A 227,444-nucleotide genomic window follows, 5' to 3' on the forward strand; every position below is an offset into this window, starting at 1 on the left:
TATCTCCGTCGTGGAGCTTGGGGCGCATGGACGGACACACACCCCGCACTCCCGAAGCCGAGCGCAGTCGCCGGTGGTTCATGAACAAGGCGCTGCTCGCCGGCGGTGTCGCCGCGGTGGCGACCATGACCGGCTGTTCCGCGGGCTCCTCCGGCGCGTCGAGCTCCGCCTCGGCCTCCGGGGCGCCGGGCGGCATGCCGTCCGGCGCCCCCTCGGGCGCCCCCTCCGGGGGGCCCGGCGGAGGCGCCGGCGGGATGGGCCCCGGCGCCAGTGAGGTCAAGTACGACGACTTCACGGGCGTCACCACCGACGGCAAGGCCGCCGACGGCCTGTACTCCGTCCACGCCACCGACGTCTCCACCGACGCGGTGGTCAAGGCGGCGCAGGCCTTCCTGGACGGGCTCTCCCAGAAGGAACGCAAGGCCACCCTGTTCGATGTGCAGGCCGACGAATGGCTGGCCTGGAGCAACGTCGACGGATACCAGCGCGAGGGCGTCCGCATGGGCGACATCACGGCCAAGAAGCGCGACCTCGGCTACGCGCTGCTCGGCGCGGCCCTGTCCGCCGACGGGCTCACCCAGACCCGCAACATCATGAAGCTCAACGCGTTCCTGGGCGAGTACAGCGGTGGCGGCAAGGAGACCCTCACCGAGGGCGCCTACTTCTTCACGATCATGGGCACCCCGTCGACCACGAAACCCTGGGGCTTCCAGTACGAGGGCCACCACGTGGCCATCAACTACTTCGTCCTGGGCGACCAGGTCGTCATGACGCCGACCTTCATGGGCTCCGAGCCGACGTCCGCAACGTACAAGGGCGAGAAGATCGTCACCTTCAGGACGGAGACGAAGGCCGGTCTGACGATGCTGCGCTCCCTGACCGACGCGCAGCGCAAGAAGGTCGTCTCCTCGGAGACCAAGGCCGGCGACAACATGAAGGCCGGCGCGGGCCAGGACAACCTCAAGCTCGCCTACCAGGGCCTGGCCGGCTCCCAGCTCACCGACGCGCAGCGGGACAAGCTGCTCGACCTGGTGCGCGTCTACGTCGGCTACATGGACGACGGGCACGCCGAGGTGAAGATGACGGAGGTGGAGAAGCACCTGGACGACACGTACTTCTACTGGATCGGCGCGACCAAGGACACCTCCCCGTTCTACTACCGCGTCCACAGCCCGGTCGTGCTCATCGAGTACGACGCCCAGTCCCCGATCGCGTACGGCACCAAGTCCGGCGGCGGCATGGGCGGCCCCGGCGGCAAGCCGACGCAGCAGCACATCCACACCATCATCCGCACCCCGAACGGCGGCGACTACGGCGTGGACCTGCTCAAGCTCCACCTGGCCCACGACCACTGAGACCACGGGGACCACGGGGACCACTGACGCCACTGGGGCCGGCTCACCCCGGCCACACGATCGCCTGCAGCTCGCTGTACGCGTGCAGCGCGTACGAGCCCACGTCCCGGCCGACCCCGCTCCTCTTGAAGCCGCCGAAGGGGGCCTCCATGTTCCGGCCGACCGTGTTGACGCCGACTCCGCCGGCCCTGAGGCGGCGGGCGACGCGGAAGGCGCGGGCCACGTCGGCGGACCAGACGTAGTCGATCAGGCCGTAGTCGCTGCTGTTGGCCAGCTCGATCCCCTCCTCCTCGTCGTCGAAGGGGAGGACGGCCACGACCGGACCGAAGATCTCCTCGCGGACCACCCTCATGTCGGTGGTGCAGTCCGCGAGGAGCGTCGGGGCGACGTAGAACCCCGTGGCGCACGGGGGCCGTTCGCCGCCCGTCACCACCCTCGCCCCCTCCTTGCGGCCCAGCTCGACATACGACTCCACCCGGTCCCGGTGGGCCGCCGAGATCACCGGGCCCACGACCGTGCCCGGGGCGCGCGGGTCCCCGACCGGCAGACGGCGGGCGTACGCGGCGAGTTGGTCGACCACGCGGTCGTACACGCCCCGCTGCGCCAGCACCCGCGTCGGCGCCGTGCAGATCTGGCCGCTGTAGAACGAGAACGTCGTGCCGATCCCCGAGACCGCCGACGCCAGGTCCGCGTCCTCGAAGACGAGCGCCGCGCCCTTCCCGCCCAGCTCCATCAACTGCCGTTTCATGCCGCGGCCGCACACCTCGGCGATGCGCTGTCCGACGGCGGTGGAGCCGGTGAAGCTCACCATGTCGACGTCCGGGCAGTCCACGGCCGCCTCGCCTGCCTGCGCCCCCGAACCGCTGACCACGTTGACCACACCCGGCGGCACACCCGCCGCCTGAAGCGCCTCGGCCATCCGGTACACGGACAGCGGGTCCTGCGGGGCCGGCTTCACCACCACCGTGTTGCCCATGGCCAGCGCGGGCGCGATCTTGCCCGCCGGGTTCGCCCACGGGTTGTTGTACGACGTGATGCAGGTGACGACGCCCACCGGTTGCCGTACCGCGAGGGCGCCCATGACGGCGGCCCTGCCGAACGGGCCCGCCTCGTTGATCTGCGGGGCGATGGGCTCCTCGGCCGGCTCCACACGCGCGTACCGCCTGAACCGGGCCGCCCCGACCCCGACCTGCATGCCGCGCGCCGTGCCGGTCGTGGCGCCGCTCTCGGCCTGGGCCAGTTCGGCGTACGGCACGAGGTTGCGCCGCATCACCTCCGCGGCGCGGCCGAGGACCGCCGCACGCTCCTCGGCCGGCGTGCGCGACCACGCCGCGAAGGCCTCACGGGCCGCGGCGGCGGCCGCGTGCACCTGGTCCCGCGAGGCCTCCGGCGCCCACCCGACGACTGCCTCGGTCGCCGGGTCGATCACCTCGTAGTGGCCGCCGTCGGGGGCGACCCACTCACCGCCGATGAACAGCCGCTGCGCGTCGCTCGCCCCAGGCGTCACTGGAGCCGCTGGATTCCCTGGAGTCCCCGGAGTCATCTGGTGCTCACCGTCCGCGTGTCCCGGCCCGACCGCAGCACCTTTCCCGGTACGGCGCCGGTCACCACGTCGTCCCTGATCGCCTCGACCCCGTTGACCCACACGGCCGTGACGCCGATCGCCTTCGAGTCGAGCCGTGGGCTGTCTCCCGGCAGGTCGTGCACCAGGGTGGCCTTGCCCGCGTCGATCCGCGCCGGATCGAAGAGCACGAGGTCCGCGTGGAAGCCCTCCCGGATCCGGCCGCGGTCCCGGAGGCCGAAGAGCCGCGCCGGGTCGTCCGTCAGCATCTTCACCGCCTGCTCCAGCGGCACCAGCTTCCGGCCGCGCAGACAGTCGCCGAGGAACCGGGTCGTGTACGGGGCTCCGCACATGCGGTCCAGATGGGCGCCCGCGTCCGAGCCGCCGAGCAGGACGTCCTTGTGCCGCCAGGTCTCGGCGCGCAGGGCCCAGGAGTCGGGGTCGTTGTCGGTGGGCATGGGCCACAGGACCGTCCGCAGTTCGTCGGCCGCGCAGATCTCCACCAGGCAGTGGAAGGGGTCCTGCCCGCGTTCGGCCGCGATGTCGTTCACCACGCGCCCGGTCAGGCCCTCGTTCGCCGTGCTGTAGGTGTCCCCGATGACGTACCGGCCGAAGTTCGCGAGGCGGCGGAAGACGCCCGCCTCCTTGCTGTCCGCCCGTCGCAGCAGCTCCGCGCGGACGTCCGGATCGCGGAGCCGCGCGATCCGCTCGGGCACCGGCAGACCGAGCACCTCGCCCCACCCGGGGATCAGGTTCAGGGCGCAGAAGGTGCCCAGGGACATGTTCATGGGGGTGAGGATCGGCATCGTCAGGGCCACCACCCGTCCCCCCGCCTTCCGGGCCCGCTCGCTCGCGGTCAGCTGCCGCGGTACGCGCTCGGGAACCGCCGCGTCGATGGTGAGGACGTTCCAGTTGAGCGGCCGGCCCGCCGCCGCGCTCATCTCCACGAAGAGGTCGATCTCCGCGTCGCTGAACTGGTCCAGGCAGCCGGCGACGATCGCCTCGATCTGGGTTCCCTCGTGCTCGCCCACCGCCCGCGCCAGCGCCAGCAGCTCCGCCGGCCGCGCGTGCCGGGAGGCGACCGGCTGTCCGTCGCCGTCCGAGTGGGTGGACGACTGGGTGGTGGACAGGCCCCACGCACCCGCGTCCATCGCCTCGTGGAAGAGCGCCAGCATCCGCTCCAGCTGCTCCCGCGTGGGCCGGCCGCCGACCGCGTCCGGGCCCATAACGTACCGGCGCAGGGCGCAATGCCCCACCATGAAACCCGCGTTGACGGCGATCCGGCCCTCCAGCGCGTCCAGGTAGTCGCCGAAGGTGTGCCAGCTCCAGGGGGCGCCCTCCTCCAGGGCGACCAGGGACATGCCCTCCACCTTGGACATCATCCGGCGGGTGTAGTCCGCGTCCTGGGGCCGGTCCGGGTTCAGCGGCGCGAGGGTGAAGCCGCAGTTGCCGCCCGCGACCGTCGTCACCCCGTGGTTGAGGGACGGGGTCGCGTAGGGGTCCCAGAACAGCTGGGCGTCGTAGTGGGTGTGCGGGTCGACGAAGCCGGGGGCGAGGACGAGGCCGGCCGCGTCCTCGCCGGCCCTGGCCGGCTCGGTGACCGTGCCGACGGCGGCGATACGGCCGTCCCGTATCCCCACGTCGGCGGTGTACGCGGGCGCGCCCGTCCCGTCCACGACGGTCGCGCCCCTGATGACGTGGTCGAGCATGGCGCGTACCCCCTCTAGACGGACTGCCGGAAACGGGTCGTGCGGTGCACCGGATCCGTGTCGATCTTCGGGATCACGTGCTCGCCGATCAGCCGGATCGTCTGGAGCGTCTCCTCCTTGGGGACACCCACCGGCAGACCGAAGCTCAGCTGGTCGGCGCCCGCCTGCTCCCAGCGCTTGCACTGGGTCAGCACCTCGCCCGGATCGCCGCAGATCAGCAGCTCCTCGGCGATGAGCAGCTCGATGAACTCCTCGTTGTACTCGGGGAGCGTCTCGGGCCAGACGGGGAAGCCCTCGGGGCGCGGGAAGGTGTCGTGGTAGCGGAAGACGAGGGACGGCAGGTAGTGCAGCTGGCCGCCGACCGCGATCCGTACCGCCTCCTCGTGCGTCGGCGCGCAGATGGCGGTGGTCGTCACCATCACGTTGTCGTTGACGAAGTCCCCGACCGGCCGCGCCTCGACGACCGCCGTCTTGTACTGCTCGAGGACCCACTCCATGTCGGAGACCTTCTGCACGCTGAAGCCGAGCACGCCGAGGCCCTTGCGGGCGGCCATGGCGTACGAGGGCGGCGACCCGGCGGCGTACCACATCGCGGGGTGCGACTTCCCGTACGGCTTGGGCAGCACCTTGCGCGGCGGGAGCTGCCAGTGCTTGCCCTGGAACCCGGGGTACTCCTCCTGGAGCCACATCTTCGGGAACTCGGCGATGGTCTCTTCCCAGATCTCCTTGGTGTAGTTCATGTCGGTGACGCCCGGTATGAAACCGAGGATCTCGTGGCTGCCCGCCCCCCGTCCGCTGCCGAACTCGAAGCGGCCCTCGCTGAGGTGGTCGAGCATGGCGACCTTCTCGGCGACCTTCACGGGGTGGTTGACCTGGGCGAGCGGGTTGAAGATGCCGGAGCCGAGGTGGATGCGCTCGGTGGCGTGCGCGAGATAGCCGAGGAAGACGTCGTTGGCGGAGAGGTGCGAGTACTCGTCCAGGAAGTGGTGCTCGGACGCCCAGGCGTACTTGAAGCCGGACGTGTCCGCCTGGATGACGTACTCGGTCTCCTCCATCAGCGCCTTGTGTTCCGCGAGCGGGTCGGTCTCGGCGCGCTTGCCCACGTATCCCTGTACAAAGAGCCCGAATTCCAAGGAGGTTCACCGTCCCCAGGAGTCTTGTCCATCAAATCTGACGTGCCGTCAGATTCACACAGCCGACTGTTCCACCGCCCCCGAGGAGCGTCAATAGCTGACGAGACGTCAGATGACGCTCACTCCCGCCAGCCATCCTCCGTCGATCACGAACGGCTGCCCGGTGATGTACGAGGAGTCCTCACCGGAGAGGAAGAGGGCCAGCCGGGCGACCTCCTCGGGCCTGCCGATCCGGCCCAGCGGCACGAGCCTGCCGTACAGCTCGCTGAGGGCCCGCGCCGTCTCCTCGGGGTCCGCGCCGGGGTCGAGCTGGGACGGGTTGCTCATGGCGGTGTCGATGGCACCCGGGCAGACGGCGTTGACCCGTATCTTCTTGGCGGCCAGTTCCAGGGCGGCGACGCGGGTGAGGCCGACGATGGCGTGCTTGGTCGCCGTGTACGCGCCCACGTACGCCATGCCCGTCAGGCCCGCGTACGAGGCCGTGTTCACGATGGTGCCGCCGCCCGCCGCCTCGATCTCGGGCGCGACGGTCTTGATGCCGAGGAAGACGCCGACCTGGTTGACCTGCACGATCTGCTGGAACTCGGCGAGTGGCGTGCCGACCAGGTCGTTGAAGCGCAGGATGCCGGCGTTGTTGACGAGGCCGTCGATGTGCCCGTACGCGTCCTTCGCGACCGTGACGGCCGCCTGCCAGTCGTCCTCCCGACCGACGTCGAGGTGGACGTACCGGGCCCCGATCTCCTTGGCCAGGGCCTCCCCCTGGTCGTCGAGCACATCCGCGACGACGACCTTGGCGCCCTCCTCGACGAAGAGCCGCGCCTCCTGCTCACCCTGCCCGCGCGCCGCCCCGCTGATGAGGACGACGCGTCCGTCCAGCTTGCCCATGGGTCTCCCTAGGTGAGGTGCGGCGCCACCTCGGCGCCGAACGCGGCCATCTGGTCGGTGAGTTCGCTGCGGCTCCGGCTGCGGAACCGCACCTGGATCTGGTCCACGCCCATCGCCCGGTACGCCCGCAGCGACTCGGCGAGGGCTTCGGGGCGCCCGGCGAGGGTGCGGCGGCCGACGTCCCAGCCGGGCCCGCCCACGTACAGGGGCTCGGTGATGGCGCCGACGGTGATCGGGTCGGAGATGCCCGCGCCCTCCCGCAGTCGCCGCAGCTTCGCGATCTGCTCCGGCAGCCGGTCGCGCGGGTCCCCCTGCGGCAGCCACCCGTCGCCCCGGACCGCGGCCCGGCGCACGGCGGCGGGCGAGGAGCCGCCGACCCACAGGGGCACCCGCGGCTGGGCGGGGCGGGGCCGCTGCCCGAGCCCCTCGAAGTCGTACACCTTGCCGTGGTGGACGGGGAATTCGTCGGGCCCCAGCGCGGCCCTCAGCGCGTCGACGCACTCGTCGAGCACGAACCCCCGCCGCTCGAAGTCCACCCCCAGCGCCTCGAACTCCTCCCGTACGTGCCCGGCGCCGACCCCGAGGATCAGACGGCCGCCGGAGAGGTGGTCGAGGGTCGCGTACTGCTTGGCCGTGACGAGCGGATGCCGCAGCCCGACGACCGCTACATGGCTGAGCAGCCGGACGCGCTCGGTGACACCGGCCAGGAAGGACAGGGTGGCGACGGGGTCGTACCAGACGGTGCTCATCGCGCTCGCGAGACGCCGGGGGATCGCGACGTGGTCGCAGCCCGCGAGGTAGGCGAAACCGGAGCGGTCGGCGGTGCGGGCGATCTCCACGAGGTCGTCCGGCCCGGCGCCCGCCTCCCAGCCCTCCGTGTAGAGGGTGCTCTGGGACTGGACGGGGAGCTGGATCCCGTAGGCGAAGGAGCCGTTCAACGGGCACCGCCGGGACCGGCCCACAACCCGTCGTCCGTGAGCCCGAGGAGCTCGATCGCGTTCCCCCGCACGATCCGCTCCACCACCTCCGCCTCCAGGTGCCCCATCTGCGCCTCGCCGACCTCGCGGGACTTGGGCCAGGTCGAGTCGGAGTGCGGGTAGTCGGTCTCGTACAGGACGTTTCCGATCCCGATGGCGTCGAGGTTCCGCAGCCCGAAGGCGTCGTCGAAGAAGCAGCCGAAGACGTGGCCGGCGAAGAGTTCGGACGGCGGACGGTGCACCTTGTCCGCGACGCCGCCCCAGCCGCGGTTCTCCTCCCACACCACGTCCGCGCGCTCCAGGATGTAGGGGATCCAGCCGATCTGGCCTTCCGCGTACATGACCCTGAGGTTCGGGAAGCGCTCGAACTTGCCGCTCATCAGCCAGTCCACCATCGAGAAGCAGCAGTTGGCGAAGGTGATGGTGGAGCCGACGGCCGGCGGGGCGTCGGCCGACGTCGACGGCATGCGGCTGCTGGAGCCGATGTGCATGGCGATGACGGTGCCGGTCTCGTCGCAGGCGGCCAGGAACGGGTCCCAGTCGTCCGTGTGGACCGACGGCAGGCCCAGGTGCGGCGGTATCTCGGAGAAGGCCACGGCGCGTACGCCGCGGGCGGCGTTGCGGCGCACCTCCGCCGCCGCGAGCCGCGCGTCCCAGAGGGGCACCAGGGTGAGGGGGATGAGCCGGCCGTGGGCGTCCGGGCCGCACCACTCCTCCACCATCCAGTCGTTGTAGGCCCTGACCCCGAGAAGGCCCAGTTCACGGTCCTTGGCCTCGGTGAACGTCTGGCCGCAGAAGCGGGGGAAGGTGGGGAAACAGAGGGCGGACTGGACGTGGTTGACGTCCATGTCGGCGAGCCGCCGCGGGACGTCGTACGACCCCGGACGCATCTGCTCGTACGTGATGACTTCGAGCTTGATCTCGTCGCGGGAGTACCCGACGGCGGTGTCGAGACGGGTGAGCGGCCGGTGCAGGTCCTCGTAGACCCACCAGTCGCCGAGGGGGCCGTCGTCGCCGGGACCGCCCATGACCGGGGCGAACTTGCCGCCCAGGAAGGTCATTTCCTTCAGAGGCGCGCGGACTATGCGAGGGCCTGTGTCCTGGTACTTCTTCGGGAGCCGGTCCCGCCAGACGTCAGGGGGCTCCACCGTGTGGTCGTCCACCGAGATGATCTTCGGGAAGGCCGAAAGGGTCCGGGAGGTCTCCATACGGCTCACGGTAGCGCTGATCTGACGACCCGTCAGCTATGTGCGAGGGCACTCCCGGGGCGGACGTCATGGGGCGAGTGTGTGCAGGCTTTGTGACGTCCCCCGCGGCGCCCTGTGATCGCTTTCCCCCGCGGCTGACGCATCCGCCATGAACAAGGCAAACTGTCCTCCTAGTCAGGACGGTTCGGCAGGGGGCAGCGATGGACGGTGTGCCGCGAGTACCGGAGCAGTGGCGTCCCGAGGAATCGGCGGCGCTGCGCTTCGGCGTGCTCGGCCCGGTCCGCGCCTGGCACGGGGAGAAAGCGCTGTCCACCGGTTCCCCGCAGCAACGCGCCCTGCTGGCCGCGCTGTTGCTGCGCGAGGGCCGCACCGCGACGGCCGGTGAGCTCATCGACGCCCTGTGGGGCGACGAGCCGCCGTCGCAGGCCCTGGCCGCCGTACGGACCTACGCCTCCCGGCTGCGCAAGGTACTGCCGGCCGGAGTCATGGTCAGCGAGTCGGGCGGGTACGCGATCCGCGGCCTGCCCGAGGAGGCGCTGGACGTGTCCCTGGCCCAGGCGCTCGCCGCCGACGCGGAGAAGGCGAAGGCCGCGGGCGACCTGTGCCGGGCCCGCGCCCTGCTCAACGAGGCGCTGGCCCTGTGGGACGGGGAGCCGCTGGCGAGCCTGCCGGGACCGTACGCCGAGACCCAGCGGGCCCGCCTCGACGAATGGCGGCTCCAGCTCCTGGAGTCCCGGCTCGACATGGACCTGGAACAGGGCTGCCACGCGGAGGCCGTCTCGGAGCTGACCGCCCTGACGGCCGCGCACCCCCTGCGGGAGCGGCTGCGCGAGCTGCTGATGCTCGCGCTGTACCGCAGCGGCCGGCAGGCGGAGGCCCTCGCGGTCTACGCGGACACCCGGCACCTGCTGGCCGAGGAACTCGGCGTCGACCCCCGCTCCGGCCTGAAGGAACTCCAGCAGCGCATCCTCCAGGCGGACCCGGGCCTGGCGGAGCCCTCCGGCCCGGCCGCCGAACCCCCGCCGGCGCCCGTACGCCCCGCCCAGCTCCCCGCCACGGTGCCCGACTTCACCGGCCGGGACGCCTTCGTCGCCGAACTGAGCGACGTGCTCGCGTCCGCCGAGGGCCGGGTGATGGCGGTCTCGGCACTGGCCGGGATCGGCGGCGTCGGCAAGACGACCCTCGCCGTGCACGTGGCCCACCAGGCGCGGGCCGCCTTCCCCGACGGCCAGCTGTACGTGGACCTCCAGGGCGCCGGACAGCGGGCGGCGGAGCCGGAGACCGTCCTGGGCGCGTTCCTGCGGGCCCTCGGCACCGCGGACTCGGCGATCCCCGACTCCCTGGAGGAACGCTCCGCCCTGTACCGCTCGGTCCTCGACGGCCGCCGCGTGCTGGTCCTGCTGGACAACGCCCGCGACGCCGCCCAGGTGCGTCCGCTGCTGCCCGGCATGGAGGGCTGCGCGGCCCTGGTCACCTCCCGGGTACGGATGGTGGGCCTGGCCGGGGCGCACCTCGTGGACCTCGACGTGATGTCGCCGGAGGAGGCCCTCCAGCTCTTCACGAAGATCGTGGGCGAGGAGCGGGTGGCATCGGAGCGCGAGGCGGCCCTTGACGTGGTGGCGGCGTGCGGTTTCCTTCCCCTGGCGATCCGCATCGCCGCGTCCCGGCTGGCGGCCCGGCGCACCTGGACCGTCTCCGTACTGGCGGCGAAGCTCGCCGACGAACGCCGGCGCCTCGACGAGCTCCAGGCCGGCGACCTGGCCGTGAAGGCCACCTTCGAGCTGGGCTACGGCCAGCTGGACCCGCCCCAGGCCCGCGCCTTCCGCCTGCTGGGCCTCGCGGACGGCCCGGACATGTCCCTGGCCGCGGCCGCGGCGGTCCTCGACCTCCCGGCCGAGGAGACCGAGGACCTGCTGGAGTCCCTCGTCGACACGTCCCTGCTGGAGTCGGCGGCTCCCGGCCGGTACCGGTACCACGACCTGGTCCGCCTCTACGCCCGCGCGTGCGCGGAGCGCGACGAGCACCCGCCGAGCGAGCGGGACGCGGCCATGGCGCGGTTGCTGGACTTCTATCTGGCCACGGCCGCGGAGGTCTTCGCCATCGAGCGGCCCGGGGACCGGCTGGTGGATCACCTGGAGCAGACCCGGACCCCGGGACTGGTCTTCCCGGACCGCCGCGCCGCCCAGGACTGGCTCTACTCCGAGGCCGTGCCGCTCCTGGCCTGCGTACGGCAGTCGTCGGGCGGTGCGACGCTCAGGCGTGCCGTCGACCTGTTGTGGGCCGCTGTCGACCTGGCGGAATCGGGGGCGAACGCCAAGGAGTACGAGGCGGCCGCGACGGCGCTGCGGGACGCGGCGCGGGTCGCTTCGGACCGCCGGGCGGAGGGGCGGGCCATCCTCGTCCTGGCCAACGCACGCCACTGGTCCGGCCTGTTCGACCAGGCCGATCAGGAGGCACGGCAGGCGCTCGCGCTCTCCGAGGCGGCCGCGGATCCGTTGCCCTGCTGCTGGGCGGCGAACATCCTGGGCGCCTTCGCGTTCTACCAGAGCCGCTACGCGGAGGCCGAGGAGTACCTGGAGCGGGCCATCCGGGAGTTCCGCGCCTGCGGGGACCGCTCCGGCGCGGCGGCCGCCCTGTGCAATCTCTCCCGGCTGCACCTGGAGACGGATCGCGCCCACAGCGCCGTCGATCTCGCCCAGCAGGGCACCGAGATGTACGAGGAGCTCGGGCATTCCCTCAAGGTCGCCAACGGCCGCTACGCGCTGGGGATGGCCCTCAGCAAGAGCGGCCGGCCGGCCGACGCCACCCATCGTCTCCGGGAGGCGCTCCAGGTCTTCCGCGCGAGCCGTCAGCGGTTGTGGGAGGGGATGACCCTCTTCCGGCTGGCCGAGGTCGATCTCCTGGCCCAGCGCCCGGCGCAGGCGGCGGCCAACTCCGAGATGGCGCTGGCGTTGCTGCGGGGGATCGGCGGCGAGTGGCGTCGCGGCAACGTGCTCACGGTGCTCGGCAAGTCCCTGAACGGGATCGGCCAGCCCGGCAGGGCTCAGGTCTGCTGGCGCGAGGCCCTCGAAATCTACGTGAAACTGAACTCTCCCGAGGCCGCCGAGGTGCAGGCACTGCTGGCTCCGGCCGCCGCTGCCTGACACCGGGCAGGGCGTTCATCGTTCGTTTATCGCGGCCAGGCACTCTCTTGGTTGTCGATCCGTCGCGTCGGGGGGCAGACGGACCGCCGGTGAGGTCGCCGCACTCGCACCTTAGGGTGGGCGACTCGAGTGGCCCACCCGGCCACCCTCGGGGGAGTGGCCGGGTGGGCTCTCCACAGTTCAACGGCAATCACCATGGGGAGGCACCATCATGAGCGACATCACGAAGGACGAGACGGTCGTCAAGCCGGACAACACCCACATCACCGACGCCGAGGCCGGCACGGAGATCAAGCCGCTCAACACGCACATCACCGATGCTGCGGCCGGCACGACGATCAAGCCGCTCAACACGCACATCACGGACGCCGAGGCGGGCACGGAGATCAAGCCGCTCAACACCCACATCACCGATGTCGAGGACGACGGCGAGACCACTCCGGACAACACGCACATCACGTCCAACCCCACCTAGACCTTTTTCCCACACGGGGATCGGCCGCGGCGGCGCGGAGGGGGAGCCGCCGCGGCCGACGTGTGTCCGGCGCCGGCACCGCACCCGGACTCGTCGCCGGCCGTGGCGTGCGGGAGGACCGGGAGTGCGCGCGGGTCGGGCCGTGCGGAACACCCCCTGCCAGGCGCGCCGGGAAGCCCGCTCTCCAGGCCCTTCACCGCCCCCGCAACTCCCCCTTCACCACCTTCCCGCCAGCGTTCCGCGGCAGCTCCCCCACGAACTCCACCGCCCGCGGCACCTTGTAGTTCGCCATCTCGCGCCGGGACCAGGCGATCAGGTCGTCCCCCGTCAGGACGGAACCCGGGCGGCGGACCACGTACGCCTTGCCCACCTCGCCGAGGCGTGCGTCCGGTACGCCGATCACCGCCACGTCCGCCACATCCGGGTGCAGGCCGAGCAGTTGCTCTATCTCGGCGGGGTAGGCGTTGAAGCCGCCGACGATGAACATGTCCTTGATCCGGTCCGTGATCCGGAGATTGCCGGACGCGTCCAGGACGCCCACGTCGCCCGTCCTGAGCCAGCCGTCCTCCGTCAGCGCCGCCGCCGTGGCCCGCTCGTCCTCGAAGTAGCCCCGCATCACGTTGAAGCCGCGGACCAGGACCTCCCCGGGGGAGCCGAGCGGCGCCTCCACACGGACCTCCGTACCGGGAATCGCGCGCCCCGACGTCGACGCGATCACGGACGGATCGTCGCCCCGACGGCACATCGTGACGATGCCGCTGGCCTCCGAGAGGCCGTACGCCGTGAGCACGGTTCCCACCCCCAACTCCCCCCGCAACCGCTCCACCAGCCGCAACGGCACCACCGCCGCCCCGGTCACCACCAGCCGCAGCGCCGACAGGTCGTACGCGTCCCGGGCCGGATGGTCCAGCAGGGACTGGTGCAGGGTAGGCGGGCCCGGTAGTACGGAGACCCGTTCCGCGGCGATGTTCGCCAGCACCGTGTCCACGTTGAACACCGGCTGCGGGATCATCGTCGCGCCTCGCATCAAGCAGGCGATCACTCCCGCCTTGTAGCCGAAGGTGTGGAAGAAGGGGTTCGCGATCAGGTAGCGGTCACCCCGGCGCAGGCCCGCCAGGTCGCTCCACACCTCGTACGCCCGCAACGTCTGCGCGTGCGTGATCACCGCGCCCTTCGGGCGGCCCGTCGTACCCGACGTGAAGATGATGTCCGAGACCGTCGAGCCGTCCAGCCCCCGCGCTCGCTCCCGCGTCTCCGCCTCGCCCACCCCCTCCCCGCTCGCCAGGAAGTCCTTCCACGTACGGAAGTCGGCCGGCGCGTCGTCCGCCAGCACCACCACCTGCTCCAGGGCGGGAAGCCCGGGCAGGGGACCACGGAGCCCCTCGCCCTCCCCCGCCGCCCGCCGCAGCGAAGCCACGTACGACGTGCCCAGAAACGTCCCGGTCACGAACAGCAACCGCGCCCCGCTCCGCCGCAGAACATAAGCCGCCTCGCTCCCCTTGAAGCGCGTGTTCAGCGGCACCAGTACCGCGCCCGCCGACACCGCGCCCAGCGCCGAGACGATCCAGTCCAGCGAATTCGGCGCCCAGATGCCCACCCGGTCGCCGACACCCACCCCGCTGGCGATACACGCCGCCGCCGCACGCTCCACCCGGGCGCCCAACTCGGCGTACGAGATCCTCGTACGGCCCTCCACCACCGCCTCGGTATCCGCGTACCGCTCCGCGGACGACCGCACCAGGCCCGGGATGCTGCCCCACTCCACGTCTCCGCGCACGAACGGCCTCCCCGCACTCACTAGCTGACTGACCGTCAGATTAGCTGTAGCCTGACGCCCTGTCAGCCAGCACTGTCGGCTGCGACAACTGCCGGTTCACCGTGGGCACTCTGCGGAGGTATATCCAGCATGGCCGGACTCAAGGACGCCACCGCGATCGTCGGTATCGGTCAGACACCCTTCGCCAAGCACCTCCCCGAGGACGAGCGGACCTTGGCCTGCCGGGCCGTGCTCGCCGCCCTCGACGACGCGGGAATCGCCCCGGGCGAGGTCGACGCCCTTGCCTCCTACACGATGGAGGAGACCGACGAGGTCCAGCTGGCGAAGGCGGTCGGGTTCGGGGACCTGACCTTCTTCAGCAAGGTCGGGTACGGCGGCGGCGGTTCCTGTGCCACCGTCGCCCATCTCGCCGCCGCCATCGCCACCGGGCAGGCCACGGTCGGCGTCGCCTGGCGGTCGCGCAAGCGGGGCAGCGGGCCGCGGCCGTGGAAGAACACCAGCGCCCAACTCCCCACCCCCGCCCAGTGGACCCGTCCCTTCGGCCTCCTCAGACCGGCCGACGAGATCGGGATGCTGACCCGCCGCTACATGCACGAGTACGGGGCGACCCGGGACCACCTCTTCAATGTCGCCCTCGCCTGCCGGAACCGCGCCAACCAGAACCCGGCGGCGATCATGTACGACCGCCCGCTCACCCGCGAGATGTACATGACCTCCCGGTGGATCAGTGAGCCCCTCTGCCTCTTCGACAACTGCCTGGAGACGGACGGGGCGTTGGCGTGCGTGGTCGTCTCCGCCGCGCGGGCGCGGGACTGTCCGCAACGGCCCGCCTACATCCACTCCGCCGCCCAGGGCCTGCCCGCCCAGCACCACGGCATGGTCAACTACTGGAACGACGATCCGCTCACCGGCCCCGCCTGGACGGCCGCCCGGCACCTGTGGAAGCACGCCGACCTCTCCCCGCAGGACGTGGATGTCGCGCAGATCTACGACGCGTTCACCCCGCTGATACCGCTGTCCCTGGAGGGCTACGGCTTCTGCGGGCGGGGGGAGGGCGGGGCCTTCACGGAGGGCGGTGCGCTGGAGATCGGCGGCCGGCTGCCCCTGAACACGGGGGGCGGGGGCCTGTCCGAGGCGTATGTGCATGGGTTCAACCTCATCAACGAGGGCGTGAGACAGCTGCGGGGGACGAGCACCGCCCAGGTCCCGGGCGCCGCCACCTGCCTGGTCACGGCCGGCGAAGGCGTACCGACGTCCGCACTTCTCCTGAGGAGTTGAGATGCTCACACCGGTCGTGGACGACGACGGCGCCCCCTTCTGGGAGTACGCCGCCCGGGGCGAGCTGAGGGTCCAGGCGTGCGCCGACTGCGGCGAGCCGCGCTTCCCGCCCCGTCCCTGCTGCCCGCACTGCCGGTCCTTCGCGAGCGAGTGGCGGCTGATGAGCGGGAAGGGGCGCGTCTGGTCGTACGTCGTCCCCCACCCGCCGCTCCTGCCGGAGTACGCGGCGCAGGCCCCGTACAACGTGATCGTCGTCGAGCTCGCCGAAGCACCCCGGATACGCCTGGTCGGCAACCTGGTCAGCGAGGCCGACGCGCCGCTCGACGGTGTCGCGCCGGAACGCGTGCGGATCGGCGCCAGGGTGCAGGCCGTCTTCAGCAGCGCCGGACTGCCCCAGTGGGTACTGGAGCGGCCATGACCCTGCGCGTCGTCGCGGACAAGGACACCGGCGTCGCCGTCGTCACCCTCGACCGGCCCGAGCGGCTCAACGCGATCGATCTGGAGACGGCCGCCGAACTCGCCGCCGTGTGGAGCGCGTTGCGGCGCGACGACTCGGTGCGGGCCGTCGTCCTGACCGGAGCCGGCGGGCGGGCGTTCTGCACCGGCATCGACCGGGGCGTCGACGTTCCGCAGCCCACCTCGCCCTACATGGCCGACGATCCGCTCCTCACCGTCGGGCCCAAGTCCAACGACCTGTGGAAACCCGTCGTCTGTGCCGTGAACGGGATGGCCTGCGGCGGCGCCTTCTATCTGCTCGGCGAGAGCGAGTTCGTCGTCGCCGACTCGACCGCGACCTTCTTCGACCCGCATACGACGTACGGCATGGTCAGCGCGTACGAGTCGGTCCTCATGGCGCAGCGGATGCCGTACGGGGAGGCGGCGCGGATGGCGTTGATGGGGACGGCGGAGCGGATCTCGGCGCGGCGGGCGTACGAGGTGGGGCTGGTGTCCGAGGTGACGGCACCCGGGGAGGCGTTGGCGGCTGCAACGCGGTGCGCGGCCGTCATCGCCGGCTGCCCGACCGAGGCCGTACAGGGGACCGTGCGGGCGCTGTGGGCCGCCAAGGAGGCGGCCCGTACCGCGGGATACGCACAGGCGCCGCACCTGATCGCGCTCGGAAATCTGCCGGGTGAGCGACAGGCGGAGCTGTTCGGGGAACGAAGCCGCGAGCACAGGTTGCGCTAGCAATGCGGATGCATGGCACACCCGTATGCTCGAATCATGGTCAACCATCGCATGATCGACGTGAACGGCATCCGGCTGCACATCGCGGAGCAGGGCGAGGGACCGCTGGTCGTGCTGCTGCACGGCTTCCCCGAGTCCTCGTACTCATGGCGCCATCAGTTCGGGCCACTGGCGGCCGCCGGCTTCCGCGTGGTCGCCCCGGACCAGCGCGGATACGGGCGCAGCGACCGTCCCGAGAGCGTGGACGCGTACACCATCCTGCACCTCGTCGGCGATGTGATCGGCCTGATCCACGCCCTCGGGGAGGAGACGGCGTACGTCGTCGGGCACGACTGGGGCGCGCCGGTGGCCTGGCACACCGCGCTGCTGCGGCCCGATGTCGTGCGCGGGGTCGCGGGGCTGAGCGTGCCGCCGCCGTTCCGGGGCGAGCGGCCGCCACTGGATGCGATGGACGAGATGTTCGACGGACAGTTCTACTGGAACTACTTCGCCCAGCCAGGTGTCGCCGACGCCGAGTTCGGGCGGGACGCACGTGGCTCGCTGCGGAAGTTCCTGTACTCGGCCTCCGGTGACGCCCCGGGCGCGGGCAGCGGACGGCAGCCGCTGGTCGCACCGGGGCGGGGCTTCCTCGACGGGATGCCCGACCCCGAGGTGCTGCCGGGGTGGATCACGGAGGCGGACCTCGACGTGTTCGCGGAGGAGTTCGCGCCCGGATTCACCGGGGCGCTCAACTGGTACCGCAATCTCGACCGCAACTGGGAGCTGACGGCGGCCTGGCAGGGCGCGGTCGTCAGCCCGCCGGCGCTGTACATGTACGGCGACCGGGATGCCGTCCCCGCGTTCCCCGGCACGGCCGAACTGATCGAGAAGCTCCCCGCGTTGATGCCCAACCTGCGCCGCGAGCCGCTGGTGCTGCCGGGCTGCGGACACTGGACACAGCAGGAGCGACCGAACGAGGTGAACGCGGCGCTGGTCGACTTCCTGACCGGGCTGCGGGGCGAGCAGAGGATCTGAGGGACTGAGGGGCGGGCACCGCACGGCCCGCCCCTCGGCCGTCCTACTCCGCCGTACGCGTCACAGCGCTCAGCTTGCAGGTGCTGCCGCTCGCGCTCTGCCCGGCGGCGGGGACGTAAGACGCCGCCACGTCCAGCGTGTCCGTGGAGTTCGCGGAGACGTAGGGGATGGTGGAGTTGCTGGTGCGCACGACCGAGCCGTCCGGGCCCTTGAAGGTGACGCTGAACTTGTACGTGTACGTCGTGCTCGCACTGGAGTTGGTGGCGCTGACGTGGGCGACGATGCCGCGCGCGTCGTCGAACACGCAGGTCTCGATCTTCACGTCCTTCGCGGGGTCGGTGGCCTTGCCGCCGCCGGTGGTGGAGCCGGTGGTGGAGCCGCTGCCGCTCGAACCGCCGGTCGTCGTGGAGTCGTTGTCGTCCTTGTAGGCGCCGCCGCCGGTGGAGCCGGTGGATCCGCCGCCGCTCGAGGACGAACTGCCGGAACCGCCGCTGTCGCTGTGGCAGCCGCCGCCGTGGGAGCCCCGGGCTCCGGTGAGGGCGACCACGGCGATACCGAAGACGGCGATGGCGCGGACATGACGAAGTTGCACGTTTTCAACCCCCGTTGAAAATCGCTGGATTGGGGTGCGCGAACAGCGCAAGGGCTCTCAGGCCCAGGAAACAGCCCGCCGCGGAACGAGATCCACCGGCGGGAGTCCGGTCACCCTAGCAGCGCACCCCGCGTACGGCCGACGTGGTCCGTCAGCTCGACGATTCGGCGACCGGATCGACGTCGCAGTGGTCGACGTAGTCGACGAGACCCGCGCCGCCCACCTCCACGTCGACGGTCGCCTTCCCCTTCGCCGGCACCCGGACATCGGCGTAGTGGTCGACTATCTCAAGGCCGTCCTTGTCCTTGAAGGTGACCGTGATCCAGAAGGTGCCCTTACGTGCATTGGGGTTCTTGACCTCGACGGTCGCGTAGGGCGCCTTCTTGGTCGCACAGCTCACCACCCTCGCCGTGCCGTCCTTCAGCGGTTCGTCATCGCCGTCGCCGCTGGAGGAGGTGGGGTTGGAACGGTGGGTGGGGCGGCGGTTGTAGGTACTGCCGCCACTGCTGCCACTACTGCTGCTGCCGCTGCTGTAAGAGTCGTCGTCCGAGTCGCCGTAGGAATCGTCGTAGGAGTCGTCGCTCCCCGCACCCGATGTCGTCGATCCGGAGCTGTACGAGCCGCCACCCGATGTCGATGACGACGAACTGTCGTGGTTCTGGCTGGAGCTGCTGCAACCGCCACCACCGCTGTGGCCGCCGTGGCCGCCGTGACCGCGTCCCCTGGAGAACCCGGTCAGCGCGAGAACCACCATGGTCAATACCGCTGCGAACTTGAGAGTACGCCCCCGTGTGTACATGCCAGCACCCTACTCAAGGCCACCGACAGCGGTACAAGCGCACACACCCGCGGTGCACGACCGCCGTGTCAGCCGCGGCGCGCGTGAGCGAAGCCGACGACCTGCTCGCCGAGCAGGCCCAGGCGCTGCCGAGGCCCGGCGTCCTCGATCGCCCCGTCGACCACCACCGGTGTCGCGGAGTTGACCGTCACCCCGAGCGGGGTCGGCCAGCCGCGCAGGGCGTGGACGATCCCGCGCAGGCTGGTGAGCGTGGCCACCGTCCCCTGCCAGCCGGCCGCGCACGTGATGCAGCCGACGGCGCGCCCTTCGAGGTAGGGCCGCGCGTCGTCGCGCAGGTCCTCGAAGTAGTCGAGGGCGTTCTTGACGAGTCCCGAGAGGTTGCCGTGGTAGCTGGGCGAAGCGAGGATGAGCCCGTCGCACGCCCTGACGGCTTCGACCAGCGCGACGGCGCGCTCGGTGCGATGGCTGCTCGCGGGCTGGTACATCGGCAGGTCGAGGGCGTCGGCGCTGAAGAGCTCGACGCGCGCGCCGGCCTGCTCGGCCGCTTCGAGTGCCGTGCGCAGGCAGACCTCGGACGAGAAACCGCGGCGTGCCGTTCCCCCGAGCCCGACGATGAGTGGCCGGTCGTCCGCGTGAAGTGCGCCGGACGCCGGGTGGCCTGACAGTACCGTCGACATCATGAGTTCCTCTCGGAGCGTGCCGGGTCCTCGGGCGGCGCGGGATCGGCTTCCAGGAACCCGGGCCCGCGGCTGGGCGTGACGCTGTGGATGGTGATTTCCTCACCGCACACATCGCAGGTGAGCCTCGGATGAGTGACCTCGCCGCAGGTCCGGTGCGTGAGCACGATCGGCGGGCCCTCCGGCCCGGCGAGGTGGGTGTCGCCCCAGCGCATGAGCACCACGATCGCTCCGAACAACTCCCGGCCGGCGGCCGTCAGGCGGTACTCGTAGCGGTCCGGATCGCTGGCGTACTGCACTCGGTCGAGCAGGCCCACGTCGACGAGCTTGCGAGGTCGTCGTGGTGTCCGGCGCCGCCGGAGCGGTCGGCAGCGTCGTCGGGCAGATCGCGAGGATCCACGGCTGCCGGGTCATCGGCGTCGCGGGCGGACCCGAGAAGTGCCGGACGATCGTCGACGAGTTCGGCTGCGACGTGGCGATCGACTACAAGTCCGAGAACCTTCGCGACGCGCTGCGCAAGCACGCGCCGGACGGAGTCGACGTGTACTTCGACAACGTCGGCGGAAAGACTCTGGACTCGGTGCTGACCCGCCTGGCCCGCGGCGCCCGCATCGTCATCTGCGGCTCGATGTCCCAGTACAACGCCACGGAGCGGCCGCCCGGTCCGGCGAACTACATGGCCCTGCTGGCGGCGAGGGCGTCGATGACGGGAATGGTCGTCTTCGACTACGAGGACCGCTACCCGCAGGCGAGCGCCGAGCTGGCCCGATGGCTGAAGGACGGCCGCCTGCGCTCGCGGGAGCACATCGTCGAAGGCGGCGTCCGCGCGTTCCCGGAGACCCTGCTCAAGCTGTTCTCAGGTGAGAACACCGGCAAGCTGATCCTCGCGCTCGGCAACGGATGAACGGCGCCCGGAACGGATCTCCGGGAAGGTCGCCCTCCCCGCTCCTGAACCGATAGCACCGCGGGCCCTGCGCCCAGCCTCCCCGCGCCTGTCCGGGCCTGACCCGCCGGACGGGCGCCGGGCCGTTCCCCGCGCCGGCGCTAGGCGGTCCGCGCCGTCCCCGTCCCCTTCTCCGCGTCCAGTGCGTACACGCAGCGGTCCTTGCTGCACGCGTACACCACGCCGTCCTTGACCACCGGGGCGCCGGTGATCTCGCCGCCCGTCGCCAGCTTCCAGCGCAGCCGGCCGTCGTCCGCCTTCAGCGTGTACAGGAGGTGGTCCGTGGAGCCGAAGTGGATACGGCCCTCGGCGACCGCGGGGGCGCCCACGATGTCGCCGCCCGCCTGGAAGCGCCACTTCGGGGTGCCCGTGACGGCGTCCAGGGTGTAGAGGCCCTTGCCGCTGCCGACGTGGACGTGACCGGCGGCGACCAGGACGGGGTCGAGCGAGGCGCGCGACTCCGTGGCGATGCGCCAGCGGTCACGCCCGTCGGTCGCGTCCAGGGCGTACACCGTGCCGAGGTAGTCGGCGAGGTAGATGCCGCCGCCCGCCACCGCGGGGCCCGGCACGAACGTGGGCGGGGACAGGAACACCGCCGGTGCCTCGAAGTGCCAGCGGACATGGCCGCCCGCGATGTCGACGGCCAGGACCCGGGTGCCGGCGGACACGTACACGTATCCGTCGGGGGCCGGGGTGAGCCGCACGGGTACGCCGCCGCAGGACGCCGCGTCACCGATCGGGTACGACCAGCGCTCCTCGCCGGTACGGGCCTCCAGGGCGCGCAGCCGGGCGTCCTTCCAGACGAACACCGTGCCGTCGTGGACGACGGGGCCGGCCTCCGGGGACTCGAAGTCCTGCTGGGCCCCGGTGATCTCCCAGAGCTTCTGCCCGTTGGCTGCCTCCCAGGCCTGTACGCCGCCGCCGCGCGTGCCGGTGACCACCGTTCCCCGGTCGGCCTTCAGCGCGTACACCCAGGCGTCCGTGGACAGCCGCCACAGGTCGGCGCCCTCGCGGGCGTCCAGGGCGAAGAGCGTCGGCCCGTCGGAGGCGTGGACCCGGCCGTCCGCGACCGACATCGACCAGGCGACGTCGCGCGTCTTGAACCGGCGGCGGCCGGTCGCCACGTCCAGGGCGTGCACCTCGAAGGAGGTGACGTAGACCAGGTCGTCGGCGACGGCGGGCGTGCCCCAGACATCGTTCGACATGCGAAAACGCCAGGGGCGCCAGCCGGACGCGGACTCCGCGGGAGCGACCGGCGGGGCGACCGCGGGGACCGGCTCGGCGCCGTTGACGCCGGGGCGCGGCCGGGACCAGGACGCGGCGAGGCCCGCCTCGGGAGGAGGCGCCTTGACGGCGGCGGCGCGGGCGTCGGCGACGCGCGGTCCCGGCCCGATGGGCACCGGGGCACCGGCCAGCCGCACGGGGCCGGCGTCGGGCGCGCCGACGCCCACCGGAACGGGGTCGTGCGAGGGCGGGGGCGGTACGACGGGCCGCGCTCCGCTGCGGCCTCCGGCACCGCCCTGGCTTCCGCCGGCCGGCGGCTTGATGGCCGGACGGCCGCCGCGGCGGGCCTCGATCAGGCCGACCGCCCGCTCGGGCAGCCACGCGGACGCCGTACCGCTGTCGTCGGAACCGGAGCCGAAGAGGTGGGGGGCCAGCTGGGCCTGGAGGTCGGCGGGGTTGGGGCGGCCGGTGGCCTCCATCTGCATGCAGGACTCGATGAGGGGCCGCAGCTCGTCGGGAAGACCTTCGAGGTCGGGGCCCTCCCGCAGCAGCATGAAGACCGTCTCGACCGGGTTGGCGCCGTGGAAGGGGGCGTGCCCGGTGGCGGCGAAGACGAGCATGGAGCCGAGCGAGAAGACGTCGCTCGCGCCGGTGACGCTGCGCGAGTCCTTCGCCTGCTCGGGCGACATGTAGGCGGGCGTGCCGACGGCGACGTTCGTCATGGTCAGACGCGTGTTCGAAACGCCCGACGCGATACCGAAGTCGATGACGCGCGGCCCGTCCTCGACCACCAGCACATTCGACGGCTTGAGGTCGCGGTGCACGAGTCCGGCACCGTGGATCGACTGGAGCGCCTCCGCGACGCCCGCGGCCAGCCAGCGCACCGCCTGGGCCGGAAGCGGCCCGCACTCGGTCACTATCTCCTCGAGGGAGGGCGCGGGAACGTACGCGGTCGCCAGCCACGGCACCGCCGCGCGCGGGTCGGCGTCGACCACGGTCGCCGTGTAGAAGCCGGAGACCGCGCGGGCCGCCTCGACCTCACGCGTGAAGCGGACCCGGAACAGCTGGTCCTCGGCGAGCTCCGTCCTGACCGTCTTGATCGCCACACGTCGGCCGGAGGCCGAGCGCGCGAGATAGACCAGCCCCATGCCGCCCGCACCCAGCCGTCCCAGCACCTCGAACGGCCCGATCCGCCGCGGATCGTGCTGCGTCAGCTGATCCACCACTTGCCTGCCACCTCCCCGTACGGGCCGCGTCACCCACGTATGTACGCGACCCCGTGCAGCGTCTCACCACCGCACCGCCATGGCGGCACGCACCCTGATTCTTCCTGGCCGGGCGACCTGGTGCGAACCCGGGGGCGGATCGGGGTGTCTCAGGACAAAACCACGTCGACCGCTCCGCGGGCCGCCCTTTTCCACCGGTACGGCACGAAGTCTCACCGCTGGAGCAGTGCGAACGACGCCCCTTGATTGTCCGTGACCACGGCCACACGTCCGTACGACGCGTCGAAGGACGGCACCTGTACGCGCCCGCCGAGCCGGTTCACCGCCCGGATGGCGTCCTCCAAGGCGTCGTCACCCTCCCGGACACCGAAGTGGACGAGGAAGTGGGGCGGCATCTCGGCCGGAAAGACGTCGGTGACGGAAGCACGGCCGAAATCGGGGCGGGCGCCGGGCCCGAAGAGGGCGTCGTGGAAGAGGTCGGCGTAGAAGGAGTCGGCGGCGGCGGTGTCGCGGGCGTACAACTCGGTCCAGCCGAAGGAGCCGGGCTCGTGACGGCGGCCGAATCCGGGGTGCGCACCGGCCTGCCAGAGACCGAAGACGGCGTCCTCCGGGTCGGCGGCCAGGGCGAAGGTGCCGAAGGGGGCCAGCGGGGTCGGCGGGTTGATCACCTGGCCGCCGGCCGTGCGGATGCGGCCCACGAGGGCAGCGGCGTCGGGCGTCGCGAAGTACACGGTCCAGACGGTGGGCATCCGGCCGTCCGCCTTGGGCGCGAGTGCGGCGACGGGGGCGCCGTCCAGGTACGCCCACACGGAGGAGCCGGGTGCCGGGCCGTCCGCCGGGCCGTGTTCCGCCCCGGCCGCCGGCTCGAAGGTCCACCCGAAGAGCTCACCGTAGAAGCGCTTGCCCGCCTCGACGTCGGGCAGCTGGGCGTCGACCCAGCAGGGGACGCCCTCGGGGAAGGCGGCACCGTTCCGGTCGGACGCGGTGGATGGCGGGGTTTCGGCCATATCGCCAAACTAACGGCCTTCCACGCTGCGCGCGCGTGGACGTACTCCCTCCTCAGAGGCCCCCGCGACCCTCGTACTCCCCATTTGCAGTCGGCCGAATCGCGCTCCGATCACCCCTCGGTAAGCTGACGTCATGACAGGACAAGTGCGTACCGTCGACGGCCGTGTGGCGGGTCGGCGTGGGCAGGCGACCCGGCAGAAGCTGCTCGACTGCCTCAGCGAGATGCTCAGCTCATCGCCCTACCGGGACGTCAAAGTCATTGATGTCGCCCGGAAGGCGGGCACTTCACCCGCGACCTTCTACCAGTACTTCCCGGACGTCGAAGGCGCCGTCCTGGAGATCGCCGAGCAAATGGCCGCGGAAGGCGCCGGGTTGACCGAGCTGCTCGAAGGGCGCTCATGGGTCGGCAAGGCCGGCTGGCAGACATCACAGGAACTCGTCGACGGATTCCTGGAGTTCTGGCGCAAGAACGACGCGATCCTCAGGGTCGTCGATCTGGGTGCCGCCGAGGGCGACAAACGCTTCTACAAGATCCGCATGAAGATTCTCAACTCGGTGAACAACTCCCTTTCGGACTCCATCGCCGAACTCCAGTCCAAGGGCAGGATCGACAAGGACGTGAACCCGGCGGCGATCGCCGGTTCACTGGTCGCGATGCTCGCGGCGGTCGCCTCGCACCAGAAGGGCTTCCAGAGCTGGGGCGTCAAGCAGGCCGAACTCAAGCCGAACCTCGCCCTGTTGGTGCACCTCGGCGTCACGGGCAAGAAGCCGACGAAGTAGTACGAAGCAGCACGAAGTTGCACGAAGGCGAGGCACTACGGAGCAGCACCCGGCTCAATTCCTGTCATACGGGCGGCAGTCCACCGGATGGACTGCCGCCCGCTGCGCTGCACGGAAAGTGGTCGGTCCGTCGCTCTGCGCAAGGTCTGTGCCGACGCGTTCTCGGCGGCTAGATTGTGCGGCAGCCCCGGCAGAACATGCCGCGGGCACAACACGCCGCGGGCAGGACACGTCCGCCTTCCACCCCCCGTCGGAGCTCCCCGAATGACGATCACCGACAAGAACCGCCTCACCGGGGAAGCCGACCCGCGCCGTACGTCGCTCTACGGGCCTCCGTCCATGGACGCCCTCACCGAGCGGGCCCTGCACCTGGCCCGGGCCGGGCGGGCACTGCTCGGCATCGTCGGAGAACCGGGCGCCGGCAAGTCCACGTTCGCCGAGCAGCTGCGGGCGCGGCTGGAGAAAGAGCGGCCGGGACTGGCCGTGACCGTGTCCATGGACGGATTCCACCTCGCCCAGAAGGTCATCGAGGCCCGGGGGCAGGCGGCCGACAAGGGCACGATCGACACCTTCGACGCCGACGGCTTCGTCGCCCTCCTGCGCCGTACGCGTGCCGAGACCGGAGACACCGAAAACACCGAAAGCACCGTCTGGTGGCCGGAGTTCGACCGCGACCTCGAGGACCCCGTGGCCGGGTCGATCGAGGTCGCGCCGCACCACCGGCTGGTCATCGTCGACGGCAACTTCCTGCTGTCCGCGCAGGAGCCCTGGCGGCAGGTGAAGGGCCTGCTGGACGAGACCTGGTTCCTGGACGCCCTCCCGGAGCCGAGGCGCGAGCGGCTCACCCGCCGCTACATCAGCTACGGCTTCACCCCGGAGGCCGCGCGCGCGAAGACCCTGGGAGTCGACGAGGACACCAGTGCCCTCATCCGCAGCACCGTCTCACGGGCCGATCTCGTCATCGGCGAGGCCAGGGAGAGCGGCGGGGTCAGCGACTGCTGAGGCGGAAGACCCGGATCTCGCGGGTGATGCGCGCCTGATACGTCGCGTACGGCGGCCAGAACGTGAGCAGCCGCTTCCACGCCTCCGCCCGCTCCGCCCCCTCCAGCAGGCGTGCCGTCACCGGAATGTCTCGCCCGCGCCAGCTGATCCGGGCCTCTTCGGGGTGGGCCAGCAGGTTCGCCGTCCACGCCGGATGGGCCGGACGACCGAAGTTGGAGCCGACCACGAACCAGGCGTCGGGCTCCTGCGGCATGCACGCCAGCGGCGTACGACGCGGCAGTCCGCTCCTCGCGCCGCGGACCGTGAGGACAAGGCCGGGCAGCATCTGCGCGCTGAGCTGCACCCTCCCCCGGGTCAGCCGGTGCACGGTGAGGTCCACGGCGGGGATGATGCGCGGCGCGTATCTGGCGAAGGCGGGGGACGAGGACATCCTGTGCAACAGCCGCAGGCCTGGGGGCATCAGACGGCCACCTCCTCGGATCCGGCCAGGGAGAAGATGCCCGAGCGCTCGGCCGCGTATGCCCGTAGCCGGTGCACCGGGCCGAACAGCAGCTCGTCCCCCGTCGCCCGCTTGAAGTACAGATGCGCCTCGTGCTCCCAGGTGAACCCGATGCCGCCGTGCAGCTGGATGCCCTCGGCCGCGGCGGTCCGCAGCGCTTCCAGGGCCTGGGCGAGGGCGAGCCCACCGACCCGCTCGGTCCGCTCGGTCCGTCCCACCTGTCCCACCTGTCCGGCCCGCTCGGGGCCGGTCCCGGCCGCCCACGCGGCGTAGTACGCGGCCGACCTCGCCGCCTGCACCTGCACGTACACGTCCGCGAGCCGGTGCTTCACCGCCTGGAAGGAGCCGATCGCCCGCCCGAACTGCTCCCGCTGCCGCACATGGTCGACGGTCCGTTCCAGGGCCCGGTCGGCGGCTCCCGCGGCCTCCGTGGCGAGTACGGCGGCGGCCGCGTCGCCCGTCGCCATGAGCGCGTCGGCCACATCGACGTGCTCGTCGCCGAGCAACTCGGCTGGCACGTCCCGCAGTTGGACCCGCGCCTGCGGCCGGCTCACGTCCAGGGAGGTCTGCCGTGCGCGCACCAGGCCCGCGGCCCCCTCCCGCACGAGGAACAGCAGGGTCCTCGGGCGGGCGAACCCCCCGGCGTGCGCGGCCACCACGAGCAGCCCGGCGCTGTGCCCGTCCAGCACCTGCTCCACCTGCCCGTACAGCCGCCACCCGTCCTCGGCGCGCCGCGCCTGCACTCCTCCCGCACGTCCGCCACCGGCCCAGTTCCCCCGGTTGTCGCCGACGAGCCCGAGGGCGAGGGAGAGTGCCGTGCCCGGCACGGCGAGGGCCGCGGTCAGCGCGCCCGCCGCGATCCGGGGCAGCAGTTCGGCGCGCTGCGTCTCGGTACCGAGGGCGAGGAGGAGCGGGGCGGCGAGGACGGCGGTGGCGAGCAGCGGCGAGGGGGCCAGCGCCCGCCCCGACTCCTCGCAGGCGAGGGCGACTTCGGTGACGGCGCACCCGACACCGCCGTAGGCCTCGGGGAGGGCGAGGCCGGGCAGGCCGAGCTGTTCGGCGAGGGCGGACCACAGTGCGGGGTCGTACCCGGCGCCGGCCCCCACCGCCGCCCGGACCTCCTCCGGGCCCCAGCGTTTGAGCAGCAACTCCCTCACCGTGCGGCGGATCTCGTCCTGTTCGGCGGTGAAACGGGCGTCCATGGCCAGGCCCTTTCTCCCGATCTGACGGCGCGTCACATTAGCGCCGTGCGGTACGGATGCCCAGAGCCACGACGGCCTCCCGCGCGCCTCGACATCTGATGTACCGTCAGATTCATGACTCCGGGGAAGCGCAAGGTCGCCGTCGTGGGTGTCTCCCTCTCGGACTGCGGTCGCGTGGACGACGCGACGCCCTACGCCCTGCACGCCCAGGCCGCCAGGCGCGCGCTGGCGGACGCGGGGATGGACCGCTCGCTGGTCGACGGGTTCGCGTCGGCCGGCCTCGGCACCCTGCCACCGGTCGAGGTGGCCGAGTACCTGGGCCTGCGCCCCACCTGGGTCGACTCCACCGCCGTCGGCGGCGCCACCTGGGAGGTCATGGCGGCGCACGCGACGGACGCGATCGCGGCGGGTCACGCGAACGCGGTCCTGCTGGTCTACGGTTCCACGGCCCGCGCGGACATCAGGGCGGGCCGGCGTACCGGGACCCTCTCCTTCGGCGCCCGGGGTCCCCTCCAGTTCGAGGTCCCCTACGGCCACACGCTCATCGCCAAGTACGCGATGGCCGCGCGCCGCCACATGCACGCGTACGGCACGACACTCGAACAGCTCGCCTCGGTGGCCGTCCAGGCGCGGGCGAACGCGGCGCTGAACCCGGAGGCGATGTTCCGCGACCCGATCACGGTGGACGACGTCCTGTCCGGCCCGATGATCGCCGACCCCTTCACCAAGCTGCACTGCTGCATCCGCTCCGACGGCGGCGCGGCGGTCCTGCTGGCGGCCGAGGAGTACGTACGGGACTGCCGTACGCCACCGGTGTGGGTGCTCGGCACGGGCGAGCACGTCTCGCACACGACGATGTCCGAGTGGCCGGACTTCACCGTCTCCCCTGCGGCGGTGAGCGGACGCCTCGCCTTCGGCCGGGCGGGGATTCGGCCGGAGGAGATCGATGTGGCCGAGATCTACGACGCCTTCACCTACATGACCCTCGTGACCCTGGAGGATCTCGGTTTCTGCGAGAAGGGCGAGGGCGGGGCGTTCGTGGAGAAGGGGCGGCTGCTGGTGCGGGGCGGGGAACTGCCGGTGAACACGGACGGGGGCGGCCTTTCGGCCCAGCACCCCGGGATGCGCGGACTGTTTCTGCTGGTGGAGGCGGTGCGGCAGCTGCGCGGCGAGGCGGCGGGCCGTCAGGCGCGGCGCCCGGACGGCGAGCTGCCATGCCTGGCGGTCGCGTCCGGCACCGGCGGCTGGTTCTGCTCGTCGGGGACGGTGGTGCTGGGGCGGTAGGGGCCTGAGGCGATGTGGGAGGTCACGGCAGAACGGTGACAGGAGCGGTGTCGTTGGCCGGGTTCGGGTCGCGGCGGCCGGTGGACGGCTGGGTGTCCTGGAGGGCCGCGCTGCCCTGCCCCGGCCCGTCGAGGCTCAGGGTGAACTCGAAGTCACGGGTCTCGCCGGGGTCGAGTTGGCCCACGAGGCAGCTGTACGCGGGGCCGTCGGAGTCGCAGTACGGCTCGTACGCGTCCTCGTCGATGGCCTCCATGGGTTCTTCCAGCACGGTGCCGGGCGGCGGCGTGAACAGCAGCTTCGTACCGGCGCCGGGGATGCCGGGCCCGTTGTTGCGGACCTTGAGCCGCAGCGAGCGCTTCGTGCCGGGGCTGCCCCGCAGTTCGACGCCGAAGACCTCGTAGTCGGCGTGGGTGTCCAGACGCACGTCGGTGGAGACGTCTCCCTCGGCGAACGTGCCGTCGGTGTCGTCGGCGCCCTGCAAGGCCTCGGCGGTCAGGGGCGGACCGTCACCGTGGTCGCCACCCGGCGGCACCACGGTGTACTGTCCGGGCCCCGAGTCCAGCGGCCAGGCCTCCTGGCTGAAGGAGCCGTACATCCGCTTCGTCGACGCGCGCAGGCGCAGGGCCGGGTGCAGGACGACGGTCCCGCCCGGCGGGACACGCAGGCCGGGAAACCGGCAGACGGCCGTGTGGCCGTGACGCTGAGGCGGGTAACGGCAGTTGGCGTACCGCTGCCGGAAGTCCAGCTCCCCGGAACCGAGTTCGAGGGCGAGCCCCTGCACCGGCACCTCGCCGTCATTGCGGACGACGACCGGTACGGTCACGTCGGCGCCGGGGCGCACGTCCTTGATGACCTTGAGAGTGCGCACCTTCACCTCGGGTTCGCCGACCACGACCCGGGTGCGGGTGGTGAGCGTCTTCCCGCCCTTCGTGGTGAAGGTGAAACGCACGATGCCGGTGTCGCCGGGTTTGCTGCCCTCGGCGGCGACCGGGTGGACGCGGTCCAGGTCCGACCAGCTGTTGTAGGCACCGCTGACGTCGCAGACGGCACGCACGGTGTCGTTGACGCACCGGGTCCCGCTCTTGCGCAGGCCGACCGCCTTCAGCCGTACGACGCCCTCGGACCCGCGCACGTCGACGGTCAGCCGGTGATCCTGCGTGCCGTAGCGGCTGGTCGCCTTGACGTCCTCGGCCTGCAGATGGAACGGCATCTTGGCCTTGGGCCCGGATGTGTCACCGACGGGACGCAGATAGAAGACCTCGGGGGCGGAGATCCAGGACTTGGGGTCCTCCGCGAGGGGGCCGCAGGCGGCGAGGGGGAGCAGGAGGGCGCCGCTGAGAGCGACGCCCGCTGAGCGCCTCAACGGACGGTACGGAGGAAGGCGGTCCAGGTGGTGGGGGTGACGGCGAGGGTGGGGCCGGTGACGTGCCTTGAGTCGCGGATGTGGATGGCGGCGGGGGTGGTGGCTATTTCGAGGCAGGCGCCACCTTCGTCGGTGCTGTAGCTGGACTTGAACCAAGCAAGTTCCGTCACGTTCACAGTTGCCCCGCTTTCCGTTCGATGAGTTCTGCGGACTCCCACGGCGTAAGCGCCGGAGCACGCAGCATGCCGAACAGGTCGAGCAGCCCGTTTGGCCTCTTCCGGCTTGGAGATCAACGTACTGCCTCCCTGGGACCCGACGAAGACCAGATTGCGGCCTTCCGTGCGGAGCGCGACTGGCCACCCGGCGCCCGCCGGTTCACGCGCTCGGCGCGTGACGAGTACGTGGGCGCACCCGCGCCGGAGGGGAACACGTACCCGCTGAACTGGGGGCACGGCGCACCGGAGGTCGGTGAGTTGTGGACGCGGAACTGCTGCACGGAGGGCTCATGGCGCAGCTTTGCCGGGCCCCCGAGTGATACTCGGGGCATGGGAACGGATCTTCACGAGCTGCTCAGGTCACTGCGGGTGTGGGACGTAGAGCTACCCTCCTTCGACCCGGCATCCGCACCCGCCGAACCACTCCCGCTGTTCGTGGAGTGGTTCGCGGAGGCGGTCGCGGCGGGCCAGACCGAGCCGCACACGATGACGCTCGCGACGTCGGACGAGGACGGCCTGCCCGACGTCCGCATCGTGATGCTGCACGGCGCGGACGCGGACGGCTGGGCCTTCGCGACCCATGCCACCAGCCGCAAGGGCCGCCAGCTGGCCGCCCGCCCGTACGCGGCTCTGAGTTTCTACTGGCCCACTCAGGGCCGTCAGATCCGGCTGCGGGGCCCGGTCGAGGTCGCCCCGGCCCAGGAGGGGCAGGCGGATCTGCACGCCCGCTCCACGGGGGCGCTGGCCGCCGCGCTCGTCGGCAGGCAGAGTGAAGTGCTCGGTTCGATGGAGGAGCTGGGGCGGGCCTCGGACGGCGCCTGGGACCGCGCTCAGAGCGACCCCGACGCCCCTGCCCCGACCTGGACCCTCTACCGCCTCCGGCCGGAAGAGGTGGAGTTCTTCCAGGGAGACGCGAGGCGTCGGCACGTACGGCTCGTCTACCGACGCACGGAGGAGGGCTGGCTCAAGGAACTGCTGTGGCCGTGAAGTCGCCCGCGCGGCCGTCCGCGAACGCGTGCTCCCGCGCACCTGGGGGGGCGGATTCACCCCCGGGGCCGGAACACCGGCACCGTGACCTCCCCCGCCGGCCGGAACGCCGCCTCCAGTTCCATGCCCACCCGTAGCTCGGCCGCCGCGCACTCCACCACCTCGGTCATCATCCGCGGCCCCTCGGCGAGGTCGACGACAGCGGCGACGTACGGGGTGCGCTCCCCGAAGGGGGGCAGGTCGTTGCGGTGGACGACGGACCAGGTGTAGAGCGTGGCGCGGCCGCTCGCACGCTCCCAGGTGACGTCGTCGCTCCAGCAGTGCGGGCAGAACTCGCGAGGGTAGTGGTGGGTGCGGCCGCAGCCGGCGCAGCGGCGGAGCAGCAGGACGCCCTCGGCGGCGGCGTCCCAGTACGGGCGGGTGAACGCGTCGGTCTCCGGCTCGTCGAACCGCCGCCCGCTCACTGGAACAGCCCGAACGCGCTGTCCAGCGACCACGTCTGCCACGACATCCCGAACAGCCCGACGACCGAGATCAGCGCCATCATCGAGTTCTGCCCCTGCTCCGCCCAGTCGTGGATCATGAGGACGAGGTAGAAGAGATTGAGCAGCAGGCCGCCGACCAGCGCGAGCGGCGTCAGCAGGCCGACGATCAGCCCCAGCCCGAGGGCGAGCTCTGCGTACACGACGACGTACGCCATCGTGCGCGGCCGGGGCGCGACCACCGCGTCGAAGCCGCCGCGTACGACGCTCCACCGGTGCTTGGCCGCGACGTCCGCCGCCCACGCGATCCCGGTCCCGCGCTCGAACCACGCCTTCTTGTCCTTGTGCCGCCAACTCTCCAGCCACCACAGCCCGAGCCCGATACGCAGCACGGCCAGCCACTCCGCGCCGCCGAGCCAGATCGAGTCCATACGCACTCGCCCTCCCCACCGGGTTTCTGACGGTACGTCAGTTCAGCGTACGAGCAGCGCTCACGCAAGAGGCCCGCGTCACCGATCCCCCACAACCAGAGGCCCTGCGCCACCGGCCCCCCTCACCCCTCCCACAGCCGTGATCAATCCGCAACCAATTCCGGTCTTGACCGAGACCCATCAACGGTGGGCGTGATTACGCTCGCGCTCATGGCCGACTCGACTGCTACTTCGACGCCCCGTGCGGTGCCGTCCCACGAGGACCGCCCCGTCTACGTCATCGGCGGCGGACCGGGCGGCCTCGCCGCGGCGCACGCACTGCGCGCCCAGGGCGTACGGGCCGTCGTACTGGAGAAGTCCGACCGCGTCGGCGCGTCCTGGCGCCGCCACTACGACCGGCTGCACCTGCACACCACCCGGCGCCTGTCGGCCCTGCCCGGCCTGCCCATGCCGCGCTCCTTCGGGCGCTGGGTGTCGCGGGACAACGTGGTGCGCTACCTGGAGAAGTACGTCGAACACCACCAGCTGGAGATCGTGACGGGGGTCGAGGTCTCGCGCGTCGAACCCGCGCCCGACGGCACCGGCTGGCTGCTGCACGCCACCGGCGGCCGTGAACTCACCGGCAGCGCGGTCGTCGTCGCCACCGGCCACAACCACACCCCGCACCTGCCCGACTGGCCCGGCCGCGACGCCTACACCGGCGAGCTGCTGCACGCCGGCGACTACCGCAACGCCACGCCCCACGCCGGCCGTGACGTCCTTGTCGTCGGCGTCGGCAACACCGGCGCCGAGATCGCCGTCGATCTGGTGGAGGGCGGCGCCTCGCGGGTGCGGCTCGCGGTGCGCACGGCGCCGCACATCGTGCGCCGGTCGACCGCGGGCTGGGCGGCCCAGTTCACGGGGATCGTCGTACGACGGCTGCCGGTGCGTCTCGTCGACCTCCTCGCCGGGCCGATGGCCAGGCTCAGCGTGCCGGACCTGTCGGCCCAGGGGCTGCCGCGCCCTGACACCGGTCTGTACTCCCGCGTGCGCGAGGGGTCGATCCCCGTGCAGGACGTCGGGCTCATCGACGCCGTGCGCAAGGGGCGGGTCGAGATCGTCGCCGCCGTCGACGGGTTCGAGGACGGGAAGGTCGTCCTCGCCGACGGCAACCGCATCGGTCCGGACGTCGTCATCGCCGCGACCGGTTACGCCCGCGCCCTGGAGGACCTCGTCGGCCACCTCGACGTCCTCGACGGCCGCGGCCGCCCGACCGTCCACGGCGCCCGCACCCCACGCACGGCCCCCGGCCTGTACTTCACCGGGTTCACCAACCCCATCAGCGGCATGTTCCGCGAACTCGCGATCGACGCGGAGAAGATCGCGAAGGCGGTCGCCAAGGCGCTCGCGAGGACGACCGCAAGAACGCCCGCGTAGACGACGGCCTCACAGGGGGGCGGCCTCACAAGGAACGGCCTTCCAAGGCGCGACCTCGCAAGGGACAGCCTCGCAAGGCGCGACCTTGCAAGGGACAGCCTCGCGAGGGGCGACCTCTCGCAAAGGACGGCCTCCCGCAAAGGACGGCCTCGCAAGAGGCGGCCAGGCCGGCAGTCCCCGTCGGCGCCGTCGCTCCGCCGCGCCGTCGCTCCGCCGTGCCTGAGATTCCCCGGACGCGTTCCCCTTCGGCCCCTGGCGGGTACAAAACCTGTGCCCGCCACACGTCTTTGCGTGCAGACCCGTTCCTGACACCGCGTCAGTTCAGTAATCTGACACTGCGTCAGTTAATTGGCTGTCACACAGGCGGGCGGACCGATGCTTGGATCAACCCACGGCACCCTCACCACCGACTCCCGCCGGGCCCGGGTCATCGCCTGCGGCGAGCAACCCTCTCCGGTCGTGCACGGCAGGCCCGCCGAGGCCGACGACCTGGATGTCAGCGGCCGCCCGCTGTACGCCGGCGTGCCCGACCTCGACCGCTTCTTCCGCCCCGGGTCCGTCGCCGTGATCGGCGCCTCGGACACCGAGGGCCGGCCGAACACCGGCATCACCCGGCAGCTGCTCACCTGGGCCGAACGGGTCGGCGCCCGGCTGCACCCGGTGCACCCCACCCGTCAGTCCGTCTTCGGCATCCCCTGCTCCCCTTCCGTCGCGGACCTGCCCGAACCGGTCGATCTGGCCGTGCTGCTGGTCGCCGACCCCCTTCCCGTGATCGAGCAACTCGCCGGTGCCAAGGTGAAGTTCGCCGTCGCCTTCGCCTCCGGGTTCGCCGAGACCGGCGAGGCGGGCGCCGCCGCACAGGCCCGGCTCGCCGCCGCCGTGGGACGCTCCGGGCTGCGGCTGCTCGGCCCGAACACCAACCTCAACGCCTTCGAGGAGTTCCGCGAGGACCTGGACGGACCGGCGATCGCGCTGATCACCCAATCCGGACACCAGGGCCGCCCGGTCTTCACGATGCAGGAGCTGGGCGTCCGACTCTCACACTGGGCGCCCACCGGCAACGAGGCCGACCTGGAGACCGCCGACTTCATCTCCTACTTCTCCGAACGGCCCGAGGTGGGCGCCATCGCCTGCTACATCGAGGGGCTGAAGGACGGCCGCTCCTTTCTGCTCGCCGCCGACCGGGCCGCCCGGCGCGGCGTGCCGGTGGTCGCGGTCAAGGTCGGCCGCACCGAGACCGGCGCCCGGACGGCCGCCTCCCACACCGGCAAGCTGACCGGCGCGGACGCGGTGGTGGACGCGGCGATGCGGCAGTACGGCGTGATCCGCGTCGACGGGCTCGACGAACTCCAGGACACCGCCGCCCTGTTGGCGCGGGCCCGCGCACCGCAGGCCGACGGGGTCGTCGTCTATGCGATCTCGGGCGGCACGGGCGCGCACTTCGCGGACCTGGCGAGCGAGGCCGGGCTGCGCCTGCCCGTGCTGTCGGACGCCAAGCAGGCCGAGCTGCACGAGTGGATACCGGAGTACCTGAACGTCACCAACCCCGTCGACAACGGCGGGCACCCGGTCGGCGACTGGCGCGGCCGGAAGATCATCGACGCGATCCTCGCCGACCCGGCCGTCGGGGTGCTGATCTGCCCCATCACCGGGCCCTTCCCGCCGATGAGCGACAAGCTCGCGCAGGATCTGGTGGACGCGGCGGAGGCGACGGACAAGCTGGTGTGCGTGGTGTGGGGGTCGCCGGTCGGCACCGAGGCCGCGTACCGCGAGACGCTCCTCGGCTCGTCGCGGGTCGCCACCTTCCGTACCTTCGCGAACTGCATCACCGCCGTCCGCGCCCATCTCGACCACGCGCGGTTCACCGCCTCGTACCGCTCGCCCTTCGACGAGGCGCCGCGCACCCCCTCGCCCTCCTTCCGCAAGGCCCAGGCCCTGATGCGCCCGGGGCAGCAGCTGAGCGAGCACGCGGCGAAACAGCTGCTGCGCGCCTACGGCATCCGCGTGCCGCGCGAGCAGTTGGTGACCAGCGCGGCGGCGGCCGTGCGGGCGGCCTCGCAGGTCGGCTACCCGGTCGTCATGAAGGCGTCCGGCGCGCAGATCGCCCACAAGACCGAACTCGGCCTGGTGAAGATCGGACTGACCTCCGCCAGCCAGGTCAGGGACGCCTACCGCGAGCTGACCGACATCGCGCGCTACGAGGGGATCTCGCTCGACGGGGTGCTGGTGTGCCAGATGGTGGAGCGGGGCGTCGAGCTGGTCGTGGGCGTCACGCACGACCAGCTCTTCGGACCGACGGTGACCGTCGGGCTCGGCGGGGTGCTCGTCGAGGTGCTGCGGGACGTCGCCGTGCGCGTGCCGCCGTTCGGCGAGGACCAGGCGCGGGCCATGCTCGGCGAGCTGCGCGGACGGGCCCTGCTGGACGGGGTGCGCGGCGGGCCGCCCGTGGATGTGGACGCGCTGGTGGAGGTCGTCATCCGGGTGCAGCGGATGGCCCTCGAACTCGGGGACGACCTCGCGGAGCTGGACATCAATCCGCTCATGGTGCTGCCGCGGGGGCAGGGAGCGGTGGCACTGGACGCGCTGGCGGTGTGCCGCTGAGAACCGGAGCGGCCGGACCGGGAACCGGACCAGATGACGGCCCAGAAGCCGGACCAGATGATGGCCCAGAAGATGGAGCGCCCCCATGACAGCCTCCCCCGAGGAATCCGTTGATTCAGTCGATCCAGTCGATCCAGTCGATTCATTGGTACTGCACGCCACTGACAATCACGTCTCGCGGATCACCCTCAACCGGCCCGACGCCCTCAACGCCATCACCCCTGACCAGCGTGAACGCCTCATCCGACTCCTCGGCGACGCCTCCGCCGACCCGGCCGTACGAGCCGTCGTCATCACGGGGACGGGCCGCGGTTTCTGCGCGGGCGCGGACCTGCGCGGCGGGCCACCGGCCGGGGAGCGGACCGCGGGGGACGTGGCCCGCGTGATCCGCTCCGGCGCGCAGCGCCTGATCTGCGCCGTACTCGACTGCGAGAAGCCGGTGATCGCCGCCGTGAACGGCACGGCAGCCGGCATCGGCGCGCACCTCGCCTTCGCCTGCGACCTCGTACTGGCCGCGGATTCGGCCAGGTTCATCGAGGTGTTCGTACGCCGCGGCCTCGTCCCCGACGGCGGCGGCGCCTATCTCCTCCCCCGGCTGATCGGTCCGCAGCGCGCCAAGGAGCTGATGTTCTTCGGCGACGCGCTGACGGCGGCGGACGCGGGACGGCTCGGGCTCGTCAACCGTGTCGTACCGGCGGACGACCTGGAGAAGACGGCACGCGAGTGGTCCGCGCGCCTGGCCGCCGGCCCCACCCGCGCCCTCGCGCTCACCAAACAGCTGGTCAACGCCTCCCTCGACACCGACCGCGGCAGCGCCTTCGCCGCCGAGGCGGCCGCACAGGAGATCAACATGACGACGGCGGACGCGGCCGAGGGCGTGACGAGTTTCGTGGAGCGCCGAAGTCCTCGCTTCGAAGGGCGCTGACCTAGGTGGAGGACCTCACGTCCAGAGGTGCCGATCCCGTACAGCCCTTCACTTCTGACGGGCCGTCAGCTTCAATGGTGACGTGATGGGACACGCAGGGATGGCGGCAGCCGCCGTCCGTTACCTCAGGTCGGCCGGGGCCCCCACCGTCGCGGAGCCCGTCGGGACGCCGCCCCGCCCCCAGCTGCGGGCGGTCCGGGACGACGAGCGGGCGCCGCTCGACCCGACCGAGTTCCGGCGCGTCCTCGGCACCTTCGCGACCGGCGTCACGGTGATCACGGCACCCGGGGAGCAGGGCCCGGCGGGCTTCGCCTGCCAGTCCTTCTCGTCCCTCTCCCTGGACCCGCCGCTGGTCGCGTTCATGGTCGGCCGGACGTCGACGACCTGGCCCCGGATCGCCCGCGCGGGCGTGTTCTGCGTGAACGTACTGGGAGCCCACCAGGCCGATCTGTGCCGCGGCTTCGCGGTGAGCGGCGCGGACAAGTTCGCCGGGGTCGGGTACGACGCGGCGCCCTTCTCCGGTTCCCCGCGGCTGAGCGGCTCCCTCGCCTGGATCGACTGCGCGGTCCACGCGGTCCACCTGGGCGGCGACCATCTGATCGTGGTGGGCAGGGTCCAGTCCCTGGGGACGAGCGACACCCATCAGGAGCCGCTCCTCTTCCACCGCGGCCGGTTCCTCTGACGAGTGCCGAGCGACGAAACTCGAACCGCCACAGCCACCACCCCCCGCATCAGGCCGCCGCAGCCACCACCCCCCGCACCGGCCGCCGCCTGATCACCAGGGCCATCAGGGCCGCCGCCGCGCACAGGGCGCCGGACGCGTACCAGACCACGTCGTACGAGCCGAGCAGGTCCCGGGCGAGGCCGCCGAGGAAGGCGACGAGGGCGGCGCCGACCTGGTGGGAGGCGAGGACCCAGCCGAAGACGATGGCGCTGTCCTCGCCGTACTGCTCACGGCACAGGGCCAGGGTGGGCGGGACCGTGGCGACCCAGTCGAGGCCGTAGAAGACGATGAAGAAGATCATCGGAGGGTGCACGGTGGGGTGCAGGAGCATGGGGAGGAAGAGGAGGGAGATGCCGCGCAGCGCGTAGTAGACCGCCAGCAGACGGCGCGGCTCGAAGCGGTCGGTGAACCAGCCGGAGGCGATCGTGCCGACCACGTCGAACACGCCGATGACCGCGAGCAGCGAGGCCGCCGCCGTGATCGGCATGTGGTGGTCGTGGGCCGCGGGCACGAAGTGCGTCTGGATCAGGCCGTTCGTCGAGGCGCCGCAGATCGCGAAGGACCCGGCCAGCAGCCAGAAGGGTCCGGTGCGGACCGCGGAGAGCAGGACGGTCACCGCGCGCCGGGCGGCCCCCGGCATCGGCGCGGGCTTCTCCACGAACTCCGTCGCCCCGTACGGCTTCACGCCCACGTCCGCCGGGTGGTCCCGCAGCAGCAGCCAGACGAAGGGGACGACCGCGAGGGCCGCGAGGGAGACCGTCACCGCGGCCGGACGCCAGTCGTGCTCGGTGACGATCCAGGACAGGAGCGGGAGGAAGATCAGCTGGCCCGACGCAGAGGCCGCCGTCAGGATGCCCGTCACCAGGCCCTTGCGCTCGGTGAACCAGCGGTTCGTGACCGTCGCCGCGAAGGCGAGGGCCATCGAGCCGGAGCCCAGCCCCACCAACAGACCCCAGCACAGAAGCAGTTGCCAGGCCGCCGTCATCCACACCGTCAGGCCCGAGCCGCCCGCGATCACGACCAGGGCGACCGCGACCACGCGCCGGATGCCGAAGCGGTCCATCAGCGCGGCCGCGAAGGGCGCCGTGAGCCCGTACAGCGCGAGGTTGATCGAGACCGCCGCGCTGATCGTGCCGCGCGACCAGTGGAACTCCTGGTGCAGCGGGTCGATCAGCAGCCCCGGCAGCGAACGGAAGGCAGCCGCGCCGATGATCGTCACAAAGGTGACGGCCGCGACGAACCAGGCGCGGTGGATACGGGTTCGTCGTGGGGCGGGGGGCTCCTGCGAAGCGGCGATGGCGTCCGTTGTCTGGGTCACGTCATAGAGCTTCCGGCGTGCGCCGATCCTGAACGAGTGGCCCGAAGGACAGCATTCGTTAGGATTGGGCCATGGCCGATCCGAAGGCATCCCCGCTGCACCGCGTCGTCGTCCTCGCCCTCGACGGGCTGATCCCCTTCGAGCTGGGCATCCCGCAGCGCATCTTCGGCAAGGCGCGGGACGCGGACGGGCGGCCGCTGTACGAGGTCGTCACCTGCTCGGTGCGGCCGCCGGGCCCGGTCGACACGGACGCCGACTTCGCCGTCCTCGTCGCGCACGGCCCCGAGACCCTGGCCACCGCCGACACCGTCGTCGTCCCCGCCTCCTACGAACTCGGACCCGTCCACGAGGAAGGCGTACTGACCCCCGAACTCGCCGCCGCCCTCGCCCACATCCGCCCCGGCACCCGGCTCGTCTCCATCTGCACCGGCGGGTACGTCCTCGCCGCCGCCGGCTACCTCGACGGCCGCCCGGCCACCACGCACTGGTACCACGCCGAACACTTCCAGGGGCTCTTCCCGAAGATCCGGGTCGACGCCGATGTGCTCTTCGTGGACGACGGCGACGTCCTGACCTCGGCCGGCGTCGCGTCCGGCATCGACCTGTGCCTGCATCTCGTACGCCGCGACCACGGCGCCGCCGTCGCCAACGAGGTGGCCCGCCGTACCGTCGTACCCCCGCACCGCGACGGCGGGCAGGCGCAGTACATCCGGCGTCCCGTGCCCGAGCCGCAGGTCGCGACGACGACCGCCGCCCGCGCCTGGGCGCTCGGCCGGCTGCACGAACCGATCCAGCTGCGCGACATGGCCGAGCAGGAGGCCATGTCGGTCCGCACCTTCACGCGCCGCTTCCGTGAGGAGGTCGGCGTCAGCCCCGGGCAGTGGCTCACCCAGCAGCGCGTCGAACACGCCCGCCACCTGCTGGAGTCCAGCGACCTCTCCATCGACCAGGTGGCCCGCGACGCCGGCTTCGGCACGGCCCAGTCGATGCGCCAGCACCTCCAGGCCGCGCTCGGGGTCACCCCGACCGCGTACCGGCGTACGTTCCGAACGGGGAGCGGCACCAGCCCCGCCGGCCTCGCCTGACGGACCCGGCGCCCGGCACCCGGCACCCGGCACCCGGGCTTCAGAACGTCAGCACCGCCCGCGCCACCCTCCCCTCATGCGCGTCGGCCGCCGCCTTCTCGAAGTCCTCCACGGGGTACGTCGCCGTGACCAACTCGTCCAGCAGCAGCCGGCCCTCCCGGTAGAGGTCCGCGTAGAGCGCGATGTCCCGCTGCGGCCGCGAGGACCCGTAGCGGCAGCCGAGGATCGACTTGTCCAGGAACAGCGAGGAGACGAGGAAGGACGCCTCGGCCGTCGCGGGCGGTACGCCGAGGAGCACCGCCTGGCCGTGGCGGTCCAGCAGGTCGACGGCCTGACGGATGAGTGCGGCCCGGCCCACGCACTCGAAGGCGTGGTCCGCGCCCGTGGGCAGGATGTCCCTCACCCCCTCCGTCGAGGTCAGGAAGTGCGTCGCGCCGAACTGGCGGGCCACCGCCTCCTTCGCCGGGTTCGCGTCCACCGCGACGATCGTCAGGGCACCCGCGATCCGCGCGCCCTGGAGGACATTGAGGCCGATCCCGCCCGTGCCGATGACCAGCACGCTGTCGCCGTGCTCCACGCGCGCGCGGTTGAGCACGGCGCCCACGCCCGTCAGCACCCCGCAGCCGATCAGCGCCGCGGAGGGCAGGGGAATGTCCTTCGGGATCCGGACGGCCTGCACCGCCTTCACCACGGTCCGTTCCGCGAAGGCCGAGTTGGCCGCGAACTGGTACAGCGGCCGGCCGCCGCGCGCGAACGGCTGCTGCGGCCGCCCGATCGCCTTGCGGCACATCGTCGGCCGCCCCCGGTCGCACTCCGCGCACGCACCGCAGTTCGCGAGCGTGGACAGCGCCACATGGTCTCCGGGCCGGACATGGGTGACGCCACTGCCCACGGCCTCCACCACCCCCGCGCCCTCATGGCCCAGCACCACAGGAACCGGGAACGGTATGGTCCCGTCCACCACGGACAGATCGCTGTGGCAGAGCCCGGCCGCGGAGATCGCCACCGCCACCTCGCCGGGTCCCGGCTCCCGTATCTCCAGATCGTCCACGACCTGGGTCTGCTTTCCGTCGAAGACCACTCCGCGCATCGCGCCGCCTCCCTATCCCTCGGGTCCCCTGGGTTCCTTCGGCAGGCCGAGCACGCGCTCGGCGATGATGGTGCGCTGGATCTCGTCCGAGCCGCCGTAGATGGTGTCGGCCCTGCTGAAGAGGAACAGCTGCTGGTACGCGTCCAGTTCGTACGGTGCCGACGGCGACCAGTCCGCCGGACCGACCGCCCCCGCCGCGCCCCGCACCTGCATGGCGAGTTCGCCCAGCTGCTGATGCCAGCGGCCCCACAGCAGCTTGGCCACGCTGGGGGCGCCGGCATCCGCCGCGTTGCCGAGGGTGCGCAGCGCGTTCCAGCGCATCGTGCGCAGCAGCGCCCACTGCCGTACGAGCCGGTCGCGTACGACGGGGTCGTCCGCGGCGCCGTTCGCCACCGCCGTGCGCACCACGCGCCCCAGTTCCGCGGCGAAGCCGATCTGCTGGGCGAGCGTCGACACGCCCCGCTCGAAGCCGAGCAGGCCCATGGCGACGCGCCAGCCGTTGCCCTCGCCGCCGACGACATGCGCGGCCCGCGCCACCGCGCCGTCGAAGAAGACCTCGTTGAACTCGCTGGTGCCGGTCAGCTGGCGAATCGGCCGGACCTCGATACGGCCTGGCTGATCCATCGGCACGAGGAGGAAGGTCAGCCCGTGGTGACGGCGCGAGCCGGGTTCGGTGCGGGCGAGGACGAAGCACCAGTCGGCCTCGTGGGCGAGGGAGGTCCAGATCTTCTGGCCGGTCACACGGTACGCGTCCCCGTCCCGTGCGGCCGCGGTGCGCACGCCGGCCAGGTCCGAGCCCGCGCCGGGTTCGCTGTAGCCCTGGCACCAGAGTTCCTCGCCGCGGGCCACCGGGGGCAGGAAGCGGTCCTTCTGCTCGGGGGTGCCGTGGGCGATGAGGGTGGGCGCGAGGAGGTTCTCGCCGATGTGACCGGAGCGGGCGGGGGCGCCCGAACGGGCGTACTCCTCGGCCCAGACGACCTGCCGCGTCAGGCTCACGCGACGGTTGCCGTAGCCGTCCTCGGGCCAGCCGAGCCCGATCCAGCCGGCACCGCCGAGCCGCCGTTCCCAGTCGCGCCGGCCCATGTCACCGGTGAGCTGCGCCGACAGCCAGCCACGCACCTCGGTACGGAAGACCTCGTCCTCGGCGTCGAATCCGAACTCCACGGCTCTCCCCCTCACCCGGCGGAGCGTTTCGCGGCCGCCCGCGCCATCGCCTCCACCTGCTGGAGCAGCGGCATCGGATCCGTCCCGACCGTCCCGGGCAGAAAGTCCGCGATCTTCTCCGGCGTCCAGGAGCCCTCCGCGTACCCGGCGCGCAGCTCGCGCGGCTGGGCCCAGACGGCGATCTTGGGACCGGCGATCGTGTAGACCTGCCCGGTGATCCGCTCCTGCCGCGCCCGCTCCGAGAGCAGGTACACCACCAGCGCGGCGACGTCCTCCGGTTCGCCGATCTCCTTCAGCTCCATCGGTACCTTCGCCGACATGCGCGTACGGGCCACGGGGGCGACGGCGTTGGCGGTCACCCCGTACTTGTGCAGGCCGAGCGCGGCGCTGCGCACCAGCGAGATGATCCCGCCCTTCGCGGCGCTGTAGTTGGCCTGGGAGACCGAGCCCTGGTGGTTGCCGCTGGTGAAGCCGATGAGCGTGCCCGAGCCCTGCCGGCGCATCACCGCCGAGGCCGCGCGGAAGACGGTGAACGTGCCCTTCAGATGGGTGGCGACGACCGGGTCCCACTCCTCCTCGGTCATGTTGAACAGCATCCGTTCGCGCAGGATGCCCGCCACGCACACCACACCGTCGATACGGCCGTACGACGTCACCGCGGCGTCCACCACCCGCTGTCCGCCCGCCATCGTCGAGATGTCGTCGGCCACCGCGACCGCCTCGCCGCCCGCCGCCACGATCTCCTTGGCCACGCCTTCGGCGACGGCGCTCGTCGGCTCGGCGCCCTCGACGGACACCCCGTGGTCGTTGACGACGACGCGCGCCCCGCCGGCCGCCGCGGCCAGCGCCACCGCCCGTCCGATTCCCCGGCCCGCGCCGGTCACGGCGACGACCTTGCCTGCCAAGAAGTTCCCCACGCCCGGCCCCTTCCCGCGGTTTCTGACGGACCGTTAGATTTTATGACCCGTCGGATACCTGGAGACAAGCCCCGCGGAGGACTCATGTCACGGCCGGCACTTCATCCCGCGTTCCACGACATCGCCAAACGCGTGAACAACTGGGGGCGTTGGGGCGCCGACGACGAGATCGGCACCCTGAACCTGATCACCGACGAGGTGGTACGGGAGGCCGCGGCCACCGTCCGCACCGGGCGCCGCGTCCCCCTCGCCCTCCCGCTCCGCGAGGACGGCGTCCAGACCGGTCTGATTCCGGGGCGGGTCAATCCACTGCATGTGATGGTGCAGATCAACCAGGAGATCTTCGGTCCCGGCACGGTCGCGTGCAGCGACGACGCCGTGACCATGGGACTCCAGGCGGCCACCCACTGGGACGCGCTCACCCATGTCTCGCACTCCGGGAAGATCTACAACGGCCGCCCGGCGGACACCATCACCCCGCACGGCGGCGCCGAGTTCAGCGGGATCGACAAGCCGCGGCACATCGTCTCGCGCGGGGTGCTGCTCGACGTGGCACGCGCGCGTGGCGTGGACCGGCTGGCGGGCGGACACGCCGTCACCCCGGAGGACCTGGACGCCGCCGAGGAACTCGCCGGGACGCGCGTACGGCCCGGCGACATCGCGCTCGTGCGGACCGGGCAGATCCAGACGTACCTCGCGGGCGCCAAGGACGCGTACGGATATCCGTCGCCGGGGCTGTCCGTGCGCACTCCGGAGTGGTTCCACGCACGCGATGTGGCCGCCGTCGCGAACGACACGCTCACCTTTGAGATATTTCCGCCCGAGATCGATGATTTGTGGCTGCCCGTACACGCGCTCGATCTGGTCGAAATGGGGATGTTGCAGGGTCAGAACTGGAATCTCGAAGAGTTGTCCACAGCCTGTGGACAAGAAGAGCGTTACTGCTTCCTGCTGTCGGCGATGCCCGAACCGTTCGTCGGCGGCACGGGGACCCCGGTGGCACCGGTCGCGATCCTGTAGGCAGGGGGAGGCGGGCGAGGGAAGAAGGGTCGGCTGGCGGCGCGGCACTGCTCGCCCCGAGCACGGCACTGCGCGCCGCCATCCGACTCCGGCGTGCCCGCCCTGCTCCTGATGCCCCGGTAGGAGCCGACGCCGAATCGCGACCCGCACTCGCCAAGGGCTCCCGTCACCGAAGCCCTCGACGTCCCCTCGCGGCGAATCGCTGAACACAAGCGTGATCAAACGGACACGTCACGTCAACACCCGTTCGGGGAATTATCACTTAGGCCCTATTTGTGACGGCGCGTACGGGAGCACATCCCGGCGCATTCAGCCATGGCCGCCCCGCGGCAGCAGAGCCCGTGCGGCCGTATGCCCAGGCGCATGCACTCGCGCCCGACCGCCCCCGCGCGCCGGGTCACCCGAACCGGCCGCACGGGCAACGCCCGCTCAGCACCGCCTCGTAGGCGCGTCCCCGCACCGCCTCGTAGGCGAGGTCCCACACAGCCTCGTCAGCGAAGCCTCCGCACGGCCTCGCGCGCGAAGCTCGTACACGGCCTCGTTCGCGAAGCCCTTACACGGCCTCGTAGGCGAAACCCTTGTACGACGTCGCCACTTCCCCGGCGCACGACGCGTCCACACCGCACGACGCGTCCCCGCTGTAGGACACGGCCGCGCCCTCCGTCGCCGCAGCGCAGCGGTCCAGCTCGCACCAGATGCGCTTGCCCGCGCCCTCGGGGGTCCAGCCCCAGCGGTCGGCGAGGCCGTCGACCAGTTCCAGGCCGCGGCCGCCCGTCTCGTCACCCTCCGCATGCCGGGGGGCCGGCGGGCAGGCGCTCAAGTCGGCCACCTCCAGGCGGACCGTGCCCGACGGGGCCCCGGAGGAGTCGTCGCGCACGCCCGTCAGCAGCAGCCGCAGCACGGCCGGGCAGCCGGTGTGCACCACGGCGTTGGTGACCAGTTCGGAGACCAGCAGGATCAGCGTCTCCGACAGCGGCTCGTCGGCCTCTATCCCGGACCCGACGAGCCGCGAACGAGCCCATCTGCGGGCCCGCCCCACCTCTGCGGGGTCGGGCCGGATCTCCAGCTGCACTTGAAGCACCTGCACCGCTCACACCATCCGAACCGGCGGACACATCGCCTCGCGCCTCGCAAGGGCCACGATCGTGGTCATTGTCTGCATGCGCAGAACCATGGGCAGAACTGGGATCACGGACTGTGATTCCCTTACGAGACAGCATGGTTGACGTACAGTCACCCCAACAAGCGCTTCGGGCATATTCCAGCGCGAAGGAGTACGCGTGCGGCATACTGTGCGACGCTTGCCACGGGGAGTCGAACAGGCGGTGACGGGCGACCGCCCCGCCCCGCGAGCGGCGCACATCGCCGGATCCGGCACCGTCACAGGGGCCGCACCGGGATGGCTCGGTCTCAGAACCACTCGCATCCCACACAAGGTACCGGAGCACGACGCCGACTCCAGGCCGTGACAAGTCACGCCTAGGACACAACCCGATATCAACGCTCCGTAGTTCCGGTATGCCACAATCCGCGACATCTGCCGCCGAGCGTCCCGAAGAGTCCCAGCCCAGAGGCCCTGTCAGCCCGTCCCGGACAGCAACTCCCTCGCCAACCTCTCCTCACTCTCCGTGACTGATTCTCCACGTTGCGTCCGCACCCATGCCCGTTTCAGGTACAGATGTACGTCGGACTCCCAGGTGAACCCCATGCCCCCGTGCACCTGGAGGCAGTCGCGGGTGCCGCGCACGGCGGCCTCGTCGGCGAGCAGCCGGGCCGCGGCGATGTCGAGCGGGTCGGCGGTGACGGCCGCCGCGTACACCGCGACACGCGCCGTCTCGACCCGCACCAGCATCTCCGCGCACAGGTGCTTGACCGCCTGGAAGGCCCCGATCGGCTGCCCGAACTGCTCACGGGTCCGTGCGTGTTGCACGGCGAGTTCGCAGGTGCGCGCGGCGGTGCCGAGCTGTTCGGCTGCCGTCAGAAGCATCACCAGGGGGGCCGGCTCAGCGGTCCCCGGTACCCGGTGCAGCGGAGTGAGCGGGTCCACCGACCGCAGGGGCTCGGCTCCCGCCGTGTCCCCCCGTACGACGTCCGCCTGCGTCAGCCACTCCACGAGCCCCCCGTGCACGGCCGTCACCACGGTCTCGCCGGTGGCCGCCCCGGCCACCTCCCCCGCCGCGAGATGCGTGGCCACCAGCGGCCCGGGCAGCAGGAACCGTCCGGCCTCCTCGAACGCCAGCACCGCCTCGGGCAGGCCGAGCCCGACCCCGCCCTCCGCCTCCGGCAGCCGCAGCGCGAAGAACCCCGCCGCGCCCAGCTCCCGCCACAGCGTCCGGTCGAGCCCCGGCGCCTCGACGGCGGCCCGCAGCGCCGCACGGCCGAAGCGCCCCGCCAGCAGCCCGCGCACCCCGTCCCGCAACGCCTTCTGATCCTCGGTGAGTTGGAACCGCACCGGCTTCACCGCCCCTTCGGCAGACCCAGGATGCGCTCGGCCACGATGTTCCGCTGGATCTGGGAGGTGCCGGCCGCGATGGTGTACGACAGCGACGACAGCCGGTCGAGGGTCCACTCCCGCCCCAGGTCCGCCGCGTCCGGGCCGAGCACCTCGGCGGCCGCGTCGTACAGCTCCTGCCGTGCGTGCGAGTACCGCAGCTTGAAGACGGACCCGCCGACGCCCGGCACTCCCCCGGTGCTCTGCGCCTCGCTCACGTTCCACTGCGTGAGCCGCCACAGTGCGCGGAACTCGGCGTTCAGCCTCCCGAGGTGCCGGCGCAGCACCGGATCGTCCCAGCGGCCGTTCCTGTGCGCCTCGCGGGCGAGTTCGCCGAGTACCCGCCGGCAGGCGACGACCTCGCCGACGAACGCCGTGCCGCGTTCGAAGGAGAGGGTCACCATGGTCACGCGCCAGCCGTCGTTCTCGGCGCCGACGCGATGGGCGACGGGTACGCGGACGTCGTCCAGGAAGACCTCCGCGAACTCGGTCGAGCCCGCGAGCGTACGCAGCGGCCGGACCGTGACCCCCGGCGCGTCCATGCGCAGGGCGAGCCAGGAGATGCCGCGGTGCTTCGGCGCCGCCGGATCCGTCCGGACCAGCAGCTCGCACCAGTCCGCGACCTCCGCGTGGGAGGTCCAGATCTTGGATCCGCTCACCACGTAGTCGTCGCCGTCCCGCCACGCGCGCGTGCGCAGCGCCGCGAGGTCCGAGCCGGCGTCCGGTTCGCTGAACCCCTGGCACCACACCTCCTCGCCGCGCAGCACGGGCGGCAGCCATCGCGCCCGCTGTTCGGGGGTGCCCTCGGCGGCGATCGTGGGTCCGGCGTGCAGCAGCCCGACGAAATTGGCCCCTACGTAGGGTGCGCCCGCCTTTTCCGTCTCCTCCAGGAAGATCAGGTGCTGGGTCGGGGTGGCGCCCCGGCCGCCCGCGTCGAGCGGCCAGTGCAGCCCCGCGTATCCGGCGTCGTACAGCATCCGCTGCCAGCCGAGGTCGTACGCCCGTCTGGCCGGCCAGTCGTCGGGGGACGGCTTCGGCGGCAGCGAGGGCAGCGCCTTCGCCAGCCATGTCCTCAGCCCGGCCCGGAACTCCTCCTCTTCGGGCGTGCGGGTCAGGTCCACTACCGGTCCGCTTTGTCGCGGCTGCTGAGGGTGTCGCGGGCGCCGAGGTGGTCGCGGTTGCCGAGGTGGTCGAGGTCGCGGTCCAGGTCCAGGTCCAGCATGCGGATCGCGTTGCCGCGCATCAGCTTGTAGACCGTCTCGTCGTCGAGGCCCTCGACGTGGTCGAGGGCGACTTCCTTGGTGTGCGGGAAGGTCGAGTCGACATGCGGGTAGTCGGTCTCGAAGGTGGCGTTGTCGCGGCCGACGACATCGATCGACGCGACGCCGTGCTTGTCGCGGAAGAAGCAGCAGAAGATCTGCCGGTAGTAGTACGTCGAGGGAGGCTCGGGGATCAGGTCCCTGACCCCTCCCCAGGCGCGGTGTTCCTCCCACACGTCGTCGGCGCGTTCCAGGGCGTACGGGATCCAGCCCATCTGGCCTTCGGAGTAGGCGAGTTTGAGGCGCGGGAACTTCACCAGGACGCCACTGAACAGGAAGTCCATCATCGAGGCCATCGCGTTGTTGAAGGACAGCGCGGCCTGTACGGCGGGGGGTGCGTCCGGGGAGGCCGCCGGCATCTGGGAACTGCTCCCGATGTGCATGTTCACGACCGTCCCGGTCTCCTGGCAGACCGCGAAGAACGGGTCCCAGTAGCCGGAGTGGATGGACGGCAGGCCCAGGTGGGTGGGGATCTCGGAGAAGGTCACGGCCTTCACTCCGCGGGCCGCGTTGCGCCTGATCTCGGCGACCGCCAGGCCGATGTCCCACAGCGGGATCAGACAGAGCGGGATCAGCCGGCCGCCGCTGTCGCCGCACCACTCCTCGACCATCCAGTCGTTGTAGGCGCGTACGCAGGCCAGGGCCACTTCCTTGTCGTGCGCCTCGGCGAAGGTCTGACCGCAAAAGCGCGGGAAGGTGGGGAAGCAGAGGGAGCCCTCGACGTGGTTGGCGTCCATGTCCTTGAGGCGCTCGACGGGGTCCCAGCAGCCGCGGCGCATCTCCGCGCGCGTGATGCCCTCCAGCGTCATCTCGTCGCGGTCGAAGCCGACGGCGGCGATGTTGCGTTTGTACGGGAACTTCAGGTCCTCGTAGATCCACCAGTCGGTGGGTGGCCCCTTTGGGTCCATGGTGATCTGGTACTTGCCGCCGACGTAGGCGAGTTCGCCGATTCCGGCGGTCAGCGGCTTGGGACCGCGGTCCCGGTACTTCTTCGGCAGCCAGGTCTCGAAGAGGTGCGCGGGCTCGATCACATGGTCGTCGACGCTGATGATGCGGGGCAGTTCGGTCATGGGTCCCCTCCGCCTGGCAACAGTTTCTGATGGTCCGTCAGATCACTGGATACCAGCAGGCTAGTGCCGCACCCCTGGACCAGCAAGGCACCGAGCCTTACGCTCTGCCACGATCTGACTGTCCGTCAGTTACGAGGGGGCCGTCGTGAACGACACCGCACACGCGCTCAGCACCTCCGGCACGCTCTGGGAACTCGTCGTCCGCCGCGCCGGCCTCACCCCCGACCGGACCGTCCTCCTCCAGGACGACCGGTCCCTGAGCTTCGGCGAACTCCGCGACCGCGCCGAACGGGTGGCCGCCGGCCTGTACGACATGGGCGTACGCCCCGGCACGGTGGTCGCCTGGCAGCTGCCCACCCGCATCGAGACCGCGCTGCTGTCCTTCGCGCTGGCCCGGCTGGGCGCCGTCCAGTCGCCGGTCATCCCCTTCTACCGGGACCGCGAGGTCGGCTTCGCGCTGCGGGAGTCGAAGGCCGAGTTCTTCGCCGTGCCGGGCACCTGGCGGGGGTTCGACCACACGGCGATGGCACGGCGGCTGGGCGCGAAGGGGATCTTCGAGGCCTACGACGCCCTGCCCGACGGCGACCCCGCGCTGCTGCCCGCCCCGCCCGCCCAGGGCACCGACGTCCGCTGGATCTACTGGACCTCGGGGACGACCTCCGACCCCAAGGGCGTACTGCACACGGACCGTTCACTGATCGCGGGCGGATCCTGTCTCGCCCACGCCCTGCGCCTGACGGCGGACGACGTGGGCTCGATGGCCTTCCCGTACGCGCACATCGCCGGGCCCGACTACACGGTGATGCTGCTGCTGTACGGCTTCCCCGCGGTGATGTTCGAGCAGTTCGCGCTGCCGGACGCGCTGGCGGGCTACCGGGGGCACGGGGTGACGGTGGCGGGCGGGTCGACGGCCTTCTACTCGATCTTCCTGGCCGAGCAGCGGCGACAGCCGGACACGCCGGTCGTCCCGACGCTGCGGCTGCTGGCGGGTGGCGGGGCGCCCAAGCCGCCCGAGGTCTACCACCGTGTCGTACGCGAGATGGGCGTGCAGCTCACCCACGGATACGGCATGACCGAGGTGCCGATGATCACGATGGGCTCCCCGGACGACACGGCCGAGAACCTGGCGACGACGGAGGGACGGCCGCCGGAGGGCATGGAGATACGGATCGTGGACGGAGAGGTACGGCTGCGCGGGGAGGCGGTGTGCCAGGGCTATCTGGATCCGCGGCAGACGGCGGAGGCCTTCGACGAGGACGGGTTCCTGCGTACCGGCGACCTGGGCCATCTCACCGGCAGCGGGCATCTGGTGCTGACCGGCCGCCTCAAGGACGTCATCATCCGCAAGGGCGAGAACATCTCGGCGAAGGAGATCGAGGATCTGCTGCACCGGCATCCGGCCGTCGGGGACGTCGCCGTGATCGGTCTGCCGGACGCGGAGCGCGGGGAGCGGGTCTGCGCGGTGGTCGAACAGCCGCCGGGAGCGGGGGCGTTGACGCTGGACGCGATGACCTCGTATCTGCGGGCGGAAGGGCTGTCCGTCCACAAGCTGCCGGAGCAGCTGGAGGTGGTGGACGCCCTTCCGCGCAACGAGACCCTGCGGAAGGTGCTCAAGTACCGGCTGAGGGAGCGCTATGCGCGGTGAGTCTCACTCCGGCACCGTGAAGTAGCGCGCGAACGCGGAGACGACCTCCGCCTCCCCGATCCGGCCGTCGGCGTCCGCGTCGAGGGTGCCGGCCGCCGCGGCCGCGATCTCCTCGGGAACGCCCAGCGCCTTGAGCACCCGTACGGCCTCGTCGACCGTGGCCGCGCCGTCCCCGTCGGTGTCCGCGACGGCGAGGGCCGCGTGCAGGAAGGGGCGGGCGATCTCCGCGAACCGCTCGGGGTTGTCGCGCAGCCGCTTGACCGCGCCGCCCACGAACTCCTCCCGGGTGATGCGCTGGTCACCGTCCCGGTCCGCTATCCCCGCCATGCCCTGCCAGAAGGCCTCGGCGCCGATATACAGGGACTGACCCTTGTCCGACCGGGCCGGGGTACCGAACTCGGCGAGGACCGCCTTGGTCGCGGCGTTGAAGTCCTCACGGTCGATGTAGCCGTTGCCGTCCTGGTCGAAGCCGGCGAACCGGGCAGCGATCTTGCGCTCGTACTCGGTGCTGACCATGGTGTTTTCGGACCGCCTTACTTCACATCTCAGCCGGTCTCTCCGCGGGACCGGGGGTTCGTCTGGCACGGAGCGTACGACGCCGGGGCCTTCGGGCGAGCGGGAAACCGGCGCTTGTACCCAGACTGCGGGAATTCCGGGACAACAGTGTGGCCGTGCACCCCTGGGCGTGTGAGGGGCATCACGCGGACAGGGGGCGGGCTTCCTCGTCCACGGCCGAGGCGAGGTCCGGGTGGACGTCGAAGAGACGGCGGACGCCCAGGGCGGCGAGAACGCGGTTGACGTGCGATCCGTCCTCGGCGCCCTGCGCGGGCAGGATGAGGCGCAGCCGGCCCTGGCAGGAGCGGATCAGACGGCGGGTCGCGATCAGTACGCCGACGCCGCTGGAGTCGCAGAACAGCACCTCGGAGAGATCGAGGACCAGACTGCGGTGGCCGTCCGCCACCGCGTCGTGCACCCGCTGGCGCATGACCGGCGAGGTCATCAGGTCCATCTCGCCCGCCACCTGGAGGACGGCCCAGTCACCTCGCTTGCCCTCGGTCACCTTGAACACCACCGCCACGCCCCTCCGCTCGCTCGCCCGCCGATCGAAAACGGAATCGATCCCTACGCTTCCTTCCAGCGCGGCTGCCCCACCACCGTTCCATGAAACACCGGTAATCGATCGAAAGCGTGTGGTAGTTAAGCCATTTCAATCACGTACGGTCTGATTCGATCGTGCCTGATCGGAGTGCGCCAGGGTAGACACGGCGCAGCACGGATCGTCCGCACGGGATCCCACGGAGCCGTCATGGAGCTGCCAAGGCCGAGCCCCTACCATCCGCGGCGCGTCAAGGGGCGCACATTGCCGCAAAGGGGCGTGCGCTGTCAGACGTGCGGACTACATTCGAGGAAGCAGTGGACAGAGGCTGGAGCAGGCCGAACACCGGGCACGAGCGCATGTGAGGGGGCCGCATGGCGGCGAAGAACGCACCGCCCCGCTGGGACCGCAAGATGCAGCAGCGGCTCGCACGCGGCGAGGCGGCGGCGCTCGGTGAACTGTATGACCGGTTCGCTTCGCTCGTGCACGGCCTCGCCCACCGGGTGCTCGGGGACGAGCGGGCCGCCGACCGCATCACCCGCGAGGTGTTCGCCCATGTCTGGGAGCACCCGGACGCATATGACCCCAAGCAGGGTCCGCTGCGCTCCTGGGTCGCCGGGCTGACGCACCGGCTGGCGGTGCAGCGGCTGCGCGCCACGGAGACGGCCGCGCTCGCCCGGGGCGGCCGGGGCACCACGGAGGACCTGGAGCGCAGGGTGCGGCGCGCCTCGGTGGCCGCCCGCGCGGACTACATCGTCACGTCCATGCCGACGCCGTTGCGGGCCGCGCTGGAGCGCGCGTACTTCCAGCGCCGTGACTACCGCCAGACCGCGGTCGACCTCGGCATCACGGAGGACGAGGCCCGCCGCCGCCTGCGCCTCGGCCTCCAACTCCTGTCCACGGCCAACGACCCCGGCACGTCCGGGCTACCGCCCGAGGACGGGAGGCCACGGTGAGCGGGGCGGAGGGGTTCGAGGAAGCCGAAGGGTCCGAGGAAGCCGAGAGGCACGACGGGCAGGACGGAGCCGAAGAGGGCAACGGAACGGAGCGGCACGACGGACCCAAGGGGACCCCCGGGACCGAGGGGACTACCGGGACCGAGGGGACTGCCGAGGCCAAGGGGGTCACTGGGACCGGCAGGGCCGAGGGCGCTGACGGAGCCGAGGGTGCCGACGGAGCCGACGGGCTCAAGGGCGTCGGGGGCGCCGGCGGCAGCGGCGGCAGCGGTGTCGGTGGTTCCGGGCGGCTGCCTCGCGTACCGCCACCGCGGGTGTCCGTCGAGGACAGCGGGCGGCCGTTGCCCGACCTCGGGCCCCTGCCGCTCGTGCTCGAGCACCGGGTGCTGAAGTCGTTGCTCGGCGCGTGGGCGCTGACCGCCTGCTCGCCGGAGGAGACCGCGGCCGTCGAGGAGCACCTCGGCGACTGCGGCCCCTGCGCGGAGGAGGCGCTGCGGCTGCGCGACGCCGTCGGCCTGCTGCACCCCGCCGAGAGCCTCGACCTCGATCCCGCCCTGCGCACCCGCGTCCTGGAGGGCTGCCTCGACCGGCGTCCGCCGCGCATCCCGGTGCCGAAGTGGGCGGCCGCGTACGACGCGGAGACCGCGCGGCTCGACGCGCTGCTCCAGGACATCGGCGACGCCGAGTGGCACGCTCCGGTGCGGCTGCGCTGGTTCGACGGACAGCGGCCCGCGAGCCGGCGTACGACCGTGGCCGGAGTGATCGCCCACCTGCTGACCGTCGACGGACTGGTCGCCGTCGCCCTGGGCCTCGACGACCCCCTCGCCGGGACACCGGCGGGCAACGGCACGCCCACGGCCCGCACCGAGGCGTACTGGCGGGCCGCCCACTTCCCGCCCACCCGTTCCGTACGCGGCCCATGGCGGGAGCAGAGCCACAGCCTCGTCCGCACGGTGTCGTTCGCGGGCGGCGGCTCCGGAAAACTGCCCGTGCCCTACGGCGGCTTCGAGCTGTCGCTGCGCGACTCCATGCTGGACCGGGCCTTCGAGTGCTGGGTGCACGCGGACGACATCGCGGACGCGGTGGACTACCCGTACGACCCGCCCGCCCCGCGCCATCTGCACACGATGATCGACCTGGCGGCCCGGGTGCTGCCCGTCTCCCTGGCCGAGCGCCGCCGGGCCGGGCTCGCGGCCCCGCCCCGCCGGACCCGCCACCTCGTCCCGGCGGGCGCGCCCGGCCGCAGTCTGCGCCTGGAGATCGAGGGTCTGGGCGGCGGCGAGTGGCTGATCCCGCTCGACTCTCCGGCCGCGACCGGCTCCGCCGCGCACGAGGTCGCTCATGTCGCGCTCGACGGGGTGGAGTTCTGCCGGCTCGCCGCGGGGCACGTGTCACCGGAGGAGGCGGCCGCCGGGCAGGACGGCGACCGGGAGGCGATCAGGGACGTACTGCTCGCGGCGGCCTCGCTCAGCCGGATGTGAGCCCGGCCAAAAAAGCCCGGACGACGACGAACGGACCCGACGACGAACGGACCCGACGACGAACGGACCCGAGGACGAACGGACCCGACGGCCCGACCGGTCCGGGCGCCCGACCGGTCCGGAGGCCTACGCGAAGACGACCGTGCGGCGGCCGTTCAGCAGGATGCGGCGCTCCGCGTGCCACTTCACCGCACGCGCCAGCGCCTGGCACTCCACGTCACGCCCGATCGCGACCAGCTGGTCCGGCGTCACGTCGTGGCCCACCCGCTCGACCTCCTGCTCGATGATCGGGCCCTCGTCGAGGTCCGCGGTCACGTAGTGCGCGGTGGCACCGATGAGCTTCACACCGCGGGCGTGCGCCTGGTGGTACGGCTTCGCACCCTTGAAGCTCGGCAGGAAGGAGTGGTGGATGTTGATGATCCGGCCGCTGAGCTGCTTGCACAGGTCGTCCGAGAGGACCTGCATATAGCGGGCGAGGACGACCAGCTCGATGTTCTCGCTGCGGACCAGCTCCAGCAGCTGCGCCTCGGCCTCCGCCTTGTTGTCCCTCGTCACCGGAATGTGGTGGAAGGGGATGTCGTACGACGCCACAAGCTCCGCGAAGTCCGTGTGATTGGACACCACGGCCGCGATCTCGACCGGCAGCGCGCCGGTCCGGGCGCGGAAGAGCAGGTCGTTCAGACAGTGGCCGAACTTGCTGACCATGAGGACGACCCGCATCCGGTCCTCGGCCCGGTGGATCTGCCAGTCCATGTGGAAGGCGTCGCCGATCGCCGTGAAGCTCGCGCGCAGCTTCTCCACCGTCACCGGCGCCTCCGCCGAGAAGTGGACCCGCATGAAGAACAGACCGGTGTCGTGGTCGCCGAACTGCTGACTGTCCTCGATGTTGCAGCCGGTCATGAAGAGATAGCTCGACACGGCGTGCACGATTCCCTGCTTGTCCGGGCAGGAGAGGGTGAGGACATACTGCTCAGCGGGCGCGGCGGCGCGGACGGACTGCTCGTTCATGCAGGACAGGGTCCCATATCCGGCGCCCGCGCCGGACGGTCGTCCCGCCACCCGGACGGCCGCCCGCACGAAGGGCTACGCAGTCGGCGACACGCAGTTCGGGTCACGCCGTCCGCGGCACGCGGTCCGGCTCACGCGGTCCGCGTCAGGATCCGCAGCACCTCGAGCGTCCGCGGCGGCACGTCCGGGTCCTCCTCGTCGCTCACGGCCAACCGCACATGCGCGTCGCGGGCGGCCCGGACGGCCTCCGGCCACGCATGGTGGTCGAGGTAGGCGGAGACGGGCGCGTCCGGGCCGACCTGGTGCATGATGCGCAGCACGCGCAGCACGGCCGTGTCGACGAGCGCCGCCTCCTGCGAATCCCGGAATATCGTGCCGACGTATTTCTCGGCCGACCAGTTGTCCAGCCAGGTGTCCTCGACCAGCCGGTACACGGCGTCGGTGACGTCCCCGTACCCGTCGACGCCCGCCAGCCAGACATCACGCTGGAACGCGGGGTCGGAAAGCATGTGCAGCGCGGAGCGCACATTGCTGCGCCAGCGCCACCACGGCATGTCGTTCAGTGGCATGCCGCCCATGGTGGAGGAGCGACGGCCGCGACGGGAAGAGTTCTCCGAACCTTGCACGGTCACCGATCGTACGTTCCCTGCGAAAACCAGATCATCAGCCCCCGTAATTCACCTCAGCGTCACCCCTCGTTGACCAATGGTCACACCTGCATTAGTGATGTGACGGAATCGTGCGTGTCCATGACCGGCAGGCGACGCACCTCCTTTCTCCCTCGTCCCGTCAAGACCGCGGCGCTGTCCGCGGGGGCCCTGGCGGCGTGTGCGGCGCTCGCCGTCGGTTGCGGTGTCGTCCCCGGTGTCACGGGGGGCTCGGGGGACGACACCGTCACCGTCATGACCTGGGCACCGGAGAAGACCACGGCGACCAACGAGCCCGGCATGCCGGCGATGGCGAAGGCGTACGCACGCTGGGTCAACGCCGAGGGTGGCCTGAACGGCCGCAAGCTCAGGGTCCTGACCTGCAACGACCACAACGACACCGTGGATGCGGCGAAGTGCGCCCGGCGCGCCGTCAACGAGGGAGCCGTCGCGGTCGTCGGCTCCTACAGCCAGCACGCCAGCTCCTTCCTCTCCCCGCTGGAGTCGGCGGGCATCCCGTACATCGGCGGCTACGGCGTCACCGACGACGAGTTCAAGAGCGTCCTGTCCTACCCGGTCAACGGCGGCCAGCCCGCGCTGCTGGCCGGCCTCGGCGAGGAACTGGGCAAGAGCTGCGGCCCCGTCGCCCTCATCCGCCCCGACACCTTCGCCGGCGACCAGCTCCCGGTGCTGTTCGGCTCCGGCCTGAAGGCGGGCGGCCACTCGGCCGCCGCCGATCTGCGGGCGGACGAGGACGCCAGCGAGTTCGCGGGACAGGCCCGGCAGGCGCTGCGGCGGGCGAGCGCCGACCCGCTGAACAAGGGCTGTGTGGTGCCCGCGCTCGACGAACGCACCAACACGTTCATGGACTCCTTCCGGCGTCAGCGCGACGACTACCCGACGGTGCGCACCGCGTCCGTGCTCGGCAGCGTCGACCAGTCGGTGATCGACGCGACGGGCGGCGCGTCGGGGCCGTACGAAGGGGCGTACGTCACCGGCTGGTACCCGGTCGCGAGCGACGCGCGCTGGGGGCCGATGAAGAAGGTGATCCGCGAGCACGCCTTCGGCGACAACCGGATCGACCCGGCGGACGCGGGCGTGCAGACGACCTGGATCGCGTACACCGTGCTCAAGAAGGTCGTCGAGTCGCTCGACGGCGAGGTGAGCGCCCGTACCGTCCGGCGGGCCCTGGACGACGGCGTCAAGGTGGAGACAGGCGGCCTCACACCGAGGCTCAGCTGGCGCTTCGAGGACATGACGGCGGTCGTCGACTTCCCCCGCGTGGTCAACGCCGACGTCACCTTCCAGGTCGTACGCGAGGGCCGGCTGGTGGCGGCCCGGCGCGGCTTCGTCGATGTGTCGAAGGTCCTGGAGAGCAACGCGTACTGAGCCCCGGCGCCCGCAGACGCCGGCGCCCCGGGCTCAGAGCTGGGTGGGCTGCCGCTGGGTCAGGCCGTACGTGGACGCGATCGTGTTCCACAGCCCCGCGGCCTTGACCTTCTGGGCGCTGGCCGTGGTGCTCGCCCGGTTGCCGGCCACGGTCTGGCCGGTGGTGCGGGCCTGGCCCTTCTTGCAGCCCTTCTTGCCGTTGACCTGGTCGGCCCAGGCCGCGTAGTGGGTGTCGGCGGAGGCGGAGGCCTGCCAGGCGCTGGTCAGCGCGGCGGTCAGCGCGGCGTGGTTCGGGAGCTTGTCGACGGAGAGGCCGGACAGGCGGGTCACCAGGTCACCGCGCTGCTTGGCCGCGTCCCGCAGATCGCCGGCCGCCTGGTCGAGGTTGTTGCAGGTCCGCACGTTGCCGACCGCCTTGATCACGGAGTCGCGGCTGTTGCCGCTGTCCGCCAGGAGCTGGTCCAGCGCGACGGCCTGTTCCTTCGCCGGGTCGGCGGACGCCGACGCCGACGATTCCTTGGCCGGGGCGCTCGCCGACACGGGCTTGCTGTCGTCGCCCTTGCTCTCGCTGCCGCCACCGCTGCTCAGCAGCGCGCCCGCGCCGATGCCGAGCACGGCGATGCCCACGCCGACGGCGGCGATGAGCGGCACACGCGAACCGGTGCGGCCACCGCGGCCGCCCCCCTCGTCACCCGCGGCGCGCCGGGCGGCCGCGCGACCACCCGGCGCTCCCGGCGCTCCCGCGGCCGGCGGCTGGAACTGCGGCAGCTGCTGGGTGGACGACGCGCCCGCCGAGTCGCTGCGGAAGAGGTTGTCGAACTCGGCCGGCGGCTGCCGCTCGTCGGGCGCGCCCGGCCGTATCCCGTAGGACCCGGCGTCGGGCTCCGCGGGCACGGGCGGGAGGTACTGCGTGGCCTGCGCGTCGGGGTCGGCGGCCGGCCGGGAGCCGGCCTGCGGGCCGTGGCCGAGGAACTGCGTCGCGTCGGCGGACACCTCGGGCGGCAGCGCTCCGGGGGCGACCGGCGGAATGTACTGGGTGGCACCCTCGTCGACGGCCGGGACGGGCGGGAGGTACTGGGTCGCCCCCTCGTCCGGGGCCGCGGGCACGGGCGGGAGGTACTGCGTGGCCCCCTCGTCGACGGGCGGCAGCGGGGCGCCTCCCGGGACGGGCGGGAAGGCCTGCGCGCCCTCGGGGGGCAGCGGGCCGGCACCGCCGGTGCCGTGCGGCGCGGAGAACCCGGGCGCGGGCGCCTGCTGCGACTGCGGCTGGAAGCCGGAGTCGGGCGCGTACTGCGGCTGCGGCTGCGGCTGCGGCTGCGGCTGCGCGGGGAACGCGGAGCCGGCCGCCTGCTGCGGCTGCTGCTGATGCGGTTGCTGCTGATGCGGCTGCTGCTGCTGCTGTTGAACCGGGTACCCGGAGTCGCTGGGCTGCCCCTGCGGGCCGTCCCAGCCCGATCGCAGGTCCTGGGAGGCCTCCCAGGACGGCTGCGCCCCCGAGGTGCCCCAGTCGGGCGCGGGCGCGGACTGCGGGGGCTCGGGCGCCGTCCAGGGCTGTCCCGCGTCCGTGGGCGCGCCCCAGCCCGGCGCGGGCGGGGTCTGCCCCGGGCCGTCCGGGCCCCAGGGCTGACCCCAGGCCTGACCGCCCGCCGGGGCGGGCCGCTGATCGCCGGTCGTGCCCGGCAGGAGGGGCGCGCCACCGTCCGAGGGCAGCACGATGCCTTCGCGCGCGGGCCGCGCCGAGGGCTCCTCGCCCTGTCCACTCTGCGTCACCGGGACTCCTACGAATGGGGGACCTTCGGAATCGTCGGCTCACGCTACCGGGTCTCCACGACCCGATGCCACGCAGCACAGGACGAGACGTCCGCCCCTGTGACCGCGGTAACGAATCCGCCCCGCCGTGCGCTATACATGCCTCCTTCCGTCACCGGCGCACGCGTTTCCCCTCCGTTCACCTCCTCGCCGGCCGTACGTTCACGCCGCCGCCTGCAACTCCATGCGCGCCCCGAACTCCCGTACCACCGGCTCGTCCCGGTACGGCTCCAGGCGCTGCTGGAGGTCGTCCAGGTACTCCGCGCCGCGGTTCGACCGCAGGGTGCCGAGGAGTTCGACCGCCCGCAGCCCCGTGTGGCACGCCTGCTCCACCTCGCGCTGCTGCACCTGCGCTGTGGCGAGGAGCACATATCCGATGGCACGGCGGCGCGCCCGCGACTCGGGGTGCCCGGCCAGGGACTCCTCCGCGCGCCGCGCCGCCGCCTCCGCCTGTCCCAGGTCCCGGTGACAGTGCGCCAACTCGTCGGCCAGATACGCCTCGTCGAAGTGGGCGATCCACGCCGGGTCGTCCCCGGACGAGGGGTCCGCCGACTCCAGCGCCGTGACCGCCCGCCCGGACGCCACCTGGGCCGCCCGCGCGTCGCCCATCAACGCGTGCCCGCGCGCTTCCGCCGCGTAGAACATCGCCTCCGCACGGGGTGTCACGCGCCCGCGTGCCCCCTCCTGCGCCGCCCGCGCCAACTGCGCGATCTCCCGCGGGTTGCCGAGCTGAGCGGCCAGGTGGCTCATGGACGCGGCCAGCACATATCCGCCGTACCCGCGGTCCCCGGCCGCCTGCGCGAGCCGCAGCGCCTGGATGTAGTACCGCTGGGCGAGGCCCGGCTGCCCGGTGTCGATCGCCATGTACCCGGCGAGCTCGGTCAACCGTGCGACCGCCGCGAACAGTTCACGCCCGACCGCCTCGCGGTACGACCCCGCGAGCAGCCCCGAGACGACGCTGTTGAGGTAGTGCACGACGACCGGGCGCACATGCCCGCTGCCGTACGTGTGGTCCAGGTCCACGAGGGCCTGGGTCATCGCGCGCACCGCCGCCACGTCCGAGATCCCGACCCGGGGGCCGGCCGACCGCGCCACCTGCGAGTCCGGCACGGAGATCAGCCAGTCGCGGCTGGGCTCGACCAGCGCCGAGGCGGCGACCGAGGAGCCGGAGAGGAAGTCCCGGCGGCCGACGTCGCTGCGCCACAGCTCACACACCTGCTCGATGGCGCCGAGGACGGTCGGCGAGAACTGCAGGCCCACGCCGGACGCCAGGTTCTTGCCGTTGGCCATGCCGATCTCGTCGATCGTGACCGTGCGCCCCAGCTTGCGGCCGAGCGCCTCGGCGATGATCGCCGGAGCCCGGCCCCGTGGCTGCTGTCCACGCAGCCAGCGGGCCACGGACGTCTTGTCGTAGCGCAGATCGAGACCGTGTTCCGCGCCGCACATGTTGACCCGGCGGGCCAGCCCGGCGTTCGAGCAGCCCGCTTCCTGGATGAGCGCCTGGAGCCGTTCGTTCGGCTGCCTGGCTACGAGAGGCCTTGCGGCCATGGCGTACCCCCTGTGGCTGCGGTGCCTGCCCACGCACCGAGTTGACGTGTCCTCAGTGGCCGGTTCCCCGCCGGAACGAACAAAAGAAGTCGGCCATGAAGATCAATGCCCCGCGGACATACCGAAGATGCGAGACATGCGAGGATTGCCGGGGTAAGGACGCTTGCCCGACCCCCCACGTGGTTACCCACCGGCCGCTGTCGTTGCCCATGCGCGCCCCCACACGTGCATCCATGCGCCCCACGTGCGGAATCGATGCTCCTCCCCCGCGCACGCGCCGGCCGTAACCCAAGGTGACGGCTGGAGTTGAGTTCCTCGTGGAAGAGACCATCGCGGGGCCTCAGGCCGCCCAAATCCCGAAGCAGCGCGGCGAATCGCTGCAGGACACCGCCGTCCGCTACGCCGAGGAACGCCACTGGGACGTGTTCGCCGGGACCTGGCTGGAAGCCGTCGAGGGGGTGCCGCGCTGCTCGTGCGGGGACGCCGCGTGCGCCGTGCCCGGCGCGCACCCGGCGCGCGAGGACTGGGCCACGCAGGCGACGGGCAGCGCGACCGTCGCGCGCCGTATGTGGGCGAAGCAGCCGACCGCGTCGATCCTGCTGCCCACCGGGCGCACGTTCGACGCGATCGACGTGCCGGAGACCGCCGGCTTCCTCGCGCTCGCGCGCATGGAACGCATGGAGCTGACGCTCGGCCCGGTCACCTGCACACCGGACCGGCGCATGCAGTTCTTCGTGCTCCCCGGGGCCGCCGTGAAGATCCCCGACCTGGTCCGCAGGCTGGGCTGGCCGCCCGCCTCCCTCGACCTCGTCGCGCTCGGCGAGGGCATGTACGTGGCCGCCCCGCCCACCCGTTACGGCTCCCGGGGTGCCGTCCAGTGGGCCTGCCGACCGACGCCCGCGAACCGCTGGCTGCCGGATGCGGAGGAGTTGATCTCGCCCCTCGCGTACGCGTGCGGACGGGAACGATAGCCCTGCGGACCGCCTCGCACGCAGATCCGCATAGAACGATATGAGACGGTACGGGACTGTATAGACCCGTAAGGGCAGGTACAGGCAGGTACAGATAGGTACGGACAGGTACGGACCGAGCGGGTCGTCGGGGGCTTGTCGCGCCCGCTTCGCGAAGCCGCAGGATGTCCCGGCCACGCGCCCCTGAGGGGGCACACTCGCCCTTAGGGTGCCTACATGGCTGAGGGAGCAGTGGTGGATGTGCCCGCCGTACGCGTGCGGGGGCTCTGGAAGCGGTTCGGGGAGCAGATCGCCGTCGCGGGAGTCGATCTGGAACTGCCCGCGGGCCGGTTCGTCGGCCTCGTCGGGCCGAACGGGGCCGGGAAGACCACCACCCTGTCCATGGTCACCGGGCTGCTCCGCCCCGACCAGGGCGCCGTCGAGGTCGTCGGCCACGACGTGTGGCAGGACCCGGTGGCGGTGAAGGCCCGGATCGGCGTACTGCCCGAGGGACTCCGGCTCTTCGAGCGGCTCTCCGGACGTGAACTCCTCGGCTACACGGGCAGACTGCGCGGCCTGCCCGGCGTCGAGGTCGACAAACGGGCCGCCCAGCTCCTCGACGTCCTCGACCTCGCGGGCGCCCAGCACAAACTCGTCGTCGACTACTCGACCGGTATGCGCAAGAAGATCGGACTGGCCGCGGCCCTCCTCCACAACCCCGAAGTCCTCTTCCTCGACGAGCCGTTCGAAGGCGTCGACCCGGTCTCCGCGCAGACCATCCGCGGCGTCCTCGAGCGCTACACCGCCTCCGGCGCCACGGTCGTCTTCTCCTCCCACGTCATGGAGCTGGTCGAATCGCTGTGTGACTGGGTGGCCGTCATGGCCGCGGGGCGCATCCGCGCACACGGCCCGCTCGCGGAAGTCCGCGGCAGCGCCCCCTCGCTCCAGCAGGCGTTCCTGGAACTGGTCGGCGCGAACGGCCGCGCCGCCGCCACCGACCTCGACTGGCTGGGCGGCGGCGCCCGGTGAGCGCGGCCGACCCGACGAGTACGGCCGACCCGACGAGTACGCCCTCCCTGACCTCGGTCGTCGTACGGCTGAAGCTGTCGCTCCTCAGGAACGGGCTGCGGCAGTCCGCCGGGCGGCGGGCCGCGTACGTCACCTCCCTCGTCCTCGTCCTGCCCTTCGCCGGCCTCCAGCTGCTCGGCCTGATCGCGCTGCGCGGCACCACACACGCCCCCGCCGTCGCCGTACTGCTCGTGGCGGTCCTGGCGCTCGGCTGGGCCGTGATGCCGCTGTTCTTCCCGAGCGGCGACGAGACGCTCGACCCCACCCGCCTGGTGATGCTGCCCCTGCGCCCCCGGCCGTTGATCAGGGCGCTCCTCGCGGCCTCGCTGGTCGGCATCGGGCCGCTGTTCACGCTGTGTCTGCTGGCCGGTTCCGCGGTCTCGGTGGCGCACGGCACGGCCGCATGCGTCACCGCGGTCGTCGGCGTGGCGCTGGCCCTGCTGGGCTCCGTGGCGCTGGCCCGGGCCGTCGCCGCCGCCAACATCCGTCTGCTGAGCAGCCGCAAGGGCCGCGATCTGGCGGTGCTGAGCGGACTGGTGGTCGCGATCGGCGCGCAGCTCGTCAACTTCGGGGCGCAGCGACTGGGGTCGGCCGGCGGGCTGTCACAGCTCGACCCGGCGGCGGACGTACTGCGCTGGGTGCCGCCGGCGGCGGCGATCGGCGCGGTCGACTCGGTGAGCCGGGGCTGGTACGGGGCCGGTGTCGCCCAACTCGTGCTGAGCGCCCTGGCGCTGGTGGGCCTGCTCGCGCTCTGGTCGCGCAGTCTGACCAGGCTGATGACCTCGCCGGACGGGTCGACACTCCAGGCCGCCGAACCCGGGCGGGACAGGGCGGGGCGGTCCTCGGGGCTCGGCCGGCTGCTGCCCGCGGGCCGCACCGGGACCGTCATGGAGCGCAGCCTGCGCTATGTCTGGCGCGATCCCAAGACCAAGGCGGCCTGGGCGACGTCGCTGGCCATCGGGCTGATCGTGCCGGTGTTCAACGCGCTCCAGGGCACCGGCTCGATCTACTTCGCGTGCTTCGCGGCCGGAATGCTCGGCATCCAGATGTACAACCAGTTCGGGCAGGACACCTCCGCGTTCTGGATGGTCGCGATGACGATCTCGTCCACCCGGGACGCCTACGCCGAGCTGCGCGGGCGTGCGCTCGCCCTGCTGGTGATCACCCTGCCGTACGCGACGCTCGTGTGCGTCCTGACGACCGCGATGCTCGGCGACTGGCCCCGGCTGCCCGAGGTGCTCGGGCTGTCCTTCGCGCTGCTCGGGGCGATGCTGGCGACCGGGGCGTGGTCGTCGGCGCGCTTCCCGTACTCCATCCCGCAGGAGGGCTACAAGAACGTCGCGCCCGGGCAGGCGGGGCTCGCCTGGATCTCGATCTTCGGCGGCATGGTGTCGGCGGCACTGCTGAGCGCCCCCGTCATCATCCTGACCATCTGGCTGAACGTGGCCGCGGGCGGGGGCGAGTGGACCTGGCTGCTGCTGCCGGTGGGCGCCGCGTACGGCGCCCTGCTCACGCTGCTCGGACTCCGGCTCGCCGCACCACGGACGGCACGGCGGCTGCCGGAGATCCTGGCGGCGGTCAGCAAAGGATGACTCCCGGCGGCGGTCGGCAAGAGGTGGCCCCGGCGGTGGCCGCCGGAGTGTGGGCCGGGGCTTGTGCGGGCCGGTCGGACAGGTCCCGTGCAGGCCAGTCAGCCAGGACCCGTGCGGGCCGGTCAGCCACGGCCCGTGCGGGCCAGTCAGCCACGGCCCGTGCAGGCCAGTCAGCCACGGCCCGTGCGGGTCAAGGCGCCAGGACTCCGTCCAGGAACGGCTCGATCGCTGCGCGCCACGCCTCCGGCTGGTCGTAGTGCACGAGGTGGCCCGCCTCGGCCACCTCCGCGTACTGCCCGTACGGCAGCACCCGCACCATCTCCTGGGACTCGGCCCGGCCCAGCTCGCCGTCCAGGCCCCGGACCACCAGCGCCGGGCAGCGGACCTGTGCCAGCTCCTCCCAGTGCGCGTCGTACACCCAGGTCTGGCGGGACTTCAGCATCTGCTCCGGTTCGAAGACGGGACGCCAGCCGTCGTCGGACTCGTGCATCACCTCGGCGTAGAACTCGCCGCGCGACGGGTTCGGACGCTCCACCCAGGGGTCGTCCTCGCCGAACCACTTGCGTACGTCGGCCAGCGTGGCGAAGGGGACGGGCCAGGCCTTGAACCAGTCCTCCCACTCGCGCTGGGAGGCGGCACCGAGCGCGGACGCCCGCATGTCGCAGATGATCAGACCGCAGACCAGGTCGGGGCGCTTGGCGGCGAGCTGCCAGGCGGTCAGGGCGCCCATGGCGTGACCGATGAGGACGGTCGGGGCGAGACCCAGCTGTTCCAGGGCGGCCTCCGCGTCCTCGACGTAGGCCTCACGGGTGTAGGCCGCCTCTGGCGGCTTCCCGCTCTGGCCGTGGCCTCGCTGGTCGAGGGCGACGGCCCGGTGCCGCTCGGAGAGCCAGCGGGCGGTCGACGCCCAGTGTGATGCTCGGCCCATCAGGCCGTGCAGTAACAGCACGCCCGGCGTTCGCTCGCTCTCCCCGTTCTTGGGAGGATCGGCGAACTCCCAGGCCGCGAGGCGTACGCCGCCCGCACCGGTCACATCGATGCGCCGCACCATAGTCCTGGCACCCCCCTGGCTCCGCTCGGACCGCTCGCTCCCGCGTCGAGCCGACCGGTCCACCGCTGTCGTACGGCTGTCGTACGGCTGTTCTGCCGCTGTCGTTCCGCTGCTCCTGCTGGTTGCTGCTCACTGCTCGCGCCATTACTACTCGCGCCGGTTGTTACAGCGCGCGCCTCGCGGGGTTCGTCACCCTCATGCCCCCCACACCCCTCACGCTATCGAATAGCTATTCGAAAATGCTGCTTCTGGCGACAACACCCCTCGTTCGAGTGACCTCTCCCGGGGATTGTTCGCCGTCGCCGAGGGGAGATCTTCAACGGGGGGCGGACCGCTCGGGGAAAACGGTCCGCGGGGAATGACCCTGGGAGCTCGGGGCTCCGGGTCAGCACGGGGGAGGACAGGCCCCGGCGCCTTAGGGCGCCGGGGCCCTCGACACTTCTGCGGCGCATATGCCCGCCCCCTTCCCGCACAGGGACAGACTTGCACGCAACCCGGAGATGCGCTGCGATTCCGCACAGTCAACAGACGGTCAACTACGCGCAAAGCGCGGTCGGTTCGGACACCGGGAGCGTCCGATGCCGCCGCGGGCCGCCCCGGGTCAGCGCTTCGCGACGAAGACGTGGGAGGCCACGTCCGCCTCCAGCTCGGCCGCCTCGCCGCCGCTGCCCACGAGGACGCCGCCCGGCGACTCCGTCACGCTGACCACGGAGCCGGGCTGCACGCCCGCCCGCCGCAGCGTGTACATCAGCTGCGCGTCCGTCTGGATCGGCTCGCCGATGCGCCGCACGACCACGGTCTTGCCGTCCGCGCCCGGGTCCAGCTCGGCCAGCGACACCATGCCCTCGTCGAGGAACGGGTCCGCGCCGTCCTTCTCGCCCAGCTCCTCCAGGCCCGGGATCGGGTTCCCGTACGGCGACTCGGTCGGGTGGCGCAGCAGCTCCAGGACGCGGCGCTCGACCGCCTCGCTCATCACGTGCTCCCAGCGACACGCCTCGGCGTGCACCTGCTCCCACTCCAGACCGATCACGTCGACGAGGAGACACTCCGCGAGGCGGTGCTTGCGCATCACGCGCGTGGCGAGCCGCCTGCCCTCCTCCGTGAGCTCCAGGTGGCGGTCGCTGGCCACCGCCACCAGGCCGTCGCGCTCCATCCGCGCCACGGTCTGGCTCACCGTCGGCCCGCTCTGGTCGAGCCGCTCGGCGATGCGGGCGCGCATGGGGACCACGCCTTCCTCCTCCAGCTCGAGGATGGTGCGGAGATACATCTCCGTGGTGTCGATCAGTCCGGACATTCGTGCCCCTCGATTAGCTCTGCCGGAGACTCGACGGCTTCCGGCGCGTGCGCTGGCCCTGGATTCAATTCTGACGCATACCACTGACAACCGTGCCGCGCCGTCGCAACCACACGGTCAAGACCGCCTTCTGCGGCTGTACGGGCCCGCGGGCCGTATTGACAGCGCGCTGGTCCAGACCGCAACGTGATCCGCGACGCGTCGACGCTGACGAGACTTCGAAGGGGCTTCGCCGATGAGCGAGAGCAAGCTGGCCGAGCAGTTCCTCGACGCCGCGATCGGCCTGCTCCAGCGCGTGCGGGACGAGGACGCCGAGCCCATCGCGGCCGCCGGCACCCTCATCGCCGACACGGTCGCCGACGGGGGCCGCCTGTTCGCCTTCGGCGCCGGGCACTCCTCCCTCGCCGCGCAGGACCTCGTCTACCGCGCGGGCGGCCTGGCCCTGATGAACCTTCTCGCCGTCCCCGGCGTCGTCGGCGTCGATGTCATGCCGGCCACCCTGGGCTCCGCCCTGGAGCGCGTCGACGGCCTCGCGAGCGCCGTCCTCGACTCGAGCCCGGTCCGCTCCGGCGACGTACTGGTGATCATCTCGCTCTCCGGCCGCAACGCCCTCCCTGTGGAAATGTCGATGAACGCCCGTGCGCTCGGGGTCAAGGTCATCGGCGTGACCTCCGTGGCCTACGCCTCGCAGACCAGGTCACGCCACGTCTCCGGCACGTATCTGAAGGACCACTGCGACATCGTCCTCGACTCGAGGATCGCGGTGGGCGACGCGGAGCTCACCCTGGACACGATCGAGGCCCCCTTCGCCCCCGCGTCGACGGTCGTCACGACGGCTCTGCTCCAGGCGGTCATGGCCACGGCCGCGGGCACGCTGGCCGACCGCGGCATCGAACCCCCGCTCCTGCGGTCGGGCAACGTGGACGGCGGCCACGACTGGAACGACCGGGTGATGCGCGAGTACGGCGACAGGATCTTCTACCGCCGCTGAGGCCGAGTCCCACGCGCCGACCGGAGTCGGCGCGGGCCACCCCCTACCGCTCCCCCGCCGGCCCGGCCAGCCCGGCCAGCCCGGCCAGGTCCAACGCGGCGGCGATCCGTACCGCCACGTCCTCCGCGTACACCGCGTCGGCCCGCTCGAACTGGCTCCGCCCGGCCCCCCGCAGAAACGTCACCACCCCGAGCGTCCGCCCCCGGCTGCGCAGCACCGCGCACAGCGCGTGCACCGCGTCCCCGGGCCACTGCCGCGAGATGGCCCACTCCCGCGCCCGCTCCGCGTCGGACACCCCCGCGCTGGCCCGCACGGACCCGGCCCGCTCCACGCACTGCAACGCCGGATGCCCCTCCGCGTACCACACGGGCAGCTCCGCCTTCCCGACGAGCAGGCTCGGTCCGGGCGCCCCCGAGGGCGTGTCGGCGGCCCGTACGAGCCGCACCGGCGGTCCGTCCCCGTCCCTGTCGCCGTCCGCCACCGGGCCCCCGGCCACCCGGTCGATCAACGCGTGGTCCGCGAACCCGGCGAGCGAGAAGTCCAGATGGACGGTGGCCGCCTCCCCCGGGTCCTCGCACTCGGCGGCGGCCCGCGCGGCCCGGTGCAGCTGGTTGGTGCGGAAGCGCAGCAGCGCCGCCTCCTGCTCGGTCTGCTTGGCCTCGGTGATGTCCTGGAAGAGCCAGCCGACACCCAGGGGTACGGGCTCCTCGGCGAGCGGCGAGGCGAGCCGCAGGAACCCGCTGCGCCAGCACCGCCGCTTCTCGCCCTCGGCGGTCCGCACGCTCACCCACATCTCGGCGGGCGCGGGCGGCGCCCCTTCGGCGAGCACATGGGTCAGGGCGCTCTCCAGCTCCTCGACCCCCTGGGAGAGCAGGTCGCCCAGCGGCCGCCCGAGCACCGTCGTGCGCCCGGTGCCCAGCGCCCGCGCGGCATGCGCGTTGACCACCGCGGGCCGCAGGTCGGCGTCGACGAGCACGACACCCCAGCTCGCGTCCTCGAACAGCGCCTCACTCAGGGCGATGGACCGCTCGAGGTCGATCTGGGTGTGCACCTCACTGAAGGCGCAGTACACCCCGGCCGGCTTCCCGTCGGGCCCGTGCACGGCCGCGGACTGGGTCCGTACGAGCACCCGGCCGCCGTCCTTGGTGAGCAGCGCGAACTCGTGCACCTGACGGCCGGGGGCCTGCATGGCGGTCATCAGCCGCGCCTCGACGTCCTCGGCGTCGGCGGTCCGTACGGCCCAGCCGGCGAACCCCCGGCGCCCCACGGCCTCGGCGGCGGTCCAGCCGAGGATCCGCTCGGCCTCCCGGTTCCAGTGCGTCACGACGCCGTCGGCATCGAACGCGCACAACGCCGCGTCCATCCCGTCCAGGAGCGCGGCAAGCAGGTCCGCCCCGTCGGGCCCGTCCCGCTCGGGATCGGGCCCGTCGGGCCCCAGCTCGTCGGTGGTCCCACTACGCCGGGAAGCACTCACCTGGACCCCCTGCAGGCTGCGTCCGCACGTACGGCGCGTCAGTTCGCTCACTCGCCTTCATTCAACTGGAACGTGACCCAGCCCACATCCTGTTCCCGAAAGATTGGACGAAACGTTGTACGCCGGATCCCCTCCGCCGGAGCTCCTCCGCCGACTCTCCTGCCCGTGCCCCGGGAGCCCGTGCGGCAACCTTCGAAAAAAGCGCTTGAGCGATGCCCGATCGGTTCTTAGTGTGTGGTGTACACGAGAGAGGAGGTGGTTCGGCAGATGTATGCAAACCGGACGCGTGAGGTGGCTGCGGGCTAGCGGCCCGTCACCACATCCAGTGCGGTGCCGGACCAGCGCGTGACATCAGCGCGCAGCCGGCCCAATCTCCAGCAGTCACCCGACCCGCGAGCTCGCCGGTACGTCCGGCCGGCTCCTCCGCCGTCAGGCGCAGGAACCCGAGCTCGCGGGTCGTCTGCGTTCGTCGCCGTCTACGCCAGGCTCAGTTTTCCGGTGCGTTGGGCGCGCGACTCCCCGACCCGCAGGATCACGGCCGCGGCCGCCAGCATCAGGCTGCCGGTGAGGGGGAAGACCGCCCCGATCGCCTGGACCGCCGTCGGGAGCGCGAAGTGCGGGAGGCGGACGCCGGCGACGAACCAGAGGGGTGTAGTACGTCGTGGCCAGTTGCAGGATCGGCCAGACGAGCATCGAGAAGACCACCAGCGGGCCGGCCGAAGAGGCGGCGGTGCTGGGCTGACGAACCTTCCGGGGGGCGGCGGCGCTGGAGGCGGGGGCGTCGGTGGCGGCGCCCGCCGGGGGCCGGGGTCTCAGGGGCTGAGTCGCTCCACCCGCCAGGATCCGTCCGGCTCGGCCACGTAGCGCAGGCGGTCGTGGAGGCGGTTCCAGCGGCCCTGCCAGAACTCGACCGTCTGCGGGGCGATGCGGAAGCCGCCCCAGTTCGGCGGGACCGGGACCTGCTCGCCCTCGGGGTAGCGGACGCCCAACTGCTCGTACGCCGCGTCGAGCTCGGCGCGGGAGAAGATCACCGAGGACTGGGCGCTGGCCCAGGCGCCGAGCTGGGAGCCGTGCGGCCGGGTGCGGAAGTAGGCGGCCGTCTCGTCGCGCCCGGTCCGGCGCGCGAGGCCCGTGACGACCACCTGGCGGGCCATCGGATGCCAGGGGAAGAGCAGCGAGACGTACGGGTTGGCGGCCAGGTCGCGCGCCTTGCGTGAGTCGTAGTTGGTGTAGAAGACGAAGCCCTGCTCGTCGTACTGCTTCATCAGCACCGTGCGCGAACTGGGCCGGCCGTCGGCGTCCGCGGTGGAGACGACCATCGCGTTCGGCTCGTACACCACCCCCTGTGCGGCGGCCTGCGCGGCCTGCGCGAACCAGCGGGTGAACTGATCCATCGGGTGCGCGGCCAGCTCGGTCTCGTCGAGTCCCTCCAGCCGGTAGTGCTCACGCATCGCCGCGGGGTCGTGGATAGGGTCACGGTCGGTCACGTGGTCATCTTGCCGTACGCGCCATGGCATCCGGCGGGGTGTCGTTCATCACTGGGTGGCACTGAGTGCCGCACGCTCTCCCCAAAGGTGGCACTCGGGGATAAAGTGCTGCTGCCGCTCCGGTTGGGTGAGTGCCGACCGATCGGGGCATCACCGGGGTGAGATCGAGGTGACCGCTTCGGACCGCGAGTCTTCGGAGACGACCGTGGAGCCGGGAGCGGGAAACCGTGGGCCACCCCTGTAGACAGTTGCACACCAGCAGAGCGTTCCCGCCCGTCCCATACGTGTCGTGCCCATCCGAACCCGCCCGTCGCACACATCACGAGGAGCCGCCTGATGTCCGACTTCGTACCCGGACTCGAAGGAGTCATCGCGTTCGAGACGGAGATCGCCGAACCGGACAAGGAGGGCGGCGCACTCCGGTACCGGGGCGTCGACATCGAGGATCTGGTCGGCCACGTCTCCTTCGGCAACGTCTGGGGGCTGCTCGTCGACGGCGCCTTCAACCCCGGCCTGCCGCCCGCCGAACCGTTCCCCATCCCCGTGCACTCCGGCGACATCCGTGTCGACGTCCAGTCCGCGCTCGCCATGCTCGCCCCCGTCTGGGGCCTGAAACCGCTGCTCGACATCGACGCCGAGCAGGCCCGCCACGACCTCGCCCGCGCCGCCGTCATGGCCCTGTCCTACGTCGCCCAGTCCGCCCGCGGCCAGGGCCTGCCCATGGTCCCGCAGAGCGAGATCGACAAGGCGCACTCCGTCGTCGAACGGTTCATGATCCGCTGGCGGGGCGAGCCGGACCCCAAGCACGTGGCGGCCGTCGACGCGTACTGGACGTCGGCCGCCGAGCACGGCATGAACGCCTCCACCTTCACCGCGCGTGTGATCGCCTCGACGGGCGCGGACGTCGCCGCCGCCCTCTCCGGGGCCGTCGGCGCCATGTCCGGACCGCTGCACGGCGGTGCGCCCTCCCGGGTCCTCGGCATGATCGAGGAGATCGAACGGACGGGAGACGCCGAGGCGTATGTGAAGAAGGCTCTGGACAAGGGCGAACGCCTCATGGGTTTCGGCCACCGCGTCTACCGCGCCGAGGACCCGCGTGCGCGGGTGCTCCGCCGCACCGCCCGCGAGCTGGGCGCCCCGCGCTTCGAGATCGCCGAGGCGCTGGAGAAGGCGGCCCTGGAGGAGCTCCACAACCGCCGCCCCGACCGCGTCCTCGCCACCAACGTGGAGTTCTGGGCGGCGATCATGCTCGACTTCGCCGAGGTGCCGGCGCACATGTTCACCTCGATGTTCACCTGCGCCCGCACGGCCGGCTGGTCGGCGCACATCCTGGAGCAGAAGCGCACGGGCCGGCTCGTACGCCCGTCCGCACGCTATGTGGGCCCCGGTTCGCGCGGCCCCCAGGAGATCGAGGGCTACGAGGACATCGCGCGCTGAGTATTGGGGGACGGGCGTCCGTCCGCGCTGAGTACCGGGGGACGGGCGCCCGTCCGGGCCGAGTCCCCCGGGCGGGTGCCCGTCATCATGCGGGGGTGAGCAGCTCCGCGTGATGGCGGGCGGCGACCAGCGGGTGGGCGCGCAGCTTGCCCTTCAGTTCGTTGAGCCCGTACTCCGCGAACAGCGGGTTGGCGGGGTCGTCGGTGACTCCGGGCGCGGTGGAGGCGTGCGGGAAGGGCAGCGGCTCGACCCGCGCGTCCAGCCGGGGGTTGTAGAAGAAGGGCACGGAGAACCGCTCGGTGGCGCCGGGCGGGCTCACGACCCGGTGGTTCGTCGCGAGCAGATAGCCGTTGGTGGCGACCTCCAGCAGCTCGCCCAGGTTGACCACGAAGGCCCCCGGCAGCGGCGGCACCTCGTGGAACAGCCCGTCCTCGCGCTGCACCTGGAGCCCGCCGACCTGGTCCTGGAGCAGCAGGGTCAGGAAGCCGTAGTCCTTGTGCGCGCCGACGCCCTGGTCGGCGCCGTCGCCCGCGCTGCCCGGATACCGCACCAGCTTCAGATGCGGGTGGGCGTGCTCGCCGAAGACCGGGTCGTAGAAGCCGGCGGGCGCGCCGATGGCGGTGAGCAGCTCGTGCAGGAGCCGCTGGGCGACGGCGCTCAGCTTGTCGATCCAGGCCAGGGCCGCCGTGCGCAGCTCGGGCAGGGCGGCGGGCCACTGGTTCGGGCCCTCCAGCCACCAGTACGCGGGCTCGCCGGGGCCGGGTGTCCGTACGGGCCGCTCGGCGCCTATGTCGAGCTGGTCGCGCCAGTCGCGGCTGCCGCCGGTGCGCTCGTCGCCGGTGCGCGTGTAGCCGCGGAAGTGGGGCGAGTTGACGTTGTCGATCGCCAGCCGGTCGGCTTCGGGCAGCGCGAAGAATGCGTGCATGGCGCGCAGCAGCTCGTCGGTCTCGGCCTGGGTGACCCCGTGCCCGACGAGCTGGAAGAAGCCCACGTCATGGGCGGCGCTGTGCAGCTGCGCGTGGAGCAGCGCGCGGGCCTGCGGGCCTCGGTCGGCCGCGGAGAGGTCGATGATCGGGAGCTGCTGGTAGCGCTGGTACGACGGGGTTGTCGCCGTGTTCGTCATGAGGTGCGTCCGCAGGTGTACGGGGTGCCCGGGCGGCCGCCGAGGGGTGGGGCGGGGCCACGGGTGCCGGTGGAAGAGAGCAGAAAGCAGGCGAGCGAGCCGAAGGCTCGGGCACGCGAAGGGGCTGGGTCAGGCAGAGCGCCGACAGCCCATGCTCGTGACGCGCACGTAGTCCACGTGGCGGCGTCGAACGAGCATCGGAAGCATGGGCCAAGAGTACTGCGGAGCGGGCAGTACGGATGTGACCGGGGTCATAGCCGGGCGCAGGGCGCAATCCGTACACAGGTCGCGTCTCTGTACGGGTGCGGGTACGGGCACAACTACGCCTGCGGGTACGGGTACAGGTACGGGTACAGGTACGGGTCAGAACTTGCCCCACACGTACGCCGTGCGGTGGCCGTCGAGGAGGCGGGCTATGTCGGCGCGGAACCCGGACGTGAACTCCGGCCAGTTCCAGAACTCGAATCCGAGGTGGCCGAAGGCGAAGCAGTCGTCGTTCCACGTCCAGTCGGCGAGGGGGACCGGGTGCGCGCAGGCGGGGCAGGCGACCGTGGCGGCGCCGGTCGCGTGCCAGACCTCGATCGCGGCGGCGAAGCGGTCCCAGACACCGTCGGCCGCGCCCTCGTCCGACTCCGACCGGTCTTCGGCCCCGGCCGCGTCCTCGTAGTCCGCGCCGTCCGCGCCGTCCGCGTAGTCCTCGCCGGCCAGCTCCGTCGTCGCTCCGCAGCGCGGGCAGGTCACCGACTCCGGGCCGCCCTGGCCGGCGTCGAAAGCCGTACGCCTGGTGTGGACGGCGAGACCGTCGGACGGGTCCAGGTCGGGGTTCTCCCCCACCGCCCGCCGCCAGTTCGGCCCCGGCGGATGACCGAGCGGGCGGCCGAGGACGCAGTCGGTCCGCTCGGCCAGGACGATGCCCTCGGTCACGAGCCACTCGATCACGCGCGCGGCGAGCTCCGGTGCCTCCCCGGCGCTCGCGTCCAGGTCGACGATCGTCTGGAAGTGGTCCCCCATGGTCCTGCTCCCCGCTGTCCCTCGCAGTGCGTCACCGGATTCACACGTTACGTGCCGCCACTGACAACGCCCTTCGCGAGGAGGCGAGGCGGGCCCTCAGCCGAGCGTCTCCTCCAGCAGTGCCGCCCACTGCGTCACCACCCGGTCCCGGCGGCTCGCGTCGTCCGTGAGGAGGTTGGCGAGGCCGAGGCCGCGGGCCATGTCCAGCAGGCCCTGCACCGTCTCCCGTACGCCCGGCCGGGATTCGTCGGCGCCCAGCAGGTCGACGGCGATGCGATGGGTCTCGCGGCCGACGCGGGCCTCCAGCTCGGTGACCCGGGGCCGGAGCTGGTCCTCGTTCGACGCGGCCACCCACAGGTGCAGGGCGGCTCGGAACAGGGGCCCCGTGTACAGGTCGACGAGCGCGGAGACCACGGCGCGGCGGTCGGCGGCGCCCTCCGGGAAGAGCACCCGGAGCGCCGTGGAGCGCTCTTCGGCGACGTACTCGACCGCCGCCGTGAAGAGGTCCTCGCGGGTCGGGAAGTGGTGCTGGGCGGCGCCCCGTGACACGCCCGCGCGCTCGGCCACGACGGAGACCGTGGAGCCCGCCCAGCCGTGTTCGGCGAGGCAGGCCACGGCGGCTTCGAGGAGGCGCTGCCGGGTGGCCCGGCTGCGGTCCTGCTTGGGAACACGGTCGGCCGTGTTCACAGCGCCCATGCGGGGTCCCGTCGTTCGAGGAAGGCCGTCATCCCCTCGCGGGCCTCGGCAGTGGCGAACAGCCGTGCGGAGAGCGCGGTCAGTGCCGCGGTGTCCCGGTCGAAGGATTCCAGCACCCTAGCCGTGACCAGTGCCTTCGTCTCGGCCAGGGCTCCCGGGGCGGCCGCCCGCAGCCCGTCCAGGATCGGTGCCAGGGTCTCGTCCACGTCGTCGCCGGACGCCGTCAGCAGCCCGATGCGTACGGCCTCCGCCGCGCCGAAGCGCTCCCCCGTGAGGTAGTAGCGGCGGGCGGCCCCCGGCTCGAGGCGCGGCAGCAGCGGCATGGAGATGACGGCGGGCGCGACCCCGATGCGGACCTCCGTGAACGCGAAGGACGTCCCGGGCCCGCCGGCCGCGATGTCGCAGGCGCCCAGCAGGCCGAGCCCGCCCGCCCGTACATGGCCCGTCACGCGCGCGACGACCGGCTTCGGCAGCTCCACGATCCCCCGCAGCAGCCCCACGAAGGCCGCCGGGTCGGGCGGCTGCCTGAGGTCCGCGCCCGCGCTGAAGGTGTTCCCGGAGTGCGTGAGGACGACGGCGCGTACGTCGGGGTCCTTGCCGCACGCGGTGAGGGCGTCGGCGAGTTCGGTGACCAGGTCGGCCGAGAGCGCGTTGCGGTTGCCGGGCGAGTCCAGGGCGAGGGTCGCGATGCCCCGCGCGCGCGTGATGCCGATCAGAGTCATGAGTGCTCCCGCAGGTCTCGCAGCTGTCGTCGGAGGATCTTCCCGGAGGCGGCCCGGGGCACCTCGTCGAGGAAGGTGACGTGCCGGATCCGTTTGTAGGGGGCGACGCGTTCGGCGACGTACATCATCACCTCGCCCGCGGAGAGGTCGGCCGCGGACGGCTGGCGCACCACGTGGGCGTGCGGGACCTCGTTGTTGTCGTCGTTGTAGACGCCGATGACGGCGGCGTCCGCGATCTTCGGGTGGGTCAGCAGGAGCGCCTCCAGCTCGGCGGGGGCGACCTGGAAGCCCTTGTACTTGATGAGTTCCTTGACGCGGTCGACGACGAACAGCCAGCCGTCGGCGTCCACGCGCCCGACGTCCCCGGTGTGCAGCCAGCCGTCCTCGTCGATCATCGCGGCGGTGGCTTCCGGGCGCCCCAGGTAGCCCTTCATGACCTGGGGGCCGCGGATGGCGATCTCACCGGCCTCGCCGACGGGCAGGTCCTGGTCCGGGTCGTCGAGGGAGAGGATGCGCATCTCCGTGCCCGCGACGAGCTTGCCGACGGTCCCCGGGGGCGGGTTCACGGCGTTCAGCGGGACCACGTGGGTGCCGGGTGACAGCTCCGTCATGCCGTACGCCTGTCCGACCGGGGGCACCCCCAGGCGTCGCGAGCAGGCCGCGGCGGTGTCGGCGTCCAGGGGCGCGGCGGCGCTGATGACGTACTTCAGGGACGACAGGTCGTACTGCGCGACGGCCGGGTGCTTGGCCAGCGCGAGGACGATCGGCGGGGCGACGTACAGGTGGGTGATCCGGTGTTTCTCGATGGCCGCGAGGAACGTGTCGAGGTCGAAGCGGGGCAGTACGACGACCGTGGCGCCGAGCCTGAGGGGCGCGTTCATGAGGGCGGTCAGGCCGTAGATGTGGAAGAAGGGCAGGACGGCGAGGATGCGCTCGCCCGGCCCCGTCGGCACGGCCGGTTCGAGCTGGGCGAGGTTGGTGGCGATGGACCGGTGGGTGAGCATCACGCCCTTGGGTGTGCCGGTCGTGCCCGAGGAGTACGGGAGGGCCGCGACGTCCTCCGCGGGGTCGATGTCGACCCGCGGCTCGGGGGCGGCGGTGGCCAGCATGTCGATCAGTGAGCGGTGCCCGGGCGCGCTGTCGCAGACGAAGATCTCCCGGACGCCGCCCGCGAGTTCGGCCGCCCTGCGGGCGGTGTCCAGGAGCGGCGACACGGTGACGATCCAGCGGGCGGAGCAGTCGCTCAGCTGCTTGGCGAACTCCTCCGCCGTGGCGAGCGGGTGCACGGTGGTGACCGACGCGCCCGCGCGCGTGGCGGCGTAGAACGCCGTCGGGAAGGCGATGGTGTTCGGGCTGTGCAGGGCGAGGACGTCGCCCTTGCGGACGCCCGCCTCGGCCAGCGCCGCGGCGATCCGCCGGTGGAACCGGTCCAGTTGTTCGTACGTGAGGGTGGTGCCGTCCACTGCGTCGACGAGGGCGGGTGCCTCCCCGAACTCCGCGGCCCGGCCCAGCACCGCCTCGTGGATGGGGAGTTCGACGGGCGGGACGTCTGCGTACTCGCTGCGGAACACGGTTCCTCCTCGTACGGCTCGGCGTGTGTCGATACGTCGTACGGCTCGGATGGTCTCAGTAGGACTTCGGCAGGCCCAGGGTCTGGTGGGAAACGTAGTTGAGGATCATCTCCCGGCTGACCGGGGCGATCCGTGCCACGCGCGAGGCCGTGATGAGCGAGGCGAGCCCGAACTCGCGGGTGAGCCCGTTGCCGCCGAGGGTGTGCACGGCCTGGTCGACGGCCTTCACACAGGCCTCGCCGGCCGCGTACTTGGCCATGTTGGCGGCCTCCCCGGCGGCGACGTCGTCCCCGGAGTCGTACAGGTGGGCGGCCTTCTGCATCATCAGGCGGGCCAGTTCGAGGTCGATGTGGGCCTGGGCCAGCGGGTGGGCTATGGCCTGGTGGGCGCCGATGGGCTGCTTCCAGACGCTGCGGTCGCGGGCGTACTCGACGGCCCTGGAGAGCGCGAAGCGGCCCATGCCGATGGCGAACGCGGCCGTCATCACGCGCTCCGGGTTGAGGCCGGCGAACAGCTGGAGCAGACCGGCGTCCTCGTCGCCGACGAGCGCGTCCGCGGGCAGCCGCACATCGTCGAGGGTCAGTTCGAACTGCTTCTCCGCGCCGTGGAGTTCCATGTCGATCGGCCGCCGCCCGAAGCCGTCCGTGTCGCGCGGGACGATGAACAGGCAGGGCTTGAGCCGGCCCGTGCGGGCGTCCTCCGTGCGGCCCACGACGAGGGTGGCGTCGGCGATGTCGACACCGGAGATGAAGACCTTGCGGCCGCTCAGGATCCAGTCGGTGCCGTCCCGGCGGGCGGTGGTGGTGATGCGGTGGGAGTTCGAGCCCGCGTCGGGTTCGGTGATGCCGAAGGCCATGCTGCGGCTGCCGTCGGCGAACCCGGGCAGCCACTGCTGTTTCTGGGCCTCGGTGCCGAAGCGGGCGATGACCGTGCCGCAGATCGCGGGCGAGACGACGAGCATGAGCAGCGGACAGCCGGCGGCGCCGAGCTCTTCGAGGACGATGGAGAGTTCCGCGATGCCGCCGCCTCCGCCCCCGTACGCCTCTGGCAGGTTGACTCCGAGATAGCCGAGCTTGGCGGTCTCGGACCAGAGTTCGTCGGGGTAATCGCCTTCGGCGACCACGCGGGTGAGGTACTCGCGTCCGTAGCGCTTGCCGAGGGCGGCTACGGCGGATCGGAGGGCCTGGTGCTCTTCGGTCTCGATGACTCGGGTCATGAAGGCTCCTGGGGTGAGTGCGGGACGTCTGTGGCCGGTCGGGCCCACGCGACGGAGTCGCATATCGACACCGTCCCGCGCCCCTAAAGGGCGCGCTGTACTACCGCGAGCAGAGTGCCTACCTCGACCTGTTGGCCCGGGGTGGCGTGCAGGGCGCCGAGGGTGCCCGCCGTCGGCGCGGAGATCTTGTGTTCCATCTTCATCGCCTCCAGCCACAGCAGGGGCTGTCCGGCCTCCACCCGGGCTCCTTCGGCGAGCCCCTCGGCGACGCGGACGACGGTGCCCGGCATGGGAGCGAGCAGGGAACCCGGTTCCTGGCGGGCGGCGGGGTCGGGGAAGCGGGGCAGTTCCGTGAGGGCCGTCGCGTTCACATGGACCTGGTCGCCGTAGCGGCTGACCCGGAACTTCCGCTGTACGCCGCCGATTTCGAGGACGACGAGGCCGGCGTCCGCGTGCACGACGCGCACCCCTTCGGCGGTCAGGCCGTGCCGGGTGTGGTGGTAGCGGGCCTCGTGCTCGTCGCCCGCCATCAGGTAGCGCCTGGTCTGCGGCTGGGAGGGCAGGTTCCGCCAGCCGCCGAACCGGGAGCGGCCGTGGGCGTCCGCGAGGGCGGCGGCCAAGGGGGCGTACGGGTCCGGGGCGGGCGCCGTCAGTTCGGTCAGGTGCCGGTCGTAGAACCCGGTGTCCATGCGGGCCGCCGTGAACTCCGGGTGCCGCAGTGACCGTACGAGGAGGTCGCGGTTGGTGACCGGCCCGTGGATCTCGGCCCGTTCCAGGGCGTCCGCCAGCGTGCGCACCGCCTCCGCGCGCGTGGGGGCGTGGGCGACGGCCTTGGCGAGCATCGGGTCGTAGTGGACGCCGACGGGGTCGCCGTCGGTGTAGCCCGTGTCCAGGCGGACGTCCGCTTCCCGCGGCAGGGCGAGCCGGTGCAGCGTGCCCGTCTGCGGGGCCCAGTCCCGGGACGGGTCCTCCGCGTACAGGCGGGCCTCGATCGCGTGCCCACGCGCGCGTGGCGGGTCGCTCTCCAGCGCCGCGCCCTCGGCGACGCGTATCTGCTGGGCGACCAGGTCGATACCGAAGACCGCCTCCGTGACCGGGTGTTCCACCTGGAGGCGGGTGTTCATCTCCAGGAAGTGCGCCCGCCCGTCCGCGACCAGGAACTCGACGGTGCCGGCGCCCGTGTAGCCGACGGCGCGCGCGGCGCGTATCGCCAGCTCGTGGAGTTCCGCCGTGAGTTCGGCGTCCACACCGGGGGCCGGTGACTCCTCGATCACCTTCTGGTGGCGCCTTTGCAGGGAGCAGTCGCGCGTGCCGAGCGCCCACACCGTGCCGTGCGTGTCGGCGAGCACCTGGACCTCGACATGGCGTCCGCCCTCCACATAGGGCTCGACGAACACCTCCCCGTCCCCGAAGGCGCTCAGCGCCTCGGCGCGGGCCGCCGCCAACTCGGCGTCCAGCTCGGCGAGGTCCCGCACGACGCGCATGCCGCGGCCGCCGCCGCCCGCGGCCGCCTTGACCAGCACGGGCAGGTCCGGCGGCGTGACCTCCGTCAGGGGCTCGAGCCCCATCAGCTTCTTGGCGCGCGTCTTGGACGCCATCGCCTCGATCGCCTCCGGCGGCGGCCCGATCCAGACGAGCCCCGCGTCCCGCACGGCGCGCGCGAAGCCGGCGTTCTCGGACAGGAACCCGTACCCCGGGTGGACGGCGTCGGCGCCCGCCGCGAGGGCCGCCTTCACGATCAGGTCGCCGCGCAGATACGTCTGAGCGGGCGCCGCACCCGGCAGCCGTACCGCCGCGTCGGCCACGCGCGCGTGGAGGGCGTTCTCGTCGGCGTCCGAGTACACGGCGACCGTCCGGATTCCGGACGCGCGGCAGGTACGGAAGACCCGGCAGGCGATCTCGCCGCGGTTGGCGACGAGGACAGATGCAATCACTGGAGGGACCTCACATCCGGAAGACGCCGAAGCCGCCGCGCACGCCCTCGTAGGGGGCCGTGTGGATCGCGGACAGGCACAGGCCGAGGACGGTGCGGGTGTCGCGCGGGTCGATGACCCCGTCGTCGTACAGCCGCCCGGACAGGAACATCGGCAGGGACTCGGACTCGATCTGCTGCTCCACCATGGCGCGCAGCGCGGCGTCGGCGTCCTCGTCGTAGGGCTGCCCCTTCGCGGCGGCCGACTGCCGGGCGACGATCGAGAGGACGCCGGCGAGCTGCTGGGGGCCCATGACGGCGGACTTGGCGCCGGGCCAGGCGAACAGGAAGCGGGGGTCGTAGGCGCGCCCGCACATGCCGTAGTGACCGGCCCCGTACGAGGCTCCCATGAGGACGGAGAGGTGCGGGACCTTCGAGTTGGACACCGCGTTGATCATCATGGCGCCGTGCTTGATGATGCCGCCCTGCTCGTACTCCTTGCCGACCATGTAGCCGGTGGTGTTGTGCAGGAAGAGGAGCGGGATGTCGCGCTGGTTGGCGAGCTGGATGAACTGGGCGGCCTTCTGGGACTCCTGGCTGAAGAGCACGCCCTGGGCGTTGGCGAGTATCCCTATGGGATAGCCGTGGAGGGTCGCCCAGCCGGTGGTGAGGCTCGTCCCGTAGAGGGGCTTGAACTCGTCGAAGTCGGAGCCGTCGACCACGCGCGCGATGACCTCACGCGGGTCGAACGGCACCTTCAGGTCGCCGGGCACGATCCCCAGGAGTTCGTCTTCGTCGTACTTCGGGGGGACGGCGGGGCCCGGATCGCCGTACGCCTTGCGGTGGTTGAGCCGGGCCACGACCCGACGGGCCTGCCGCAGGGCGTCCTGCTCGTCGACGGCGTGGTAGTCGGCGAGACCCGACACGCGCGCGTGCATCTCGGCGCCGCCCAGGGACTCGTCGTCGCTCTCCTCGCCGGTGGCCATCTTCACCAGGGGCGGCCCGCCGAGGAACACCTTCGCCCGTTCCTTGACCATGATCACGTGGTCGGACATCCCGGGGATGTACGCGCCGCCCGCGGTCGAGTTCCCGAAGACGACGGCGACCGTCGGAATCCCGGCCGCCGACAGCCGGGTGAGGTCGCGGAAGATCGCGCCGCCGGGGATGAAGATCTCCTTCTGGGACGGCAGATCGGCGCCGCCCGACTCCACGAGGCTGATGCAGGGCAGGCGGTTGGCGTACGCGATGTCGTTGGCGCGCAGGGCCTTCTTCAGGCTCCAGGGGTTGCTGGCGCCGCCGCGCACGGTCGGGTCGTTCGCGGTGATCAGGCACTCGACGCCCTCGACGACACCGATCCCGGTGACGAGCGAGGCACCGACCGCGTACTCGCTCCCCCAGGCGGCGAGCGGCGACAGCTCGAGGAAGGGCGTGTCGGGGTCGAGCAGCAGCTCGATGCGCTCACGGGCGAGCAGTTTGCCGCGCTTGTGGTGCCGGGCGACGTACTTCTCACCGCCGCCGGCCAGCGCCTTGGCGTGCTCGGCGGTCAGTTGGGCGAGTTTGCCGAGCATGGCTTCACGGTTCGCCGCGTACTCGGGGCCCGTGGTGTCGAGCGCGGATGCGAGGACCGTCACAGGAGTGCCTCCGGTATGTCCAGGTGGCGGGAGCGGAGCCATTCGCCGAGGCCCTTGGCCTGCGGGTCGAAGCGGTGCTGGGCGGCGACGCCTTCGCCGAGGATGCCCTCGACGGTGAAGTTGAGGGCGCGGAGGTTCGGCAGGACGTGGCGCACGACGGGCAGCGGGCGGCACTCGGGGAGCAGGTCCCGGAAGCGGTCGACGGTCAGCTCGTGGACGAGCCACCGCCAGGCGTCCTCCGTGCGCACCCAGACACCGGCGTTGGCGTTCCCGCCCTTGTCCCCGCTGCGGGCTCCGGCGACCAGTCCCAGCGGGGCGCGGCGCGTCGGTCCCGGCGGCGGGGCCTCGGGCAGCGGCGGCTCCGCCACGTCGTGGAGTACGAGGGTGTCCTGGGCCGGGGACACAGGGATACGGCGTCCGTCGTAGAGGACGGCCACATGGTCGACGGCGCCATGGGGGACGTACACATCCTCGAAGACGCCATAGGGAGCGCCCTTCCCCGGGGGTGCCAGCACATGGAAACCGGGGTAACTGGCCAGCGCCAGCTCAATGGCAGCCCCGCTCAGGGCGCGGCCGACGGCCTCCTGGTCCGGGTCGCGGACGACGAGGCGGAGGAGGGCGCTGGCCGTCTCCTCCGTGTCGGCGTCGGGCCGGTCGGTGCGCACGAGGTCCCACCGCACCTCGCCGGGCGGGGACTTGGCGAGCGCGTCGGTCAGCTGCGCCTGTACGAGCGCGGCCTTGGCCTCGATGTCGAGACCGGTCAGGACGAAGACGACCTCGTTGCGGAAGCCGCCGAGCCGGTTGCGGCCGACCTTGAGGGCCGGGGGCGGGGCCTCGCCGCGTACGCCCTCGACGCGGACGCGGTCGGGGCCGTCCTGGGTGAGCCGTACGGTGTCGAGGCGGGCGGTGACGTCGGGGCCCGCGTACCGGGCGCCCGCCGTCTCGTACAGGAACTGGGCGGTGACCGTACCGACGTCGACGAGGCCGCCGGTGCCGGGGTGCTTGGTGATGACGCCGGTGCCGTCCGCGTGGATCTCCGCGAGCGGGAACCCGGGGCGGCGGACGTCCGCGTCGCGGAAGAAGGCGTAGTTCCCGCCGGTGGCCTGCGCCCCGCACTCCAGCACGTGCCCGGCGACGACGGCGCCCGCCAGCCGGTCGTACTCCCCCGGCTGCCAGCCGAAGTGGGCGGCGGCGGGCCCGGTGACCAGGGCCGCGTCGGTCACCCGCCCGGTGACCACGATGTCGGCGCCCTCGCGCAGACACGCGGCGATGCCGAAGCCGCCGAGGTAGGCGTGGGCGGCGAGGCTGCCCGGGTGCGCGGCGGTGAGGTCGTCGCCCTCCACGTGGGCGACGCGGGTGGGGATGCCGAGGCGTCCGGCCAGGTTCCGGATGGCGTCGGCGAGTCCGGCGGGGTTGAGGCCGCCCGCGTTGGTGACGATCCGCACGCCCCGCTCGTGGGCGAGGCCGAGGCAGCCCTCGAGCTGGCGGAGGAAGGTGCGGGCGTAACCGGCGGTGGGGTCCTTCAGGCGGTCGCGGCCGAGGATGAGCATGGTCAGCTCGGCGAGGTAGTCGCCGGTCAGGACGTCCAGTTCGCCGCCGGTGAGCATCTCGTGGAGGGCGTCGAAACGGTCGCCGTAGAAGCCGGAGAAGTTGCCTATGCGCAGCGGGGCGGTCGGCTCGGTCACTCTGCCGTTCCCTTCCCGGGGCGGCCGGTGCCGGGTGGCCCCGCGAAGGCCTGGGCGATGTCGAGCCAGCGGTCGGCGTCGGGGCCGGTCGCCCGTACGGCGAGGTCGGCGCGATGGGCTCGCTGGGTGACCAGGAGGCAGAAGTCGAGGGCGGGGCCGGTGACGCGCTGGGGGGCGTCTTCGGGGCCGTACGTCCACAACTCGCCCTCGCCGGTGGGCGCGGTGAGTTCGACCCGGATGGCGTCGGCGGCGGGGACGGGGAGCCCATGGATACCGAAGGCGAAGTCCCGTGCGCGCACACCGATGCGGGCCACATGCTTCAGCCGGTCGGTGGGGGTGCGGACCACACCCAGCGCATCGGCTACGTCCTGGCCGTGGGCCCAGGTCTCCATGAGCCGGCCCGTCGCCATGGAGGCGGCGGACATGGGCGGTCCGTACCAGGGGAAGCGGGCGCCGGGCGGCGCCTCGCGCAGGGCGCGGTCGAGGGCGGCGCGGCTCTCGCGCCATCGCTTCACCAGTTCGGCGCACGGGAGTCGGGAGCCTTGGTCCGCCCCCTCGTCCACGAACGACTCCGGTGCGGTGAGGGCCTTGTCGACCAGCGCGCGGAAGGCGTCCTCGTCCGTGACCGCGAGCAGGGCGGAGTGGTCCGTCCAGGCCAGGTGGGCGATCTGATGGGCGATGGTCCAGCGCGGGGCGGGGGTCGCGAGGGCCCATTGCTCTGGGCTCAACTCGGCTACCAGCCGGTCGAGTTCCTCGCTCTCCGCACGCAGGTCGTCGAGCACGCGTGTCGGATCGGACATGGGGGGAGCATGGCAGCGGGGTCAGAAACAATCAAGCATGCTTGCATGAATTTGTTGCCCGCAACGCGTTCACCGCGTCCGCCCGTCACACCGCCTGGACGGGCGGTGTTCGCCCGTCACAACGGTTGGACCGGCCGCGTTCGCCCGTCACACCGCCTGGACCGGCCGCGTTCGCCCGTCACACCGCCTGGACGGGCCGTGTCCGCCCGTCACACCGCCTGGACCGGCGGATAGACCGGCTCCCACGTCACCGCCCGTACCGCCGCCTCGATGTCGTCGGTGCCGGCTCGGGCGACGTCGTCCTCCGCCGCCGCTCGGGCCACCGCCACGGCCACGGCGAAAGAGGTCTCGCGGAGGTCGCGGACGGGTGGCAGCACGGGCGCGCCCGGGTCCGTCACGTCCGTCTGGTTCGCGACCGCGTCGGCCGCCGCGCGGAGCATGCGGTCGGTGACCCGGGTGGCTCGGGCGACGATGGCGCCCAGCCCCAGGCCCGGGAAGATCAGGGCGTTGTTGGCCTGGCCGATCCGGTAGGTCGTGCCGTTGAGTTCCACCGGGTCGAAGGGGCTGCCCGTGGCGACGAGCGCCTTGCCGTCGGTCCAGGCGAGCAGGTCGGCGGGCTTGGCCTCGGCGAGGTCGGTGGGGTTGGACATGGGCAGGATGATCGGGCGCGGGGTGTGTGCGGCCATCTCGCGGACGACGGTCTCGGTGAAGGCGCCGCCCTGGCCGGAGGTGCCGATGAGGATGGTCGGATGGACCCGGCGGACCACCTCGTCGAGCGGGATGCCGGGCAGGTCGTCGTCGCGCTGCCAGTCGGACACCTCGTCGGCGGGACGGGCGTACGGCACCTGGAAGTCGCGGAGTTTGTCGCCCTGGTCGGCGGTGAGCAGGCCGTAGCGGTCGACGCACCAGAAGCGGGCGGTGGCCTCGTCGGACGAGAGCCCTTCGGCGACGAGGGCGTCCCGGAGCTGGTCGGCGACGCCGATACCGGCGCTGCCCGCGCCGAGGACGACGATCCGGTGGTCGCGCAGGGGCAGGTCACCGGCCTTGGCGCCGGAGAGGACGGCGGCGAGGTTGACTGCGCCGGTGCCCTGGATGTCGTCGTTGAAGGTGAAGACGTCGTCGCGGTAGTGGTTGAAGATGCGGCGGGCGTTGGCGGGTCCGAAGTCCTCCCAGTGCAGCAGAGCGCGGGGGAACAGCTTCGTCGCGGCGGTGACGTAGGCGTCGATGAAGGCGTCGTAGGTGTCGCGGTCGACGCGGGGGTGCCGGTTGCCGAGGTAGAGGGGGCTGTCGAGGAGCTCCTGGCGGTTGGTGCCGACGTCGAGCATGACGGGCAGGGTGCGGCGCGGGTCGACGCCGGCGGCGGCGGTGTAGACGGCGAGCTTGCCGACGGCGATGTCGATGCCGCCCACGCCCCAGTCGCCGATGCCGAGGATGCCCTCGCCGTCGGTGGCGACGATCAGGTCGACGTCGTCGGCGCCGAGGCCGGCGGCGCGCAGGGAGCGTTCGATGTCGTCGGGGGCGTTCACGGACAGGTAGATCCCACGGGGGCGCCGGTACTCGTAGCTGTAGCGCTTGATGGCCGTGCCCACGGTGGGGGTGTAGACGATGGGCAGCATCTCCTCGAGGTGGTCGCCGACCAGCCGGTAGAACAGCACCTCGTTGCGGTCGTGGAGGGCCGTCAGGTAGACGTTCTTGGCCAGGTCGCCGGGCTGCTCCCGGAACTGGGCATAGGCGCGGTCGGCCTGCTCGTCCTGGGTGAGCACGCGCGGCGGCACGAGGCCGACCAGGCCCAGGGCCCGGCGCTCCTCATCGGTGAACGCGGTTCCCCGGTTGAGCCGGGGGTCGGCCAGGACGGCCCTTCCCCGGGCCGTGACCCTCAAGGGCTTGTGGGTGGTGTCCCGCTCGGCCGTCTTGTTCCGGTCGGTCGTCATGGGTCCTCCTGACGGAGCCTCTGCGCCGGTACCGGCCGGTATCGGCCGACACTGACCAGGTATCAGCCGATATCAGTCGTTACCTGCCAGTACAGCCTTTTCATCCGCCTACGCCCCCATCAGGAGTGTGCCGGATGTGCCAGGAGACCGCCCGCCGCCGACCTCCGTTCAGGCGTCCGGCGGCAGCGCCTTGCCCCGGCCCACCTGCGTCCGTACCGCCCCCATGCTCGCCGCGATGACGAGCGCGATCGCGAGGGACTCCAGGACGGACAGCGACTGGTGCAGGACGAGGAAGCCCGCGGTCGCCGCGACGGCCGGCTCCAGGCTCATCAGGATGGCGAAGGTGGAGGCGGGCAGGCGGCGCAGGGCGAGCAGTTCGAGGGTGTAGGGGAGGACCGAGGACAGTACGGCCACGGCGGCGCCCAGCCCGAGCGTGGTCGGCGCCAGCAGCTTCGTACCGGACTCGGCGATCCCCAGCGGCACGAACAGCACCGCCGCGACCACCATCGCGAGCGCCAGCCCGTCGGCCTGCGGGAAGCGGCGGCCCGTGCGCGCGCTGAAGACGATGTACGCCGCCCACATGGCGCCCGCGGACACGGCGAAGGCGACGCCGACGGGGTCGAGGTCGCTGAAGCCGCCGCCGCCGAGCAGGAAGACGCCGCCGAGGGCGAGGCCCGCCCAGACGAGGTTCAGGGCGCGGCGGGAGACGATGACGGAGAGCGCGAGCGGGCCGAGCACCTCGAGCGTGACGGCGGGGCCCAGGGGGATGCGGGCGACCGACTGGTAGAAGAGGCCGTTCATCGCGGCCATCGTGATGCCGAAGACGACGACGGTGCCCCAGTCGGCGCGCGAGTGCCCGCGCAGCCTGGGCCGGCACACCACCAGCAGCACGATCGCGGCCACGACCAGCCTCAGGGTGACGACGCCGAGCGCCCCGGCCCGCGGCATCAGGGTCACCGCGAGCGCGCCGCCGAACTGCACGGAGATGCCTCCGGCGAGGACCAGTCCGACGGGCCCGAGGGCGCCCCGGCGACCGGGGCCGCCGCCCGCCGTGGGTACGTGGTCCGTCGCGGGAACGACGGGAGGAGCCGCCGGGGACGGGACGGCGCTGGGGTTGTTCACGGGGCCTTCCAGGGGACTCAACACAGGGTTCGTTCATCACGCTGCACTGCTCAGTCCAGGGTAGTGGACTCCTGTCAGGCGTGTGAACCCTTTATGGGCCTGTCTCGAATGCCGAGAGCCCATGGTCCCGGGAGCCGGTGGCCTCAGACGCCGTGCCAGGGCACCTCGTCGCGGAAGAGGGGGCGACCGCCGGGGAGTGTGACGGGGAAGTCGGACGGAACGTCGGCGGTGAATCCGTACGGGGGGCTGTGCGGGGAGTTGTACGGGGCGCTGTACGGGGGGTCCGTCGGGATTCCGCCTGCGGCTCCGTAGGAGGTTCCGAACGCGGCTTGGTTCGAGGTTCCGTACGCGACTTGGTCCGAGGTTCCGTACGCGACTTGGTCCGAGGTTCCGTACGCGTTCCCGTTTGCGGCATGGTGCGCGGTGCCGGGGACGGCTGCGTACGCGGTGCCGGGTGCCGCTTGGTACACGGTGCCGGGAACGGCTGCGTACGCGGTCCCGTGCCCGGCGCCGTACGCGGTACCGGGAACGGCGCCGGGTGCGGTACCGGGAACCGCCCCGGGCGTGGCGCCGTGCGCGGTCCCGTACGCGAACTGCTCGGCGCGCCCCTCCGGGCCCGTGAACAGCGGCAGTCGTAGCTCGCCCGTGTCCATGAGGGCGTTGTTCTGGGAGCGGTGCAGGCGGGCGTAGGCGCCCGCGCGGGACAGGAGGTCGTCGTGGCGGCCCGTTTCCACGATGCGGCCGTGGTCGACGACCAGGATGCGGTCCGCGTCGGGGGCCAGGTTCAGATCGTGCGTGATCATGATCGTCGTACGGCCCGCCATCAGGCGGCGCAGCGGCCTGACCACACGGCGGGCGGCCATCGCGTCCAGGCCCGTCGTCGGTTCGTCCAGGACCAGGACCGGCGCGTCACGCAGGATGGCCCGGGCGATGGCGAGGCGCTGGAGCTGGCCGCCGGACAGCCGGGCGGAGTTGGGGTCGACCCGGGTGTCGTATCCGTCGGGCAGCCCGGTGATGAACGCGTGCGCGTCGGCCGCCTTCGCCGCCTCGACGATCGCGTGCTCGCTGGCGCCGGGGCGGCCGCAGGCGATGTTCGCGCGAACGGTGTCGTGCAGGACCAGGGTCTCCTGCGGCAGCAGCGTGACGTACTCGCGCAGTCGGGCCAGCGGGAACGCGTTCAGCGGTACGCCGTCCAGGAGGACGGAGCCCGCGTCCGGGTCGTAGAAGCGCAGGAGGAGTTTGGAGACCGTGGACTTGCCCGCACCGCTCGGGCCGGTGATGATCACCAGCTCGCCGGGGCGGACCGCGAAGGACAGCCCTTCCAGGGCCGCCTTGTCCGCGCCCGGGTAGCGGAAGGAGACGTCCCGCACCTCCACCGAGCCGTCGGGGCGGCCGATGCTCTCCGACGTGCGCGCGGGGTCCGCCACCGCGGGCCGGACGTCGAGGATCTCGATCAGACGCTCGGCCCCCGCCGTGGCCGCCGTGACCGTGAGGCCGAGCTGGGCCAGGCCGCGGACGGGCGGGTAGAGATAGCCGAGGAAGGCGGCGAACGCGAGGAGCTGACCGAGCGTCATACGGCCGGTGGAGATCTCCCACACGCCGAGGCCGATCACCGCCAGCACGCACACCGTCTCGATGACCTGGACGAGTTGCTCGTACAGCTCGTTGAGGCGGGTCGAGCGGACCGCGGCCCGGAACCAGGCGCCCGCCTCCTGGTTCAGCCGCCGGCGTTCGGCGTCCCGGCGGTCATAGGCCTGGGTGAGGACGATGTTGCCGAGGGACTCCTCCACGACCGAGGTGATCGCGCCGTCGGCGACCCGGCCCTCGCGCGAGACGGACTTGATGCTGCCGGAGAAGCGTCGGGCCGCCAGCCAGAACAGCGGTGCGAGGACGAAGGTCGCCGCCGCCAGGTCCCAGCGCAGCCAGAACGCCGCCGCCGCGTAGAAGAGCGCGCTGAAGGCCGCGGACGCCGCGCCCACCATCGCGGACACGACCATCTGTTCGATCGCCTCGACGTCGGCGGTCAGCCTGGACAGCAGATCGCCCTGCCGGTGGCGTTGGAAGAAGTGCGGCGGCAGTTGCTGGACGTGGTCGAAAACGTGCTCGCGCAGCCGCATCACGAAGCGTTCCGTGGCCCATGCGGCGAGGGAGTTGCCCGCGAAGCCGACGGCCGCGCCGGCCACGGCGACGCCCAGCCACTGGGCGGCCGGGCTCCAGAACGCGTCCAGCGAACCCTGTTGCAGGGCGTGGTCGGTGAGGTCGCTGAAGAGCAGGATGGCGACGGTCTCGGTGAGCGCGTTCAGCACCGTGCACAGCCAGACGATCAGCAGAAAGCCCCGAAGCCCCTTGGTCATGGGCCAGAAGCGCCGGAAGGCGACGCGGGCGGGGATGGACGGGGTGTCGGGGTCCTGGCTCCCCTCGAAGTCACCGTCGCCGTCGCCGTCGCGGCCGCCGTCGCCGTGACCGTCGCCGTCTTCATAGTCCGCGTACGCGCCGTGTTCGCTTTGCTGCGGGTGCATGCGATACCCCTCCTATAACCGTGACCAAAGGCACGATGAATTCACCGGCCGGGTACCGGAATGCGGAATTACCACCCTCGCTCCACATCTCGCTCCATATCGCCGCGGCTCGCCGGAATTACGGGAGGCGGCATGCGAAGAGGGCCGATGGTGCACCATCGGCCCTCTTTCTCACCGCTGGATCACTTGCCGTCGACCCTGGGCGGCTTCGGCGCGTGCTTCGGCTTCGGCTTGGGCTTCGGCGGGGGCGGGAGCAGCTTCGACTTGGGCTTCGGGGGCAGCGGGGCCAGCTTCTTGAAGCTCATTCCGACTCCTTGAGAGTTCGTAGTGCGTGGTGCGAACAGCTCGAATAGCTCGAATAGCTCGCGAGAATTCTTTACGCTTACGGGCGGGGATTTCTGGTCGTCACCTGAGAAATCTTTTCCGCCTGACATCGAGAAACTTACACGGTTCTCATCTCACGGCGCAGCAAACAGCGGCTGTGAATAGCTGGGGAAATCCTGGGTGTTGGCCACGAAACCTGGGTGCTGGTTGTACGTCAGCGGCGCGCCATGTAGAGGTCGAGCGCCTTGTGCAGCAGGCGGTTCAGCGGGAAGTCCCATTCGCCCAGGTACTCCGCCGCCTCGCCGCCCGTACCGACCTTGAAGCGGAGCAGGCCGAGGAGGTGGTTGGAGTCCTCCAGGGTGTCCGTGATGCCCCGCAGGTCGTAGACCTCGGCGCCGCGCGCATGGGCGTCGGTCAGCATGCGCCACTGGACGGCGTTGTTGGGCTGGGCCTCGCGGCGACGGCTCGTGGAGGCCCCGTAGGAGTACCAGACGTGGGTCCCGACCGTCAGCATCGTCGCGGCGGACAGCACTTCGCCCCCGTGGTGGGCGAGGTAGAGCCGCATCCGGTGGGGGTCCTCGGCGGTCAGCGCGGTCCACATGCGCTGGAAGTACGGGAGGGGGCGCGGGATGAAGCGGTCGCGTGCCGCGGTCTCGGTGTAGAGGGTGTAGAAGGCCGGCAGGTCGTGGTAGCCGCCCTGCACCACCTTCACGCCGGCCTTCTCGGCCTTCTTGATGTTGCGGCGCCACTGCTGGTTGAGGCCGCGGTGGAGGTCGTCCACGGTCCGTCCGGCCAGCGGGACCTGGAAGACCTAGCGCGGCTGTCCGGCCGCGAACCCGTCCTCGCCGGCCGGCTCGGTCTGCTGCCAGCCCATCCGGCGCAGCCGGTCCGCGACGTCGAAGGCGCGCGGCTCGTGGGCGGTCGCGGTCACGTCCCGCAGGCGGTGCGCGCCCGGGTCGGCGATCGCCGTCTTGACCGCGTCCGCGCTCCATCGCCGTACGACCACGGGCGGGCCCATCTTCACCGAGAACGCCCCGCGCGCCTTGAGGTACGCCAGCATCGGGTCCAGCCAGCGGTCGAGGTCCGGCACGTACCAGTCGATGACCGGGCCCTCGGGGAGGTACGCGAGGTACCGCTTCAGCTTCGGCAGGGGCCGGAACAGCACGAGCCCCGCCCCGACCAGCCGACCGCCCCGTGCGCCGCCGTCGCCCTCGTCGTACCAACCGAGGCTCTCCGCCCGCCAGTCCGGCTTCACATCACCCCAGGAAGGCACCTGCATATGGCTGGCGGACGGGCGGGACGCGACGAACGCCAGATGTTCTTCACGGGTGATGGGCTGGACACGCAGGCTCATACGGGGGTTCCTCGGAGAGTCGGGGGTGCTGGGCGCCGGGCGCCGGGCGCCGGTCGGGCTGCTCTTGCAGCACGACGAGACGGACGACCACACCCGCACCGCCGGTTCTCGCCCCTCCCCCCACCGCTCCTCATCTCTCCCCCGGCCCGCCCCCCGGCCCGCCCCCCGGTCCCTTCCCCAGCACGTCCCCCGGTGCCTCTCCCAGTCCCTCCGCCAGCACCTCCGCCACATGCCGTCCCCGTACGCCGCCCAGTTGCTCCAGCTGGGTGCGGCAGGAGAAGCCGTCCGCCAGCACGATCGTGTCGGCCGTGGACGCCCGTACCGCCGGAAGCAGTTGGTCCTCCGCGCAGGCCGTCGAGATGTCGTAGTGGCCCTTCTCGAAGCCGAAGTTGCCCGCCAGGCCGCAGCAGCCGCCGGTCAGTTCACCGGTGAGGCCCGCCGCCTCGCGCAGGCGGCGGTCCGCCGCGTCGCCCAGGACCGCGTGCTGGTGGCAGTGGGTCTGACCGGTCACCGGGCGGTCCAGTCGGGGCGGGGTCCAGGCGGGGGCGTGGCGCTCCAGTGCCTCCGCGAACGTCACCACCGCCGCCGCGAGCCGGGCCGCGCGCGGGTCGTCGTGCAGCAGCTCCGGGAGGTCGGTGCGCAGGGCGGCCGCACAGCTCGGCTCCAGGACGACGACGGGCAGGCCGGCGTCCAGGACCGGCTCCATCAGGTCCAGCGTGCGGCGCAGCACGGTGCGGGCGCGGTCCAGTTGCCCCGTGGAGACGTAGGTGAGGCCGCAGCAGACGCGCCGGCGGCGGTGCGGCATGAACACGTTGAAGCCGGCCGGCGCCTTCGACACCCCGTCCATGACCGCGGGCGACTTCATGCGGAACGTGGGCGGCAGCAGGACCGCCAGCCCCGCCGCCTCCAGGACCCGTACGGCCGCGCGGCCCACAGCGGGTGAGAGGTGCTCGGTGAAGGTGTCGGGCCACAGCACGACGCTCTCCCGTCCGGCGCCCGGGACCCGCGTGCGCTCCCCCCGCTTCGCCTCCCGCACGAACGCCCGCACCCGGTCCCGGAACCTGCGCGACCACCACCGGCTGAACGTCTCCCGCGCCACCCGCGGAATCCCCCGCTCGGGCGCGATCCCGCCCAGCCGCTTGGCCACGGCCGCCAACGGCCCTACGGAGGCGAGGGCGTTGACCACGGCCCCCGCCCGCGTCCGGGAGACCGCCGACAGCCACACCGGCAGCCACCCCATCGCGTAGTGGGCCGCGGGGCGCCGCCGGCCCTCGTAGTGGTGGTGCAGGAACTCGGCCTTGTACGTGGCCATGTCGACCCCGACCGGGCAGTCCGTCCGGCAGCCCTTGCAGGAGAGACAGAGGTCGAGCGCGTCCCGCACCTCAGCGGACCGCCAGCCGTCCGTGATCACCTCGCCGGCCAGCATCTCGTGCAGCAACCGCGCCCGGCCGCGCGTGGAGTGCTCCTCCTCGCCCGTCGCCCGGAACGACGGGCACATGACGCCCGCCCCGGACACCGACGTCGTACGGCACTTCGCCACGCCCACGCATCTGCGCACCGCCGCCGAGAAGTCCCCGCCGTCGGCCGGGTAGCCGAACTCCACGTCCACCGGCTTCCTCGGCAGCACCGCGAACCGCAGGTTCTCGTCGAGGCGGGCGGGCCGCACGAGCATCCCCGGGTTGAGCAGACCGTCCGGGTCCCAGATGTCCTTCGTCCGCTCGAAGAGGGCGACCAGCTCCGGCCCGTACATCCTCGGCAGCAGCTCCGCCCGCGCCTGCCCGTCGCCGTGCTCGCCCGACAGCGATCCCCCGTGGGAGACGACCAGGTCGGCCAGCTCCTGCGAGAAGCGCCGGAAGCGGCCGATCCCGACCTCGGTCAGCAGGTCGAAGTCGATGCGGACGTGGATGCAGCCGTCGCCGAAGTGGCCGTACGGCGTGCCGCGCAGGCCGTGTGCCGACATCAGGCCTCTGAAGTCCCGCAGATACGCGCCCAGCCGGGCCGGCTGCACCGCGCAGTCCTCCCAGCCGGGCCAGGCCTCCGTGCCGTCCGGCATCCGGGTCGCCGTACCGCTCGCGTCCTCCCGGATGCGCCACAGCGCGTGCTGGCCGGCCGGATCGGTGACCACGAGGGCGTCCATGACGTCCGCCGCCCGCACGATCGCCTGCGCACGCGCGCGTGCCTCCGCCTCCGTCGCGCCGCCCGTCTCCACGAACAGCCAGGCACCGCCCCTCGGCAGATCGGCCGGGGAGGGCACCAGATCCGCCGCCATGCCCTCCACCGTCAGCGGCCCGTACGGCAGCAGTCCGGCCGCCGCGTCGGCCGCCGCGCCCTCGTCCGCGTACGCCAGCACGGCCAGCGCACGCGCGCGGGGGGCCTCGACGAGCCGGACGACCGCCTCCGTCAGCACGCCCAGCGTGCCCTCGGAGCCGCAGAACGAACGGGCGACGTCCGCGCCCTTCTCGGGGAGCAGCGCGTCCAGCGCGTACCCGGAGATACGGCGCGGGAGCGCCGGGAATCCGGTCCGCAGGCGCGCCAACTCGCCGTCCACCAGGGGACGCAGCCCCTCGGGGGCGCCTGCCCAGTCCCGGCCCAGGGTCAGCCGCTGCCCGCGGCCGGTGATCACCTTCAGCTCGCGCACGCTGTCCGCCGTCGTGCCCCAGGCCACCGAGTGCGAACCGCACGAGTTGTTGCCGATCATCCCGCCGAGCGTGCAGCGGCCGTGGGTGGAGGGGTCCGGGCCGAAGCGCAGGCCGTGCGGGGCCGCCGCCTCCTGGAGCCGGTCGAGGACCACCCCCGGCTGCACCACCGCCGTGCGCGCCGCCGGGTCCAGCGACACGATCCGGTTCATGTGCCGGGTGAAGTCGAGCACCACGCCCGTGCCCGTCGCCTGGCCGGCGATCGACGTGCCCCCGCCGCGCGGCACGACCGGCACCCCGTGCGCGCGGCACACGGAGAGCGCCGCCGCCACGTCGTCGGCGTCACGGGGGGCCACCACCCCGAGGGGCACCCGGCGGTAGTTGGACGCGTCCATGGTGGTGAGCGCCCGCGCCGTCGCGTCGAAGGCGACCTCGCCGCGCACGGCCTCGCGCAGCGCCGCGTGCAGCGCCTCGCGCAGGGACGGCGCCGGCGCCGCGCGGTCCGGCTCGCCGCGTTCACCGCGTTCACCGCGATCCCCACGGCTCCTACGGTCCCTACGGCCCCCACGGTCACCATGGTCACCGAGTTGTGTCATGCCCCCAGGATGCATCCGACCACTGACAGTGACCACCGCCAACGCGGCGGACCGCTGCCCGGCCGGGCCCGATCGGATTAGGTGACCAGAATCAGAACCTCCCCAATTCGATCACCAACTCACATATAGTGACGGCAAATTGAGCACCAGGTGTCGACTCTCGCCCAGGACCCGACCTAGGACACGATTCATGACCGCGCCCCTCCCCCCAGGCGAACGGCCCACCCTCGGCTCCATCGCACCCTTCCCGCTGGTCACCGCCGTCGCGGCGGGGATCGCGGTGGCCGGCGCGGTCTTCGCGGCTCCGGACTCGGTACGCGCCCCCCTCGCCTGGGGCGGCGGCGCGGCCGTGCTGCTGCTGTGCACGGCGGTCGCCCTCGCCGCCCACGGCATGCGGGCGGCGAAGCTGGCGCGCGGACGGCTGGACGCCGTGACGCGGGACGCGGGGCGGCTGTTGCAGGAACGGGCCCGGCTGGCCGAGGACTTCAGCCAGGAGCGGGGCCGGCTGACGGACGGGTTCATCGAGGAACGCGCACGGCTGACCGAGGACTTCGCCCGCGAACGCGTCCGCCTCACCGACGAGTTCGCACAGGAGCGGGCCCGGCTCACCGGCGAGTTCGACCAGGAACGCACCCGCCGTACCGAGGAGTTCGACCGCGAACGCGACGAACTCACCACGGACTACACCCGGGAACGCGACCGTCTCACCGCCGACTTCACCCGGGAACGCGACAAGCTCACCGCCGACTTCACCGGCGAACGCGACCGGCTCACCGCCGACGTCACGCGACTCACCGCCGACGTCGCCCGGCTCACCGAGGAGAACGCCCGCCTCGCCGAGCGCGCCCGTCACGCCGCCGGCGCCCGTGCGGCCGCCGTCTCCGTGACCGGCAACGTGGCGGGCCGTATGCAGGCCCTCGCCACCGGGATGCTCGCCGACCTGCGCGGCATGGAGGAGCGGCACGCCGACGAGGAGGTCCTCACCGACCTGCTGTACCTCGACCACCGCACCGCGCAGGCGGGCCGCCTCGCCGACTCCGTGGCCGTGCTCGCCGGCGCCCGCTCGGGCCGCCGCTGGGCACGCCCCATCGTCATGGAGTCGATCCTGCGCGGCGCGATGGGCCGCATCGGCGGCTACCAGCGCGTGCGCGTCCACTCCTCCAGCGAGGCCGCCGTCGCCGGACACGCCGCCGAGGGCGTGATGCACGCACTCGCCGAACTCCTCGACAACGCCGCGAACTTCTCGCCGCCGACCGCCGAGGTCCACGTGTACGTCGAGGAAGTGCCGGCCGGTGTCATCGTCTCCGTCGAGGACAGCGGCCTGGTCATGAGCGACGTGCAGCTGCGCCGCGCCGAACGCGCCGTGTCCGGCGAGAGCTCCGACCTCGGCGGCCTCACCGGCACCCGGCTCGGCCTCGCCGTCGTGGGCCGCCTGGCCCGCAAGCACGGCCTGAAGGTGTCCTTCCGCCCGTCCGCGCGCGGCGGCACGGGCGTCCTGGTCCTCATCCCCCAGGACATCCTGTCGACGGTGCCGGCGGTCCCCCCGGCGCCCGCGCCCGCGCAGCCCGTCACCGCGGCCGCCGCTGCGACCACCACGGCTGCGACCGCCGTCGAACCGGCTGCCACGGATCCGGCCGTCGCGACCTCGACGGACGCGACCTCGACGGACGCGACCACGCCGGACGCGTCTCCCGCGACCGCTCCGCCCGCCGCCGCTCCGCCCGCCGCCGCTCCCTCGCGCCCCCTCCCGTCGTACGCCGCCGCCCGCTCCCCCGAGGACCTCGACCCCGACCCGGTCCCCACCCACGAGTCGGCCGAGCGCGGCGGCGGCGACACGGGCGGCCTCCCCAAGCGCCGCCGGGGCCGCGCCCTCGCCGAGGCCGAACGCGGCCGCCCCCACGCCACCGGCCGGACCGAGCGCGAGCCCCGCACCGCCGACGACGCCAAGGCGAGGGTCGCCCGCTTCAGCAGCTTCCGCCAGGCGGTACGCGGCACAATGCCCGACCAGGCCGCAGTCCAGGGCACGACAACCGATCCGACGCCCGAGGCCCAGGACCGGGACCGCGCCCGGGCCGAGGACCGAGACCGGAACCGGGCCAAGGCCGAGGGCCGAAACCAGGACCAGGCCGAGGGCGGGGACCGGGCCGAGGGCAGGGACCGGGCCAAGGCCGAGGACCAGGCCCAGGACCGGGACCGGGACCGGGACCGGGACCAAGTGCAGGTGCAGGTGCAGGACCGGCACCCCGCCAAGCTCACCAAGCCCACCAAGCCCGCACCCCCCACGACACCCCCGGCCCCCGTACGAGCCACAGCACCCGCCACCCCCGTACAGGACCCGCCGCCCGCCACCCCCTCGCAGTCCCAGCCGCACCCCCAGCCACAGCCGCACCCCCACTCGCACGCGCACCCGGAAGGCGACACCACTTCATGACCGGCACCACCACGGCCGACGAGAAACTCACCTGGCTCATCGAGGGTCTGATCGAGCGCACCCCGGGCACCCGGCACGCGCTCGTGCCCTCCCGCGACGGCCTGAAGCTGTGCCGTACGCCGGAACTGTCCGTCGACCAGGCCGATCAGCTCGCCGCGATCGCGGCCGGCATCCAGTCGCTGTCCCACGGGGCGTCCGTGGAGTTCGGCGACGGCAGCGGGGGCGTGCGCTCGGCCATGGCCGAGTTCTACGGCGGGGTCCTGTTCATCGTGGAGGCGGGCGAGGGCGCACATCTCGCCGTGGTCACCACCGAGGACGCGGACGCGGGTCTGGTCGGGCACAACATGAGCGAACTCGTGGAGCAGCTCGGCGAACACCTGAGCGCGCCGCCTCGTACGTCATGAGCCGCCCGGGCAGAGACGACGCGCCCGACCGGCTGTACACCCTCACGGGAGGACGCAGCCGGTCCGGCGACGACTCCCGCTTCGACCTCGTGACCCTCGTGGTGGCCGAGTGCGATCCGGTGCCGGGCATGCAGTCGGAGCACGCCGCGATCCTGCGGCTGTGCGACCGGCCGACGGCGGTCGTGGAGATCGCCGCCGAACTGCGGCTGCCCGTGAGCATCACCCGGATCCTGCTCGCCGACCTGCTGGCCGCGGGCCGCATCAGCGCCCGCCATCCGCGCAAGGCCGCGCTTCCCGACCCCGACATCCTGGAGCAGGTGCTCGTTGGACTCCGCAACCTCTGAGGACTCCGTGACCTCCGAGACCCCTGACACCCGTACCCCGTTGGGTGCCTCCGCCGACAACGGTCTGAAGATCGTGGTCGTCGGCGGCTTCGGCGTCGGCAAGACGACCCTCGTGCGCTCCGTGAGCGAGATACGCCCGCTCAGCACCGAGGAGACGATGACCCGGGCCGGCGAGACGGTCGACGACATCAGCGAGGTGCGCGGCAAGTCCGCGACCACCGTCGCCTTCGACTTCGGCCGTATCTCGCTCGACACCCGCAACATCCTCTACCTCTTCGGGGCGCCCGGCCAGGAACGCTTCTGGTTCCTGTGGGACCGCCTCTTCGCCGGCACGCTCGGCGCGGTCGTCCTGGTCGACACCCGCCGCATCGACGACTCCTGGTACGCCATCGACCGTCTGGAGCGGCACGGCACGCCGTTCATCGTCGCCTGCAACGACTTCGGCGGCCCCGCGCACACCCCCGAACAGATCCGCGAGGCCCTCGACCTCGACCCGCACGTCCCGCTGATCGACTGCGACGCCCGCTCGCGGGAGTCCAGCAAGCGGGTGCTGATCACCCTGGTCGAGCACCTCAAGAGCCTGTACGTCCCCCGAGCCCCGGAGTTGGCCCTGTGACCCCCGCCCCGGCCCCCGCCCCCGTTCCGCTGAGCGGCCCCCGGTTCCAGACCGACCCCGCCGCCCTGTACCGGGAGATGCGGCGCGAACACGGTTCCGTGGCACCGGTGCTGCTCGACGGCGACATACCGGCGTGGCTGGTGCTCGGCTACCGCGAGCTGCACCAGGTCACCGGCGACCCCGTGCTGTTCAGCCGCGACTCCGAGCTGTGGAACCAGTGGCCGAACATTCCCGCCGACTGGCCGCTGCTGCCGATGATCGGCCACAAGCAGCCGTCGATCCTCTACACGGTCGGCGAGCGCCACCGCGAGCGCGCCGCGATGATCAGCGACGCCCTGGAGGCCGTCGACCCCTTCGAACTGCGGTCCCTCACCGAGAAGTTCGCCGACGAGCTGATCGACGCGGTGTGCGCCAAGGGCGAGACGGACCTCGTCGCCGACTACGCGGCCCTGCTGCCCGTACGGGTCCTCGCCCTCCTCTACGGCTTCGCCGAGGAACAGGGCCCTGGTCTGGTCACCGCGCTGAACGACATGATCGACGGCCGTGACCGGGCGATCGCCGGACAGACCCATCTGGCCACGTCCATGGCGCAGTTGCTCGCCGACCGCAAGGCCGAGCCCGCGAACGACGTGGTCAGCCGGATGCTGGCGGATTCGGGTGGCTTCACGGACGAGGAGATCGCCCAGGACCTGATGGTCATGATGGCCGCGGGCCACCAGCCGACCGCCGACTGGATCGGCAACTCGCTGCGTCTGATGCTGACGGACGAGCGGTTCGCCGCCTCGCTGTTCGGCGGGCGCAACAGTGTCGCCGAGGCCATGAACGAGGTCCTGTGGGAGGACACCCCCACCCAGAACGTGGCCGGCCGCTGGGCCTCCCGCGACACCCAGCTCGGCGGGCGCCGCGTCCGCGCCGGCGATCTGCTGCTGCTCGGCCTCCAGGGCGCCAACAACGACCCGCAGGTACGGATCGACGGCGCCGCCCTGACCGGCGGCAACAACGCGCACTTCTCCTTCGGGCACGGCGAGCACCGCTGCCCGTTCCCGGCGCAGGAGATCGCGGAGGTCATCGCCCGCACCGGTATCGAGGTCGTACTGGACCGGCTGCCGGACATCGACCTCGCGCTGCCGGCCGGCTCCCTGGCCCGGCGGCCCTCCCCCTGGCTGCGGGGACTGACGGAACTGCCCGTGAAGTTCACGCCCATCCCCGCCCTTGGAGGTTCCCCCGCATGACGACTCGTATCGCCCTGGACCCGTTCGTCTCCGACCTGGAGGCTGAGAGCGCCGCCCTGCGCGCCGCGGGTCCGCTCGCCGCCGTCGAACTGCCCGGCGGGGTGCCCGTGTGGGCGGTGACGCACCACGCCGAGGCCAAGAAGCTCCTCACGGATCCCCGGCTGGTGAAGGACATCAACGTCTGGGGCGCCTGGCAGCGCGGTGAGATAGCCCCGGACTGGCCGCTGATCGGCCTGGCCAACCCCGGCCGCTCCATGCTCACGGTGGACGGCGCGGACCACCGCCGGATGCGCACCCTGGTCGCGCAGGCGCTCACGCCCCGGCGTGTGGAGCAGATGCGGGAGCGGATCACCAAGCTGACGGAGGAGCTCCTCGACCGGCTCACCGGCGAGGTCGTCGACCTGAAGGCCGACTTCGCCTACCCCCTGCCCATGTACGTCGTCGCCGACCTCATGGGCATCGACGAGGCGAGACTCCCCCGGCTGGGGGAGCTGTTCGAGAAGTTCTTCTCGACCCAGACCCCGCCGGCCGAGGTCATCGCCACCCTCACCGAGCTCGCCGGGATCATGGCGGAGACGGTGGCCGCCAAGCGGGCGGCACCGGGCGACGACCTGACCAGCGCGCTGATCCTGGCCTCCGAGGACGGCGACCACCTCACCGACGCGGAGATCGTCTCCACGCTCCAGCTGATGGTCGCGGCCGGCCACGAGACGACGATCTCCCTCATCGTCAACGCGGTCGTCAACCTCTCCACGCACCCCGAGCAGCGCGCCCTCGTCCTGTCCGGCGAGGCGGACTGGTCGTCGGTGGTCGAGGAGACGCTGCGCTACTCGACGCCGACCTCCCACGTCCTGATCCGCTTCGCGACCGAGGACGTCCCGGTCGGGGACAAGGTGCTCCCGGCGGGTGACGCGCTGATCGTGTCGTACGGCGCCCTCGGCCGCGACGAGGCGGCGCACGGGCCGACGGCGGGCGAGTTCGACATCACGCGCTCCACGGAGAACCGGCACATCTCCTTCGGCCACGGCCCGCACGTGTGCCCGGGCGCGGCGCTGTCCCGTCTGGAGGCGGGCGTCGCACTGCCGGCCCTCTACGCCCGCTTCCCGAAGCTGGACCTGGCGGTCCCGGCGGCGGAACTCCGCAACAAGCCGGTGGTGACCCAGAACGACCTGTTCGAGCTGCCGGTGCGGCTGGGCTGAGCGGGCTCGCTCCGCGAACTCCCCCGGACCGAGCAGGTCGGCCGGGGCGGCGGGCGGCGGGGGCGATAAAAGGACCAGTTCGTGGACACGGCGTCTCACCCGACGGACTGCGTTACGCCCCCGTTTCCCGGACCGGATACGCTCCGTCCGTGGCTGAGATCCAGATTCCTTCCGACATCAAGCCCGCTGACGGACGTTTCGGCGCGGGTCCCTCCAAGGTGCGGACAGAGGCGCTGGACGCCCTGGCCGCCACGGGCAGCTCCCTGCTCGGCACCTCCCACCGACAGGCGCCGGTCAAGAACCTGGTCGGCAAGGTCCGCGAGGGCGTCAGCGAGCTGTTCTCGCTGCCCGAGGGCTACGAGGTGATCCTCGGCAACGGCGGCTCCACAGCGTTCTGGGACGTCGCGACCCACGGGCTGATCGACAACAAGTCCCAGCACCTCAGCTTCGGCGAGTTCTCGTTGAAGTTCGCGAAGGCCGCGAAGCTCGCCCCCTGGCTCGCCGAGCCCACGGTCATCTCCTCCGACCCGGGCACCCACCCCGAGCCGGCCGCCGAGGCGGGCGTGGACGTCTACGCCTTCACGCACAACGAGACCTCCACCGGTGTCGCCGCCCCGATCAAGCGCGTCGCGGGCGCCGACGAGGGCTCCCTGGTCCTCGTGGACGCCACCTCCGGCGCGGGCGGCCTGCCGGTCGACATCACCGAGACCGACGTCTACTACTTCGCCCCGCAGAAGTCCTTCGCCGCCGACGGCGGCCTGTGGCTCGCGGTGTTCTCCCCGGCCGCGATCGAGCGCGCCGAGCGTATCCACGCCTCCGGCCGCCACGTCCCGGAGTTCTTCTCGATCCCGACGGCGATCGACAACTCCCGCAAGAACCAGACGTACAACACCCCGGCCCTCGCCACCCTCTTCCTCCTCAACGAGCAGCTGGAGTGGATCAACGGCCAGGGCGGCCTGGACTGGGCGGTGGGCCGCACGGCGGCCTCGTCGAGCGCGCTGTACGGCTGGGCCGAGGACGTGAAGTACGCGACCCCGTTCGTCACCGACCCGGCCAAGCGCTCGCAGGTCATCGGCACGATCGACTTCGCGGACGAGGTCGACGCCGCCGCCGTCGCCAAGGCCCTGCGCGCCAACGGCATCGTCGACACCGAGCCCTACCGCAAGCTCGGCCGCAACCAGCTCCGCGTCGCGATGTTCCCGGCGATCGACCCGGCGGACGTCGAGGCGCTGACGAAGTGCATCGACTACGTGATCGAGAAGCTGTAACTCCTTCTCGTACGCCGACGAGGGGCGCCCGGCATCAGCCGGGCGCCCCTCTGTCATGTCCCACGCTCGTGTCGCACGCTCATGCGTTCCACGCTCTTGTGTTCGGACGCTCATGTCCCGCGCAGTCGTGCGACGACCCGGGCGTCAGCCCCTGCGCAACAGCCGCTTGACGCCGAGGCCCAGGGCCAGGGCGACCGCGAGGGCGAGGGCGCCGACCTTGTAGTTCGCGTGTGAGCCGTCGCTGTCGCCGTCCTGCGCGGAGGCCGAACCGCCGCCCCCGGAGGGCGACTTGGCGCCGGAACCGCTGTAGCCCGGCACGCTCCCCGGCTTCACCGCGCTGTCCGCCCCCTCGCTCCCGTACATCAGCTCCGAGCCGTCGGCGGTGTACGTGACGGACTCGCCCTGCCGCTGCAACGGCACGCTGAGCTGCCCCTGCCGTTTGATCTTCCCGCCGTTCCACGTGTACGCGATCCCGCCGAAGTAGCCGCGTACGGCGAGCTGCTTCCCGTCGGGCGAGAAGGCGGCGTCGGTGGCCCACAGGCCGACGGCGCCGAGGGGCTCGAAGACGTTCGTCCCGGAGGCGGAGAGCCGTGCCGGGCCCTCGTACAGGTGCCCGCCGTCCTCCTTCTTGTCGACGATGTAGACCCGCCCGGTCTTCGGATGCACCATCAGCGACTCCGCGTCGCGGGCTCCGTCCGCGTACTTCACGACGTACTGCGTGGCACGGATCGTCTGGTCCTCGAGCACCTTGGGCTCGGGCAGTTCGTAGATCCACACGTGGTCCCACTGGCCGCCGAGGTTGTCGCCGATGTCGCCGACATAGATCTCGTTGCCCGGGCCTATGGAGATGGCCTCGACGTCGCGCGGCGAGCCGACGCCGCTCAGGGTGACGGTGGCGACGGTCTTCCCGGTCCGGCTGTCCACGGCGTAGAGGTACGGGCCGTCGTCGCTGTCGTTGTGCGTCCAGTAGACACCGGGGTGCAGGCGCGAGGCGGCGAGGCCGCTGGACTCGGTGATCCGGGAGTCCCCGATGGTGAACCCCTCGTCCCCGTCGGCGGCGACGGCGGGTGCCGACAGCACGACGAGCAGGGCGGACCCGGCGAGGAACGGAAACGATCGGCGCATGCGCATGGGCTCAAGCCTGCCATCCCGGACGCATGTTCACCCCGCCGTACGCGGCGTTGCGGCGCCGCACCCACGTGTGCAGCCTCACATCACCGGGGGAGGTGCCGGCCGTGCCGATCCACGATGATGAGCGGATGCTCAGGTTCATGCCCGTAGGCGACTCCCAGACGATCGGAAGCGCGGGCGAACACACATGGCGTTACCGGATGTGGCAGCATCTGCGCGCCGCGTACGGCGGACCGTTCCGGATCGTCGGCCCGCGCGAGACGCTCTACGACAAGGCCACGGACGCCCCCGACTCGTACGAGTACGCGGACCCGGACTTCCCCCGCGCCCACCTGGCCGGCTGGGGCGAGGGCTGGCTGCACATGGCCCCGCTGATCGGCGAGGCGGTCCGCACCTGCCGGGCCGATGTACTGCTGGTGGCGCTGGGCCTGATCGACCTGGGCTTCTACACGAACGCGCCCCAGACGGCGGAGAACGTCCGGTCCTTCGTGGCCGAGGCCCGTACGGCGAACCCGCGGATCCGGATGATCGTGCTTCCGGTGATACCGAACGTACGCGCGGAGTCGGACACCGCCTTCGCCGCCGAGGTCGCGTCGTTCAACGAACTCCTGGCCAAGGCGGTCGCCGACCTGGACGAACCCCAGTCGCCCCTGCTGCTGGCCTCGCCGCCGCCGTCGTACGACACCGACTTCGACACCTACGACGGAACGCACCCGAACGCGAGCGGCGAGCACAAGATCGCGGAGGCCTTCGCGGAGGCGATGTACCAGGCCTGGGACGTCGGCGAGCCCTACGCCGCCGCCGACTTCGCCTGACCGGAGGCGGCGGGGAGCGCCGACGTGAAGAGGGGGTCGGCGTCGGGCCCGCGGTCCCCGAGCGTGCTGTCCAGGTGGACGTGGGTCATGAGGGCGTACGACGTCCGCGGTGAGACCCCGGTCGGCTCCACCGAAGGCGCCGGCCCCCTCCCACTCCGATGACATCGCGATCGGTGTACGTGGTCATGCGCCAACCCTCCGACCTGAACCAAGGTCGAGGTCAAGTGCTCCGGGCCGGTCCGCCGGACGGGCCCTGGGTCCGGGCGGTCACCAGCGCGAAGGAGAGGAACTCCCCGGCGTCGGCGGTCAGCATGTCGATGACCGGCTGGTGGGCCGCCCGCCCCTCCGGCAGGTGCTCCGCACCCGCACGGCTCCACAGCAGCCAGTCCCGCCAGGCGTCCTCCTGGAGCCGCGCGGACGTCACCGTCACCAGCTCGGTGATCTCCCACTGGAACCGCCACCACTCGGCGGTGTGCCAGGCGATGGCCTCCCAGCCGACCAGGGCCTTGATGTGCGGGGGTATCGCGCCGAGTTCGCGGATCTCGCGGGTCAACGCGGGCGTGGCGATGCCCAGTTGGCCACCCGGACGCAGGAACTTCACCAGGTACGGCAGGTAGCTGTCCGCCGTACCGAAGTACTCGAACGCGTCGATGCTCACGATCGCGTCGAAACTCCCCTCCTCGAAGGGCAGTTGATGCGCCTCGGCCCGTACGGCCGCCACCTGCCCGCCGACGCCCGCCGCCTCGAAGACGGCCGTCGCCTCGTCCGCCCCGATCCACCAGTCGGCGGCGACGACGTCGACGCCGTACTCCCGCGCGAGGAACACCGACGTCGCCCCCTTCCCGGAACCGAGGTCGAGGACCCGCATGCCCGGTCTCAGGTCCAGGTCCCGCGCGAGGTCCTCCAGCAGCCACAGGGGGTTGGGGCCCATGTCGAGGCCGAGCAGCCAGCCGGGGTCGTAGGCGGAGGAGCGGGGGTAGCGGTCCGGGCGTACGAGTGCGTCGAGAGCGGTCACAAGGGACGAGCCAAGCGGATCAGGGGGTGCGGGACAACCGGGTTTCGGGGGACCGTACGGGTGCCCGGGGTGGACGTCAGCCCATGTGGACCGGGGCCGCGCCCTCGACGTGCCGCTGCTTGCCGGCGTTGACGGCCAGGGCGGTGACGGCCAGACCGGCGAGGAACATGCCGGCGGCCGCGGCGAAGGCCATGGTGTACCCGTGGGTGAGCGCGTCGCCCGCCTCGGCGACCAGGGCGGAGTCCTTGGCCGCCAGGCCCCGGTAGAGGGCTCCGGCCGCCTCCGGCAGCTTGTCGTCGGCCGCGGAGGTGGAGACGGTCGACAGGACGGCGAGGCCGAGTGCGCCGCCGATCTGCTGGGCGGTGTTCAGCAGCGCCGAGGCCACTCCGGTGTCCTCGTGGGAGACGCCGCTGACCGCGCCGAGGGTCATCGGGACGAAGCTCATGCCCAGGCCGAGGGCGGTGACGAACATGGCGGGCATCAGATGCCCGGCATACGAGGAGTCCGGCTCCAGCGTCGCGAACCAGAACATGCCCACGGCCGCGACCAGCAGCCCCGGCCCGGCGATCACCCGCGGCGCGAACCGGGCGACCAGCTTGGAGCTGACTCCCGCGGCGGCCGCCATCCCGAAACTGAACGGCAGAAACGCGAAGCCGGTCCTGACCGGGCTGTAGCCCAGGATCAGCTGCGCGTACAGCGTCAGGAAGTAGAAGGTCGCGAACATCCCCGCGCCGATGAACAGCATCGTGGCGTAACTGCCGGAGCGGCTACGGTTCTTGAACAGCCGCAGCGGCATCATCGGGTGCGCGGTCCGCGCCTGAAGCCACAGGAACGCCGCCAGCAGCACGGCCGCCGCCGCGAAGGAGGCCAGCGTGAGCCCGCCCGTCCACCCGTGTTCGCCGCCGCGCGTGATGCCGTGGACCAGGGCGATCAGCCCACCTGTGCCGGCGATGGCGCCGGGCACGTCCAGACGACCGGGGTGACGCTCGGCCTCGACGAGCGTCCGCGTCCCGGCCAGCACCGCGAGCCCGATGGGAATGTTGACGAAGAACACCCAGCGCCAGTCCAGTACGTCGGTGAGCGTGCCGCCCAGCAGCAGCCCGACCGTCGCGCCGACGCCGCCCATGGCCGCGTACACACCCATCGCCGTATTACGCGGCTTTCCCACGGGGAACGTGGTGGTGATGAGCGCCAGCGCACTGGGCGCGGCGAGCGCGGCTCCGACGCCCTGGAGAATACGGGCGGCGATCAGCAATCCCTCATTCGGCGCGAGCCCGCCCAGCAGGGACGCCAGTGTGAAGACGGCGATGCCCACCTGGAACATCTTCCGCCGCCCGAAGAGATCCCCCGCTTTTCCGCCGAGCAGGAGGAGTCCGCCGAAAGCCAGCGCATACGAGTTGACGATCCACGCCAGGTTCGCGTCGGACACACCCAGGTCCGTCTGAATGGCGGGCAGGGCGATGTTGGTGATCGTGGCGTCGAGAACCACCATCAGCTGGGCCGCGGCGATCACGACCAGGGCGAGTCCGAGATGCCGGCCGGCGGACGGGGAACCGGCGCCGGATGTGTCCGGCCCCGCGGGGGCGACGACAGCCGTGCTGTCAGCAGACATGGAAATACTCCAAAGGTGGGCTGGAAACATTTCCCCGGAGCATGAAAGCGACCCGAAAAGTCAACTTCAATTCCGAGAAGGAAAGCCGGGGCGAACGGAATCCAACGAAACGGGACGCCCACGCAATGCAATCCGAGACGAGGTGCCGACACGGCACAACCCGGCCTCGGGACGAGCGTCCACCATAACAGCCGTACCTCCTTGAAGGCGGCGAATATGGGATTTGCATTTCCGACCTGAGCGTGGTCTCACGAAAAGGCGAACGAAAAATGTGTCCACAATTTCCCCCGAAAAGCAAACCGGTGACCCGACGCTCATTTCACGGCTCCGGTCACCGTGCGTATCGTTGCGGTACGCGCACGGCTGCCCGTCCGGAAGGATTCAGTGCGTGTGACGTACATCACGGGAAGCCGAAGGGTGTGGGCGACAGCTCAACGTTGTGAGCATTCCTTTGCGTACCCGGGTGCGGGCCGGGAATTCGAGCGCGTTCGCGGAGCTGTACGACAGCTACGCCCGCGCGGTCTACAACCATGCCTTCCGGCTCACCGCCGACTGGTCGACGGCCGAGGACGTGATGGCCACGACCTTCCTGGAGGCCTGGCGGCTGCGTGAACGGGTCGACCCCGAGGGCGGCTCCCTACGGCCCTGGCTGCTGGGCATCGCCACCAACACCGCGCGCAACCAGTACCGCAGCAACCGTCGCTACCGTGCCGCCGCCAACGCCGCCGCCGCTGCCCAGCTGTCGGTCCCCGACCACGCCGACGAGGTCGCCGGCCGGATCGACGACCGGCACCGCCTCGCGACCGCCCTCACCGCGCTCGCCGCCCTGCGCCGACCCGAACGCGAGGTCATCGCGCTCTGCCTGGGCGAGGGCCTGGACTACGAGGCCGCGGCGGAGGCCCTGGGCATCCCCGTCGGCACCGTCGCCTCCCGGCTCTCCCGCGCCCGCAAGAAGCTGCGCGCGCTCGCCGGGGCCGAAGCGGACGCCCGCCCGGCAGCCAAGTCGGCGTCGGCATCGGCGTCGGCGTCGGCGTCGGCGAAGAAAGTTCGCGGGAAGCGGGAAGGCGCCCGCCCCGGCCGACAGACAAGAGGCGATCACGCACACGCGATCCGGCCCGCACAGGAAGGAAACCGATGAACGCGAACACGTCCCGGCAGCACCCGGCCGAGTGGGAAGAGGGCGCACAGCTCTTTACCCGGACGGCGCGCGACCTGCCGACGGGCCGTCACCAGTTCCACAAGGAGCGTCTGATGGCCCAGATCCAGCAGGAGCAGCAGGAGCAGCGGGGCGAGCACACGGGCAGGTCCGCGGTCCCGGCGAAGACGCGGCGGCTGCGGCTGCCGCGCCCGGCGATCGTCCTGCCCGCGATGGCCGCCACCGTCGCCGCGGCGGTCGTCGCCGGGGTGGCGATGTCCGACGGCGGCGGGGTCAGGGACGGCGGTGTCGCCACCGGACCGGCCCTGACCGCCGAGGTGGGCGCCGCGACCAGCAAGGGCCTACCCCAGCTGCTCGACCAGATCTCGCTGGTCGCCGCCAAGGAGTCCCACCCGGTCGTCAAGCCCGGCCAGTACGTCTACATCGAGTCCAAGACGGCCGACACCTTCCTGAAGACCGTCGACGACAAGACCAGCCTGGCCAGCCACGCGCTGCACCGCCGCCAGGTGTGGAACTCCCCCGACGGCACCAAGGGTTGGCTCATCGACCCCGCCGTCAACACGGACTCCGCGGGGGAGACCCTGAGCCTGCCCGACGAGCAGGGCAACACCCCCAAGGGCAGCCTCAACTACCCGACGTACGACTACCTCGCCAAGCTGACCACCGACCCCGACCAGCTCCTCGCCCTGATCTACAAGGAGACCAAGGGCCAGGGCAACACCCCCGACCAGCAGGCCTTCACCACCATCGGCGACCTGCTCGGCGAGAGCTACCCGCCGGCGGAGCTGTACTCGGCCCTGTTCAAGACCGCCGCGAAGATTCCCGGCGTCGTCGTGGTGCCGGAAGCGGTGGACGCGGTCGGCAGGACCGGGATCGCGGTGGCCCGCCTGGACGAGACCAGCGGTCAGCGCGAGGAGTGGATCTTCGACAGGAAGACCCACGTCTTCCTCGGCGAGCGCTCCGTCCAGGTGAAGAAGAACACCGGCACGGAGGCCCTGATGAAGCCCGGCACGGTGACCTTCACCAGCGCGATCCTCCACCGGGCCGTCGTCGACGGCATGAAGCAGGCACCGTCACAGGCGGGCTGACCGCCCCACCACCTCGTACCGCGACTCACCGGACTACGCGACCGAGACGAGGCTCTCCTTCGGAGACGACGTGGACCTCGCCGACACCGTCGTCGGCCTCACCCTCAAAACCGACGAGTTCCCCCGCGCCTGAGCCCGCTCACGGCCCGGGTCGTGGTGGCCGCCGTTCCCTCCAGGGCCGTTCCCTCCAGGGGCCGTTCCCTCCAGGGGCCGGCCGGAGCCATGGCGGCCACCACGCGAAACCATCGGTTTACGACGTCACCAGGCGAACGCTTCAGGTGACGGCCCCGGGCCCGGGAAGATCTCGTCCAGGCCGGACAGCAGTTCCTCCGACAGCTCCAGCTCGACGGCGCGCAGGGCGGAGTCGAGCTGTTCGGCGGTGCGGGGGCCGACGATGGGTCCGGTGACTCCGGGGCGGGTCAGAAGCCAGGCCAGTGCGGCCTCGCCGGGCTCGACCCCGTGCTTGTCGAGCAGATCCTCGTACGACTGGATCTGCGCGCGGATGGCGGTGTTGGCCAGGGAGTCGGCGGCCCGGCCGGAGGCGCGTCGGCCGCCCTCGGCCTCCTTCTTGATGACACCGCCGAGCAGTCCGCCGTGCAGCGGCGACCACGGGATGACACCGAGCCCGTACTCCTGCGCGGCCGGGATGACCTCCATCTCGGCGCGGCGCTCGGCGAGGTTGTACAGGCACTGCTCGCTGACGAGCCCGATGGTGCCGTGGCGGCGCGCGGCGATCTCGTTGGCCTGGGCGATCTTGTAGCCGGGGAAGTTGGAGGACCCCACGTACAGGATCTTCCCCTGCTGCACCAGCACGTCGACGGCCTGCCAGATCTCCTCGAAGGGAGTCGAGCGGTCGACGTGGTGGAACTGGTAGATGTCGATGTAGTCGGTCTGGAGGCGCTTCAGACTGGCGTCCACCGCCCGCCGGATGTTCAGGGCGGAGAGCTTGTCGTGGTTGGGCCAGGGGTCGCCGCCGGCGGCCATGTTCCCGTACACCTTGGTGGCCAGGACCACCTTGTCGCGACGGTCGCCGCCCTGCGCGAACCAGTTCCCGATGATCGATTCCGTACGGCCCTTGTTCTCGCCCCAGCCGTACACGTTGGCGGTGTCGAAGTAGTTGATGCCCGCGTCCAGCGCCGCGTCCATGATCGCGTGGCTGTCGGCTTCGTCGGTCTGCGGACCGAAGTTCATGGTGCCGAGGACGAGTCGGCTGACCTTGAGTCCTGTGCGTCCGAGCTGCGTGTACTCCATGAGGTCCCAGCCAACGCCTTCGAGCCCGCTCGAAGCAAGCATGGCGAAGAGCCGGTTCGGCTCGTCAGGGTCGCGGCGGCGCCACCGCGAGCACCGCCTTCCCCCGGTTCGCCCCCGACTGGAGTACCCGGTGGGCCTGCGGTGCGTCGGGCAGGGCGTACTCGTCCGTGATGTCGATGTGGAGGTCGCCCGCTGCGGCCAGGGCGAGGGCCGCGAGGGCGTGGGTGCGGACGAGGGCCGGGTCACGGCGGGCGAGGTCGCCGATGTTGTAGCCGGTCAGGGTGCGGTTGTTCTTCCAGAGGGGGAGGACGGGGAGCCGCAGGTCGGGGTGGCGGCCCGCTTCTCCGTACACCGCAAGGCGGCCGAAGGGGGCGAGCACCTCGAAGCCGGCCAGGCGGGTCGGGCCGCCGACCGGGTCGAGGACGATGTCGACGCCCCGGCCACCGGTGGCCGCGCGGACCGCGTCCCCGAAACCGTCGCGCACGAAGACCGCGTCGTAGCCGAAGCGCTTCGCGTACGCGGCCTTTTCGGGGGTGCCGACCGTGCCGTACACAGCCGTGGCTCCCAGGGCGCGGGCGATCTGTGCCGCCGCCGAGCCGACGCCTCCGGCCGCCGCGTGGATCAGTACCGTCTCGCCGGGGGCGATGCGAGCCGCGCCGGCGAGGACACCGTACGCCGTGGTCAGGACGAGCGCCGCGCCCCCGCCGGTGCGCAGGTCGAGGCCACCGAGGGGGAAGACGAAGGCGGCCGGGGCGACGACGTACTCGGCGTACCCGCCGCCGTCGGGGAGATACGCGGCCACGGCATCGCCGACGGACAGGCCGCGCGCCCCGTCGCCGTCACCGAAGGACCGGCCGCTCACCCCCGTGCCGTCACCGACCGCCGGGCCCGTCACGCCGTCGCCGAGCGCGGCGATGTGACCGGCCGCCTCCAGACCGGTGACCGTCTCGCCCTCGGGCGCGCCGAAGTCGCCCAGGCGGTGCTGGACCTCGCCGTAGTTGACGCCGGCGTAGGCGACGCGGATCAGGACCTCGCCGGGACCGGGCTGAGGGTCGGGGAGTTCGACGAGGCGCAGCACCTCGGGTCCGCCGGTCTCCCTGAACGCGATCGCCTTCATGTGTGTGCCCCCCCAGGGGCGCCGCCGGGCGCCCATGATCCGCACGTCCTGTGTGACGGTCGAACCCCGGAGCCGTACGCCCCTATTCCCGGGCCGGCCCCGGAGGCGTTCGCCTGGCAGCCCCCCGGCGCTCGCCGGGGAAGGCGGGGCAGGCAGGGCAGGCGGGGAACGGCACAGCGGTGGCGGCGGCGGTCTACTGTCCGACCGCCGCCGCCAGCGCCACGACGACGAACATCAGCACAAGCACACCGGCCATGATCCGGTTACGGGTCTTCGGGTCCACGCCCTTGAGCCTAACCGCCCCCGCCCGCCCGTCCTCAGGCGCCCGCTCTCAGGCGCCCGCCCCGAGCGGCCATCCGGCGACCGTCTCGTACCGGGGCTGCTCACCCGGCACCCCCGACTTCGGCAGCCGGCTGCGTACGAGACACAGCTCGCCCACCGTCCACGTGCGGCTCGCGAAGGTGTCGAGGGCCTCGACGTAGGGCCGCGCGTCGACCGCGTCGCGGCTGCGCGCCACCGTCAGATGCGGGCGGTAGCGGCGGTGCTCCCCCATCGGCACGCCCGCCCTCCCGGCCGCCGCCTCCGCCCGCTCGGCCAGCAGCCGCAGGGTGCCCAGGTCGCCCTCCGCGCCCGCCCACAGCGCCCGCCCATGGCCGAACTGTCCTCCGCCCCGCACCGCCAGCGGAAAGGGCGCGGTCCGCCGGGCGGCGCGCTCCAGCCGTACCGAGAGCTCCGGTACGAGTTCGTCGTCGACCTCTCCGTAGAAGGCGAGCGTGAAGTGCCAGCCGGGGCGGCCCGTCCAGCGCAGCCCGTCCGCTCCCGGCAGCCGGTGCAACTCGTCGACGGCAGAGGCGAGTTCCCGGACCACGTCATCGGGTGGCAGCACCGCGGCGAAGAGTCTCATGACGTCACCTTCCCAGAGGCCTACCCTGCTCGCATGAAGATCAGCATGAAGATCAGGAAGGGCACCACCGACGACATCCCCGCCATACTCGGCCTGCTCGACGGCGCGGTCGCCTGGCTCGTCTCGCAGGGGCGCACCCGGCAGTGGGGTACCCGGCCGTGGACCGAGCGGCCCGGGGCGGTGGAGATGGTGCACACGTACGTGGCCGCCGGCACTCCGTGGATCGCGGAGGTCGACGGCGTCCCCGCGGGCACGCTCACCCTCAGCGAGGGCCCCGGCGGCTACGTCGCCCCGGCGGGCGAACCCGAGCGGTACGTGCATCTGCTCGCCGCCGACCACCGGTTCGCCGGCCACGGCGTCGGCGGGGCCCTGCTCGCGCACGCCGCCGAGGAGACACGGCGGGCGGGGGTCTCCCTGCTGCGGGTCGACTGCTACGCGGGGGACGACGGCAAGCTCGTCGCGTACTACGAGGGCAACGGCTTCGTCCGGACGGAGCCCTTCACCGTGACCGTCGACGGCGCCGACTGGCCGGGGCAGGTGCTGGCACGGCGGGTGTAGGCCCGGAGGGTGCGGGCGCGTCGGCCCGCCCTCCGGGCGCGGCTCACGCCGCCGTCGCCAGCTCGCGCTCGCGCGGGACGAAGCGAACCTGCGGATGCCCGTGGTGCCAGCCGACCGACAGGCGCAGACCGCCGACGCGGGCCAGCACCAGGCCGATCGTGACGGCCGCGAGGGCCGAGACGAGACCGCCGGCGGCGAAGCCGACCCTGGCTCCGTACGCGTCCGTGATCCAGCCGACCACGGGCGCGCCCAGCGGCGTACCGCCCATGAAGACCATCATGAACAGGGCCATGACGCGGCCGCGCATGGCCGGGTCGGTGCCCATCTGGACGGCCGTGTTCGCGGTGACGTTCACCGTCAGACCGAACATGCCGATCGGGACCATGAGGAGCGAGAAGAGCCACAGCGACGGGGCGACGGCCGCCACGATCTCCAGCGCGCCGAAGGCCACCGCCGACGCGATCAGGACCCGCAGCCGGGCCGTGCCGCGCCGGGCGGCCAGCAGCGCGCCCGCCACCGAGCCCACCGCCATCAGCGTGTTGAACAGGCTGTAGGCACCGGCGCCCGCGTGGAAGACGTCGTCCGCGTACGCCGACAGCCAGACCGGGAAGTTGAAGCCGAAGGTGCCGATGAAGCCGACGAGGACGATCGGCCAGATCAGCTCCGGGCGGCCGGCGACATAGCGGAGGCCTTCGCGCAGCTGGCCCTTGCCGCGCGGGGCCCGCTCGACGACATGCAGCTCGCGGGAGCTCATGAGGAGCAGGCCCGCGATCGGGGCGATGAAGGACAGGCCGTTGAGCAGGAACGCCCAGCCCGTGCCGACGCCCGTGATCAGGACACCGGCCACCGCGGGGCCGATCAGGCGGGCCGACTGGAAGTTCGCCGAGTTCAGGCTGACCGCGTTCTGCAACTGGCCGGGGCCGACCATTTCGGAGACGAAGGACTGCCGGGCCGGGTTGTCGACGACCGTGGCGAGGCCGACGGCGAAGGCCGCCAGGTAGACGTGCCAGACCTGGACGTGGCCGGAGAGGGTCAGGAAGGCGAGGGCGAGACCGGTGACGCCCATCGCCGACTGGGTGGCGAGCAGCGTGGGGCGCTTGGGGAGGCGGTCGACGAGGACGCCGCCGTACAGCCCGAAGAGCAGCATCGGCAGGAACTGGAGCGCGGTGGTCACACCGACGGCGGTGGACGAGCCGGTGAGGCTCAGCACCAGCCAGTCCTGGGCGATGCGCTGCATCCAGGTGCCGGTGTTGGAGACGACCTGGCCGGTGAAGAAGAGGCGGTAGTTCCTGATCCTCAGCGAGCTGAACATGGAGGAACGCCTGGGTGCGGACGGGGAGTCGTGGGCGGCAGGTGCGGGGGCGGAGTCTGCTCCGGATCCCGTACTCAAACGGATTCGCCTCCTTGTGATGGGCGGCTGCCTACGCGCGGGTGGGGCCGCGTCTTACAGGTGTGCGGTTGCAGGTGGGGCAGTTGCAGGTGGGGCAGTTGCAGGTGGGGCGGTTACACGTGGGCGGTTACAGATGGGCGAGCTTCTCCAGTACGGGGGCGGCGGCGCGGAGTTTCGCCCACTCGTCGTCGTCGAGCCCCTCGACCAGACCGGCCAGCCACACGTTGCGTCTGCGGCGGCTCTCTTCGAGCATCGCCTCGGCCCGCTCGGTCTGCGTGACGACCTTCTGGCGCCGGTCCTCGGGATGCGGCTCCAGCCTGACCAGCCCCTTGCTCTCCAGCAGGGCCACGATGCGGGTCATCGAGGGCGGCTGGACGTGCTCCTTGCGGGCGAGTTCGCCGGGCGTGGCGGAGCCGCAGCGGGCGAGGGTGCCGAGCACCGACATCTCGGTGGGGCTCAGCGACTCGTCGACCCGCTGGTGCTTGAGTCGGCGCGAGAGACGCATCACAGCGGAGCGAAGGGCGTTCACGGCGGCAGCGTCGTCGCCATGGGTCAGGTCAACCATGTTCTTTAGATTAACTCATTACTCTCGCTAAAGACCACCCGGGCGCGCGGCCCCATCCGTGACTCCCGCCACTCCTGCCCACCGGCCCCAAGGAAATCCGGCGGAAACACCCAAGCCGCACGCCTCACCCATATGAGTGACCCGGCAGCGGAAAGTGACACGCCACCCACCCGGGTCCGGCGACCCTCGTCGCATGGGGACCAGCGTGCTCAGCCTGCGGATAGACGGGGAGCTGCTCGAGCGGCTCCGGCACCATGCCGCCAAAAGGGGAATGAGCGTCCAGGACTATGTCGTCCGGACGCTCATTCGGGATGACTTCGACGAGCGGTTTCAGGCCGCCGTCGACGAGACGGAGAAGTTCTACGGGGTCACGTGATCACGTGACCCCCGCCGGTCATGTGAGACCCAGCGCCGGCATCAGGTAGTAGAAGCCGAAGACCGCCGCCACGACGTACATCGCGACCGGGATCTCGCGGCCCCGGCCGGCGGCCAGGCGCAGCACCACGAAGGTGATGAAACCCATGCCGATGCCGTTCGTGATCGAGTAGGTGAACGGCATCATCATCATCGTCACGAAGGCCGGGATGGCGATCGTGTAGTCCGCCCAGTCGATCTCCTTGACCGAGTTGGACAGGATCAGGAAGCCGACCGCGAGCAGCGCCGGGGTGGCCGCCTGGGACGGGACCATCGTGGCGACCGGGGTGAGGAAGAGGGCCACCGCGAAGAGGCCGCCCGTGATGATGTTCGCGAAGCCCGTACGCGCGCCCTCGCCGACGCCCGCCGTGGACTCCACGAAGCAGGTGGTGGCGGAGGAGGAGCTGGCGCCGCCCGCCGCGACCGCGATGCCGTCGACGAACAGGACCTTGTTGATGCCGGGCATGTTGCCCTCGGCGTCGGTGAGCTTGGCCTCGTCGCTGACGCCCATGATCGTGCCCATCGCGTCGAAGAAGCACGACAGCAGCACGGTGAAGACGAAGAGGATGCCGGTCAGCGCGCCGACCTCGCTGAAGCCGCCGAAGAGACTGACCTTGCCGATCAGGCCGAAGTCGGGGCTGGCGACCGGGTTGCCCGGCCACTTCGGGGTGGTCAGGCCCCAGGACGGGACATGGGCGACGGCGTTGATGATCATCGCGAGGACCGTCATCGCGACGATCGAGATCAGGATCGCGCCCGGCACCTTGCGGACGATCAGCGCGAGGGTGAGCAGCGCGCCGAGGACGAAGACCAGGATGGGCCAGCCGTTGAGGTGGCCGTCGGTGCCGAGCTGGAGCGGGACCGTGGTGTGGGCGGCGTCCGGGATGCGGGAGACGAAGCCGGAGTCGACGAGCCCGATCAGCATGATGAACAGGCCGATACCGATCGAGATGCCCTTGCGCAGCCCGAGCGGCACGGCGTTCATGACGCGCTCGCGCAGACCGGTGGCGACCAGGAGCATCACCACCAGGCCGGCGAGTACGACCATGCCCATCGCGTCCGGCCAGGACATCCGGGGCGCGAGCTGGAGCGCGACCACCGTGTTCACACCCAGGCCCGCGGCCAGCGCGATCGGGACGTTGCCGATGACACCCATGAGGAGCGTGGTGAAGGCGGCGGTGACGGCGGTCGCGGTGACCAGCTGGCCGTAGTCCAGCTGGTGGCCGTACATGTCCTTGGCGCTGCTGAGAATGATCGGGTTCAGCACGATGATGTACGCCATCGCGAAGAAGGTGGCGAAACCGCCGCGGATCTCGCGGGACAGCGTGCTGCCCCGCTCGGAGATCTTGAAGTAGCGGTCGAGGGCGCCGTATGCGGGCCGGTCGCCCGGCTGCTCGGGCGCGGGAACCTTGGCGGGGGCCGAGGTGGACATGCGTGACCTCATGCGGGTGCGGGGGATGGGAACGTCGTCAAACGTGATCGAGCTTGATCGAGTCTGGCTGCCGCTCGATCACCAACAGGTTTCCCCCACGTTTCTGTTGGTGTTTCGTACGAACAGAAGGAGCCAGACTCCAACCGTTTCAGTATGAACATATGAGAAAGAAATCTCCATCTCCGCGCGTAGACCCTTGGTATACAACGGCTCCACGGGCGTGGACGTGACCGCCGGAGCCGCCTCGTAAGCTGTGCGCATGGCGAAATGGACCCCCACGCACGAGGCGCCGGAGCCCCTGGAGGGCCCCGTGGTCGCCACCATCACCGGCGGCACGATCCTGTGGTTCGTCCTCTTCCTGGTCCAGCTCCCGTTCTACGGCTGGTTCGACGACCACGGGCACACCTGGTGGGTGTGGACCTGCCTGGCCGGCGCCGGTCTCGGCCTCATCGGCATCTGGTACGTGCGGGGACGGGACGCGGCGATCAAGCGGGACGCCGCGGAGAAGCAACCGCAGGTGAAGTAACCGCAGCGGAAACAGGCGCAGCAGAAGGGGGCGCGGCGGGCACGACCGCCTACGTACGACCACAGCACCACTCTCCGCCGCCCGCCCTCCTCCCCTGGTCGGATCTTTGGGGCACTCGGCAGGTGAAGGTGTATATCCGCACGTACCGTCGAATGCATGACCCACATCGACGCGGGCGCCGAACTCGATCCTGTGCACCCCATGCCCCTCCCCGGGCGGGCGCGAGGACTGAGCACCGCCCAGGTGGCCGAGCGGGTTGCCCGTGGCGAGGTCAACGACGTCCCCGTGCGCAGCAGCCGCTCCCTCGGCGAGATCGTCCGCGCCAACGTCTTCACCCGCTTCAACGCGATCATCGGCGTGCTCTGGCTGGTCATGCTGTTCGTGGCGCCGTTCCAGGACAGCCTCTTCGGATACGTGATCATCGCCAACACCGGGATCGGCATCATCCAGGAGTGGCGGGCGAAGAAGACCCTGGACTCGCTCGCGCTGATCGGCGAGGCGAAGCCGACCGTGCGCCGGGACGGGGTCGCCTCCGAGGTCAGCACCTCCGAGATCGTGCTGGACGACGTGATCGAGACCGCGCCCGGCGACAAGATCGTGGTCGACGGGGTGTGCGTCGAGACCGACGGCCTGGAGATCGACGAGTCGCTGCTGACGGGCGAGGCCGATCCCGTCGTCAAGCACGCCGGCGACTCGGTCATGTCCGGCAGTTTCGTGGTCGCGGGCGGCGGCGCGTTCAAGGCGACGAAGGTGGGCCGGGAGGCGTACGCGGCACAGCTCGCCGAGGAGGCGTCCCGGTTCACGCTGGTCCACTCCGAGCTGCGTACGGGCATCTCCACGATCCTCAAGTACGTGACGTGGATGATGGTCCCGACCGCGATCGGCCTCGTCATCAGCCAGCTGGTGGTCAAGCAGAACGACTTCAAAAACTCCGTCGCCCGCACGGTCGGCGGCATCGTGCCGATGGTCCCCGAGGGGCTCGTGCTCCTCACGTCCGTCGCCTTCGCGATCGGCGTCATCCGCCTCGGCCGCCGCAACGTCCTGGTGCAGGAACTGCCCGCGATCGAGGGGCTCGCCCGCGTCGACACCGTCTGCCTGGACAAGACGGGCACGCTCACCGAGGGCGGCATGGACGTCACGGAGCTGCGGCCGCTCGGTGGCGCCGACGAGGCGTACGTACGGAAGGTCCTCGGCGCGCTCGGCGAGTCCGACCCGCGGCCGAACGCGTCCCTCCAGGCGATCATCAACGCCTACCAGGACAGCGACGACTGGCGCTGCACGGAGTCGCTGCCCTTTTCGTCGGCCCGCAAGTACAGCGGGGCGTCCTTCAGTGAGGGCAACGGCGAGTCCAGTACGTGGCTCCTGGGCGCCCCCGACGTGCTGCTGCCCGCCGACGACCCGGCGCTCGCCGAGACCGAGCAGCTCAACGAGCAGGGGCTGCGGGTGCTGCTCCTCACCCGCGCCGTACGGGACCTGGACGACCGCGAGGTGAAGACGGAGGCGCGGCCCACCGCCCTGGTCGTCCTGGAGCAGCGGCTGCGGCCGGACGCCGCCGACACCCTGCGCTACTTCGCCGAGCAGAACGTCCACGCCAAGGTGATCTCCGGCGACAACGCGGTGTCCGTGGGCGCGGTGGCAGGAAAGCTCGGGTTGACCGGCGGCGTGGTGGACGCGCGCGCACTTCCCGCGGAGCGGGCGGAGATGGCGAAGGGGTTGGACAAGGGCACGGTGTTCGGGCGGGTCACCCCGCAGCAGAAGCGGGACATGGTGGGCGCGCTCCAGTCACGCGGGCACACGGTGGCGATGACCGGCGACGGCGTGAACGACGTACTGGCCCTCAAGGACGCCGACATCGGCGTGTCGATGGGCTCGGGCTCCGAGGCGACCCGGGCGGTCGCGCAGATCGTGCTGCTCGACAACAGCTTCGCGACGCTGCCGTCGGTGGTCGGGGAGGGCCGCCGGGTCATCGGCAACATCACCCGCGTGGCGACCCTCTTCCTCGTGAAGACGGTCTACTCGGTGCTGCTGGCCGTGCTGGTGGTGTGCTGGCAGGTGGAGTACCCGTTCCTGCCACGGCACCTGACGCTTCTGTCCACCCTGACGATCGGCGTCCCGGCGTTCTTCCTGGCCCTCGCCCCCAACAAGGAGCGGGCGAAACCCCACTTCGTACGCCGGGTCATGCGGTACTCGATCCCGGGCGGGGTCCTGGCGGCGGTGGCGACCTTCGTCTGCTATCTGCTCGCCCGCCACCACTACACCGGGCCGGGCGCGCTGGACGCGGAGACCAGCGCCGCGACGCTGACGCTGTTCCTGATCTCCATGTGGGTGCTGGCGATCATCGCCCGGCCGTACACCTGGTGGCGGATCTGCCTCGTCGCCGCGATGGGCGGGGCGTTCCTGCTGGTGCTGGTCGTGCCGTCGCTCCAGCAGTTCTTCGCGCTGAAGCTGGTCGGCGTGACGATGCCGTGGCTCGCGGTGGCCATCGCGGCGGTGGCGGCGGCCACCCTGGAGTTCCTGTGGAAGTGGGTGGACCGCCGCTTTCCCGCGTGAGCGGTGCGGGGTTTACTGCACGTCGATGGCGTCGCCCGCGGAGTCGACCGCCGGGGTCGTGGACGTGCCCGCGAAGGAGTAGCGGAAGGTGCCGTCGGCGGAGGCCGTGACGGTCGTCTTCAGGTTGCCCTTGCTGTCGGACTTGATCGTCTTGAGGGTGGTGAAGGTGCTGCTGCCCTTCTTCTTGAACTGCAGCTTCACGGACTGGCTGGTGTAGCCCGCGTACTTGCCGGTGTCCCAGTTGGCGCGGGTCAGGGCGCCGGTGACCGTGATGGTCCGGCCCTTCTTGACCGGCTCCGGGGAGGCGTTGACGGTGAGCTTCGAGTAGCGCTGGACCTTGGTGGTGCCGAGGTCGCCCTGCACCGTCTCGTCCCCGTCGGCCGTGATGGCGAGACCGCCCGCCTTCCACGTGGCGGCGTCGGCGTTCACCAGGTCGCCGTCGCCCGGGCGGAGGTAGATGGTGCCCACGCAGCTGGCGACGGTCGTCGACGTGGCGGTGCAGGTCGCCGGCTCGTCGCTGATGAAGACGTTCGTCGGCTCGTCGACCGAGGAGCCGCGGTAGATGAGCGGGCCGTTGGCGAAGTTGTCCTCGCTCATGTCGAGGTCGGCGGCGTGCGTCAGGGTGTACGTGACGGGGATCGCGACCTCCTTCGTCGTGCCCACGACGATGTTCTTGCTCTTGTTCACCTTCATGTCGGAGAAGGTGACGTCGAGGTCGGCGGCGGTGCCCGCCGTGGCGGGCCGGAAGCCGGACTTGCCGGAGGCGGCGGTGGACAGCCCCCAGGCGTGGGCGATGTCAGCGCGGGACACCGAGTCGGCGGCCTGCGCGGCCGGTACGGCGAAAGCGGAGAGGGCCAGGGCGCCGGTGGCGGCGGCCACAGTGGCACGTATGCGCATGCATTCCCCAAGTGGAGAGGGGCCCACGGTTCGTCGTCACGTGGGGCCCGAGTTTGGCGTGAGTCTGTTGACTCGCGTGTTCAGATCCATGCCTCATGCGAATGGTTGTACGGGCAGGTGAATCTTTTGTGCCCGCATTACCTGAGGCGCGGTCTGAAGCACGCACGGGAGCACGAACTGCGCGAAAAGGGCTGCGAGGGCCGCCCGTACGACTCCGGTACGGCCCCCGTCGTCCTGCACGACGTCCTGGATGTCGTCCTTCACGTCGTCCTGGATGTCAGTCGAACCAGCGGTCCCGCGCCAGCTCCTCCGTGCGGGACGGGTCCTCGATGAGCGCGGCCACCTCGAACCGCCGCGGCCACTGACCCGCCGCCCAGGCGAGGCCGGCTGCGACGCCCTCCAGGGTGGACGCGTGCAGCACGCCGTCCCGGGTGCGGCGCCAGTCGAGTTCGGTGCCGTCGACGACCAGCTCCTCGTGCTCCACGTACGACGCCGGGGTCGACGGGCCGAGCAGCACCCGCACCGACTCCGGTACGTCGTGTTCGACGCCCTCGGAGTCCACCTCCCCCGTCACCGACTCGCTCAGCCGCCGCACCTGGAACAGCTCGGCGAGACCGGCGGCCCTGGACGGGGGTACGGGGAGCAGCGGCGTCCCGGCGGTGAAGGGCAGCAGGTCGGGCGAGTCGACGACCACGGCGTCGGCCGCGTCCACCACGACGACCTCGCCGTCGACGACGGCCCGCAGCTCGTCCGGCAGGGTCACCCGCTCCGGGTCGAGGTCGGCCAGGAAGCCGTAGAGGGCGTGCAGCTGGGCGCCCGAGACCTCCCGCTCCGGATCGGCGAGCCGGTCGAGCAGCTCGGCGGCGCCGCCCGGCTCGTCGAGGAGGGCGGCGACGGAGGTACGGACGCCCAGCGCCCGCAGTACCTGCTCGTCGTCGAACCCGGTGGCGTCGGCCTCGTCGTACAGGCCGCGCAGCAGCGGATCGCCGCCCGCGGCGCGCAGACCGGCGGGGCGGCGGCCGTCGAGCACGGGGTGTCCGCGCAGCCACCAGGCGGTGTACGGCCGTACGACCTCGTGCGTACCGTCCGGGAGCAGGATCCGTACCGGCTGGATCAGCGCGTCCCGCAGCGGCGGCCGCGACAGCAGGGCGAGGGCCTGGGGCCAGCAGTCGTCGTCGACGAGGTCCAGGTCGCGTACCGCGACGATCTCCGTGGCGACCGGCGGCACCGGCGTGTCGGGCAGCCGGTCCAGGACGTCCTCGCACCACACGTCGACGGCGTCGAGGAGTCCGGCGTCATCGGGTTCCGCGAAGTCGGAGTCGCGGGGCTCCAGTTCGTCCGGGTCGAGGACGACGTCCGTGGTGCGGACGAGGGCGAAGTCGGCGAGCACACCGCAGGCCGCCAGGGGCTGCTCGCCCCAGCGGTCGGCCAGCTCGGCGTCGACGAAGGCGAGCTCGCCGTCCCGCATGACGCGGGCGAACGGGCTGCCGGGCAGGACGAGTTCGCCCGCGGGCGCCGGCTCCCCCTCCTCGTCGGGGAGGGCGAGGGCGCCGAGCCAGGGCTCGTCGCCGGGTTCGAGGCCCGCGTCGCGGACGAGGGCGAGGACGGTGTCGGCCAACTCCTCGGCGTCCGGCCCCTCCTGGTCCCAGGCAGGGGCCTCGTCGTCCAGGGAGGCGGCGACGGCGGCGCGCACCTGAGGGGTGGTGAGGACGGCGCGGGGGGTGGCGGGGAGGGCGCCGAGCTTCTCCAACAGGGGATGGGCGGCCTCCGGGTGCGCCACCTTCAGGCCCAGCCGGGCCAGGGCCTCGGGAGCGGCCTGCGGCCCGTCGGCGGTGGGCAGGAGGACCTGGCGGGGCCCGATGGTCGTACGCCCGTCGGCGAGCGGCACGGGCAGCCCGGACAGCCGGTCCGGGTCGACGCCCGCGAGGCTGTCGTACAGCCGCCGCCACCAGCCGGGGTCCTTCTCCAGCCCGGCCAGCCGGTCCACGGCCTCCGTGAGCGGCACCCGGGCCACACCGAGGGTGCGCAGCTCCACCCGGCGCTCGAGCCCGGCGGGCAGCAGGCTGGGCAGCACCTCGGCGAGGACGCGTACGGTGTCCGCGCCCGCCCCCTCCACCACCTCGGCGTCACGGGGGCGCAGGGCGACGGGGGCTACGGCGTCCCAGTCGGCGGGGTCCTCGGCGGGACTCTCCGCCGGGCCCTCTGCGGCGGCCTGCCGGTCGGCGGCCTGCCGGTCGGCGCCCTCGGCGGCGGGCGGCAGGAACGCGGTGCGCGGCAGCCGGTCCAGGATCGCCTGGCGCAGGGCGCCGTCGAGGACGCCCTTGCCGAGCGGGCCGGGGACGAGACCGATGATGCCGGGGGTCACCGGCCGCCAGGCGGCGAGAAGTCCGGCGTACGCGTCGGCCGCCCGCTCGACGAGGAAGTCGGTGAGCGGGCCCGGGGCGGCGTGCCGGCGGCTGGTGTCCAGCGGCAGGGAGGCGATGAGCAGGGCGGGAACGCCGAGGGGCTCGTCGCTGGGGGTGGGCGCGTGCACGACCGGCGCGGTGCGCGGGAAGGCCGGGACACCCTCGGAGTCGAGGGGGACGGCCCAGGTCACGGACCAGTGCGGACGCAGCCGCTCCTCGACCGAGCGGCCGGCCAGCAGTTCGGGGGCCAGGGGGCCGTGCTGGGAGACGGTGCGCCAGCGGGTGGTGCCGTCTCGGGTGTCCTCGATGCGGACGGTGCGGTGCGCGGTGGTGGTCCGGTCGGCGCCGGAGGGGTCGGGCGCGACCTGCCCGGCGTCCGTACCCGTACGGTCCGCGGCGGCGCCGTGTTCCGTGCCCTCGGTCAGGCGCCGCAGGGTCCTCGCGTCCCCCTCGCCCACCTCCACCACGACCTCCTCCAGGCCCGGCAGGGCGAGCAGGAGGGCATCGTCGATGCCGGTCAGCAGGCGCTCGGCCAGATCCTCCGCGGCGGTGTCGCGCAGCGGCAGGACGACGACGGTGTCGTACGTCTCCGGGGCGGTGCCCTCGGCGGCGAACGGCAGCCTCAGCAGCGGCACATGGCCGTCCCGGCGGCGGACCTCGTCGCCCAGGCCGGGGCTGTGCCGGGCGGTGTCCGCGGCCAGTTCGCGGGCCTCGGCGAGGAACCAGCGGACGCCGCCGTGCCGGCCGAGTACGGCGGGTTCGTCGGTCACGGAGAGCACGGCGGCGAAGCCGACGCCGAACCGCCCGACGGCGCTTTCGTGCCCCTCCCGCTTGGCGGAGGCGCGGAGCGTGGACAGGGACTCGACGCCGGCGGCGTCGAGCGGGGCGCCGGTGTTGGCGGCGGCCAGGACGCCGTCGCGGAGGGTGAGCCGCAGGCGGCCCGGGACACCGGACCGGGCGGCGGCGTCGGCGGCGTTCTGGGCGAGTTCCACGACGAGCCGGTCGCGGTAGCCGCCGAGGACGAGGTCCTCCTCGGCGTTGGCGTCCTCGCGGAACCGGGCCGGGCTGATGGCCCAGGCGTCCAGCACTCCGCGCCGCAGACGCGCCGTCCCGAACGGGTCCGCGCCCTCGGCTGCCGGCCGCACGAACTTGCTCACGTTCACTCCCTCATCGGCGTGCGACGAAGGTACCGCGAGGTGGGGCGACCGTCGCACGCGAAGACGTCCGGCGCGGGTGACTGCCGTCGGCTGGGGGGGCCACGGCCGACGCCGGCTGCGGTGGACTGCCGTCGGCCGGGATCCACGGCCGACATCGGCTGCGGTGGACTGCCGTCGGCCGGGATCCACGGCCGGCGTCGGCTGCGGGGCCTCCCGGTCGGCGTCGGCCAGGGCCCTACGGCTGCCTTCGGCCACACGTGCCCAGGGATCGCGTGGGCCGCGAGCACCCGTGGCTGCGGTCAGCCACGAACCCCGGCAGCCGCCGACGCTGCGCTCGCTGCCATCGCTGTCGCCGTCAGGTACGAGCTGCCGTCACTGCCGTCAGCCACGGGCACGCGTCGCCGCCCTCACTGCCGTCAGCCACGCGCACGCGTCGCCGCCGTCAGCGGCGAACCCGCGCAGCAGCCGCCGTCGGCTACGAGTGCCCCAGTTCCGCCGAGGACTCGTCCGTCGTCTCCGGGACCGAACCCGAGTCGGGGGACGGACGCAGCGGGAACGGGTCCACCTTCGTCTCGTCGATGACCGGCTCGGCCGGACGCGGCGGCTTCGGCATGACCGCCGCCTCCGAGTGCCCCCCGCACCCGTACGCCAGCGACACCACGCGCCCGTCCGCCGGCGAGAACTCATTCGCACAGACACCGAACGCCTGTCCGAGCGATCCCCCGATCCGGTTCAGGAAGCCGCAGCTGACGCACGCCGCGGGCGCGGCCTGCGCCATCGGCGTCTTGGGGCCGAACGCCTCTTCCCAGCGGTCCGCGGCGATGTGCAGCCCGTAGCGCGAGAGGACCCGCGCCCGGCGCATGCCCAGTTCCTCCGCCACCGCCGCGATCGAGCCGCGCGTCGGCGGGATCGGCAGCTTCGCCGGAGCCCCGCCCGCGACCTCCGCGTCCTCGGCTTCCACCAGCTCGGCCATCTCCTCGGAGACCGCGGAGTTCGGCAGTGGCTCGTCCTCGCCCGTGTAGCCGGGCTCCAGCCGGAGGTCGTCCGCCTCGGTGGGCAGAAGATCGCCGGGGCCCATGTCACCGGGGCGCAGCCGCTCGCTCCACGGCACCCACTCCGGTGCGAGCAGCGCGTCGTCGCCGGGCAGCAGCACCGTCTCGTCGAGGGTCACGACCTTCGCGCGGGAGGCCCGGGCGACCGTCACCGCCCAGCGCCAGCCCCGGTACCCGAATTCCTTGCACTCGAAAAAGTGCGTGACAACGCGGTCACCCTCGGAGACGACTCCCACGTGCTCGCCGACGACGCCGGGGGCGGCGGCCTCCTCGGCGGCGGCGCGCGCGAGGTCGACGGCCTCGGTGCACAGGCGGTCGGGGGTGCGGCTTCGCGTTGTCGCTGCGCTCACAGGTATCGCTTCTCTCCTACGCCGTCTCACGAGTGCGCCATCCCTCGGCGGGAGTGCGGACGGAGCGGACCAGGGGGCCGCGTCGACGTCCGCGCCCGATCGCGCTCGGGCGCACCTACGTCATCCATTCTGCGGGATGACCGAGAGGCGCGCGGCCGAGAACAATCGCCGCAGGCGCGCTACGCACGCTACCTGCTCCGAGCCCCTGGGCCCACACCGGCGGGACTCTTCGGCGCTCCGCGGTGACAAAACAACCGACGGACCGGGGCGGGAACCCCCGGTGGATCGGCGGAGGAATCCACACCAGTCGGGCACGCACGACCGCCGCCCCCGGCCCGCACAGCCGCCGGATCGAACACGGCCAGCCGCCCCGAGGCCGCCCCGATTCCACACAGACAACAACCGAATCCGGCACGACCAGCCACCAGATCCGGCCCGCACAACCACCGGATCGGTCACCACCGGCCACCCCGATCCGGCCCTGACAACCACCCCGATCCGACACAGACGACCACCCCGGTCCGGCACCACCACAGCCCTCGACCAGCCCCGTACAGACAGCTCGCCGGGTTCCGCGCGGGTGGTCGCCGGGGGTGGCGGTGGCAGGGGATCCGCTCGGGCTCCGTACAGCCTCGCGCAGCGACATACGCGCGGTAACCGCACTACGTTCGCCCTTCTCGGGGCACTATGACGGGGTGGCAGCCGCGAAGTCGCCCCAGGGAGCCGCCGGGATCGGTGGGGTCAAGGGGAGCAGCGGGAGTGGCGGATCGGGCCGGGTGCGTGGCGCCGTCCGCTCGGTCGGCCGCGCCCTGCACTTCCCGGTCACCGGAACGGCCCGCGGCATCCGCAGGGCCACACACGCGCACGGCGCAGGCGAGTCCGGCCTCGGCAAACTGATCGAGCTGCACGCGGTGAACGGCGCCGGTGACGTCATGATCACCGTCGCTCTCGCCTCCACCGTCTTCTTCTCGGTGCCCACCGACGAGGCCCGCGGCCGCGTCGCCCTCTACCTCGCCATCACCATGGCGCCCTTCACCCTGCTCGCCCCGGTGATCGGCCCGCTCCTCGACCGCCTGCCGCACGGCCGCCGCGCCGCGATGGCCGGCGCGATGCTCGCCCGCGCCCTGCTCGCGCTGATCATCTCCGGCGCCGTCGCCAGCGGCAGCCTCCAGCTGTACCCGGCCGCCCTCGGCGTACTGGTCGCCTCCAAGGCCTACGGAGTCGTACGCAGCGCCGTGGTCCCCCGTCTGCTCCCACCCCGCTTCTCCCTGGTGAAGGCGAACTCCCGCGTCACCCTCGGCGGGCTGCTCGCCACCGGCGTGGCCGCCCCCATCGGCGCGGGCCTCCAGGCCCTCGGCTCCCGCTGGCCGCTCTACGGCGCCTTCGTGATCTTCGTGGCCGGAACGTTCCTGTCGTTCTCCCTGCCGCCGAAGGTCGACTCGGCCAAGGGCGAGGACACGGCACTGCTCGCGGCGGACCCGGAGCACCTGCACGGCCCGCACCGGGGGCAGCTCAAGCGCCCCGGACTGCGCACCGTGGGAACGGCCGTCACCCACGCCCTCGCCGCCAACGCGGCCCTGCGCTGTCTGTCCGGCTTCCTGATCTTCTTCCTCGCCTTCCTGCTGCGCGAGCACCCGCTCACCGGCGAGAGCGCGGCGGTGTCGCTGGGGATAGTGGGCGTGGCGGCGGGCACGGGCAACGCGCTGGGCACGGCGGTCGGCGCCTGGCTGAAGTCACGCGCGCCGGAGGTGATCATCGTGACGGTGGTGGCCTTCGTACTGGCCGCGGCGATCACGGCGGCCCTCTTCTTCGGCGCGTTCCTGGTCACGTGCCTCGCGGCGGTGGCCGGCTTCGCGCAGGCCCTCGCGAAGCTGTCGCTGGACGCGTTGATCCAGCGGGACGTGCCGGAGCTGGTCCGTACGTCCGCGTTCGCGCGCTCCGAGACCCTGCTCCAGGTGGCGTGGGTGCTGGGCGGCGCGATCGGCATCGCCCTGCCGCTCAACGGCTCGCTCGGCCTCTCCGTGGCCGCCGGGATCGTCGCCGTCGGGTGGCTGACGACGGTGCGCGGGCTGCTCGGCGCGGCCCGGCACGGCGGCCCCGCGCGCCCACGCGTCGACTGACCGCACCGATTCCGCACCCGTCGGCCGCACCCACCCGCCGACCGCCCAGCCACACCTACCTGCCGACCGACGCCGCCCATCCACACCCACCCGCCGACCCCGACCACCTACACCCACCCACCCACACCCACCCAGCCGCACCCACCCGCCGCGGCACGCCGCACCCCCACATGAGGGCGGCGCCGGACCCGCCCGATAGCCTTCGGCCATGACCTCCCTGCCCCGCGGCAGAGCCGCTAATGGAAATCGCGCTGTGCGCCGCCGCCGCGCCGTCGCCGCCGCCGGTGCCGTTTCCGCCGGACTGCTCGTCCTGTCCGCCTGCGACAAGCCGACGCCGCTGTCGACGATCACCGTCGGCCAGAGCTCGGTGAGCTCGGAAGCCTCCTGCTACAACGACGGCAAGCCGCTCGCGACCGCGGACCTGGCGAAGTGCCTGAAGGACACGGACATCAAGTCCATCAAGGTCGACCCCGACGAGACGGTCCGCTTCGGCGTGGACCCGGACGTCGCGAAAAAGGGCTGGACGATCCTGATGAACGGCCAGGCGCTGACCGAGGCCAGCAAGAAGACGTACCGCACGATCCCGGGCAGCGTGTTCTTCAACGCGCAGTACGGCGCGAGCGGCAACTCCACGCTGGTCTCCATCCAGGAGGGCGAGAAGGCGCCGTTCACCGGCCTGTGGTCCTTCAAGCTCAAGAAGGACGCGGGCTGACCACGCCCGCCCCACGCGTCCTCGTAGCCACCGCGGTCCCGGCCGAACGGGACGCGGTGGCACGGGCGTTCACGCCCGCGCCGCACGAGGTCCCGCTCCCGGGGGCGACCCTCCACCGGATCCTCCACGGGAGCGGCGGTCACGACCTGCTGGCCGCCGGCGTCGGCCCCGCCCTCGCCGCCGCCTCCACCGCGACCGCGCTCACCGCGGCCGCCCTCGCCGGCACCCCGTACGACCTCGTCGTCTCCGCCGGGATCGCGGGCGGTTTCCAGCCGGACGCCCCGGTCGGCTCCCTCGTCGTCGCCGACACGATCACCGTGGCGGATCTCGGCGCGGACACCGCCACCGGCTTCCTGCCGGTCACCGAGCTGGGCTTCGGAACCGTCACCCACCATCCACCGGAAACACTCGTACGAGCGGTCGCGGACTCCACCGGGGCGCGCGCCGGAGTCGTGCTCACCGTCTCCACGGTGACCGGCACCGCCGAGCGCGCCGCGGAACTCCGTGCCCGTCACCCTCGTGCGCTGGCCGAGGCCATGGAGGGCTTCGGGGTGGCCGAGGCGGCCGCCGCGCACGGCACGCCCGTGCTGGAGATACGCGCCGTCTCGAACCCCGTCGGCCCGCGCGACCGTGCCGCCTGGCGCATCGGCGACGCTCTCGCGGCCCTCACGGAGGGCTTCGGGAAGCTGGCGCCCGCCCTGGAGAGTTGGAACCCGCATGAGCTCTGAAAGCCGACCGCTGCAGATCGCGTACTCCCCCTGCCCGAACGACACCTTCGTCTTCGACGCCTGGGCCCACGACCGGGTCCCGGACGCGCCCGCCCTCGACGTCACCTTCGCGGACATCGACATCACCAACGGCATGGCCGAGCGCGGCGAGTTCGACGTGCTGAAGGTGTCGTACGCCGTGCTGCCGTACGTCCTCGACGAGTACGCGCTGCTGCCGTGCGGCGGTGCGCTGGGCCGGGGCTGCGGCCCGCTGGTGCTCACCCGCGAGGCGGACGCCGACCTGACGGGCCGAACGGTCGCCGTGCCGAGCGAGAAGTCGACCGCGTACCTCCTGTTCCGCCTCTGGGCGGCGGACACGGTCCCCGGCGGGGTCGGCGAGATCGTGGTCATGCCGTTCCACGAGATCATGCCGGCGGTACGGGACGGCAAGGTCGACGCGGGCCTGGTCATCCACGAGGCCCGTTTCACGTACCAGAACTACGGCCTGCACAAGCTGGCCGACATGGGCGAGCACTGGGAGCGCACGACGGGCCTGCCGATCCCCCTCGGCGCGATCATCGCCAAGCGCTCACTGGGTGTGGAGACGCTCACCCGGCTCGCCTCCGCCACCCGCGCCTCCGTCCGAGCCGCCTGGGCCGACCCCGCGGCCTCCCGCCCGTACGTCCTGGAACACGCCCAGGAGATGGACCCGGCGGTGGCGGACCAGCACATCGGCCTGTACGTCAACGAGTTCACCGCCGACCTCGGCGAGGACGGCTACGCGGCCGTCCGCGGGCTCCTCACGCGTGCGGCGGCCGAGGGGCTGGTGCCGCCCCTCGGCCCTGACGCGCTGAACTTCCCGTGACCGTTGGGATGTCGCATCAGATGTCTGACCGGACGCCTGATGCGACGTCCGTTCAGACGTCCAACTGGTCGGCGACCGCCCGCAGCAGGCCCGCGATCTTCTTGCCCGAGGTCTTCTCGGGATAGCGGCCCTTCTCCAGCATCGGCGTGATGTTCTCGAGGAGGGTCGTCAAATCCTGGACGATGGACGCCAGTTCATCGGGCTTGCGACGCTGTGCAGCCGCAACCGACGGGGTCGGGTCCAGCAGGACCACCGACAGTGCCTGGTCACCGCGCTGCCCGGCGACTACGCCGAACTCCACGCGCTGGCCCGGCTTGAGGGCTTCGACTCCGGCGGGGAGGACCGAGGAATGAACGAAGACGTCACCGCCGTCGTCGCGGGAGAGAAAGCCGAAGCCCTTCTCGCTGTTGAACCACTTGACCTTGCCGGTAGGCACGTCTGTCCTCGTCCTCGTACTCGTCGGAAACTGCTCGGAAAACTGCTCTGGATAGCACTACAGCGGGTCCCGGACCCGCCGGTACCAAGGCTAATGGTCCGGCGGCTGGTGACAAGACGTCGCCGAACCATTCCTTCGCGCTGGGAACTACCCTGGTCCGGTGCGTGACAAAACCCAACCGAATTCCGCCGCGGCCGGTGACCGACTGATCCGTGCCGGAGCCATTGTGTTCTTCGTCGGAGCCGCGGCCACTCTGGTCACCGTGGCCCCACTACTGCTCGGCACCACTCCTTTTCCGACATACATGTTCGGGCTGAGCATGCTTATGGGTGTCGGATTCCTGTTGGCCGGAGCCGGAGTCCTCCAGTCCATCGCGGAAGGGCGCCGCCGGGCGCGCGGCTCCCAGGCGCATTGATCACGAGCGCGAGCGGTGGCTCTCCAGCCAGCCGGGGAACTCCGTGAGGTCGGCCAGTACGACATCCGCGCCCGCCGCCCGCAGTTCGGCCGCGTCGCACGGCCCGGTGGCGACCGCAACGGCGTACGCGTCGGCGGTACGTGCTCCGCGTACGTCTCCGGTGTGGTCGCCGACGTAGACGCCCGCCGCGTGCTCGAGCAGCGCCTCCGCCTTGCCCTCGGCCCACAGGTCGCCGATGACCGCGTCGGGCTCGATGCCGAGGTGCTCCAGGTGGAGCTTGGCGTTGGGCTCGTACTTGGCGGTGACGACGATCGCGCGTCCGCCGGCCGCCTGCACGGCCGCTATCGCCGCACGGGCGCCGGGCATCGCGGGGGTCGGCGCGATGGCGTGCGTGGGGTACATCTCACGGTAGACGTCGGCCATGGCCGCGACCTGCTCCGCCGGGAACCAGTTGACGAGTTCGTCCGCCAGGGGCGGGCCGAGCCGGGTGACGGCCAGGTCGGCGTCGATGTACGTGCCCGTCCGCGCGGAAAGCGCCTGGTAGCAGGCGTGGATACCGGGCCGGGAGTCGATCAGGGTCATGTCGAGGTCGAAGCCGACGGTCAGTGCGCGAGAGGTCATATGGGCCATTGTGCCCAGACGCGGCGCTCAGCCCACGCGGGCCCAGACCCTGAGACGGACCGGCCCCGGACCCGCGCCCCCAGCCGGTCCGGCACCGTGCCACCGGCCCGCACCGCCCAGGATGGGCACCGCCCCGGACCGGGGCCCGTACCCACCCGGACCGGCACCCCGCACCGCACCCCGAATCCCGCACCGCACCGCACCGCACCGCACCTGCACCAGACCCACACCCCGCCGCGGACCCGAATCCGTACCGGACCGGCCGTGGCAGCGGAACCGGAACCGGAACCCGCGCGGGCCCACCCGCGCAAGATCACGGCACGCCCCTCCACGCGCCGCCCGCGTCAGCGTCGCCGCTGGGACCGCCACACCAGGAACAGTGCCGAGGCGACAGCCGCCCCCCGCACCACCCACGGCCAGGTCTCCGTGACCGCGTCGTTCATGTGTCCCGTGGCGATCGGATCCCCCCACCGGCGCTCCGTACGGCCCCACAGCCAGACGATCCCCGCGGCCGCGGCCGCCCCGGGCAGGCCCAGGACCGCCCACTTCGACTCGACGGGCGTCAGCCGGCGGGAGGCGTAGGCGATGAGCCAGCCGAGCCCGAGCGCGAACCAGTTGCCGAGGACGGCACCGGCGACGAGAAGCCCGGCGGCCAGCAGGAGCAGCGGGTTGCTCCAGCCGCTGAGCCGGGGCCTGAGCAGCATCCGGCGCGGAGGCGCGGCGGCGGCCTCCTCGCCCGCGGGAGCGCCGGCCGGCGAGGCGTCGACGACCGGTTCGGCTCCCGGCCCCTGCCCGGCCCCGTGCGGCCGGTCCTCCCGCGCGCTGTCCTCCTGCGGCGGCTTGAGTATCTCGGGGATCTCCACGCCCCCGGTGAACCCGGGCACGCTGTCCCCGAGCCCGAACGGACTGCTGTCCGTCCGCCACCAGTCGGGCTGCGTGGCACTGTCCCCCAGCTCGTGCGTGCCGGCGAGGTGCGGCGGGGAGGGCGCGTCCCGGTCCCGTTCGTGAGCGGACCGCCCGGAACCGGTAACCTGAACGTGAACCGGAGTCGGCCGGCCGCGGACGCGGTACGACCCGGCGCAACCCCCTCGGCCGCGCCTCGGGTTCGGGTTCGCTCACCCGCTGGACGGGGACGGCGGCCCGCGCCTCGGCGGCGCCCCCGGCCGTACCGTCACCCGCGGCGGCGACGACCTCGTCGGGCGTGCCCAGGCGGGCGAGGATGCGACGGACGACGGCCGGACTGTCGACCGGGGTCTTCGCCCGGCGCCGGTCGATCTCGTTGCGCAGCTCGGAGACGAGCCGCATCCGCGTCCCCGACGGCAGCTGCCGCTGCTGGGCCAGGTCTCCGACCCGGCTCAGATAGTCGAAGACGAGCTGGTCACTCTCGATCCCCACGAAGTCCCCTCCGGGGCGGGCGCGTTGGATACCCCGTGGTGACGACGGTAGCGCAGGCGGGCGGCAATCGGCCGGTCCGGCGTTCGCGGACGCGCACCCCCGCCGTCACCCCCACCCGCTAACGTGGATCGGATGAGCAACGAGGACAAGCCGGCGGCAGCCCCCCGTTCCCTCGCGGAAGCGCTCCGCGCGCGGGACGACGCGTCCCTGTCCGCCCTCCTCCGCGCCCGCCCGGACCTCATCACCCCCGTCCCCACCGACCTCACCCAGCTCGCGACCCGCGCCGGCACCCGCGCCAGCGTCGTACGCGCCCTGGAGCGGCTCGACCGGTTCACGCTCCAGACGGCGGAGGCCCTCGCCGTGGCCCCCGACCCGGCGACGTACGACGAACTCCTCGCCCTGATGGCGGGCGACGACGCCGACCGGGCCGTCACGAACGCCCTCCCGCGGGCCCTCGCCGCCCTGCGGGACCAGGCCCTCGTCTGGGGCTCCGACGACCGGCTCCGCCTCGTCCGCACGGCCCGCGAACTGCTCGCGCCCTCCCCCCAGCACCCGTCCCCGACCGGCCTCGGCCCCACGGTCGCGGAGGCCACGGCGGGCATGTCCCCGGGCCGGGTGCAGGAGATCCTGACGGCCGCCGGGCTGCCGACCACGCACGACGCGGTGTCGGCCGTGGCGTCGCTCGGCGCCCTCTTCTCGGACCGCACCCGCATGTCCGCGCTCCTGGACGAGGCCCCCGCCGACTCGCTCGACGTGCTGTCCCGCCTGGTCTGGGGTCCGCCGTACGGGCAGGTCACCGCGGACCCCGCGACGCGGCTGCGCTGGCTCCTCGACCGCGGGCTGCTGCTGCCGACGGCGCCCGGCACGGTCGTACTGCCCCGGGAGGTGGCCCTCCATCTGCGGGCGGGCCGCGCGCACCGTTCCACCGAGCCGCTGCCGCCCCAGGTCGAGATCGCCGCGACCCACCGTCCGCCGCTGGTGGACGCGACGGCGGCCGGCCAGGCGTACACCGCGCTCGCGACGGTCGAGGAGCTGCTGAAGGACTGGCACGAGGGCGGTCCGGCCGTGCTGCGGGCCGGGGGCCTGAGCGTGCGGGACCTCAAGCGGACCGCGGTGGCCCTCGACGTGCCCGAGCCGACGGCCGCCTTCTGGGTCGAACTCACTTACGCGGCAGGCCTGTTGGCGTCGGACGGCGAGGCGGAGGAGCGGTACGCGGCGACCCCCGCGTACGACGAGTGGCTGGAGCTGCCCGCCGCCGAGCGCTGGAGCCGGCTCGCCACCGCGTGGCTGGCGGCGACCCGCACGGCGGGCCTGGTCGGCGGCCGGGACGCCAAGGAGCGCACCCTGTCGGCCCTCGGCCCCGGCCTGGACCGCTCGGCCGCGTCCGAGGTCCGCCGCCGGGTCCTGGCGCTGCTCGCCGATCTGCCCGAGGGCGCCTCGGCCGCACCCGCTTCCGTACTGGCCCGACTGCGCTGGGAACGCCCGCTGCGCGGCACCCACCCGTCCCCGTCCCCGTCCTCGGCGCCCTCCTCCTCGGACGATCTGCGCACCCGCCTCGCCGAGTGGACGCTGTCCGAGGCGGAGCAGCTGGGGTTCACGGGCCGGGGCGCACTGTCCTCGCACGGCCGCGCACTGCTGGGCGCGCCGCCCGCGCCCGCGAAACCCCCGGCCCCCTCCGGCCCGGGCGACAAGCTCCCCGTCCACCACAGGCACCACGACATGCCCGCCGAGCCCCAAGCCGCCCCGCTCTCCCCCGCCGAACAGGCGGCGGCCGCCGCCGAGGCCACCCGTCTCCTCGCCCCGCTCCTGCCCTCCCCCCTGGACCACGTCCTGCTCCAGGCGGACCTGACCGCGGTGGCGCCCGGCCCGCTGGAGCGTCCGCTGGCCGACACGCTCGGCGTGCTCGCGGACGTGGAGTCGAAGGGCGGGGCGACGGTCTACCGCTTCACGCCCGCCTCCGTGCGGCGCGCCCTGGACGCGGGCCGTGCGGCGTCGGACCTGCACGCGTTCCTCGCGGCCCACTCGCGGACGCCGGTCCCGCAGCCCCTCGCCTATCTGATCGACGACGTGGCCCGCAAGCACGGCCACCTCCGCATCGGCGCGGCCTCGGCCTATGTGCGCTGCGACGACGACACCCTGCTGAACGAGATCCTCGCCGACAAGCGCTCCGCCGGACTCCGGCTGCGCCGGCTGGCCCCCACGGTGCTGGCGGCCCAGGCCGACCCGGCGACGCTGCTCGAAGGCCTGCGCGCGATGGGCTTCGCGCCGGCCGCCGAGTCCGCCGAGGGCGATGTCCTGATCACCCGCGCCCACGCCCACCGCACCCCGCCGCGCGCGGCCCCGGAGCCGGTCCCCGACGGCCCCCCGGTGCCCGACACGACGCTCCTGACCGCCGCGGTCCGCGCCATCCGCGCGGGCGATCTGGCCTCCACTGCCCCGCGCAAGCCGACCGCCGACCCGGCCGGCGCGGACGGCGGCCTCCCGCGCACCAGCTCCGCCGAGACCCTCGCCACCATGCAGGCCGCCGTCCTCACCGGCGAGGCGGTCTGGATCGGCTACGTCAACGCGGAAGGCACCGCGAGCCAGCGCGTGATCGCCCCGATCCGCGTGGAGGGCGGCTTCGTCACTGCCTACGACCACACGGCGGACGAGGTCCGCACGTACCCGCTGCACCGGGTCACCGGAGTGGCGGAACTGGCCGACGACCAGGCGTGATCATCCTCCGGTACGGCACACTGGAGGTTTGGCCGTACAGAGCCATGCAGAAAGGGTGCCGCGCGTGAATGGTCCACTCATCGTCCAGAGCGACAAGACACTCCTGCTCGAAGTCGACCACGAGCAGGCGAACGAGTGCCGACGGGCCATCGCGCCGTTCGCCGAGCTGGAGCGGGCGCCCGAGCACATCCACACCTACCGGGTGACCCCGCTCGGGCTGTGGAACGCGCGGGCCGCCGGGCACGACGCCGAGCAGGTCGTGGACGCGCTCGTGCAGTACAGCCGGTACCCCGTGCCGCATGCCCTGCTCGTGGACATCGCCGAGACGATGGACCGCTACGGGCGGCTGACGCTCTCCAAGCACCCGGCCCACGGGCTGGTGCTCACGACGACGGACCGGCCCGTGCTCGAGGAGATCCTCCGGTCCAAGCGGGTCGCCCCGCTCGTCGGCGCCCGCCTCGACCCCGACACCGTCGCCGTGCACCCCTCCGAGCGCGGGCAGATCAAGCAGACGCTGCTGAAGCTGGGCTGGCCCGCCGAGGACCTCGCCGGTTACGTCGACGGGGAGGCGCACCCGATCGAGCTGGCCGAGGACGGCTGGGCGCTGCGGCCGTACCAGAAGCAGGCCGTGGAGAACTTCTGGCACGGCGGCTCCGGCGTGGTCGTGCTGCCCTGTGGCGCGGGCAAGACGCTCGTCGGTGCCGGGTCCATGGCGCAGGCCAAGGCCACCACGCTCATCCTCGTCACCAACACCGTCTCCGCCCGCCAGTGGAAGCACGAGCTGGTGAAGCGGACGAGTCTCACCGAGGACGAGATCGGTGAGTACAGCGGTACGAAGAAGGAGATCCGGCCGGTCACCATCGCCACGTACCAGGTGCTGACGACCAGGCGGAAGGGCGTCTACCCGCACCTGGAGCTGTTCGACTCCCGTGACTGGGGACTCATCGTCTACGACGAGGTGCATCTGCTGCCGGCGCCCGTCTTCAAGTTCACCGCCGATCTCCAGGCGCGGCGGCGGCTGGGGCTGACGGCGACCCTCGTGCGGGAGGACGGGCGCGAGTCGGACGTCTTCTCGCTCATCGGGCCCAAGCGGTTCGACGCTCCGTGGAAGGAGATCGAGGCGCAGGGGTACATCGCGCCCGCCGACTGCGTGGAGGTGCGGGTCAATCTGACGGAGACCGAGCGGCTCGCGTACGCGACCGCCGAGACCGAGGAGAAGTATCGCTTCTGCGCCACCACGGCGACGAAGCGGAAGGTGACGGAGGCGCTGGTCCGGAAGTTCGCCGGGCAGCAGATCCTCGTCATCGGCCAGTACATCGACCAGCTCGACGAGCTGGGCGAGCACCTGAACGCGCCCGTCATCAAGGGCGAGACCAGCAACGCGCAGCGCGAGAAGCTCTTCGACGCCTTCCGGGAGGGCGAGATCAGCGTCCTCGTCGTCTCCAAGGTCGCGAACTTCTCCATCGACCTGCCGGAGGCGACCGTCGCCATCCAGGTGTCGGGCACGTTCGGCTCGCGCCAGGAGGAGGCGCAGCGGCTGGGCCGCGTCCTGCGGCCCAAGGCGGACGGCCACCAGGCCCACTTCTACTCGGTCGTCGCCCGCGACACCATCGACCAGGACTTCGCCGCGCACCGCCAGCGCTTCCTGGCGGAGCAGGGCTACGCCTACCGGATCATGGACGCGGACGAGCTCCTGACGGAGAGCTGAACCAGGACGAGCAGCGCGAGCAGGGGGTAGGGCGAGGCCGGCGGCTGCTGCCACCAGGAGAGCTGGAGGTCCAGGTCGCCCTGGTGCGGGAGCAGCCACAGCGTGCGCGCCGTGAAGACCGCGGCGGTGGCCGCGGCCTGGCGCGGGTGGCCTTCGGCGTACAGCACGGCGATCAGCGGCAGGCACCACACCCAGTGGTGCGACCAGCTGATCGGGGAGACGAGCAGGGCGGTGAAGGCGGCGAGCAGGATGCCCCGGCGCTCGCTGGTGGCGCGCCGGGCGAGCCAGAGGCCGGCGCCCGCGACGACCGCGGTGGGCAGCGCCCAGGCGAGGCCGGGCGACGGCTCTCCCAGCACGCGGGCGACCAGCCCCTGAAGCGACTGGTTGTCGACGATCCACGCCTTGCCGACCCGGCCGGTCTCGAAGATCCGCCGGGTCCAGAAGTCGACGCTGGCGGCGGGGAGTAGGAGCGCGCCCAGCAGTACGGTCCCGGCGAAGGCGGCCGCGGCGGTGGCCGCTTCTCGTCGCCGGCCCCTGAGCAGCAGGTACACGATGAAGACGGCGGGCGTCAGTTTCACCCCGGCCGCGATGCCGAGCGCGGCTCCCCTGCACCGGGCGCCGGGGCGGGTGAGGTCCCACAGGACCAGGCAGGCGAGGGCGAGGTTGATCTGCCCGAAGAGGACGGTCTGGAAGACGGGTTCGAGCCAGAGGGCGAGGGCCGTGGCGGCGCAGACGGCGGGGAGCGGCGCCGGGCGGCCCGCGAGCCGGCCGGAGAGCCGGACGAGCGCGGCCAGCAGGGCCACGTTCCCGGCGACGAAGGCCACCTTGAGGGCGCCCGGGGCAAGCCAGGTTGTCGGTACGAACAGGAGCGCCGCGAAGGGCGGATACGTGGCCGGCAACCCCCACTCGGTGACCGTGAACCCGTACAGATCCGCACCGCTCAGCACGGCGGCGCCCGCGGCCCGGTAGACCAGGGCGTCGGCCATGGGCACGCCCTGGAGGAGACAGAGCGCCCCGAAGGAGCCGAGCGAACAGGCGAGAAGGACGACGCTCGCGGTGGCGGGGTGCCGGAGACGGGCGAGGCGGGACAGGGCGGGGGCCGGCGCAGGCGCCGTCGCACGGGCCGTTGCCACGAAGCGGCGCGCACGTGCCACCGCCACGACTGACCGCACAGGGGCCGCCGCAACGGACCGTGTACCGGCCGACGCCACCGACCCCGTACGGGCCGACGCCACCGACCCAGTACCGGCCGACGCCACCGACCCCGTACGGGCCGACGCCACCGACCCAGTACCGGCCGATGTCACCGACCCCGTACCGGCCGACGCCGCTGATCGTGCGCGGGTCATCGCTACTGATCGTGCGCGGGCCATCGCTACAGATCGCGTACGGGCGATCACATTCCGTCGGGTCACGGAAACGGACCCTAGTGCCCGGGCATCCCGGCCCGGCCGCGGCTCACAGACCCGGCGGCGCCCACGGCACCCACCGGCGGAACCGGTGAAGCCCACGGCACCCACCGGCGGAACCGGCGGAGCCTACCGGCGGTGGACGCCCGCTTCTTCGCCGTACTCGCCGAGGAGCACCACGTCCATCGCCGCGCGGGCGAAGACCTTGACGGCGCGCAGGGCGTCGCCGAGGAGGTGGCGGTGGTGGACGTCGGCCCTGAGGGCGGTGGCGCCGGACGCGGGGCTGTGCCGGGCAGGGCCCGGAGAGAAGGTCGCTGCGCTCATACATCCATCATGGATCCGGCCGCGGCGAATGCGTCGGTCCCAGGACGTAACCCGCACGGCCCCGCCGTACACCTCGGGTCCGTCCCCCGTACGCCCACGGAGGGACCCCGCCCCTTAGGGGCTCCGGCCCGGCCCACCCCAGGGACACCCGGTTCCCTGGTCCGGCGCCCGTATAAATCCGTTGGCTCCCGCATCCTCCCGTCACCTACAATCTCCGCTCCTGCCCGCCTCCCTTCACGGAGAGCCGCCGCCCGGACGGAAACCGGGCGGCAGAACCGCCACCACCCACACGCGACCGTCGACCGTCGGCCGACCCGCCCTCGCGGCAGCCGGCCGGCGCACCGCCACGCCCCGGAGGCATCTCCCCGTGTCCAGCCTGTCCGAGAGTCCCGCCGACCCCCTCTCCCGCGAGCGCGCCCACCTCGCCGGCTCCCGTGCGGCCCTGCGTGCGATGCGCGAGGACGTGGAGAACCTCGACATCCGCGACGTCACCGCCAACTGGGTCAACGCCGAAGTCCTCGCCCGCCAGATCGACGACCGCATCAAGGCGCTCGCGGACCTCAGCCACACCCCCCTCTTCTTCGGCCGCCTCGACTACCTGCACGCCCCGGGCGCCGACCGGGCGGAGGGCGCCGAGGGCGAGCGTTTCTACATCGGGCGCCGGCATGTGCACGACGCCGAGGGCGACCCGATGGTCATCGACTGGCGCGCGCCCGTGTCGCAGCCGTTCTACCGGGCCTCGAAGAAGGACCCGCTGGACGTCGGGCTGCGCCGCCGCTTCGGCTACACGGCGGGCGACCTCACTGCGTACGAGGACGAGCACCTCTCCGACCCGGCCGAGGCGGCCACCACCAGCAAGCTGCTCCAGCAGGAGATCGAGCGCCCGCGCGTCGGCCCGATGCGCGACATCGTGGCGACCATCCAGCCCGAGCAGGACGAGATCGTACGGTCGGGACTGTCCGGCTCCGTCTGTGTCCAGGGCGGGCCCGGCACCGGGAAGACCGCCGTCGGCCTCCACCGGGTCGCGTATCTGCTGTACGCCCACCGTGAGCGACTCGCCCGCACCGGCACCCTGGTCATCGGACCGAACAGGTCGTTCCTGCACTACATCGAGCAAGTGCTGCCCGCCCTGGGCGAGTTGGAGGTCAAGCAGGCCACGGTCGACGACCTGGTCGCACATGTCGAGATCCGGGGGACCGACGACGCGGCCGCCGCCGTCATCAAGGGCGACGCCCGGATGGCCGAGGTGCTGCGGCGGGCCGTCCGCTCGCACGTCACCCTGCCCACCGAGCCGGTCGTGGTGGTGCGCGGCTCCCGTCGCTGGCGCGTACCCGCCTACGAACTCGAGCAGATCGTCCGGGAGTTGATGGACCGTGACATCCGCTACGGGGCCGCCCGCGAGGCGCTGCCGCAGCGGATCGCGCACGCCGTCCTGGTCCAGATGGAGCGGTCCGGCGAGGCGCCCGACGACCGGGTGCAGGACGCCGTCGCCCGCAACGCCGCCGTGAAGGCGGCCGTCAAGGCGATCTGGCCGCCCGTCGACCCCGCCAAGCTCGTCCTGCGTCTGCTCACCGACGCGGACTTCCTCGCCGTGCACGCGGACGGAGTCCTCGAGGAGGACGAGCGGAAGGAGATCCTCTGGGCGCGGCCCGTACGCAGCACGAAGACCGCCAAGTGGTCGGCCGCCGATGCCGTACTGATCGACGAGGCGACCGACCTCGTCCAGCGGACGCATTCGCTCGGGCACGTCGTGCTCGACGAGGCACAGGACCTGTCCCCCATGCAGTACCGGGCCGTCGGCCGTCGCTGTACGACCGGTTCGGCGACCGTGCTCGGCGACCTGGCGCAGGGCACGACCCCGTGGGCGACGCGGAGCTGGGACGAGGCGCTGGCGCACCTCGGCAAGGGCGACGCGGTGATCGAGGAGCTGACGGCCGGTTTCCGCGTGCCCACCGATGTCATCACGTACGCGTCCCGGCTGCTGCCGCACATCGCGCCCGGACTGACGCCGGTGGCGTCGGTGCGTGAGAACCCGGGCTTCTTCGAGGTGCGTACGACGGCCACCGACGCCGCGGTGATCGACGCCTGCGCGGAACTGCTCCGCAACGAGGGCTCGATCGGCCTGATCGCCGCCGACGCACGTGTCCCGGCGCTGGCCGAGGCGCTCACGGCGGCCGGGATCGGCCATCTCGGTCCGGGCGAGGAGACGACGCACGACACCCGGCTCACCCTCGTACCGGCGTCGCTGGCCAAGGGCCTGGAGTACGACTACGTGGTCCTGGACGAGCCGCGGGCCGTCGTCGACGGCGAACCGGACGAGCGGACGGGCCTGCGCCGCCTGTACGTGGCCCTCACCCGTGCGGTCTCCGGCCTGATCGTGACGCACACGGCGCCCCTGCCGAGCCAGCTCGGCTGACGCACACGAAGCCCCCGGCGCCCACCGGCGCCGAGGGCCCCGTCGTCGTCACGTCGTCGTCACGAGATCGTCGCGCCGGGCCCGAAGGCCGGCCGCCCTACCTGAAGCCGCCCTACTTGAACTTGTTGCTGGTCGCCAGATAGACCTGCTTGGCGTTCTTGCCCAGGCGCGGTCCGGACACGAAGGTCCGGCGGTCGCTCAGCGAGTTGTTGGACACCAGATACGTACGCCCGTTGTGCGCCAGGAACCAGGGTCCGCCCGACGCCCCGCCGTTCAACGTGCAGCCGAGCATGTACTGGGCCGGGTAGTCGCTCGGGTAGCGGTAGCCGAGCACCAGGCGCTTGGTGGCGCCGCGGCAGTCGTACATCTTCGAGCCGTCGTACGGCGACTCGGCGGGGTAGCCGCGCGCCTTCATCGTCTTGATCTTCTTCGCCGACGGGGCGTTGAACCACACCGGCAGGGCCGAACCGATCTGCTCCTGAAGGGACTTGCCGCCCTTCTCGGGCTTCACGTGCAGCACGGCGTAGTCGTACGCGTAGGCCGTCGTGGCCTGGTGGGCGCCGCCCTTGATCCACGCCCCGGACGTGGTCGCCCAGTCGGACCACCAGATGCCGTACGGGGAGACGCTCTTGGAGCGTGCGTTCTGGGAGGCCTGCTGGATGTTCAGCCGGGCGTCGTTGTTGTACGACGGCACGAAGGCGATGTTGCGGTACCAGCCGCCGCCCTTGCCCGCGTGCACGCAGTGGCCGGCGGTCCACACGAGGTTGGACTTGCCGGGGTGCGCCGGGTCGGTGACCACGGCGGCGGAGCACACCATGGATCCCTGGGGGCTGCTGAAGAACAGCTTGCCGACGGGCGGCGCGGAGTGGTGGTAGCTCGCCGCCACCCGCGTGGCCGACTTCTTCTTCACCGTGCCGTCGGGCAGGTACGTCTTGGTGGTGCCGCTGGAGCCGGAGCTTGCGCTGCCCGCGTCGACGACCGCGGGTGCGTTCGCCTTCGCCTCGGCCATTTTCTCCGGGGTCCAGAAGTTCTCGATGTACGGGTTGGCGAAATCCTCCGCCTTGGAAGCCCAGTTGCTGTAGTCCTTCCAGCCGCCGTTCTTCCACTGCCGCAACGCTTCACCGGTGAGGTCGGTGGGGACGCCGGCCGGGAGCTTGTAGCCCCCGATGGTGGTGTCCCCGTCGTCCTGACCGGTGTCGATCTTCTGGTCCGCCTGGGCCGACGACGACGGCGATGCCTTCGCGTCGTCGGTCTTCTCGCTGTCGCAAGCCGTTGCGGTGACCAGCACCGCGGCGATCACGGCGGTTGCGGCCGTGACGCCGCGGCGGCGTATGGATGGCATGGAGCTTTGTCCCCCTGTGACTGAAACTTGTCATGCCCCGGCTTGGCCGGGAAACGTCCCTACTATGCATGCAGAGGGCGGTTCAGTGATCGCCGGGGGACACTCCGCACACAACAACTACCGGGCGGAGATCCCTCCGTGACATGACGTCACGTCAGGACCCGAGGCCGGGTGGGGCCACGCGCGGTCACGCGTCGACGGCGGTCCGCCACTCCTGTACGGCCTGTGCCGAGACCGGCCCGGACCAGCCGGCCGGGCGGGCCGCGCCGCCGATGTGGAAGGCGTCGATGCCGGCGGCGCGCAGCCGCGGGACGTGGTCGAGACGCAGGCCGCCGCCGACGAGGAGCCGCTGGGTGTAGCCGGGCTCGCCGCTGCGGGCGGCCTCGGCGAGCAGGGTGGGCAGACCGTCGTCCACGCCGTCGGCCGACCCCGCCGTGAGGTACGCGTCGAGCCCCGGCAGATCCGCGAGCTGCTTGCGCAGGGCGTCGCGGTCGGCGGCGCGGTCGATCGCGCGGTGGAAGGTCCAGTGGCAGCCGTCCAGGTCGGCGACCAGCCGCTCCACGGCGTCGAGGTCGGCACCGCCGTCCTCACCGAGGAACCCGAACACGAACTCGTCGGCGCCCGCGGCCCGCAGCTCCCCGGCGGCGCGGACGAGCGCGGCGAACCGGTCGGCGTCCCCCGCCGCGAACCCGTCCGCCGGCCGCAGCATCACGCGCAGCGCGATGTCGACGGCGGCCCGGATCCGGGCGAAGGTCTCCACCGGCGGGGTCAGCCCGTCGGCGGACATGTCCGCGACCAGTTCGAGGCGGTCCGCGCCTCCGGCCTGGGCGGCGACCGCGTCCTCGGCGTCGAGGGCGATCACCTCCAGGACTGCACGCGTGCTCATAGGACCCCTTCCGTTGGTTCTCCTCGGAGCGGCTACAGGTCTAGTCCAATCTCCAAGACTACGCCCGTACGCGCCGCGCCCGCGAGAAGATCACCGGGAGCGGGTCGAACCAGCCACCGCGAACGCCGGCCACCGTGTCCGCCGGAAGCCGAGTCCGCCAAAAGCCGTGCCCGCCGGAAGCCGGCCGGTCAGCGTCCGAAGATGTTCAGCTCCCGCTCCCCCGCCCCCGCGAGTTCGTACCGCGTGCCGACGAGCGGGCGGCCCGCGTACAGCCGTACGAGGGTCGGGGCGTCGCCGATGTAGCGCGCCGGGGTCCGGTCCCCGGCCGCGTCGCCCAGCAGCAGCGGCTCGTCGAGGTCGTCGAGGTCGGCGTGCAGCGGGACGTGCCGCTTCTCGCGGCTGACGTGGGCGAGCAGCAGGAGCGCGTGCGCCAGCCCGCCGCCCCCGTACGCCCCCGGCTCCCCGAACGCCTCGCGCACGTCGCCCGCGTGCACCCACTCGCCGAGCGCGACCATGTCGAGGGCGCCGCCCGCCTTGGCGATCACGGCCCCCGCCTCGGTCATGCCGCGTTCCAGCTCGTCGACGACCTGCGTGTTCGTCCAGTCACCGCGCTCGGCGATGTCCCGCTCGTTCGCCTCGGGACTGAACACGCCCTCCTCGAAACGGCTCTCCACCACCCGCGTCAGCGCGGCCGAACAGTGCGCGAGCACATGCCGCACCGTCCACCCGGGACAGGCGGTCCGCAGCGCGAAGTCGCCGTCGGGACGGGCCCGCAGGAGGGGAATCAGGGCGTCGCGCTCGGTGCTCAGGAGGCGGCCGGGAAGCTCGGGGTCTCGTACGTCGTCATACCGGTCTGCGATCGTCATGCCTCCCACGCTAGGGGCCCACCGGCGCGGACGGGAGAATGAGGCGCATGGTCGATCACGACGCACTGCACCGCCGCTGGCTCGGCGCCCTGGTCGGGGCGCGGGGCGGCGCCGCCCAACCCGATCCGGCGCCGTACGGCGAGAACCTGCTGCGTCGCTGGTCGGAGCCGCAGCGGCGCTACCACACGGTCGAGCACCTCGCGGCGGTCCTCGATCGCGTCGACCTGCTGGCGGAGTACGCGGACGACCCCGACGTGGTGCGTCTGGCCGCCTGGTTCCACGACGCGGTCTACTTCCCCGACCGCTCGGAGAACGAGGAGCGTTCCGCCCGCCTCGCCGAGCGCGCGCTCCCCGAGGCCGGGGTGTCCGGGGCGAGGACCGCGGAGGTCGCCCGCCTCGTCCGCCTCACCGTCACCCACGACCCGGCCGACGACGACCGCGACGGCCGGGTGCTGTGCGATGCCGACCTGGCGATCCTGGCGGCACCGCCGAAGACGTACGCGGCGTACGCGGCCGCGGTCCGCGAGGAGTACGCGTTCGTTCCGGACGACTCGTTCCGGGCGGGCCGCGCGGCGGTACTGCGCCAACTCCTGGACCTGCCCAGGCTGTTCAGGACGCCGTACGGGGAGCGGGAGTGGGAGGAGCGGGCCCGGGAGAACCTGCGGGAGGAACTGGCGCGGCTCGACGACCGCGGGACCAGCGGAGCGGCACAGTGAAGGTGACGAAGACGTCCGGCGCCGTGCGGACACCCTGGCAGCGCGCCCTGGACTCGGCCGGGATCACGACAGCCAAACTGCGCCGCGACTACACCACCGCCGCCCGGCGGCTCCTGACCCGCGAGACCGCCGGCTACGCGGCCGTCCGCGCCCTGCTGCCCGCCCGGTTGCAGCCGCACCTGGTGGCCGCCACCGCGTTCTCCTGCGCCACCGACGACATCGTGGACGCCGAGCGCCCCGTCGCCGTGCGCACCGCTGCGTTCGGGCGATGGCGTGAGGCGACCCGCACGGCGCTGGACACCGGCCGGTCCCGCTTCCCGGTACTGCGGGCCTACGCCCACACCGCGGCCGTGTGCGAGCAGTCCCCGGGCGGCGTCCTGGAGTATCTCGAAGGGACGGCGGGCGACCTGGAGTTCACCGGCTTCGAGACCGAGGCGGCCTACCAGGCGTACGTGGACCGCCTCACGCTGCCGTTCCTGATGATCAGTACGGGGCTCCAGTACCCGGGGGGCGGCGACCCGGCCGTCCGCGCGCGCTGGCGCCCCTTCGCCGACGCCAGCCAGCGCCTGGACTTCCTGACCGATCTGCACACCGACCTGCGTGCGGGGCGGCTGTGCCTGCCGCGCGAGGACCTGACGCGGCACGGGGTCACGGTGACCGATCTGGCGGGGGCGCGGGACACGTACGGGGTACGGCGGCTGATCGCCGAGACCTGCGCCAGGACGCGTGCGGCGCTGACCGAGGCGCACGGCGTCCTGGAGATCGCCACCCCCGACTACCAGCCCCTGGTCCGGGCCGGACTGTCCCTCTGGGAACACCGTCTGAACGAGGTGGAGCGCCGGGGTGCGGCCGTCCTGCGCCGCCCGGTGTCGACGGGAATCCGCGAACCGCTCTCGATCCTGCTGCGCGAGACGCGGGAGCGGGGGCGGGAACGGGAGCGGGGGCAGAGACAGGGACAGGGACAGGGACAGGGTCGCGCGTCGGCCTCGGACGGGGTATTCAGCGACTGACCGGGCCCGCGGGACCCCGGTGCTTCGGCCTGCGCAGCCCGGACGCGTGCAGCAGTCGTACGACCTCGCGGCTGCTGACCTCCAGCGCCCCCGCCCGCACCGCGTCCGCGTACCGGTGGGAGGGAAGGTCGTAGTGGTCGCGCTCGAAGGCCCGCCGGGGGACGCCCAGCCCGTCGGCGAACAGGCGCAGTTCGTCGAACGAGACGTCGCTGACCAGGTGGGACCACAGGTGTCCGTGCCCCGGCCAGGTGGGTGGATCGATGTACAGCGTCACGAGGACGACTTCCCGCCTGTCGCCGACCCCAGCGTCCCCACCGACGCGACCTTCACGCCCGCCTTGTGGCACACCCAGTGCGGGTCGGGGCCGAGCTCCGGCTCGACGTCGAGCGCGTGCGGGTCGCCGGCGCCGCACACCGGGCACAGCGGCCAGCGGCCGTACCGCTCCAGCAGCGCGTCCTGCACGTCCTGCGCGACCAGCCCGGCCACGTAGTCCGCGCCGTCCGGCCACTGCTCGAGCCACCAGCGGCGCTCCACGACGGACTCCTCGACGAGGGAGACGACGTCCGCCTCGGCGACCTGGCCCGCGACCAGATCGGCGAGCACCAGGGCGCGAGCCGCGTGCAACGCCTGCTCCAGGGGGCTGATGGGGTCCATGCATCCATTGTGCGCACTCTTGACCGTAGCTCCGAACAGAAAATATCTTTCATGGCGTGACCCATGACGTGAAGGAAATTTTCGCGGGCACGACCGGCGGGGCGCCGCCCGCCCCCGCCGCGCTCGCGGCCAAGGTGCGCACGCTCGCGCCGTCGATGACCCGCTCCATGCAGCGGGTCGCCGAAGCCGTCGCCGGCGACCCGGCCGGCTGCGCCGCCCTCACCGTCACCGGCCTCGCCGAGCTCACCGGCACCAGCGAGGCCACGGTGGTACGCACCGCCCGCGTCCTCGGCTACCCCGGCTACCGCGACCTGCGCCTCGCGCTCGCCGGTCTCGCCGCCCAGCAGCAGTCGGGCCGCGCGCCCGCCGTCACGGCGGACATAGCGGTCGACGACCCCATCGCGGACGTGGTCGCCAAGCTCGCGTACGACGAGCAGCAGACCCTCGCCGACACCGCGGCCGCGCTCGACACCGTCCAGCTCGGCGCGGCCGTTACCGCCCTCGCGGCCGCCCGCCGCGTCGACGTGTACGGCGTGGGGGCCTCCGGTCTCGTCGCCCAGGACCTCACGCAGAAGCTGCTGCGCATAGGCCTGATAGCCCACGCGCACAGCGATCCGCACCTCGCCGTCACCAACGCCGTGCAGTTGCGCGCCAAGGACGTGGCGATCGCGATCACGCACTCCGGCTCGACCGGCGACGTCATCGAACCCCTCCGGGTCGCCTTCGAGCGCGGGGCGACGACGGTCGCGGTCACCGGCCGTCCGGACGGGCCCGTCACGCAGTACGCGGACCACATCCTGACCACGTCGACGGCGCGCGAGAGCGAGCTGCGCCCGGCCGCGATGTCGTCCCGCACCAGTCAACTGCTCGTCGTGGACTGCCTGTTCGTGGGAGTGGCGCAGCGGACGTACGAGACGGCGGCGCCGGCCCTGTCCGCCTCGTACGAGGCGCTGGCGCACCGGCACCGCAACACTCCGCGGTAGCGCTCCGCGGTAGACCGGAAGGACTGAACGCCGCGGGTCGCCCATGGCCGGTCGCGCAGTTCCCCGCGCCCCTGAGGGGCGCGACACCACACCGCACGTGGAAAGAGCCACCCCAGATGACATCCATGTCCCACCACCGCAGTCTTCAGGCCGAGTTGGAGACGCTGACGACCGAGGCGTTCCGGCCCGAACTCGCCGAGATCGACCAGTTGCCCACCCTGGAGATCGCGCGGCTGATGAACGGCGAGGACGCGACCGTCCCCGCCGCGGTCGCCGCCCGCCTCCCGCAGATCGCCGCCGCGATCGACGCCGTCGCCGACCGGATGGCCCGGGGCGGCCGCCTGGTCTACGCGGGCGCGGGCACGGCCGGCCGGCTCGGCGTGCTGGACGCGTCCGAGTGCCCGCCGACCTTCAACACGGACCCGTCCGAGGTCGTGGGCCTGATCGCGGGCGGCCCGAGCGCCATGGTGACGTCGATCGAGGGCGCCGAGGACTCGAAGGAGCTGGCGGCCGGGGACCTGGCCGGGCTCGGGCTGACGGCGGACGACACGGTGGTCGGTGTCTCCGCCTCCGGCCGCACGCCGTACGCGATCGGCGCCGTCGAGTACGCGCGGGCCCGGGGCGCCCTCACCGTCGGCCTGTCCTGCAACGCGGACAGCGCGCTCGCGGCGGCCGCGGACCACGGCATCGAGATCGTGGCCGGCCCCGAGCTGCTCACCGGCTCCACCCGGCTGAAGGCGGGCACGGCCCAGAAGCTCGTCCTCAACATGCTGTCGACGATCACGATGATCCGCCTCGGCAAGACGTACGGGAACCTGATGGTCGACGTACGCGCCTCGAACGAGAAGCTGCGGGCCCGCTCCCGCCGCATCGTGGCCCTGGCGACGGGCGCGGCGGACGAGGAGGTCGAGCGGGCCCTCGCGGCCACGGACGGCGAGGTGAAGAACGCGATCCTCACGATCCTGGGCGGGGTCGACGGACCGACCGCCGCCCGCCTTCTGGAGGAGAGCGACGGCCATTTGCGCGCGGCGCTCGCGGCGGCGCCCCGCTGAGCAGCACGCTCGGCAGGTGCGTACCACTCCTCACTCAGCCACGGCCGCCGCGATCCTCCCCCTGGTCGGCGGCGCCGCGAACGTCACCTCCGTCGCCCACTGCATGACCCGCCTGCGCCTGGGCCTGGCCGACCGCTCCCTGGTGGACGAGGAATCCCTCAGGGCGCTGCCGGCCGTGCTGGGGGTGGTGGACGACGACACGTACCAGATCGTCCTCGGCCCGGGAACGGTCGCGAAGGTGACCCCGGAATTCGAGAAACTGCTGGCATCGGAAACCACCGAGGCACCGGCGAACGCGCTGCCGGTGACCGCCGGGGCCCCGACGCCCGCAGCACCGACGGCCGCCGAGGGACCGGCGACCTCCGAGACTCCGGTAGCCGCCGAGCCCCCCGCTCGCGGTAGCGCTCCCGGTACCGAGGCCGCCCGGCTCGCGGCGCGCGGCGCCGCCTTGAAGGCGGCTCAGCGGCAGCGTCACGCGACCCCCGTACGCCTTCTCCTGCGCCGGATCGCCAACATCTTCGTCCCGCTGATCCCGGCCCTGATCGGCTGCGGCGTCATCGCGGGCGTGAACGGCCTGCTCCTGAACCTGGGGTGGCTGCCCTCCCTCACCCCCGCCCTCGCCGCCGTCGCCTCCGGCTTCATGGCCCTGATCGCGGTCTTCGTCGGTCACCACACGGCGAAGGAGTTCGGCGGCACCCCGATCCTCGGCGGCGCGGTGGCGGCGGTGATCGTGTACGCGGGGGTGGCGAAGGTGACGGTGTTCGGTACGACGCTGTCCCCGGGCCAGGGCGGTGTCCTCGGCGCGCTGGCGGCCGCGCTCCTGGGAACGTACGTCGAGAAGTGGTGCCGCACCTGGGTCCCGGACACCCTGGACGTCCTCGTCACCCCCACGCTCACGGTCCTGCTGACCGGCCTGGTGACCCTGTACGGCCTGATGTACGCGGCCGGAGCGGCCACGTCGGCCATCGGCACGGCGGCGACCTGGCTCCTGTCCACGACGGGCGTCTTCGCCGGCCTGATCCTGGGCGGCCTGTTCCTCCCCCTGGTGATGCTGGGCCTGCACCAGGCCCTCATCCCCCTCCACACCACCCTCATCGAACAGCAGGGCTACACGGTCCTCCTCCCCGTGCTGGCGATGGCGGGCGCGGGCCAGGTCGGCGCGGCCCTCGCGGTGTACGTCCGGCTGCGCCACGACCACTCCCTGCGTACGACGATCCGGTCGGCGCTCCCGGCGGGCCTGCTCGGCGTGGGCGAACCCCTGATCTACGGCGTCTCGCTCCCCCTCGGCCGCCCGTTCCTCACGGCCTGCGCGGGCGGCGCGGCGGGCGGCGCCTTCGTGGGCCTCTTCTCGATGCTGGGCGACCGGATCGGCTCGACGGCGATCGGCCCGTCGGGCTGGGCCCTGTTTCCGCTGCTGGCGGGGAGCGGGGGCCTGCTCCCCAGCGCCGCGATCTACGCCGGCGGCCTGCTGACGGGGTACGCGGTGGGGTTCGGGGCGACGTACTTCTTCGGCTCGTTCGGCGTTGTCGGTGGCGTGTGCGAGGCTGAACGCACTGATATCGCCGCACCGACCGGCACCGCCGCACCGGCCATGACCACCACCCCGACCGACACCGCCGCCCCGCACGACCCGGAAGGGAACCGCACCCTGTGAACCACGCGCAACTGACCGCTCTGGGCCGCGCCCTGCGACTCGTCGGGGAGCACGGCGAGGCACTGAGCTCACAGACGCCCGACGCGCGCCTGCACGAGGTCAAGGCCGACCTGAAGCGGGCCCTCGACCTGCTGGAGGACAGCGTCAGCGCGGCGGCGCCCAGCACCCGCTGCGCCGAGCATCCGAACGGCCCGGTCGACGAGGACGCGCCCGACCTGTGTCTGCTGTGCGAGACGCGCCGCCGCGCCGCCCGCCGCTCCCAGGTGAACGACACGTACCCGCACGGCAGGCCGCCCGGCGCGGACGGCACCGCCGAGCGCGCCCAGTCCCGCTACGGGGTGCGCGGCGACCGCCCCCAGCCCCAGCAGCGCTGGCTCCCGGAGCTGTGGAACGGCCAGGTCTGGCAGCTGTGCGGCACCCCGCGCCGGGACAAGCGCGAGGCGGAGCAGTACCTCGCGGCGCAGCGCAGAGGCCCGCGCCCGGCGATGGCCTACCGCCTGGTGCACGAGTTCACCGACTACGAGGTCCTGCGCATCTGGGGCGAGCCCCTGAAGGTGGACATCGAGCCGATGGGAAACCTGTAGAAGCGCCGCTGGGAACCCGTAGGAGCGCCGCCGGGAACCCGTAGGAGCGCCGCCGGGAACCCGTAGGAGCGCCGCCGGGCACCCGATGCCTCCTGGTGTGCCCGGCCCGGGTGCGACTATGGGGGGATTCCAGGGTGAGGAGGAACCACCGTGTTGGTTCCGATGTCCAGCGTGCGACGGTCCGAGGACCGCGGGAAATGGGCAGTGGTGGTCCTCACCGGCGAGGTGGACTGCGACCTGACGCCGGCGCTGCGTGAGGCGGTGGACTCCTTGACCGCCGAGGATCACGGACTGATCGTGCTGGATCTGGGACAGGTGTCGTTCATGGACTCCGCGGGCCTCGGCGTGGTGGTGTACGGGATGCGGCGTGCCGGGGCACTGGGCGGCAGGCTGCGGCTGGCGGGCCCCGGCGAGCAGGTCCGCGAGCTGCTGAGGCTGACCGGGCTGGACGCCGCCGTCGAGGTGTTCGGTGACGTCCCGGCGGCGTGCGCGTACGGCCCGACGCCCAAGGGCCTGGAAAGAATCTGAGGCCCAGGAGGGCAAAAATGGGCTGCGTGGAGAGTTCCCCGGGCGGGGACGAGGACTTCGACGCGAACGAGGCGTTGACGTCGGCGCTGTTCGAAGCCGTGGGCGCGGGCATGTACGCCGTGGACGGGCAGGGAAAGGTGATCGCCTGCAACCCGTGGGCGGAGCGGCTGCTGGGCTATGCGCCGGGCACGCTGCTCGGCGTCGACGCCCACCACACGCTGCACCCGATGGAAGGCGACGAGAACGGTCTGCCTGCCCAGCGGCCGGTCCTGGCCGACATCGTGCTCGGCAAGCGGATCAGCGGCGACCGGGCCGTGCTCTTGCGCGCCGATGGCACCCCCGTGCAGGTGTGGTGGTCCGCGGCTCCGCTGCCGGAGGAGATGGGATACGACAAGGGCGCGGTGGTCGTCTTCCACGACGCCTCCGCCAGACGTGCGCGGGACGGACGCCGCGCCCGGCGCTACGCGCACAGCGAGACCATGCGCGAACAGGCCGAGTACGACCTGTCGGAGATCACCTGGCTCAGCGAGCTGACGCTGGCCATGGTCAGCACCCTGGACGCGGACGAGGCACTGGGCCGGCTGGTACGGCAACTGGTGCCCCGCCTGGCGGACACCGCCCTGATCGACCTGACCGCCGGCCTCACGCGCCGGCGCGCCGCCGCCACCCACCACCTGCCCGGCGTCCTGCCCTCCGGACCGCACGACATCGGCGAGCCGTTGCCGGGCCATCCCGCCCACGACGCGGCACTGTCCCGGGTGTTCGGCGGCGCCGGCACGCAGCACCTGACCGCTCCGCTGCCGGCCGGACCCGCATATCCGGGAAGAGACCTGTTCGCGCTGGTGGACGCCCACGAGGCCCTCGTGGTCCCGTTGCGGCTGCGCGCCAGCACGTTCGGGGCCCTGACGCTGGTCCGCGCGCCGGCCAGCCCGCCGTTCAACGAAGCCGACCGGATCCTGGCCGAGGAAGTGGCCCGCCGCGCGGCACTCGGGCTGGACAACACCCGCCTGCACGCCGCCCAGGCCGACATCGCCGCCACCTTGCAGCGCGCCCTGCTCACCGACCTGCCCACCGTGCCGCGCCTGGAGCTGGCCGCCCACTACCAGCCCGCCCAGCGGGCAGCGGAAGTCGGCGGGGACTGGTACGACGCCTTCCTCCTGGAGGACGGCGACCTGGCCATGGCCATCGGCGACGTCACCGGACACGACATCCAGGCCGCCTCCCGCATGAGCGAACTGCGCAACATGCTCCGCGCCCTGGTCGTCGACCGCCCCGAGGAAAACCCCGGCCAGATCCTGCGCCGCCTGGACACCGCCCAGGCCCGTCTGACCCTCGCCGACTCCGCCACCGCCATCCTCACCCGCCTGCACCCCACCGCGGACGGAACCTGGGACCTGGCCTGGTCGGTCGCCGGCCACCCCCCACCCCTGCTGATCACCGCCGACGGCACGGCCACCTACCTCACCGGCCCCCGCGCCATGCTGCTGGGAGTCAGGCCCACCGCGGAGCGCCCCACCGCCCACACCCGTCTGCCCGGCGGAGCCACCCTCCTGCTCTACACCGACGGCCTGGTCGAATCCCGCGCGCAGCCGTTCGACGTCGGCATGACCCGCCTGCGCCAGTACGCCACCACCCACCGCCAGCTGCCTCTGCACCGGCTCTGCGCCCAGCTCGCGCACGACCTCGGCGACACCCGCGACGACATCACCCTCATCGCCGCCCGCACGCCCCCCACCGCCTGACCTCCGGGCCCGCACCGCCACCTTGTAGCACGCCCGAGGGCGGTACCCCCGGGTGCCGGGAATACCGCCCTCGTCGTACCGCGAACAGCTCGGCTCAGTGCAGCGTCTTCAGCGAGGACGCGTCGTACGCGGCCAGCTCGGAGAACCGTCCGGCCAGTACCTTCGCCGCCCACTCCGGGTCCTGGAGCAGGGCGCGGCCGATGGCGACCAGGTCGAACTCCCCGGACTCCAGACGGTCCAGGAGGTCGTCGATGCCCCGCACGGTGGAACCCTCGCCCTGGAAGGCCTTGAGGAATTCGCCGTTCAGGCCGACCGAGCCGACCGAGATGGCGGGCTTCCCGGTGATCTTCTTGGTCCAGCCGGCCAGGTTGAGGTCGGAGCCGTCGAACTCGGGCTGCCAGTAGCGGCGCGTGGAGGCGTGGAAGGCGTCCACTCCCGCCGCCGCCAGCGGGGCCAGGATCGCCTCCAGCTCCTCCGGGGTCTCGGCGAGGCGGGCGTCGTACGCCTGCTGCTTCCACTGCGAGTAGCGGAAGAGCACGGGGAAGGAGGGGGAGACCGCCGACCGGACCGCGGCCACGATCTCCGCCGCGAACTTCGTCCGGGCCACCGGGTCGCCACCGTAGGCGTCGGTGCGGCGGTTGGTGCCCGCCCACAGGAACTGGTCGATCAGATAGCCGTGCGCGCCGTGCAGTTCCACGCCGTCGAAGCCGATGCGCTCGGCGTCGGCCGCCGCCTTCGCGAACGCCTCGATGACGTCGTCCAGGTCCTGCTGGGTCATGGCCTTGCCGGTGACCTCGGCGCCCTCGGTGCCTATGCCGGACGGGCCGACCGGCGGGGCGTCCGCGAACGGCGGCTCGCCCGCGCCGCGCACCATGCCGATGTGCCACAGCTGCGGCACGATCGTGCCGCCGGCGGCGTGCACGGCGTCGGCGACCTTCGACCAGCCGGCCAGCTGCTCCTCGCCGTGGAAGCGCGGAATGCTGTCGCTCTGCCCGGCCGACTCGTGCCCCACGTACGTGCCCTCGGTGACGATCAGGCCGACACCCGCGGCGGCGCGGCGGGCGTAGTACGAGGCCACGTCCTCACCGGGGATGCCGCCGGGGGAGAACTGCCGGGTCATCGGCGCCATCACGATCCGGTTCGGGACGGTCAGGCCGTTGAGGGTGACCGGCCGGGACAGGATCTGTGCGGCGCGGTCGGTGGCATCGGTGGTGACGGTCACGCGGGGCTCCTCGGAACGGGGAAAAAGAGGGCATGAGATATGTGCGTATGCATCAACCCCAACCGCCCCGCGTACCCCCGCATTCCTTCCTACGGCCCCGGCCCGTGTGATCCCGGATACGCTCGCGGGCTCCCCCACCCACTCAGGCGGACAGTCCCACTCACACCCGCCGCCCACCGGCCGCAGCTGCACGTAACCGCCCTCGCGCCCCATGACCTGGCCGAGGCGCCCGTCCCGTACGTCGGCCGCGGACGATCACCCGACCCTGGTCCCCGTCCGCGACTCCAAAACCCCCACGGCCCGAAGCTCCCGTGAAGAGCGGTTCACGCCTGTCTATAAGGTGTGATCGCTTCGAACACCGTGCGAACAAAAGGACCCTGATGGGCAGACACATAAGACGGATGGCGGCCCTCGCCGCGCCCCTGGCGCTCGGCGCGACACTGCTCGCTCCGGCCACCGCCCAGGCGGAGACCGTGGTCTCCGGGAACTACACATCGGTCTTCAACTACCCCAAGCCCACGACCTACGACTCCTCGATCAACACCTCGGTCGGCGACCTGATCGACCTCGCGGCTCCCAGCTCGACCCTGTACATGGGCATGTACTGGTTCAACAGCTCGGACCTGCGGGCGAAGCTCACCGCCGCCCAGACCCGCGGCGTCACGCTGCGCATCATCTCGGAGTCGGCGAACCGGCCCAGCAGCGACCTGGACAGCCTCGCGCTGACCGGCAACTCCACCCTCACCTGGTGCTCCCGCGGCTGCCTGGGCAACGGCTCGGGTGACACGAACGCGATCGACCACGACAAGTACCTCGTGCTCGACTCGCTCACCGACGGACGCAAGAACGTCGTCTGGCAGGCCTCGCAGAACCTCGCGGGCGGCCAGGACGGCGAGATCAACAACGCGGTCGTCGTGTCCGGCAACGCGACCCTCGCGTCCCGGTACCGCGCGCACTTCAACGACCAGGTGAAGCACGCCGGCGACAGCCTGCACACGACGTACGACTACTCCACCGGCGACCCGAGCTCCCCGGTCGAGGCGTACTTCTCCCCGCGCGACACCGCCTCGGACGCCGCCCACTACGGCAACGCCGACATCCTCGCCTCGTTCATCGACCAGGTCGACTGCTCGAACGACGGAAAGATCAGGATCTCGGCCGCCGAACTCGACCAGCGGACCACCCGCCCGGCCGTCTACGACGCCCTGGCGACGAAGCGGTCCCAGGGATGCAGCGTCGACGCGAACGCCCGCGACCTCAGTGACGGCGGCGGCAACGACGGCATCAACGACCTGACCGCCCTCGACATCGCGGCCTACGGCAACCGCCCCGGCGGCTGCCGCTACAAGACCTCCGCAGGGGCCTCCTGCAACCACGGCACCACCCACTCCAAGTACCTGCTGACGGAGTGGAAGAAGAGCGACGGCACCCAGGTCCAGCACGTGTACACGGGCTCCCACAACTGGACCGCGGGCTCGCTGAAGACGAACGACGAGACGATTCTGCGCATCGACGACGCGGGCACCTACCAGGCCTACGTCGCCAACTTCAACAAGGTGCGCGCGAGCGCGGTCGACCTCGACGCCGCGAAGTACGGCTCGACGTCGCAGCACTACTCCCGGGTCAACGTGAACGCGAACGGCGACCAGCACTACAGCGCCGTCGCCTCCGGCGGCACCTCGTCCGTCTACACCGCGGTGGCCTACGAGCAGGGCGACCGGCACGACTCCTCGGACAGCGAGCTGGGCACCGACGTGTACCTGCGCCTGTACAAGGACGGTGCGCCGCTGTGGGACGAGAAGCTGCTGAGCAACGGCAACACCGGTACCGGCACGACCTGGTCGCACCAGAAGCCCGACGTCGGCGTGGACGACCAGGGCAACGCGATCGTCGTGTGGGCCAAGGACGACGACGGCAACAAGTACGCCGACATCGCGGTGCGCAAGGTGACCCCGGACGGCACGGTCACCACCCTGCCGCGTCCGCACGCCTCCGGTGACGGGGACCAGCTGCGGCCGACGGTCGCGGTGGCCGGCGACGGCTCCTACAGCGTCGCCTGGGAGAACACGGCCGACGGCTCGACCCTCAACCAGGTGTACGCGAGCAGTTGGTCCGCGACCGGCGCGCTGCGCTACCAGGACGTCCAGGTCAGCACGATCAACTCCGGTGCGGCCGGATCGAACCGGCGGCCCGACGCGGCGATCGACAACGCCGGGAACACCGTGATCGCCTGGGAGGAGGACGCGGACGGCAACGGCGGCCTCAACATCGGTGTCGCCAAGCTCAACACCTCGGGCGGCTTCACCGTGGCCCGCAAGGTGGGCAACTCCCTCACCGACGGACAGCAGACCAAGCCCGCGGTGGCCTCCGCCGGTGACGGCCGGTTCGTCGTGGCCTGGACGGACGAGTACACCACGGGCGCGGGCACCCTGGTCCGGCCGCAGCGGATCAACCAGCGCTTCTTCTCGGCGGCCGGCAGCCCCGCGGCGGCGGACCAGCGGACCACCGAGGACGGCACGAGCAGCGGTCCCTACGTCGACGGCAAGCGGCCGATCTCCGACCAGACGGACGCCGATGTCACGGTCGCCGACGACGGCACCTTCGTCGTCGCGTGGAAGGAGGCCTTCGACGTGCTCGTCGGCAACCCGGCCACCCTGTACGCGGGCAAGGACGACGTGTGGGCCCGCGGCTTCAACGCCGACGGCACGACGACCGGCAGGTTCCCCGCCACCCGGATGAACGTGGTGACCGGCGGCGGCCAGGGCGGCCCGGCCGTGGCCGTCGCTTCGAACGGCCGGCTCGCGCTGACGTACTCGGACGACTACGACGGCAACGGCCACAACGAGATGCGGCTGCGCGACGCGTTCAGCAACTCCTGATCACCTGTCCCGCCGCGGCCCGGGCGGCCGCGGCGGGAGAGCGTGAACGCCCGAGGGCGGCACCCCCTGGAATGGGAGTGCCGCCCTCGGTCTCGTACTGCGACGAACCGCTGATCCGCGAAGGGATCAGAAGTCCATGTCACCGCCCGGCATGCCGCCCGGAGCGCCGCCCGCGGCGGCCTTCTCCGGCTTGTCGGCGATGACGGCCTCGGTGGTCAGGAACAGCGCGGCGATGGAGGCGGCGTTCTGCAGGGCAGAGCGCGTGACCTTCGCCGGGTCGATGATGCCTTCGGCGATCATGTCGACGTACTCACCGGTCGCGGCGTTCAGGCCGTGGCCGACGGGCAGGTTGCGCACCTTCTCGACGATGACGCCACCCTCGAGACCACCGTTGACGGCGATCTGCTTGAGCGGGGCCTCCAGGGCGAGCCGCACGGCGTTGGCGCCGGTCGCCTCGTCACCCGTGAGCTCCAGCTTCTCGAAGACCGAGGAAGCCTGGATGAGGGCCACGCCACCACCGGCGACGATGCCCTCCTCGACGGCCGCCTTCGCGTTGCGAACGGCGTCCTCGATGCGGTGCTTGCGCTCCTTGAGCTCGACCTCGGTGGCGGCACCGGCCTTGATGACGGCCACGCCGCCGGCCAGCTTCGCCAGACGCTCCTGGAGCTTCTCGCGGTCGTAGTCCGAGTCGGAGTTCTCGATCTCGGCACGGATCTGGTTGACCCGGCCGGCGACCTGGTCGGCCGAGCCGGCGCCGTCGACGATCGTGGTCTCGTCCTTGGTGATGACGACCTTGCGGGCGCGACCGAGCAGGTCGATGCTCGCGTTCTCCAGCTTGAGGCCGACCTCCTCGGAGATGACCTCGCCGCCCGTGAGGATGGCGATGTCGCCGAGCATGGCCTTGCGGCGGTCACCGAAGCCCGGAGCCTTGACGGCGACGGACTTGAAGGTGCCACGGATCTTGTTGACGACCAGGGTCGACAGGGCCTCGCCCTCGACGTCCTCGGCGATGATCAGCAGCGGCTTGCCCGACTGCATGACCTTCTCGAGGAGCGGGAGCAGGTCCTTGACGGAACTGATCTTGGAGTTGGCGATCAGGATGTACGGGTCGTCGAGCGACGCCTCCATACGCTCCATGTCGGTGGCGAAGTACGCCGAGATGTAGCCCTTGTCGAAGCGCATACCCTCGGTGAGCTCGAGCTCCAGACCGAAGGTCTGGGACTCCTCGACGGTGATGACGCCTTCCTTGCCGACCTTGTCCATCGCCTCGGCGATGAGCTCGCCGATCTGGGTGTCGGCGGCGGAGATGGAGGCCGTCGAAGCGATCTGCTCCTTGGTCTCGACATCCTTCGCCTGCTCGAGCAGGGCACCGGAGACGGCCTCGACGGCCTTCTCGATACCGCGCTTGAGAGCCATCGGGTTGGCGCCGGCGGCTACGTTGCGCAGGCCCTCGCGGACGAGCGCCTGGGCGAGGACGGTCGCGGTGGTCGTACCGTCACCGGCGACGTCGTCCGTCTTCTTGGCGACTTCCTTGACCAGCTCGGCGCCGATCTTCTCGTACGGGTCCTCGAGCTCGATCTCCTTGGCGATGGAAACACCATCGTTGGTGATCGTGGGGGCGCCCCACTTCTTCTCGAGGACGACGTTGCGGCCCTTGGGGCCAAGGGTGACCTTGACGGCGTCGGCGAGCTGGTTCATCCCGCGCTCGAGACCGCGCCGTGCCTCCTCGTCGAACGCGATGATCTTGGCCATGTGAAGTGGTCCTCCCGGACTGGGGTGGATTGCTCCGGACCGCGCTGGCGCCCGCGACGGACGGCCTGCCTGCCCCGTGGTTCCTTGCACCACCTGGCCTGCGGGCCTCACCGACCCGGTCCTTCGTTATCACTCTCACCTTCAGAGTGCTAACGCCAATGATTAGCACTCGCCCCTGCCGAGTGCAAGCGGCTCCAGGCAATCCGCAGGTGAACGCACCTGTGCGCCCCACACGTGCGCAGGCGCTCCGGACGCCCCGGGGCAGACCGAAGGGCCCGTACCCCGGAGGGGATACGGGCCCTTCGTCACGTCGAACAGTCAGTCGGCGCGTGCTTCAGCCGGTCGCCAGTCGGACCATGTCCGCCTGCGGCCCCTTCTGGCCTTGCGAGATCTCGAAATCGACCCGCTGACCCTCTTCCAGGGTGCGGTAGCCGTCCATCTGAATCGCGCTGTAGTGGACGAATACATCCGCACCACCGTCGACCGCGATGAAGCCGTACCCCTTCTCCGCGTTGAACCACTTGACGGTGCCCTGAGCCATGCCTAACTCCCCTATTACTGGCCCTTGCACAGGACCGCACTTCGCGGACCCGGGTCAGACCTCACCCCCCAATGGCTTGGGGGTGTGCGCCGGAACGCGTCGACCGCGGCTGAATGTATCTGTCCAACTGCCCTCTGCAACAGGTCAATCGGACGAGAATTCTGGGTCTGGCCGATCGGGAATATGCGGAGAATTCGCAAAGATTCAGGGCAAGTCGGGCCCCATAAATGCCGTATAAGGCTTAAAAGGGTGGGGCACTTTGGCTGTTTCTTGTCGGGCTTCGGATGAGAACTCATATGCATCCGGCAAGAAGAGCGAGGCGACTTCCCCAACTGTACCGTGCTCAACCATGCAGAATTGCCCCCTCCGTTTCTCTCACGGAGGGGGCAATTCGATGAACTCTCGGTAACCGGCGTTACCGACGGTAATAACCGGGCGCCGAACCGGTATCGGTCAGCCGCCGGCGACGGCCGGGATGATCGAGACTCCGGCGCCGTCCGGCGTCACCGTCTCGAGGCCCTGCTCGAAGCGCACGTCGTCGTCGTTCACGTACACGTTGACGAAGCGGCGCAGCTTGCCCTGGTCGTCCAGGACGCGGGCCGCGATGCCCGTGTGGTTCTTCTCCAGGTCGGCGATGACCTCGGCGAGGGTCGCGCCCTGGGCCGGGACCTCGGCCTTGCCGCCCGTGTAGGTGCGCAGGATGGTCGGGATGCGGACGTTGACGCTCATGCGGTGTGACCTCCGGTCGGGTACACGGGAAGGGCTGTTCTCAAGCTGCGGACTGGTGGGGGCCGGTCGCGCCGTTCACGCGAGGCCGGCTTCCCGGAAGGAGTCCAGGCTGGGACGAATGGTCGCGGTCAGCCCGGTCCCGGCCACCGCGTCCAGGGTCTTGAGGCCGTCACCGGTGTTGAGGACGACCGTCGTGAGGGTGGGGTCGAGCAGACCGCTCTCGATCAGTTTCTTGGCCACACCCACCGTCACGCCACCCGCGGTCTCCGCGAAGATGCCCTCGGTCCGTGCGAGCAGCTTGATCGCGTCGACGATCTGCTCGTCGTTCACGTCCTCCACCGCACCGCCCGTGCGGCGCGCGATGTCGAGGACGTACGGGCCGTCGGCCGGGTTGCCGATGGCCAGCGACTTGGCGATGGTGTTCGGCTTCTGCGGCCGCACGACGTCCTGGCCGGCCTTGTAGGCGACGGACACCGGCGAGCAGCCCTCGGCCTGCGCGCCGAAGATCTTGTACGGCTTGTCCTCGACCAGCCCGAGCTTGATCAGCTCCTGGAGCCCCTTGTCGATCTTCGTGAGCTGGGAGCCGGAGGCGATGGGCACCACCAGCTGGTCCGGCAGCCGCCAGCCGAGCTGCTCGCAGATCTCGTACGCCAGCGTCTTGGAGCCCTCGGCGTAGTACGGCCGCAGGTTGACGTTGACGAAGCCCCAGCCCTCGCCGGCCGGGTCGCCGATCAGCTCGGAGCAGAAGCGGTTCACGTCGTCGTAGTTGCCCTCGATGCCGACGAGCTCGCCGCCGTAGACCGCGGCCATGACGACCTTGCCCTGCTCCAGGTCGTGCGGGATGAACACGCAGGAACGGAAGCCGGCGCGGGCGGCGGCGGCGCCCACCGCGCCGGCCAGGTTGCCGGTGGAGGAGCAGGAGAGGGTGGTGAAGTCGAAGGCGCGGGCGGCCTCGATGGCCTGGGCGACGACGCGGTCCTTGAAGGAGTGCGTCGGGTTGCCGGAGTCGTCCTTCACGAAGAGCTTGCCGGCGTCGACACCGAGCTCACGCGCCAGGTTGTCGGCCTGGACGAGCTTGGTCCAGCCCGGGTTGATGTTGGGCTTCTCGGCGACGTCCGCCGGGACCGGCAGGAGCGGCGCATAGCGCCAGATGTTCGCGGGGCCCGCCTCGATCTGCTTGCGGAGTTCCTCGGTGTCGTAGCCCGAGAAGTCGTACGCGATCTCCAGCGGGCCGAAACACTCGTCGCAGGCGAAGACCGGACCGAGGGGCACGCGGTGGCCGCACTCGCGGCAGGAAAGCGCGGCGGCCGGACCGAGGTCGACGGAGTTCGCGGGGGAGGTGACGGAGGTACTTGCGACAGTCTGCGCAGCCATGGAGGCGAGGCCCTTTCTCCTCATCTTCCTCACGACGCACTTCGCCGTGAGACGGATTTGGCACCTTCCCGAGCCGGGAGCCTCGCCACATCAACGTGACAAGACCGGCTGGAGGGTTGCCGGGGCTTCATCGGGCCGTATCCCTCTGCCCCTCTGGATGAGCGGTATTCGGTTGTTTGACTGTGGAGCACTGTGCGCGCCGATGATCGAGGACATGCGATGGTCATCCGCGTTGTTCAAGACTGTAACCGAAGGCCAGGACAGTTGAGATAGTCGTCCGAACAGCGAGATGGATCACGCGCTGATGCGAGTGTGTGATCAGACAGTGAGGAGCCGCAGAGTGCTGAACGAAGTCGAGCGCTGGCTGAGCACCCGCTCCTGGTCCCTGACCGATCGCCCGCTCCACAAGATCATGGCCGCGAAACGCTCCTCGGGCTCCTCGGTCAGCGTCGTGCTGCCCGCGCTGAACGAGGAGGAGACGGTCGGCGAGATCGTCGCCGTCATCCGGCACGACCTGATGCACCAGGTCCCGCTCGTCGACGAGATCGTCGTGATCGACTCGGGCTCGACGGACCGCACCTCCGAGGTGGCCGCGGCCGCGGGCGCCCGGGTCGTGCACCGCGACGAGATACTCCCGCGGCTGCCGGCCGTGCCCGGCAAGGGGGAGGTCCTGTGGCGCTCCCTCCTGGTCACCAGCGGTGACATCGTCTGTTTCATCGACGCGGACCTGAAGGAGTTCTCGTCGGACTTCGTCTCCGGCATCGTGGGCCCGCTGCTCACCGACCCGGGCGTCGACCTCGTGAAGGCGATGTACGACCGGCCGCTGGGCGGCGCGGCGGGCCAGGGCGGCCGGGTGACCGAGCTGATGGCCCGGCCGCTCCTCAACATGCACTGGCCGCAGCTGGCCGGCTTCGTCCAGCCGCTCGGCGGCGAGTACGCGGCCCGCCGCTCGCTGCTCGAACAGCTCCCGTTCCCCGTCGGGTACGGCGTGGAGCTGGGGATGCTCGTCGACGCCCTCCACCTCGTGGGCCTCGACGCGCTCGCCCAGGTCGACGTCGGCGTGCGCAAGCACCGCCACCAGGACGGCCAGGCGCTCGGCCGCATGGCCGCGGCGATCTACCGCACCGCCCAGCTGCGCCTGGCCCGGGGTCACCTGATCCGCCCCGCGCTCACCCAGTTCGAGCGCGGCGAGGACGGTTTCGAGCCGCGCACGTACTCGGTGGACACGGAGGAACGGCCGCCGATGGCGGAAATCGCCGAGTACGCGCGGCGGAAGGCCGCGTAGCCCGCGCCCCCGCGGGGGCGCGGGGCCGTCCCGCGCGAGGTCGTATACGACGCCGCATACGGCCGAAGGGAACGTTTGAGCGTTTCCGACCCGGGCTAGATTTCGAGGCATGGCTTCCACCCGAGGTGCCCAGATCCTCGTCGCGTCCAACCGCGGCCCGGTCTCGTACACGCTGGACGAGACCGGCACGCTGACCAGCAAGCGCGGCGGCGGCGGGCTGGTGTCCGGACTGTCGGCCATCGGCCCCGACGCGGGCGCCCTCTGGGTGTGCTCGGCGCTCGGCGAAGGCGACCGCGAGGCGGTGCGGCGCGGAGTCGGCGAGCCCGGCGTACGGATGCTGGACGTCGACGCAGAGGTCCACGCGGACGCGTACAACGGCATCGCGAACTCGGTCCTGTGGTTCGTCCACCACATGCTGTACCAGACGCCGCTGGAGCCGGTCTTCGACGCGGAGTTCCGGCGCCAGTGGGCGGCCTACGAGACGTACAACCACGCCTTCGCCGCGGCGCTGGCCGAGGAGGCGGCCGAGGGCGCCGCGGTCCTCGTCCAGGACTACCACCTGACGCTGGTCCCGCGGATGCTCCGCGAACTGCGCCCCGACCTGCGGATCGGCCACTTCTCGCACACGCCGTGGGCCCCGTCGGAGTACTTCCGGATGCTGCCCGACGACATCGCGGCGCAGGTGCTGGGCGGGATTCTGGGCGCCGACCGGGCCGCGTTCCTCACCCAGCGCTGGGCGGACGCGTTCACGGACTGCTGTCACGCCGTGCTGGGCCCCGGGATTCCCTCCGGTACCCGGATCGGCGTGCACGGCCTGGGCGCGGACGCGGACTTCCTGCGGGAGCGGGCGCACCGGCCGGACGTCGAGGAGCGGATGGCGGCGCTGCGCGAGGAGGTCGGCGAGGGCCGGAAGACGATCGTGCGGGTGGACCGTACGGAGCTGTCGAAGAACATCGTGCGGGGTCTGCTCGCCTACCGGGAGCTGCTGGCGTCGCGGCCGGACTGGCGCGAGCGGGTCGTCCACGTCGCCTTCGCCTACCCGTCCCGCCAGGACCTGGCGGTCTACCGGGACTACACGGCCGCCGTGCAGCGCCTCGCGGACGAGATCAACGCGGAGTACGGGACGCCGGGCTGGACCCCGGTCGTGCTGCACGTCAAGGACGACTTCGCGCGCTCCCTCGCCGCGTACCGGCTGGCGGACGTGGCCCTCGTGAACCCCATCCGCGACGGCATGAACCTGGTCGCCAAGGAGGTCCCGGTCGTCTCCGACGAGGGCTGCGCGCTGGTGCTGTCCCGGGAGGCGGGCGCGTACGAGGAGCTGGGCGAGGACGCGATCACGGTGAACCCGTACGACGTCGTGGGTACGGCCGTGGCCCTCCACGAGGCCCTCTCGATGCCGGCCGGCGAGCGCGCCGAACGCACGAAGCGGCTGGCCGGGGCGGCGACGGCACTGCCCCCGGCCCGCTGGTTCCTGGATCAGCTGCACGCACTGGACACCTGAACCGGACCCGGGGCGCAGCCGACGGCGTACGCCCCGGGACCGGTCAGCCGAGGCGGGCCGCCAGCGCGTAGAGCAGGCTCACGACTCCGGGCGGGCCGTCGACGACCAGGTCGGCCCGTTCGGCCAGTTCGGTGACCTCGGAGCTGCCGCTGCACACCAGCAGCCCCGGTACGCCGTCCGAGCGGAGTTTGTCGACGGCGGCGAAGGCGGGGAGGTCGCCGAGGTCGTCGCCGGCGTACATGACGGCCTCCGCGCCGGTCTCCCGCGCGTACTCCAGGAGGGCGACGCCCTTGTCCATGCCGGGCGGGCGCAGCTCCAGGACCATGCGGCCGGGTTCGACGATCAGACCGTGGCGGGTGGCGAGGTCGGTGAGGGGTTCGCGCAGGGCCTCGAAGGCGGCCTGGGGGTCGGTGGCGCGGCGGGTGTGCACGGCGACGGCCCGGCCCTTCTCCTCGATCCACGTGCCCTGCCAGGCGCCGATCCGATCGAGGAAGCCGGGGAGTTCCGCGCGGACGGCGGCGACGCCGGGGTGCGGGGCGGGGGCCTTGACGGTGCCGCTGACGGCGTCCCAGCGTTCGGCGCCGTAGTGGCCGAGGACGACGAGGTGCTCCAGGCCGGGGACGCCCGCGAAGCCGCCGTAGCGGACGGCGACACCCGCCGGGCGGCCGGTGATCACCGCGACGGAGGCGACCTTCGGGGCGAGGGCCGCGAGAGCGGGGACCGCGTCGGGGTGCGCGCGGGCCTGATCGGGGTCGGGGACGATCGGGGCGAGCGTCCCGTCGAAGTCGAAGGCGAGAACGGCCCGGCCGGGCCGGGCGAGGATGGCGTCGAGACCGTCGCGCCCGGCCGGGGTCGCGGGCGTCGGCAAAGAGTCCCTGGAGTCCGTGGAGTCCGTATGGCTGCCCATACTCCGACCCTATCCGCGACGGGGCGCGCGCACGCATGGCTCACGCGCGCCCTCATGGCTCAGGGACCTCACGGGGCACGGATGCGCCGGGGCCCCTGTCGTCAGCGCTCCGCGCGGCGGTTCTCGCGGACGCGGCGCAGGCGGTTGACCGTCACCGGGTCGTGGGCGAGGGCGCGGGGGTCGTCCAGGAGGGCGTTGAGCAGCTGGTAGTACCTGACCGGTACCAGGCCCAGCTGCTCGCGTATCGCCCGCTCCTTGGCGCCGGGGCCGCCGAAGCTCCGGCGCTCAAGGGCGAGGACGGCCTGTTCCCGCGGGCTGAGCTCTTCCATGGACGACATGACTGCCAAGGTAACGGCCGGGACCGACAGGCCCCCCGGCGGCGGGGCCCGCGCCCGGGCTCCGGCGGTCGTCCACTCCGCGGTGTCCGACTACTCCGCGATGTCCGACGTGTCCGCCGCGTCCGCCGTGCGCTGGAGCTGCCCCAGGATCGCCGCCGGGTTGCCGCTCGGGCTCACGGCCTTGCCGATCTGCTTCTTGATGTCGGCACTGACGCTCGCCCAGGACGTCTTGCCGACCGGGTACAGCTGGGAGGTCGGGAGTTCCTCCAGGAAGGGACCCATGTCGGCGTCGTCCTTGTCCGCGGCCATCGCCTCCGACGCCGAGTTGGTGACCGGCAGCAGGTCGTACTCGTGGGAGAAGGCGAGCACGTTCTTCTCGTTGTAGACGAAGTCGAGGAAGTCGCCGATCTGCTGCTTGTGGCCGTTCTTGCGGAACGCCGTCATCCAGTCGGCGACGCCCATCGTGGCCTTGGGCCCGCTGTCGACCCCGGGCATCGGCACCATGCCGAACTTCACGCCCTTCTTCGCGGCCATCTTCATCAGCGTCGGATGGCCGCTCAGCATGCCGACCTCGCCCCGCGTGAACGCGGCGAACGCGGCCGCCCGGTTCAGCTTCGCCGGCGCGGTCGGGCCGGTGAGGCCCTTCCCCACCAGCTCGTCCTTCAGCCAGGCGAACGTGGCGACGTTCTGCGCGGAGTCGAGGTTGTAGGTGCCGACACTGCTCAGATAGCCGTCGCCGCCGCTCAGCAGCCACTGCATCGTCTCGGCCTGCGCCTCTTCCGGCCCGAGCGGCAGCGCGTACGGGGTCTTGACGCCGGCCGCCTTGAGCGCCTTCGCGTCGGCGGCCAGCTCGTCCCAGGTCTTCGGCGCGCCGGTGATGCCCGCCTGGGCGAAGAGCTTCTTGTTGTAGAAGAGCAGGCGCGTGGACGCCGCGAACGGCATGCCGTACTGCACCCGGTTCAGCTGCCCGGCGGTGCTCAGTTCCGAGACGAAGTCGGCCTGGACGGGGATGGAGAGCACGTCGTCGGCGGTGTACAGCTTGCCGGCGGCCGCGTAGTCCGCGTACGCCCCGATCTGCGCCATGTCGGGCGCCTTGCCGGCCGCGACCATCTCCTTGACCTTGCGGTCGACGTCGTTCCACGAGTAGACGCTGACCTCGACCTTGATGCCGGGGTGCTTCGCCTCGTACTCCTTGACCAGCGTGTCCCAGTACTTCTGGGAGCTGTTCGCCGACGAGTCGCCGTAATCCGCGGCCACCAGCTTCAGGGTCACGTCGCCGGAGTCCTCCGAGCTGCCGCAGCCCGCGAGTGTCGCTGTCATACCCAGTGCCGACAACACCGCGATCAAACCTGTCGTACGCCGCTGCACTTGCTCTTGCCCCAAACCCTGGTGTCTCACATGCCGATACAAATCAGCTATAAGGTCTACACCACGTAAGTGGACTAGACCTCTTCCGGGTCTACGCGCCACACTGTCCCCGTGAGACATGTCATCGCCCTCGATGTGGGCGGCACCGGGATGAAGGCCGCCCTGGTCGGGGCCTCGGGCGAGCTGCTGCACCAGGCCCGCCGGGCGACCGGGCGGGAGCGCGGTCCGGACGCCGTGGTCGACACCGTCCTCGGCTTCGCGGCCGAACTGCGCGCGTACGGCGAGCGTCATCTCGGCGAACCCGCGGCCGCCGCCGGCGTCGCCGTCCCCGGCATCGTCGACGCCGGCCGCGGCCTCGCCGTCTACGCGGCGAACCTCGGCTGGAGCGACGTACCCATGCGCAAGCTCCTCGGCGAACGGCTGCACGGCGTCCCGGTCGCCCTCGGCCACGACGTGCGCACCGGCGGTCTCGCCGAGGGCCGGATCGGCGCGGGCCGGGGCACCGACCGCTTCCTGTTCGTGGCGCTGGGCACCGGCATCGCGGGCGCCATCGGCATCGACGGCACGGTGGAGGCGGGCGCGCACGGCTTCGCGGGCGAGATCGGCCACATCGTCGTACGCCCCGGGGGGACTCCCTGTCCGTGCGGGCAGTACGGCTGCCTGGAGCGGTACGCCTCCGCCGCGGCGGTCAGCCAGGCCTGGGCACAGGCCTCCGGGAACCCGGACGCGGACGCGGCGAGCTGCGCGCAGGCCGTGGAGTCGGGCGACGAGCGCGCCGTACGGGTCTGGCGCCGGGCCGTGGACGCGCTCGCCGACGGGCTGGTCACCGCGCTCACCCTCCTGGACCCGCGCACCCTGATCATCGGTGGCGGGCTCGCCGAGGCGGGGGAAACCTTGTTCACACCGCTGCGCGCGGCCATGGAACGCCGCGTCACCTTCCAGAAGCTGCCGGCCCTCGTCCCCGCGGCCCTCGGGGACACGGCCGGATGTCTCGGCGCCGGGCTGCTCGCCTGGGACCTGCTCTCGACCCATGACTCTCCGGAGGTAACCGCCTGATGGCCACTAGCAACGTGCTCGCCGGTGCCCGGGTGGTGCTGCCCACGGGGATCGTGGACGGCGGCCGGGTGATCGTCGAGGGAACGCGCATCGCGGGCGCCTCCTCCGAGGACGCCCCGGTCGTGGACCTGTCCGGCCACTGGCTGGTCCCGGGCTTCGTCGATCTGCACAACCACGGCGGCGGCGGCGCGTCCTTCACCTCGGGCACCGCCGAGGAGGTTCTCCGGGGCGTCCACACCCACCGCCTGCACGGCACCACCACCGTCGTCGCCTCCACCGTCACCGGCGAGATGGACGTGCTGGCCCAGCGCGCGGGGCTGCTCTCCGAGCTGGCCGAGCAGGGCGACATCGCCGGCATCCACTTCGAGGGCCCGTTCATCTCGCCGTGCCGCAAGGGCGCCCACTCCGAGGAACTGCTGCGCGACCCGGACCCGGCCGAGGTCCGCAAGCTGATCGACGCGGCGCGCGGCAGGGCGAAGATGGTCACGCTGGCCACCGAACTGCCGGGCGGCATCGACTCCGTACGCCTGCTGGCCGAGCACGGGGTGATCGCCGCGATCGGGCACACGGACGCGACGTACGAGCAGACGGTGGAGGCCATCGACGCGGGTGCGACGGTCGCCACGCACCTGTTCAACGCGATGCCCGCGCTCGGCCACCGCACGCCGGGCCCGATCGCCGCCCTCCTGGAGGACGAGCGGATCACGGTCGAGCTGATCAACGACGGTACGCATCTGCACCCGGCCGCCCTCCAGCTGGCGTTCCATCACGCGGGCGCCGGCCGGGTCGCGTTCATCACGGACGCGATGGACGCGGCGGGCTTCGGCGACGGCCGCTATCTGCTCGGCCCGCTGGAGGTCGAGGTCAGTGAGGGCGTGGCGCGGCTGATGGAGGGCGGTTCGATCGCGGGCTCGACGCTCACGCTGGACCGCGCCCTCAAGCGGGCGGTCACCGTCGACGGGCTGCCGGTCGAGGACGCGGTGGCGGCCCTGTCCGCCAACCCGGCCAGGCTGCTCGGCGTGTACGACCAGGTGGGCTCGCTGGAGCCCGGCAAGGACGCCGACCTGGTGGTTCTTGACGCGGAGTTCACGCTCAAGGGCGTGATGCGCAAGGGCGAATGGGTGGTCGATCCCCAACTGGGGTGATTCATCCACTGGTTGAATGCGGCGGTCGGCCGGGGGACTGGGCCGACCGCCGTCTCCTTTGGCATGATCGAGCCTCCGCAACCGCTGCCGACAGGCGCATCCTGAGAAACGGCTGCGCAGACGAACTTCGAGGGAGGTCGGCCGGTGATCCTCACGGTCACGCTGAACACCGCTCTCGACATCACCTATCGCGTACGGGCGTTGACGCCGCACGCCTCGCACCGGGTGACCGAGATGGCCGAACGGCCCGGCGGCAAGGGCCTGAACGTGGCCCGCGTGCTGGCCGCCCTCGGCCACGAGGTGACGGTGACGGGTTTCACGGGCGGGGCGACGGGCCGCGCCCTGCGGGAGCAGCTCGCGCACACGCCGGGGGTGGTGGACGCGCTCGTGCCGGTCGGCGGCGCGACCCGGCGCACGATAGCGGTGGTCGACGAGACGACCGGTGACACGACTCAGCTCAACGAGCCGGGGCCGACCGTGACGCCCGCCGAGTGGGCCGCCTTCCAGGAGGCGTACGGGGAACTGCTGCGGTCCGCCTCGGCGGTGGCCCTGTGCGGCAGTCTGCCGCCGGGGGTGCCGGTGGGGGCGTACGCCGGTCTGGTCCGCGCCGCACGCGCGCAGGCGGTGCCCGTACTCCTGGACACCAGCGGCGAACCGCTGCGGCGCGGGGTGGCGGCGCGGCCCGACATCGTCAAACCGAACGCCGAGGAGCTGGCCGAACTCACCGGCTCGCACGAGCCGTGGCAGGCCACGCGCGACGCCCGACGTCGCGGGGCGAACACGGTGGTGGCTTCGCTGGGTGCCGAGGGCCTGCTGGCCGTGAACGCGGAGGGCCACTGGCGGGCCACCCCGCCGCACCGGGTCCGGGGCAATCCGACGGGGGCGGGCGACTCGGTGGTCGCGGGCCTGCTGTCGGGCCTGGTGGACCAGCTGCCGTGGCCCCGGCGCCTGGCCCGGGCGGTGGCCCTGTCCGCGGCGACGGTGCTGTCCCCGGTGGCGGGCGAGTTCGACCGCCGGACGTACGAGGAGCTCCTGGACCGGGTCGCGGTGACGGGGGACGCCACCGCGGCGTAGAACCGCCGGACCGCCGGAACCAACGGACCGCTGGAACCGCCGGCCGGGCCGTGGCCCGGCCTCCTGCGGCGGACTAGTCCTTGACCTTGCCTGCCTTCAGCCACAGCTGGTCCAGGAGGATGTTGCACTTGTCGCCGTCCTGGCAGGAGATCGAGATCGTGTTGGTGCCCTTGGTGAGCGTGGGCCACGCGTAGGTCTTCATCCAGCCCTTCGCGGGGTCGGTGGCGCCCGTGAAGTTGCCCAGGTTCAGCTTGCTGCCGAACGTCTTGTTGTTGACCGTGACGGTCATCGACTGGTTCTCGCCGACGACGTTGTAACGCGCGAAGACGGTGTAGAGGCCGTCCTTGGGGATGCCGTTGACGGTCCAGGTGACCTGGGCGCCGACGGTGCTGAGACCCGACACGTAGATCCCGCCGTCGGCCTTGGCGCCCTCGACGTCCGACGCGGTCGTCGCGCCGCCGTCCAGCTTCAGCGCCTTGGCGTCGATGGTGGGCAGCTTGCCGGCCTCCGGCGACTTCTGGCCGGCCGACTTGCTCGGCTCCGCGCTCTGGGCGGCCGTGGGGGTCGAGCCCGCCTCGCTGCCGTTCTTGTCGTCGTCCGAGTCGCCGCCGACCATGACGACGGTGATGCCGATCACCACGGCGGCGACCACGGCGATCGCGCCGATCAGCAGCCCCTTGGTGTTGGGGCCCCGGCCCCGCCCGCCGCCCACCGGCGCCTGCCGGGAGGTGACCGCGCCGCCGGGCACGGTCTCGGGCGCCGCGTAGTGCGCGTTGGGCTGGCCGTACCCCGGCTGCTGCTGCCCGTAGGTCCCCTGCTGCGGGACCTGGCCGTACGCGGCGGTGGCGTTCTGCTGGCCGTACTGCCGCTCACCCACCGCCCGCACCCGGTTCACCGAACCCGGGTAGCCGTAACCGCCACCACCGCTGGGCGGGGTGGCTCCGTTGGCCTGACCATCGGCGTAGAGATAGCCGAACGGGTCGTCGTCCTCGGGCGTGCTCGCGCCGTTGTTGCCGGGCGTCATCCCTTGGTACTCCTCAGCGGTGCGGGTTCAGATGGGTGCGTGGATGAATGGCGAGCCTACCCGCTCCCAGGGGGTCAAACAGGTGGCCTTCACCTCATCAACCCACTGACCTGGTACTTACCCCGCACGTCGATGCTGTTTGGGACGAGACCGTTTCTCCACGTACATCCGCTCGTCAGCGGATTTCAATACCTCGTCCGCCGTCATGCCGCAGTGTGCCCATCCGATGCCGAAGCTGGCGCCGACGCGCATCGTGCGGCCGTCGACCCGGACCGGCTGGATGATCTCGTTGCGCAGCCGCACCGCGAGGTCCTGGGCATCGGCCCGGCCGAGCCCGTCGGCGAGGACTACGAACTCGTCGCCGCCGAGCCGGGCGACCGTGTCCCCGTCCCGTACCGCCCCGCTCAGCCGTCTGGCGACCTCGATCAGCACGGCGTCGCCGGCGTTGTGCCCGAAGCGGTCGTTGATCGACTTGAAGCCGTCGAGGTCGCAGAAGAGGACCGCGAGCCCCTTGGTCCCGTCGTCGGTCTGCCCCTCGGGGGCGACGGTGTGGACGTGGTGGTCGAAGGCGTCGTACGGCCCCGGCCCCTGGGTGAAGTCGAACCCGTGTCCGTGCCCCGGCTGCTCTCCGTGTCCGCTCGTGTCGTACGCCGCCGGGTGCTCCGTCGTGTACTGGCCGTGCGCGTAGGCCGCGTCGAGGGACTCGACGGCGCCCAGCTCCGCGGACTGCGGGCGCCGGCACAGGCGGGCGGAGAGGCGGGAGCGCAGCTCGGCGGAGTTCGGCAGCCCGGTGAGGGAGTCGTGGGAGGCGCGGTGGGCGAGCTGGAGCTCGCGGCGCTTGCGCTCCTCGATGTCCTCGACGTGCGTGAGCAGGAAGCGCGGACCGTCGGCGGCGTCCGCGACGACCGAGTTGCGCAGGGACACCCAGACGTAGGTGCCGTCGCGCCGCCCGAGCCGCAGCTCGGCCCGGCCGCCCTCGGCGGAGGTGCGCAGCAGGGTGCCGATGTCCTCGGGGTGGACGAGGTCGGAGAACGAGTAGCGGCGCATCGCCGAGGCGGGGCGGCCCAGGAGGCGGCACAGGGCGTCGTTGGTGCGCAGTATTCGCCCGTGCTGGTCGCCGCCCATCTCGGCGATGGCCATGCCGGAGGGCGCGTACTCGAAGGCCTGCCGGAACGACTCCTCGCTGGCGCGCAGGGCCTGCTGCTCGCGCTCCAGCCGGACCAGGGCGCGCTGCATGTTCGCTCTGAGACGGGCGTTGCTGATCGCGATCGCGGCCTGGAACGCGTACATCTGGAGAGCCTCGCGCCCCCACGCGCCGGGCTTGCGGCCGTTGCGCGGCCGGTCGACGGAGAGCACGCCGATCAGCTCGCCGCACGAGGCGCCCTGGACGCCGGGGGTGTACATCGGCGCGAAGAGCCGGTCGGAGGGGTGCCACTCGTCCTCGAAGCGGGGCTCGGGGCCGTCGGTGTACCACTGCGGTACGTCGTCCTCGTCGAGGACCCAGCCCTCGGTATGCGGTATGAACCGCAGGTCGCCCCAGGCCTCACCCATGTCGAGGCGGCGGTCCCAGGAGACGCGGGAGCCGACGCGGCCGGTGATCAGTGCCTCGGCGGCGGAGTTGCCGGCGAAGGCGGCGACCACGAGGTCGCCGTCCGGGCGTACGAGGTTGACACAGGCCAGCTCGTAGCCGAGGCCGTTGACCACGCCGTCGGCGACGGTCTGCAGCGTGTCCGCCAGGCTCCGCGCGGTGTTCATGTCCGCCATGACCTGATGCAGCTGCCGCAGGGTCGTAAGGCGGACGTACGGCTCCGACTCGGTCTCCATTCGCCCTCCCCTCGAGACCTCGCAGCAACTCCAGGGACTCTTCGGCGTACTTCTCGCGTACTTCTGCGTTCTACGGTTCTCTCAGCGTCCCCGCCACTGAATCACAGCGCGCTCCCCACTCGGTACACAGGGTCAACAAAATATGGCACCTGTGACTCAAGTCACAGAAGAAGATGAACATTTGAGTAGAGTTTCTGCGTTTCCCTTGTGCGTTTACTGAACACAATTCAGGTCTCTGTGCAGACCCTGTGACCATAAGCGTTCATACGTTTCCGTTCGCACATGATGACCTGGGTCCTGGGACCCGGTACCACGCCGGTACTACGACGGTCCTAGGACCCGGTACTACGACTCGGATCGGGCCTTGGTCCGATGTGGTCCTCGGCGCCGGAGACTAGCGTTTCGGCGTGCTGAACACTCCCCCTGCCCTACCTCCCGCCGCCGTACCCGCCGCCCCTCCCGTGCATGCTGAGGGGGTGAGCAACGACGAGTTCCGCGCCGCCATGTCCCGGCTGGCCGCGGGTGTGGTCCTGGTGACCGCGCACGAGCCCGCGCTGGATCCGGACGGCCCGGGCGGCGAGGACATCGGCATGACGGCGACCGCGTTCGTGTCCGTGTCCTTGGACCCGCCGCTGGTCATGGTCAGCCTGCGCGAGGGCTCCCGCATGGACGACCTGCTCGCCGAACAGCCCCTGTGGGCCGTCTCCGTGCTCTCCGACAACCAGCGGCACATCGCGGGCCGCTTCGCGATGAAGGGCCGCATCAGCGACCGTCTGCTGTTCCAGGACATCCCGTACGTCCGCGGGGAGGCCGCCGGGGCACTCCTGGTGGGCGGCGCCCTGGCGACCCTGGAGTGCCGCACGGAACAGCGGGTGGCGGCCGGCGACCACACGCTCGTCATCGGCCGCGTTCTGACGGCGGACGTACCGGGCGCGGACGGCGGACCGCTGGTGCATTTCCGGGGACGGTACCGGCACTTGGAGTAATCGGCACCCGGAGCAATCGACGCCGGGCGCAATCGGCGCTGGGCGTAGTGCCGGGCGTAATCGGCGCCGGGCGTATTCGGCGCCGGGATCGGCGCCAGGAGTAATCGGTGCTTGGGGCAGGGCGACCGGTGCGTGGGCCGGCCCCGCCTCCTCACTTCTCGGTGAGCGTCGGTGGGCGCTATCCCCAGTCGCGACCCGTGCGTCCGCGCTTGGTGTCGGAGCGCTGCTTTTTCTCGCGCAAACGCCGCTCATTGATGCCGCGCGGAATGCGGGTCGCCCGCCGGGGCTTCGGCGGCGGCGCGGACGCCTCGGCCAGCAGGGAGGCGAGCCGTACGGCCGCCGTCTCCCGGTTGCGCCACTGCGACCGGTGTTCGGAGGCGCGGACGCTGATGACTCCGTCGACGAGCCGCCCGGCCAGCTTGGCGAGGGCCCGCTCCTTCCACACCGGCGGGAGCGCCTCGGTCTTCGCGAGGTCGAAGCGCAGCTCGACCTGCGAGTCGCTGGTGTTGACGTGCTGCCCACCGGGCCCGGAAGACCGCGAGAAACGCCACATGAGCTCGGCCTCGGGCAGGGAGACGGAGCCGCGGATGACGTAGGGACCGGACATGGGTCCATGGTCGCGCGTATGTCCGGTTCACGTCACCAGGTTTTCGCACGGGCCCTTGGCAAAGAAAGTAAAGAGACCCGGAACCTCAGGTACCCCCCTCGGCGTTCATAGGGGTAGCTGTAGCTTCGTGGCCGTACGAAGCCCATACGTACGGGCACAGCGCACGTACGCAACGAGGGAAGGGACTCCCAACAATGGCTGTAAGCCTGTCCAAGGGTGGCAACGTCTCGCTCACCAAGGAGGCTCCGGGCCTGACCGCCGTCACCGTGGGCCTCGGCTGGGACGTCCGCACCACCACGGGTACCGACTTCGACCTCGACGCCTCGGCCATCGCGGTCAACCCCACGGGCAAGGTCTACTCGGACGCCCACTTCGTCTTCTTCAACAACAAGCAGACCCCGGACCAGACCATCGTTCACACCGGCGACAACCGCACGGGCGAGGGCGCGGGCGACGACGAGGCGATCAACGTCAACCTGGCGGGCCTCCCCGCCGACGTCGACAAGATCGTCTTCCCGGTCTCCATCTACGACGCCGAGAACCGCTCGCAGAACTTCGGCCAGGTCCGCAACGCGTACATCCGCATCGTCAACCAGGCCGGCGGCGCGGAGATCGCCCGCTACGACCTGTCGGAGGACGCGGCGACGGAGACGGCGATGGTCTTCGGCGAGCTGTACCGCAACGGCGCGGAGTGGAAGTTCCGCGCGGTCGGCCAGGGCTACGCCTCGGGCCTGGTGGGCATCGCCCAGGACTTCGGCGTCAACGTCTGACGTCCGCCTGCGGCACGCTGAACAAGCAACGGCCGCCTGCCCGGGGAGATCTTCCCGGACAGGCGGCCGTGCCGTTTGTCCGCGGCCCTCACCGGAACTGGGCCGGCGTTCTCCGCCGACCCCGCCGTCACTGACAAGAGGCGGAGCTGAGCGCCCTCTGACGGCGAGCCTCTACCGCCTGCTTTTGCAGTGACGTATCAGGGCCAGCAATCCCCCAGGGGCCAGGGCGATTACGTCGCCGGGGGCGTCGCTCTCGCGGAGGAGGAGGTGGGGTTCGGCGTCAGCGAGTTCGATGCAGTTTTCGGCGTCGATCCCCGAGAAGGATGACTTCTGCCACTGCGTGGGCATGCCTGGACCTCTCATAGTTCTCTTGCGATCCGGTGGATGAGCTGCGCGGACTCCAACTCGCTCAGCGACGACCGCTCGGCGGTGTCGAGCATCCCCACGTACCTCTTGAGTTGGGCGGCCGCAGTGATGAAGACGCCACCCACAGGACTGTCCATCTGAACCGTGTCGAGTTGCGGCACAACTCCCCCCGCGTACAGCAGCGGATACGTCGCCTCGACGAAATCCTCGCAGGTGAACGGGATGACTCGCACTGTCACTGTCGGCCACTCAGATGCTTCGAGCAGATATTCAAGCTGCCCCTTGGCGACCTTGCGGCCGCCGAAGCGCATACGCAGCGCCGCTTCGTGAACGATGACTCGGAACGGGGGCGGAGTATCCCGATCGAAGATGCTCCGGCGTTTCAACCGAAACTCCACACGTGCGTCCACTTCCTCGGCCGGAAGTGGTGGCGTAGCGCTTCGGTGGATCGCCCGAATGTAGTCCTCGGTCTGGAGGATGCCGGGCACGGTCATCACCGCGACTGTGCGCAAGTACGTTGCGTGGTTCTCCAGTTCACCGATGTCCAGGAACCCGGGCGCGAGCACTCCTCGGTACTCGTCCCACCAGCCCTGGCCGCGTGACTCGCGAGCGATGGCGCACAGCGCCTCGATCAGATCCCGGTCGTCGCAGGCGTAGAACACCGCCAGCCGCCGGATCCGTTCCTCGCTGATGCCGATGCGGCCCGCCTCTATGTGGCTGATCTTGGCCTGGTCGGTCGAGAGCAGGCCGGCCGCCTCACGGGCCGTCTTCCCTGCGAGCTCACGCAACTTCCGCAGCTCAGCGCCCAATCGGGCCTGTCGGGCGGTTGGAATGTCTCTTGGCGGCATGGTTCCTTCCCCTTCGGCATCCGAGTCTGCCGGGTCACGCGCCACGGGTCCACTCACTCGGGTGAACCTCACGGACAACCTTGCCCCGTGGCAATCATGCCACTACCTTCGAACGCAACGCGCGGCACGCCAGTGAACCCGCAGAGCAGTCACCCACCGGTGCCCGAGCCACGGTGGCCCACCGCGCAACCCCCCGACAGCAACCAGGAGTTGAAAGCCATGAACGCCACCCTCATCACCCCGGGGACCTACCACCTCACCACCCCCAACTCCCCCCTCACCCCCAAGATCTGCCGCGACACCGTCGCCATACTCCTCGCCACGAACGGCCACGCCCCCGGTCTCGCCGACACCGCTCGCACCCTCGTCTCCGAGCTCGTCACCAACGCCGTACTCCACACCGCCTCGCCCACCATCGACATGGAGACGGCCGTGCTGAGCGACGGCGTACGGGTCGCGGTGTACGACGACAGTCCGGCCGCGCACCTGGAGCCGCTCGCCCCCGCCTGGGACGGGGAGGGCGGGAGAGGATTACTCCTCGTGCAGGCCCTGGCGCAGGCGTGGGGTGTCGCCACGGCGCGCCCCTACGGCCGTAAGCACGTCTGGTTCGAGCTGCGGAGCGGTAGCGGCGGCTAGCCTGCCCCGCATGCGCCTCGATGCCCTCCCTCTCACCCCGGACCACGACATCCCGGCCCCCCTCCTCACCGAACTCACCGCCCTCTACGCCGCCCACCGCGAGTTCCACGCCCTGAGCGGCGACTTCCCCGATCCGGACGACATCCGGCCCGAGCAGGTCGCGGCAGCGCTCGCCGACGAGCTGGCGAACCCGGACGTGGAGGTGCTGCTCGCGCGCAGTGCCGGGCGGCTCGTCGGGGTGGTGATCACCCTCGCGCACCACCCCGACCCCGCCGACCCGGACCCCTGGATCGGCCTGCTGCTCGTGGCTGTGGAGGAGCAGCGCAGGGGGTACGGGCGGGAGCTGGCGGCCCGCGTCGAGGAGCGGTTTCGGGCCGCCGGCCGGACCGCCGTACGCCTCGCCGTCCACGACGACAACCCGGGCGGCCTCGCCTTCTGGACCGCCCTTGGCTACGAGGTCGTCGACCACCGCACGGACCGCCAACGGGGCCGGCCGTGCGCCGTGCTGCGCAAGCCGCTGCCGAGCGCGACGCCACGCACCCCGCGCCGGGCGGCACGCGTCGCCGTGCTCGATCCGGGCGGCGCGGTCTTCCTCTTCCGGTACGACAACGAAGAGGTGGGCGTCCACTGGGCCCTGCCCGGCGGCGGACTCGACCCAGGGGAGAGCGCACGTGAGGGCGCTCTGCGGGAGCTGCGCGAGGAGACCGGGTGGACCGACCTGGAGCCGGGGCCCCCGCTGTGCACGTGGGAACACGACTTCACCCGGGCCGGGGTTCCCGTGCGCCAGCTCGAGCACGTCTACGTGGCGCGCGGGCCGCGCCGGGACCCGGTCGGCGACCAGGTCGGTGCCGCGCACGCCGAGGACGGAATCCTCGGCTGGCGCTGGTGGACCCCGCAGGAGCTGGCCGACTCGCCCGAGGCCCTCTGGCCGCCCCATCTCCCGCGGCTGCTGGCCGAGTTGGACTAGTGAGCTGGTTTTGAGTTCTGCCGTCGCCACTTGAGTCGTGTTCCGTTTCGGATCGGGGCTTGGTCGGTGACGGGGCTGGTGGTTTGCGGTCTGCTGTGGGGATGGGCGACAGCAGGCTTGCGCCGCTGGTGTTATCCGATGCCGAGCGGCGGATGTTGCAGGGATGGGCCCGGCGCCGGACGACTGCTCAGGGCCTGGCGTTACGGGCACGGATTGTGCTGGCCTGCGCGGACGGCGGCAGTAACACCGCGGGTGGCCGCGCGGATGGGCGTCAACCGGGGCACGGTGACCAAGTGGCGGGCGAGATTCCTGCGCGACCGGTTGGACGGGCTGGCCGACGAGCCGCGCCCGGGGGTGCCGCGCACCATCACCGATGCCCAGGTGGAGGAGGTGGTGGTGCGCACGCTGGAGGAGACCCCCGAGGGCGCGACGCACTGGTCGAAGCGGGAGCTGGCCAGGACCGTGGGGATCTCCCCGGCGAGCGTGCTGCGGATCTGGCACGCCTTCGGCTTGCAGCCATGGCGGACCGAGACCTTCAAGATCTCTCCGGACCCGCTTCTGATCGACAAGATCCGTGATGTCGTCGGCCTCTACCTCGCCCCGCCGGCCAACGCTGCGGTGTTCGCGGTGGACGAGAAGCCGCAGATCCAGGCTCTGGAACGGACGGCACCGGTGCTGCCGATGCTGCCCGGAGTGCCCGAGCGGCGCAGCTTCGACTACGTCCGGCATGGCACGGTCGATCTGTTCGCCGCCCTGAACACCGCGACGGGCAGGGTGATCACGAAGCTGTCCGCGCAGCACCGGGCCGTGGACTTCCGGGACTTCCTCGACGAGATCGACCGCCAGACCGAGCCCGGCCTGGCGGTCCACGTGATCTGCGACAACCTCTCCGCCCACAAGGCACCGGTGGTGCACAAGTGGCTGCTCGCGCATCCCCGGTTCCGCCTGCATTTCACCCCCACGTACTCGTCGTGGATCAATCAGGTCGAGCGGTGGTTCGCCGAATTAGAGCGGCGCTGCCTGGAGCGCGGAGTGTTCTGCTCGCTGGACAGCCTTAAGGCCGCGCTTGAGGAATGGATCAAGGTCTGGAACGAGGAGGCCCGGCCGTTCAAGTGGACCAAGACCGCCGACCAGATCCTCGACCGGATCTGCCGTTACTGCTCACGCATCTCCGAACCAGCTCACTAGGGCCTGCCCTACGGGATCGCACCTGTGCCGCGGGGGCCGCTCAGGGCTTCGCCGGCTTGCCCTCCCCGTACAGCCATTCGTCCCAGATCGCGCTGAAGTCCTTGCCGGGTGCCTTCTTCTCCACGTACGTCGTGAAGTCGGCCGTGTCCGCGTTGCCGTGGCGGTGGGTGGCGGCCCAGCCCTGGATGATGTCGTAGAACGTGTCGTCGCCGACCGTCTCGCGGATCTTGTGAATGACCATCGCGCCCCGCTCATACACCGGCCTGTCGGAGATGTGGGCGGCACCGGGGGGCTTGCCCGGCGGAAACGCCCAGCGCGCCTTGTCGGCGGCCCCGTCCCCGCCCCCGTCGCCCCGGTAGAGCGCGTCGAAGGTCTCCTGGGCCGTTTCACCACCGTGGTCCTCCTGCCACAGCCACTCCGCGTACGTCGCGAAGCCCTCGTTGAGCCACATGTCCCGCCACGACTTCGGCGTCACCGAGTCGCCGTACCACTGGTGCGCCAGCTCATGCACCAGGGTCCCGGTGTCGGGCGCGCCCGGGAAGACCGGCCGGTTCTGTGTCTCCAGCGCATAGCCCGCGTCGTTCTCGCGGTCCACGATCGCGCCGGTGGAGGAGAAGGGGTACGGGCCGAAGTTGTTCTCCTCCCACTCCATGATCTCCGGGAGCTTCGCCAGCACCTTCGCGCTCGCCTTCGCCTGCGTCGGGTCGACCGCCACGTACACCGGCAGCCCGCTCTTCGTCGTCGAACGCCGGACGTCGTAGTGGCCGATCGCGACCGTGGCGACGTAACTCGCCATCGGTTCGGGCGTATGCCACGCGAACGTCGTACGGTCCCCGCTCGTCGTCTCGCGCGTCAGCTCACCGTTGGAGACGGCCCGCAGGCCCTTCGGGACGGTGACCTCGATGTCGTACGACGCCTTGTCGGAGGGGTGGTGGTTGCCGGGGAACCACGCCATCGAACCGGTCGGCTCACCGAGCCCGAGCGCGCCGTCGGCCGTCTTCAGCCAGCCCTCCTTCGAGCCGTCCGGGTCGGTGATCGTCACCGGAGTGCCCGAGTAACGGACCGTCGTGCGGAACGTCTCGCCCTTGTCGAGGTCGTCGTGCGGGCGCACGGTCAGTTCCTGCCCGGTGCGGTTCCAGCGCGCCGGGCGGCCCTCGACGGTGACGCCGCCGACGTCCAGCCCGTCGAGGTCGAGGGCGAACGCGGTCAGGTCCTGCTTCGCCCGCGCCGTGATCACGGCCGTTCCGGTGAGGTGGCGGCGCCCGGGGTCGTAGGCGAGGGTCAGGTCGTAGTGGGTGACGTCATAGCCGCCGTTGCCCATCTTCGCGAAGTACGGGTCGCGCAGCCCGGAGCCGCCGGGGGTGCCCTGCACCCCGCCGTCGCAGGCGGTGAGGGCCAGGACCAGGGAAAGGGCCAGGGCAGAGGGCACGGCGGCGGCAGATCGGGGCACGCAGCGATTTTACGAGGCCCGGTGCCGGCGGGTCCCGCGGCGGACGGCGCCGCCGCAGGGGCGTGACACCATCACCTACGTGCTCGACATCGGTTACGCCCTCTCCAACCGCTTCCCCGACCCCCCGCAGACCGACTACCGCCGCGCGGACGTCCACGCGCTGCGGCACGACCTCTTCTGCGGTGACGTCTACCTCGCCGACACCAAGTCGGACCGGGAGCTGTCCACAGCCTGGGGATGGGTGCCGGTGCTCGACTTCGCGTGGGCGCTGTGCGACATCGTCGAGCAGCTCGACCGGGATCCGCGCGGCAGCCGGGCCTCCCGCCCCCAGCACGCCGAACTCGACTTCACCGAGTCCACCGACCGCATGCTCTTCGAGCGCCGCTTCGGCTGGGTGGACATCGAGGCCGACTGGATGCCCGGCGACGAGCCCCCGCTCACCTTCTCCCACGCCGAACTGCGCCGCGAGGCCCGCGACTTCCTGCACGACCTGCTCGCCGACCTCACCGACCTGCACGAGGCGCTCCGCGAGAACCCGGCGATCTGGGCCCTCGAGGCCCGCTTTCCGAGAGTGAGCTAGCCCCCTGGCCCGGGACCGCCCACCCCGTTCCCCGCCACACCCCCTCGCTACGCCCCCGCCGCGGCCACCTTCACCCCCAGCTCCGCCGCCAGCACCGGCGCCAGGTCCATCAGCTGCGTCGGACTGATCACCGCCCCCGCCAGCCGGTCCACCCCGCGCGCGATCCCCAGCTCGGCCGCCCGGCGCAGGTCCACGTCGGTCAGTGTCGCCGCGTGGAAATCGGCTCCCTTCAGCACGCAGTCCACGAACTCCACCCGGTCCAGCCGGGCGCCCCCGAAGTCCGGCTCCACCAGGACACAGCCCTCGAACACGACGTCCTTGAGCCGTGCCGTGCGGAGATTCAGGTAGTCGATCTTGCCGCCGCGCACCAGGACCCGCTCCAGCACGGCACCGTGCAGCTGAACGCCGCCCAACCGGGCGTCCACCAGCTCCACGTCACGCAGCGTCGCCTCCGCGAGGTCGGTGCCCACACCGCGCAGCCCCGTCAGCACGGAGTCCAGTACGCGCGCGTGAGGCAGCCGCGTCTCGTCCACGGCGCACCCCGTCAGCGCGCAGTCCATGAACCGCGCGCCCCCGCCGTCCTGCCCGGCGAAGTCCGCGTCCCTGAACTCCAGCCCGTCGTAGTCCCCGTCGGGCTCCAACTCGCCGCCCGCGTACGACTCGAGCACCGGCAACCGCACCTCCGGCCGCCGCGCGCCCTTGACCACCTTGCCCCTGACCGCCTTGCCCGTCGCCGCCGTGCCCCTCACCGCCGTGCCCCTCACCGCGGCGCCCGCCGCTTTCCGCACCATGCCCTCATCCTGCACGCCCCCACTGACAATCGCCCCGACCTGCGTGTTCACCCCTCCCTGTCACATTCCGCCCCTCTCCCTCGGTCGTACTGAGGACAGGAGCCCCCGACCCGCAGGGAGACCCCACCCATGCAGCGCATCACCCTCACCGTCGTCGGCGGCGGCCTCGCCGGACTCACCGCGGCGGTCACCGCCGCCGAGGCCGGCGCCAAGGTCACCGTGTACGAGGCCCACCACACCCTCGGCGGCCGGGCCCGCACCGCGCAGGGCCCGTACCGGACCAACGAGGGCCCGCACGCCCTCTACAGCTGCGGCCCGCACTGGACCTGGCTCAGGCAGCGCGACCTGATCGGCCCGCTCGCCCCCGTTCCGCCCCTGGAGGCGGCCCGCCTCAGGCTCCGCCACAAGGGCGTCCTGCGCCGCACCCCGCCCTTCGCGATGCTCAAGCTCCTGCGCCGTACCGCCCGACAGGCGCCGGCCGACGTCGACTTCATGACCTGGGCCACCGAACAGGCGGGCGAGGAAGGCGCCCGCGCCGCCGCGAACCACGCCGCCATCTCCCTCTTCCACCACGACCCCGGCTCCCTCTCCGCCGCCTTCGTCCAGGAACGCCTGCGCCGCACCGCCAAGCTGCCGCCGGAGGCGCACCACCCGCGCGGCGGCTGGGCGAGCGTCATCGACCGGATGGCGGCGCGGGCCTGGAACCTCGGCGTCCGGATGGAGACCCTCGCCCGCGTCGACACGATCCCGGAGAACCGGGGCCCGGTCGTCGTCGCGACCTCGCTCGACGCCGCCCGGCGCCTCCTGGGGGACGACTCACTGGCCTGGGACAGCGGCCGTACCGCCCTCGTCGACCTGGCCGTACGCACCCGGCGCGGCGACGCGTTCGCCGTCTCCGACCTGGACGCGCCCGGCTGGATCGAGCGCCGCACGGCCCAGGACCGCTCCCTCGCACCCGCCGGTGAACAGCTCCTCCAGGGGCAGATCCCGATCGCGCCCCACGAGTCCCGCGCCGATGGCGTCGCGCGCGCCGAGCAGTTGCTGGACCTCGCCTTCGCCGGCTGGCGCGAGCGCGTGACCTGGCGGCGGGAGGCGGTCGCGCAGGGCCGTACGGGAGCCGTGGACCTGCCCGGCACCAGCTGGCGCGACCGGCCCGCCGTCGACCGCGGCGACGGCGTCTATCTGGCGGGCGACCAGGTCGCGGCCCCCGGCGTGCTCTCGGAGGTCTCCTTCAACAGCGCCCTCACCGCCGTGTCCCTGGCGCTGGGCCGGCACACACTTGACCTCAAGCAAGCTTGAGGTTGAACGCTGGGCTCACCTGCTCATCAGGAACCCACAGAGGGAGCCCGCCCATGCACGCCGTCCGCCTCCACGCCTTCGGCCCGGCCGAGAACCTCGCGTACGAGAAGGTCGAGGACCCCGAGCCGGGCCCCGGCCAGGTCCGTATCGCCGTCGCCGCCGCCGGCGTACACCTCCTGGACGCGGCCCTGCGCGAAGGCGTACGGGGCCCGGCCCCCGAGCCCACCCCGCTGCCCACGATTCCCGGCCGCGAGGTCGCCGGCACCGTCGAGTCCCTCGGCGCGGGCGTCCCGGGCGACCGGCTCGGCAAGCGCGTCGTCGCCCACCTCGGCTTCGCCCCCGGCGGCTACGCCGAACTCGCCGTCACCGATGCCGACCGCCTCCACGAGATCCCGCGGAACCTCGACTTCGCCCAGGCCGTCGCCATGATCGGAACGGGCCGTACGGCGCTCGGGATCCTCCAGTTCGCCGAGCTGGGCCCGGACTCCGTGGCCGTCGTCCCGGCCGCCGCCGGCGGTATCGGCACCCTTCTCGTGCAGTACGCCAAGTCCGCGGGCGCCACGGTGATCGGCCTGGCCGGCGGCCCGCAGAAGGTGGCGCGGGTACGCGACAACGGTGCCGACCTCGCCGTCGACTACCGGGACCCCGACTGGCCGGAGCGGCTCGCGCAGTACCGCGGCAGGGCCACCGTCGTCTTCGACGGCGTGGGCGGGGACACGGCCCGCACGGCCGTCGGGCTCCTCGGCCCCGGCGGCAGGCACCTCGTCTTCGGATGGTCCGGCGAAGGCATCCAGAACGGGCAGCCGCTGCTCGTCGACGACAAGGACCGGGGGATCGTCTCCGAACAGGTCCTCGGCCCCGTGATGCTGCGCCGGGCGGGCGGCCCCCACCCCCTGCGCGCCCTGGAACTGCGCGCCCTCGCCGAGGCCGCGGCGGGCCGGCTGACCCCGGCCGTCCAGCGCTTCCCGCTCGCCGAGGCGGCAGCCGCGCACCGGGCCCTGGAGAGCCGGCGGACCGTCGGAAAAGTGGTGCTCGAGCCATGACCAGGCACGACAGACACCCGGTAAGCCATGACCAGGCACGACACACACCCGACACCAGGCACGACACACACACCCGATGACGGACGGGATGCGATACCTACCGATTCATGCTGTTCTGAGCAGGTGAATGTCACCCGAACAGGTGAATCCACCTACGTCCTGGACCCCGACCCCCGCCGCTGGTGGAGCCTGGTGGTCATCGCCCTCGCACAGCTGATGGTGGTCCTGGACGCGACGATCGTGAACATCGCGCTCCCCTCCGCCCAGCGCGCGCTGGGCATGTCCGACGGCAACCGGCAGTGGGTCATCACCGCCTACACACTGGCCTTCGGCGGACTGCTTCTGCTCGGCGGCCGCATCGCCGACCTGGTGGGCCGCAAGCGCACGTTCATCATCGGGCTGATCGGCTTCGCCGCCGCCTCCGCGCTGGGCGGCGCGGCCACCACATCCGGGATGCTGTTCGGCGCCCGCGCCCTCCAGGGCGCCTTCGCCGCCGTACTCGCCCCCTCGGCCCTCTCGCTCCTCACCACCACCTTCACCGACCCGAAGGAGCGCGGAAAGGCCTTCGGCATCTACAGCGCACTGGCCGGCAGCGGCAGCGCGATCGGCTTCATCGCGGGCGGACTGCTCACCGAGTACCTGAACTGGCGCTGGTGCCTGTACGTCAACATCCCCATCGCAGTCATCGCCGTCTGCGGCGCGTTCGCCCTCCTGCACGAACAGCCGCGGCACGCGGGCGCCCGTCTCGACGTCCCCGGTGCGCTGCTCGGCTGCGGCGGGCTCGTCGCGATCGTCTACGGGTTCAGCGAGGCGGAGCCGCGCGGCTGGACGGACCCCCGGGTGCTGGCCCTGTTCGCCGTGGGCATCGTCCTTCTCGCCGTGTTCGTGTGGTGGCAGACCAGGGCGCCGCAGCCGCTGCTGCCGCTGCACATCGTCAAGGACCGCAACCGCGCGGGCTGCTTCCTGACCATGGCCCTCGCCGTCATCGGCTTGTTCGGCATGTTCCTGTTCCTGACCTACTACCTCCAGGTCGTCCTCGGCTACTCCCCCCTGAAGACGGGCCTGGCCTTCCTGCCCCTGACGGTCGCGATCATCATCGGCTCGACCCAGATCTCGGCCCGCCTGATGAGCCACGTGGCCCCGCGCCTGCTCATGGTCCCCGGCACGGTCCTGGCCGCGGGCGGCATGCTGGTCCTGACCCGGATCACCGTGCACTCGCCGTACGCGAGCGAACTCCTGCCCGCTCTGATCCTGATCGGCCTGGGCATGGGCCTCACCTTCATGCCGGTCTTCGCCACCGCCACCGCAGGCGTCGCCCCGCAGGACTCGGGTGTGACCTCCGCGACCGTGAACACGGCCCAGCAGGTGGGCGGTTCGATCGGTACGGCCCTGCTGAACACCATCGCCACCACCACCAGCACCGCCTACATCGCGGCCCATCTGCGCGACCCCGCCCGCAAGGAACTGGTCATACGCGAAGGCATCGTCCACGGCTACACGGTGGCCATCTGGTGCGCGGCGGGCGTCATGCTCCTGGCGGGCCTGGCGGCCGGCCTGATGGTCACGACGAAGCCCCCGCGGCACACCCCGTCCGACACCCCCGTACCCGAGTCGGTGGGGTGATCTGGCGCATGATCCGCCGGATGATCCGTCGAGTGACCCGCCGGATGATCCGCCGAGTGACCGTCCGGTGATCCCGCCTCAGGCGCGTGCCCCCAGGGCGGTCAGCGCCCCGTCCGTCAGCCGGTACACCGTCCACTCGTCCTGCGCACGCGCACCCAGCGCCTCGTAGAAGTCGATCGACGGCTTGTTCCAGTTCAGAACGGCCCACTCCAGGCGCTCGTACCCGCGCTCGACGCAGATCCGGGCCAGTTCGGTCAGCAGCGCCTTGCCGTGGCCGCCGCCGCGGGCCTCGGGCCGTACGTACAGGTCCTCCAGGTAGATCCCGTGCACCCCGCGCCAGGTGGAGAAGTTCAGGAACCACAGCGCGAAGCCGACCGGCAGCCCCCGGTCCTCGGCGATGTGCGCGAACGCGGCCGGCCGCTCCCCGAACAGCGCCTCCGCGAGCTGCGGTTCGTCCGCCCGCGCCTCGTCCGGCACCTTCTCGTACTCGGCCAGCTCGCGGATCATGGCGTGAATGACGGGGATGTCGGCGGAAGTGGCGGCGCGAATCATGGGCGCAGTCTCACACAGCCGGGCGCCGGGGCCGCCGAAGGGCGTACTCCAGGCCGCCCGCACCGGCGCCCGCAACGCACAGCCTCGTCAGTGACGTCCCGCCACCCGGTCCGCCATCCGGGCCAGCCGGGACGACTGGACGCTGTGGGTGGTCAGTTCGCGGCGGTCCGCCGTGCGGTACGTGGCGTACATGCCGTGCACGCCGATCCAGCGCAGCGGTTCCGGCTCCCACTTGCGCACCTGGTGGTTCACCCACGGCAGCGCGGTCAGCTCCGTCGCCCCGGCCTGCCCCGAGTCCTGCCGGACCAGGTCGCGCAGGGTGCGGGCGGCCAGGTTGGCGGTCGCCACGCCGGAGCCGACGTAACCGCCGGCCCAGCCCAGGCCCGTCGACCGGTCCAGCGTCACCGTCGCGCACCAGTCGCGCGGCACCCCGAGGACGCCCGACCAGGCATGGTCCACCCGGACGCCGGTGAGGGACGGGAAGAAGCGGATCAGGATCTCGTACAGCGCCTCGACCGTCGCGGCCTGCGTACGCCCGTCGTTGTCCGTCCGCGAGCCGAATCGGTACGGCACTCCGCGCCCGCCGAGCGCGATGCGGTCGTCGGCGGTGCGCTGGGCGTACATGTACGCGTGGGCCATGTCGCCGAGCGTCTCGCGCCCCGCCCAGCCGATCGCGTCCCACTGCTCGGCGGTGAGCGGCGCCGTCGTGATCATGGAGGAGTTCATGGGGAGCCAGGTACGCCGCTGGCCCTTGAGGTTCGCGGTGAAACCCTCCGTGCAGCGCAGGACGTAGGGCGCGCGGACGGTCCCGTACGGCGTCACCGCGTGCTGGGGACGGATCTCCGTGACCGGGGTCTGTTCGTGCACGGTGACACCGATCGCCTCGACGGCCGCCGCGAGGCCCTTGACCAGCTTCACCGGGTGCAGCCGCGCACCGTGCGGGGTCCAGGTGGAGCCGACCGCGTCGGCGACCCGGACGCGCTCGGCCGTCTCGCGGGCGCCGTACAGCTCGCGGTCCTTCTCGCCGTACGCGAGCTCGTGGGCGTGGAACTCCTTGAGGCGGGCCAGCTGGGCGGGCGTGTACGCCACTTCCAGTACGCCGCCCTGGTGGATGTCGGCGTCGATGTTCTCCTGAGCCGCGATCCGGACGACTTCGCCGACCGTGTCGTTCATGGCCCGCTGGAGCCGGGCGGCCGCCTCATGGCCGTGCAGCCGGGCGTAGCGGTCGCGGCCCGCGATGCCGTTGTAGAGCCAGCCGCCGTTGCGGCCGGAGGCGCCGTAGCCGCAGAACTTCTGCTCCAGCACCGTGATGCGCAGGTAGGGGGCCGCCTTCTTCAGGTAGTACGCGGTCCACAGGCCCGTGTAGCCGCCGCCGACGATGACGACGTCGGCGGTCGCGTCGCCGGGCAGCGGCTCACGCGGGGCGGGGAATCCGTCGTCCGCGTACCAGAAGGAGATGCCGCCGTTCACGACACGGCCGAGGCTGCTTGCCGAGCTGCTCATGCCGCGGACGTTAACCCCTGAGAGCGGCCAGTGTCTCCTTCGGATTCCATGCTTTTCCGCGGCCTCTGGCCAGCGGACAGCAGGCGAGACCGATCAGCAGCGCCAGGAAATGCCCGAAATCGGTGAAGGTGGGGCTGGCCGCGAGCGAGCCCCCGTACACCGCCAGGACGACCACCAGATACCCGTACCGCCACGGCTCCGCGATCCGGTACGTGAGCACCGCGATCACCCCCGCGAGCGCGTAACTCACGCCGATGTCCAGGGTGTTGACCGCCGAGCGCGGGGCGACCCCGTCACGGATCGCCTCCAGCAGCGCCCCCTCACTGGCGAGGGTGGCCAGCACGTGCGCGGCGACGCACACGGCCAGCCAGCGCGGCGTGCCGAGCCAGCGCTCCGCCTGCGCGTGGAAGACGGTGAACAGGACCGCGTACGGCAGCCAGTGGCCGCCGTCGATCCACATGGCGCTGGTGATCAGCACGCGCACCGGATCCCGCGACAGCTCGTGGATGTTGGTCGACCGCTGGCGCAGGAAGTCCTCTTCGAAATCCGGCGACATGTGGTGCAGGGCGACGGTGGTGACGAAGAGGATCGCCAGCCACACGTAGGTCCCGGGGGCGCTGCGGACGTACGCCCACACCGCCCACCCGGGACCTCGCCTGACGCGCGTGAGCCGGTTCACGCACCCAAGTATGGTCGGCAGGGTGATCGACGTGCCCGAAGAGCTGGCCGCCTCCCAGCAGAAGTTCAACGGAGCGGCGGGCCGGGCCTTCATCGCCGGGCTGCCGCGCCGGGCGGCGGACTTCCTGGAGCGCTGGGAGCTGCGGGTCGACGGGCCCTCGATGTACGGCGTCTGCGCGCTGGTCCTCCCGGTACTCCGGGCCGACGGGACGCCGGCCGCGCTCAAGCTCCAGCCCCTCGACGAGGAGAGCGCCGGCGAACCGCTCGCCCTGCGCCGGTGGGACGGCGCGGGGGCCGTACGCCTTCTGGAGCACGACGAGGCCACCTGCACCCTCCTCCTCGAACGCCTGGACGAGGCGCGGTCGCTGGCGGAGACACCGGACACGCGCGAGGCCGTTCTGGTCGTCGCGCGGCTGCTGGCCCGGCTGACCGCGCTGCCCGCCCCGGAGGGGATGCGGCGGCTCGGCGACATCGCGGCCGCGATGCTGGAACAGGTGCCGTGGGCCGTGCGGCAGCTCGCGGACCCCGGGGACCGCCGCCTCGTCGAGGACTGCGCGGCCGCCGTGCGCGAGGTCGCCGCCGAACCGGGCGACCGGCTGCTCCACTGGGACCTGCACTTCGACAACGTCCTCGCCTCACACCGCGCGCCCTGGCTCGCCATCGACCCGAAGCCGCTCGCCGGCGACCCCGGCTTCGACCTGCTCCCCGCGATCCGCAACCGGTTCGAGCCCGCCGAGATCCGCTGGCGGTTCGACGCCATGACGGAGATCCTCGGCCTGGACCGGGAGCGGGCCCGCGCCTGGAGCCTGGCCCGCGTCCTGCAGAACACGCTGTGGGACCTCGCGGACGGACGGCCCCTGGAGGCCGCGCAACGGGAGATCGGGCGACAGCTGCGCGAGCGCTGACGAGCACTCCGCCGGAAATCCACCGGCTTCGTCTTCCAGCCGCTGGCAAGTGTGGGAGCCCCCTGTCGGATTCGAACCGACGACCTTCGCTTTACAAGAGCGGCGCTCTGACCAGCTGAGCTAAGGAGGCCTGCACGCGTGCGTGCCGCGTACGTGCCCGTGCAGTGTACCCATCCCGCGGCGCGGCCCGATCGGAAATTTCCGCGAAGTTCACCGCTCCCGGAGTACTGACAGACCAGGTGAACGCCAGGTACCGTCCTGAGCCAGTTCACTCTTGTGGACTACACCACTACGAATCCTCGTGGTGGACACCACCTTTACTCGGATCGTCCGGCACGTTCCTGCCGGTGAAGGGGGCCCCTCACCATGGCCACAGTCTCGTTCGACAAGGCGACCCGCATCTACCCGGGTTCCGAGAAGCCCGCCGTCGATGCCCTGGAGATCGACATCGAGGACGGCGAGTTCCTCGTCCTCGTCGGTCCCTCCGGTTGCGGCAAGTCCACCTCGCTCCGCATGCTCGCGGGGCTCGAGGACGTGAACGCCGGCGCCATCCGCATCGGTGACCGCGACGTCACGCACCTGCCGCCGAAGGACCGGGACATCGCCATGGTGTTCCAGAACTACGCGCTCTACCCGCACATGACCGTCGCCGACAACATGGGCTTCGCGCTCAAGATCGCCGGCGTCAACAAGGCGGAGATCCGCCAGAAGGTCGAGGACGCGGCGAAGATCCTCGACCTCACCGAGTACCTCGGCCGCAAGCCGAAGGCCCTCTCCGGCGGTCAGCGCCAGCGTGTCGCCATGGGCCGCGCCATCGTGCGTGAGCCCCAGGTGTTCCTCATGGACGAGCCGCTGTCCAACCTCGACGCCAAGCTCCGCGTGTCGACGCGTACGCAGATCGCCTCGCTCCAGCGCCGCCTCGGCATCACCACCGTGTACGTCACCCACGACCAGGTCGAGGCCATGACCATGGGCGACCGCGTGGCCGTGCTCAAGGACGGTCTGCTCCAGCAGGTCGACTCGCCGCGCAACATGTACGACCGCCCGGCGAACCTCTTCGTCGCCGGCTTCATCGGCTCCCCCGCGATGAACCTCGTCGAGGTCCCGATCACCGACGGCGGCGTGAAGTTCGGCAACAGCGTCGTGCCGGTCAACCGCGAGGCGCTGAAGGCCGCCTCCGACAAGGGTGACCGCACGGTCACGGTCGGTGTCCGCCCCGAGCACTTCGACATCGTCGAGCAGGGCGGCGCCGCCGCCAAGGCCCTGACCAAGGAGAGCGAGGACGCCCCGGCGGGCCTCGCCGTGTCGGTGAACGTCGTCGAGGAGCTCGGCGCCGACGGCTACGTCTACGGCAGCGCCAAGGTCGACGACAAGCTCACGGACCTGGTCGTCCGCGTGAGCGGCCGCGCGGTCCCGGACAAGGGCGCCACGCTGCACGTCGTGCCGCGGCCGGGCGAGACCCACGTGTTCTCGACCTCCACGGGCGAGCGCCTCTCCGACTGAACCACCGCCGAGGGGTCCAACACCCCGGAGCGGTGAATTCACCCGAGTTGCCGAAGAGGGCCCCGCAGCCAGGCTGCGGGGCCCTCTTCGCTGTCACGGAATACCCCGGCAGAACGGGCCTTTTCGATACGCGTACGTCAACCCGCTACCCAAAAAACATCGCTTCCCCATCCCCCGAACCGGTGACTAAATGTCGCCAAATCATCACCGCGCGCTACCCTCACTCGCGTGAAGCACTCCACCACTAACCAACGGACCCGGCATGGCCGTGGCCCCGCCCGCCGGATCGGTCGCACCCTCGCCCTCGTTCTGCCTGTCGTCCTGGTGTTCTCCGGGACCCTCGCGGTCACCCGAGTCAACTGGTCGGGGAACTCCTCGCACTCGGTGCTCACCGCATCCGAAGCCTCCTCGTCGGACGTCTCCACACGAGCGTCCTCCCGGGCCGCGCAGGACGTCCTGCGGGACAAGCTCCTGGTGGAACTCCAGGAGAAGAACCCGGGCGTGGCCCTCACCCACCTCCAGGAGGCGGTGCACGACCGTCCGTCGCTGGCGAAGCACTGCGTGTCCATCGCCCGTGCGCTGGGCCGGGCCGCGGTCCGCGTGTACGGGCCGCCGCGGGCCCAGTCGTTCGCCCGCCCCGTCTGCGACACGTCCTTCGCGTCGGGTGTGGCCGCCCAGCACACCTGACCGGGCGAGGCCCGGGGGCAGTCGGCCGTAGGCAGATAACGGCTGGTTAAGGAACGGTTGCCGACAGAACCGCGAGCGGGGCGCCACGTACAGTTCGGTCATGACCGATCCGAACGCCGCGTCGCGTCCCGTTCAAGCCGTTGTCCTGGCCGGTGGGCAGGGCTCCCGACTGCGCCCGTACACCGACGACCGGCCCAAGCCGATGGTCGAGATCCCGGGCACCGGGACCCCGATCATCGGCCATCAGCTCACCTGGCTCGCCGAAGAGGGCGTGACCGACGTGGTGGTCAGCTGCGGGCATCTCGCCGACGTCCTCCAGAAGTGGCTGGACGCGGCCGACCTGCCCCTGAACGTCACGACGGTCGTCGAAACGGAACCGCTCGGCCGCGGCGGCGGCCTCAAGTACGCCGCCGCGCATCTCCCGCACCCGGACAAGCCGTGGTTCGCGACGAACGGTGACATCTGGACCCGTTTCTCGCTGCGCGACATGGCGGACTTCCACACCGAGCGCGACGCGGTGGCGACCCTCGCGCTGGCCCGCCCCCGCATCCCGTGGGGCGCCGTCAAGACGGACGGCTTCGGCCGCGTGACGGACTTCATCGAGGCCCCGCCGACGACGTACGAGATCAACGCGGGCGTCTACGTCTTCTCCGCCGAGTTCGCCGGCATGCTCCCGGAGCGCGGCGACCACGAGCGCACCACGTTCCCCCGCCTGGCCCGCGAACGCCTGCTGGCCGGCTTCCCGATCCCGCAGGGCGCGTACTGGCGCGCCATCGACACGGCGAAGGACCTGACGGAGGCGGCAAAGGAACTGGCGTCCCTGGGCCGCTGAGCCCCCCCCCCGGCCCCGGCGTTCCTGAAGCCCCTCCCGCCCTCCTCGCGGACCACGGCCGCTCCCGGCTCAGGCCGACCGCCCGGGGCGCTGTCGGCTCACGACCCGCTGCGCCCGCCAGCCCACGACGAATGGGCCCCGCACACCTGGTGTGCGGGGCCCCATCCGTGTTCCGGCCTAACGGGCGTTATCCGAGGAGCCCGCCGACCAGTCGGTCCGAGCCGCCGCCCGAGCCGCCGCCCGAGCTGCTGCCGCCCGTGCTGCTCGAACCGCCGGCCGCGCTGCCGCCCGTGCTGCCCGAGCCGCCGGAGGACGACGGGCCCGCGCTCGTGCTCGGCGCCTGCTGCACCGGCGCCGACTGCTGGGGCGGTGCCTGACCGGTGCCCTGCGTCTGGCTGGGCTGGCCGCCCGTGGCCGGACCGCTCTCCCGGATCGCGCCCGGCGTCGTGGCAGCGCCCGAGGGCGACGACGTCGCGCCCTGGGTCGGTGTCTCGGAGGCCGAGGGGCTCGCCCGGTGGTGACGCTTGACGGGCTCCTCGGGCAGCGGGGAGCCCGGCAGTTCGTTGCGCGGCGCCTCCCCCGGACCGGGTACGACGACCCGGTCCGCGTCCCGCACCGCCCCGCCGAGCAGCGAGCCGAGGAGCAGGGTGAGCCCGACGGTGATGGCCGTCACGAGGGCGCCGCGGCGCAGGACGTACCAGCGCAGCTCCCAGATGTCGGCGCGCGGCCCGAGCCTGCGCCAGGCGCCGCCCGCGAGCCGGCCGTCCACGGAGTACACGGGCGCACCGGCGATGATCAGCGGCGACCAGGCGGCGAGGTAGATGATGTCGGGCGCGTCGTAGGCGGGCACCGTCTTCCAGCTGACGGTGACGATGAGCGCGGCCGACAGCATCGCGCCGACGACGGCGGCGACCCGCTGCCAGAGGCCGAGAACCGTGAGGACACCGACGATGACCTGGAGGAAGGCGATGACGAGCCCGGCGCCGACGGGGTGCTGGAGCGCGAACTGCCGCAGGGGCTCGGCGACTTCCCAGGGGTGCAGTGTGTTGAGCCAGGTGACCATCGAGCCGCGCTTGCCGCCGTCGAAGTAGACGGCGTCGCAGAGCTTGCCCATGCCCGCGTAGATGGAGATGAAGCCGAGGAAGACCCGCAGGGGCAGCAGCACCACCCCGAGGTTCATCCGGCGGCCGGGGTAATAGGCGTGCCGGACCGGCTCGTTGCCGTGGCGCTTGGAGGTGGTCTCCTCGTCGTCGAGGCCGTCGTCCCCGAAGCCGTCGTCCTCGAAGCCGTCGTCCGCGAGGTCGTCGTCCGCGAACTCCTGGTCCGCGTAGGCGGGTTCGTCGTACGCGCTGCCGGCGGTGCGCATACCGGGCAGGAGCCGGGTCTCGCCGGAGTGACGCGCTCCGTGGGTGCGCCGGCTGCCGGCGCCGGGCGTCGCGACCGTCTCCCCGGGGAGGTTGCCGACGTCGATGCGGGGAATGACCTGGGTCGCGCCGGCGTCCCCGGCGGGGGCCTCACCGTGGCCCACGCTCGTACTGCGCACGGCTTGCAGCAGACGGTGGGCGCCGGTGTCGTCGGGGGCGGACTTCCCGCTCCAGACGACGGGCGCGCGGCGGCGGGCGCCGGCGGCCTGGCCTGCCGCGCCCGCTCTGCCCGCCGTACCGACGACGGGGACGCGTGCGGTGTCTTCGGTGGCGCTCAAGTGGCGCGCGATGCGCGGGGATCGGGTCGTCCACGCGGAGGCGTTGAGCTGCACACGGAAGCTCGCATGATTGACGATGACCTGCGCCGGATCGCTCGGCACCTTCACCATGCTCAGCGCGGGAGTGTCGTCGAATCCCGACGATCGGTCCCCCGTGGGTGTGCGGGGTGTTCTGGTGTCCACACTCATCTAACCGAGCGACGTGTGGTTAGGACACTGCTTTGACCGGGCGGATCTGTCCGGACCGCGTCAAGGTCGTCCCGGCCACCCGGTTTACCCCGAACGGGTGAGGGCGCTCCCGCGACCTTCTCCCGAAAGCACTCAGCCCCGGCGCCGAGCCGCCTCGTACAGCACAACTCCCGCCGCCACACCGGCGTTCAGAGACTCCGCGCCACCCGGCATCGGAATCCGCACCCGGAAGTCACAGGTCTCGCCGACCAGTCGCGACAGGCCCTTGCCCTCGCTGCCGACGACGATGACCACGGGCCCCGCGAGGGCCTCCAGGTCGCCGAGTTCGACCTCACCGTCGGCGGTGAGTCCGACCACGACGAGGCCTTCCTTCTTGTACGACTCCAGGGTCCGCGTCAGGTTGGTGGCGCGGGCGACGGGCGTACGGGCGGCGGTGCCGGCGGACGTCTTCCAGGCACCGGCGGTCATGCCGGCCGCGCGCCGCTCGGGCACGACGACCCCGTGCCCGCCGAAGGCGGAGACGGAGCGGACGACCGCGCCCAGGTTCCGCGGGTCGGTGACGCCGTCGAGCGCGACGACCAGCGGGTCCTCCCCGACGTCGTACGCGGCGGCAGAGAGGTCCTCCGGGTGCGCGTACTCGTACGGCGGGACCTGGAGGACGAGGCCCTGGTGGTTGAGCCCGTTGGTCATCCGGTCCAGCTCGGGACGCGGGGCCTCCATCAGGTGGATGCCGCCGCGCTCCCCGGCGAGCTGGAGCGCCTCGCGAACCCGCTCGTCGTTGTCGATGAACTGCTGGACGTAGAGCATGGTCGCGGGCACGCCCTCGCGCAGCGCCTCGACGACCGGGTTGCGGCCGACGACCATCTCGGAGGCGGACTTGCCGCCGCGGCCCCGGGGGGCGGGCCGCCGCTGGACCTGCTTGGTCTTGGCGGTGGCGATGCGGTTCTTCTTGTGTCCCTTGCGCATCTCGGCGGGCGGGGTGGGGCCCTTGCCCTCCAGGCCCCGGCGCCGCTGGCCGCCACTGCCGACCTGCGCGCCCTTCTTGCCGGACATGCGGCGGTTGTTAGCAGCCATGACCTACCTGTCTCTGTCTCTGTTCTCTACGCCACCGAAGCGTGCGTACGTACGTATATGAAGTGTGCCGCCCCAAGCTCCGGGCGGCACATCAGCGAGTCCCTAGCGCGGACCGAGCGTCCAGCGCGGTCCCTGCGGGCTGTCCTCGATGACCAGGCCCGACTGGTTGAGCTGGTCGCGGATGGCGTCCGCGGTGGCCCAGTCCTTGCGGGCGCGGGCGGCCTCGCGCTGGTCGAGGACCATGCGTACGAGGGTGTCGACGACGCCGTGGAGGTCCTCGCCCCGGTCGCCCTCACCGGCCCATTGCGGGTCGAGGGGGTCGAGACCGAGGACGCCGAGCATGGCCCGGACCTCGGCGAGGCGGGCGACGGCGGCTTCCTTGTCGTCGGCGGCGAGGGCGGAGTTCCCCTGCCGGACCGTCGTGTGCACGATGGCGAGCGCCTGCGGGACGCCCAGGTCGTCGTCCATCGCCTCGGCGAAGGCGGGCGGCACCTCGGGCGAAGGCTCGACGACTCCCCCGGCCTTCTCGACGACGCGCTGCACGAAGCCCTCGATGCGCGCGAACGCCGACTCGGCCTCGCGCAGGGCCTCTTCGCTGTACTCGATCATCGAGCGGTAGTGCGGGGTGCCCAGGTAGTAGCGCAGCACGATCGGCCGCCACTGCTTGACCATCTCGCTGACGAGCACCGAGTTCCCGAGGGACTTCGACATCTTCTCGCCGCTCATGGTGACCCAGGCGTTGTGCACCCAGTACCTGGCGAACTCGTCGCCGAAGGCCTTGGCCTGCGCGATCTCGTTCTCGTGGTGCGGGAAGATCAGGTCGAGCCCGCCGCCGTGGATGTCGAACGCGCTGCCCAGGTACTTGTGGGCCATGGCGGAGCACTCCAGGTGCCAGCCGGGCCGGCCCCGCCCCCACGGCGTCTCCCAGGTCGGCTCGCCGGGCTTGGCCGCCTTCCACATGGCGAAGTCGCGGGGGTCGCGCTTACCGGTCTCGCCCTCGCCGGAGGGCTGGAGGAGGTTGTCGAGCTCCTGGTTGGACAGCTGGAGGTACTCCGGGAAGGAGCGCACGTCGAAGTACACGTTGCCGTCGGCCTCGTACGCGTGTCCGCGCTCGATGAGCGTGCGCATCATCTCGACCATCTCGGTGATGTGGCCGGTGGCGCGCGGCTCGTAGGTCGGCGGCAGGCAGCCGAGAACGTCGTAGCCGTCGTTGAAGGCGCGCTCGTTCTCGTAGCCGATGGCCCACCAGGGGCGGCCGTGGTCGGCCGACTTGGCGATGATCTTGTCGTCGATGTCCGTGACGTTCCGGATGAACGTCACGTCATAGCCGCGGTACTCGAACCAGCGGCGCATGATGTCGAAGTTGAGGCCGGAGCGGATGTGCCCGATGTGCGGTGCGGCCTGCACGGTGGCGCCACACAGGTAGATCGAGACACAACCCGGCAGAAGCGGGGTGAAGTCACGAATCTGCCGGGCGCTGGTGTCGTACAGGCGAATGGTCACCACTCCAGGGTAGTGGCCCAGGGGTAGTGCCCCGCGACCCTTCCGGCTCAAGGGGCATGTATTCGTGACATAGAGGGGGCATCGCAGCCCGTCCGGCGTTTGGGGGCTGGGCCGTTCGGGCCGGAGCAGGGGTCCGCGGGCCGGCCGCCCCCCAGGCGGCAGCCCGCGAATAAGGGGCAGGTAGGGGCAAAGGGGGCAGAGCCTTCGGGCTCAGCCCGCCCGGACCACCAGCGCCGTGGCGACCGCCATCAGTCCCTCGTCCCGCCCCGGGAAGCCGAGCCCGTCGGTCGTGGCACCCGACACCGAGACGGGCGCGCCGACCGCGTCCGAGAGGATCTTCTGCGCCTCGTCCCGCCGCTTGCCGATCTTCGGGCGCGGTCCGACGACCTGCACGGCGACGTTGCCGATGGTGAAGCCCGCGGCGCGTACGATCCGCGCGGCCTCCGTGAGCAGCGTGACGCCCGACGCACCGGACCACTCGGGCCGCCCGGTGCCGAAGTGCTGCCCGAGGTCACCCAGGCCCGCCGCCGAGAACAGCGCGTTGCACGCGGCGTGCGCGACGACGTCCGCGTCGGAGTGGCCGGCCAGCCCCGGGCCCTCGCCCTCCCACTTCAGTCCCGCGCACCACAGCTCGCGGCCGTCCTCGAACGCGTGGATGTCGGTGCCGATGCCCACCAGGGGAAGCACCACGGGGCCACCCGGCGGCAGCCGGACGTCAGAGGCCTCAGAAGCCATCGTTCAGCCTCCTGCGGGCGAGAACCGCCTCGGCGAGCACGAGATCCAGGGGGCGTGTCACCTTGAACGCCTCCTCGTGACCGGGCACGACCACGACCCGGGCACCGAGCTGCTCGACCATGCTCGCGTCGTCGGTGACGTTGTCGGTGACGGTCTCGTGGGCGCGGACCAGCGTGTCGCGGTCGAAGCCCTGCGGGGTCTGGACGGCACGCAGCCGGGCCCGCTCGGGCGTGGCGACGACGGGCTCGGGCTCCCCGGGCACGGCCGCGGGCTCGACCTGCTTGACGGTGTCGGCGAGCGGCAGCGCCGGGACGACCGCGGGCGCGCCGTCCCGTACCGCCTCGATCACTGCGTCTACCGTGTCGACGGGGACCAGCGGGCGGGCCGCGTCGTGCACGAGCACGATGTCGATGCCGGGCGGCAGCGCGTCGAGGCCGAGCTTCACGGACTCCTGGCGGGACTCACCGCCCGGGACGACGACGAAATCCGTGCGCTCGGGCAGTGCGTGCGCGTCGAGCAGCGACTTGACCTCGGCGGTGCCGTCGGGCGGGGCCACGACGACCACGAGGGAGACGGCACGGGACGCGGCCATCGCGCGTACCGCGTGGATGAGCATGGGCGTGCCGTTCAGCGCGCGGAGCGCTTTGGGGGCGCCGGGACCGAGGCGTACGCCCCGTCCGGCGGCCGGAATCACGGCCGCGGTACGTGCACCCGACGGCGAGGGGCGCGAATCGTCAGACATCGGTTCCTGTCAGGTTTGTGTGCTCAACCTACGTGGGTATGGCCTGGGGGTACCCCCTGCTGGGGGAGTACCGGGCGCGAGGCTTGACCGGACCCTTCCGTGACATCCGGTCGAGCCAGCTGCCCGGGCCCGGCACACCAGGTATCGGGACGTGCGCATTCCCGATCGGCGTACGGGTAGGACCATCGCGCAGGTACAAAAAATTGTGCGGGTAAGAACATGCGGGTACGAACATGCCGCAGCGCCCGGCGACAGCAATTGCGTCATCGGGCACCGCGGCATTTCATTGCGCGTCGTTCATTGCGCTCAGCGGGCGTGTTCCTGCTCAGTGGGCTGAGCGGGCGGCGCCTGCGTCAGGACGCGAGAACCTCGTCGAGCAGGGCCTCGGCCTTGTCCTCGTTCGTGTTCTCCGCGAGGGCGAGCTCGCTCACCAGGATCTGCCGCGCCTTGGCGAGCATGCGCTTCTCACCTGCGGAGAGTCCGCGCTCGCGCTCCCGGCGCCACAGGTCACGCACGACTTCCGCGACCTTGATGACGTCGCCGGAGGCGAGCTTCTCCAGATTTGCCTTGTAACGACGCGACCAGTTCGTGGGCTCCTCGGCATACGGCGCGCGCAGCACCTCGAAGACCCGGTCCAGCCCGTCCTGACCGACCACATCACGCACGCCGACGAACTCCGCATTGTCCGCTGGCACACGCACCGTCAGGTCGCCCTGGGCGACCTTCAGCACCAAGTAGGTCTTGTCCACGCCTTTGATCTGGCGAGTTTCGATAGCCTCGATCAGCGCGGCCCCGTGATGGGGATAGACCACGGTGTCGCCAACCTTGAACGTCATGTGACAGGTACCCCTTCCGTGGCTATCAAGAGTAACACGGAAACGGCGTCTTCTGAATGGCGTTTTCGCAGGTCAGGGCATATCTCAGGGCTTGACAACCGCAACAGGGACGTGCTCCAGGGGGGTAGCGGAAGAGGGTATTCGCAGGTCGGAGCGGCTCTGCGGGCAGGGTGAAACGTGCACGTTACACACCTCGGAAGCCCCCGGCCGGCGCCCGAACATCCCCATTTGTCCACCCCCAAGTGCTCGACTTCAGCTACTCCGTTCGATGACTGGAGTCGGGTACGAGACGAATCCAGAATTGATCAAGTCGGCCGATGATCAATTTTCGGGCCGCCATGCATTCCTTACGGGGCCTTACGAGAAAATCCGCAAGCCGATGGCGACCGCACTTATGTGAATGGCAGACGAGTGCGTGGCCAAAGCGGCCGATCGGGTGGGCGTGAACACGGGGCCGGGGAGGGTTCGCGTACGGCGCCGAAGGGGCCGGTGGGCACGAAGAGGCGGGTCGGGTGCGGCGGCGCGGGAACGGCTCGGTAACCTAAGGCCGCTGACAGACACTTAGGGCGGCTTTACAGCCGTAGGACCGCCCCACCCCGTACCGCCCACGTTCTAGGAGTTGCCGCCGCCGTGAGCAGCAGCCTTCGACGCGGCGCCCTCGCCGCCGCCGCCATCGCGTTCTCGATCGCCTCGCTCGCCGCGTGCGGTGCCGGCAACAACGCCCAGACCCTGGAAGTCAAGCCGGACAACGCGGCCACCAGTGTCGGCGACATCATGGTCCAGAACGCGCTCGTGATCACCCAGCCCGACCCGAAGGCCACGGGTCCGGCCGTGATCTCCGCGACCCTCTTCAACAACGGCCGCACCGCCCAGACCCTGGACTCGATCAGCGTCGAGGGCGACGGCACCGCCGAGCTCTCGCCCGCCAAGGGCAAGGGCAAGGTGACCGTCCCGGCCGGCGGCTCCGTCGTCCTGGGCGGCAAGGGCAACGCCTCCGCCGTGCTGGCCAGCCCCGGTGCGGACGTCAAGACCGGCAACGCCCAGAAGGTCACGTTCTCCTTCAGCAAGACCGGTGACGTGAGCCTGCGCGCGTTCGTCGTCCCGGCCGAGAGCTACTTCAGCAAGTGGGGCCCGAGCCAGATCCCGGCGGCGCCGGGCGCCACGGCGTCGGCCACGGCCACCGCGACCACCAGCCCGTCCGGGTCGGCGTCGGGCACCCCCACGGACAAGGCGTCGAGCTCCACGGCGACCGCCACGGCGACGGCGACCGCGTCGAACTCCGCCGGTCACTGATCTCCGTACGGCCGGATCGACTCCGTACGACCGGATCGACTCCGTTCGGCCGGGTCGTCTCCGTACGACCGGATCGGCTCCGTACGGGGACGGCCCTGCCGTACGCACGAAGGGCGGGACCCCTCCTGGGGTGCCGCCCTTCGTCGTGCCCTGCTTCTTGCCGTTGCCCTGCTTCGGTGCGCGCGCCGCGCCGCCGGCCTACGGCTCGAACTTGTAGCCGAGACCACGCACCGTCACCAGGTACCGCGGCGCGCCCGGGTCCGGCTCGATCTTCGCGCGCAGGCGCTTCACGTGGACGTCCAGGGTCTTGGTGTCACCGACGTAGTCGGCGCCCCACACCCGGTCGATGAGCTGCATGCGGGTCAGGACGCGGCCCGCGTTGCGCAGCAGCATCTCCAGGAGGTCGAACTCCTTCAGGGGAAGGTCGACCTTGGAGCCGGAGACGGTGACCACGTGGCGGTCGACGTCCATGCGCACCGGACCTGCCTCCAGGGCGGCCGGGGTGACCTCCTCGGGCTCCCCGCGGCGGCGCAGGACGGCCCGGATGCGGGCGACCAGTTCGCGGGAGGAGAAGGGCTTGGTGACGTAGTCGTCGGCTCCTATCTCCAGCCCGACGACCTTGTCGATCTCGCTGTCCTTGGCGGTGACCATGATCACCGGCACGTTGGAGCGGCCACGCAGCTGACGGCAGACCTCCGTGCCCGGCAGACCGGGCAGCATCAGGTCGAGCAGCACGAGGTCGGCGCCGTTGCGCTCGAACTCGTCCAGACCGTCGGGGCCGGTGGTCGCGATGGCGACCTCGAAGCCCTCCTTGCGAAGCATGTAGGACAGGGCGTCGCTGAAGGACTCCTCGTCCTCGACGACGAGCACTCGGGTCACGGAAGGACCTCCGGGGCAGGGAGCGGTTCATACGTGGATGAGACGGTGGTCGTCCCGTCAGGCTGCCCGTCCTCGTCGTCCTCGTCGAGGCCGGGCGTCAGGAGTGCGCGTTCACGGTCGCGGGCCGTGCCCGCCTCCGGCAGCCGCAGGGTGAACGTGGAGCCCTGTCCCTCGGAGCTCCACACCGTGACCTCCCCGCCGTGCGAGGCGGCCACGTGCTTGACGATCGCGAGTCCGAGGCCCGTACCGCCGGTGGCACGGGAGCGGGCCGGGTCGACGCGGTAGAAGCGCTCGAACACGCGCTCCCGGTCCTTCTCGGAGATACCGATGCCCTGGTCGGTCACGGCGAGCTCGATCAGGTCTCCGCCGGGCGCGGTCACCCGGCGGGCGGCTATGCCCACGCGGGTGCGGGCGGGCGAGTAGTTGACGGCGTTCTCCACGAGGTTTCCGAGGGCGGCGGCCAGCTGGCCGCGGTTCCCCCAGACGTGCAGCTCGGCGGTGCCGCCGGCGGCCATCGTGATCTGCTTCGTACCGGCCTGGTGCCGGCAGCGGTCGATGGCCTCGGCGACGAGTTCGTCGACGCGTACGGGCTCCGCGTCCTCGAGGGGATCGTCGTTCTGGACCCGGGACAGGTCGATGAGCTCCTGCACGAGATTCGTCAGCCGGGTGGCCTCTATCTGCATGCGTCCGGCGAAACGCTCCACCGCTTCCGGATCGTCGGAGGCGTCCATGACGGCCTCCGACAGGAGGGAGAGCGCGCCGACGGGGGTCTTGAGCTCATGGCTGACGTTCGCGACGAAGTCGCGGCGTACGGCCTCGATGCGGCGGGCCTCGGTGAGGTCCTCGACGAGCAGGAGCACCAGCCGGGACCCGAGGGGCGCCACACGCGCGGACACGGCGAGGGCCTCGCCGCGGCCGGTCCCGCGCCGGGGCAGGTCGAGCTCGACCTGGCGTATTTCCCCGTCACGCCGCGTGTCGCGGGTCATCTTGATCATGGGTTCGATGGCGAGTTTCCCGCCCCGCACCAGCCCGAGGGCGTACGCGGCGGAGCTGGCCTTGACGACGGCGTCGGCCTCGTCGAGTACGACGGCCGAGGACCGCAGCACGGACAGCACGGTGTCGACGCCCGGCGGAAGCACGGGGTCCGTGTGCAGGGAGGTGCGAGTGGGGCGCTTCTGGTCGCGCTCGCTCCAGCGGAACGCCAGCATGGCGATGACACCGGTAAGTACTCCGGCGATCGCTGCCGCTGCGGCGACCGCCGCGTTCACGTCCATGCATCCAGGTTAGGCATGTCGTCCCACCTGACCACAGCCATCGGCGTGCGACCTCGAACACTCGTCGCCCAGAGTTCACCTGGGAGCTAGTAATGGTTCATTTGGGGTGACGGAAACGGACGCGTCGGGGCCGGACCGTGGGAGCGTGGGGTTCACAGTGCCGGTCCGACTACGGCGCCGGCTCCCCGGAACCCCTGAAAGAGACGTAAGAGAGGGACACCCTGATGCGGGACGCGTACCACGAGGAACTTGACTCGATCGGCGAGGGCCTGGTCGAGATGGCCCGGCTGGTCGGGTCGGCGATCGGACGCGCCACGACCTCGATCCTCGACTCCGACCTGAAGCTGGCCGAGAGCGTGATCGCGGCCGACCAGAAGGTCGACGACCTCCAGCACGACCTGGAGGCGCGCGCCATAGCCCTGCTGGCCCGCCAGCAGCCGGTGGCGACGGACCTTCGTATCGTCGTGACGTCGCTGCGCATGTCGGCGGACCTGGAGCGCTCCGGCGACCTGGCCCAGCACGTCGCGAAGCTGGCCCGGCTGCGCTTCCCGGAGCGCGCGATCCCGCACGACCTGCACGCGACCATCCTGGAGATGGGCCAGCTGGCGCAGCGCCTGATGGCGAAGGCGGCGGAGGTCATCATCACGAAGGACGTCGACCTGGCGCTCCAGCTGGAGCAGGACGACGACGAGATGGACCTGCTGCACCGCACGCTCTTCCAGCACCTGATGGACGACCGCTGGAAGCACGGCATCGAGACGGCCGTCGACGTCACCCTCCTCGGCCGCTACTACGAGCGCTTCGCGGACCACGCGGTGTCGGTCGCGAAGCGGGTGGTGTACCTGGTGACGGGCGAGCACGCGGACGAGCTTCAGGCGGACATCCAGCCGGTCACCGGGGTGGAGGGGGCGTAGCGGTGGGGGCGTAACAGTCCTCGGGGCCGTGCCCGCGTCAAAGGGGGCGCGGCGGGTTTCCAGGCCGCCCGTCCATGCCGAAGGGGCCGCCCTGTCACCGGGGCGGCCCCTTCGTCCGTACTTATGCGTCTGTACCTACGTCTGTGCCTACGTCTGTGCCTAGGTCTGCACCTGCGTATGCACCTACGCATGTACCTACGTCTGTATCTACGCGGTCAGCCGCACTGGCAAGGATTGCCCGACTGACACCCGCACCCGCAGCCGGAGCCGCAGCCGCAGGCGCCGAACAGGGGCAGGCTCTTGATCTCGGCGGGGTGTTGCGTCTCGCGCTCCTGTGTCGGATCGGGCGTGCTGGGGGTCTCAGCCATGGGTCCCTCCTCGAGACGTGCCTACCCCCATTGCATGCCCGTTCTGCTGGGCGCATCAACGGCGCACGGAGGCGTCCCGCGCCCCCGCCGCAGTCCCGCGCGCCTGCGGAAGCCCCCGGGCGTACGAGCTGCGGGGGCCGGACCTCACCAGGACGGCATCATCACCTCGGGGTAGCGGGACCCCGCCGCGCCTTTCGGCAGGATCTCCTGGACCCGGACGAGATCCGCCGGCGTGAGCGTGACGTGCGCCGCCGCGACGTTCTCGGCCAGGCGCTGCGGGCTCCGGGTCCCCGGGATCGGCACGATGTCGTCGCCCTGGGCCAGCAGCCAGGCCAGCGCCAGTTGCGTGACGGAGATGCCCTTGGCCGCCGCGAGCGTGGTCAGTTCGCTGACGGCGGCCACGTTCTTCTCGTAGTTGCCGGGCTGCCAGCGGTCGTCCCAGCTGCGCATGTCGTCCGCGGGGTATGCGCTGGCGGGCCGCACCGCGCCGGTGAGGAAACCCCGGCCCAGCGGCGAGTACGGCACGAAGCCGATGCCCAGCTCGCGCACCACCGGCAGCACGTCGGCCTCCACGGCACGCTCGAACACCGAGTACTCGGTCTGTAGTACGGACACCGGGTGGACGGCGTGGGCGCGCCGGATGATCTCGGGACCGGCCTCGCTGAGCCCGAAGTACCGCACCTTGCCCTCGGCGATCAGTTCGCCGACGGTGCCCGCCACGTCCTCGATCGGTACATCGGGGTCGACGCGGTGCTGGTAGAGGACGTCGATGTGGTCGGTGCCGAGGTGGCGCAGGCTGTTCTCGGTGACCTCACGGATGTGTCCGGGGCGGCTGTCCAGCGCGACTCCGACGTTGGCCGGGTCACTGAGGTCGAAGCCGAACTTGGTCGCGAGGACGACCTCGTCCCGGAAGCCCTTGACCGCCCGGCCGAGCAGTTGCTCGTTGCTGCCGGTGCCCATGCCGTACAGCTCGGCGGTGTCGAAGAGGGTGACGCCCAGCTCGTACGCCCGGTGGATGGTGGCGATGCCGCCGGGCTCGTCGCCGGCCCCGTACGCCATGGTCATGCCCATCGTGCCGAGGCCGATCGCGCCCGCCTCGAGCCCCTGGGTGCCGAGTGTGCGCTTCGGGAGGGTGCGCTTCGGAAGGGTGTTGTCCTGCTGTGTCATGCCGTCAACGCTAGGAGCGCATGCGCCGGAAGGCATGGGCCGGAGACCGCATAGGATTGCCTGATCCTCTCAGCGCTCATGGCGTCTCAGCGCTCATGGCGTCTCAGCGCTCATGGTGTCTCAGCGCTCATGGTGTCTCGGTAAGGAGCGCTTCATGCCGGAGCACGTGCCTGAGCACCTGCCGGACCGACTCGGCGGGCTCGATTCGCTCGCGGCGGCCATCGCCCGCCACAACGAGGGTCTGTGGTCCGACAGTGCGGTGCCCCGTCTGACGCTGGTCGCGCTCGACGAGCTCATCGCACCCGTCGATCTGCTCTACGCGCCGATGATCTGCTTCATCGCCGACGGCGCGAAGCGCACCCTCGCGGGTGACCGGAGCTGGGTGACCGGGCGGGGCGACATGTTCCTCAACTCACTCGTACTGCCCGTCACCTGTACGTTCGAGCAGGCGCCGTACCGCTCGGCGGTGCTGCATCTCGACGGCCGTCTGCTCGCCGATCTGCTGCTGGAACTGGACGGCACGGATCCGCTTCCGCTCCCCCGGCCCGGTGCTCCCGGCGCGCAGGTCACCGCCTCCATGACGCCGGCGCTCCTCGACGCGGTCACGAGGTGGGTACGGCTGCTCGACACCCCGGACGACATCCGCCCGCTGGCCTCCCGCATCGAGGCCGAAATCCTCTACCGGCTGCTCGCCGGCCCGCTCGGGCCGATCCTGCGCCAGTACACGCTGGCCGACTCCGGCGCGGCCAGGGTGCGCGTGGCGGCCGCGTACATCTCCACCCACTACGCCGAGCCGCTCAGCATCGCCACGATCGCGGCGACGGCGCATATGAGCCCAGCCACGCTGCACCGGCACTTCAAGGCCGCCACCGGCATGAGCCCGCTCAGGTTCCAGAAGCTCCTGCGCCTCCAGGAGGCGCGACGTCAGTTGGTCGCCGGCAACACCACGGCGGCCGTGGTCGCCGAGGCGGTCGGGTACGCGAGCGCGACCCAGTTCAACCGCGAGTACCGCCGCACCTACGGCCTGCCGCCGGGCCAGGACGCGTCGCTCCTGCGGGGCCGGCTGACGGAGGCGCGGGGGCGGGCTGACTGAGACGCGAGAGGCCGGCTGACCGTGACGCGGGGGGCGGGCTGACCGTGACGCGGGGGGGCGGGCTGACCGATGTGCGGGTCACCGGCCGACCGACCCGGGGTCATGTCGCGCTGACCTCGGGCTTCCCCCCGGCCGGGGACGGGGCGGCGGGTTCCTGGACCGGAGCCACCACGGCGGGTTCCTGGACCGGAGCCGCAACGGCGGGCTCCTGGACCGGCAGCCGCCGCATCAGTGCCGCGTACCCCACCCCCGCTCCCGTCCCCACCACCGCACACAGCCCCCACAGCCACTCAGCCCCGAACCGGTCGATGACGAACCCGGCCAGCAACGGGGCCACCAGAGCCGCGACCGACCAGGACAGGGTGTACATGCCCTGGTAGCGGCCCCGGCCGTGGGTCGGGGAGAGGCCGACGACCAGGCCTGTCTGCGTGGGCGCGTTGACGATCTCCGCGAGGGTCCACACGCACACCGTCAGCGCGAAGACGCCGACCGAGCCCGCGAAGGCCGTGAGTCCGAAGCCGTACCCGGCCAGCAGGGACGAGAGCACGAGCAGCCGCCTGGGATCCCGGTGTTCGATGAAACGGGTGACCGGGATCTGCAACGCGACGATCAGTACGCCGTTGACCGCGATCGCCATGCCGTAGTCCGCGGGTGTGAAGCCGGCCTCGCCCATCGCGACCGGAAGCCCCACCGAACCCTGCTGGAACACGAGCGCGACCAGGAAGGACAGGCCGACGACACTCATGAAGCGACCGTCGCGCAGGACGGTCCGGAGGCCGACCTCGGGCTCGGCGGACGCCTTGCCCGTGGGGGCGGGCCGGGACTCCGGAAGCTTGGCGAAGACGACGAGCGCGCAGATCAGCGTCATGCCCGCCTCGATCAGAAACCCGGCGAGGTAGCTGAACTCGGCGATGAAACCGGCGGCCATGGAGGAGATCGCGAACCCGAGGTTGATGGCCCAGTAGTTGAGCGAGAACGCCCGGACGCGGTCCTCGGGCCGGACGATGTCCGCCATCATCGCCTGCACGGCGGGCCGCGAGGCATTGCTCGTCATACCGACGAGGAAGGCCACGGCCGCGATCGCGACCGGGTCGTGCATGAAGCCGAGCAGCGCGACGGAGACGGCGGTGGACGACTGCGCGATGAGCAGCGTGGGCCGCCGCCCGAGCCGGTCGGCCATCACCCCCGCGCCGAGCGAGGAGACGACCCCGCCGAGGCCGTGGAGTGACGCCACCAGCCCGGCGTACGAGGCGGAGTACCCGCGGTCCAGCGTCAGGTACAGCGCCATGAACGTGGCGACGAAGGCGCCGAGCCGGTTGACGAGGGTGCTTGTCCACAGCCACCAGAACTCGCGCGGGAGCCCTGAGACGGTCTCGCGGGCAGCGCGTCTCAGGGAGACGGGTGACATGGAAACCCCCACAGGTCAGACAGGTGCGGTAAGTGGCTCAAGCGGTGATCACACGTTACGGGCGCTGGGTCGGCACGAGCCACTCGATTAACAGAAGCCGTCAACTGGGGGGGCATGGCGGGGCAGGGGCGTCCGCCTGTCGGCCGGGCGCGCGAGCGGTCTGCGGCTTCGATTACGCTCGGACACATGGCCGACGCACCGTACAAGCTGATCCTCCTCCGCCACGGCGAGAGCGAATGGAACGCGAAGAACCTGTTCACCGGCTGGGTGGACGTCAACCTCAACGAGAAGGGCGAGAAGGAGGCTGTCCGCGGCGGTGAGCTGCTGAAGGACGCCGGCCTGCTGCCCGACGTGGTCCACACGTCGCTCCAGAAGCGCGCGATCCGCACCGCCCAGCTCGCGCTGGAGTCCGCGGACCGCCACTGGATCCCGGTCCACCGCTCGTGGCGCCTGAACGAGCGTCACTACGGCGCCCTCCAGGGCAAGGACAAGGCGCAGACGCTCGCCGAGTTCGGCGAGGAGCAGTTCATGCTCTGGCGCCGCTCGTACGACACCCCGCCCCCGCCCCTCGCGGACGGCTCCGAGTTCTCCCAGTCGGACGACCCGCGCTACGCCTCCATCCCCCCGGAGCTGCGCCCCAAGACGGAGTGCCTCAAGGACGTCGTCAACCGGATGCTCCCGTACTGGTACGACGGCATCGTCCCGGACCTGCTGACCGGCCGCACGGTCCTGGTCGCGGCCCACGGCAACAGCCTCCGCGCCCTGGTCAAGCACCTCGACGGCATCTCCGACGAGGACATCGCGGGCCTGAACATCCCGACGGGCATCCCGCTGTCCTACGAACTCGACACGGACTTCAAGCCGCTCAACCCGGGCGGCACCTACCTCGACCCGGACGCGGCGGCGGCGGCGATCGAGGCGGTCAAGAACCAGGGCAAGAAGAAGTAATCACGCACCGCTAAGCCCCCGACCTGCGAGTTCTTCGCGGGGCGGGGGCTTTTTGGTGGGGCTGGGCCGTCTCTGGGCCGTCAGGTGCGTCGACGCCAGCGGCGGACGCGAATGTCGAAGACGATCAGCAGCGCCACGGGAATGGTGACCTGCGGGGGAGCGTCCGCCCAGAGGGCGAGTGCGCCGCCGGCCGTGCCGATGAGTGCGATCGGCCGATCGCGAGGGCAGATGTCGACGGTGACGCCTGCGCGTGGGACCATTGGGCCCTCCAGCTGTGCTTGGTTCACTTGCCAAGGTGATGTCTGAACGCGGCAATGGAGGCGAATGCCGCCCATACCCGGGCGGCATTCGCATGCCGCGGAGACTTTCCCATAGCTGTCACCGGTCACACAAACGTGCAGCTAAAAGACGCGTTGTCCACAAGCGTGAACCCATTGTCCACGGGCGTGGACAGTCGGAGATTCTGATCCCTCCAATAATTCTTGGGGTTCTCCGAGGCTTCCACGCTTCACTCCCCGTGTGTTGTCGACACTCCCCGTGTGTGGCCGAGGCTCCCCGTGTGTTTTCAACGCGCCCCGTGTGTTGTTGACGTTCTCCCAGGTGCCCCGTGTGCTGTCGAGTCTCTACCAGGGGCCCCACCCTGTCGCCGAGGCTCCCGCGTGCCGCCTAGATTCCTTGAGCGGCTATCTCTGAACCGTCTTATCTGGCTGTGAATTCACTTCGTTTGGTGGGGCGATATTCCTGGCTCTTGGTGAGGGATATCGGATTCGCTCTCTCGCAGTTTGATCCTTGCGGGAGTTCTAAGAAGGATTGAGTTTTCGTAGGTGGTGGCGATGGCCTTACGAGTGCGTTCCTGGCTGGAAGGCATGAGGTGTGCGTACACACGCAGCGTGAGGCCTGGGTCCGAGTGGCCGAGGTACTCGGCGAGGGCCTTGATGTTCTCCCCGGCGTCCAGTAGCACCGAGGCGTAGAAGTGGCGGAGGGCGTGCATGCCGTTTTCGCGGGACTCGGCGTACGACTTGCCCGGCTTCCGGTCGGGGATAACCCCGGCCGAGGCCAGCGCCCGCTTCCACGCCTCCTCGTTGAGCGACGTCCGCCAGACGTGACCACCGCGCGGCCCGGTGAAGATCAGCCGCTTGGTGATCAGAGGCCCGTCTGCCACCTTCCACGGCAAGGTGATGTCGACCGGCGGGAACCGCTTCATGTGGGCCCGCAGGGCATCAGCGACCGGCCCGGGAAGCGGCACGTCCCGGAGCTTGCCACCCTTGGGCGGGGCGAAGACGGCCTTGCTTCGGCTCAGCTTGAGTTGCTGGACCACGTGCAACGTGTCCGACTCGAAGTCGATCGCGTCGACGGCGATGCCGAGGATCTCGCCCTGGCGTAACCCGCAGCCGCCACCCAGGTCGACCATGGCCCGGAACCGCTCGGGCATGCCGGCCCGGACGGCAAAGACCCGTTCCGGTGTCCGAGCAACGCGCCTGTCATCGACGGTCGGCGGCCGGACCGATCGAGCCGCACATGGATTCCGGGAAAGGTGCCCGTCGTCCACGGCCGCGCTGAGGGCGGCACGCACGTTGGAGTAGATGGTGCGGGCGTACGAGCCCCGGATGCCGTTCTCGCTCAGCTGCCGCACCCAGTCACGGATGTGCGCAGGCTGGAAGGAGCCGAGCGGGCGTGATCCCAAGTACGGGAAGGCGTGCAGCCGAAGCTGCGACTCCATCGAAGCCTGGGTGTTCGGGTCGGCTCCCTGGGTGGATACCCACGTCTCGGCGTACTGCTGGAAGGTGACCCGAGCGGCACGCGGGTCGATGTACTGCCCGCGTGCCATGTCCGCCTCGGTGTGGGCGAGCCACTGATCCGCAAGCCGCTTCTGCCTGTCGGGGAAGCTCTTGGACTTCTCCGTACCGTCCGGGCCGACGTACCGCGCGCGGTAGCGCGCACCCGAGCCATAGCGGTCGCTCTTCACTCTGCGGGTCTTGCCGTCCGGACCGACCTCGGTCTTGTACCAGCGGTCTTGGATGTGTCCGGCCATCAGGCCGCCGCCCCCTCACGCCGGGAGTCCACCCAGGCGCGCACGTCGGCCGGGTCGAAGCGGAGGTGCCGGCCGACGCGGAACCCACGGGGCCCGGTGCGCTTGCGTCGCCACTGGTAGACCGTCTCGACGCTGGGCAACTCGAACATCTCCACCAGGTCGTCAGGCGTCAGGTACCGCGAGGGCAGGGTGCGCGGTTCGGTGGCCACGTCGGCCAGGGCGAGGCGTCGGCTAGCCACGGGTGAGTTCTCCTTCGGTTCCGGGGGCGGGTTCGATGGACGCGGCCAGCCAGGCTTCGGCGTCGGAGAGGCCGGTCCCGGCGAAGACCCAGTGCGCGAGGACGTACGTCGTCTCGGGGGCGGGTGCGTTCGCTGCTGCCTGTGCTCGTCGCCATTCGGCGCGGGCGTCGCGGAGTGCGCCGAGGGTGGTGGAGTAGCGGCGGGACTTGGTGGAGAAGTGGCCGCGGAAGCCGAGCATGTGCGCCCAGGCGCGCAGGCGGAGGTGTTCGAGGTCCTTGCGTGCGCCGAGCGCCCAGGCGGTTCGGATCAGGCGGCGCGCGTGCTCGCTGATGTCGAGCTGGGCGAGTTCGGCGACGAACTTCAGCGGGCGGTCGAGAGCTCCCGTGGCTGTCTCCGAGCCCTTGGTGGCGTACTTGGCGATGTAGGCGGCGACGGCGCGTTCGGTGAGCTCCTGGCCGTCGTTGAAGTCGGCGGATCGGATGGTGCGGACGTCGAGTTGGCGGCCGAAGGCGAACACGTGGGCGCGGCCGTCGATGGTCGGGCCGTCGACACGGACCTTGGACGCGGCAGCGCCGATGGCATCGGTCAGCAGCTCGGCGGTGGCCCATGACGGAGGCGGAGTCTCGCCGCCGCCGGGGCCGTCGATGCGTATGACCGCGTGGAAGTGGACCGCGCCGCGCTTCTGGTACTCGGCGACCTTGGCGAAGGAGACACGTGCATGGTCGCGGAGCTCCCGCTGTGACAGGCCCGCACGCTTGCTGACCTCTCGGCGCAGGTAGATGGAGAAGCGGCGCCAGAGGGGACCAGCGTGCGCGTTCCAGAGGACGGCGGCCTCGTAGTCGTAGGTGGCCGGGTTGAGCGGGGTGCCGAGTTGCCCGTCCTCCTGGTCGTGCTGGGTGCCGCAACGGCAGGGGCGTCCGTCGGTACGGCGGTTGTGGACCGGGCCGAAGCCGGGGGCGGTGAAGGTGGCGAAGACGCGAGGGTGGGTGGCGACGTGTTCGGGGGTGCCCTTGCCGCCGCGCAGTCCGGCGGTGATCAGTTGAAAGGTGTCGCGGCGGTAGACCTCGGAGCAGGCCGGGCAGCGGGTCGTGCGGCGGTTGTTGCAGCGGACGAGGAGTTGGCCGGCCGGGAGGTCGCCCGAGTCGAGGTGGTGGAGGACGCGGCCGATCTCGCCGGTGGCGGTGTCGACGTCGTATTCGGTGCGGTGGCCGTCGAGGCGGATCGGGTGGGTACAGCCGCCGAGGCCGGAGAGTTGCCGGAGGATACCGGGCAGGGTGCCGCCTGCGGCGAGGTTGCTGAGTTCCGGAAGAGGGGGCGGGGTGGCGCGGGCGAAGATGACGGTTCTCCTTCTGACGGGCACTTCGGGAGGGGTGGGCCGCCGGGGCGGCGGGTACGTGGCTGTGTCACGCCGCCCCGGAGGTCTGGCCGCAGGTCAGCGGCGGTGGTGGTCGCGGAGCAGGGAGCGCAGGACCACGGCGGCGACAGCGACCGAGATGGCCGTGACGGCGACGGCGGCCAAAAGCGCGGTGAGGACGACTCCGCCGACGAGGACGGCCGCGACGGTCTTCTGATCGATGGAGACCGACGGGAGCGAGCGCCGGACCGGGACGGGGGCCGGGTCGGTCGGGGCGTGGGTGTGTGCGGGCGGCGGGGTGGGGTTTTCCGGGTACTTGGGCAGGAACACGGCGGACTCCTTATCTACTCGTCTAGTCATGTGAGCCGTTTACGACGTCCACGCCGGAGCGCGTGCCGGACTCGATGGCGGGGGCGAGGAAGGTGCGCGAGAGCCAGAAGCCGAAGAGGGTGATCAGGACGACGATCCAGATGCGGACACCGAGGTACTTGACGGCCGCCCAGGCGAAGAAGCCGAGGACGACGACGAGCGGCAGGCTGACGGTCACGGGGTACGGGGTCCTTTCAGCGGACGGGGCAGCGGTGGGTGCGGGCGGCCAGCTCGGCGGCGGCTCGGCTGTCGTAGTCGGCGGAGAAGTTGCAGCGCGGGGCGGTGCAGGCGGCGGTGTGCTTCTCGCGGCCGCGGTGGTCGTAGGCGGTGCCCACCTGTACCGGGCCGATACGGGTGACGTTGCGGAAGCGGCGGTTGGCGGTCATCAGAGCTCCCTTTAGAGGTGGGCGGCGATGGCTTCGGCCATGGGTGCCGGGACGCCGAGCCGGGCGCGCAGGGTCGCGACGTCCATGGGAGTGCCGGTCCGGGTGTGGTGTTCGGCAGCGACCTTGCGGGCGTGGTCGATGAGGGCGGCCGGGACTGGGACGGCGGGGCGGTGCGGCGGGGCCTCGATGGCGGGTGGTGCCGGGGTGGGCGGCTCGGGATCGGATTCGGGCTCGTGCTCCTCGTCCTCGGATGACCTCGGCTGTCGTCGGCCGCCTTTGGTGCCGAGTGGGCGAGGAGGGTTCCGCCGAGGAAGGCGAGGGCGGGCCAGCCCGCGACGAGGATGCGCAGCCAGCCCGGGACGTCGCCGAGGTCGAGCAGGCCGTCCCGTGGCGACGTTCGCGCCGAGGGATGCGGCGAGCGCGATGACGAACCAGCACCAGGCCGCACCCTTGGCCGAGCCGGAGCGCAGTCGACGCCAGGCGGCGACGAGCAGCAGGTCGACGGAGACGGGATAGGCCCAGGCCTTCCAGCCGTCCTGTCCGGCCGCCACGGCGACGTCGTGAATGTGGGCGAAGGACAGAGCGGCGGCGATGAGCGCCTGTACGAGCACCGCGTCGACGCGGGCCAGTTGGGCGCGCATGGTGGCTCCTTCCGGGTTCAGACATGGGAGGGGTAGGGACATGGCGCGAGGCGGTCACGCCGACAGGGTGGAGTGGGGTGTCAGTCCGTGACGGGGTGCGGCTGTACGGCGGGGGCCGAGGTCTCGACGGGCCGTACGGGAACGTCGGGCCGGAAGGGCTTCAGCGCGGGCAGCTCTTAGACATGATGCTTACGGATAGCCGCGTTCAGATCCTGGGGACCAGGTGAGCCGTCTCCCGGCAGACGTCGGCGGCGTCGCCGAGGGAGAGGTACGGGGTGCGGATACGCGACCAGCCGCCGGAGGTGTCGCCCGCGACGGCGAGGCCAGGACGCTCAGGGGCGATGGCGCAGGCGGCCAGCGCCGCTTCCGGCGCGATGTCGCCGAGGGCCATCTTCGCGGAGGCTTCGTCATTGACGCGGTGGCAGACGCGGCCGGTCAACTGGGCACGGAGCATGGTCGCGCCCTTGCCCAGCTCAGCGCCGAAGCGCTGCCCGCAGACTTCGAGGTAGATGCCGGCCGCGCGGCCGAGCTGGGCGAGGCGGATGAGCTGGGTGACCATCTCGTCTCGCCGTTCCTCGTCCTTGCGGGTGGCGGTCAGGAAGAGTTCGGCCACCTCGTCGACGAACAGGACGATGGGAACGGGCCGTTCGCTTTCGGGCAGGCCCCAGATGTCGGAGGTGATCTCTTCGTCGGGGAGATTGGGGGCGATGCCTTGCCTGGCCTTGATCAGGTCGTATCGGTCCTCCATCTCCTTGATCAGGACGGGCAGCAGCTCGGCGGCTTCATCCGGATCGGTGGCGAGGGCCGACAGACGCGGGGCGAACGGGGCCAGCTCGACCCCGCGCTTGCAGTCGATGCCGACCAGGGCGACGTCCTGCCGGGCGAGTCCGGCGACCAGGTGTCGGAGGTACATGGACTTGCCCGACAGCGTCGCGCCGAGGGTGAGTTGGTGCGGCACGGCCCGGTAGTCGCGTACGAAGGGCATGGCGTCCTCCCGCAGCGCGACCGGCACTTTGAGGAAGCCGCCCTCGACCTTGACCTTGCGGGGCATCCGCACCTTGCGCAGGACATCGAAGCCGACGAGCCGTAGTTCAACGACACCGGGCTTGACGGTGGAGACGTACACGGCGTGAACGCCCCAGGCGTGCCGCAGCCGTTCGGCCGAGGCGGCGACGTCGGCGGGTTCCTGCCCCGGAGCGAGGCGGAGCCGGAGCCGTAAGCCGGTGGCCGTGGGCCGGATGATGCCCCGGCGGGGCGGCACGGGCCGCACCTCACGGCGGGTGGTGGCTTTGACGGCGAGAATCCGCAGTCGGGAGGGGGCGACGGTCAGGCCGCAGGCTTCCATGACCGAGGCGTACGAACTGAGGAGCCGGAAGGTGGATATAGGCCCGCCGACCGCCGACCAGTAGAGACCCGGGTGGTTGGCCCGGGTGTAGGCAGCCCCGCCACCGAGCGCGGCGACAGGACCACCCACCTCCAGGAGCGTTGTCAGGTCGGACATCAGGCCGAGGCCCCCATGGAGGCCGGGAAGGCGGCCGGAGTGACGGCGGCGGCGCGGTAGGCGATGCCGTGACGCTGCTGCCCGTTGAACACGGACTCCCACGGCCGGGCGACGAGCCCCGGCAGCGAGACGGGAGCCCCGAGGTTCAGCCCCTCGGAGACACCGCCTTCCGGGACGGTGACCTTGATCAGCGAGGACTCCCCGTCCTCGATGTAGACGACGCCGATGGTCATCAGCGCTTCACCGCTGACGGCGTCCTTGGCGATCTCGCCTGTCTGACGGTCGCGGACCTTCGGCTCAGGGGCTTCCGTCAGGAGGACGGTCGCGGCGGAGGTCTCAACACGGATGGTGCGCACAGTGACGTTCCTATCTACTCGTCTATACAAGATTCGATCTGCGAACCCGATCCCTCGGGCTCACGACGATCACCCTGCCACACAACTTGCCCACTCGTCTATACGAGTAAGCGTGTCGGGGTGTACGAGTTCGGGAGAACGGCCCCGCGCACCACCGGCGGTCACCCGCTCACGTGGCCGGGAGCTGGTACGACAGGACGTAGGCGTCCGCCGCCATGACCGTGTCGCAGACCTCGACCGCTCGCCCCTCGGTGTCGAAGGCGGTCCGGATCAGGTGGATCACGGGGACGCCGGCCGCCAGGTGGAGCGTCTTCACCTCTGCGGGAGAGGGCATCCGAGCGCGGATCTCCTCCTCGAAGTGGTCGAGGCGGTGGCCCAGCTCTTCGAGGCGGGCGTAGATGCCGCCGGGACCGGGGTTGGGTTCGGCGATCTGCGTACCGCGGGCGATGTCCAGCGGCAGGTAGGAGGTGGCGAACTCGACCGGACGCCCGTCGAGGAGGTAGCGGCGCCGACGTGCAAGGACCCGCCGCACGGACCCGAGCCGCGTGGAGATGTCCTGACTGGCTTTCTCCTCCTTGACCTCGAGGCTGTCGACCTTGGGGTGGCTACCGACGGCATCGGCCTCGACGATGAACGCGGACTTCCCCTGCTCTCGGTGCCGCCGGGCGAACCGGTCGGAGGCGAGTCGCCGCACGGGCGGACGCGGCCGAACGAAGACGCCCTTGCCGTGCTCGGCGTGCACCAGGCCCTCGCCCTGGAGGATGGAGAAGGAGTTTCTGACCGTCATGCGGGAGACCCCGTAGTGGTCGACGAGCTCGGCCTCAGAGGGGAGCTTCTCCCCCTCCCGGAATCGCCCACGGTCGATGGCCTCACGCAGCTGGTCGGCGATCTGGCGAAAGACCGCACGATCGCTCGTGGGGTCGAGATCACCGAGCAGGCCCGAAGACAGAGGGCTCACGTGTACTCCTTTAGGTATCTAGACGAGTGGGCGAGTGTTGTTGCTACGGTGGAGAGCCTAGCCATCCGAGAGGGCCGAGGAACGTGAGCACAGAACGCCCGCACTCCGTGAGCGTGGCCGGGGTCGTCGTCGACGACCAGGGCCGGGCCCTCCTGATCCAGCGCCGCGACAACGGTCACTGGGAACCGCCGGGCGGCATCCTCGAACGCGAGGAGACCATTCCCGAAGCCCTTCAGCGCGAGGTCCTCGAAGAGACCGGCGTCAAAATCGCGCTCCCCGCGACTCTCACCGGCGTCTACAAGAACATGACGGGACTGATCGTCTCGCTGGTCTTCCGCTGCGAAGCGGCCGACGGGACACCCACGACCGGCGACGAGACCCGCGCCCTGCGCTGGGCAACCCGTGAAGAAGTCTCCGAACTCGCCGACGAGGCGTACGCGATCCGCGTCATCGACGCATTGGACGCGGCGGTCCCGCCGGCCATCCGCGCCCACGACGGCGTGAAACTCGTCTAGCCCGAACCCGCTGCACATGGCGGCCTACCAGCATGAAGGAACTTGTATGCACGAGTATACGAGTACTGCCCGGGTCTGGGGACTGTCTTGCCCAGGTTTTCCGGAAGAGGTCAGCCGGGCCCGCCGATGGACGCGCGACGTCCTGCGCGGCTCCCCTTTTGCGGAGGACGCCGAGCTGATCGTGAGCGAGCTCAGCGCGAACGCGATCCTCCACACGGCGAGCGGCCTGGAGTCCGGAAGCTTTCACCTGGCCGTCGCCGTCTCGGCGCAGGTGGTCGCGGTCTCGGTGACGGACGACGGAGGCACGGGCACGGCCCCCAAGGTCGGCCACCAGGCCCAGGAGCAGGACGCCGAACACGGCCGGGGTCTCGGCATGGTCAGCGCGATCGCTCACCGGGTCGTGATCCACGACAGCGACGGCGGCCACACGGTCACCGCGGAGCTCTTCACGGACGTACGCCGAGGAGGCCACCCATGCTGAGGACGACGACCAGCCCCGGCTTCTGGTGCGAGTGCTGGACGGAAAGGCTCGGCGGGCAGCAGCCGCCGGCGCTCTTCGGATCCTTCGACGCCTACTCGGCGGTCGAGGCGAACAACTGGGTGGCGACGATCCTGCGCACCATCTCACCCGCGCTCGGCACGGCTGCTTCTCAAGAAGCGTGGACACGGCTCCACGACGACCGCATCGACACGAGACGAGCCCTCCTGCGCCGAGAGCCCTGGACGGTATCCGTCACCCACGTCAGTACACGCATCACATGGACGGTCCGACCAGCACTCTTCCTACCGATGGCACACCGTCAGCGCAAGCAACTGCCTTCGTGCGCGTACGACTTCAAGCCTCACAGGTCCCACACGACGGACTGAGTTACAACTTTCTCTACTGGTTCAAGGCGGCTCGCTCCGCTCACCGCGCGCGGCCCGGCCCCCGGCCGGGCCTGCGCTCCTGTCTCCGCCCCGCTCCAGCCCGGCCGGCGCCCGTGCCGCGCGCACAGCAGCGAGCCGAAGGCCACGAAACTACTGCCGCATGAGAGCGGCCACGGTCAGAACGATGCCTCCGGCGGGGGATCGGCCGGCACCGGGATAGAGGGGGCGCCGTTCCCGGCTGCGGATCCGTAGGGGCGTGAGTGGGGTGGCTCCCATCCCGCACACCATCGACCCAGGCAGAGCCGAGCAGACGCGGCCCATGGCGTCCAGGTCGTTCGTACAGTGGCGCGCTCCACCTGGACGCCATGAACCACGCCTGCTCCACGGTGTGTGGGTCGACGGCGTACGGGATGGGAGCGGGGTGGCACTGGCTATAGGGCCACTCGTCTAACTTCTTCCTCGCTTCGCATCCCACCACCCTCAATCACGCCCTAACCTGGTTACTCAACAAAAGAGGCAAAGATGCACATAAATAATCATCAGCAATTGATTCAGCTACACACCAGAGAGCCTGAGGCTAAAAGTGCCCGACCCTACTGAACTGATGCTGGCCGACCTCTCACAGAGGTACGAGAACATGGAAGTCTCGAACGCATTCCTGCGTCTCTACGAGAGTGACGCTCGCTTCGGTCGCGCTTTCGCTAGCATCCACGAGCGACTAAATAAGCATTTCGAATCCATAAATGACAGGGCGGAGACGACCGGCCATTACTGGGCCGAGCAGAGCAGAGAAATGCTCGCACTCCTCAAGGAACTGAATGACTTCCTCCGGTCCCTTAAGCATGCTGGCGTGGTTGTGCACCTCGCAGAGTCCTACATGGCCGCAATGAAGAGCTGCCAGTCGTGGCTGGTGCGCAGCGGCGGCAGCGCTGTTCCAGATGATTTTGAACAGATTGAGATAATCAAGTACGCGCCCGTTCTGTCCCGCCCGGACGCCGAGATCAAACTGAAGAAATCCACGGTGCGTCATCAGTTGCAGTTGATCGGCGAGGGGTCATACGCGAAGGTGTTTTCATTCACAGATCCCGACTATGGAATAAAATTCGCAGTCAAGCGCGCCAATAAAGACCTGGACGACCGCGACCTATATCGATTCCGGCAAGAGTTCGACATCCTCAAGCGTTTGAGCTTCCCTTATATTGTCGAGGTTTATCAATACGATGAAACTCGAAACGAATACAAGATGGAGTTCTGTGAATCCACTCTGCGAAACTACATCAAGAAGCGCAATAGCGAGTTGCAATTTTCATCGCGGAAGAGAATCGCCCTGCAGTTTTTGTACGGCATCAATTACATCCACCATGAAGGTCTACTTCATCGTGATGTAAGCCTTCAGAATGTTCTAGTGAAAACCTTCAGCGGTGGGGCTGTGCTCGTTAAGCTCTCGGACTTCGGTCTCGCCAAAGATAGGAACTCCGAATACACCAGAACGAAGACGGAGATGCGAGGAACAATTCGAGACCCCCTCCTGGCTAGCTTCAAAGAATATGACGTATGCAATGAAATATATGCGATCGGATGGGTGCTTTCTTATATATTTAGCGGTAGGGAAGCCCTGATGTCTCAAACAGACGCCCCAAGTCAGATCGTGCGAAAATGCACAGCGCATGATGTTGGCAAGAGGTACCAGAGTGTGCGTGAACTAATTGGTGATGTTGAGAAGCTGGAAGCGACTCCGGCGCCTACGGACGCGCCCGCTTGACGACTGATGTCAGTCAACGTTAGCGCTCTCGCTGAGAGCAGCTCCAGTCGACTCGCAGCCGAAAAATGGAGACATGATGCATCGCAAGCCGTCCGCCAGAATAGCTAGCATCGGCGTGACGCGGACACAACTCGCAGTCGAGGCCGGCCTAGGTTGGCTATTTCGTGAGCAGCCGACAGAGGATTACGGCATCGACGCGCATGCCGAAGTCGTTGACGCGGAACTAGTCAGAGGCCGACTACTTGCCTTACAGATTAAGAGCGGCTCTAGCTGGTTCAGGGAACAAGGTCAAGGCGGTTGGTGGTTCCGACCAAACGCTGAACACGTGCAGTATTGGACGAATCATTCCTTGCCCGTCGCAGTAGTGCTTTACCACCCAGAGAGAGATCACTGCTATTGGCAGCTTGTCAACCACAACACGCTCATCGAAACTACACGTGGCGGCTGGAAATTGCTGGTTCCTGACACCCAGGTGCTCGACGAGAGAGCCAGGGATGCGCTCAGCCGGGCCGCCGAGGGTGACCCCTACACACTCCGCATTCGCGAACTACAGCTTGCACGACCGTGGATGAGAATGTTGATCGAGGGAAAGCGGCTAGTGATCGACATCGAGGAGTGGGTCAACAAGACTTCGGGGCGAGGCACAATTACTCTCGGCGTAGACAACGAAGATGGTAATGACCCCGAGCAACTTGCCAGTTGGACTGTGTTTCTGGGGCTATCTAGCTACGTCGAAGTAGTTCCGAAGCTTTTCGCTTGGGCAAATGTAAGCCTACACGCCGAAACCTACGATGACGTCGAATACGATGACTATCCATACGAACGTGATGATTGGGGCGCCTTGCACCCCTACATGAACCCCTCCGGCGAGGTTGATTTCTACCGGCTAGAGCTGACGCTGAATGAACTGGGTCGAGCCTTCCCGCTGGTGGATCTATTCGCCACGGAAGGAACAAGGCAGTTGACTGTATAGAGAACGCAGCGCGCTCAGCCGCACCAGATGAACAGCAGTTAGCCGGAGGGAAGAGCGGTCCGGCGCGCCAACCTGCACGGTGGAGCTGACAAGCAGAGAGCCGCGGGGAACCACAGTGAGCGGAGCCCAGCCAGGCGAGGCCACACGCTGGTCATTCGCCTAGGTCAGCCCTTGTTCCGGCCTCAAGTGCCCGCAGCTTCCCAAGCTGATGTTCGTCACCGCGCCTCGCGCTCTCTTGGGCCGGCGTGTGTTGGCACCGTGGCGCGTGCCCTGTTGCTGTGAGAGGTGGCGCACCCAAGAAGGTAAGGGTGCGCCGGCTCTTGGTCGGACCAGGTCTTACCGCCGGACGCGCGGCAAGCTCCCGCGGAGCAGCTTGACGATCTCAATGGCTCGGCGGGCCTTGCCGTCGTCAGAGGTGAATGCTGCGAAGAGAGCGCAGATGGCGACGACCGTCGTGATCAGCAACGGCGAAAGAGCGAACAGGCACAGGAAGGACACGGGGCGACAACTCCATGATGAATGGATATGTCCCGCCGCCTACGGCTCGCCGGTCCGATCCGGCTTCGTAGTGCTGGGAATGAGTGGCTTCAGCGTCCCTGGGCTGTGTGAGGTGCGCTTGAGGCTCGGACCCGACCTCGTACCGCGCGCTTCATCGAGAAGTTTACGCGATCCCTTGAAACGGGGGGCCTGAACTTGGGGCACCACGCCCGTCGTGAGCATGGAGGCACCGCGAGGCGGGCTGAGAGGTCGGGGCTGGGCCGTCCCTGGGCCGTCCGACGTCGCTCGACAGTGGCCAATGACGACCAACGACGACCAGAAGGCGCACGAGCCCACCGCCCCTGACCAGCAAAAACGCAGGTCACCAAGATCCCCGGCAAGACCCAGGGCAAGAAGAAGTAGCCTGCGTGATCATGCCTCCCGCCTGCGCAGACGGCGTGGGTGGGAGGCATTTTCGTGGCCTGGGACCAGTCTGGTCCCTCGTCAGGACGGGACGGCGCCGAGCTGGCGCAGTTGTGTGAGGACATCGACGATGCCCCGGATCTCGGCGATCCGCCCGTCGGCGAAGCGGAGGATGAAGATCTCGCCGTAGGTGACGGTCTTCCCGGTGGGCGCCAAGCCCTGGTACTCGCCCCGGTGGGTCCCGGTCACCGTGTTCCTGGAGACGACCTTGTCGCCCTCCGTGATCATCTCCTCGACGGCGACGTGGATGTCGGGGAACGCGCGCAGGAGCATCTCCCACACCCGCTTCAGGGCCTCCGCTCCCGTCGCGCCCATCGGTACCGGCGCGTGGAAGAGCACGTCCGGTGCGACGAACTCGTCGATGGCCTTCGAGATGATGTCCAGGTCGCCGCTGTTCACGGCGGAGTGAAAGCGGTTGAGCGTCGCTGTGTTGCTTGGTGCCCCGGCTGTCGACATGCGGTCTCTCCTCTGGTCCGTGCCTTCGCCGCGTGCTGGACGGCGCCTCAGCAGTACGGCGCCTCAGCAGTACCTACGGCGTCTATGCAGTAGGACGACACAGCCACTGGGAATGTGACACGACGCGCGGACGACGACCTGGAGCCGCTGCCATGTGCGGTGCATGGGCGTCGGTTGCCGGCGAACTCTGACACCGCTTGGCCGAACCGCCCTAAACTTCGCGGGTGGACTGGTTAATGGCCGCCTTGATCGGAATGGCAGGCGGCGCCTCCATGGAGGCCATCGATGTCATCAAGTCCGTCCGGTGGCACCGGAAAATGCCGTGGCAGGTCAAACCGGACACCATCGACCCGCCCCACCGCAGCCCGGATGTGAGACCTGGGGAAGAACAACTGCCGGCGCCGGGCTGGGTAGCGTATTGCATCGCCGGACTGCTTCGGCTGTTCGTGAGTGGGGCTCTGACCGGTGTCATCGCCAGCAGCCACCCACAGGTGGCAGACCCTCTCGTTTCCTTCCTCATCGGCTTGGGTGCGCTGTCGGGTGTCGAAAAGGTGGCAACGCTGGTGCCGCTGGCAGTCAAGAGCATCGGACGGGCCGCCCTGGGAAGCACCGTGGACGCGGTGCAGGAGCAGCGGCAGATTCCACAGCAGCCACCGCAACCACCGCAGCAGGGTCACGTCGGGTCGGCCGGTCCACAGCAGGGACCCGGAACGGCCGGTTCGCTCGGACAGGGGCCGCAGCCGAACTCGGACATCCCCGCGCAACAGGACCCGACGGGCACCGGAGGTGCGCTGTGACCGTCACTGCCGAGTCCTTCGTCGGGCGCGTCATCGCCGTGTTCTCGCGCCGTTCGCCGGGCTTCCGCCCACCCTCGCCCGGCACTCCCGGCTCTCCCGGCGAGGCACACCGGACTGCGGCCGGGCTTCGTTCGGGTGTGGCCGCGACGGCCGACAGCACCGCGCCTGGCGAGGGCCCGGGCGGGGGGCAGGACGAAGGCGGATCGCAGGGATCGCAGGGGTTGCGGCTGGCCCGGGCGACCAGTCCGTGGAAATCGACGTCCTCCCACACGCGGCTGTGGCAACGCCGTGTCCTCCTGGAACTGTTCGCGTACGTCAGGGCCGCTCACCGACACGCGGCCGGTTGCAACCTGCGACAAGAACTCGACTTCGTCCGCAGCCTTGCCGGCGACCTGGCCCTCGTACACGACGCTGCCGTCGTCCGTACGCTCGATACCGCAGTGGTGCAGAGGCTCGAATCCCTCCGCGGCACGGTCCGTGACCTCGTCCAGGATCTCGGGCAGGCTCGCGAACTTGCTCACGAGCTGGTCCGCAATCTTCGGTCCGCTCCGAGCCCGTCCAACGACCGGAACCTCGCGCAGGTACTCGCCCGCACCCTCGACGAGATCGTCGAGGACACCCTGGCGCGCGACGTGGTGCTGGTCCGCGGCCGCGCTTCCGTCCTCCCTGCCGACCGCGACCTGATCCTCGTCCGTAACCTCGTCTTCGACCTCGTCCGCGTCCTCGACCTCGTCCTCGATCTGGCGCTGGTAAGTGATCTGGCGGAGGCACGTGACAACCTGAGCGACGCGGCCAACAACTTCATGGGCGCCGATGTCACCGATGTGGATCCCGCGGCCATGAATCTGGCCTGGATCCGCTGGAATCGAGAGACACGGTGGCCGACGCGCGAATGGGCTGACCGTATCCGCAGGGCCTCAGTGGAATCCCCGCCGGGTTCGGGCATTTTCACGGTCCTGCCCGAGCAGGAATACGGCCCCGCAGAAGTAGCGCTGGTCCACTGACCCACGTACCGAACCCATGACCGGCTCGTGCGGCACAGATCAGCCCGGCAACGGCCCCTGGGTGCCCCCGGCTTCCCAAGCTGGGCTCGCTCCTTGGTTCCCTCTTGTAGAGCCCCAGAGCAATGTCCTGGGGCTCCAGGCGAGCCGATGCCGACCAGCTGAGTGGGTGGCATCGAACAGAATCGTCATCCGGCCGCCGCGGGTTCCTCGCGCACGGGCGCCCGTCCCGGTCGGTCGGCGTCGCGTCTTGTGGCCGGTCGTCGTACATCCGTGCGAAGTGCTCGTCTACCATCCCTCTTCCCGGCCGAAGGTGCTTCCTGGAGGGGTAGGAGATGGGGAGACGGATGACCCGACTGCGCGTGCTCGTCTGTGTGTCCGCCCTGCTCGCGGCCGGGTCCGCCTGCGCGTCGCCCCAGGTGTGCGCTGGGGTCGGCGTCGAGTCGGGCGTGGGCGTGATGTTTCTGCGGGAGGGATACGGCGACCTCGCCGACGCCTCCTACGAGCTGTGCGCGCGGGGCGAGTGCGCGAAGGGCGAGCTGCGGCAGGAGGACTTGACGCGTGTGCGCCTCGGGCTGCCGGACGACGTGGACCCGGACGGCGGCACGGTGCGTTTCCGGGTCACCCGCAAGGGCGGCACCAGCCCCGTCATCGACGCGTCCGCCGACGTGAGGCTCACCCGCCAGTCCGACGAGTGCGGCGGCGGCGCCTACAACCGGGGGCTCGCGTTCACCAAGAAGGGCGGCCTGACCACGAAGATCCCGCCGAGCGTGACGGCGGCGTGGCGCGAGCAGGTGAGGGAGCTCCGCTCACCGTCCACCGGAGCGACGACCGAGTCTCCCTGAGCCCCCCTCGACCCGGGTGGGCACGGCGAGACCTGGCACGGCGGTACGGAGCCAATCAGCAAGCACGGAGAAGTCGCCGTCGGTGAGGCCTTGGGCCGGGTCGACACGGTGCAGCAGCGAGGGTCCTTGGTGCTGCGCGGCGACCCAGAGGCGGTCCATGGCGCCGATCTCGTCGTCGACCCAGATGAACGGGCGGTGGCCGGCCCACTCGACGAGATGGCGGGTCTTCCAGTGCAGGCCGCGCGGGCCCTCGTGGGTGGAGGCTTCCGGCCACTCCACCACAGGCAGCCTGGGCAGTCCGATCCGTGGGGCGACGGACTCGTTGGCGTCATTCATCCAGGTCGAGGCCCACACCAGCTCACACCCCAGTGCCATCAGACGCGGTCCGACGGCCTGGTCGAGCCGCCCCAGCAGCGGGTTCCCCTCGTCGGAGAACGCCACGGAGCCGGCGGCACGGGGCTGGAGCCGCCGGGACGACGGCCCGAACGGGATGAGGGGTCCGTCGACGTCGAGGAAAAGGACGGGCCGCTCCACAGAGCGGGTCATGACGGCACGATAACCCTGCGCGGGGACGGGTGAGCAGCGGAACGCCGGCGCTGAGCCGGGCCCCTCACGGATGCGTCCAAGCACCTCACGGATGCGTCCGAGCCCCCCGGATGCGTCCTAGTCCCCCACGGATGCGTCCAGTCCCCTCACGGATGCATCCGGGCCCCCTTCAGCACCTTGTCCACCGCATTGCGCGGCCCGTACACCGCGAGGCCCACCACATCCAGTTCCGTCGTCCTTACCGCGCGTACCGCCGCCCTGTTGTCGTGATCGTTGCCCGTTCCGAACAGGTCGGACGTGAACAGGGCGCGAGGGAGGGCGCGGGTGAGGGCTCGGGTGTGGGCGGCCGTCAGGGTTTCCTTCGAGCCCTCGAAGACCAGGACCGGCTGCCGGAACATCGGGAGGTAGCGCACCCCGTCCGCGTCCTCGTACGGGTCGCCGATCACTTCCGGGACCTGGGTGCCCAGGCCGCTGACCAGGAACGCGGTCACGTTTCAGGCGCTGCCAGGTCTCCAGGTCCTCCCGCAGCAGGACGGCGATCTTCGTGTCGAAGCGCGGCGGCGCGGTGGGGGTGACGGGCGTGGTGGGGGTGGTGGGGGCCGGGGCCGCGGAGGGGTCGTTGCTCATGGTGTGAACACTGCCGAAGCCCGTACGCCGTCGTCTTGTACGTTGTTTGCATGGTGGACCGGCGTGAGATCTCCGCCTGGCGCCCGCGGGTGCCGGGTGTCGTGGAGGTCTTTCACGCCCACTACACCGAGTACGCCTATCCGATGCACGTGCACGATGCGTGGACGCTGCTGATCGTCGACGACGGTGCCGTGCGGTACGACCTCGACCGGCATGAGCACGGCACCCCGGACGAC

General features: G+C 71.4%; 203 protein-coding genes, 1 tRNA gene, 9 pseudogenes and 1 riboswitch (1 of these 214 running past the window's edge). Of the genes and pseudogenes, 90 read left to right on the forward strand and 123 right to left on the reverse strand.

Translation table 11 applies throughout. From position 1 onward, the window contains the following. Positions 1–26 precede the first annotated feature (26 nt). A complete protein-coding gene (locus GTY58_RS19865) occupies positions 27–1,355 on the forward strand; it encodes a DUF3500 domain-containing protein (RefSeq protein ID WP_037644719.1) in 1,329 nt (442 codons plus the stop codon). A 43-nt stretch (positions 1,356–1,398) separates the two neighbouring features. Here GTY58_RS19865 and GTY58_RS19870 read toward each other — a convergent pair whose 3' ends face one another. The 6 genes from GTY58_RS19870 to GTY58_RS40795 all read right to left on the reverse strand — a co-directional run bounded on the left by GTY58_RS19870 (position 1,399) and on the right by GTY58_RS40795 (position 8,828). After that, entirely contained in the window at positions 1,399–2,862 is a 1,464-nt protein-coding gene (locus tag GTY58_RS19870; protein WP_037644717.1) for an aldehyde dehydrogenase family protein, read from the reverse strand. Positions 2,863–2,894: 32 nt separating this feature from the next. Beyond that, complete coding sequence (locus GTY58_RS19875; RefSeq protein WP_010985230.1) at positions 2,895–4,625, reverse strand: D-aminoacylase; 1,731 nt, start codon at positions 4,623–4,625, stop codon at positions 2,895–2,897. Positions 4,626–4,639: 14 nt separating this feature from the next. Beyond that, a complete protein-coding gene (locus tag GTY58_RS19880) occupies positions 4,640–5,758 on the reverse strand; it encodes an LLM class flavin-dependent oxidoreductase (protein WP_078234405.1) in 1,119 nt (372 codons plus the stop codon). Positions 5,759–5,866: 108 nt separating this feature from the next. After that, positions 5,867–6,643, reverse strand: coding sequence for a glucose 1-dehydrogenase (locus GTY58_RS19885; RefSeq protein WP_010985232.1), 777 nt, complete (start codon positions 6,641–6,643; stop codon positions 5,867–5,869). An 8-nt stretch (positions 6,644–6,651) separates the two neighbouring features. After that, positions 6,652–7,581: an LLM class F420-dependent oxidoreductase gene (locus GTY58_RS19890; protein ID WP_010985233.1), complete on the reverse strand. Its 930-nt coding sequence runs from the start codon at positions 7,579–7,581 to the stop codon at positions 6,652–6,654. Then, positions 7,578–8,828 (reverse strand): amidohydrolase family protein, encoded by a 1,251-nt coding sequence (locus tag GTY58_RS40795; protein ID WP_037644713.1) that lies wholly within the window; start codon positions 8,826–8,828, stop codon positions 7,578–7,580. The genes GTY58_RS19890 and GTY58_RS40795 overlap by 4 nt, the downstream gene beginning before the upstream one ends. A gap of 200 nt (positions 8,829–9,028) precedes the next feature. Here GTY58_RS40795 and GTY58_RS19900 point away from each other — a divergent pair, with 200 nt between their 5' ends. After that, positions 9,029–11,971, forward strand: coding sequence for a BTAD domain-containing putative transcriptional regulator (locus GTY58_RS19900; protein WP_010985235.1), 2,943 nt, complete (start codon positions 9,029–9,031; stop codon positions 11,969–11,971). Between the two features lie 211 nt (positions 11,972–12,182). Beyond that, the gene (locus GTY58_RS19905) at positions 12,183–12,446 is read left to right on the forward strand and encodes a hypothetical protein (protein WP_010985236.1); all 264 of its coding nucleotides are present in this window, start codon (positions 12,183–12,185) and stop codon (positions 12,444–12,446) included. Positions 12,447–12,639: 193 nt separating this feature from the next. On the opposite strand, the gene GTY58_RS19910 is transcribed toward GTY58_RS19905, so the two are convergent. Continuing rightward, positions 12,640–14,223: a FadD3 family acyl-CoA ligase gene (locus GTY58_RS19910; RefSeq protein WP_010985237.1), complete on the reverse strand. Its 1,584-nt coding sequence runs from the start codon at positions 14,221–14,223 to the stop codon at positions 12,640–12,642. Positions 14,224–14,352: 129 nt separating this feature from the next. Here GTY58_RS19910 and GTY58_RS19915 point away from each other — a divergent pair, with 129 nt between their 5' ends. Genes GTY58_RS19915 through GTY58_RS19930 form a run of 4 tightly spaced genes read left to right on the forward strand, consistent with a single transcriptional unit; the run spans position 14,353 to position 17,700 of the window. After that, entirely contained in the window at positions 14,353–15,501 is a 1,149-nt protein-coding gene (locus tag GTY58_RS19915; RefSeq protein ID WP_010985238.1) for a lipid-transfer protein, read from the forward strand. A 1-nt stretch (position 15,502) separates the two neighbouring features. Continuing rightward, entirely contained in the window at positions 15,503–15,919 is a 417-nt protein-coding gene (locus GTY58_RS19920) for an OB-fold domain-containing protein (protein ID WP_010985239.1), read from the forward strand. Then, positions 15,916–16,686, forward strand: a complete 771-nt coding sequence (locus GTY58_RS19925; protein WP_171033178.1) for an enoyl-CoA hydratase/isomerase family protein — start codon at positions 15,916–15,918, stop codon at positions 16,684–16,686. The genes GTY58_RS19920 and GTY58_RS19925 overlap by 4 nt, the downstream gene beginning before the upstream one ends. 36 nt (positions 16,687–16,722) lie before the next feature. Beyond that, positions 16,723–17,700, forward strand: a complete 978-nt coding sequence (locus GTY58_RS19930; protein ID WP_037644711.1) for an alpha/beta hydrolase — start codon at positions 16,723–16,725, stop codon at positions 17,698–17,700. A gap of 43 nt (positions 17,701–17,743) precedes the next feature. Here the strand turns inward: GTY58_RS19930 and GTY58_RS19935 are convergent, their stop codons facing one another. From GTY58_RS19935 to GTY58_RS19950, 4 genes are all read right to left on the reverse strand, one after another. Beyond that, a complete protein-coding gene (locus GTY58_RS19935; RefSeq protein ID WP_052082282.1) occupies positions 17,744–18,292 on the reverse strand; it encodes a hypothetical protein in 549 nt (182 codons plus the stop codon). A 151-nt stretch (positions 18,293–18,443) separates the two neighbouring features. Then, a complete protein-coding gene (locus GTY58_RS19940) occupies positions 18,444–19,091 on the reverse strand; it encodes a hypothetical protein (protein ID WP_010985243.1) in 648 nt (215 codons plus the stop codon). Positions 19,092–19,159: 68 nt separating this feature from the next. After that, positions 19,160–19,768: an NAD(P)H-dependent oxidoreductase gene (locus GTY58_RS19945; RefSeq protein WP_037644709.1), complete on the reverse strand. Its 609-nt coding sequence runs from the start codon at positions 19,766–19,768 to the stop codon at positions 19,160–19,162. Next, entirely contained in the window at positions 19,768–20,085 is a 318-nt protein-coding gene (locus GTY58_RS19950; RefSeq protein WP_010985245.1) for a winged helix-turn-helix transcriptional regulator, read from the reverse strand. The genes GTY58_RS19945 and GTY58_RS19950 overlap by 1 nt, the downstream gene beginning before the upstream one ends. A gap of 14 nt (positions 20,086–20,099) precedes the next feature. On the opposite strand from GTY58_RS19950, the pseudogene GTY58_RS19955 reads away from it, so the two are divergent. Beyond that, a pseudogene (locus GTY58_RS19955) lies at positions 20,100–20,672 on the forward strand (NADP-dependent oxidoreductase); the annotation flags it as partial. Positions 20,673–20,812: 140 nt separating this feature from the next. On the opposite strand, the gene GTY58_RS41670 reads toward GTY58_RS19955, so the two are convergent. The 4 genes and pseudogenes from GTY58_RS41670 to GTY58_RS19965 form a co-directional block, all read right to left on the reverse strand. Continuing rightward, on the reverse strand, positions 20,813–21,304 hold the full coding sequence (locus tag GTY58_RS41670; RefSeq protein ID WP_338059020.1) for a PQQ-binding-like beta-propeller repeat protein: 492 nt from the start codon (positions 21,302–21,304) through the stop codon (positions 20,813–20,815). Beyond that, entirely contained in the window at positions 21,192–21,431 is a 240-nt protein-coding gene (locus tag GTY58_RS41675; RefSeq protein WP_338059021.1) for a hypothetical protein, read from the reverse strand. The genes GTY58_RS41670 and GTY58_RS41675 overlap by 113 nt, the downstream gene beginning before the upstream one ends. After that, positions 21,380–23,083: pseudogene (locus tag GTY58_RS19960) on the reverse strand (protein kinase); the annotation flags it as partial. The gene GTY58_RS41675 and the pseudogene GTY58_RS19960, both read right to left, overlap by 52 nt. 290 nt (positions 23,084–23,373) lie before the next feature. Further along, positions 23,374–24,168 (reverse strand): VOC family protein, encoded by a 795-nt coding sequence (locus GTY58_RS19965; RefSeq protein ID WP_010985248.1) that lies wholly within the window; start codon positions 24,166–24,168, stop codon positions 23,374–23,376. Between the two features lie 133 nt (positions 24,169–24,301). Here GTY58_RS19965 and GTY58_RS19970 point away from each other — a divergent pair, with 133 nt between their 5' ends. Both GTY58_RS19970 and GTY58_RS19975 read left to right on the forward strand, forming a co-directional pair. Continuing rightward, complete coding sequence (locus GTY58_RS19970; protein ID WP_171033177.1) at positions 24,302–24,949, forward strand: TetR family transcriptional regulator; 648 nt, start codon at positions 24,302–24,304, stop codon at positions 24,947–24,949. 264 nt (positions 24,950–25,213) lie between these two features. After that, the gene (locus tag GTY58_RS19975) at positions 25,214–25,951 is read left to right on the forward strand and encodes a nucleoside/nucleotide kinase family protein (RefSeq protein WP_010985250.1); all 738 of its coding nucleotides are present in this window, start codon (positions 25,214–25,216) and stop codon (positions 25,949–25,951) included. Here GTY58_RS19975 and GTY58_RS19980 read toward each other — a convergent pair. Together GTY58_RS19980 and GTY58_RS19985 are read right to left on the reverse strand one after the other, a co-directional pair. Beyond that, positions 25,938–26,411, reverse strand: coding sequence for a nitroreductase family deazaflavin-dependent oxidoreductase (locus GTY58_RS19980; protein WP_010985251.1), 474 nt, complete (start codon positions 26,409–26,411; stop codon positions 25,938–25,940). The two genes, GTY58_RS19975 and GTY58_RS19980, sit on opposite strands and share 14 nt — an antisense overlap. Then, positions 26,411–27,652 (reverse strand): acyl-CoA dehydrogenase family protein, encoded by a 1,242-nt coding sequence (locus tag GTY58_RS19985; RefSeq protein ID WP_010985252.1) that lies wholly within the window; start codon positions 27,650–27,652, stop codon positions 26,411–26,413. The genes GTY58_RS19980 and GTY58_RS19985 overlap by 1 nt, the downstream gene beginning before the upstream one ends. A gap of 114 nt (positions 27,653–27,766) precedes the next feature. On the opposite strand from GTY58_RS19985, the gene GTY58_RS19990 reads away from it, so the two are divergent. After that, positions 27,767–28,936, forward strand: coding sequence for a hypothetical protein (locus tag GTY58_RS19990; RefSeq protein WP_010985253.1), 1,170 nt, complete (start codon positions 27,767–27,769; stop codon positions 28,934–28,936). A gap of 22 nt (positions 28,937–28,958) precedes the next feature. Here the strand turns inward: GTY58_RS19990 and GTY58_RS19995 are convergent, their stop codons facing one another. After that, positions 28,959–30,299 (reverse strand): hypothetical protein, encoded by a 1,341-nt coding sequence (locus GTY58_RS19995; RefSeq protein WP_237528837.1) that lies wholly within the window; start codon positions 30,297–30,299, stop codon positions 28,959–28,961. Beyond that, positions 30,296–30,475: a DUF397 domain-containing protein gene (locus tag GTY58_RS40800; protein ID WP_037644704.1), complete on the reverse strand. Its 180-nt coding sequence runs from the start codon at positions 30,473–30,475 to the stop codon at positions 30,296–30,298. Before GTY58_RS40800 ends, GTY58_RS19995 begins: the two co-directional genes overlap by 4 nt. Before the next feature lie 369 nt (positions 30,476–30,844). On the opposite strand from GTY58_RS40800, the gene GTY58_RS20005 reads away from it, so the two are divergent. Further along, positions 30,845–31,501 carry a pyridoxal 5'-phosphate synthase gene (locus tag GTY58_RS20005; RefSeq protein WP_010985255.1) on the forward strand — a complete coding sequence of 219 codons (657 nt, stop codon included), beginning with the start codon at positions 30,845–30,847 and terminating at the stop codon, positions 31,499–31,501. A gap of 56 nt (positions 31,502–31,557) precedes the next feature. Here the strand turns inward: GTY58_RS20005 and GTY58_RS20010 are convergent, their stop codons facing one another. Both GTY58_RS20010 and GTY58_RS20015 read right to left on the reverse strand, forming a co-directional pair. After that, the gene (locus GTY58_RS20010) at positions 31,558–31,965 is read right to left on the reverse strand and encodes a Zn-ribbon domain-containing OB-fold protein (protein ID WP_010985256.1); all 408 of its coding nucleotides are present in this window, start codon (positions 31,963–31,965) and stop codon (positions 31,558–31,560) included. Next, on the reverse strand, positions 31,962–32,414 hold the full coding sequence (locus tag GTY58_RS20015; RefSeq protein ID WP_037644700.1) for a DoxX family membrane protein: 453 nt from the start codon (positions 32,412–32,414) through the stop codon (positions 31,962–31,964). Before GTY58_RS20015 ends, GTY58_RS20010 begins: the two co-directional genes overlap by 4 nt. 210 nt (positions 32,415–32,624) lie before the next feature. On the opposite strand from GTY58_RS20015, the gene GTY58_RS20020 reads away from it, so the two are divergent. The 4 genes from GTY58_RS20020 to GTY58_RS20035 all read left to right on the forward strand — a co-directional run bounded on the left by GTY58_RS20020 (position 32,625) and on the right by GTY58_RS20035 (position 38,038). Further along, positions 32,625–33,830: an NAD(P)/FAD-dependent oxidoreductase gene (locus tag GTY58_RS20020; protein ID WP_010985258.1), complete on the forward strand. Its 1,206-nt coding sequence runs from the start codon at positions 32,625–32,627 to the stop codon at positions 33,828–33,830. Positions 33,831–34,205: 375 nt separating this feature from the next. After that, complete coding sequence (locus GTY58_RS20025; RefSeq protein WP_037644699.1) at positions 34,206–36,431, forward strand: acetate--CoA ligase family protein; 2,226 nt, start codon at positions 34,206–34,208, stop codon at positions 36,429–36,431. Positions 36,432–36,516: 85 nt separating this feature from the next. Beyond that, positions 36,517–37,356: an enoyl-CoA hydratase-related protein gene (locus tag GTY58_RS20030; protein ID WP_010985260.1), complete on the forward strand. Its 840-nt coding sequence runs from the start codon at positions 36,517–36,519 to the stop codon at positions 37,354–37,356. 85 nt (positions 37,357–37,441) lie between these two features. Further along, entirely contained in the window at positions 37,442–38,038 is a 597-nt protein-coding gene (locus GTY58_RS20035; RefSeq protein ID WP_202497464.1) for a flavin reductase family protein, read from the forward strand. A 49-nt stretch (positions 38,039–38,087) separates the two neighbouring features. On the opposite strand, the gene GTY58_RS20040 is transcribed toward GTY58_RS20035, so the two are convergent. Next, on the reverse strand, positions 38,088–39,398 hold the full coding sequence (locus tag GTY58_RS20040) for an MFS transporter (RefSeq protein ID WP_010985262.1): 1,311 nt from the start codon (positions 39,396–39,398) through the stop codon (positions 38,088–38,090). Positions 39,399–39,469: 71 nt separating this feature from the next. Between GTY58_RS20040 and GTY58_RS20045 the strand changes: the two genes are divergently transcribed. Continuing rightward, positions 39,470–40,483, forward strand: a complete 1,014-nt coding sequence (locus GTY58_RS20045) for a helix-turn-helix domain-containing protein (protein ID WP_010985263.1) — start codon at positions 39,470–39,472, stop codon at positions 40,481–40,483. A 40-nt stretch (positions 40,484–40,523) separates the two neighbouring features. Here the strand turns inward: GTY58_RS20045 and GTY58_RS20050 are convergent, their stop codons facing one another. The 3 genes from GTY58_RS20050 to GTY58_RS20060 are packed head-to-tail and all read right to left on the reverse strand — an operon-like array spanning position 40,524 to position 43,654. Then, complete coding sequence (locus GTY58_RS20050) at positions 40,524–41,573, reverse strand: Zn-dependent alcohol dehydrogenase (RefSeq protein WP_010985264.1); 1,050 nt, start codon at positions 41,571–41,573, stop codon at positions 40,524–40,526. Positions 41,574–41,585: 12 nt separating this feature from the next. After that, a complete protein-coding gene (locus GTY58_RS20055; protein ID WP_010985265.1) occupies positions 41,586–42,737 on the reverse strand; it encodes an acyl-CoA dehydrogenase family protein in 1,152 nt (383 codons plus the stop codon). An 11-nt stretch (positions 42,738–42,748) separates the two neighbouring features. Further along, a complete protein-coding gene (locus tag GTY58_RS20060) occupies positions 42,749–43,654 on the reverse strand; it encodes an SDR family oxidoreductase (RefSeq protein WP_010985266.1) in 906 nt (301 codons plus the stop codon). 84 nt (positions 43,655–43,738) lie between these two features. On the opposite strand from GTY58_RS20060, the gene GTY58_RS20065 reads away from it, so the two are divergent. Next, complete coding sequence (locus tag GTY58_RS20065; protein WP_010985267.1) at positions 43,739–44,674, forward strand: cyclase family protein; 936 nt, start codon at positions 43,739–43,741, stop codon at positions 44,672–44,674. 553 nt (positions 44,675–45,227) lie between these two features. Here the strand turns inward: GTY58_RS20065 and GTY58_RS20070 are convergent. The 4 genes from GTY58_RS20070 to GTY58_RS20085 form a co-directional block, all read right to left on the reverse strand. Continuing rightward, complete coding sequence (locus tag GTY58_RS20070) at positions 45,228–45,761, reverse strand: ATP-binding protein (protein WP_010985268.1); 534 nt, start codon at positions 45,759–45,761, stop codon at positions 45,228–45,230. Between the two features lie 492 nt (positions 45,762–46,253). Then, positions 46,254–47,126 carry an acyl-CoA dehydrogenase family protein gene (locus GTY58_RS20075; RefSeq protein ID WP_010985269.1) on the reverse strand — a complete coding sequence of 291 codons (873 nt, stop codon included), beginning with the start codon at positions 47,124–47,126 and terminating at the stop codon, positions 46,254–46,256. 5 nt (positions 47,127–47,131) lie between these two features. Then, positions 47,132–48,286, reverse strand: a complete 1,155-nt coding sequence (locus GTY58_RS20080) for an acyl-CoA dehydrogenase (protein WP_010985270.1) — start codon at positions 48,284–48,286, stop codon at positions 47,132–47,134. Continuing rightward, positions 48,286–49,554, reverse strand: a complete 1,269-nt coding sequence (locus tag GTY58_RS20085; protein WP_010985271.1) for an amidohydrolase family protein — start codon at positions 49,552–49,554, stop codon at positions 48,286–48,288. The genes GTY58_RS20080 and GTY58_RS20085 overlap by 1 nt, the downstream gene beginning before the upstream one ends. A 145-nt stretch (positions 49,555–49,699) precedes the next feature. Between GTY58_RS20085 and GTY58_RS20090 the strand changes: the two genes are divergently transcribed. Further along, positions 49,700–51,199 (forward strand): AMP-binding protein, encoded by a 1,500-nt coding sequence (locus tag GTY58_RS20090; protein WP_010985272.1) that lies wholly within the window; start codon positions 49,700–49,702, stop codon positions 51,197–51,199. A gap of 3 nt (positions 51,200–51,202) precedes the next feature. On the opposite strand, the gene GTY58_RS20095 is transcribed toward GTY58_RS20090, so the two are convergent. Together GTY58_RS20095 and GTY58_RS20100 are read right to left on the reverse strand one after the other, a co-directional pair. Beyond that, on the reverse strand, positions 51,203–51,715 hold the full coding sequence (locus tag GTY58_RS20095) for an EF-hand domain-containing protein (RefSeq protein ID WP_010985273.1): 513 nt from the start codon (positions 51,713–51,715) through the stop codon (positions 51,203–51,205). Between the two features lie 181 nt (positions 51,716–51,896). Continuing rightward, positions 51,897–52,277, reverse strand: a complete 381-nt coding sequence (locus tag GTY58_RS20100; RefSeq protein WP_010985274.1) for an STAS domain-containing protein — start codon at positions 52,275–52,277, stop codon at positions 51,897–51,899. 392 nt (positions 52,278–52,669) lie between these two features. Between GTY58_RS20100 and GTY58_RS20105 the strand changes: the two genes are divergently transcribed. Beyond that, positions 52,670–53,251, forward strand: coding sequence for a sigma factor (locus GTY58_RS20105; RefSeq protein ID WP_010985275.1), 582 nt, complete (start codon positions 52,670–52,672; stop codon positions 53,249–53,251). Next, on the forward strand, positions 53,248–54,732 hold the full coding sequence (locus GTY58_RS20110) for a maleylpyruvate isomerase N-terminal domain-containing protein (protein WP_010985276.1): 1,485 nt from the start codon (positions 53,248–53,250) through the stop codon (positions 54,730–54,732). Before GTY58_RS20105 ends, GTY58_RS20110 begins: the two co-directional genes overlap by 4 nt. A 126-nt stretch (positions 54,733–54,858) precedes the next feature. Here GTY58_RS20110 and purU read toward each other — a convergent pair whose 3' ends face one another. Then, a complete protein-coding gene (gene purU / locus GTY58_RS20115) occupies positions 54,859–55,740 on the reverse strand; it encodes a formyltetrahydrofolate deformylase (RefSeq protein ID WP_010985277.1) in 882 nt (293 codons plus the stop codon). Between the two features lie 131 nt (positions 55,741–55,871). Further along, on the reverse strand, positions 55,872–56,372 hold the full coding sequence (locus GTY58_RS20120) for a hypothetical protein (protein ID WP_010985278.1): 501 nt from the start codon (positions 56,370–56,372) through the stop codon (positions 55,872–55,874). Positions 56,373–56,489: 117 nt separating this feature from the next. Here GTY58_RS20120 and GTY58_RS20125 point away from each other — a divergent pair, with 117 nt between their 5' ends. Continuing rightward, positions 56,490–57,776: an ABC transporter substrate-binding protein gene (locus GTY58_RS20125; protein WP_010985279.1), complete on the forward strand. Its 1,287-nt coding sequence runs from the start codon at positions 56,490–56,492 to the stop codon at positions 57,774–57,776. A 33-nt stretch (positions 57,777–57,809) separates the two neighbouring features. On the opposite strand, the gene GTY58_RS20130 is transcribed toward GTY58_RS20125, so the two are convergent. Further along, positions 57,810–59,546 (reverse strand): hypothetical protein, encoded by a 1,737-nt coding sequence (locus tag GTY58_RS20130; RefSeq protein ID WP_037644694.1) that lies wholly within the window; start codon positions 59,544–59,546, stop codon positions 57,810–57,812. A 201-nt stretch (positions 59,547–59,747) separates the two neighbouring features. Next, positions 59,748–61,133 carry a hypothetical protein gene (locus GTY58_RS20135; RefSeq protein ID WP_010985281.1) on the reverse strand — a complete coding sequence of 462 codons (1,386 nt, stop codon included), beginning with the start codon at positions 61,131–61,133 and terminating at the stop codon, positions 59,748–59,750. Positions 61,134–61,450: 317 nt separating this feature from the next. Between GTY58_RS20135 and GTY58_RS20140 the strand changes: the two genes are divergently transcribed. The 3 genes from GTY58_RS20140 (at position 61,451) to GTY58_RS20150 (ending at position 64,743) form a co-directional block, all read left to right on the forward strand. After that, positions 61,451–62,104: a bifunctional DNA primase/polymerase gene (locus GTY58_RS20140; RefSeq protein ID WP_010985282.1), complete on the forward strand. Its 654-nt coding sequence runs from the start codon at positions 61,451–61,453 to the stop codon at positions 62,102–62,104. 216 nt (positions 62,105–62,320) lie between these two features. Then, a complete protein-coding gene (locus tag GTY58_RS20145; RefSeq protein ID WP_010985283.1) occupies positions 62,321–63,112 on the forward strand; it encodes an ABC transporter ATP-binding protein in 792 nt (263 codons plus the stop codon). Next, positions 63,109–64,743 carry a hypothetical protein gene (locus GTY58_RS20150; RefSeq protein WP_010985284.1) on the forward strand — a complete coding sequence of 545 codons (1,635 nt, stop codon included), beginning with the start codon at positions 63,109–63,111 and terminating at the stop codon, positions 64,741–64,743. Before GTY58_RS20145 ends, GTY58_RS20150 begins: the two co-directional genes overlap by 4 nt. Positions 64,744–64,933: 190 nt before the next feature. Here GTY58_RS20150 and GTY58_RS20155 read toward each other — a convergent pair whose 3' ends face one another. Next, a complete protein-coding gene (locus tag GTY58_RS20155; RefSeq protein WP_037644693.1) occupies positions 64,934–65,794 on the reverse strand; it encodes an alpha/beta hydrolase in 861 nt (286 codons plus the stop codon). 601 nt (positions 65,795–66,395) lie between these two features. Next, on the reverse strand, positions 66,396–67,088 hold the full coding sequence (locus GTY58_RS20160) for a metal-dependent transcriptional regulator (RefSeq protein ID WP_010985286.1): 693 nt from the start codon (positions 67,086–67,088) through the stop codon (positions 66,396–66,398). Positions 67,089–67,323: 235 nt separating this feature from the next. Between GTY58_RS20160 and GTY58_RS20165 the strand changes: the two genes are divergently transcribed. Continuing rightward, positions 67,324–68,079 (forward strand): SIS domain-containing protein, encoded by a 756-nt coding sequence (locus GTY58_RS20165; RefSeq protein ID WP_010985287.1) that lies wholly within the window; start codon positions 67,324–67,326, stop codon positions 68,077–68,079. A gap of 43 nt (positions 68,080–68,122) precedes the next feature. Here the strand turns inward: GTY58_RS20165 and GTY58_RS20170 are convergent, their stop codons facing one another. Together GTY58_RS20170 and pdxH are read right to left on the reverse strand one after the other, a co-directional pair. Continuing rightward, a complete protein-coding gene (locus tag GTY58_RS20170; protein WP_010985288.1) occupies positions 68,123–69,553 on the reverse strand; it encodes a PAS domain-containing protein in 1,431 nt (476 codons plus the stop codon). Positions 69,554–70,365: 812 nt separating this feature from the next. Beyond that, positions 70,366–71,040 carry a pyridoxamine 5'-phosphate oxidase gene (pdxH, locus tag GTY58_RS20175; protein ID WP_010985289.1) on the reverse strand — a complete coding sequence of 225 codons (675 nt, stop codon included), beginning with the start codon at positions 71,038–71,040 and terminating at the stop codon, positions 70,366–70,368. Positions 71,041–71,376: 336 nt separating this feature from the next. Here pdxH and GTY58_RS20180 point away from each other — a divergent pair, with 336 nt between their 5' ends. After that, positions 71,377–72,477, forward strand: a complete 1,101-nt coding sequence (locus GTY58_RS20180) for a citrate synthase 2 (protein ID WP_010985290.1) — start codon at positions 71,377–71,379, stop codon at positions 72,475–72,477. Positions 72,478–72,562: 85 nt separating this feature from the next. On the opposite strand, the gene GTY58_RS20185 is transcribed toward GTY58_RS20180, so the two are convergent. From GTY58_RS20185 to GTY58_RS20255, 16 genes and pseudogenes are all read right to left on the reverse strand, one after another. Continuing rightward, complete coding sequence (locus GTY58_RS20185) at positions 72,563–73,600, reverse strand: 2-oxoglutarate and iron-dependent oxygenase domain-containing protein (RefSeq protein ID WP_010985291.1); 1,038 nt, start codon at positions 73,598–73,600, stop codon at positions 72,563–72,565. A 363-nt stretch (positions 73,601–73,963) separates the two neighbouring features. Continuing rightward, entirely contained in the window at positions 73,964–74,611 is a 648-nt protein-coding gene (locus GTY58_RS20190; RefSeq protein ID WP_010985292.1) for a hypothetical protein, read from the reverse strand. 96 nt (positions 74,612–74,707) lie between these two features. Then, the gene (locus tag GTY58_RS20195) at positions 74,708–75,307 is read right to left on the reverse strand and encodes a TetR family transcriptional regulator (protein ID WP_010985293.1); all 600 of its coding nucleotides are present in this window, start codon (positions 75,305–75,307) and stop codon (positions 74,708–74,710) included. Continuing rightward, positions 75,295–76,029 carry an enoyl-CoA hydratase family protein gene (locus GTY58_RS20200; protein ID WP_010985294.1) on the reverse strand — a complete coding sequence of 245 codons (735 nt, stop codon included), beginning with the start codon at positions 76,027–76,029 and terminating at the stop codon, positions 75,295–75,297. The genes GTY58_RS20195 and GTY58_RS20200 overlap by 13 nt, the downstream gene beginning before the upstream one ends. Continuing rightward, positions 76,026–77,600, reverse strand: a complete 1,575-nt coding sequence (locus GTY58_RS20205; RefSeq protein WP_010985295.1) for a 4-coumarate--CoA ligase family protein — start codon at positions 77,598–77,600, stop codon at positions 76,026–76,028. Before GTY58_RS20205 ends, GTY58_RS20200 begins: the two co-directional genes overlap by 4 nt. A 55-nt stretch (positions 77,601–77,655) precedes the next feature. Beyond that, entirely contained in the window at positions 77,656–78,816 is a 1,161-nt protein-coding gene (locus tag GTY58_RS20210) for an acyl-CoA dehydrogenase (RefSeq protein ID WP_010985296.1), read from the reverse strand. 83 nt (positions 78,817–78,899) lie between these two features. After that, positions 78,900–80,750 carry a biotin carboxylase N-terminal domain-containing protein gene (locus tag GTY58_RS20215; RefSeq protein ID WP_010985297.1) on the reverse strand — a complete coding sequence of 617 codons (1,851 nt, stop codon included), beginning with the start codon at positions 80,748–80,750 and terminating at the stop codon, positions 78,900–78,902. A 10-nt stretch (positions 80,751–80,760) separates the two neighbouring features. Next, positions 80,761–82,359, reverse strand: coding sequence for a carboxyl transferase domain-containing protein (locus GTY58_RS20220; RefSeq protein ID WP_010985298.1), 1,599 nt, complete (start codon positions 82,357–82,359; stop codon positions 80,761–80,763). Continuing rightward, positions 82,356–84,044, reverse strand: a complete 1,689-nt coding sequence (locus tag GTY58_RS20225; RefSeq protein ID WP_010985299.1) for an acyclic terpene utilization AtuA family protein — start codon at positions 84,042–84,044, stop codon at positions 82,356–82,358. The genes GTY58_RS20220 and GTY58_RS20225 overlap by 4 nt, the downstream gene beginning before the upstream one ends. Next, the gene (locus GTY58_RS20230; protein ID WP_010985300.1) at positions 84,041–84,844 is read right to left on the reverse strand and encodes a TIGR03084 family metal-binding protein; all 804 of its coding nucleotides are present in this window, start codon (positions 84,842–84,844) and stop codon (positions 84,041–84,043) included. Before GTY58_RS20230 ends, GTY58_RS20225 begins: the two co-directional genes overlap by 4 nt. A gap of 209 nt (positions 84,845–85,053) precedes the next feature. Then, positions 85,054–86,775, reverse strand: coding sequence for an NAD-dependent malic enzyme (locus GTY58_RS20235; RefSeq protein WP_010985301.1), 1,722 nt, complete (start codon positions 86,773–86,775; stop codon positions 85,054–85,056). Positions 86,776–86,943: 168 nt separating this feature from the next. Further along, the gene (locus GTY58_RS20240) at positions 86,944–87,897 is read right to left on the reverse strand and encodes an EamA family transporter (RefSeq protein WP_010985302.1); all 954 of its coding nucleotides are present in this window, start codon (positions 87,895–87,897) and stop codon (positions 86,944–86,946) included. A 620-nt stretch (positions 87,898–88,517) separates the two neighbouring features. Continuing rightward, positions 88,518–90,251 (reverse strand): annotated as a pseudogene (locus tag GTY58_RS20245) (ABC transporter ATP-binding protein); the annotation flags it as partial. Positions 90,252–90,598: 347 nt separating this feature from the next. Further along, on the reverse strand, positions 90,599–90,721 hold the full coding sequence (locus GTY58_RS41360; RefSeq protein WP_255222016.1) for a hypothetical protein: 123 nt from the start codon (positions 90,719–90,721) through the stop codon (positions 90,599–90,601). 233 nt (positions 90,722–90,954) lie between these two features. Beyond that, positions 90,955–92,094, reverse strand: a pseudogene (locus tag GTY58_RS20250) (peptidoglycan bridge formation glycyltransferase FemA/FemB family protein). A gap of 130 nt (positions 92,095–92,224) precedes the next feature. Next, positions 92,225–95,326: an FAD-binding and (Fe-S)-binding domain-containing protein gene (locus tag GTY58_RS20255; protein WP_078234402.1), complete on the reverse strand. Its 3,102-nt coding sequence runs from the start codon at positions 95,324–95,326 to the stop codon at positions 92,225–92,227. A gap of 190 nt (positions 95,327–95,516) precedes the next feature. Here GTY58_RS20255 and GTY58_RS20260 point away from each other — a divergent pair, with 190 nt between their 5' ends. From GTY58_RS20260 to serC, 7 genes are all read left to right on the forward strand, one after another. Further along, entirely contained in the window at positions 95,517–97,757 is a 2,241-nt protein-coding gene (locus tag GTY58_RS20260; RefSeq protein WP_010985308.1) for an ATP-binding protein, read from the forward strand. Next, positions 97,754–98,161: a roadblock/LC7 domain-containing protein gene (locus GTY58_RS20265; protein WP_010985309.1), complete on the forward strand. Its 408-nt coding sequence runs from the start codon at positions 97,754–97,756 to the stop codon at positions 98,159–98,161. Before GTY58_RS20260 ends, GTY58_RS20265 begins: the two co-directional genes overlap by 4 nt. After that, positions 98,158–98,505, forward strand: a complete 348-nt coding sequence (locus GTY58_RS20270) for a DUF742 domain-containing protein (RefSeq protein WP_010985310.1) — start codon at positions 98,158–98,160, stop codon at positions 98,503–98,505. Before GTY58_RS20265 ends, GTY58_RS20270 begins: the two co-directional genes overlap by 4 nt. Then, positions 98,486–99,121: an ATP/GTP-binding protein gene (locus GTY58_RS20275; RefSeq protein ID WP_042493310.1), complete on the forward strand. Its 636-nt coding sequence runs from the start codon at positions 98,486–98,488 to the stop codon at positions 99,119–99,121. The genes GTY58_RS20270 and GTY58_RS20275 overlap by 20 nt, the downstream gene beginning before the upstream one ends. Beyond that, positions 99,118–100,353, forward strand: coding sequence for a cytochrome P450 (locus tag GTY58_RS20280; protein WP_010985312.1), 1,236 nt, complete (start codon positions 99,118–99,120; stop codon positions 100,351–100,353). Before GTY58_RS20275 ends, GTY58_RS20280 begins: the two co-directional genes overlap by 4 nt. Beyond that, the gene (locus GTY58_RS20285) at positions 100,350–101,552 is read left to right on the forward strand and encodes a cytochrome P450 (RefSeq protein WP_010985313.1); all 1,203 of its coding nucleotides are present in this window, start codon (positions 100,350–100,352) and stop codon (positions 101,550–101,552) included. Before GTY58_RS20280 ends, GTY58_RS20285 begins: the two co-directional genes overlap by 4 nt. A gap of 149 nt (positions 101,553–101,701) precedes the next feature. Further along, a complete protein-coding gene (gene serC, locus GTY58_RS20290; protein ID WP_010985314.1) occupies positions 101,702–102,820 on the forward strand; it encodes a phosphoserine transaminase in 1,119 nt (372 codons plus the stop codon). Between the two features lie 144 nt (positions 102,821–102,964). On the opposite strand, the gene GTY58_RS20295 is transcribed toward serC, so the two are convergent. Together GTY58_RS20295 and GTY58_RS39715 are read right to left on the reverse strand one after the other, a co-directional pair. Then, the gene (locus tag GTY58_RS20295) at positions 102,965–103,945 is read right to left on the reverse strand and encodes a hypothetical protein (protein WP_037645063.1); all 981 of its coding nucleotides are present in this window, start codon (positions 103,943–103,945) and stop codon (positions 102,965–102,967) included. A 10-nt stretch (positions 103,946–103,955) separates the two neighbouring features. After that, entirely contained in the window at positions 103,956–104,093 is a 138-nt protein-coding gene (locus tag GTY58_RS39715) for a hypothetical protein (protein ID WP_162604340.1), read from the reverse strand. Here GTY58_RS39715 and GTY58_RS20300 point away from each other — a divergent pair. Next, entirely contained in the window at positions 104,080–104,766 is a 687-nt protein-coding gene (locus GTY58_RS20300) for an SGNH/GDSL hydrolase family protein (RefSeq protein ID WP_010985316.1), read from the forward strand. The two genes, GTY58_RS39715 and GTY58_RS20300, sit on opposite strands and share 14 nt — an antisense overlap. A gap of 220 nt (positions 104,767–104,986) precedes the next feature. Here GTY58_RS20300 and GTY58_RS20305 read toward each other — a convergent pair whose 3' ends face one another. Both GTY58_RS20305 and GTY58_RS20310 read right to left on the reverse strand, forming a co-directional pair. Beyond that, a complete protein-coding gene (locus GTY58_RS20305; protein WP_010985317.1) occupies positions 104,987–105,781 on the reverse strand; it encodes a methyltransferase domain-containing protein in 795 nt (264 codons plus the stop codon). 76 nt (positions 105,782–105,857) lie between these two features. After that, positions 105,858–107,393 (reverse strand): MFS transporter, encoded by a 1,536-nt coding sequence (locus GTY58_RS20310; protein WP_010985318.1) that lies wholly within the window; start codon positions 107,391–107,393, stop codon positions 105,858–105,860. A 451-nt stretch (positions 107,394–107,844) separates the two neighbouring features. On the opposite strand from GTY58_RS20310, the gene GTY58_RS20315 reads away from it, so the two are divergent. The 3 genes and pseudogenes from GTY58_RS20315 to GTY58_RS40805 all read left to right on the forward strand — a co-directional run. Further along, complete coding sequence (locus GTY58_RS20315; protein WP_037644687.1) at positions 107,845–108,531, forward strand: sigma-70 family RNA polymerase sigma factor; 687 nt, start codon at positions 107,845–107,847, stop codon at positions 108,529–108,531. Continuing rightward, the gene (locus GTY58_RS20320; protein ID WP_010985320.1) at positions 108,528–109,637 is read left to right on the forward strand and encodes a CU044_5270 family protein; all 1,110 of its coding nucleotides are present in this window, start codon (positions 108,528–108,530) and stop codon (positions 109,635–109,637) included. Before GTY58_RS20315 ends, GTY58_RS20320 begins: the two co-directional genes overlap by 4 nt. Before the next feature lie 31 nt (positions 109,638–109,668). Further along, positions 109,669–109,770 (forward strand): annotated as a pseudogene (locus GTY58_RS40805) (Uma2 family endonuclease); the annotation flags it as partial. Between the two features lie 125 nt (positions 109,771–109,895). Here GTY58_RS40805 and GTY58_RS20325 read toward each other — a convergent pair. The 3 genes from GTY58_RS20325 to thpR form a co-directional block, all read right to left on the reverse strand. After that, entirely contained in the window at positions 109,896–110,888 is a 993-nt protein-coding gene (locus GTY58_RS20325; protein WP_010985321.1) for an aldo/keto reductase, read from the reverse strand. Positions 110,889–110,952: 64 nt separating this feature from the next. Next, positions 110,953–112,005 carry a zinc-binding dehydrogenase gene (locus GTY58_RS20330; RefSeq protein WP_010985322.1) on the reverse strand — a complete coding sequence of 351 codons (1,053 nt, stop codon included), beginning with the start codon at positions 112,003–112,005 and terminating at the stop codon, positions 110,953–110,955. 331 nt (positions 112,006–112,336) lie between these two features. Beyond that, positions 112,337–112,909, reverse strand: coding sequence for an RNA 2',3'-cyclic phosphodiesterase (gene thpR, locus GTY58_RS20335; protein ID WP_010985323.1), 573 nt, complete (start codon positions 112,907–112,909; stop codon positions 112,337–112,339). A 39-nt stretch (positions 112,910–112,948) separates the two neighbouring features. Here thpR and GTY58_RS20340 point away from each other — a divergent pair, with 39 nt between their 5' ends. After that, positions 112,949–113,467 (forward strand): GNAT family N-acetyltransferase, encoded by a 519-nt coding sequence (locus GTY58_RS20340; RefSeq protein ID WP_037645061.1) that lies wholly within the window; start codon positions 112,949–112,951, stop codon positions 113,465–113,467. Between the two features lie 43 nt (positions 113,468–113,510). Here GTY58_RS20340 and GTY58_RS20345 read toward each other — a convergent pair whose 3' ends face one another. After that, positions 113,511–114,779: an MFS transporter gene (locus tag GTY58_RS20345; protein ID WP_037644686.1), complete on the reverse strand. Its 1,269-nt coding sequence runs from the start codon at positions 114,777–114,779 to the stop codon at positions 113,511–113,513. Positions 114,780–114,984: 205 nt separating this feature from the next. After that, positions 114,985–115,422, reverse strand: a complete 438-nt coding sequence (locus GTY58_RS20350) for a MarR family transcriptional regulator (RefSeq protein WP_010985326.1) — start codon at positions 115,420–115,422, stop codon at positions 114,985–114,987. Between the two features lie 193 nt (positions 115,423–115,615). Between GTY58_RS20350 and GTY58_RS20355 the strand changes: the two genes are divergently transcribed. Continuing rightward, positions 115,616–115,798, forward strand: coding sequence for a ribbon-helix-helix protein, CopG family (locus tag GTY58_RS20355; protein WP_010985327.1), 183 nt, complete (start codon positions 115,616–115,618; stop codon positions 115,796–115,798). Between the two features lie 18 nt (positions 115,799–115,816). On the opposite strand, the gene GTY58_RS20360 is transcribed toward GTY58_RS20355, so the two are convergent. Beyond that, positions 115,817–117,268 carry an NCS2 family permease gene (locus GTY58_RS20360; RefSeq protein WP_010985328.1) on the reverse strand — a complete coding sequence of 484 codons (1,452 nt, stop codon included), beginning with the start codon at positions 117,266–117,268 and terminating at the stop codon, positions 115,817–115,819. A gap of 259 nt (positions 117,269–117,527) precedes the next feature. Here GTY58_RS20360 and GTY58_RS20365 point away from each other — a divergent pair, with 259 nt between their 5' ends. Both GTY58_RS20365 and GTY58_RS20370 read left to right on the forward strand, forming a co-directional pair. After that, entirely contained in the window at positions 117,528–117,794 is a 267-nt protein-coding gene (locus GTY58_RS20365) for a DUF2530 domain-containing protein (protein ID WP_010985329.1), read from the forward strand. Between the two features lie 156 nt (positions 117,795–117,950). Continuing rightward, positions 117,951–120,344, forward strand: a complete 2,394-nt coding sequence (locus GTY58_RS20370; protein ID WP_010985330.1) for an HAD-IC family P-type ATPase — start codon at positions 117,951–117,953, stop codon at positions 120,342–120,344. A gap of 12 nt (positions 120,345–120,356) precedes the next feature. Here the strand turns inward: GTY58_RS20370 and GTY58_RS20375 are convergent, their stop codons facing one another. The 3 genes from GTY58_RS20375 to GTY58_RS20385 all read right to left on the reverse strand — a co-directional run bounded on the left by GTY58_RS20375 (position 120,357) and on the right by GTY58_RS20385 (position 126,205). Continuing rightward, positions 120,357–121,241 (reverse strand): hypothetical protein, encoded by an 885-nt coding sequence (locus GTY58_RS20375; RefSeq protein ID WP_037644685.1) that lies wholly within the window; start codon positions 121,239–121,241, stop codon positions 120,357–120,359. Between the two features lie 277 nt (positions 121,242–121,518). Then, positions 121,519–124,803, reverse strand: coding sequence for a hypothetical protein (locus GTY58_RS20380; RefSeq protein ID WP_010985332.1), 3,285 nt, complete (start codon positions 124,801–124,803; stop codon positions 121,519–121,521). 475 nt (positions 124,804–125,278) lie between these two features. Further along, positions 125,279–126,205, reverse strand: a complete 927-nt coding sequence (locus tag GTY58_RS20385; RefSeq protein WP_010985333.1) for a DUF3027 domain-containing protein — start codon at positions 126,203–126,205, stop codon at positions 125,279–125,281. A 695-nt stretch (positions 126,206–126,900) separates the two neighbouring features. Here GTY58_RS20385 and GTY58_RS20390 point away from each other — a divergent pair. The 4 genes from GTY58_RS20390 (at position 126,901) to GTY58_RS20405 (ending at position 130,609) form a co-directional block, all read left to right on the forward strand. Continuing rightward, positions 126,901–128,325, forward strand: a complete 1,425-nt coding sequence (locus GTY58_RS20390; protein ID WP_010985334.1) for an MFS transporter — start codon at positions 126,901–126,903, stop codon at positions 128,323–128,325. A 208-nt stretch (positions 128,326–128,533) separates the two neighbouring features. Next, complete coding sequence (locus GTY58_RS20395) at positions 128,534–129,037, forward strand: hypothetical protein (RefSeq protein WP_042493317.1); 504 nt, start codon at positions 128,534–128,536, stop codon at positions 129,035–129,037. After that, complete coding sequence (locus tag GTY58_RS20400; protein ID WP_078234401.1) at positions 129,004–129,765, forward strand: futalosine hydrolase; 762 nt, start codon at positions 129,004–129,006, stop codon at positions 129,763–129,765. Before GTY58_RS20395 ends, GTY58_RS20400 begins: the two co-directional genes overlap by 34 nt. Beyond that, positions 129,755–130,609 carry a 1,4-dihydroxy-6-naphthoate synthase gene (locus GTY58_RS20405; protein WP_010985337.1) on the forward strand — a complete coding sequence of 285 codons (855 nt, stop codon included), beginning with the start codon at positions 129,755–129,757 and terminating at the stop codon, positions 130,607–130,609. Before GTY58_RS20400 ends, GTY58_RS20405 begins: the two co-directional genes overlap by 11 nt. 52 nt (positions 130,610–130,661) lie before the next feature. Here GTY58_RS20405 and GTY58_RS41365 read toward each other — a convergent pair whose 3' ends face one another. Then, positions 130,662–131,045: a cold-shock protein gene (locus GTY58_RS41365; RefSeq protein WP_010985338.1), complete on the reverse strand. Its 384-nt coding sequence runs from the start codon at positions 131,043–131,045 to the stop codon at positions 130,662–130,664. Positions 131,046–131,205: 160 nt separating this feature from the next. Between GTY58_RS41365 and GTY58_RS20415 the strand changes: the two genes are divergently transcribed. Beyond that, a complete protein-coding gene (locus tag GTY58_RS20415; protein ID WP_037644682.1) occupies positions 131,206–131,460 on the forward strand; it encodes a hypothetical protein in 255 nt (84 codons plus the stop codon). Here the strand turns inward: GTY58_RS20415 and GTY58_RS20420 are convergent, their stop codons facing one another. Both GTY58_RS20420 and GTY58_RS20425 read right to left on the reverse strand, forming a co-directional pair. Then, on the reverse strand, positions 131,461–132,081 hold the full coding sequence (locus GTY58_RS20420) for a haloacid dehalogenase-like hydrolase (RefSeq protein ID WP_107083266.1): 621 nt from the start codon (positions 132,079–132,081) through the stop codon (positions 131,461–131,463). A gap of 344 nt (positions 132,082–132,425) precedes the next feature. Beyond that, positions 132,426–133,476: pseudogene (locus GTY58_RS20425) on the reverse strand (hypothetical protein). A 132-nt stretch (positions 133,477–133,608) separates the two neighbouring features. Here GTY58_RS20425 and GTY58_RS20430 point away from each other — a divergent pair. Then, the gene (locus tag GTY58_RS20430; protein WP_010985342.1) at positions 133,609–136,191 is read left to right on the forward strand and encodes a helicase C-terminal domain-containing protein; all 2,583 of its coding nucleotides are present in this window, start codon (positions 133,609–133,611) and stop codon (positions 136,189–136,191) included. A 64-nt stretch (positions 136,192–136,255) separates the two neighbouring features. Continuing rightward, positions 136,256–137,899, forward strand: a complete 1,644-nt coding sequence (locus GTY58_RS20435) for a DNA repair helicase XPB (protein ID WP_010985343.1) — start codon at positions 136,256–136,258, stop codon at positions 137,897–137,899. On the opposite strand, the gene GTY58_RS20440 is transcribed toward GTY58_RS20435, so the two are convergent. Beyond that, positions 137,857–138,885: a glycosyltransferase 87 family protein gene (locus tag GTY58_RS20440; protein ID WP_078234476.1), complete on the reverse strand. Its 1,029-nt coding sequence runs from the start codon at positions 138,883–138,885 to the stop codon at positions 137,857–137,859. The genes GTY58_RS20435 and GTY58_RS20440 overlap by 43 nt on opposite strands. Before the next feature lie 552 nt (positions 138,886–139,437). Beyond that, positions 139,438–139,632: a hypothetical protein gene (locus GTY58_RS20445; protein WP_037644680.1), complete on the reverse strand. Its 195-nt coding sequence runs from the start codon at positions 139,630–139,632 to the stop codon at positions 139,438–139,440. A gap of 367 nt (positions 139,633–139,999) precedes the next feature. Here GTY58_RS20445 and GTY58_RS20450 point away from each other — a divergent pair, with 367 nt between their 5' ends. After that, a complete protein-coding gene (locus GTY58_RS20450; protein WP_010985346.1) occupies positions 140,000–142,048 on the forward strand; it encodes an ATP-binding domain-containing protein in 2,049 nt (682 codons plus the stop codon). A gap of 112 nt (positions 142,049–142,160) precedes the next feature. Here GTY58_RS20450 and GTY58_RS20455 read toward each other — a convergent pair whose 3' ends face one another. The 3 genes from GTY58_RS20455 to GTY58_RS20465 all read right to left on the reverse strand — a co-directional run bounded on the left by GTY58_RS20455 (position 142,161) and on the right by GTY58_RS20465 (position 145,142). Further along, positions 142,161–143,390 (reverse strand): hypothetical protein, encoded by a 1,230-nt coding sequence (locus GTY58_RS20455; protein WP_010985347.1) that lies wholly within the window; start codon positions 143,388–143,390, stop codon positions 142,161–142,163. A 187-nt stretch (positions 143,391–143,577) separates the two neighbouring features. Further along, entirely contained in the window at positions 143,578–144,276 is a 699-nt protein-coding gene (locus GTY58_RS20460; RefSeq protein WP_010985348.1) for a copper homeostasis protein CutC, read from the reverse strand. Positions 144,277–144,464: 188 nt separating this feature from the next. Further along, positions 144,465–145,142 carry a maleylpyruvate isomerase family mycothiol-dependent enzyme gene (locus GTY58_RS20465; RefSeq protein WP_010985349.1) on the reverse strand — a complete coding sequence of 226 codons (678 nt, stop codon included), beginning with the start codon at positions 145,140–145,142 and terminating at the stop codon, positions 144,465–144,467. 47 nt (positions 145,143–145,189) lie between these two features. On the opposite strand from GTY58_RS20465, the gene GTY58_RS20470 reads away from it, so the two are divergent. Both GTY58_RS20470 and GTY58_RS20475 read left to right on the forward strand, forming a co-directional pair. Beyond that, positions 145,190–145,858 carry a hypothetical protein gene (locus GTY58_RS20470; protein ID WP_037644679.1) on the forward strand — a complete coding sequence of 223 codons (669 nt, stop codon included), beginning with the start codon at positions 145,190–145,192 and terminating at the stop codon, positions 145,856–145,858. 2 nt (positions 145,859–145,860) lie between these two features. Beyond that, positions 145,861–146,868 (forward strand): phytoene/squalene synthase family protein, encoded by a 1,008-nt coding sequence (locus GTY58_RS20475; RefSeq protein ID WP_159028996.1) that lies wholly within the window; start codon positions 145,861–145,863, stop codon positions 146,866–146,868. Here GTY58_RS20475 and GTY58_RS20480 read toward each other — a convergent pair. After that, the gene (locus tag GTY58_RS20480) at positions 146,858–147,142 is read right to left on the reverse strand and encodes a DUF4031 domain-containing protein (RefSeq protein ID WP_010985352.1); all 285 of its coding nucleotides are present in this window, start codon (positions 147,140–147,142) and stop codon (positions 146,858–146,860) included. The genes GTY58_RS20475 and GTY58_RS20480 overlap by 11 nt on opposite strands. After that, positions 147,139–147,522 carry a hypothetical protein gene (locus GTY58_RS20485; RefSeq protein ID WP_010985353.1) on the reverse strand — a complete coding sequence of 128 codons (384 nt, stop codon included), beginning with the start codon at positions 147,520–147,522 and terminating at the stop codon, positions 147,139–147,141. The genes GTY58_RS20480 and GTY58_RS20485 overlap by 4 nt, the downstream gene beginning before the upstream one ends. A gap of 56 nt (positions 147,523–147,578) precedes the next feature. On the opposite strand from GTY58_RS20485, the gene GTY58_RS20490 reads away from it, so the two are divergent. From GTY58_RS20490 to GTY58_RS20515, 6 genes are all read left to right on the forward strand, one after another. After that, positions 147,579–148,505: a MurR/RpiR family transcriptional regulator gene (locus tag GTY58_RS20490; protein WP_010985354.1), complete on the forward strand. Its 927-nt coding sequence runs from the start codon at positions 147,579–147,581 to the stop codon at positions 148,503–148,505. A 116-nt stretch (positions 148,506–148,621) separates the two neighbouring features. Next, the gene (murQ, locus tag GTY58_RS20495) at positions 148,622–149,557 is read left to right on the forward strand and encodes an N-acetylmuramic acid 6-phosphate etherase (protein WP_010985355.1); all 936 of its coding nucleotides are present in this window, start codon (positions 148,622–148,624) and stop codon (positions 149,555–149,557) included. Between the two features lie 16 nt (positions 149,558–149,573). Further along, the gene (locus GTY58_RS20500) at positions 149,574–151,211 is read left to right on the forward strand and encodes a PTS transporter subunit EIIC (protein WP_010985356.1); all 1,638 of its coding nucleotides are present in this window, start codon (positions 149,574–149,576) and stop codon (positions 151,209–151,211) included. Next, the gene (locus GTY58_RS20505) at positions 151,208–151,795 is read left to right on the forward strand and encodes a hypothetical protein (RefSeq protein WP_010985357.1); all 588 of its coding nucleotides are present in this window, start codon (positions 151,208–151,210) and stop codon (positions 151,793–151,795) included. The genes GTY58_RS20500 and GTY58_RS20505 overlap by 4 nt, the downstream gene beginning before the upstream one ends. 171 nt (positions 151,796–151,966) lie before the next feature. Beyond that, positions 151,967–152,323: an STAS domain-containing protein gene (locus GTY58_RS20510; protein WP_159045180.1), complete on the forward strand. Its 357-nt coding sequence runs from the start codon at positions 151,967–151,969 to the stop codon at positions 152,321–152,323. 26 nt (positions 152,324–152,349) lie between these two features. Further along, a complete protein-coding gene (locus tag GTY58_RS20515; protein ID WP_159028995.1) occupies positions 152,350–154,065 on the forward strand; it encodes a SpoIIE family protein phosphatase in 1,716 nt (571 codons plus the stop codon). A 94-nt stretch (positions 154,066–154,159) separates the two neighbouring features. Here the strand turns inward: GTY58_RS20515 and GTY58_RS20520 are convergent, their stop codons facing one another. Beyond that, positions 154,160–155,287, reverse strand: coding sequence for an NADH:flavin oxidoreductase (locus tag GTY58_RS20520; RefSeq protein ID WP_010985360.1), 1,128 nt, complete (start codon positions 155,285–155,287; stop codon positions 154,160–154,162). A gap of 380 nt (positions 155,288–155,667) precedes the next feature. Here GTY58_RS20520 and GTY58_RS20525 point away from each other — a divergent pair, with 380 nt between their 5' ends. After that, the gene (locus GTY58_RS20525) at positions 155,668–158,166 is read left to right on the forward strand and encodes a phospholipase D-like domain-containing protein (protein ID WP_037644678.1); all 2,499 of its coding nucleotides are present in this window, start codon (positions 155,668–155,670) and stop codon (positions 158,164–158,166) included. Positions 158,167–158,292: 126 nt separating this feature from the next. Here the strand turns inward: GTY58_RS20525 and groL are convergent, their stop codons facing one another. The 4 genes from groL to thrC form a co-directional block, all read right to left on the reverse strand. Further along, complete coding sequence (gene groL, locus GTY58_RS20530) at positions 158,293–159,918, reverse strand: chaperonin GroEL (protein WP_010985362.1); 1,626 nt, start codon at positions 159,916–159,918, stop codon at positions 158,293–158,295. A gap of 334 nt (positions 159,919–160,252) precedes the next feature. Further along, positions 160,253–160,459, reverse strand: coding sequence for a cold-shock protein (locus GTY58_RS20535; protein WP_007493268.1), 207 nt, complete (start codon positions 160,457–160,459; stop codon positions 160,253–160,255). 453 nt (positions 160,460–160,912) lie between these two features. After that, the gene (locus tag GTY58_RS20540) at positions 160,913–161,188 is read right to left on the reverse strand and encodes a MoaD/ThiS family protein (RefSeq protein ID WP_010985363.1); all 276 of its coding nucleotides are present in this window, start codon (positions 161,186–161,188) and stop codon (positions 160,913–160,915) included. Positions 161,189–161,263: 75 nt separating this feature from the next. Further along, positions 161,264–162,562, reverse strand: coding sequence for a threonine synthase (gene thrC / locus GTY58_RS20545; protein WP_010985364.1), 1,299 nt, complete (start codon positions 162,560–162,562; stop codon positions 161,264–161,266). Between the two features lie 17 nt (positions 162,563–162,579). Further along, positions 162,580–162,726: riboswitch (SAM riboswitch) on the reverse strand. Between the two features lie 176 nt (positions 162,727–162,902). On the opposite strand from thrC, the gene GTY58_RS20550 reads away from it, so the two are divergent. After that, complete coding sequence (locus GTY58_RS20550; RefSeq protein WP_010985365.1) at positions 162,903–163,847, forward strand: glucosyl-3-phosphoglycerate synthase; 945 nt, start codon at positions 162,903–162,905, stop codon at positions 163,845–163,847. A gap of 109 nt (positions 163,848–163,956) precedes the next feature. After that, on the forward strand, positions 163,957–165,348 hold the full coding sequence (locus tag GTY58_RS20555) for a trehalose-6-phosphate synthase (RefSeq protein WP_010985366.1): 1,392 nt from the start codon (positions 163,957–163,959) through the stop codon (positions 165,346–165,348). Between the two features lie 43 nt (positions 165,349–165,391). Here the strand turns inward: GTY58_RS20555 and otsB are convergent, their stop codons facing one another. The 3 genes from otsB to GTY58_RS20570 form a co-directional block, all read right to left on the reverse strand. Beyond that, on the reverse strand, positions 165,392–166,255 hold the full coding sequence (otsB, locus tag GTY58_RS20560) for a trehalose-phosphatase (RefSeq protein ID WP_010985367.1): 864 nt from the start codon (positions 166,253–166,255) through the stop codon (positions 165,392–165,394). Positions 166,256–166,356: 101 nt separating this feature from the next. Further along, positions 166,357–166,584 (reverse strand): DUF3263 domain-containing protein, encoded by a 228-nt coding sequence (locus tag GTY58_RS20565; RefSeq protein ID WP_037644676.1) that lies wholly within the window; start codon positions 166,582–166,584, stop codon positions 166,357–166,359. A gap of 99 nt (positions 166,585–166,683) precedes the next feature. Beyond that, positions 166,684–167,913 (reverse strand): extracellular solute-binding protein, encoded by a 1,230-nt coding sequence (locus GTY58_RS20570; RefSeq protein WP_042493327.1) that lies wholly within the window; start codon positions 167,911–167,913, stop codon positions 166,684–166,686. A 159-nt stretch (positions 167,914–168,072) separates the two neighbouring features. On the opposite strand from GTY58_RS20570, the gene GTY58_RS20575 reads away from it, so the two are divergent. The 3 genes from GTY58_RS20575 to GTY58_RS20585 all read left to right on the forward strand — a co-directional run bounded on the left by GTY58_RS20575 (position 168,073) and on the right by GTY58_RS20585 (position 171,236). Continuing rightward, positions 168,073–169,017, forward strand: coding sequence for an ROK family protein (locus GTY58_RS20575; RefSeq protein WP_037644674.1), 945 nt, complete (start codon positions 168,073–168,075; stop codon positions 169,015–169,017). Then, complete coding sequence (gene nagA / locus GTY58_RS20580; RefSeq protein WP_010985371.1) at positions 169,017–170,162, forward strand: N-acetylglucosamine-6-phosphate deacetylase; 1,146 nt, start codon at positions 169,017–169,019, stop codon at positions 170,160–170,162. The genes GTY58_RS20575 and nagA overlap by 1 nt, the downstream gene beginning before the upstream one ends. 144 nt (positions 170,163–170,306) lie before the next feature. Further along, positions 170,307–171,236: a 1-phosphofructokinase family hexose kinase gene (locus GTY58_RS20585; RefSeq protein WP_010985372.1), complete on the forward strand. Its 930-nt coding sequence runs from the start codon at positions 170,307–170,309 to the stop codon at positions 171,234–171,236. A gap of 73 nt (positions 171,237–171,309) precedes the next feature. Here the strand turns inward: GTY58_RS20585 and GTY58_RS20590 are convergent, their stop codons facing one another. After that, positions 171,310–172,260: a hypothetical protein gene (locus GTY58_RS20590; RefSeq protein ID WP_010985373.1), complete on the reverse strand. Its 951-nt coding sequence runs from the start codon at positions 172,258–172,260 to the stop codon at positions 171,310–171,312. 117 nt (positions 172,261–172,377) lie between these two features. Next, entirely contained in the window at positions 172,378–174,084 is a 1,707-nt protein-coding gene (cdgB, locus tag GTY58_RS20595) for a diguanylate cyclase CdgB (protein WP_010985374.1), read from the reverse strand. 407 nt (positions 174,085–174,491) lie between these two features. Between cdgB and GTY58_RS20600 the strand changes: the two genes are divergently transcribed. Beyond that, positions 174,492–175,070, forward strand: a complete 579-nt coding sequence (locus GTY58_RS20600) for a flavin reductase family protein (protein WP_010985375.1) — start codon at positions 174,492–174,494, stop codon at positions 175,068–175,070. A 178-nt stretch (positions 175,071–175,248) separates the two neighbouring features. On the opposite strand, the gene arfB is transcribed toward GTY58_RS20600, so the two are convergent. Then, entirely contained in the window at positions 175,249–175,677 is a 429-nt protein-coding gene (gene arfB / locus GTY58_RS20605; protein WP_010985376.1) for an alternative ribosome rescue aminoacyl-tRNA hydrolase ArfB, read from the reverse strand. Positions 175,678–175,871: 194 nt separating this feature from the next. Here arfB and GTY58_RS20610 point away from each other — a divergent pair, with 194 nt between their 5' ends. After that, positions 175,872–176,447, forward strand: coding sequence for a TerD family protein (locus GTY58_RS20610; protein WP_010985377.1), 576 nt, complete (start codon positions 175,872–175,874; stop codon positions 176,445–176,447). Positions 176,448–176,618: 171 nt separating this feature from the next. Here the strand turns inward: GTY58_RS20610 and GTY58_RS20615 are convergent, their stop codons facing one another. Together GTY58_RS20615 and GTY58_RS20620 are read right to left on the reverse strand one after the other, a co-directional pair. After that, the gene (locus GTY58_RS20615; protein WP_037644672.1) at positions 176,619–176,810 is read right to left on the reverse strand and encodes a DUF397 domain-containing protein; all 192 of its coding nucleotides are present in this window, start codon (positions 176,808–176,810) and stop codon (positions 176,619–176,621) included. Next, a complete protein-coding gene (locus tag GTY58_RS20620) occupies positions 176,807–177,661 on the reverse strand; it encodes a helix-turn-helix transcriptional regulator (protein WP_010985378.1) in 855 nt (284 codons plus the stop codon). Before GTY58_RS20620 ends, GTY58_RS20615 begins: the two co-directional genes overlap by 4 nt. A 219-nt stretch (positions 177,662–177,880) precedes the next feature. Here GTY58_RS20620 and GTY58_RS20625 point away from each other — a divergent pair, with 219 nt between their 5' ends. The 3 genes and pseudogenes from GTY58_RS20625 (at position 177,881) to GTY58_RS20635 (ending at position 180,452) form a co-directional block, all read left to right on the forward strand. Next, positions 177,881–178,297, forward strand: a complete 417-nt coding sequence (locus GTY58_RS20625) for an ATP-binding protein (RefSeq protein ID WP_010985379.1) — start codon at positions 177,881–177,883, stop codon at positions 178,295–178,297. Between the two features lie 10 nt (positions 178,298–178,307). Beyond that, positions 178,308–179,264 carry a bifunctional GNAT family N-acetyltransferase/NUDIX hydrolase gene (locus GTY58_RS20630; RefSeq protein ID WP_010985380.1) on the forward strand — a complete coding sequence of 319 codons (957 nt, stop codon included), beginning with the start codon at positions 178,308–178,310 and terminating at the stop codon, positions 179,262–179,264. Between the two features lie 101 nt (positions 179,265–179,365). Beyond that, positions 179,366–180,452 (forward strand): annotated as a pseudogene (locus GTY58_RS20635) (IS630 family transposase). A gap of 40 nt (positions 180,453–180,492) precedes the next feature. Here the strand turns inward: GTY58_RS20635 and GTY58_RS20640 are convergent. Beyond that, positions 180,493–181,902, reverse strand: coding sequence for a M1 family metallopeptidase (locus tag GTY58_RS20640; RefSeq protein WP_010985382.1), 1,410 nt, complete (start codon positions 181,900–181,902; stop codon positions 180,493–180,495). A gap of 79 nt (positions 181,903–181,981) precedes the next feature. On the opposite strand from GTY58_RS20640, the gene GTY58_RS20645 reads away from it, so the two are divergent. Next, the gene (locus GTY58_RS20645; RefSeq protein ID WP_010985383.1) at positions 181,982–182,482 is read left to right on the forward strand and encodes a hypothetical protein; all 501 of its coding nucleotides are present in this window, start codon (positions 181,982–181,984) and stop codon (positions 182,480–182,482) included. A gap of 47 nt (positions 182,483–182,529) precedes the next feature. Here the strand turns inward: GTY58_RS20645 and GTY58_RS20650 are convergent, their stop codons facing one another. After that, the gene (locus GTY58_RS20650; protein WP_078234398.1) at positions 182,530–183,273 is read right to left on the reverse strand and encodes a pentapeptide repeat-containing protein; all 744 of its coding nucleotides are present in this window, start codon (positions 183,271–183,273) and stop codon (positions 182,530–182,532) included. A gap of 129 nt (positions 183,274–183,402) precedes the next feature. Here GTY58_RS20650 and GTY58_RS20655 point away from each other — a divergent pair, with 129 nt between their 5' ends. From GTY58_RS20655 to GTY58_RS20665, 3 genes are all read left to right on the forward strand, one after another. Beyond that, the gene (locus GTY58_RS20655; RefSeq protein WP_010985385.1) at positions 183,403–184,572 is read left to right on the forward strand and encodes an NAD(P)-binding protein; all 1,170 of its coding nucleotides are present in this window, start codon (positions 183,403–183,405) and stop codon (positions 184,570–184,572) included. 53 nt (positions 184,573–184,625) lie between these two features. Further along, on the forward strand, positions 184,626–185,615 hold the full coding sequence (locus GTY58_RS20660) for a zinc-binding dehydrogenase (protein ID WP_010985386.1): 990 nt from the start codon (positions 184,626–184,628) through the stop codon (positions 185,613–185,615). Positions 185,616–185,807: 192 nt separating this feature from the next. Further along, the gene (locus GTY58_RS20665; protein WP_161271979.1) at positions 185,808–187,238 is read left to right on the forward strand and encodes an MFS transporter; all 1,431 of its coding nucleotides are present in this window, start codon (positions 185,808–185,810) and stop codon (positions 187,236–187,238) included. 78 nt (positions 187,239–187,316) lie between these two features. Here GTY58_RS20665 and GTY58_RS20670 read toward each other — a convergent pair whose 3' ends face one another. From GTY58_RS20670 to GTY58_RS20680, 3 genes are all read right to left on the reverse strand, one after another. Next, positions 187,317–187,790 (reverse strand): GNAT family N-acetyltransferase, encoded by a 474-nt coding sequence (locus tag GTY58_RS20670; RefSeq protein WP_010985388.1) that lies wholly within the window; start codon positions 187,788–187,790, stop codon positions 187,317–187,319. Positions 187,791–187,877: 87 nt separating this feature from the next. Continuing rightward, complete coding sequence (locus tag GTY58_RS20675; protein ID WP_010985389.1) at positions 187,878–189,293, reverse strand: FAD-dependent oxidoreductase; 1,416 nt, start codon at positions 189,291–189,293, stop codon at positions 187,878–187,880. 10 nt (positions 189,294–189,303) lie between these two features. Further along, positions 189,304–189,972, reverse strand: coding sequence for a rhomboid-like protein (locus GTY58_RS20680; RefSeq protein WP_171033174.1), 669 nt, complete (start codon positions 189,970–189,972; stop codon positions 189,304–189,306). Between the two features lie 22 nt (positions 189,973–189,994). Between GTY58_RS20680 and GTY58_RS20685 the strand changes: the two genes are divergently transcribed. Further along, positions 189,995–190,876 carry an aminoglycoside phosphotransferase family protein gene (locus tag GTY58_RS20685; RefSeq protein WP_242432114.1) on the forward strand — a complete coding sequence of 294 codons (882 nt, stop codon included), beginning with the start codon at positions 189,995–189,997 and terminating at the stop codon, positions 190,874–190,876. Positions 190,877–190,932: 56 nt separating this feature from the next. Here the strand turns inward: GTY58_RS20685 and GTY58_RS20690 are convergent. Further along, positions 190,933–191,006 (reverse strand) — tRNA-Thr (locus GTY58_RS20690). Positions 191,007–191,242: 236 nt separating this feature from the next. Here GTY58_RS20690 and ugpC point away from each other — a divergent pair. The 3 genes from ugpC to GTY58_RS20705 all read left to right on the forward strand — a co-directional run bounded on the left by ugpC (position 191,243) and on the right by GTY58_RS20705 (position 193,898). Beyond that, positions 191,243–192,379: a sn-glycerol-3-phosphate ABC transporter ATP-binding protein UgpC gene (gene ugpC / locus GTY58_RS20695; RefSeq protein WP_010985392.1), complete on the forward strand. Its 1,137-nt coding sequence runs from the start codon at positions 191,243–191,245 to the stop codon at positions 192,377–192,379. 228 nt (positions 192,380–192,607) lie between these two features. Next, positions 192,608–193,066: a hypothetical protein gene (locus tag GTY58_RS20700; RefSeq protein WP_010985393.1), complete on the forward strand. Its 459-nt coding sequence runs from the start codon at positions 192,608–192,610 to the stop codon at positions 193,064–193,066. Between the two features lie 100 nt (positions 193,067–193,166). Continuing rightward, the gene (locus GTY58_RS20705) at positions 193,167–193,898 is read left to right on the forward strand and encodes a nucleotidyltransferase family protein (protein ID WP_010985394.1); all 732 of its coding nucleotides are present in this window, start codon (positions 193,167–193,169) and stop codon (positions 193,896–193,898) included. 187 nt (positions 193,899–194,085) lie between these two features. Here the strand turns inward: GTY58_RS20705 and GTY58_RS20710 are convergent, their stop codons facing one another. From GTY58_RS20710 to GTY58_RS20735, 6 genes are all read right to left on the reverse strand, one after another. Further along, the gene (locus GTY58_RS20710) at positions 194,086–195,789 is read right to left on the reverse strand and encodes a DoxX family protein (RefSeq protein ID WP_137865207.1); all 1,704 of its coding nucleotides are present in this window, start codon (positions 195,787–195,789) and stop codon (positions 194,086–194,088) included. A gap of 132 nt (positions 195,790–195,921) precedes the next feature. Continuing rightward, positions 195,922–196,863 carry a 23S rRNA (guanosine(2251)-2'-O)-methyltransferase RlmB gene (gene rlmB, locus GTY58_RS20715; RefSeq protein WP_010985396.1) on the reverse strand — a complete coding sequence of 314 codons (942 nt, stop codon included), beginning with the start codon at positions 196,861–196,863 and terminating at the stop codon, positions 195,922–195,924. A gap of 102 nt (positions 196,864–196,965) precedes the next feature. Next, positions 196,966–198,366, reverse strand: coding sequence for a cysteine--tRNA ligase (cysS, locus tag GTY58_RS20720; RefSeq protein WP_010985397.1), 1,401 nt, complete (start codon positions 198,364–198,366; stop codon positions 196,966–196,968). A 210-nt stretch (positions 198,367–198,576) separates the two neighbouring features. After that, complete coding sequence (gene ispF / locus GTY58_RS20725; protein WP_010985398.1) at positions 198,577–199,101, reverse strand: 2-C-methyl-D-erythritol 2,4-cyclodiphosphate synthase; 525 nt, start codon at positions 199,099–199,101, stop codon at positions 198,577–198,579. Beyond that, the gene (ispD, locus tag GTY58_RS20730; RefSeq protein ID WP_010985399.1) at positions 199,091–199,843 is read right to left on the reverse strand and encodes a 2-C-methyl-D-erythritol 4-phosphate cytidylyltransferase; all 753 of its coding nucleotides are present in this window, start codon (positions 199,841–199,843) and stop codon (positions 199,091–199,093) included. Before ispD ends, ispF begins: the two co-directional genes overlap by 11 nt. A 353-nt stretch (positions 199,844–200,196) precedes the next feature. Continuing rightward, positions 200,197–200,679 carry a CarD family transcriptional regulator gene (locus GTY58_RS20735; RefSeq protein ID WP_003953493.1) on the reverse strand — a complete coding sequence of 161 codons (483 nt, stop codon included), beginning with the start codon at positions 200,677–200,679 and terminating at the stop codon, positions 200,197–200,199. Positions 200,680–201,309: 630 nt separating this feature from the next. Between GTY58_RS20735 and GTY58_RS20745 the strand changes: the two genes are divergently transcribed. Next, on the forward strand, positions 201,310–201,972 hold the full coding sequence (locus GTY58_RS20745; RefSeq protein ID WP_010985400.1) for a copper chaperone PCu(A)C: 663 nt from the start codon (positions 201,310–201,312) through the stop codon (positions 201,970–201,972). A gap of 198 nt (positions 201,973–202,170) precedes the next feature. Here the strand turns inward: GTY58_RS20745 and GTY58_RS20750 are convergent, their stop codons facing one another. Together GTY58_RS20750 and GTY58_RS20755 are read right to left on the reverse strand one after the other, a co-directional pair. After that, positions 202,171–202,851 carry a response regulator transcription factor gene (locus GTY58_RS20750; RefSeq protein ID WP_009340348.1) on the reverse strand — a complete coding sequence of 227 codons (681 nt, stop codon included), beginning with the start codon at positions 202,849–202,851 and terminating at the stop codon, positions 202,171–202,173. Beyond that, positions 202,848–204,125 (reverse strand): ATP-binding protein, encoded by a 1,278-nt coding sequence (locus tag GTY58_RS20755; RefSeq protein WP_010985402.1) that lies wholly within the window; start codon positions 204,123–204,125, stop codon positions 202,848–202,850. Before GTY58_RS20755 ends, GTY58_RS20750 begins: the two co-directional genes overlap by 4 nt. Before the next feature lie 224 nt (positions 204,126–204,349). Here GTY58_RS20755 and phoU point away from each other — a divergent pair, with 224 nt between their 5' ends. Continuing rightward, positions 204,350–205,039, forward strand: a complete 690-nt coding sequence (gene phoU, locus GTY58_RS20760; protein ID WP_010985403.1) for a phosphate signaling complex protein PhoU — start codon at positions 204,350–204,352, stop codon at positions 205,037–205,039. A 215-nt stretch (positions 205,040–205,254) separates the two neighbouring features. Here phoU and GTY58_RS39720 read toward each other — a convergent pair whose 3' ends face one another. Next, entirely contained in the window at positions 205,255–205,407 is a 153-nt protein-coding gene (locus GTY58_RS39720; RefSeq protein WP_010985404.1) for a hypothetical protein, read from the reverse strand. A gap of 144 nt (positions 205,408–205,551) precedes the next feature. After that, positions 205,552–206,574 (reverse strand): aldo/keto reductase, encoded by a 1,023-nt coding sequence (locus GTY58_RS20765; protein WP_010985405.1) that lies wholly within the window; start codon positions 206,572–206,574, stop codon positions 205,552–205,554. Positions 206,575–206,728: 154 nt separating this feature from the next. Between GTY58_RS20765 and GTY58_RS20770 the strand changes: the two genes are divergently transcribed. After that, positions 206,729–207,667: an AraC family transcriptional regulator gene (locus tag GTY58_RS20770; protein ID WP_042493339.1), complete on the forward strand. Its 939-nt coding sequence runs from the start codon at positions 206,729–206,731 to the stop codon at positions 207,665–207,667. Between the two features lie 100 nt (positions 207,668–207,767). On the opposite strand, the gene GTY58_RS20775 is transcribed toward GTY58_RS20770, so the two are convergent. Next, on the reverse strand, positions 207,768–209,075 hold the full coding sequence (locus GTY58_RS20775) for an MFS transporter (RefSeq protein WP_010985407.1): 1,308 nt from the start codon (positions 209,073–209,075) through the stop codon (positions 207,768–207,770). 186 nt (positions 209,076–209,261) lie between these two features. Between GTY58_RS20775 and GTY58_RS20780 the strand changes: the two genes are divergently transcribed. Continuing rightward, positions 209,262–210,023, forward strand: coding sequence for a phosphoglyceromutase (locus tag GTY58_RS20780; RefSeq protein WP_010985408.1), 762 nt, complete (start codon positions 209,262–209,264; stop codon positions 210,021–210,023). Positions 210,024–210,103: 80 nt separating this feature from the next. Here GTY58_RS20780 and GTY58_RS20785 read toward each other — a convergent pair whose 3' ends face one another. From GTY58_RS20785 to GTY58_RS20835, 11 genes and pseudogenes are all read right to left on the reverse strand, one after another. Continuing rightward, positions 210,104–210,283, reverse strand: coding sequence for a hypothetical protein (locus GTY58_RS20785; protein ID WP_037650832.1), 180 nt, complete (start codon positions 210,281–210,283; stop codon positions 210,104–210,106). A 455-nt stretch (positions 210,284–210,738) separates the two neighbouring features. Beyond that, the gene (locus GTY58_RS20790) at positions 210,739–212,055 is read right to left on the reverse strand and encodes a tyrosine-type recombinase/integrase (protein WP_010985409.1); all 1,317 of its coding nucleotides are present in this window, start codon (positions 212,053–212,055) and stop codon (positions 210,739–210,741) included. After that, a complete protein-coding gene (locus GTY58_RS20795) occupies positions 212,055–212,294 on the reverse strand; it encodes a helix-turn-helix domain-containing protein (RefSeq protein WP_010985410.1) in 240 nt (79 codons plus the stop codon). The genes GTY58_RS20790 and GTY58_RS20795 overlap by 1 nt, the downstream gene beginning before the upstream one ends. Next, a complete protein-coding gene (locus tag GTY58_RS20800; protein WP_037650861.1) occupies positions 212,287–213,567 on the reverse strand; it encodes a replication initiator in 1,281 nt (426 codons plus the stop codon). Before GTY58_RS20800 ends, GTY58_RS20795 begins: the two co-directional genes overlap by 8 nt. Positions 213,568–213,726: 159 nt before the next feature. Beyond that, complete coding sequence (locus GTY58_RS20805) at positions 213,727–213,978, reverse strand: hypothetical protein (protein WP_037650830.1); 252 nt, start codon at positions 213,976–213,978, stop codon at positions 213,727–213,729. A 22-nt stretch (positions 213,979–214,000) separates the two neighbouring features. Then, entirely contained in the window at positions 214,001–214,195 is a 195-nt protein-coding gene (locus tag GTY58_RS20810) for a hypothetical protein (RefSeq protein ID WP_010985413.1), read from the reverse strand. Between the two features lie 16 nt (positions 214,196–214,211). Continuing rightward, entirely contained in the window at positions 214,212–214,403 is a 192-nt protein-coding gene (locus GTY58_RS20815; protein ID WP_010985414.1) for a mobile element transfer protein, read from the reverse strand. An 11-nt stretch (positions 214,404–214,414) separates the two neighbouring features. Continuing rightward, positions 214,415–215,044 carry a DUF2637 domain-containing protein gene (locus GTY58_RS20820; protein ID WP_010985415.1) on the reverse strand — a complete coding sequence of 210 codons (630 nt, stop codon included), beginning with the start codon at positions 215,042–215,044 and terminating at the stop codon, positions 214,415–214,417. An 80-nt stretch (positions 215,045–215,124) separates the two neighbouring features. Next, a pseudogene (locus GTY58_RS20825) lies at positions 215,125–216,545 on the reverse strand (FtsK/SpoIIIE domain-containing protein). After that, complete coding sequence (locus GTY58_RS20830; RefSeq protein ID WP_010985417.1) at positions 216,545–216,901, reverse strand: hypothetical protein; 357 nt, start codon at positions 216,899–216,901, stop codon at positions 216,545–216,547. The pseudogene GTY58_RS20825 and the gene GTY58_RS20830 overlap by 1 nt, the downstream one beginning before the upstream one ends. A 169-nt stretch (positions 216,902–217,070) precedes the next feature. Further along, entirely contained in the window at positions 217,071–217,859 is a 789-nt protein-coding gene (locus tag GTY58_RS20835) for a GntR family transcriptional regulator (protein ID WP_010985418.1), read from the reverse strand. 107 nt (positions 217,860–217,966) lie between these two features. On the opposite strand from GTY58_RS20835, the gene GTY58_RS20840 reads away from it, so the two are divergent. From GTY58_RS20840 to GTY58_RS20860, 5 genes are all read left to right on the forward strand, one after another. Continuing rightward, a complete protein-coding gene (locus GTY58_RS20840) occupies positions 217,967–218,374 on the forward strand; it encodes an NUDIX domain-containing protein (RefSeq protein ID WP_037650825.1) in 408 nt (135 codons plus the stop codon). A gap of 46 nt (positions 218,375–218,420) precedes the next feature. After that, a complete protein-coding gene (locus GTY58_RS20845) occupies positions 218,421–218,855 on the forward strand; it encodes an ATP-binding protein (protein WP_037650823.1) in 435 nt (144 codons plus the stop codon). Continuing rightward, positions 218,849–219,241 carry a hypothetical protein gene (locus tag GTY58_RS20850; RefSeq protein ID WP_010985421.1) on the forward strand — a complete coding sequence of 131 codons (393 nt, stop codon included), beginning with the start codon at positions 218,849–218,851 and terminating at the stop codon, positions 219,239–219,241. The genes GTY58_RS20845 and GTY58_RS20850 overlap by 7 nt, the downstream gene beginning before the upstream one ends. A 637-nt stretch (positions 219,242–219,878) precedes the next feature. After that, positions 219,879–221,003, forward strand: a complete 1,125-nt coding sequence (locus GTY58_RS20855) for a protein kinase family protein (protein WP_010985423.1) — start codon at positions 219,879–219,881, stop codon at positions 221,001–221,003. A 73-nt stretch (positions 221,004–221,076) separates the two neighbouring features. Beyond that, on the forward strand, positions 221,077–221,976 hold the full coding sequence (locus tag GTY58_RS20860; RefSeq protein WP_237528840.1) for a DUF4365 domain-containing protein: 900 nt from the start codon (positions 221,077–221,079) through the stop codon (positions 221,974–221,976). Positions 221,977–222,312: 336 nt separating this feature from the next. Here the strand turns inward: GTY58_RS20860 and GTY58_RS20865 are convergent, their stop codons facing one another. Together GTY58_RS20865 and GTY58_RS20870 are read right to left on the reverse strand one after the other, a co-directional pair. After that, on the reverse strand, positions 222,313–222,474 hold the full coding sequence (locus GTY58_RS20865; protein WP_154696728.1) for a hypothetical protein: 162 nt from the start codon (positions 222,472–222,474) through the stop codon (positions 222,313–222,315). A gap of 483 nt (positions 222,475–222,957) precedes the next feature. Further along, positions 222,958–223,392, reverse strand: coding sequence for an ester cyclase (locus tag GTY58_RS20870; protein ID WP_010985426.1), 435 nt, complete (start codon positions 223,390–223,392; stop codon positions 222,958–222,960). A gap of 224 nt (positions 223,393–223,616) precedes the next feature. On the opposite strand from GTY58_RS20870, the gene GTY58_RS20875 reads away from it, so the two are divergent. The 3 genes from GTY58_RS20875 (at position 223,617) to GTY58_RS20885 (ending at position 226,035) form a co-directional block, all read left to right on the forward strand. After that, positions 223,617–224,189 carry a hypothetical protein gene (locus GTY58_RS20875; RefSeq protein WP_137865206.1) on the forward strand — a complete coding sequence of 191 codons (573 nt, stop codon included), beginning with the start codon at positions 223,617–223,619 and terminating at the stop codon, positions 224,187–224,189. Then, positions 224,186–225,193: a hypothetical protein gene (locus GTY58_RS20880; RefSeq protein WP_010985428.1), complete on the forward strand. Its 1,008-nt coding sequence runs from the start codon at positions 224,186–224,188 to the stop codon at positions 225,191–225,193. Before GTY58_RS20875 ends, GTY58_RS20880 begins: the two co-directional genes overlap by 4 nt. A gap of 344 nt (positions 225,194–225,537) precedes the next feature. Next, on the forward strand, positions 225,538–226,035 hold the full coding sequence (locus tag GTY58_RS20885) for a hypothetical protein (RefSeq protein ID WP_107082970.1): 498 nt from the start codon (positions 225,538–225,540) through the stop codon (positions 226,033–226,035). On the opposite strand, the gene GTY58_RS20890 is transcribed toward GTY58_RS20885, so the two are convergent. Then, a complete protein-coding gene (locus GTY58_RS20890) occupies positions 226,000–226,581 on the reverse strand; it encodes an HAD domain-containing protein (protein ID WP_010985430.1) in 582 nt (193 codons plus the stop codon). The two genes, GTY58_RS20885 and GTY58_RS20890, sit on opposite strands and share 36 nt — an antisense overlap. Positions 226,582–226,727: 146 nt before the next feature. Beyond that, positions 226,728–227,208: pseudogene (locus GTY58_RS20895) on the reverse strand (DUF2000 domain-containing protein). A gap of 50 nt (positions 227,209–227,258) precedes the next feature. Here GTY58_RS20895 and GTY58_RS20900 point away from each other — a divergent pair. Continuing rightward, positions 227,259–227,444, forward strand: the beginning of a protein-coding gene (locus tag GTY58_RS20900) for an AraC family transcriptional regulator (protein WP_037650817.1). The gene runs 612 nt beyond the window's last position; only the first 186 of its 798 coding nucleotides appear in the window; it begins with the start codon at positions 227,259–227,261; the stop codon falls past the right edge of the window.

The sequence above is a fragment of the Streptomyces sp. SID5469 genome, assembly GCF_009862865.1.
Classification (GTDB): domain Bacteria; phylum Actinomycetota; class Actinomycetes; order Streptomycetales; family Streptomycetaceae; genus Streptomyces; species Streptomyces avermitilis.

Coding starts and splice junctions, on each gene's coding strand:
- GTY58_RS20200 (WP_010985294.1), bottom strand. CDS start 76,029: ATGACTCTGATCGGCATCACGCGCGCGCGGGGCATCGCGACCCTCGCC.
- GTY58_RS20775 (WP_010985407.1), bottom strand. CDS start 209,075: ATGTCACCCGTCTCCCTGAGACGCGCTGCCCGCGAGACCGTCTCAGGG.
- murQ (WP_010985355.1), top strand. CDS start 148,622: ATGACATCCATGTCCCACCACCGCAGTCTTCAGGCCGAGTTGGAGACG.
- GTY58_RS20005 (WP_010985255.1), top strand. CDS start 30,845: ATGGGAACGGATCTTCACGAGCTGCTCAGGTCACTGCGGGTGTGGGAC.
- GTY58_RS19900 (WP_010985235.1), top strand. CDS start 9,029: ATGGACGGTGTGCCGCGAGTACCGGAGCAGTGGCGTCCCGAGGAATCG.
- GTY58_RS20160 (WP_010985286.1), bottom strand. CDS start 67,088: ATGTCCGGACTGATCGACACCACGGAGATGTATCTCCGCACCATCCTC.
- GTY58_RS20065 (WP_010985267.1), top strand. CDS start 43,739: ATGTCACGGCCGGCACTTCATCCCGCGTTCCACGACATCGCCAAACGC.
- GTY58_RS19925 (WP_171033178.1), top strand. CDS start 15,916: ATGACCCTGCGCGTCGTCGCGGACAAGGACACCGGCGTCGCCGTCGTC.
- GTY58_RS20270 (WP_010985310.1), top strand. CDS start 98,158: ATGAGCCGCCCGGGCAGAGACGACGCGCCCGACCGGCTGTACACCCTC.
- GTY58_RS20755 (WP_010985402.1), bottom strand. CDS start 204,125: ATGGACGTGAACGCGGCGGTCGCCGCAGCGGCAGCGATCGCCGGAGTA.
- GTY58_RS20255 (WP_078234402.1), bottom strand. CDS start 95,326: ATGACACAACTCGGTGACCATGGTGACCGTGGGGGCCGTAGGGACCGT.
- groL (WP_010985362.1), bottom strand. CDS start 159,918: ATGGCCAAGATCATCGCGTTCGACGAGGAGGCACGGCGCGGTCTCGAG.
- GTY58_RS20440 (WP_078234476.1), bottom strand. CDS start 138,885: ATGGCCGACGCCCTGGTCTACCGGGCCGCGGGCGCCGCCGTGCTGAGC.
- GTY58_RS20365 (WP_010985329.1), top strand. CDS start 117,528: ATGGCGAAATGGACCCCCACGCACGAGGCGCCGGAGCCCCTGGAGGGC.
- GTY58_RS19945 (WP_037644709.1), bottom strand. CDS start 19,768: ATGTCGACGGTACTGTCAGGCCACCCGGCGTCCGGCGCACTTCACGCG.
- GTY58_RS20710 (WP_137865207.1), bottom strand. CDS start 195,789: ATGAGTGTGGACACCAGAACACCCCGCACACCCACGGGGGACCGATCG.
- GTY58_RS20445 (WP_037644680.1), bottom strand. CDS start 139,632: ATGAGCGCAGCGACCTTCTCTCCGGGCCCTGCCCGGCACAGCCCCGCG.
- GTY58_RS19940 (WP_010985243.1), bottom strand. CDS start 19,091: ATGTACACACGGGGGCGTACTCTCAAGTTCGCAGCGGTATTGACCATG.
- thpR (WP_010985323.1), bottom strand. CDS start 112,909: ATGAGACTCTTCGCCGCGGTGCTGCCACCCGATGACGTGGTCCGGGAA.
- GTY58_RS20860 (WP_237528840.1), top strand. CDS start 221,077: ATGATGCATCGCAAGCCGTCCGCCAGAATAGCTAGCATCGGCGTGACG.
- GTY58_RS19980 (WP_010985251.1), bottom strand. CDS start 26,411: ATGCCCCCAGGCCTGCGGCTGTTGCACAGGATGTCCTCGTCCCCCGCC.
- GTY58_RS40795 (WP_037644713.1), bottom strand. CDS start 8,828: ATGGAGACCTCCCGGACCCTTTCGGCCTTCCCGAAGATCATCTCGGTG.
- GTY58_RS19875 (WP_010985230.1), bottom strand. CDS start 4,625: ATGCTCGACCACGTCATCAGGGGCGCGACCGTCGTGGACGGGACGGGC.
- purU (WP_010985277.1), bottom strand. CDS start 55,740: ATGAACGAGCAGTCCGTCCGCGCCGCCGCGCCCGCTGAGCAGTATGTC.
- GTY58_RS20555 (WP_010985366.1), top strand. CDS start 163,957: ATGGCTTCCACCCGAGGTGCCCAGATCCTCGTCGCGTCCAACCGCGGC.
- GTY58_RS20300 (WP_010985316.1), top strand. CDS start 104,080: ATGCTCAGGTTCATGCCCGTAGGCGACTCCCAGACGATCGGAAGCGCG.
- GTY58_RS20330 (WP_010985322.1), bottom strand. CDS start 112,005: ATGAAGGCGATCGCGTTCAGGGAGACCGGCGGACCCGAGGTGCTGCGC.
- GTY58_RS20565 (WP_037644676.1), bottom strand. CDS start 166,584: ATGGAAGAGCTCAGCCCGCGGGAACAGGCCGTCCTCGCCCTTGAGCGC.
- GTY58_RS19905 (WP_010985236.1), top strand. CDS start 12,183: ATGAGCGACATCACGAAGGACGAGACGGTCGTCAAGCCGGACAACACC.
- GTY58_RS20185 (WP_010985291.1), bottom strand. CDS start 73,600: ATGACGAACACGGCGACAACCCCGTCGTACCAGCGCTACCAGCAGCTC.
- GTY58_RS20015 (WP_037644700.1), bottom strand. CDS start 32,414: ATGGACTCGATCTGGCTCGGCGGCGCGGAGTGGCTGGCCGTGCTGCGT.
- GTY58_RS20620 (WP_010985378.1), bottom strand. CDS start 177,661: ATGCCGCCAAGAGACATTCCAACCGCCCGACAGGCCCGATTGGGCGCT.
- GTY58_RS20870 (WP_010985426.1), bottom strand. CDS start 223,392: ATGTCGACAGCCGGGGCACCAAGCAACACAGCGACGCTCAACCGCTTT.
- GTY58_RS20375 (WP_037644685.1), bottom strand. CDS start 121,241: ATGCGCATACGTGCCACTGTGGCCGCCGCCACCGGCGCCCTGGCCCTC.
- GTY58_RS19915 (WP_010985238.1), top strand. CDS start 14,353: ATGGCCGGACTCAAGGACGCCACCGCGATCGTCGGTATCGGTCAGACA.
- GTY58_RS20540 (WP_010985363.1), bottom strand. CDS start 161,188: ATGAGCGTCAACGTCCGCATCCCGACCATCCTGCGCACCTACACGGGC.
- GTY58_RS20195 (WP_010985293.1), bottom strand. CDS start 75,307: ATGGGCGCTGTGAACACGGCCGACCGTGTTCCCAAGCAGGACCGCAGC.
- ugpC (WP_010985392.1), top strand. CDS start 191,243: ATGGCCACAGTCTCGTTCGACAAGGCGACCCGCATCTACCCGGGTTCC.
- GTY58_RS19970 (WP_171033177.1), top strand. CDS start 24,302: ATGACAGGACAAGTGCGTACCGTCGACGGCCGTGTGGCGGGTCGGCGT.
- GTY58_RS20455 (WP_010985347.1), bottom strand. CDS start 143,390: ATGCCATCCATACGCCGCCGCGGCGTCACGGCCGCAACCGCCGTGATC.
- GTY58_RS41360 (WP_255222016.1), bottom strand. CDS start 90,721: ATGAGCTTCAAGAAGCTGGCCCCGCTGCCCCCGAAGCCCAAGTCGAAG.
- GTY58_RS20675 (WP_010985389.1), bottom strand. CDS start 189,293: ATGAGCAGCTCGGCAAGCAGCCTCGGCCGTGTCGTGAACGGCGGCATC.
- GTY58_RS20430 (WP_010985342.1), top strand. CDS start 133,609: ATGAGCAACGAGGACAAGCCGGCGGCAGCCCCCCGTTCCCTCGCGGAA.
- GTY58_RS20630 (WP_010985380.1), top strand. CDS start 178,308: ATGCGCCTCGATGCCCTCCCTCTCACCCCGGACCACGACATCCCGGCC.
- GTY58_RS20105 (WP_010985275.1), top strand. CDS start 52,670: ATGGCGGCGAAGAACGCACCGCCCCGCTGGGACCGCAAGATGCAGCAG.
- GTY58_RS20470 (WP_037644679.1), top strand. CDS start 145,190: ATGGTCGATCACGACGCACTGCACCGCCGCTGGCTCGGCGCCCTGGTC.
- GTY58_RS20230 (WP_010985300.1), bottom strand. CDS start 84,844: ATGTCCGATCCGACACGCGTGCTCGACGACCTGCGTGCGGAGAGCGAG.
- GTY58_RS20035 (WP_202497464.1), top strand. CDS start 37,442: ATGGGACACGCAGGGATGGCGGCAGCCGCCGTCCGTTACCTCAGGTCG.
- GTY58_RS20885 (WP_107082970.1), top strand. CDS start 225,538: ATGACCCGACTGCGCGTGCTCGTCTGTGTGTCCGCCCTGCTCGCGGCC.
- GTY58_RS20855 (WP_010985423.1), top strand. CDS start 219,879: ATGGAAGTCTCGAACGCATTCCTGCGTCTCTACGAGAGTGACGCTCGC.
- GTY58_RS20610 (WP_010985377.1), top strand. CDS start 175,872: ATGGCTGTAAGCCTGTCCAAGGGTGGCAACGTCTCGCTCACCAAGGAG.
- GTY58_RS20095 (WP_010985273.1), bottom strand. CDS start 51,715: ATGGTCAGCACCGAGTACGAGCGCAAGATCGCTGCCCGGTTCGCCGGC.
- cdgB (WP_010985374.1), bottom strand. CDS start 174,084: ATGGAGACCGAGTCGGAGCCGTACGTCCGCCTTACGACCCTGCGGCAG.
- GTY58_RS20420 (WP_107083266.1), bottom strand. CDS start 132,081: ATGACCTCTCGCGCACTGACCGTCGGCTTCGACCTCGACATGACCCTG.
- GTY58_RS20265 (WP_010985309.1), top strand. CDS start 97,754: ATGACCGGCACCACCACGGCCGACGAGAAACTCACCTGGCTCATCGAG.
- GTY58_RS20765 (WP_010985405.1), bottom strand. CDS start 206,574: ATGACACAGCAGGACAACACCCTTCCGAAGCGCACCCTCCCGAAGCGC.
- GTY58_RS20145 (WP_010985283.1), top strand. CDS start 62,321: ATGGCTGAGGGAGCAGTGGTGGATGTGCCCGCCGTACGCGTGCGGGGG.
- GTY58_RS19865 (WP_037644719.1), top strand. CDS start 27: ATGGACGGACACACACCCCGCACTCCCGAAGCCGAGCGCAGTCGCCGG.
- GTY58_RS20660 (WP_010985386.1), top strand. CDS start 184,626: ATGCACGCCGTCCGCCTCCACGCCTTCGGCCCGGCCGAGAACCTCGCG.
- GTY58_RS20485 (WP_010985353.1), bottom strand. CDS start 147,522: ATGGACCCCATCAGCCCCCTGGAGCAGGCGTTGCACGCGGCTCGCGCC.
- GTY58_RS19920 (WP_010985239.1), top strand. CDS start 15,503: ATGCTCACACCGGTCGTGGACGACGACGGCGCCCCCTTCTGGGAGTAC.
- GTY58_RS19885 (WP_010985232.1), bottom strand. CDS start 6,643: ATGGGCAAGCTGGACGGACGCGTCGTCCTCATCAGCGGGGCGGCGCGC.
- GTY58_RS20030 (WP_010985260.1), top strand. CDS start 36,517: ATGACAGCCTCCCCCGAGGAATCCGTTGATTCAGTCGATCCAGTCGAT.
- GTY58_RS20370 (WP_010985330.1), top strand. CDS start 117,951: ATGACCCACATCGACGCGGGCGCCGAACTCGATCCTGTGCACCCCATG.
- GTY58_RS20535 (WP_007493268.1), bottom strand. CDS start 160,459: ATGGCTCAGGGCACCGTCAAGTGGTTCAACGCGGAGAAGGGGTACGGC.
- GTY58_RS20615 (WP_037644672.1), bottom strand. CDS start 176,810: ATGAGAGGTCCAGGCATGCCCACGCAGTGGCAGAAGTCATCCTTCTCG.
- GTY58_RS20210 (WP_010985296.1), bottom strand. CDS start 78,816: ATGACCCGAGTCATCGAGACCGAAGAGCACCAGGCCCTCCGATCCGCC.
- GTY58_RS20570 (WP_042493327.1), bottom strand. CDS start 167,913: ATGACAGCGACACTCGCGGGCTGCGGCAGCTCGGAGGACTCCGGCGAC.
- ispF (WP_010985398.1), bottom strand. CDS start 199,101: ATGGCTTCTGAGGCCTCTGACGTCCGGCTGCCGCCGGGTGGCCCCGTG.
- GTY58_RS20125 (WP_010985279.1), top strand. CDS start 56,490: ATGACCGGCAGGCGACGCACCTCCTTTCTCCCTCGTCCCGTCAAGACC.
- GTY58_RS20405 (WP_010985337.1), top strand. CDS start 129,755: ATGAGCTCTGAAAGCCGACCGCTGCAGATCGCGTACTCCCCCTGCCCG.
- GTY58_RS20310 (WP_010985318.1), bottom strand. CDS start 107,393: ATGTCTGCTGACAGCACGGCTGTCGTCGCCCCCGCGGGGCCGGACACA.
- GTY58_RS20325 (WP_010985321.1), bottom strand. CDS start 110,888: ATGGAGTACACGCAGCTCGGACGCACAGGACTCAAGGTCAGCCGACTC.
- GTY58_RS19985 (WP_010985252.1), bottom strand. CDS start 27,652: ATGGACGCCCGTTTCACCGCCGAACAGGACGAGATCCGCCGCACGGTG.
- GTY58_RS20705 (WP_010985394.1), top strand. CDS start 193,167: ATGACCGATCCGAACGCCGCGTCGCGTCCCGTTCAAGCCGTTGTCCTG.
- GTY58_RS19930 (WP_037644711.1), top strand. CDS start 16,723: ATGGTCAACCATCGCATGATCGACGTGAACGGCATCCGGCTGCACATC.
- ispD (WP_010985399.1), bottom strand. CDS start 199,843: ATGTCTGACGATTCGCGCCCCTCGCCGTCGGGTGCACGTACCGCGGCC.
- GTY58_RS20465 (WP_010985349.1), bottom strand. CDS start 145,142: ATGACGATCGCAGACCGGTATGACGACGTACGAGACCCCGAGCTTCCC.
- GTY58_RS20045 (WP_010985263.1), top strand. CDS start 39,470: ATGGCCGATCCGAAGGCATCCCCGCTGCACCGCGTCGTCGTCCTCGCC.
- GTY58_RS20155 (WP_037644693.1), bottom strand. CDS start 65,794: ATGGTGCGGCGCATCGATGTGACCGGTGCGGGCGGCGTACGCCTCGCG.
- GTY58_RS20890 (WP_010985430.1), bottom strand. CDS start 226,581: ATGACCCGCTCTGTGGAGCGGCCCGTCCTTTTCCTCGACGTCGACGGA.
- GTY58_RS20135 (WP_010985281.1), bottom strand. CDS start 61,133: ATGGCCGCAAGGCCTCTCGTAGCCAGGCAGCCGAACGAACGGCTCCAG.
- otsB (WP_010985367.1), bottom strand. CDS start 166,255: ATGGGCAGCCATACGGACTCCACGGACTCCAGGGACTCTTTGCCGACG.
- GTY58_RS20655 (WP_010985385.1), top strand. CDS start 183,403: ATGCAGCGCATCACCCTCACCGTCGTCGGCGGCGGCCTCGCCGGACTC.
- GTY58_RS20820 (WP_010985415.1), bottom strand. CDS start 215,044: ATGCGCGCCCAACTGGCCCGCGTCGACGCGGTGCTCGTACAGGCGCTC.
- GTY58_RS20785 (WP_037650832.1), bottom strand. CDS start 210,283: ATGGTCCCACGCGCAGGCGTCACCGTCGACATCTGCCCTCGCGATCGG.
- GTY58_RS20815 (WP_010985414.1), bottom strand. CDS start 214,403: ATGACCGCCAACCGCCGCTTCCGCAACGTCACCCGTATCGGCCCGGTA.
- GTY58_RS20360 (WP_010985328.1), bottom strand. CDS start 117,268: ATGTCCACCTCGGCCCCCGCCAAGGTTCCCGCGCCCGAGCAGCCGGGC.
- GTY58_RS20235 (WP_010985301.1), bottom strand. CDS start 86,775: ATGACGACCGACCGGAACAAGACGGCCGAGCGGGACACCACCCACAAG.
- GTY58_RS20845 (WP_037650823.1), top strand. CDS start 218,421: ATGCACGAGTATACGAGTACTGCCCGGGTCTGGGGACTGTCTTGCCCA.
- GTY58_RS20165 (WP_010985287.1), top strand. CDS start 67,324: ATGAGCGAGAGCAAGCTGGCCGAGCAGTTCCTCGACGCCGCGATCGGC.
- thrC (WP_010985364.1), bottom strand. CDS start 162,562: ATGGCTGCGCAGACTGTCGCAAGTACCTCCGTCACCTCCCCCGCGAAC.
- GTY58_RS20790 (WP_010985409.1), bottom strand. CDS start 212,055: ATGGCCGGACACATCCAAGACCGCTGGTACAAGACCGAGGTCGGTCCG.
- GTY58_RS19990 (WP_010985253.1), top strand. CDS start 27,767: ATGACTCCGGGGAAGCGCAAGGTCGCCGTCGTGGGTGTCTCCCTCTCG.
- GTY58_RS20180 (WP_010985290.1), top strand. CDS start 71,377: ATGTCCGACTTCGTACCCGGACTCGAAGGAGTCATCGCGTTCGAGACG.
- GTY58_RS20625 (WP_010985379.1), top strand. CDS start 177,881: ATGAACGCCACCCTCATCACCCCGGGGACCTACCACCTCACCACCCCC.
- GTY58_RS20350 (WP_010985326.1), bottom strand. CDS start 115,422: ATGGTTGACCTGACCCATGGCGACGACGCTGCCGCCGTGAACGCCCTT.
- GTY58_RS20085 (WP_010985271.1), bottom strand. CDS start 49,554: ATGACCGAACTGCCCCGCATCATCAGCGTCGACGACCATGTGATCGAG.
- phoU (WP_010985403.1), top strand. CDS start 204,350: ATGCGGGACGCGTACCACGAGGAACTTGACTCGATCGGCGAGGGCCTG.
- GTY58_RS19965 (WP_010985248.1), bottom strand. CDS start 24,168: ATGGCCGAAACCCCGCCATCCACCGCGTCCGACCGGAACGGTGCCGCC.
- nagA (WP_010985371.1), top strand. CDS start 169,017: ATGGCCACTAGCAACGTGCTCGCCGGTGCCCGGGTGGTGCTGCCCACG.
- GTY58_RS19975 (WP_010985250.1), top strand. CDS start 25,214: ATGACGATCACCGACAAGAACCGCCTCACCGGGGAAGCCGACCCGCGC.
- arfB (WP_010985376.1), bottom strand. CDS start 175,677: ATGTCCGGTCCCTACGTCATCCGCGGCTCCGTCTCCCTGCCCGAGGCC.
- GTY58_RS20735 (WP_003953493.1), bottom strand. CDS start 200,679: ATGACGTTCAAGGTTGGCGACACCGTGGTCTATCCCCATCACGGGGCC.
- GTY58_RS20345 (WP_037644686.1), bottom strand. CDS start 114,779: ATGTTCAGCTCGCTGAGGATCAGGAACTACCGCCTCTTCTTCACCGGC.
- rlmB (WP_010985396.1), bottom strand. CDS start 196,863: ATGGCTGCTAACAACCGCCGCATGTCCGGCAAGAAGGGCGCGCAGGTC.
- GTY58_RS20590 (WP_010985373.1), bottom strand. CDS start 172,260: ATGACGCCCGGCAACAACGGCGCGAGCACGCCCGAGGACGACGACCCG.
- GTY58_RS39715 (WP_162604340.1), bottom strand. CDS start 104,093: ATGAACCTGAGCATCCGCTCATCATCGTGGATCGGCACGGCCGGCACC.
- GTY58_RS20295 (WP_037645063.1), bottom strand. CDS start 103,945: ATGCGCCGATCGTTTCCGTTCCTCGCCGGGTCCGCCCTGCTCGTCGTG.
- GTY58_RS20650 (WP_078234398.1), bottom strand. CDS start 183,273: ATGGTGCGGAAAGCGGCGGGCGCCGCGGTGAGGGGCACGGCGGTGAGG.
- GTY58_RS20770 (WP_042493339.1), top strand. CDS start 206,729: ATGCCGGAGCACGTGCCTGAGCACCTGCCGGACCGACTCGGCGGGCTC.
- GTY58_RS20460 (WP_010985348.1), bottom strand. CDS start 144,276: ATGAGCACGCGTGCAGTCCTGGAGGTGATCGCCCTCGACGCCGAGGAC.
- GTY58_RS20260 (WP_010985308.1), top strand. CDS start 95,517: ATGACCGCGCCCCTCCCCCCAGGCGAACGGCCCACCCTCGGCTCCATC.
- GTY58_RS39720 (WP_010985404.1), bottom strand. CDS start 205,407: ATGGCTGAGACCCCCAGCACGCCCGATCCGACACAGGAGCGCGAGACG.
- GTY58_RS20025 (WP_037644699.1), top strand. CDS start 34,206: ATGCTTGGATCAACCCACGGCACCCTCACCACCGACTCCCGCCGGGCC.
- GTY58_RS20525 (WP_037644678.1), top strand. CDS start 155,668: ATGGGCAGACACATAAGACGGATGGCGGCCCTCGCCGCGCCCCTGGCG.
- GTY58_RS20850 (WP_010985421.1), top strand. CDS start 218,849: ATGCTGAGGACGACGACCAGCCCCGGCTTCTGGTGCGAGTGCTGGACG.
- GTY58_RS20285 (WP_010985313.1), top strand. CDS start 100,350: ATGACGACTCGTATCGCCCTGGACCCGTTCGTCTCCGACCTGGAGGCT.
- GTY58_RS20780 (WP_010985408.1), top strand. CDS start 209,262: ATGGCCGACGCACCGTACAAGCTGATCCTCCTCCGCCACGGCGAGAGC.
- GTY58_RS20395 (WP_042493317.1), top strand. CDS start 128,534: ATGACCTCCCTGCCCCGCGGCAGAGCCGCTAATGGAAATCGCGCTGTG.
- GTY58_RS20190 (WP_010985292.1), bottom strand. CDS start 74,611: ATGGGGGACCACTTCCAGACGATCGTCGACCTGGACGCGAGCGCCGGG.
- GTY58_RS20355 (WP_010985327.1), top strand. CDS start 115,616: ATGGGGACCAGCGTGCTCAGCCTGCGGATAGACGGGGAGCTGCTCGAG.
- GTY58_RS20670 (WP_010985388.1), bottom strand. CDS start 187,790: ATGATTCGCGCCGCCACTTCCGCCGACATCCCCGTCATTCACGCCATG.
- GTY58_RS20020 (WP_010985258.1), top strand. CDS start 32,625: ATGGCCGACTCGACTGCTACTTCGACGCCCCGTGCGGTGCCGTCCCAC.
- GTY58_RS20320 (WP_010985320.1), top strand. CDS start 108,528: ATGAACGCGAACACGTCCCGGCAGCACCCGGCCGAGTGGGAAGAGGGC.
- GTY58_RS20050 (WP_010985264.1), bottom strand. CDS start 41,573: ATGCGCGGAGTGGTCTTCGACGGAAAGCAGACCCAGGTCGTGGACGAT.